The organism is Pseudomonas sp. P110(2024), from assembly GCF_057480795.1.
Genome location: NZ_JBLIYT010000007.1, coordinates 56,907 through 279,231, shown reverse-complemented (window position 1 = coordinate 279,231; position 222,325 = coordinate 56,907). Strand labels below are relative to the sequence as shown.

General features: G+C 64.8%; 206 protein-coding genes, 16 tRNA genes and 2 pseudogenes (1 of these 224 running past the window's edge). 170 read left to right on the top strand and 54 right to left on the bottom strand.

The window, feature by feature from the left end; translation table 11 throughout:
- Both AC25ND_RS13690 and AC25ND_RS13685 read right to left on the bottom strand, forming a co-directional pair.
- Nucleotides 1-1,073: the 5' end (the start) of a TonB-dependent siderophore receptor gene (locus AC25ND_RS13690; protein ID WP_186597660.1), read on the bottom strand. Its footprint begins 1,075 nt before the window's first position; 1,073 of the gene's 2,148 nt are visible here — the first part of the coding sequence; it begins with the start codon at nt 1,071-1,073; its stop codon lies beyond the left edge, outside the window.
- A gap of 261 nt (nt 1,074-1,334) precedes the next feature.
- Nucleotides 1,335-1,712, bottom strand: coding sequence for a hypothetical protein (locus AC25ND_RS13685; RefSeq protein WP_028691750.1), 378 nt, complete (start codon nt 1,710-1,712; stop codon nt 1,335-1,337).
- Between the two features lie 440 nt (nt 1,713-2,152).
- Between AC25ND_RS13685 and AC25ND_RS13680 the strand changes: the two genes are divergently transcribed.
- The 5 genes from AC25ND_RS13680 (at nt 2,153) to AC25ND_RS13660 (ending at nt 8,460) form a co-directional block, all read left to right on the top strand.
- Nucleotides 2,153-3,610, top strand: coding sequence for a serralysin family metalloprotease (locus tag AC25ND_RS13680; protein WP_028691749.1), 1,458 nt, complete (start codon nt 2,153-2,155; stop codon nt 3,608-3,610).
- 66 nt (nt 3,611-3,676) lie between these two features.
- Complete coding sequence (locus tag AC25ND_RS13675; RefSeq protein ID WP_232108913.1) at nt 3,677-4,042, top strand: AprI/Inh family metalloprotease inhibitor; 366 nt, start codon at nt 3,677-3,679, stop codon at nt 4,040-4,042.
- Nucleotides 4,043-4,086: 44 nt separating this feature from the next.
- The gene (locus AC25ND_RS13670; protein WP_062361602.1) at nt 4,087-5,808 is read left to right on the top strand and encodes a type I secretion system permease/ATPase; all 1,722 of its coding nucleotides are present in this window, start codon (nt 4,087-4,089) and stop codon (nt 5,806-5,808) included.
- The gene (locus AC25ND_RS13665) at nt 5,805-7,097 is read left to right on the top strand and encodes an HlyD family type I secretion periplasmic adaptor subunit (RefSeq protein ID WP_028691746.1); all 1,293 of its coding nucleotides are present in this window, start codon (nt 5,805-5,807) and stop codon (nt 7,095-7,097) included. Before AC25ND_RS13670 ends, AC25ND_RS13665 begins: the two co-directional genes overlap by 4 nt.
- A gap of 10 nt (nt 7,098-7,107) precedes the next feature.
- Nucleotides 7,108-8,460: a TolC family outer membrane protein gene (locus AC25ND_RS13660; RefSeq protein ID WP_028691745.1), complete on the top strand. Its 1,353-nt coding sequence runs from the start codon at nt 7,108-7,110 to the stop codon at nt 8,458-8,460.
- A gap of 97 nt (nt 8,461-8,557) precedes the next feature.
- On the opposite strand, the gene AC25ND_RS13655 is transcribed toward AC25ND_RS13660, so the two are convergent.
- Nucleotides 8,558-9,745, bottom strand: a complete 1,188-nt coding sequence (locus AC25ND_RS13655; protein WP_186597658.1) for an MFS transporter — start codon at nt 9,743-9,745, stop codon at nt 8,558-8,560.
- 108 nt (nt 9,746-9,853) lie between these two features.
- Here AC25ND_RS13655 and AC25ND_RS13650 point away from each other — a divergent pair, with 108 nt between their 5' ends.
- Complete coding sequence (locus AC25ND_RS13650) at nt 9,854-10,732, top strand: LysR family transcriptional regulator (RefSeq protein WP_186597656.1); 879 nt, start codon at nt 9,854-9,856, stop codon at nt 10,730-10,732.
- A gap of 74 nt (nt 10,733-10,806) precedes the next feature.
- Here the strand turns inward: AC25ND_RS13650 and AC25ND_RS13645 are convergent, their stop codons facing one another.
- Entirely contained in the window at nt 10,807-11,556 is a 750-nt protein-coding gene (locus AC25ND_RS13645; RefSeq protein ID WP_028691742.1) for a 3-oxoacyl-ACP reductase family protein, read from the bottom strand.
- A 116-nt stretch (nt 11,557-11,672) separates the two neighbouring features.
- Between AC25ND_RS13645 and AC25ND_RS13640 the strand changes: the two genes are divergently transcribed.
- Complete coding sequence (locus tag AC25ND_RS13640) at nt 11,673-12,614, top strand: LysR family transcriptional regulator (protein WP_062361610.1); 942 nt, start codon at nt 11,673-11,675, stop codon at nt 12,612-12,614.
- Between the two features lie 21 nt (nt 12,615-12,635).
- Here AC25ND_RS13640 and AC25ND_RS13635 read toward each other — a convergent pair whose 3' ends face one another.
- Complete coding sequence (locus tag AC25ND_RS13635) at nt 12,636-13,118, bottom strand: GreA/GreB family elongation factor (RefSeq protein WP_028691740.1); 483 nt, start codon at nt 13,116-13,118, stop codon at nt 12,636-12,638.
- A 2-nt stretch (nt 13,119-13,120) separates the two neighbouring features.
- Nucleotides 13,121-13,519: a hypothetical protein gene (locus tag AC25ND_RS13630; protein ID WP_028691739.1), complete on the bottom strand. Its 399-nt coding sequence runs from the start codon at nt 13,517-13,519 to the stop codon at nt 13,121-13,123.
- A gap of 135 nt (nt 13,520-13,654) precedes the next feature.
- On the opposite strand from AC25ND_RS13630, the gene earP reads away from it, so the two are divergent.
- On the top strand, nt 13,655-14,788 hold the full coding sequence (gene earP, locus AC25ND_RS13625; RefSeq protein WP_084941794.1) for an elongation factor P maturation arginine rhamnosyltransferase EarP: 1,134 nt from the start codon (nt 13,655-13,657) through the stop codon (nt 14,786-14,788).
- A 48-nt stretch (nt 14,789-14,836) separates the two neighbouring features.
- Nucleotides 14,837-15,406 carry an elongation factor P gene (gene efp, locus AC25ND_RS13620; RefSeq protein WP_062573262.1) on the top strand — a complete coding sequence of 190 codons (570 nt, stop codon included), beginning with the start codon at nt 14,837-14,839 and terminating at the stop codon, nt 15,404-15,406.
- A gap of 100 nt (nt 15,407-15,506) precedes the next feature.
- On the opposite strand, the gene AC25ND_RS13615 is transcribed toward efp, so the two are convergent.
- The 3 genes from AC25ND_RS13615 to AC25ND_RS13605 form a co-directional block, all read right to left on the bottom strand.
- Nucleotides 15,507-15,935, bottom strand: coding sequence for an organic hydroperoxide resistance protein (locus AC25ND_RS13615; RefSeq protein ID WP_486976389.1), 429 nt, complete (start codon nt 15,933-15,935; stop codon nt 15,507-15,509).
- A 130-nt stretch (nt 15,936-16,065) separates the two neighbouring features.
- The gene (locus AC25ND_RS13610) at nt 16,066-16,521 is read right to left on the bottom strand and encodes a MarR family winged helix-turn-helix transcriptional regulator (RefSeq protein ID WP_062361615.1); all 456 of its coding nucleotides are present in this window, start codon (nt 16,519-16,521) and stop codon (nt 16,066-16,068) included.
- 55 nt (nt 16,522-16,576) lie between these two features.
- Entirely contained in the window at nt 16,577-17,533 is a 957-nt protein-coding gene (locus AC25ND_RS13605) for a LysR family transcriptional regulator (protein ID WP_069017510.1), read from the bottom strand.
- A 117-nt stretch (nt 17,534-17,650) separates the two neighbouring features.
- On the opposite strand from AC25ND_RS13605, the gene AC25ND_RS13600 reads away from it, so the two are divergent.
- Nucleotides 17,651-18,400, top strand: a complete 750-nt coding sequence (locus tag AC25ND_RS13600; protein WP_186597654.1) for a sulfite exporter TauE/SafE family protein — start codon at nt 17,651-17,653, stop codon at nt 18,398-18,400.
- Between the two features lie 151 nt (nt 18,401-18,551).
- Here the strand turns inward: AC25ND_RS13600 and AC25ND_RS13595 are convergent, their stop codons facing one another.
- Nucleotides 18,552-19,403 (bottom strand): LysR substrate-binding domain-containing protein, encoded by an 852-nt coding sequence (locus AC25ND_RS13595; protein WP_069017542.1) that lies wholly within the window; start codon nt 19,401-19,403, stop codon nt 18,552-18,554.
- Nucleotides 19,404-19,499: 96 nt separating this feature from the next.
- Here AC25ND_RS13595 and AC25ND_RS13590 point away from each other — a divergent pair, with 96 nt between their 5' ends.
- Together AC25ND_RS13590 and AC25ND_RS13585 are read left to right on the top strand one after the other, a co-directional pair.
- Nucleotides 19,500-19,718 (top strand): DUF1127 domain-containing protein, encoded by a 219-nt coding sequence (locus AC25ND_RS13590; protein WP_062361634.1) that lies wholly within the window; start codon nt 19,500-19,502, stop codon nt 19,716-19,718.
- Nucleotides 19,719-19,794: 76 nt separating this feature from the next.
- Complete coding sequence (locus AC25ND_RS13585) at nt 19,795-21,015, top strand: winged helix-turn-helix domain-containing protein (protein WP_186597720.1); 1,221 nt, start codon at nt 19,795-19,797, stop codon at nt 21,013-21,015.
- Here the strand turns inward: AC25ND_RS13585 and AC25ND_RS13580 are convergent.
- A complete protein-coding gene (locus AC25ND_RS13580) occupies nt 20,996-22,342 on the bottom strand; it encodes a class II 3-deoxy-7-phosphoheptulonate synthase (RefSeq protein ID WP_062361639.1) in 1,347 nt (448 codons plus the stop codon). The genes AC25ND_RS13585 and AC25ND_RS13580 overlap by 20 nt on opposite strands.
- A gap of 116 nt (nt 22,343-22,458) precedes the next feature.
- Between AC25ND_RS13580 and AC25ND_RS13575 the strand changes: the two genes are divergently transcribed.
- On the top strand, nt 22,459-23,214 hold the full coding sequence (locus tag AC25ND_RS13575) for a spermidine synthase (RefSeq protein WP_182323005.1): 756 nt from the start codon (nt 22,459-22,461) through the stop codon (nt 23,212-23,214).
- Between the two features lie 319 nt (nt 23,215-23,533).
- Nucleotides 23,534-25,210, top strand: a complete 1,677-nt coding sequence (locus AC25ND_RS13570) for a DEAD/DEAH box helicase (RefSeq protein ID WP_028691727.1) — start codon at nt 23,534-23,536, stop codon at nt 25,208-25,210.
- A 110-nt stretch (nt 25,211-25,320) separates the two neighbouring features.
- On the opposite strand, the gene AC25ND_RS13565 is transcribed toward AC25ND_RS13570, so the two are convergent.
- Complete coding sequence (locus tag AC25ND_RS13565; RefSeq protein WP_236179189.1) at nt 25,321-26,073, bottom strand: DODA-type extradiol aromatic ring-opening family dioxygenase; 753 nt, start codon at nt 26,071-26,073, stop codon at nt 25,321-25,323.
- A gap of 101 nt (nt 26,074-26,174) precedes the next feature.
- Between AC25ND_RS13565 and AC25ND_RS13560 the strand changes: the two genes are divergently transcribed.
- Nucleotides 26,175-26,825: a thiopurine S-methyltransferase gene (locus AC25ND_RS13560; protein ID WP_182323007.1), complete on the top strand. Its 651-nt coding sequence runs from the start codon at nt 26,175-26,177 to the stop codon at nt 26,823-26,825.
- An 85-nt stretch (nt 26,826-26,910) separates the two neighbouring features.
- Here AC25ND_RS13560 and htpX read toward each other — a convergent pair whose 3' ends face one another.
- Both htpX and AC25ND_RS13550 read right to left on the bottom strand, forming a co-directional pair.
- Nucleotides 26,911-27,798 (bottom strand): protease HtpX, encoded by an 888-nt coding sequence (gene htpX, locus AC25ND_RS13555; RefSeq protein ID WP_028691724.1) that lies wholly within the window; start codon nt 27,796-27,798, stop codon nt 26,911-26,913.
- Nucleotides 27,799-28,017: 219 nt separating this feature from the next.
- Nucleotides 28,018-29,229, bottom strand: coding sequence for a pyridoxal phosphate-dependent aminotransferase (locus AC25ND_RS13550; protein WP_028691723.1), 1,212 nt, complete (start codon nt 29,227-29,229; stop codon nt 28,018-28,020).
- Nucleotides 29,230-29,396: 167 nt separating this feature from the next.
- Here AC25ND_RS13550 and msrB point away from each other — a divergent pair, with 167 nt between their 5' ends.
- Both msrB and AC25ND_RS13540 read left to right on the top strand, forming a co-directional pair.
- Nucleotides 29,397-29,792, top strand: a complete 396-nt coding sequence (gene msrB, locus AC25ND_RS13545) for a peptide-methionine (R)-S-oxide reductase MsrB (RefSeq protein WP_028691722.1) — start codon at nt 29,397-29,399, stop codon at nt 29,790-29,792.
- Nucleotides 29,793-29,804: 12 nt separating this feature from the next.
- Nucleotides 29,805-30,293: a glutathione peroxidase gene (locus AC25ND_RS13540; RefSeq protein WP_069017516.1), complete on the top strand. Its 489-nt coding sequence runs from the start codon at nt 29,805-29,807 to the stop codon at nt 30,291-30,293.
- Here the strand turns inward: AC25ND_RS13540 and AC25ND_RS13535 are convergent.
- Complete coding sequence (locus tag AC25ND_RS13535; protein WP_213884078.1) at nt 30,283-32,637, bottom strand: response regulator; 2,355 nt, start codon at nt 32,635-32,637, stop codon at nt 30,283-30,285. The two genes, AC25ND_RS13540 and AC25ND_RS13535, sit on opposite strands and share 11 nt — an antisense overlap.
- Before the next feature lie 103 nt (nt 32,638-32,740).
- Here AC25ND_RS13535 and AC25ND_RS13530 point away from each other — a divergent pair, with 103 nt between their 5' ends.
- Nucleotides 32,741-33,628 (top strand): ATP-binding protein, encoded by an 888-nt coding sequence (locus tag AC25ND_RS13530; protein ID WP_028691719.1) that lies wholly within the window; start codon nt 32,741-32,743, stop codon nt 33,626-33,628.
- Nucleotides 33,629-34,111 carry a GAF domain-containing protein gene (locus AC25ND_RS13525; RefSeq protein ID WP_288522183.1) on the top strand — a complete coding sequence of 161 codons (483 nt, stop codon included), beginning with the start codon at nt 33,629-33,631 and terminating at the stop codon, nt 34,109-34,111. It begins immediately after the preceding gene.
- 77 nt (nt 34,112-34,188) lie between these two features.
- Here AC25ND_RS13525 and AC25ND_RS13520 read toward each other — a convergent pair whose 3' ends face one another.
- Nucleotides 34,189-34,956, bottom strand: a complete 768-nt coding sequence (locus AC25ND_RS13520; RefSeq protein WP_028691717.1) for a hypothetical protein — start codon at nt 34,954-34,956, stop codon at nt 34,189-34,191.
- Between the two features lie 433 nt (nt 34,957-35,389).
- Between AC25ND_RS13520 and AC25ND_RS13515 the strand changes: the two genes are divergently transcribed.
- The 6 genes from AC25ND_RS13515 (at nt 35,390) to AC25ND_RS13490 (ending at nt 36,424) form a co-directional block, all read left to right on the top strand.
- A tRNA-Glu gene (locus AC25ND_RS13515) sits at nt 35,390-35,465 on the top strand.
- A gap of 4 nt (nt 35,466-35,469) precedes the next feature.
- Nucleotides 35,470-35,545: transfer RNA gene (locus AC25ND_RS13510), tRNA-Gly, on the top strand.
- A 92-nt stretch (nt 35,546-35,637) separates the two neighbouring features.
- A tRNA-Glu gene (locus tag AC25ND_RS13505) sits at nt 35,638-35,713 on the top strand.
- A gap of 5 nt (nt 35,714-35,718) precedes the next feature.
- A tRNA-Gly gene (locus tag AC25ND_RS13500) sits at nt 35,719-35,794 on the top strand.
- Nucleotides 35,795-35,874: 80 nt separating this feature from the next.
- A tRNA-Gly gene (locus AC25ND_RS13495) sits at nt 35,875-35,950 on the top strand.
- 249 nt (nt 35,951-36,199) lie between these two features.
- Nucleotides 36,200-36,424 (top strand): hypothetical protein, encoded by a 225-nt coding sequence (locus AC25ND_RS13490; protein WP_028690968.1) that lies wholly within the window; start codon nt 36,200-36,202, stop codon nt 36,422-36,424.
- A gap of 63 nt (nt 36,425-36,487) precedes the next feature.
- On the opposite strand, the gene AC25ND_RS13485 is transcribed toward AC25ND_RS13490, so the two are convergent.
- From AC25ND_RS13485 to AC25ND_RS13470, 4 genes are all read right to left on the bottom strand, one after another.
- Entirely contained in the window at nt 36,488-36,898 is a 411-nt protein-coding gene (locus AC25ND_RS13485; RefSeq protein ID WP_028690969.1) for a PA2817 family protein, read from the bottom strand.
- A 199-nt stretch (nt 36,899-37,097) separates the two neighbouring features.
- On the bottom strand, nt 37,098-39,545 hold the full coding sequence (locus AC25ND_RS13480; RefSeq protein WP_288522186.1) for an acyl-CoA dehydrogenase: 2,448 nt from the start codon (nt 39,543-39,545) through the stop codon (nt 37,098-37,100).
- A gap of 206 nt (nt 39,546-39,751) precedes the next feature.
- A complete protein-coding gene (locus AC25ND_RS13475; protein ID WP_028690971.1) occupies nt 39,752-39,991 on the bottom strand; it encodes a DUF3077 domain-containing protein in 240 nt (79 codons plus the stop codon).
- Complete coding sequence (locus AC25ND_RS13470) at nt 39,988-40,227, bottom strand: hypothetical protein (RefSeq protein ID WP_062361654.1); 240 nt, start codon at nt 40,225-40,227, stop codon at nt 39,988-39,990. Before AC25ND_RS13470 ends, AC25ND_RS13475 begins: the two co-directional genes overlap by 4 nt.
- 546 nt (nt 40,228-40,773) lie before the next feature.
- On the opposite strand from AC25ND_RS13470, the gene AC25ND_RS13465 reads away from it, so the two are divergent.
- From AC25ND_RS13465 to AC25ND_RS13455, 3 genes are all read left to right on the top strand, one after another.
- Nucleotides 40,774-41,397 (top strand): glutathione S-transferase, encoded by a 624-nt coding sequence (locus tag AC25ND_RS13465; RefSeq protein WP_069017520.1) that lies wholly within the window; start codon nt 40,774-40,776, stop codon nt 41,395-41,397.
- A 132-nt stretch (nt 41,398-41,529) separates the two neighbouring features.
- The gene (locus tag AC25ND_RS13460; RefSeq protein ID WP_028690973.1) at nt 41,530-42,462 is read left to right on the top strand and encodes an ABC transporter ATP-binding protein; all 933 of its coding nucleotides are present in this window, start codon (nt 41,530-41,532) and stop codon (nt 42,460-42,462) included.
- Nucleotides 42,459-43,238, top strand: coding sequence for an ABC transporter permease (locus tag AC25ND_RS13455; RefSeq protein WP_028690974.1), 780 nt, complete (start codon nt 42,459-42,461; stop codon nt 43,236-43,238). Before AC25ND_RS13460 ends, AC25ND_RS13455 begins: the two co-directional genes overlap by 4 nt.
- Here AC25ND_RS13455 and AC25ND_RS13450 read toward each other — a convergent pair.
- Nucleotides 43,122-43,763 (bottom strand): DUF2062 domain-containing protein, encoded by a 642-nt coding sequence (locus AC25ND_RS13450; protein WP_139121109.1) that lies wholly within the window; start codon nt 43,761-43,763, stop codon nt 43,122-43,124. The two genes, AC25ND_RS13455 and AC25ND_RS13450, sit on opposite strands and share 117 nt — an antisense overlap.
- 144 nt (nt 43,764-43,907) lie before the next feature.
- Between AC25ND_RS13450 and AC25ND_RS13445 the strand changes: the two genes are divergently transcribed.
- The 8 genes from AC25ND_RS13445 (at nt 43,908) to murB (ending at nt 50,813) form a co-directional block, all read left to right on the top strand.
- Entirely contained in the window at nt 43,908-46,121 is a 2,214-nt protein-coding gene (locus AC25ND_RS13445) for a DNA internalization-related competence protein ComEC/Rec2 (protein WP_288522191.1), read from the top strand.
- Between the two features lie 160 nt (nt 46,122-46,281).
- Nucleotides 46,282-46,917, top strand: coding sequence for a MotA/TolQ/ExbB proton channel family protein (locus tag AC25ND_RS13440; RefSeq protein ID WP_028690976.1), 636 nt, complete (start codon nt 46,282-46,284; stop codon nt 46,915-46,917).
- Nucleotides 46,914-47,348 (top strand): ExbD/TolR family protein, encoded by a 435-nt coding sequence (locus AC25ND_RS13435; protein ID WP_028690977.1) that lies wholly within the window; start codon nt 46,914-46,916, stop codon nt 47,346-47,348. Before AC25ND_RS13440 ends, AC25ND_RS13435 begins: the two co-directional genes overlap by 4 nt.
- Nucleotides 47,348-48,352, top strand: coding sequence for a tetraacyldisaccharide 4'-kinase (gene lpxK / locus AC25ND_RS13430; RefSeq protein ID WP_186597288.1), 1,005 nt, complete (start codon nt 47,348-47,350; stop codon nt 48,350-48,352). Before AC25ND_RS13435 ends, lpxK begins: the two co-directional genes overlap by 1 nt.
- A 34-nt stretch (nt 48,353-48,386) precedes the next feature.
- The gene (locus AC25ND_RS13425) at nt 48,387-48,572 is read left to right on the top strand and encodes a Trm112 family protein (protein WP_011532874.1); all 186 of its coding nucleotides are present in this window, start codon (nt 48,387-48,389) and stop codon (nt 48,570-48,572) included.
- Nucleotides 48,569-49,333 (top strand): 3-deoxy-manno-octulosonate cytidylyltransferase, encoded by a 765-nt coding sequence (gene kdsB / locus AC25ND_RS13420; protein WP_062573278.1) that lies wholly within the window; start codon nt 48,569-48,571, stop codon nt 49,331-49,333. Before AC25ND_RS13425 ends, kdsB begins: the two co-directional genes overlap by 4 nt.
- On the top strand, nt 49,333-49,797 hold the full coding sequence (locus AC25ND_RS13415) for a low molecular weight protein-tyrosine-phosphatase (protein WP_028690980.1): 465 nt from the start codon (nt 49,333-49,335) through the stop codon (nt 49,795-49,797). Before kdsB ends, AC25ND_RS13415 begins: the two co-directional genes overlap by 1 nt.
- Nucleotides 49,794-50,813 carry a UDP-N-acetylmuramate dehydrogenase gene (gene murB, locus AC25ND_RS13410; RefSeq protein ID WP_028690981.1) on the top strand — a complete coding sequence of 340 codons (1,020 nt, stop codon included), beginning with the start codon at nt 49,794-49,796 and terminating at the stop codon, nt 50,811-50,813. Before AC25ND_RS13415 ends, murB begins: the two co-directional genes overlap by 4 nt.
- Nucleotides 50,814-50,925: 112 nt before the next feature.
- Here murB and rne read toward each other — a convergent pair whose 3' ends face one another.
- Nucleotides 50,926-54,123 carry a ribonuclease E gene (gene rne / locus AC25ND_RS13405; RefSeq protein ID WP_486976388.1) on the bottom strand — a complete coding sequence of 1,066 codons (3,198 nt, stop codon included), beginning with the start codon at nt 54,121-54,123 and terminating at the stop codon, nt 50,926-50,928.
- 796 nt (nt 54,124-54,919) lie between these two features.
- On the opposite strand from rne, the gene rluC reads away from it, so the two are divergent.
- The 3 genes from rluC to AC25ND_RS13390 are packed head-to-tail and all read left to right on the top strand — an operon-like array spanning nt 54,920 to nt 57,546.
- Nucleotides 54,920-55,873: a 23S rRNA pseudouridine(955/2504/2580) synthase RluC gene (gene rluC, locus AC25ND_RS13400; protein WP_028690983.1), complete on the top strand. Its 954-nt coding sequence runs from the start codon at nt 54,920-54,922 to the stop codon at nt 55,871-55,873.
- 3 nt (nt 55,874-55,876) lie between these two features.
- A complete protein-coding gene (locus tag AC25ND_RS13395) occupies nt 55,877-56,557 on the top strand; it encodes an HAD family hydrolase (protein ID WP_062361669.1) in 681 nt (226 codons plus the stop codon).
- Between the two features lie 2 nt (nt 56,558-56,559).
- Entirely contained in the window at nt 56,560-57,546 is a 987-nt protein-coding gene (locus AC25ND_RS13390) for a S49 family peptidase (RefSeq protein ID WP_028690985.1), read from the top strand.
- A 93-nt stretch (nt 57,547-57,639) separates the two neighbouring features.
- On the opposite strand, the gene AC25ND_RS13385 is transcribed toward AC25ND_RS13390, so the two are convergent.
- The gene (locus AC25ND_RS13385; protein ID WP_028690986.1) at nt 57,640-58,218 is read right to left on the bottom strand and encodes a Maf family protein; all 579 of its coding nucleotides are present in this window, start codon (nt 58,216-58,218) and stop codon (nt 57,640-57,642) included.
- Nucleotides 58,219-58,314: 96 nt separating this feature from the next.
- Here AC25ND_RS13385 and AC25ND_RS13380 point away from each other — a divergent pair, with 96 nt between their 5' ends.
- The 12 genes from AC25ND_RS13380 (at nt 58,315) to AC25ND_RS13325 (ending at nt 68,162) form a co-directional block, all read left to right on the top strand.
- Nucleotides 58,315-58,842: a YceD family protein gene (locus AC25ND_RS13380; protein ID WP_023630499.1), complete on the top strand. Its 528-nt coding sequence runs from the start codon at nt 58,315-58,317 to the stop codon at nt 58,840-58,842.
- Nucleotides 58,843-58,855: 13 nt separating this feature from the next.
- Nucleotides 58,856-59,038, top strand: a complete 183-nt coding sequence (rpmF, locus tag AC25ND_RS13375) for a 50S ribosomal protein L32 (RefSeq protein WP_028690987.1) — start codon at nt 58,856-58,858, stop codon at nt 59,036-59,038.
- Between the two features lie 3 nt (nt 59,039-59,041).
- Nucleotides 59,042-60,052: a phosphate acyltransferase PlsX gene (plsX, locus tag AC25ND_RS13370; protein ID WP_081791573.1), complete on the top strand. Its 1,011-nt coding sequence runs from the start codon at nt 59,042-59,044 to the stop codon at nt 60,050-60,052.
- A gap of 148 nt (nt 60,053-60,200) precedes the next feature.
- Nucleotides 60,201-61,139, top strand: a complete 939-nt coding sequence (fabD, locus tag AC25ND_RS13365; protein WP_028690989.1) for an ACP S-malonyltransferase — start codon at nt 60,201-60,203, stop codon at nt 61,137-61,139.
- Between the two features lie 16 nt (nt 61,140-61,155).
- A complete protein-coding gene (gene fabG / locus AC25ND_RS13360; RefSeq protein ID WP_023630496.1) occupies nt 61,156-61,896 on the top strand; it encodes a 3-oxoacyl-ACP reductase FabG in 741 nt (246 codons plus the stop codon).
- A 204-nt stretch (nt 61,897-62,100) separates the two neighbouring features.
- The gene (gene acpP, locus AC25ND_RS13355; RefSeq protein ID WP_028690990.1) at nt 62,101-62,337 is read left to right on the top strand and encodes an acyl carrier protein; all 237 of its coding nucleotides are present in this window, start codon (nt 62,101-62,103) and stop codon (nt 62,335-62,337) included.
- A 162-nt stretch (nt 62,338-62,499) separates the two neighbouring features.
- Nucleotides 62,500-63,744, top strand: a complete 1,245-nt coding sequence (fabF, locus tag AC25ND_RS13350; protein WP_028690991.1) for a beta-ketoacyl-ACP synthase II — start codon at nt 62,500-62,502, stop codon at nt 63,742-63,744.
- Nucleotides 63,744-64,559 carry an aminodeoxychorismate lyase gene (gene pabC / locus AC25ND_RS13345; RefSeq protein ID WP_088852507.1) on the top strand — a complete coding sequence of 272 codons (816 nt, stop codon included), beginning with the start codon at nt 63,744-63,746 and terminating at the stop codon, nt 64,557-64,559. The genes fabF and pabC overlap by 1 nt, the downstream gene beginning before the upstream one ends.
- A gap of 3 nt (nt 64,560-64,562) precedes the next feature.
- Nucleotides 64,563-65,738, top strand: coding sequence for an endolytic transglycosylase MltG (gene mltG / locus AC25ND_RS13340; protein ID WP_028690993.1), 1,176 nt, complete (start codon nt 64,563-64,565; stop codon nt 65,736-65,738).
- Nucleotides 65,735-66,367 carry a dTMP kinase gene (gene tmk, locus AC25ND_RS13335; RefSeq protein ID WP_186597292.1) on the top strand — a complete coding sequence of 211 codons (633 nt, stop codon included), beginning with the start codon at nt 65,735-65,737 and terminating at the stop codon, nt 66,365-66,367. Before mltG ends, tmk begins: the two co-directional genes overlap by 4 nt.
- Nucleotides 66,360-67,346 carry a DNA polymerase III subunit delta' gene (locus AC25ND_RS13330; protein ID WP_062361681.1) on the top strand — a complete coding sequence of 329 codons (987 nt, stop codon included), beginning with the start codon at nt 66,360-66,362 and terminating at the stop codon, nt 67,344-67,346. Before tmk ends, AC25ND_RS13330 begins: the two co-directional genes overlap by 8 nt.
- Before the next feature lie 33 nt (nt 67,347-67,379).
- On the top strand, nt 67,380-68,162 hold the full coding sequence (locus AC25ND_RS13325; protein ID WP_186597294.1) for a TatD family hydrolase: 783 nt from the start codon (nt 67,380-67,382) through the stop codon (nt 68,160-68,162).
- Nucleotides 68,163-68,403: 241 nt separating this feature from the next.
- Here the strand turns inward: AC25ND_RS13325 and AC25ND_RS13320 are convergent, their stop codons facing one another.
- Nucleotides 68,404-69,537 carry an aminotransferase class V-fold PLP-dependent enzyme gene (locus AC25ND_RS13320; protein ID WP_069017527.1) on the bottom strand — a complete coding sequence of 378 codons (1,134 nt, stop codon included), beginning with the start codon at nt 69,535-69,537 and terminating at the stop codon, nt 68,404-68,406.
- A gap of 74 nt (nt 69,538-69,611) precedes the next feature.
- On the opposite strand from AC25ND_RS13320, the gene AC25ND_RS13315 reads away from it, so the two are divergent.
- From AC25ND_RS13315 to AC25ND_RS13230, 18 genes are all read left to right on the top strand, one after another.
- Entirely contained in the window at nt 69,612-70,247 is a 636-nt protein-coding gene (locus AC25ND_RS13315; protein WP_028690998.1) for a TetR/AcrR family transcriptional regulator, read from the top strand.
- 129 nt (nt 70,248-70,376) lie between these two features.
- Entirely contained in the window at nt 70,377-71,345 is a 969-nt protein-coding gene (locus AC25ND_RS13310; protein WP_028690999.1) for a GTP 3',8-cyclase MoaA, read from the top strand.
- A 66-nt stretch (nt 71,346-71,411) separates the two neighbouring features.
- Nucleotides 71,412-72,017 (top strand): DUF4823 domain-containing protein, encoded by a 606-nt coding sequence (locus tag AC25ND_RS13305; RefSeq protein ID WP_062361693.1) that lies wholly within the window; start codon nt 71,412-71,414, stop codon nt 72,015-72,017.
- An 11-nt stretch (nt 72,018-72,028) separates the two neighbouring features.
- Nucleotides 72,029-72,589, top strand: a complete 561-nt coding sequence (locus AC25ND_RS13300) for a DUF1285 domain-containing protein (RefSeq protein WP_062361696.1) — start codon at nt 72,029-72,031, stop codon at nt 72,587-72,589.
- A gap of 388 nt (nt 72,590-72,977) precedes the next feature.
- A complete protein-coding gene (flhA, locus tag AC25ND_RS13295; RefSeq protein WP_028691002.1) occupies nt 72,978-75,107 on the top strand; it encodes a flagellar biosynthesis protein FlhA in 2,130 nt (709 codons plus the stop codon).
- A gap of 11 nt (nt 75,108-75,118) precedes the next feature.
- A complete protein-coding gene (gene flhF / locus AC25ND_RS13290) occupies nt 75,119-76,432 on the top strand; it encodes a flagellar biosynthesis GTPase FlhF (RefSeq protein WP_028691003.1) in 1,314 nt (437 codons plus the stop codon).
- A 114-nt stretch (nt 76,433-76,546) separates the two neighbouring features.
- Entirely contained in the window at nt 76,547-77,380 is an 834-nt protein-coding gene (gene fleN, locus AC25ND_RS13285) for a flagellar synthesis regulator FleN (RefSeq protein ID WP_016393812.1), read from the top strand.
- Nucleotides 77,377-78,117 (top strand): RNA polymerase sigma factor FliA, encoded by a 741-nt coding sequence (fliA, locus tag AC25ND_RS13280; protein WP_028691004.1) that lies wholly within the window; start codon nt 77,377-77,379, stop codon nt 78,115-78,117. The genes fleN and fliA overlap by 4 nt, the downstream gene beginning before the upstream one ends.
- 103 nt (nt 78,118-78,220) lie before the next feature.
- Entirely contained in the window at nt 78,221-78,595 is a 375-nt protein-coding gene (locus AC25ND_RS13275; protein ID WP_172402424.1) for a chemotaxis response regulator CheY, read from the top strand.
- 19 nt (nt 78,596-78,614) lie between these two features.
- Nucleotides 78,615-79,403: a protein phosphatase CheZ gene (locus AC25ND_RS13270; RefSeq protein WP_028691006.1), complete on the top strand. Its 789-nt coding sequence runs from the start codon at nt 78,615-78,617 to the stop codon at nt 79,401-79,403.
- A gap of 12 nt (nt 79,404-79,415) precedes the next feature.
- Nucleotides 79,416-81,632 carry a chemotaxis protein CheA gene (locus tag AC25ND_RS13265; protein ID WP_486976387.1) on the top strand — a complete coding sequence of 739 codons (2,217 nt, stop codon included), beginning with the start codon at nt 79,416-79,418 and terminating at the stop codon, nt 81,630-81,632.
- A 45-nt stretch (nt 81,633-81,677) separates the two neighbouring features.
- Complete coding sequence (locus AC25ND_RS13260; protein WP_486976386.1) at nt 81,678-82,802, top strand: protein-glutamate methylesterase/protein-glutamine glutaminase; 1,125 nt, start codon at nt 81,678-81,680, stop codon at nt 82,800-82,802.
- Nucleotides 82,802-83,542, top strand: a complete 741-nt coding sequence (locus tag AC25ND_RS13255; RefSeq protein WP_028691009.1) for a flagellar motor protein — start codon at nt 82,802-82,804, stop codon at nt 83,540-83,542. Before AC25ND_RS13260 ends, AC25ND_RS13255 begins: the two co-directional genes overlap by 1 nt.
- 3 nt (nt 83,543-83,545) lie before the next feature.
- A complete protein-coding gene (motD, locus tag AC25ND_RS13250) occupies nt 83,546-84,403 on the top strand; it encodes a flagellar motor protein MotD (RefSeq protein ID WP_182323453.1) in 858 nt (285 codons plus the stop codon).
- A 78-nt stretch (nt 84,404-84,481) separates the two neighbouring features.
- Nucleotides 84,482-85,270 carry a ParA family protein gene (locus AC25ND_RS13245; RefSeq protein ID WP_028691011.1) on the top strand — a complete coding sequence of 263 codons (789 nt, stop codon included), beginning with the start codon at nt 84,482-84,484 and terminating at the stop codon, nt 85,268-85,270.
- Nucleotides 85,270-86,190 carry a CheW domain-containing protein gene (locus AC25ND_RS13240; RefSeq protein ID WP_062361704.1) on the top strand — a complete coding sequence of 307 codons (921 nt, stop codon included), beginning with the start codon at nt 85,270-85,272 and terminating at the stop codon, nt 86,188-86,190. The genes AC25ND_RS13245 and AC25ND_RS13240 overlap by 1 nt, the downstream gene beginning before the upstream one ends.
- Nucleotides 86,191-86,257: 67 nt before the next feature.
- Complete coding sequence (locus tag AC25ND_RS13235; protein ID WP_003254393.1) at nt 86,258-86,737, top strand: chemotaxis protein CheW; 480 nt, start codon at nt 86,258-86,260, stop codon at nt 86,735-86,737.
- A 1-nt stretch (nt 86,738) separates the two neighbouring features.
- Nucleotides 86,739-87,134: a DUF2802 domain-containing protein gene (locus AC25ND_RS13230; RefSeq protein ID WP_028691013.1), complete on the top strand. Its 396-nt coding sequence runs from the start codon at nt 86,739-86,741 to the stop codon at nt 87,132-87,134.
- A gap of 63 nt (nt 87,135-87,197) precedes the next feature.
- On the opposite strand, the gene AC25ND_RS13225 is transcribed toward AC25ND_RS13230, so the two are convergent.
- The 3 genes from AC25ND_RS13225 to fliK form a co-directional block, all read right to left on the bottom strand.
- Nucleotides 87,198-89,957: a dermonecrotic toxin domain-containing protein gene (locus tag AC25ND_RS13225; protein WP_280092761.1), complete on the bottom strand. Its 2,760-nt coding sequence runs from the start codon at nt 89,955-89,957 to the stop codon at nt 87,198-87,200.
- Between the two features lie 81 nt (nt 89,958-90,038).
- The gene (locus tag AC25ND_RS13220) at nt 90,039-90,374 is read right to left on the bottom strand and encodes an EscU/YscU/HrcU family type III secretion system export apparatus switch protein (protein ID WP_062361709.1); all 336 of its coding nucleotides are present in this window, start codon (nt 90,372-90,374) and stop codon (nt 90,039-90,041) included.
- Entirely contained in the window at nt 90,371-91,939 is a 1,569-nt protein-coding gene (gene fliK, locus AC25ND_RS13215) for a flagellar hook-length control protein FliK (RefSeq protein ID WP_486976385.1), read from the bottom strand. Before fliK ends, AC25ND_RS13220 begins: the two co-directional genes overlap by 4 nt.
- Nucleotides 91,940-92,108: 169 nt before the next feature.
- Between fliK and ccmA the strand changes: the two genes are divergently transcribed.
- The 13 genes from ccmA to AC25ND_RS13150 all read left to right on the top strand — a co-directional run bounded on the left by ccmA (nt 92,109) and on the right by AC25ND_RS13150 (nt 101,870).
- Nucleotides 92,109-92,741 carry a cytochrome c biogenesis heme-transporting ATPase CcmA gene (gene ccmA / locus AC25ND_RS13210; protein WP_028691017.1) on the top strand — a complete coding sequence of 211 codons (633 nt, stop codon included), beginning with the start codon at nt 92,109-92,111 and terminating at the stop codon, nt 92,739-92,741.
- Nucleotides 92,738-93,406: a heme exporter protein CcmB gene (gene ccmB, locus AC25ND_RS13205; protein WP_486976384.1), complete on the top strand. Its 669-nt coding sequence runs from the start codon at nt 92,738-92,740 to the stop codon at nt 93,404-93,406. The genes ccmA and ccmB overlap by 4 nt, the downstream gene beginning before the upstream one ends.
- Before the next feature lie 46 nt (nt 93,407-93,452).
- Complete coding sequence (locus AC25ND_RS13200; protein WP_062361715.1) at nt 93,453-94,220, top strand: heme ABC transporter permease; 768 nt, start codon at nt 93,453-93,455, stop codon at nt 94,218-94,220.
- Nucleotides 94,217-94,393, top strand: coding sequence for a heme exporter protein CcmD (gene ccmD, locus AC25ND_RS13195; protein WP_011534872.1), 177 nt, complete (start codon nt 94,217-94,219; stop codon nt 94,391-94,393). Before AC25ND_RS13200 ends, ccmD begins: the two co-directional genes overlap by 4 nt.
- Nucleotides 94,390-94,845, top strand: a complete 456-nt coding sequence (ccmE, locus tag AC25ND_RS13190; protein WP_028691020.1) for a cytochrome c maturation protein CcmE — start codon at nt 94,390-94,392, stop codon at nt 94,843-94,845. The genes ccmD and ccmE overlap by 4 nt, the downstream gene beginning before the upstream one ends.
- Before the next feature lie 11 nt (nt 94,846-94,856).
- Nucleotides 94,857-96,830, top strand: coding sequence for a heme lyase CcmF/NrfE family subunit (locus AC25ND_RS13185; RefSeq protein WP_486976391.1), 1,974 nt, complete (start codon nt 94,857-94,859; stop codon nt 96,828-96,830).
- Complete coding sequence (locus AC25ND_RS13180) at nt 96,827-97,363, top strand: DsbE family thiol:disulfide interchange protein (protein ID WP_028691022.1); 537 nt, start codon at nt 96,827-96,829, stop codon at nt 97,361-97,363. Before AC25ND_RS13185 ends, AC25ND_RS13180 begins: the two co-directional genes overlap by 4 nt.
- Nucleotides 97,360-97,836 (top strand): cytochrome c-type biogenesis protein, encoded by a 477-nt coding sequence (locus AC25ND_RS13175; RefSeq protein WP_028691023.1) that lies wholly within the window; start codon nt 97,360-97,362, stop codon nt 97,834-97,836. Before AC25ND_RS13180 ends, AC25ND_RS13175 begins: the two co-directional genes overlap by 4 nt.
- On the top strand, nt 97,829-99,016 hold the full coding sequence (gene ccmI, locus AC25ND_RS13170) for a c-type cytochrome biogenesis protein CcmI (protein ID WP_062361721.1): 1,188 nt from the start codon (nt 97,829-97,831) through the stop codon (nt 99,014-99,016). Before AC25ND_RS13175 ends, ccmI begins: the two co-directional genes overlap by 8 nt.
- Before the next feature lie 12 nt (nt 99,017-99,028).
- The gene (locus AC25ND_RS13165; protein ID WP_028691025.1) at nt 99,029-99,451 is read left to right on the top strand and encodes a hypothetical protein; all 423 of its coding nucleotides are present in this window, start codon (nt 99,029-99,031) and stop codon (nt 99,449-99,451) included.
- 68 nt (nt 99,452-99,519) lie between these two features.
- Nucleotides 99,520-100,458 (top strand): 2-hydroxyacid dehydrogenase, encoded by a 939-nt coding sequence (locus tag AC25ND_RS13160; RefSeq protein ID WP_062361724.1) that lies wholly within the window; start codon nt 99,520-99,522, stop codon nt 100,456-100,458.
- Between the two features lie 50 nt (nt 100,459-100,508).
- Nucleotides 100,509-101,297: a PhzF family phenazine biosynthesis protein gene (locus AC25ND_RS13155; protein ID WP_028691027.1), complete on the top strand. Its 789-nt coding sequence runs from the start codon at nt 100,509-100,511 to the stop codon at nt 101,295-101,297.
- Between the two features lie 156 nt (nt 101,298-101,453).
- The gene (locus tag AC25ND_RS13150) at nt 101,454-101,870 is read left to right on the top strand and encodes a cupin domain-containing protein (protein WP_028690418.1); all 417 of its coding nucleotides are present in this window, start codon (nt 101,454-101,456) and stop codon (nt 101,868-101,870) included.
- Nucleotides 101,871-101,924: 54 nt separating this feature from the next.
- Here the strand turns inward: AC25ND_RS13150 and AC25ND_RS13145 are convergent.
- A tRNA-Asn gene (locus tag AC25ND_RS13145) sits at nt 101,925-102,000 on the bottom strand.
- A gap of 62 nt (nt 102,001-102,062) precedes the next feature.
- The gene (locus tag AC25ND_RS13140; RefSeq protein ID WP_028690419.1) at nt 102,063-103,259 is read right to left on the bottom strand and encodes an amino acid aminotransferase; all 1,197 of its coding nucleotides are present in this window, start codon (nt 103,257-103,259) and stop codon (nt 102,063-102,065) included.
- A 289-nt stretch (nt 103,260-103,548) separates the two neighbouring features.
- Between AC25ND_RS13140 and uvrB the strand changes: the two genes are divergently transcribed.
- A complete protein-coding gene (gene uvrB / locus AC25ND_RS13135; RefSeq protein ID WP_028690420.1) occupies nt 103,549-105,564 on the top strand; it encodes an excinuclease ABC subunit UvrB in 2,016 nt (671 codons plus the stop codon).
- Nucleotides 105,565-105,683: 119 nt separating this feature from the next.
- Here the strand turns inward: uvrB and AC25ND_RS13130 are convergent, their stop codons facing one another.
- On the bottom strand, nt 105,684-107,234 hold the full coding sequence (locus AC25ND_RS13130) for an MDR family MFS transporter (RefSeq protein ID WP_486976383.1): 1,551 nt from the start codon (nt 107,232-107,234) through the stop codon (nt 105,684-105,686).
- Complete coding sequence (locus AC25ND_RS13125) at nt 107,224-108,273, bottom strand: HlyD family secretion protein (protein ID WP_028690422.1); 1,050 nt, start codon at nt 108,271-108,273, stop codon at nt 107,224-107,226. The genes AC25ND_RS13130 and AC25ND_RS13125 overlap by 11 nt, the downstream gene beginning before the upstream one ends.
- Before the next feature lie 142 nt (nt 108,274-108,415).
- Between AC25ND_RS13125 and gltX the strand changes: the two genes are divergently transcribed.
- From gltX to AC25ND_RS13065, 12 genes are all read left to right on the top strand, one after another.
- Nucleotides 108,416-109,897: a glutamate--tRNA ligase gene (gene gltX, locus AC25ND_RS13120; RefSeq protein WP_028690423.1), complete on the top strand. Its 1,482-nt coding sequence runs from the start codon at nt 108,416-108,418 to the stop codon at nt 109,895-109,897.
- Nucleotides 109,898-110,243: 346 nt separating this feature from the next.
- Nucleotides 110,244-110,319, top strand: a tRNA-Ala gene (locus AC25ND_RS13115).
- Nucleotides 110,320-110,391: 72 nt separating this feature from the next.
- A tRNA-Glu gene (locus tag AC25ND_RS13110) sits at nt 110,392-110,467 on the top strand.
- A gap of 52 nt (nt 110,468-110,519) precedes the next feature.
- Nucleotides 110,520-110,595 (top strand) — tRNA-Ala (locus AC25ND_RS13105).
- 42 nt (nt 110,596-110,637) lie between these two features.
- Nucleotides 110,638-110,713 (top strand) — tRNA-Glu (locus AC25ND_RS13100).
- 66 nt (nt 110,714-110,779) lie between these two features.
- Nucleotides 110,780-110,855, top strand: a tRNA-Ala gene (locus AC25ND_RS13095).
- Nucleotides 110,856-110,897: 42 nt separating this feature from the next.
- A tRNA-Glu gene (locus AC25ND_RS13090) sits at nt 110,898-110,973 on the top strand.
- 171 nt (nt 110,974-111,144) lie between these two features.
- Nucleotides 111,145-111,684: a TetR/AcrR family transcriptional regulator gene (locus tag AC25ND_RS13085; protein WP_028690424.1), complete on the top strand. Its 540-nt coding sequence runs from the start codon at nt 111,145-111,147 to the stop codon at nt 111,682-111,684.
- 24 nt (nt 111,685-111,708) lie between these two features.
- Complete coding sequence (locus tag AC25ND_RS13080) at nt 111,709-112,542, top strand: alpha/beta fold hydrolase (RefSeq protein ID WP_028690425.1); 834 nt, start codon at nt 111,709-111,711, stop codon at nt 112,540-112,542.
- 44 nt (nt 112,543-112,586) lie between these two features.
- Nucleotides 112,587-113,021 carry an acyl-CoA thioesterase gene (locus AC25ND_RS13075; RefSeq protein ID WP_028690426.1) on the top strand — a complete coding sequence of 145 codons (435 nt, stop codon included), beginning with the start codon at nt 112,587-112,589 and terminating at the stop codon, nt 113,019-113,021.
- 52 nt (nt 113,022-113,073) lie between these two features.
- Entirely contained in the window at nt 113,074-114,045 is a 972-nt protein-coding gene (locus AC25ND_RS13070) for a tRNA dihydrouridine synthase (RefSeq protein ID WP_028690427.1), read from the top strand.
- A gap of 167 nt (nt 114,046-114,212) precedes the next feature.
- Complete coding sequence (locus tag AC25ND_RS13065; RefSeq protein WP_028690428.1) at nt 114,213-114,656, top strand: Hsp20 family protein; 444 nt, start codon at nt 114,213-114,215, stop codon at nt 114,654-114,656.
- A gap of 177 nt (nt 114,657-114,833) precedes the next feature.
- Here AC25ND_RS13065 and AC25ND_RS13060 read toward each other — a convergent pair whose 3' ends face one another.
- Together AC25ND_RS13060 and AC25ND_RS13055 are read right to left on the bottom strand one after the other, a co-directional pair.
- Nucleotides 114,834-118,130 (bottom strand): PAS domain S-box protein, encoded by a 3,297-nt coding sequence (locus tag AC25ND_RS13060; RefSeq protein ID WP_028690429.1) that lies wholly within the window; start codon nt 118,128-118,130, stop codon nt 114,834-114,836.
- A 61-nt stretch (nt 118,131-118,191) separates the two neighbouring features.
- Nucleotides 118,192-119,070, bottom strand: coding sequence for a LysR family transcriptional regulator (locus AC25ND_RS13055; RefSeq protein WP_028690430.1), 879 nt, complete (start codon nt 119,068-119,070; stop codon nt 118,192-118,194).
- Between the two features lie 131 nt (nt 119,071-119,201).
- On the opposite strand from AC25ND_RS13055, the gene leuC reads away from it, so the two are divergent.
- The 20 genes from leuC (at nt 119,202) to AC25ND_RS12955 (ending at nt 139,314) form a co-directional block, all read left to right on the top strand.
- On the top strand, nt 119,202-120,635 hold the full coding sequence (gene leuC, locus AC25ND_RS13050) for a 3-isopropylmalate dehydratase large subunit (protein WP_028690431.1): 1,434 nt from the start codon (nt 119,202-119,204) through the stop codon (nt 120,633-120,635).
- Nucleotides 120,632-121,276: a 3-isopropylmalate dehydratase small subunit gene (leuD, locus tag AC25ND_RS13045; protein WP_028690432.1), complete on the top strand. Its 645-nt coding sequence runs from the start codon at nt 120,632-120,634 to the stop codon at nt 121,274-121,276. The genes leuC and leuD overlap by 4 nt, the downstream gene beginning before the upstream one ends.
- A 90-nt stretch (nt 121,277-121,366) precedes the next feature.
- Nucleotides 121,367-122,449 carry a 3-isopropylmalate dehydrogenase gene (gene leuB, locus AC25ND_RS13040; RefSeq protein ID WP_028690433.1) on the top strand — a complete coding sequence of 361 codons (1,083 nt, stop codon included), beginning with the start codon at nt 121,367-121,369 and terminating at the stop codon, nt 122,447-122,449.
- A 63-nt stretch (nt 122,450-122,512) separates the two neighbouring features.
- On the top strand, nt 122,513-123,625 hold the full coding sequence (gene asd / locus AC25ND_RS13035; RefSeq protein ID WP_028690434.1) for an aspartate-semialdehyde dehydrogenase: 1,113 nt from the start codon (nt 122,513-122,515) through the stop codon (nt 123,623-123,625).
- A 1,018-nt stretch (nt 123,626-124,643) separates the two neighbouring features.
- A complete protein-coding gene (locus AC25ND_RS13030) occupies nt 124,644-125,651 on the top strand; it encodes an aspartate-semialdehyde dehydrogenase (protein WP_325927598.1) in 1,008 nt (335 codons plus the stop codon).
- Between the two features lie 71 nt (nt 125,652-125,722).
- Nucleotides 125,723-128,365, top strand: a complete 2,643-nt coding sequence (locus AC25ND_RS13025; RefSeq protein WP_486976382.1) for a motility hub landmark protein FimV — start codon at nt 125,723-125,725, stop codon at nt 128,363-128,365.
- 135 nt (nt 128,366-128,500) lie between these two features.
- A complete protein-coding gene (truA, locus tag AC25ND_RS13020; RefSeq protein ID WP_028690437.1) occupies nt 128,501-129,355 on the top strand; it encodes a tRNA pseudouridine(38-40) synthase TruA in 855 nt (284 codons plus the stop codon).
- Nucleotides 129,356-129,414: 59 nt separating this feature from the next.
- Nucleotides 129,415-130,035 carry a phosphoribosylanthranilate isomerase gene (locus AC25ND_RS13015; protein WP_486976381.1) on the top strand — a complete coding sequence of 207 codons (621 nt, stop codon included), beginning with the start codon at nt 129,415-129,417 and terminating at the stop codon, nt 130,033-130,035.
- A gap of 207 nt (nt 130,036-130,242) precedes the next feature.
- Nucleotides 130,243-131,136: an acetyl-CoA carboxylase, carboxyltransferase subunit beta gene (gene accD / locus AC25ND_RS13010; protein WP_028690439.1), complete on the top strand. Its 894-nt coding sequence runs from the start codon at nt 130,243-130,245 to the stop codon at nt 131,134-131,136.
- Entirely contained in the window at nt 131,136-132,443 is a 1,308-nt protein-coding gene (gene folC / locus AC25ND_RS13005) for a bifunctional tetrahydrofolate synthase/dihydrofolate synthase (RefSeq protein ID WP_247284248.1), read from the top strand. Before accD ends, folC begins: the two co-directional genes overlap by 1 nt.
- A complete protein-coding gene (locus AC25ND_RS13000; protein ID WP_207852711.1) occupies nt 132,427-133,098 on the top strand; it encodes an SPOR domain-containing protein in 672 nt (223 codons plus the stop codon). The genes folC and AC25ND_RS13000 overlap by 17 nt, the downstream gene beginning before the upstream one ends.
- A 186-nt stretch (nt 133,099-133,284) precedes the next feature.
- Nucleotides 133,285-133,839, top strand: a complete 555-nt coding sequence (locus AC25ND_RS12995) for a CvpA family protein (RefSeq protein ID WP_028690442.1) — start codon at nt 133,285-133,287, stop codon at nt 133,837-133,839.
- A 42-nt stretch (nt 133,840-133,881) separates the two neighbouring features.
- Entirely contained in the window at nt 133,882-135,387 is a 1,506-nt protein-coding gene (gene purF / locus AC25ND_RS12990; RefSeq protein ID WP_028690443.1) for an amidophosphoribosyltransferase, read from the top strand.
- A gap of 15 nt (nt 135,388-135,402) precedes the next feature.
- The gene (locus tag AC25ND_RS12985; RefSeq protein ID WP_028690444.1) at nt 135,403-136,614 is read left to right on the top strand and encodes an O-succinylhomoserine sulfhydrylase; all 1,212 of its coding nucleotides are present in this window, start codon (nt 135,403-135,405) and stop codon (nt 136,612-136,614) included.
- Nucleotides 136,611-137,384, top strand: a complete 774-nt coding sequence (locus tag AC25ND_RS12980) for an SDR family oxidoreductase (RefSeq protein ID WP_062363728.1) — start codon at nt 136,611-136,613, stop codon at nt 137,382-137,384. The genes AC25ND_RS12985 and AC25ND_RS12980 overlap by 4 nt, the downstream gene beginning before the upstream one ends.
- Nucleotides 137,385-137,644: 260 nt before the next feature.
- Nucleotides 137,645-137,720 (top strand) — tRNA-Val (locus AC25ND_RS12975).
- Nucleotides 137,721-137,799: 79 nt separating this feature from the next.
- Nucleotides 137,800-137,876: transfer RNA gene (locus tag AC25ND_RS12970), tRNA-Asp, on the top strand.
- A gap of 83 nt (nt 137,877-137,959) precedes the next feature.
- Nucleotides 137,960-138,036, top strand: a tRNA-Asp gene (locus AC25ND_RS12965).
- A 141-nt stretch (nt 138,037-138,177) separates the two neighbouring features.
- Nucleotides 138,178-138,254 (top strand) — tRNA-Asp (locus AC25ND_RS12960).
- A 196-nt stretch (nt 138,255-138,450) separates the two neighbouring features.
- Nucleotides 138,451-139,314, top strand: a complete 864-nt coding sequence (locus tag AC25ND_RS12955) for a DUF2242 domain-containing protein (protein WP_236179928.1) — start codon at nt 138,451-138,453, stop codon at nt 139,312-139,314.
- A gap of 204 nt (nt 139,315-139,518) precedes the next feature.
- Here AC25ND_RS12955 and AC25ND_RS12950 read toward each other — a convergent pair whose 3' ends face one another.
- Nucleotides 139,519-140,559 carry an AraC family transcriptional regulator gene (locus tag AC25ND_RS12950; RefSeq protein WP_028690447.1) on the bottom strand — a complete coding sequence of 347 codons (1,041 nt, stop codon included), beginning with the start codon at nt 140,557-140,559 and terminating at the stop codon, nt 139,519-139,521.
- A 4-nt stretch (nt 140,560-140,563) separates the two neighbouring features.
- The gene (locus AC25ND_RS12945; RefSeq protein ID WP_028690448.1) at nt 140,564-141,682 is read right to left on the bottom strand and encodes a nitrilase-related carbon-nitrogen hydrolase; all 1,119 of its coding nucleotides are present in this window, start codon (nt 141,680-141,682) and stop codon (nt 140,564-140,566) included.
- A gap of 206 nt (nt 141,683-141,888) precedes the next feature.
- On the opposite strand from AC25ND_RS12945, the gene AC25ND_RS12940 reads away from it, so the two are divergent.
- The 5 genes from AC25ND_RS12940 (at nt 141,889) to AC25ND_RS12920 (ending at nt 147,261) form a co-directional block, all read left to right on the top strand.
- The gene (locus AC25ND_RS12940) at nt 141,889-143,925 is read left to right on the top strand and encodes an NADPH-dependent 2,4-dienoyl-CoA reductase (RefSeq protein ID WP_028690449.1); all 2,037 of its coding nucleotides are present in this window, start codon (nt 141,889-141,891) and stop codon (nt 143,923-143,925) included.
- Between the two features lie 365 nt (nt 143,926-144,290).
- On the top strand, nt 144,291-145,733 hold the full coding sequence (locus AC25ND_RS12935) for an aminotransferase-like domain-containing protein (RefSeq protein ID WP_028690450.1): 1,443 nt from the start codon (nt 144,291-144,293) through the stop codon (nt 145,731-145,733).
- A gap of 62 nt (nt 145,734-145,795) precedes the next feature.
- The gene (locus AC25ND_RS12930; RefSeq protein ID WP_069016222.1) at nt 145,796-146,260 is read left to right on the top strand and encodes a hypothetical protein; all 465 of its coding nucleotides are present in this window, start codon (nt 145,796-145,798) and stop codon (nt 146,258-146,260) included.
- A gap of 107 nt (nt 146,261-146,367) precedes the next feature.
- A complete protein-coding gene (locus AC25ND_RS12925) occupies nt 146,368-146,622 on the top strand; it encodes a YkgJ family cysteine cluster protein (protein WP_023628900.1) in 255 nt (84 codons plus the stop codon).
- Nucleotides 146,623-146,655: 33 nt separating this feature from the next.
- The gene (locus AC25ND_RS12920; RefSeq protein ID WP_486976380.1) at nt 146,656-147,261 is read left to right on the top strand and encodes an START domain-containing protein; all 606 of its coding nucleotides are present in this window, start codon (nt 146,656-146,658) and stop codon (nt 147,259-147,261) included.
- Nucleotides 147,262-147,344: 83 nt separating this feature from the next.
- On the opposite strand, the gene gltA is transcribed toward AC25ND_RS12920, so the two are convergent.
- A complete protein-coding gene (gene gltA / locus AC25ND_RS12915; RefSeq protein WP_028690453.1) occupies nt 147,345-148,634 on the bottom strand; it encodes a citrate synthase in 1,290 nt (429 codons plus the stop codon).
- A gap of 352 nt (nt 148,635-148,986) precedes the next feature.
- Between gltA and sdhC the strand changes: the two genes are divergently transcribed.
- The 11 genes from sdhC to AC25ND_RS12860 all read left to right on the top strand — a co-directional run bounded on the left by sdhC (nt 148,987) and on the right by AC25ND_RS12860 (nt 163,037).
- Nucleotides 148,987-149,373 carry a succinate dehydrogenase, cytochrome b556 subunit gene (gene sdhC / locus AC25ND_RS12910; protein ID WP_088852917.1) on the top strand — a complete coding sequence of 129 codons (387 nt, stop codon included), beginning with the start codon at nt 148,987-148,989 and terminating at the stop codon, nt 149,371-149,373.
- Nucleotides 149,367-149,735 carry a succinate dehydrogenase, hydrophobic membrane anchor protein gene (sdhD, locus tag AC25ND_RS12905; protein ID WP_028690455.1) on the top strand — a complete coding sequence of 123 codons (369 nt, stop codon included), beginning with the start codon at nt 149,367-149,369 and terminating at the stop codon, nt 149,733-149,735. The genes sdhC and sdhD overlap by 7 nt, the downstream gene beginning before the upstream one ends.
- Before the next feature lie 3 nt (nt 149,736-149,738).
- Nucleotides 149,739-151,511 carry a succinate dehydrogenase flavoprotein subunit gene (gene sdhA / locus AC25ND_RS12900; RefSeq protein WP_028690456.1) on the top strand — a complete coding sequence of 591 codons (1,773 nt, stop codon included), beginning with the start codon at nt 149,739-149,741 and terminating at the stop codon, nt 151,509-151,511.
- Nucleotides 151,512-151,522: 11 nt separating this feature from the next.
- Nucleotides 151,523-152,227 (top strand): succinate dehydrogenase iron-sulfur subunit, encoded by a 705-nt coding sequence (locus tag AC25ND_RS12895; RefSeq protein WP_028690457.1) that lies wholly within the window; start codon nt 151,523-151,525, stop codon nt 152,225-152,227.
- A 245-nt stretch (nt 152,228-152,472) separates the two neighbouring features.
- On the top strand, nt 152,473-155,304 hold the full coding sequence (locus AC25ND_RS12890) for a 2-oxoglutarate dehydrogenase E1 component (protein ID WP_028690458.1): 2,832 nt from the start codon (nt 152,473-152,475) through the stop codon (nt 155,302-155,304).
- Between the two features lie 42 nt (nt 155,305-155,346).
- Nucleotides 155,347-156,573 (top strand): 2-oxoglutarate dehydrogenase complex dihydrolipoyllysine-residue succinyltransferase, encoded by a 1,227-nt coding sequence (gene odhB / locus AC25ND_RS12885; protein ID WP_486976379.1) that lies wholly within the window; start codon nt 155,347-155,349, stop codon nt 156,571-156,573.
- 96 nt (nt 156,574-156,669) lie between these two features.
- Nucleotides 156,670-158,106 (top strand): dihydrolipoyl dehydrogenase, encoded by a 1,437-nt coding sequence (gene lpdA / locus AC25ND_RS12880; protein WP_028690460.1) that lies wholly within the window; start codon nt 156,670-156,672, stop codon nt 158,104-158,106.
- A 172-nt stretch (nt 158,107-158,278) separates the two neighbouring features.
- A complete protein-coding gene (gene sucC / locus AC25ND_RS12875; RefSeq protein WP_003254205.1) occupies nt 158,279-159,445 on the top strand; it encodes an ADP-forming succinate--CoA ligase subunit beta in 1,167 nt (388 codons plus the stop codon).
- Nucleotides 159,445-160,329 (top strand): succinate--CoA ligase subunit alpha, encoded by an 885-nt coding sequence (sucD, locus tag AC25ND_RS12870; RefSeq protein ID WP_004376004.1) that lies wholly within the window; start codon nt 159,445-159,447, stop codon nt 160,327-160,329. Before sucC ends, sucD begins: the two co-directional genes overlap by 1 nt.
- Nucleotides 160,330-160,781: 452 nt before the next feature.
- Entirely contained in the window at nt 160,782-162,095 is a 1,314-nt protein-coding gene (brnQ, locus tag AC25ND_RS12865) for a branched-chain amino acid transport system II carrier protein (protein ID WP_028690462.1), read from the top strand.
- A gap of 192 nt (nt 162,096-162,287) precedes the next feature.
- Nucleotides 162,288-163,037, top strand: coding sequence for a DUF599 domain-containing protein (locus AC25ND_RS12860; protein WP_028690463.1), 750 nt, complete (start codon nt 162,288-162,290; stop codon nt 163,035-163,037).
- 66 nt (nt 163,038-163,103) lie between these two features.
- Here the strand turns inward: AC25ND_RS12860 and AC25ND_RS12855 are convergent, their stop codons facing one another.
- Entirely contained in the window at nt 163,104-163,379 is a 276-nt protein-coding gene (locus AC25ND_RS12855) for a hypothetical protein (protein ID WP_028690464.1), read from the bottom strand.
- A 136-nt stretch (nt 163,380-163,515) separates the two neighbouring features.
- On the opposite strand from AC25ND_RS12855, the gene AC25ND_RS12850 reads away from it, so the two are divergent.
- The 4 genes from AC25ND_RS12850 (at nt 163,516) to AC25ND_RS12835 (ending at nt 167,283) form a co-directional block, all read left to right on the top strand.
- Entirely contained in the window at nt 163,516-163,992 is a 477-nt protein-coding gene (locus tag AC25ND_RS12850; RefSeq protein ID WP_088852916.1) for a PaaI family thioesterase, read from the top strand.
- On the top strand, nt 163,989-164,447 hold the full coding sequence (locus tag AC25ND_RS12845) for a PaaI family thioesterase (RefSeq protein ID WP_088852915.1): 459 nt from the start codon (nt 163,989-163,991) through the stop codon (nt 164,445-164,447). Before AC25ND_RS12850 ends, AC25ND_RS12845 begins: the two co-directional genes overlap by 4 nt.
- A gap of 93 nt (nt 164,448-164,540) precedes the next feature.
- Nucleotides 164,541-166,448: a molecular chaperone HtpG gene (gene htpG, locus AC25ND_RS12840; RefSeq protein WP_028690467.1), complete on the top strand. Its 1,908-nt coding sequence runs from the start codon at nt 164,541-164,543 to the stop codon at nt 166,446-166,448.
- A 109-nt stretch (nt 166,449-166,557) separates the two neighbouring features.
- Nucleotides 166,558-167,283, top strand: a complete 726-nt coding sequence (locus AC25ND_RS12835) for a dienelactone hydrolase family protein (protein WP_028690468.1) — start codon at nt 166,558-166,560, stop codon at nt 167,281-167,283.
- Nucleotides 167,284-167,312: 29 nt separating this feature from the next.
- On the opposite strand, the gene AC25ND_RS12830 is transcribed toward AC25ND_RS12835, so the two are convergent.
- Nucleotides 167,313-168,176, bottom strand: coding sequence for a pirin family protein (locus AC25ND_RS12830; protein ID WP_028690469.1), 864 nt, complete (start codon nt 168,174-168,176; stop codon nt 167,313-167,315).
- Nucleotides 168,177-168,286: 110 nt separating this feature from the next.
- Between AC25ND_RS12830 and AC25ND_RS12825 the strand changes: the two genes are divergently transcribed.
- The 3 genes and pseudogenes from AC25ND_RS12825 to AC25ND_RS12815 all read left to right on the top strand — a co-directional run bounded on the left by AC25ND_RS12825 (nt 168,287) and on the right by AC25ND_RS12815 (nt 171,034).
- Nucleotides 168,287-169,294 (top strand): amidohydrolase family protein, encoded by a 1,008-nt coding sequence (locus AC25ND_RS12825; protein WP_028690470.1) that lies wholly within the window; start codon nt 168,287-168,289, stop codon nt 169,292-169,294.
- Nucleotides 169,295-169,408: 114 nt separating this feature from the next.
- Nucleotides 169,409-170,179, top strand: a pseudogene (locus AC25ND_RS12820) (MCP four helix bundle domain-containing protein); the annotation flags it as partial.
- Nucleotides 170,171-171,034, top strand: coding sequence for a methyl-accepting chemotaxis protein (locus tag AC25ND_RS12815; RefSeq protein ID WP_404940847.1), 864 nt, complete (start codon nt 170,171-170,173; stop codon nt 171,032-171,034). The pseudogene AC25ND_RS12820 and the gene AC25ND_RS12815, both read left to right, overlap by 9 nt.
- A gap of 70 nt (nt 171,035-171,104) precedes the next feature.
- Here the strand turns inward: AC25ND_RS12815 and fabB are convergent, their stop codons facing one another.
- The 5 genes from fabB to AC25ND_RS12790 form a co-directional block, all read right to left on the bottom strand.
- Nucleotides 171,105-172,325: a beta-ketoacyl-ACP synthase I gene (gene fabB, locus AC25ND_RS12810; RefSeq protein WP_028690472.1), complete on the bottom strand. Its 1,221-nt coding sequence runs from the start codon at nt 172,323-172,325 to the stop codon at nt 171,105-171,107.
- A gap of 11 nt (nt 172,326-172,336) precedes the next feature.
- Nucleotides 172,337-172,852 (bottom strand): 3-hydroxyacyl-[acyl-carrier-protein] dehydratase FabA, encoded by a 516-nt coding sequence (fabA, locus tag AC25ND_RS12805; RefSeq protein WP_028690473.1) that lies wholly within the window; start codon nt 172,850-172,852, stop codon nt 172,337-172,339.
- Nucleotides 172,853-173,058: 206 nt separating this feature from the next.
- The gene (locus AC25ND_RS12800) at nt 173,059-174,984 is read right to left on the bottom strand and encodes a response regulator (RefSeq protein WP_247284254.1); all 1,926 of its coding nucleotides are present in this window, start codon (nt 174,982-174,984) and stop codon (nt 173,059-173,061) included.
- Complete coding sequence (locus AC25ND_RS12795) at nt 174,981-175,871, bottom strand: ABC transporter substrate-binding protein (protein WP_062363700.1); 891 nt, start codon at nt 175,869-175,871, stop codon at nt 174,981-174,983. Before AC25ND_RS12795 ends, AC25ND_RS12800 begins: the two co-directional genes overlap by 4 nt.
- The gene (locus AC25ND_RS12790) at nt 175,871-178,027 is read right to left on the bottom strand and encodes a TonB-dependent receptor plug domain-containing protein (RefSeq protein ID WP_486976378.1); all 2,157 of its coding nucleotides are present in this window, start codon (nt 178,025-178,027) and stop codon (nt 175,871-175,873) included. The genes AC25ND_RS12795 and AC25ND_RS12790 overlap by 1 nt, the downstream gene beginning before the upstream one ends.
- Nucleotides 178,028-178,212: 185 nt before the next feature.
- Here AC25ND_RS12790 and AC25ND_RS12785 point away from each other — a divergent pair, with 185 nt between their 5' ends.
- The 14 genes from AC25ND_RS12785 (at nt 178,213) to AC25ND_RS12720 (ending at nt 192,301) form a co-directional block, all read left to right on the top strand.
- Complete coding sequence (locus AC25ND_RS12785; RefSeq protein WP_028690477.1) at nt 178,213-179,238, top strand: NAD(P)H-dependent glycerol-3-phosphate dehydrogenase; 1,026 nt, start codon at nt 178,213-178,215, stop codon at nt 179,236-179,238.
- A 10-nt stretch (nt 179,239-179,248) separates the two neighbouring features.
- Nucleotides 179,249-179,587, top strand: coding sequence for a DUF4389 domain-containing protein (locus tag AC25ND_RS12780; RefSeq protein ID WP_486976377.1), 339 nt, complete (start codon nt 179,249-179,251; stop codon nt 179,585-179,587).
- The gene (gene sixA, locus AC25ND_RS12775; RefSeq protein ID WP_486976376.1) at nt 179,584-180,042 is read left to right on the top strand and encodes a phosphohistidine phosphatase SixA; all 459 of its coding nucleotides are present in this window, start codon (nt 179,584-179,586) and stop codon (nt 180,040-180,042) included. The genes AC25ND_RS12780 and sixA overlap by 4 nt, the downstream gene beginning before the upstream one ends.
- A 103-nt stretch (nt 180,043-180,145) precedes the next feature.
- A complete protein-coding gene (locus tag AC25ND_RS12770; protein ID WP_028690480.1) occupies nt 180,146-180,502 on the top strand; it encodes a hypothetical protein in 357 nt (118 codons plus the stop codon).
- A gap of 89 nt (nt 180,503-180,591) precedes the next feature.
- On the top strand, nt 180,592-181,380 hold the full coding sequence (locus AC25ND_RS12765; RefSeq protein WP_028690481.1) for an alpha/beta fold hydrolase: 789 nt from the start codon (nt 180,592-180,594) through the stop codon (nt 181,378-181,380).
- A complete protein-coding gene (locus AC25ND_RS12760) occupies nt 181,377-182,231 on the top strand; it encodes an alpha/beta hydrolase (protein WP_236248665.1) in 855 nt (284 codons plus the stop codon). Before AC25ND_RS12765 ends, AC25ND_RS12760 begins: the two co-directional genes overlap by 4 nt.
- A 102-nt stretch (nt 182,232-182,333) precedes the next feature.
- Nucleotides 182,334-183,128 carry a DUF4892 domain-containing protein gene (locus tag AC25ND_RS12755; RefSeq protein ID WP_182323491.1) on the top strand — a complete coding sequence of 265 codons (795 nt, stop codon included), beginning with the start codon at nt 182,334-182,336 and terminating at the stop codon, nt 183,126-183,128.
- A 12-nt stretch (nt 183,129-183,140) separates the two neighbouring features.
- Entirely contained in the window at nt 183,141-184,193 is a 1,053-nt protein-coding gene (locus tag AC25ND_RS12750; protein ID WP_028690484.1) for an AI-2E family transporter, read from the top strand.
- A gap of 176 nt (nt 184,194-184,369) precedes the next feature.
- Nucleotides 184,370-184,459, top strand: a complete 90-nt coding sequence (kdpF, locus tag AC25ND_RS12745) for a K(+)-transporting ATPase subunit F (RefSeq protein ID WP_011534724.1) — start codon at nt 184,370-184,372, stop codon at nt 184,457-184,459.
- A gap of 9 nt (nt 184,460-184,468) precedes the next feature.
- Entirely contained in the window at nt 184,469-186,163 is a 1,695-nt protein-coding gene (gene kdpA, locus AC25ND_RS12740; RefSeq protein WP_486976375.1) for a potassium-transporting ATPase subunit KdpA, read from the top strand.
- Between the two features lie 10 nt (nt 186,164-186,173).
- Complete coding sequence (gene kdpB / locus AC25ND_RS12735; protein ID WP_028690486.1) at nt 186,174-188,228, top strand: potassium-transporting ATPase subunit KdpB; 2,055 nt, start codon at nt 186,174-186,176, stop codon at nt 188,226-188,228.
- Nucleotides 188,229-188,240: 12 nt separating this feature from the next.
- A complete protein-coding gene (gene kdpC / locus AC25ND_RS12730) occupies nt 188,241-188,804 on the top strand; it encodes a potassium-transporting ATPase subunit KdpC (RefSeq protein ID WP_062573372.1) in 564 nt (187 codons plus the stop codon).
- A gap of 150 nt (nt 188,805-188,954) precedes the next feature.
- Nucleotides 188,955-191,609 (top strand): sensor histidine kinase, encoded by a 2,655-nt coding sequence (locus AC25ND_RS12725; RefSeq protein WP_069016227.1) that lies wholly within the window; start codon nt 188,955-188,957, stop codon nt 191,607-191,609.
- On the top strand, nt 191,606-192,301 hold the full coding sequence (locus AC25ND_RS12720) for a response regulator (protein WP_062363681.1): 696 nt from the start codon (nt 191,606-191,608) through the stop codon (nt 192,299-192,301). Before AC25ND_RS12725 ends, AC25ND_RS12720 begins: the two co-directional genes overlap by 4 nt.
- A gap of 9 nt (nt 192,302-192,310) precedes the next feature.
- Here the strand turns inward: AC25ND_RS12720 and lysA are convergent, their stop codons facing one another.
- Nucleotides 192,311-193,540 (bottom strand): diaminopimelate decarboxylase, encoded by a 1,230-nt coding sequence (lysA, locus tag AC25ND_RS12715; protein ID WP_486976374.1) that lies wholly within the window; start codon nt 193,538-193,540, stop codon nt 192,311-192,313.
- A 125-nt stretch (nt 193,541-193,665) separates the two neighbouring features.
- Here lysA and AC25ND_RS12710 point away from each other — a divergent pair, with 125 nt between their 5' ends.
- The gene (locus AC25ND_RS12710) at nt 193,666-194,580 is read left to right on the top strand and encodes a LysR family transcriptional regulator (RefSeq protein ID WP_062363675.1); all 915 of its coding nucleotides are present in this window, start codon (nt 193,666-193,668) and stop codon (nt 194,578-194,580) included.
- 79 nt (nt 194,581-194,659) lie between these two features.
- Nucleotides 194,660-194,998 (top strand): hypothetical protein, encoded by a 339-nt coding sequence (locus tag AC25ND_RS12705; RefSeq protein WP_062363673.1) that lies wholly within the window; start codon nt 194,660-194,662, stop codon nt 194,996-194,998.
- A 3-nt stretch (nt 194,999-195,001) separates the two neighbouring features.
- Here the strand turns inward: AC25ND_RS12705 and cynR are convergent, their stop codons facing one another.
- Nucleotides 195,002-195,892, bottom strand: coding sequence for a transcriptional regulator CynR (gene cynR / locus AC25ND_RS12700; protein ID WP_088851573.1), 891 nt, complete (start codon nt 195,890-195,892; stop codon nt 195,002-195,004).
- A 110-nt stretch (nt 195,893-196,002) separates the two neighbouring features.
- Here cynR and AC25ND_RS12695 point away from each other — a divergent pair.
- The 3 genes and pseudogenes from AC25ND_RS12695 (at nt 196,003) to AC25ND_RS12685 (ending at nt 198,469) form a co-directional block, all read left to right on the top strand.
- Nucleotides 196,003-196,661: pseudogene (locus tag AC25ND_RS12695) on the top strand (carbonic anhydrase).
- Between the two features lie 29 nt (nt 196,662-196,690).
- Nucleotides 196,691-197,161 carry a cyanase gene (gene cynS, locus AC25ND_RS12690; RefSeq protein ID WP_028690495.1) on the top strand — a complete coding sequence of 157 codons (471 nt, stop codon included), beginning with the start codon at nt 196,691-196,693 and terminating at the stop codon, nt 197,159-197,161.
- A gap of 84 nt (nt 197,162-197,245) precedes the next feature.
- A complete protein-coding gene (locus AC25ND_RS12685; RefSeq protein ID WP_186596584.1) occupies nt 197,246-198,469 on the top strand; it encodes an amidohydrolase family protein in 1,224 nt (407 codons plus the stop codon).
- Nucleotides 198,470-198,478: 9 nt separating this feature from the next.
- On the opposite strand, the gene AC25ND_RS12680 is transcribed toward AC25ND_RS12685, so the two are convergent.
- The 3 genes from AC25ND_RS12680 to AC25ND_RS12670 all read right to left on the bottom strand — a co-directional run bounded on the left by AC25ND_RS12680 (nt 198,479) and on the right by AC25ND_RS12670 (nt 202,030).
- Complete coding sequence (locus AC25ND_RS12680) at nt 198,479-199,732, bottom strand: arsenic transporter (protein ID WP_486976373.1); 1,254 nt, start codon at nt 199,730-199,732, stop codon at nt 198,479-198,481.
- Nucleotides 199,733-199,740: 8 nt separating this feature from the next.
- Nucleotides 199,741-200,994 (bottom strand): MFS transporter, encoded by a 1,254-nt coding sequence (locus AC25ND_RS12675; protein WP_028690498.1) that lies wholly within the window; start codon nt 200,992-200,994, stop codon nt 199,741-199,743.
- A 142-nt stretch (nt 200,995-201,136) separates the two neighbouring features.
- Entirely contained in the window at nt 201,137-202,030 is an 894-nt protein-coding gene (locus AC25ND_RS12670) for a LysR family transcriptional regulator (RefSeq protein ID WP_028690499.1), read from the bottom strand.
- Nucleotides 202,031-202,176: 146 nt separating this feature from the next.
- On the opposite strand from AC25ND_RS12670, the gene AC25ND_RS12665 reads away from it, so the two are divergent.
- From AC25ND_RS12665 to AC25ND_RS12645, 5 genes are all read left to right on the top strand, one after another.
- The gene (locus AC25ND_RS12665; RefSeq protein ID WP_028690500.1) at nt 202,177-203,256 is read left to right on the top strand and encodes a 4-oxalomesaconate tautomerase; all 1,080 of its coding nucleotides are present in this window, start codon (nt 202,177-202,179) and stop codon (nt 203,254-203,256) included.
- A gap of 76 nt (nt 203,257-203,332) precedes the next feature.
- The gene (gene dctA / locus AC25ND_RS12660) at nt 203,333-204,646 is read left to right on the top strand and encodes a C4-dicarboxylate transporter DctA (protein WP_088851577.1); all 1,314 of its coding nucleotides are present in this window, start codon (nt 203,333-203,335) and stop codon (nt 204,644-204,646) included.
- A gap of 124 nt (nt 204,647-204,770) precedes the next feature.
- Entirely contained in the window at nt 204,771-206,075 is a 1,305-nt protein-coding gene (locus AC25ND_RS12655) for a CitMHS family transporter (RefSeq protein WP_028690502.1), read from the top strand.
- Nucleotides 206,076-206,138: 63 nt separating this feature from the next.
- A complete protein-coding gene (locus tag AC25ND_RS12650) occupies nt 206,139-207,392 on the top strand; it encodes an OprD family porin (RefSeq protein WP_062363659.1) in 1,254 nt (417 codons plus the stop codon).
- 179 nt (nt 207,393-207,571) lie between these two features.
- Nucleotides 207,572-208,924 carry a spinster family MFS transporter gene (locus tag AC25ND_RS12645; protein WP_028690504.1) on the top strand — a complete coding sequence of 451 codons (1,353 nt, stop codon included), beginning with the start codon at nt 207,572-207,574 and terminating at the stop codon, nt 208,922-208,924.
- A gap of 45 nt (nt 208,925-208,969) precedes the next feature.
- On the opposite strand, the gene AC25ND_RS12640 is transcribed toward AC25ND_RS12645, so the two are convergent.
- Nucleotides 208,970-209,794 (bottom strand): helix-turn-helix domain-containing protein, encoded by an 825-nt coding sequence (locus AC25ND_RS12640; protein WP_259370197.1) that lies wholly within the window; start codon nt 209,792-209,794, stop codon nt 208,970-208,972.
- Nucleotides 209,795-209,906: 112 nt separating this feature from the next.
- Here AC25ND_RS12640 and AC25ND_RS12635 point away from each other — a divergent pair, with 112 nt between their 5' ends.
- Together AC25ND_RS12635 and AC25ND_RS12630 are read left to right on the top strand one after the other, a co-directional pair.
- Entirely contained in the window at nt 209,907-210,221 is a 315-nt protein-coding gene (locus tag AC25ND_RS12635) for a hypothetical protein (protein ID WP_028690506.1), read from the top strand.
- A complete protein-coding gene (locus tag AC25ND_RS12630) occupies nt 210,218-210,649 on the top strand; it encodes an MAPEG family protein (RefSeq protein ID WP_486976372.1) in 432 nt (143 codons plus the stop codon). Before AC25ND_RS12635 ends, AC25ND_RS12630 begins: the two co-directional genes overlap by 4 nt.
- Before the next feature lie 47 nt (nt 210,650-210,696).
- On the opposite strand, the gene AC25ND_RS12625 is transcribed toward AC25ND_RS12630, so the two are convergent.
- Entirely contained in the window at nt 210,697-211,488 is a 792-nt protein-coding gene (locus AC25ND_RS12625) for a helix-turn-helix transcriptional regulator (protein ID WP_069016236.1), read from the bottom strand.
- 138 nt (nt 211,489-211,626) lie between these two features.
- Between AC25ND_RS12625 and AC25ND_RS12620 the strand changes: the two genes are divergently transcribed.
- From AC25ND_RS12620 to AC25ND_RS12610, 3 genes are all read left to right on the top strand, one after another.
- The gene (locus AC25ND_RS12620) at nt 211,627-212,730 is read left to right on the top strand and encodes a polyamine ABC transporter substrate-binding protein (RefSeq protein WP_486976371.1); all 1,104 of its coding nucleotides are present in this window, start codon (nt 211,627-211,629) and stop codon (nt 212,728-212,730) included.
- A gap of 185 nt (nt 212,731-212,915) precedes the next feature.
- Nucleotides 212,916-213,788 carry a contractile injection system protein, VgrG/Pvc8 family gene (locus AC25ND_RS12615; protein ID WP_486976370.1) on the top strand — a complete coding sequence of 291 codons (873 nt, stop codon included), beginning with the start codon at nt 212,916-212,918 and terminating at the stop codon, nt 213,786-213,788.
- 117 nt (nt 213,789-213,905) lie between these two features.
- Complete coding sequence (locus AC25ND_RS12610; RefSeq protein ID WP_486976369.1) at nt 213,906-214,448, top strand: hypothetical protein; 543 nt, start codon at nt 213,906-213,908, stop codon at nt 214,446-214,448.
- Between the two features lie 13 nt (nt 214,449-214,461).
- Here the strand turns inward: AC25ND_RS12610 and AC25ND_RS12605 are convergent, their stop codons facing one another.
- From AC25ND_RS12605 to AC25ND_RS12595, 3 genes are all read right to left on the bottom strand, one after another.
- Nucleotides 214,462-214,848: a hypothetical protein gene (locus tag AC25ND_RS12605; protein ID WP_247284265.1), complete on the bottom strand. Its 387-nt coding sequence runs from the start codon at nt 214,846-214,848 to the stop codon at nt 214,462-214,464.
- Nucleotides 214,838-215,497: a hypothetical protein gene (locus AC25ND_RS12600; protein WP_207852839.1), complete on the bottom strand. Its 660-nt coding sequence runs from the start codon at nt 215,495-215,497 to the stop codon at nt 214,838-214,840. Before AC25ND_RS12600 ends, AC25ND_RS12605 begins: the two co-directional genes overlap by 11 nt.
- Nucleotides 215,498-215,621: 124 nt before the next feature.
- Entirely contained in the window at nt 215,622-216,437 is an 816-nt protein-coding gene (locus tag AC25ND_RS12595) for a carbon-nitrogen hydrolase family protein (protein WP_028690513.1), read from the bottom strand.
- A gap of 123 nt (nt 216,438-216,560) precedes the next feature.
- Between AC25ND_RS12595 and AC25ND_RS12590 the strand changes: the two genes are divergently transcribed.
- From AC25ND_RS12590 to AC25ND_RS12580, 3 genes are all read left to right on the top strand, one after another.
- Nucleotides 216,561-217,373, top strand: coding sequence for a LuxR C-terminal-related transcriptional regulator (locus AC25ND_RS12590; protein ID WP_062363637.1), 813 nt, complete (start codon nt 216,561-216,563; stop codon nt 217,371-217,373).
- Nucleotides 217,374-217,654: 281 nt separating this feature from the next.
- On the top strand, nt 217,655-218,971 hold the full coding sequence (locus AC25ND_RS12585; RefSeq protein WP_096048301.1) for an APC family permease: 1,317 nt from the start codon (nt 217,655-217,657) through the stop codon (nt 218,969-218,971).
- Nucleotides 218,972-219,053: 82 nt separating this feature from the next.
- A complete protein-coding gene (locus tag AC25ND_RS12580) occupies nt 219,054-220,217 on the top strand; it encodes an AAA family ATPase (protein WP_486976368.1) in 1,164 nt (387 codons plus the stop codon).
- A gap of 180 nt (nt 220,218-220,397) precedes the next feature.
- Here the strand turns inward: AC25ND_RS12580 and AC25ND_RS12575 are convergent, their stop codons facing one another.
- Nucleotides 220,398-221,744: a hypothetical protein gene (locus AC25ND_RS12575; RefSeq protein WP_213883895.1), complete on the bottom strand. Its 1,347-nt coding sequence runs from the start codon at nt 221,742-221,744 to the stop codon at nt 220,398-220,400.
- Between the last annotated feature and the right edge of the window lie 581 nt (nt 221,745-222,325).

Here is a 222,325-nt window from a genome sequence, read left to right as displayed (position 1 = left end):
GCTTGGGCCTCGTCGATGCGGCGGGTGTCGTCGGGGCTGCGGAAATCGTAGATGTCGTAGTTGCCCTCTGGGCTGAAATGCGAGGACCAGCCCCCGTCGCTGCCCCAGGCAAACGCACTGTAGTCGTCGATCACCACCTTGCTCCGCGAAGCGCTCAGGGTGCCGTTCCAGTTGTCGTTGAACTGGTACTTGAAGCGCCCGCCCAGGTTCAGCGAGTCGTTCTGCACCGGCTTGGCCCAGGACTGCCAGGCCAGGTGATCCTTGGGGTCGACGTTGTGGGGTAGCTGCTTGCCGCCGAGCAGTTGATAGCCCGGTACCGAATACTGCTCGCGGTGCTGGTACTCGGCGTCCAGTTCCAGCACGGCATTCGGGTTGATCTGCCAGTCGAGCGCCAGGGAGGCGAAATCCCGCTTGCCGTCGGCGTGGTCGACGTACGAGCGGATGTCCTCGTGGGCCAGGTTGACCCGCAGGCCGAACTGGCGCTCGGCGCCAAACCAGCCGCCTAGGTCGGTGGCCAGATAGCGTTCGCCCTGTTCATTGCTCGAGACTGTGACCGTGCGCACGTCCTCGGCCCGCTTGGTCACATAGTTGACCAGTCCGCCGGGCTCCGACACGCCGCTCTGCAACCCCGACAGCCCCTTGAGCAACTCCACCTGCTGCTTGTTTTCCAGTGCCACGTTCTGCTCGCCGGCGATCGTCTGGCCGTTGATCCGATAACTGCTGGCGGCGTTGAGCTCGAAGCCGCGCACGTTGAAGTTCTCGTAATAGCCGATGGGCGCGTAGCTTTCACCCACCGAGGCATCGCTTTGCAGCACCTCGCTCAGCTTGCGCACCTGGCGGTCGTCCAGCAGCTGGCGGCTGAATACGCTGACCGAGGCCGGGGTGTCGAGCAGCGGCGCGCTGTGCAGGCCGCCGACCTGGGCTTCGCGTGCCTGGTAGCTGGTGTCGTCCTGAACCTCAAAGATGTGCACCGGGGCGAGGGTCACGCTGTCCTCGGCCAGGCCCTGGCCACTGTGCAGGGCAAGGCCCAGGCCGAGCAGGCCAAGGGGCAGGCGGGGGCGAAGCGGGGTCATGCAAGGCTCCTTGAAAGAGGACGCGCCGTTATCGCTCGGCAGCTGTCGGGCAGGCAAAAGGGCGCCATGGTAGCAGGCTGCCGGGCAATCTTTCAGGGGCAGAGGATGGGGAGGCCGGAGGCGATTGCGATGCAGGCGCTATCGCGGATCGAGCCCGCTCCCACAGTCCCGCATCAGTCTTCGGGCATGCGCATCTGCTGTGGGGGCCGGCTTGCCGACGATGACGCCAGTACAGTCAATACGAGCTAAGTCGCTGTCGATTCAAGCCGCCGCCGGCCGCTGGTGCCGGCGCCAGCTGTCGTCGATCTTCGACCAGGTCTTGCCGTCGGTGATGGCCAGCAGCTTGCGGCCATCCTTGAAGGTGGCGAGGAAGGTGACTTCCTCCTCCTTGCCGCCCAGCAGCAGACCGGCCAGCAGGCCGACCGGGCCGGCCACCAGGGCGCCGGCCACGCCCCAGCCAAGGGCGCTACCGAGGCTACGGGTCGATTCGAGGTTGGCCAGCTTCAGATCCTCGATCCGCGCCAGCGAAATGCGCTCGCCGGGCGAGGGGCTGCGCGGGGTCTTGAGTGTGAGCGCTCCATTGCGATACTCGCCTTCACCTTGCAAGAAATCGCCGGATTGCACCGTGAGTCTTGTCATTGTGTCGTCCTGTCAGGAAGGGGTCGTTGACCAACGCCTACTGAGCGCTTGCCACGCCGGCAAGTCAACGAGCAGGCGACGGAGGGTCGTGTGGCGGGTTGTCGCGCAGTAAAGCGCATAGACGAGCGAGCGGCGGCGCTCAACAAGTGAAAGTCGCATTTTCGAAAGTAAACTTCGAACCGTTGTCTATAACTGCCATGGGTCATGACTGTAACTAATGCTTATCGCTGGCGCCGTTGATCCATCGCAGTTTGCGCAAATTAGTGCGGCACAGTTAATTTTCGAAAACGAAAAAATGGCGTCAAAAAACGCTGGACATTAAGTTTCAATGTGTGTCAGTTTTTTTGCGCCTCATAAAGGCGAGTGACAGGAAGTTCTCGCCCGGTGGGAGAACCCTGTCGGACATCAACTGCTTTTTTGTACACAAGGAAGTAATCTGCATGTCGAAAGTCAAAGAAAACGCCATTGTTTCCGCCGTTTCCGCACTGCAACCGAAGGGGCCAAGTTCGTCCTTCGGCCTGATCGACAGCTTTGCCCACCAGTACGACCGCGGCGGCGCGAACATCAATGGCAAGAAGTCCTTCACGGCCGACCAGGCCGCCGATCACATCCTGCGTGACGGCGCTGCCTGGAAAGACCTGAACAAGGACGGCACGATCAGCCTCACCTACACCTTCCTGACCAAGGCACCGTCGGACTTCTACAGCCGCGGACTGGGCTCCTTCAGCCAGTTCAGCGACCTGCAGAAGCAACAGGCCAAGCTGTCCATGCAGTCCTGGGCTGACGTGGCCAAGGTCACCTTCACCGAGGCGGCATCGGGCGGCGACGGTCACATGACCTTCGGCAACTTCAGCGCCAGCAACGGCGGCGCGGCATTCGCCTACCTGCCGTTCGACGGGCCTGGCTCGCACAAAGGGGAGTCCTGGTACCTGATCAACAGCGGCTACCAGGTCAACATCAACCCGGGTACCGGTAACTACGGTCGTCAGACCCTGACCCACGAGATCGGCCACGTACTGGGCCTGTCCCACCCCGGCGACTACAACGCCGGCGAGGGTAACCCGACCTACCGTGACGCCGACTATGCCCAGGATACCCGTGGCTACAGCGTCATGAGCTACTGGAGCGAGAGCAACAACGGGCAGAATTTCATCAAGGGCGGCGGTCAGTACTACGCCTCGGCCCCGTTGATGGACGACATCCTGGCGATCCAGAAGCTCTACGGCGCCAACTACGCCACCCGTGCCAGCGACACCACCTACGGCTTCAACTCCACCGCTGATCGCGACTTCTACTCGGCCACCTCGGCCTCGTCGAAGCTGGTGTTCTCGGTGTGGGACGGTGGCGGCAACGACACCTTCGACTTCTCCGGGTTCACCCAGAACCAGAAGATCAACCTCAACGAAGCATCGTTCTCCGACGTCGGCGGCATGGTCGGCAACGTCTCCATCGCCAAGGGCGTGACCATCGAAAACGCCATCGGCGGCTCGGGCAACGACCTGCTGATCGGCAACGCGCTGGCCAACGTGCTCAAGGGTGGTGCCGGCAACGACATCATCTACGGCGGCGGCGGTGCCGACCAGCTGTGGGGCGGCAGCGGCTCGGACACCTTCGTGTTCGCGGCCGTCAGCGACTCCACCAAGGCGGCGCCGGATCGCATCATGGACTTCACTTCGGGCGTGGACAAGATCGACCTGTCGGCCATCTCCGCGTTCGCCGTGAACAAGCTGCCGCTGCAGTTCGTCAACGCCTTTACCGGTCATGCCGGCGAGGCGCTGCTGACCTACGACCAGGCCACCAACCTGGGCAGCCTGGCCATCGACTTCACCGGAAACAGCTCGGCTGACTTCCTGGTGACCACCGTTGGCCAGGCCGCTGTCACCGACATCGTGGTCTGATGCAACAGGGGGTGGCGCCTGCGCGTCGCCCCTTTTTGCCGGTGAGGCGAACCAATGAAAGCAAACTTGAGAACGATCGCGCTGGCCGCGATCCCCATGGTGTCGATGACCGAGGTAGTCATGGCGAGCAGCCTGTTACTCCCCAACGCCGCGCAACTGGCCGGCCGTTGGCAGCTTTACCCCGAACAGCAGCAGGCCCAGGCTTGCGACCTGCGTCTTGGCGCCACGGAAGGCGAAATCGAAGGTGATCTGGAGTGTGCCAAGGGGCTGATAGGCCTGCGCCCCGGCAGTTGGCTGGTGACCCCCGACACCCTGGCCCTGGTGGGCGGTGACGGCAGCAGCGTGGTGCACTTCAGTCGCGAAGGCGCCCAGCGTTACGCCTGGACCACCCCGGACGGCAAGCAACTGGTGCTTGAGCGCCTCGACAAATAATCCCAGCCTGGAACTAAAAAGTTCCAGTTGAGCCAGGGCGAAACATGAAACTACCGAGCAAAAAGCCCGGGACGCCTTTGTGGGCGGCACTCGGCGAACATAAGTCGACCTTGATCAGCGTGGGCTGTTTCACGGCATTGATAAACTTGCTCATGCTGGTGCCGTCTATCTATATGCTTCAAGTGTACGACCGTGTACTGAGTTCGCAGAACACCACAACTTTGTGGGTGTTGACGCTGATGGTGGTCGGTTTCTTCGTTTATATAGGCGGGCTTGAAGCAATCCGCAGTTTCATTGTCATCCGCGTGGGCAACCAGTTGGAGAAAAGTTTCAACTTGAAGGTCTACCGCGCGGCCTTCGAGCGCAATTTGCGCCAGCGTGACGGCGCCGCCGGGCAGGCCCTGGGCGATCTGACCCAGCTGCGCCAGTTCATTACCGGCCCCGCGCTGTTCGCCTTCTTCGATGCGCCCTGGTTTCCCATCTACCTGGCAGTGATCTTCGCCTTCAACGTCTGGCTGGGGGTGATGGCCACGGTCGGCGCGCTGTTGCTGATCGCCCTGGCGATCCTCAACGAACGCCTCACCCACGCCACCCTGGCCGAGGCCAGTGGCTTCCAGCAGCAGTCGACGCAACTGGCCGGCAGCCAGCTGCAAAGCGCCGAGAGCATCCAGGCCATGGGCATGCTCGGCGCCTTGCGCCAGCGCTGGTACACCTTGCACGGGCGCTTCCTCGACCTGCAGAACAAGGCCAGCGACACCTCGGCGGTGATCACCGCCACCAGCAAGGGCCTGCGCCTGTGCCTGCAATCGCTGGTGCTGGGGCTGGGCGCACTGCTGGTGATCGAGGGGCAGATGACCCCGGGCATGATGATCGCCGGTTCCATCCTGATGGGCCGTGTGCTCGCCCCGATCGACCAGCTGATCGCGGTATGGAAGCAGTGGAGTGGCGCGCAGCTGGCCTACCAGCGCCTGGACGTCCTGCTGCGCGAGCACCCCGAGCCGCCGACGCCGATGCCGCTGCCGGTGCCCACCGGGCAACTGGCCGTGGAGCAGGTCAGCGCCGGCCCGCCTGGGCGCAACCTGGCCACCCTGCAGCAGGTGAACTTCGCCCTGGCGCCGGGTGAATTGCTCGGCGTGCTGGGCGCTTCGGGCTCGGGCAAGTCGACCCTGGCCAAGGTGCTGGTCGGTGTGTGGCCGACCATCAGCGGCCATGTGCGCCTCGACGGCGCCGAGCTCAGCCAGTGGGATCGTGATGCCTTGGGCCCGCATATCGGCTACCTGCCGCAGAACATCGAACTGTTGCGCGGCAGCATCGCCGAGAACATCGCCCGCTTCGGCGAGCTGGACGGCGTCAAGGTGGTCGAGGCGGCCCGCCTGGCGGGCGTACATGATCTGATCCTGCGCTTGCCCCAGGGCTACGACACACGCCTGGGCGAGGAGGGGGTCGACCTTTCCGGTGGTCAGAAGCAGCGTATCGCCCTGGCCCGCGCCCTGTACGGCGATGCTCGGTTGATCGTGCTCGATGAACCCAACTCCAACCTCGACAGCCACGGCGAGGCCGCGCTGGCCAGTGCCATTGTCCAGCTCAAGGCCCAGGGCCGCACCGTGGTGCTGGTGACCCACCGCAGCGCGGCGCTGGCACAAGCCGACAAGCTGCTGGTAATGAACGAAGGGCGCATGCAGGGCTTCGGCCCGGCCCGCGACATCCTCCATGCCATGGGCCAGGCCCCGGCGCAACGCCCGCTGCAAGCCGGAGGTGGCGCATGAGCCAGCACACCCGTGATGCACGTTTCCATGTTCGCCTGGGGTGGCTGCTGACCCTGGTCGGTTTCGGCGGTTTCATGGCCTGGGCCAGTCTCGCCCCGCTCGACCAGGGCGTGCCGGTGCAGGGCACCGTGGTGGTGTCGGGCAAGCGCAAGGCGGTGCAGTCGATGGCGGCCGGCGTGGTCAGCCGCATTCTGGTCAGCGAAGGCCAGCTGGTGCGCCAGGGCGAGCCGCTGTTCCGCCTCGACCGCACCCAGGTGCAAGCCGATGTCGATGCGCTGCAGGCCCAGTACCGCATGACCCGCGCCGCCCTGGCGCGCTGGCAGAGCGAGCGCGACAACCTGGGGCAGGTGCAGTTTCCCGCTGAGTTGCTGGAAGATTCCGATGCCCGCCTGGCGTTGATTGTCGAAGGCCAGCGCCAGCTGTTCGACAGCCGCCGCCAGGCCCAGGCCCGCGAGCAGGGCGCCTTGGCCGCCAGCATTGACGGCTCCCAGGCCCAGCTGACCGGCATGCGCCGCGCGCGCAGCGACCTGCAGGCACAGGCCGATTCGTTGCGCGAGCAGCTCGACAGCCTGCGCCCGTTGGCCGGCGACGGCTATATCCCGCGCAACCGTGTGCTCGAGTACCAGCGCCAGCTGTCGCAGGTGCAGCGCGACCTGGCGCAGAACGCCGGCGAGAGCGCGCGCCTGGAGCAGGTGATCGTCGAGGCCCGGCTCAATCTGCAGCAGCGCCGTGAGGAGTATCAGAAAGAAGTGCGCACCCAGCTTGCCGAAGCCCAGGTCAAGGCCGCGACCCTGGAGCAGCAGCTCAATTCCGCGCACTTCGAGTTGCAGCACAGTGAGATCCTGGCGCCGGCGGACGGCGTGGCGGTCAACCTCGGCGTGCATACCGAGGGCGCCGTGGTGCGGGCTGGCGACACCCTGCTGGAAATCGTGCCCCAGGGCACCGCGCTGGAAGTCGAAGGGCGCCTGCCGGTGAACCTGGTGGACAAGGTAGCGCCGCAGCTGCCGGTGGACATCCTGTTCACCGCGTTCAACCAGAACCGCACGCCACGGGTGACCGGGGAGGTGGCGCTGGTGTCGGCCGACCAGCTGATCGACGAGCGCAGCGGCCAGCCGTACTACGTGCTGCGCAGCACCGTCAGCGAAGAAGCGCTGGCGCGTCTGCAGGGACTGGCGATCCGCCCGGGCATGCCCGCCGAGCTGTTCGTGCGCACCGGCGAGCGCTCGCTGCTCAACTACCTGTTCAAACCCCTGCTCGACCGTGCAGGCACCGCCTTGACCGAACAATAAGGACCGCCCAGTGAAGAAGTTCCCACTGATCGGGCTGCTGCTGGCCTGTGTCTGGCTGCCGACCGCCGTCCAGGCGGCCATGGGGCCGTTCCAGGTGTACGAGCAGGCCCTGCGTCGCGACCCGACCTACCTCGCGGCGTTCAAGGCTCGCGAGGCCGGCCAGGAATACCGCGCCATCGGTCGCGCCGGCCTGCTGCCCAGCCTGTCGTACAGCTACAACAAGGGGCGCAACGACTCCGAGGTGCGTTATCTCGGCGATTCGCGTCGGCAGAAGGAGGACCGTACTTACAACAGCATGGGCTCGACCTTCATCCTTCAGCAGCCGCTGTTCGACTACGAAGCCTATTCGAGCTATCGCAAGGGCGTGGCCCAGGCGCTGTTCGCCGACGAAAGCTTCCGCGACCAGAGCCAGCAGTTGCTGGTGCGGGTGATGACCAGCTACACCCAGGCCCTGTTCGCCCAGGACCAGATCGCCATCAGCGTGGCCAGCAAGCAGGCCTACCGCCAGCAGTTCCAGCAGAACCAGCGCCTGTTCGACGCCGGCGAAGGCACCCGCACCGACATTCTCGAGGCCCAGGCCCGCTATGAGCTGGCCGATGCCGAGGAGATCAAGGCGCGCAACGAGCAGGATGCCGCGCTGCGCGAGCTGGGGGCGCTGATCGGCGAGCCGGCGGTGCGGGTAGAAGACCTGGCGCCGCTGCGCCTGGGCTTCGCCCTGCCGGTGGTCGATCCCAGCGGCTACGAGGCGTGGCAGGAGCGGGCCCTGGCCAACAACCCGCAACTGGCCTCGTCGCGCCAGGCGCTGGAAGTGGCGCGGTATGAGGTCGAGCGCAACCGTGCCGGGCACCTGCCCAAGGTGACTGCCTTCGCCACCTCGCGGCGCCAGGAGTCGGACAGCGGTAACACCTACAACCAGCGCTACGACACCAACACCGTGGGTATCGAAGTCAGCGTGCCGATCTTCGCCGGGGGCGGGGTGCTGGCCTCGACTCGCCAGGCCAGCCGGCATCTAGAGCAGGCCGAGTATGAGCTCGACGGCAACACCCGCAGCGCGTTGATCGAGCTGCGCAAGCAGTACAACGCCTGCGAGTCCGGCGCCAGCCGCCTGCGCGCCTACGAGCGGGCGCTGGTGGCGGCCGAGGCGCTGGTGGTGTCCACCCGCAAGAGCGTGCAGGGCGGCGAGCGGGTCAACCTGGATGTGCTCAACGCCGAGCAGCAGCTGGCCACTACCCGCCGCGACCTGGCCCAGGCGCGTTACGACTACCTGCTGGCGTGGATCAAGCTGCATTACCAGGCCGGGGTGCTGAGCGAGACGCAACTGGCGCGGGTGGATGAAGCGTTCATCGAGGGCAAGTCAGGCTGAGCCCAAGGCTCCAGGTCATGCACAAATCCCTGTGGGAGCGGCCTTGCCGAGGCGTCGGACCGGTCGGCAAGGCCGCTCCCACAGAGGGGCCGGGCATTCAGGCGGCCACGACCAGCTTCCCGCGCTTGCGCTCAGCCAACCCCCACACCACCAGCGCCAGCGCCCCGATCACCAGCCCGGCCACCACGATCCCATCCCACCCACGCACCTCGAACAGCTGCGTCCCCAGCAACGACCCCAGCGCCCCGCCTATGAAGTAGCAGGTGATGTACCCGGCATTGAGCCGTGTACGCGCCTCCGGCCGCAGCACGATCACCGCGTTCTGGTTGCTCACATGCACCAGCTGCACCGCCAGGTCGAGCAGCAGCACCCCCACCAGCAACGCCACCAGAGACTGCTGCGCGAAGCCCAGCGGCACCCACGACAGCAGCAGTGCTACCAGCCCCACGGTAGTGCCCAGCGGGCCCTTGCCGCGATCGGCCAGGCGCCCGGCCCAGTTGGCCGCCAGCGCGCCGATCGCGCCGGCCAGGCCGAACAGGCCGATCACCGCGTCGGAGTAGTGGTAGGGCGCATTGCTCAGCAGGAACGCCAGCGGCGTCCAGAACAGCGCGAACAGGCTGAAGGCCAGCAACCCCAGCAGCGAACGCAGGCGCAGCACCGGCTCCTCGACGAACAGACGGAACACCGAGCCGATCAGCGCCGGGTACTTGAGCCCCGCGTGGCTGTGGTGTCGCGGCAGGCTGCGGTACAGGGCGAGGGCGCTGATCGCCATCAGCACCGCCGCCAGCACGTAGATGCTGCGCCAGCCGCCCAGTTCGGCCATGAAGCCGGCGGCGGTGCGCGCCAGCAGGATGCCCAGCAACAGCCCGCTCATCAGCGTGCCCACGGCGCGCCCACGCTGCTCCGGGGCACTGAGGGCGGCGGCCATGGGCACCAGCACCTGGGCCACCACCGAGAACAGCCCGGTCAGCGCGGTGCCCAACAGCAGCCAAGGCAGGCTCGGCGCGCAGGCGCTGATCACCAGCCCGGCGGTAGCGACCAGCACCATGGTGACGATCAGCCGGCGCTGCTCGAACAGGTCGCCCAGCGGCGCCAGCAACAGCAGCCCGGCGCCGTAGCTGAGCTGGGCGGCGATGACGATGGTGCCGGCGCTGGCGGTGCTCAGGCCGAATTGTTGGGCGATGCTGTGCAGCAGCGGTTGGGCATAGTAGTTGCTGGCCACGGCCAGGCCGGTGGCGGTGGCCATCAGCAGGATCAGGGCGCGTCCAAGAGTCGGGGCGGTCATGGATAGTCTCGTTGCAGGCAAGGGTGTGTGGCGACAAGTATCAGGAAGTGTCTGGCATGACACCAATGTATAGTTTTCAACTTATCCATCTTGAAAGCAGATAGTTCGATGAACCTCAAGCAGCTCGAATACGCCCTGGCCGTGGCCGACACCGGCAGCTTCACCCGCGCCGCCGAGCGCTGCCACGTGGTGCAGTCGGCCCTCAGCCACCAGGTGGCGCGGTTGGAGGCACAACTGGGGGTGAGCCTGTTCGAGCGCAGTTCGCGGCGCGTGCGCCTGACCCCGGCCGGCGAGGCCTTCGTGCTCAGCGCCCGACCGGCGGTGGCGGCGGCGCGGCGGGTGGCCGAGGATGTGGCCGCCGCCTGCGGGCAGGTGCGTGGGCGTCTGTCGATCGGTGAGATCAGTTCGCTCACCGCGCTGGACCTGGTCGATCTGCTGGCGGTGTTCCATGAGCGTTATCCGGATGTAAACGTGCGCTGGTTGACCGCCAAGAGCGAGTTGCTGGTGGCGGATGTCTGCGAACGGCGCCTGGATGTGGGCTTCATCGGCCTGTGGCAGGGCGAAACGCTGCATGGCGTGCAGCATCGCCTGCTGGCGCGGGAGGAGCTGGTGGCGGTGTTGCCGCCCGGCCACCGGCTGGCGGGCAGGGCGCAGCTGGCCCTGGCCGATCTGGCCGATGAGGTGCTGGTGGACTTTCCCGAGGGTACCGGGGCGCGTCGGCAGACCGACGAGGCGTTCCAGGCGGCGGGGTTGCGGCATCGGGTGCAGTTCGAGATCGGCCATATTCGCCTGGTGGAAAAGTTCGTCCAGCGCGGGATGGCGCTGGGGTTGGTGCCCGAGCGTATCGCCCGGGGTTTTCAGGGCGTGGCCACGGTATCGCTGGTGGATGCGCCGGTGCGGCATCTTTATGCGGTCTGGTCGTCGAGCCCCACGCCTGCGGCGCGGGCTTTTCTCGATGTCATGGAGCAGAGCCTCCTCGCCATCTGATGTCTGATCGCTTCGACATTGGCGGTGCTTGCAACGCTGCTCCTTGCGCGATCTGGGTAACCAGGGATCGCGAATCAGGCCGCGAACCCTCCATCGGCCAGCAGGCTCGCCCCGGTGATATACCCTGCTTCAGGCCCCGCCAGGTAAGCCACGAAACTGGCGATCTCATCCGCCTGTCCGTAGCGCCCGATGGCCATCAACGGAATCAGGCTCTCGGCGAACTCGCCGCTGGCCGGGTTCATGTCGGTGTCCACCGGCCCCGGCTGCACATTGTTGACGGTGATCCCCTGCGGCCCCAGGTCCCGGGCCAGGCCCTTGGTCAGGCCGACCAGTGCTGACTTGCTCATGGCATAGGGGGCGCCGCCGGCGAACGGCATGCGCTCGGCGTTGGTGCTGCCGATGTTGATGATCCGCCCACCCTTGCCCATGTGTTTCACCGCCGCCTGGGTGGCCACGAACACGCTACGCACGTTGATTGCCAGCAGGCGGTCGAAGTCGGCCAGGTCGAACTCGGCCACCGGCGCCACCGCCAGGACGCCGGCATTGTTGACCAGGATATCGAGGCCGCCGAAGGCCTTGGCGGTGTCGGCGACGGCCTGTTGCACAGCCTGGATATCGGCGCTGTCGGCGCGCAGGGCCAGGGCCTGGCCGCCGGCGTTGTTGATTTCACCGGCCAGGGCCTCGGCGCTGGCGCTGGAACTGACATAGGTGAAGGCGACCTTGGCGCCGTCGCGGGCCAGGCGCCGGACAATGGCCGCGCCGATACCGCGTGAACCGCCCTGGACCAGGGCCACCTTGCCGGTGAGGGGAAGTGTTTGGGACATGCTGATCTCCTGCGGTGAAGCAAGGCCGGATGCCTTGGGATGGACGCAGTATCCGCGCTCGATTACCTGTTGATAAGATGGCAATCGAGTTACTTAGAATAAACCAGGAGTTGATAATGGCCGTGGTGGAATCGTTCAGTAGCCTGGAATGCTTTATTCGCAGCGCCGAAGTCGGCAGCTTTGCCGAGGCGGCCAGGCGCCTGTCGCTCACCCCGGCGGCGGTCGGCAAGAACGTCGCCCAGCTCGAGGCGCGGCTCGGCGTGCGCCTGTTCCTGCGCAGCACGCGCAAGCTGACCCTGACCGAGGCCGGGCAGCGCTTTCTGGCCGAGGTGAGCGAGAGTTTCCGCACCATCCAATATGCCGTGGCCAACCTCGCCAACTGCGAAGGGCATCCGTCGGGCGTGCTGCGCGTCAGCATGGGCACGGTATTCGGGCGCCTGTACGTGTTGCCGCTTTTAGGTGAGTTCCTCGCCCGTTTTCCGGCGGTGACCGCGGACTGGCACTTCGACAACCGCCAGGTCGACCTGATTGGCCAGGGCTTCGATGCCGCCATCGGTGGTGGCTTCGAACTGCCACCCGGGGTGGTGGCACGCAAGCTGACCCCGGCGCACCGGGTGCTGGTCGCTTCGCCGGGCTACCTGCAACAGCACGGACCACTGAGTCGCCCGGAGCAGTTGCAGGCGTGCGCCGGCATCCTTATCCGCTCGCCGCAGACCGGCCGGGTGCGCAGCTGGCCGCTGACCAGTCGCTGGCAGGAGCAACAGCCGCTGCAACTGCCCCAGCGCCTGACCATGAGCGATTCGGACGCCGCCTGCGCGGTGGCCGAGCAAGGCCTGGGCATCGCCCTGGTCAGCCTGCCGTTCGCCTTGCCCTACCTGACCGAAGGGCGCCTGAGCCGGGTATTGCCGGACTGGTACGTGGACGATGGACATATCAGCCTGTACTACGCCGAGCGCAAGCTGTTGCCGGGCAAGACCCGGGCCTTCATCGATTTCGTGGTGGAGCAGTTCGCCGAGCGGGGGCTGGCGGGGCGGTTCGATGCGCTGCGGGGTCATTGATGGCCCCGCGATCGCGCTGGCTCAGGTGATCTCGATGATGAACTGCACCTGCGCCACTGCGGACACCACCAGGCTCACTTCATCATCCACCCGCTTGCCGAGCAGTTGCTGCCCCAGTGGTGCGCGCGGCGTGATCACCGTTACCAGCCCATCCCCCTCGCCAATCTTCAGGCCGGCCCCTTCCGGCCCGAGGAACAGCCGGCGCCGCTGGCCCGCCTCGTCTTCCAGGGTCACCAGGCAACCGATCTGGATCCCCCGCGCCGGGTCGTAGTCGCGCAGCGCCAACTGCTGGTAGGTCAGCAACGCCTGGCGGATCTCGGCCGTGCGCCGCGCCTGCCCGGTGGCCAGGTACGACGCCTCAAGCCCCAGGGTGTCGTACTTGTTCTCGGCGATGTTCTCTTCGGCGGTGGCGGCCTCGTAGGCGGTCTGGGCGGCGCGACGCAGCACCTCCATGTCGTGCTCGAGGGTGGCGATGATGCGTTGCAGCAGGCTGGCCTTGTCCATGGTCAGTAGCAGAACTCCAGCACGTTGGCCTGGCTCTTGTCGGTCGGCGCTGTGCGGTTCTGCTGCAGCCAGAACTGGCACTTGGGGCTGTTGAGGTTGCGCGGGTTGCCTTGGGCAGCCTCGGCGGCCTGTTGCAGTTCCTGCTTGTGCAGGATCTCTTTGTAGTGCTCGAACATCTGCGCCTGGGCGTCGGCCGGTTGTGCTGGCGCGCTAGCAGGCGCAGGCTGGACCACGGCGGGGACGGCGGCCTCGACCAGCGGCTGCACCTGTGCCGGCCACAGGCGCAAGGCCAGCCACAGGCTCAGGGCGATGGCCACGGCGCCGAGCCACAGGCCCAGGGCGACGCACAGCACCAGTTGCACGGGGCTGAGGGTGATCTTCAATTCGCGGGGGCGGGGCATGGCGGCCTCCTGGCAGGCAGGTTAGTGGGGGCCATTCTCGCATGGCGCGACAGGTTTTTTCAGCGCCGCGCTTTTGCTGGCGGGCAAATATCCGCAAAATCCGCGGTCTTTTTTCGCAGGTAACGGAACGTGGCGATGAAAACCACCTGGGACATCTTCTGCACGGTCGTCGACAACTATGGCGACATTGGCGTCACCTGGCGCCTGGCGCGCCAGCTGGTGGCCGAGCACGACCTGGCGGTGCGCCTGTGGGTGGACGACCTGCAGGCTTTCGTGCGCCTGTGTCCCGAAGCCGATGGCGGCGCCGCGCAGCAATGGCAGCAGGGCGTGGAAGTGCGCCACTGGCCGGCGGACTGGCAGGCGCTGGCGCCCGCCGACGTGGTGATCGGCGCCTTCGGCTGCCGCCTGCCACCGGCCTATGTTGAGGCCCTGGCCACGCGCCAGCCGCGCGCGCTGTGGTTGAACCTCGAGTACCTCAGCGCCGAGGACTGGGTCGAAGGTTGCCATGGCCTGACCTCGCCCCAGGGCAATGGCCTGCGCACGGTGTTCTTCTTTCCAGGGTTCACCGAGGGCACCGGCGGGCTGCTGCGCGAAGGCCCGTTGCTGGCGCGGCGTGACGCGCTGCTGGGCGACTCGGCCACGCGCCAGGCTTTCCTCGCCGGGCTCGGCGTGCACGCGCAGCCCGGCACGCGGCTGATTTCACTGTTCGCCTATGAAAACGGCCAGTTGGGGAGTTGGCTCGATGCCATGGCCCAGGACGACGTGCCCAGCCATCTGCTGGTGCCCGAGGGGCGCATCCTGGCCGATCTGCGCGCCTGGCTGGGCGAACCCGGCTTCGGCGTAGGCGATGTCCGCCAGCAGGGCGCGTTGACGTTGCAGGTACTGCCGTTCGTCAGCCAGGACGACTACGATCGCCTGCTCTGGTGCTGCGATTTCAACGCCGTGCGCGGCGAGGACTCGTTCGTCCGTGCGCAGTGGGCGGGCAAGCCGCTGCTCTGGCACATCTACGTACAGGATGAGAACGCCCATTGGGAAAAACTCGAGGCGTTCCTGGCGCATTATCGCCAGGGCCTGTCGGAGGCGGCGGGCGACGTACTGGTGGAATTGTGGCGGGCCTGGAACATGGACCGCGACATGGGCGCGGCCTGGCGCGGGGTGCTGCGGCACTTGCCGGAGCTGCAACGGCATGCCGACCAATGGTGTGCGGTTCAGGCCGCTCGGCCGGACCTTGCCACGACGCTGGTACAGTTTTACCGAAATTCGCTATGATACGCGGCCTCGATTTTTATAAATCCATCCAGATTCGGATATTGCGTAATGAAAACTGGTAAAGAGCTGAAACCCGGTACCGTACTGCGGATCGACAACGACCCGTGGCTGGTCCAGAAAGCCGAGTTCACCAAGTCCGGTCGCAACAGCGCGATCATGAAGACCAAGCTGAAGAACCTGTTGACCGGCTACAAGACCGAAACCGTCTACTTCGCCGACGACAAACTGGACGACGTGATCCTCGACCGCAAGGAAGTGACCCTGTCCTTCATCAGTGGTGATGCGTACACCTTCATGGACACCACCGACTACACCATGTACGAACTGAACGCCGAGGACATCGACGCCGTTCTGCCGTACATCGAAGAAGGCATGCAGGACGTCTGCGCCCTGACCATGTACGAAGAGAAAGTGGTTTCGGTAGAACTGCCGACCACCATCAGCCGTCAGGTCGTCTACACCGAGAACGCTGCTCGCGGCGACACCTCGGGCAAGGTCATGAAGCCTGCCAAGCTGGCCAACGGTACCGAAGTACAAGTTGCCGACTTCATCGAAATCGACGAGATGATCGACATCGACACTCGCGATGGCTCCTTCAAGGGCCGTTCCAAGAAGTAATCCTTCTTGCGATGAGCACGAAAAACCCGGCCTCGGCCGGGTTTTTTTGTGCCTGTGGAACCGTGCCGCCTTCATCGCGGGGCAAGTCGCAGCGGCGTCCTCAGACAGTCACATGCAACCGCACATCCACATTGCCGCGGGTGGCGTTGGAGTAAGGGCAGACCTTGTGCGCCTTTTCCACCAGCCCTTCGGCGTCGGCCTGGGCCAGGCCCGGCAGGTTGATGTGCAGGTCGATGTCCAGGCCGAAACCGCCCGGGATCTGGCCGATGCCGACGTTGGCGGTGATCGACGCATCCGCAGGCAGGGCCTTTATCTCCTGGCCGGCGACGAACTTCAGCGCGCCAATGAAGCAGGCCGAGTAGCCGGCGGCGAACATCTGCTCGGGGTTGGTGCCGTCACCGCCTGCGCCACCCAGTTCCTTGGGGGTGCTCAGCTTGACTTCCAGCTTGCCGTCGCTGGAGCGGGATTTGCCATCACGACCACCGGTGGAGGTGGCTTCTGCGATGTACAGCGGAGTGACCTTTTGCATCTTGAGCCTCGCTTGAGTGCTGCGCGCCGTCGGCGCTGAGTGGGTATGAATTTAATTTAGCGCGCAATTATTTAGTGCGCAAGCTAAATAATCGACCATTCATCCGAACAGCCATCTCACAGCTTAGACGTCAGAGGTTTTCTTGCAGCTGCGCACGCAGGGCGACCAGGTCGGCCTGCAGCTTGCGTAGCTGCTCGGCGCTGTGGCCGCTGGCCTGCAGGATGCACTGCGGCACGCGCTGGGCCTCGGCCTGCAGGGCGCGGCCCTGGTCGGTCAGTTGCACCAGCACCACCCGTTCATCCTCACGGCTGCGGCTGCGCTTGAGCAGACCCTCGCTTTCCAGGCGCTTGAGCAGCGGTGTCAGCGAACCGGGGTCGGTGAGCAGGCGCTGGCTGATCTCGCCCACGGTCAGGCCGTCCTGTTCCCACAAGACCAGCATGGCCAGGTATTGCGGGTAGGTCAGGCCCAGTGCCTGCAGCAGGGGCTTGTAGACCTTGGTCATCAGCAACGAGGTCGAGTGCAGGGCGAAGCAGACCTGGTTGTCCAGCAGCAGCGCGTCGCAGGGGGCTTGGGTGTCGGCGTTCATGCAGGTCCTTGGAATCGGTAAGGGTTAAAATCTAGCACGCCAAAGCTTGGTGCGCTCATTGCCAGCGCAGCTCGCTTCTCAGCGCCAGGTCCCAGGGCGGCACCGGGCTGAAACGGCTCTTGAGGAATTCGAGCAGCAAGCGGCTGCGAGAGTTCGTTTCATGTTCCAGACGCAGGGCATAAATGCCGCTGGTCTCGGGCTCCGGCAGGCCGTTGTCGCAGAACAGCGGGAGCAGTTCGCCGCGCAGCAGGTAGTCGCTGATCAGCCAGGTGGGTAGGTGTGCGACGCCCAAGCCGGCCAGGGCGCCGAACAGCAGGGTCTCGGCGTTGTTGGCGGCCATGCGCATGCGCGCCGGGCGGTACAGGCGGGTCTGGCCGTCGACCGCGAAGCGCCAGGCGAACGGCGGAGCCAGTCCGTCCCAGTCGAGGCCGTCGTGCCCGGGTAGCTCGCTGGGGCAGGCCGGCACCCCGCGGCTGGCCAGGTACCCGGGGCTGGCACAGGCGATGCGCACCATGTAGGCCAAGGGCGTGGCCACCAGGCGGGTGTCGGCAAGGGGGCCGGCGCGCAGCACCAGGTCCACCTCGCCCAGGTGGCTGCCGTGCAGGTCGACGAAGCTGTCGATCAGGCGCAGCTGCACGTCGAGCCCGGGATAGGCCACCAGGAAGTCGGCGATGGCCGGGGCCAGGTGGCGACGGCCGAAGGCGGCTGGTGCGTCGATGCGGATCAAGCCTTCCGGGGCATTGCTCAATGAAACCGCCTCGGCGCGCGCCAGGCGCAGCTCCTCGATGATGCGCCGGGCCCGCTCGGCGAAGGCGTTGCCGGCCGGCGTCGGGCGCACGGCGTGGGTGCTGCGCGAGAACAGGCGGCTGCCAACCGCGCTTTCCAGGCTGTCGATGCGCCGCGCCACGGCGGAGGGCGTCAATGGGTGGCGCCGGGCGGCGGCGGAGAAACTGCCGGTTTCCAGCACGTCGAGGAACAGGCTGAGTTGTTCGGTGAGGATGTCGGGGCTCATGGCGGCTCGGTGCTTGTGCGAAATGCGCAAAGCCATTGTGCGCTGCTATGCGTTTCCCCGCCAGCCGTGACTGGCTAGCATGCCCTCATTCTCTGAAAGCAGGCGGATGAGGCGCTGATGATCGAGTGGGTGATGTATATCGTGCTGGGGGCCGCGCTCGGCACCTTGGGTGGGCTGTTCGGCATCGGCGGCGGGTTGATCGCCATTCCGGTGCTGGGCGTGCTGTTCGGCCTTGACCAGCAGTTGGCCCAGGGCACCGCCCTGGTGATGGTGGTGCCCAACGTGCTGCTGGCGCTGTGGCGCTACCACCAGCGCAACCGCATCGAGCTGCGCCATGCTGTGCCGTTGTCGCTGTGCAGCTTCGTGTTCGCCTGGCTGGGGTCGATCTGGGCGGTGGGCATCGATGCCCAGTCGATGCGCCTGTACTTCGTCGGTTTTCTGGTGGCGCTGGCGATCTGGAACGTGGCACGGATGTTCCTGCCGGTGCGACCGCCGAGCAACCAGCTGCGTTATCCGTGGCCCTGGCTGGGCGTGCTGGGCAGCTTCGCCGGGACCATGGGCGGGCTGTTCGGCGTGGGCGGGGCGGTGGTGGCCACGCCGATCCTGACCTCGGTGTTCGGCACTACCCAGGTGGTGGCCCAGGGGCTGTCGCTGGCATTGGCGGCGCCGAGCACCATGGTGACACTGTTGACCTACGGGGTGCACCAGAGTGTCGACTGGGGCATCGGCGTTCCGCTGGCCGTGGGTGGGTTGCTGAGCATCAGTTGGGGAGTGAAGCTGGCCCATGCGTTGCCGGAGAAGGTCTTGCGCACGCTTTTCTGCGGGTTTTTGGTGGTGTGTGCGGTGATGCTTGGGTTCGAGCTTTAGTATGTAGGGGCTTCTGCGCAGCCCTTTCCGACCGGTCCGACGCCTCGGCAAGGCCGCTCCCACAGAAGATCGCGTACCTCTGTGGGAGCGGCCTTGCCGAGGCGTCGGACCGGTCGGAAAGGGCCGCAAAGCGGCCCCCGGATCCCATCCTTCATTTGAACCCTTCGACGATGTACTCGGCCATGCAGTCGGTGATCGGCGAATGCTGCTGGTCGTTGCGCAGCAGCATCACATTGGCCATGTGCAACTGCGGCAGGCCGTCGTCCGCGCCGAGGATGCGCAGGTCGCCACCGATCAGGCTCTGCAGCTGCGCGGTCACCGCCAGCCCGGCATGCACGATGGCGAAGATCGCCGCCAGGCTCGGGCTGGTGTAGGCGATGCGGTACTCGATGCCCTCGCGCTCCAGGGCATTGCAGGTCCAGGCGCGGCAGAAGCAGTCGGTGTTGAACAGCGCCAGCGGCATCGGCCGCTGCTCGTGGGGGCAGAAGCCTTTGGCCGCGGCCCACACCAGGCGCTCCTGGCGCAGCAGCTGGCCAACTTCGTTGCCCGGCTCGCGGGTGACGATGGTCAGGTCCAGGTCCTGGCGCAGCATCAACTGCTTGGACGAATCGCAGTGCACCTCGACATGGATCAGCGGGTACGCCTGGGCGAAACGGGTGAGGATGCCCGGCAGGTAGCGCATGGCGTAGTCGTCCGGGGTGCCGATGCGCACCACGCCGACCATGTGCGGCATGCGCAGGGTGTTGAACACCTCGCCGTGCAGCTTGAGGATACGCCGGGCATAGCCCAGCAGGACCTGGCCCTCGGCGGTGAGGCGCACCTGGCGGCCGTCACGCTCGAACAGCTGGCGCTGCAGGATGTCCTCTTCCAGGCGCTTCATCTGCATGCTCACCGCCGACTGGGTGCGGTTGACCACCTCGCCGGCGCGGGTGAAGCCGCCTTGCTCGGCGATGGCGACGAAGGTGCGCAGCACGTCCGCGTCGAGACTCTGATACTGGGACATGGCATCAATCTCCGAGATGCATGGCATCAGAAACATTCGTTGGATTGATCTTAGGCCTGGGCAGAGACTGGAGCCATCCACACGGAGGGCGTCAAGATGAAAGGTCATTTCAACGTTGCTCACCAGCCTGGGTCTACCCTCGGCCACCTGTTGCACGATGTCGGCGGGCGGCTGCTGCGCTGGTACGAACTGCACCGCCAGCGCGATGAACTGGCGCGCCTGAGCGATGCCACGCTGCACGACCTGGGGTTGTCGCGGGCCGATATCCAGCAGGAGGCCGACCGGCATTTCTGGGAAGACCCGCTGCGTAAATGAAGAGGGCTACAATCGCCGGACAAACCTGTCCGGCGATTGCGTCTTTACTGTCTGAACATCAGACGGAGCCCACTGCATGTCCCTCAGCCTGTCCCTCGCCCAGGCCCGCCGCCTGGCCTTGTCTGCTCAGGGCTTCGGCAAGTCGCCCGGCGGCCCGCCGACCCTTGCCAGTCTCACACGGATGTTCCAGCGCCTGGGCGTGGTGCAGATCGACTCGGTCAATGCCCTGGTGCGCTCCCACTACCTGCCGCTGTTCTCGCGCCTGGGCGACTATTCGCGCGACCTGCTCGACCAGCTCGCCTGGGGCCAGCGCCGCCAGCGCCGGTTGTTTGAATACTGGGGCCATGAAGCATCGTTGCTGCCGCTGGCGTTGTACCCGCTGATGCGCTGGCGCATGGCCCATGCCGCCGACGGCAAGGGCATCTACCGGCAACTGGCCGCGTTCGGCCGCGAGCGGCGCGAGGTGATCGAGCGGGTACTGGCGGCGGTTCGCGACCAGGGCGCGCTGGGCGCGGGCAGCCTGTCCACCCGCGAGGAGCGCGCCGGCCCCTGGTGGGACTGGAGCGAAGAAAAGCATGCGCTGGAATGGCTGTTCGCCGCCGGCGAGGTCACCGTGGCCGGGCGTCGCGGGTTCGAGCGCCTGTACGACCTGCCCGAGCGGGTGCTGCCGGCGACCCTCCTAGAGCAGGCCCAACCCAACGAGGCCGAAGCGCACCAGGGCTTGCTGCTGCACGCCGCGGTTGCCCTGGGCGTGGCCACCGAACAGGACCTGCGTGATTACTTTCGCCTCTCGCCGCAGCAGAGCAAGGCCGCCCTGGCCGTATTGGTCGAGGACGGGCGCCTGCAGGCCTGCACGGTGCAGGGCTGGAAACAACCAGCCTATGTCGCGGGCGTGCCACGGGTTCCCCGGCGCATCGAAGCCAGCGCCTTGCTCTCGCCTTTTGATTCACTGGTCTGGGCGCGTGAGCGTACCGAGCGCCTGTTCGACTTCCGCTACCGCCTTGAGATCTACACCCCGGCGCACAAGCGGGTGTACGGCTACTACGTGCTGCCGTTTCTTTATCGGGAGCGCATTGCCGCGCGGGTGGATCTGCGCGCCGAGCGCGCCCACGGGCGGTTGGCGGTGCATGCAGTGCACGAGGAACCGGCAGGGCTGGACGGGGAAGGGTATCTGGCGCTGGCGGCCAACTTGCAGCGGCTAGCCGCCTGGCTGGGGCTGGAGAGGGTGCAGCTCAACTGCCCCCGCGCCGAGGGCAGCCGGCTGCGTCAGGCGTTGCTCAGCGGCGTACCTGCTTGAGGGTTTCGGCAATCAGGAACGCCAGCTCCAGCGATTGGTCGGCGTTCATCCGCGGGTCGCAGTGGGTGTGGTAGCGGTCGGACAGTGCATCTTCGGTGATCGGCCGGGCGCCGCCGATGCACTCGGTGACGTTCTGCCCGGTCATCTCGATGTGGATACCGCCGGCGTGGCTGCCCTCGGCCTGGTGCACCTGGAAGAACTGCTTGACCTCGTCGAGGATCTGCGCGAAATCGCGGGTCTTGTAGCCGCTGCTGGCCTTGATGGTGTTGCCGTGCATCGGATCGGAGCTCCACAGCACTTGGCGCCCCTCGCGCTGCACGGTGCGGATCAGCCCCGGCAGGTGGTCGCCGACCTTGCCGGCGCCCATGCGCACGATCAGGTTCAGGCGGCCCGGGTCGTTGTCCGGGTTGAGCACGTCGATCAGGCGGATCAGCTCCTCGGGGTTCATGCTCGGGCCGACCTTGACCCCGATCGGGTTGTGCACGCCGCGCAGGAACTCGACATGGGCGCCGTCGAGCTGGCGCGTGCGGTCGCCGATCCACAGCATGTGCGCCGAGCAGTCGTAGTAGTCGCCGGTCAGGCTGTCGCTGCGCACGAAGGCTTCCTCGTAGTTGAGCAGCAACGCTTCGTGGGCGGTGAAGAAGCTGGTTTCACGCAGTTGCGGCGCGGTGTCCAGGCCGCAGGCGCGCATGAAGGCCAGGGTCTCGTCGATGCGGTTGGCCAACTGGTGGTACTTGTCGGCCAGCGCCGAGTTGGCGATGAAGTCCAGGTTCCACTTGTGCACCTGGTGCAGGTCGGCAAAGCCGCCCTGGGCGAAGGCGCGCAGCAGGTTGAGGCTGGCGGTGGCCTGGTGGTAGGCCTGCAGCAGGCGGTCGGGGTCGGGGACGCGACTTTTTTCGTCGAAGCCGATGCCGTTGACGATGTCGCCGCGGTAGGCGGGCAGGGTGATGTCGCCGATGGTCTCGTCGTTGGCCGAGCGCGGCTTGGCGAACTGGCCGGCCATGCGCCCGACCTTGACCACCGGGCAGCCGGCGGCGAAGGTCATGACAATGGCCATCTGCAGCAGCACCTTGAAGGTGTCGCGGATCTTCGCCGCGGAGAACTCGGCGAAGCTCTCGGCGCAGTCGCCGCCCTGCAGCAGGAACGCCCGGCCCTGGGTCACCTCGGCGAACTGCCGGCGCAGCTCGCGGGCTTCGCCGGCGAACACCAGCGGCGGGTAGCTGGCCAAAGTCTGCTCCACCTTCAGCAGGTGTGCGGCGTCGGGGTAGATCGGTTGCTGCTGGATCGGCAGGGCGCGCCAGCTGTCAGGGGTCCATTGTCGGGTCATTGCAAGCTCTATCCATAAGTGTCGTTAAGGCCTGTCGGTCATGGTACGCCCGGGTGTGCTTGTTGCACCACCGGCATTGGCGGACAATGGGCCTTTTGCGCGGGCAGGTGGTAGGGATGGCGACGGAGCGGGAAGAGCGGCTGCTGGCACGGGTCGAGGACGCCTTTGGCGTCATCAGCGTCTACGAGGTGGATGACTATCGCTTCCTCGAGTTCGGCGACGCCATCGAGCAGAGCTGCACCTTCACCGCCGACCCCAGCTGGCTGGAGTACGACTACACCCGCGCCATGCTGGTCGGCGCGCTGTGCCACGGGCAGCCGGAGAGCGCGCTGTTCCTCGGCCTTGGCGCCGGCACCCTGACCCAGGCGTGCCTGAAGTTCCTGCCGCTGGAGGATGTCGAGGCCATCGAGCTGCGCCCTGATGTGCCGCGTCTGGCCATGGAGTACATGGGCCTGGACGACGACCCGAGGCTGTATGTGCGGGTGGGCGACGCCCTCGAACTGCTGCCCAGCGCGGAGAAGGCCGACCTGCTGTTTGTCGACCTGTATACCGACTATGGCCCCGGCGTCGGCCACCTGGCCTGGGGTTTCCTTGAGAACTGCCAGAAGCAGCTCAACCCCGATGGCTGGCTGGTGATCAACCAGTGGGCCGGGGACGACGGCAAGCCGTTGGGCGCGGCCTTGTTGCGTGGGTTGTATCACCGGCATTACTGGGAGCTGCCGGTGAAGGAGGGCAACGTGATCCTGCTGGTGCCGGCGGACCTTGAGCAGACGCTGGACATCGATGCCGTGCGGGCGCGGGCCGCCGCGCTGGCGCCACGTTTGGGCTATTCGCTGGAGTACCTGATCAAGGCCATCCGTCCGGCGACCTGATCCGGATGTACGCGTCTGCAGGGAAACGATTCAGCCTGGATCCAATGTGAGTCTGGATCTTCGAAATATTTCTCACAACTCACGGCTATTTCGGGTATAGTACGCGCCGGTCTTTTAGCGGACCTCAAAATCAGGTGGTGCAAATCCTCCGAATCCAGCTTCGGCTGCGCGTCCGCTAGGCGGACCTCCCCAAGACGTTCCTATTTCAATCGTTTTCGCAAATCCCCGCCGCCAAAGCTGCCTGGGTGACCGTTTGGTCTTTCAAGGCATGTGCAGCTTTGGAGCATGGGTCTTTGCGGATGCACCTAGAGGCAGACCCATGACCCAGGAAACCGGCGGATTCGCCGCTCTCGAACTCAATCCGAACATCGTTGCTGCCGTCCTGGCCACCGGCTATGAAGAGCCGTCGGCCATTCAGCAACAGTCGATCCCGATCATCCTCGCCGGTCACGACATGATCGGCCAGGCGCAGACTGGCACCGGCAAGACCGCTGCCTTCGCCCTGCCGATCCTCAACAAGATCGATGTGAGCAAGCGCGAACCGCAAGCCCTGATCCTGGCGCCAACCCGTGAGTTGGCGCTGCAAGTAGCCACCGCTTTCGAAACCTACGCCAAGCAGATGCCGGGCGTTAACGTGGTGGCCGTGTACGGTGGTGCCCCGATGGGCCCACAGCTGCGTGCCATTCGCAATGGCGCACAGATCGTCGTCGCCACCCCGGGCCGCCTGTGCGACCACCTGCGCCGCGACGAGAAAGTCCTGTCCACCGTCCAGTACCTGGTGCTCGACGAAGCCGACGAAATGCTCAAGCTGGGCTTCATGGATGACCTCGAAGTGATCTTCGATGCCATCCCTGCCACCCGCCAGACCGTGCTGTTCTCCGCCACCCTGCCGGCCTCGATCCGTGCCATCGCCGAGCGCCACCTGCGCGAGCCGAAGCACGTCAAGATCCAGAGCAAGACCCAGACCGTGACCGCGATCGAGCAGGCCCACCTGATGGTCCACGCCGACCAGAAGATCCCGGCCGTGCTGCGCCTGCTGGAAGTGGAAGAGTTCGACGCGCTGATCGCCTTCGTGCGCACCAAGCAGGCCACCCTGGACCTGGCCGCCGCCCTGGAAGCCAAAGGCTACAAGGCTGCCGCGCTGAACGGCGACATCGCCCAGAACCAGCGTGAGCGCGTGATCGACTCGCTCAAGGATGGCCGCCTGGACATCGTCGTCGCCACCGACGTCGCTGCCCGTGGCCTGGACGTACCGCGTATCACCCACGTGTTCAACGTCGACATGCCGTACGATCCGGAGTCCTACGTGCACCGTATCGGCCGTACCGGCCGTGCCGGTCGCGATGGCCGTGCGCTGCTGCTGGTCACCCCGCGTGAGCGTCGCATGCTGCAGGTGATCGAGCGTGTCACCGGCCAGAAAGTCGCCGAAGCCCGCCTGCCTAACCCGCAAGCCGTGCTGGATGCGCGCATCAAGAAGCTGACCAAGAGCCTGGCGCCGCTGGTGGCCGAGTCCGAAGCCAGCCACGGCGAACTGTTCGACCGCCTGACCGCCGACCTGGGCTGCACCCCGCGTGCCCTGGCCGCGGCGCTGCTGCGCAAGGCCACCAACGGCCAGGCGCTGGACCTGGCTTCGGTGGAGCGCGAGCAGCCGCTGGTGCCGACCTACACCCCGCGTGAGCGTGGTGAGCGCACCGAGCGCGGCGAGCGTCCGGACCGTGGTGACCGCGAGCGCCGCGCGCCGATGCCGCTGGCCGAAGGCCGCGTGCGTTGCCGTACCGCCTTGGGTGCCCGTGACGGCATCGCCGCCAAGAACCTGCTGGGCGCGATCCTCAACGAGGGTGGCCTGGCGCGTGACGCCATCGGTCGCATCCAGGTGCGTGACAGCTTCAGTCTGATCGAGCTGCCGGAAGACGGCCTCGAGCGCCTGCTGACCAAGCTCAAGGACACCCGCGTTGCCGGCAAGCAATTGAAGCTGCGTCGCTACCGCGAAGATTGATCTTGGCGCTGCAATAAAAAATCCCCGGCCTTCTGGCCGGGGATTTTTTTGCCTGGCGATCAGCTGACCCCGATCCCTGTAGGGGCAGCCTCGCGCCCCCCTGGCGCACATCAGTCGAACCGATAGATATCCATCCCCAGCGCCCCCAGCGTAAACCCCTGGTGCACGATGCCAAATCGCCCGCCAGCCCCCATGACAAAGAACAACGGCAAAAGGTGTTCATCACTGGGATGGTTGCGCACCGCAAACGGCGCCTGCCGCCGATAATCCACAAGCCCCGTCTCATCCCCGGCACTCAACCGATCCACCACCCAGTCACGAAACGCCAGCGCCCAGGGCTCGACCGCATCCGGCCCGGCGTGCCAGTCAAGCTCGCCCAGGTTATGGGTGATACTGCCCGAGCCGATCAGCAGGATGCCTTCCTCGCGCAGTGCCGACAGCGCCCGGCCAACCTTCAGTTGCAGATCGGGACCGGCCTGGCTGGGTAGCGACACCTGAACCACTGGAATATCCGCCTCGGGATACATCAGTGAAAGCGGCACCCAGGCACCATGGTCGAAGGGCCGCTGCTCATCCAGTCGGGCCCCCAGAAGTTCGGACAACCGCCTGGCCAGTGCCGGTTCGCCGGGTGCCGGGTACTGCACCGCATACAGCGCCGGCGGAAAACCATGGAAGTCATGCCAGGTCTGCGGCTGCGGGTTGCCCATCACCAGCAGTTCGCGGGTCTCCCAGTGCGCCGACACCACCACGATCGCTTTCGGGCGGGGCAAGGTGCGGGCCAGCGTGGCCAGGGCCGGGCCGCTGGCGCCGGGTTGCAGGGCGAGCATGGGCGATCCGTGGGAGATGAACAGGCTGGGCAGCATGGCGGGGTCCTGGCAGGTAAGATGCAGCCATCTTCGATCAGCCTTCGATCAAGATCCAATATAAGTTTTCACAGCCTTTTATCGAAAAACCGGGAGGGATCATGGAGCCAGCGTTCTGGCACAAGCGGTGGGCGGACAACCAGATTGGCTTTCACCAACCGCAGGTGAATCCATATCTGCAGGCGCACTGGCCGACCTTGGGGTTGGCCCCGGGGTCGCGGGTGCTGGTGCCGCTGTGCGGCAAGAGCCTGGACCTGCTCTGGCTGGCCGCCCAAGGTTATCGGGTGCTAGGGGTGGAGCTGTCGCGCAGGGCGGTGGCGGACTTCTTCACCGAGCATGGCTTGGTGGCGCAAATTTCCCGGCACGGTGCCTTCGAGGTGTGGCGCAGCGACGAGGTGGAGCTGTGGTGCGGGGATGTGTTCGCCCTGCGTGCCGAGGATCTGGCGGATTGCGCGGGGGTGTATGACCGGGCGGCGCTGATCGCCTTGCCGGTGGCGATGCGCGAGCGGTACATGGCGTTGCTGGGAGAGCGGTTGCCGGCGGCCTGTCGGGGGCTGCTGGTGACCCTGGAGTACGACCAGGCATTGATCGACGGACCGCCGTTCTCGGTGCCGGACGCCGAAGTGCGGGCAGGTTTTGTCGGGTGGCGGGTCGATGAGGTCGAGGCGCGGGAGATTCTCGACGAGAGTCCGAAGTTTTTGAAGGCCGGTGTGACGAGCCTGCTGGAGCGTGTTTATCGGCTAAGACGCTGAGCTGGCGCTCCCACAGGGGAGGGCGACATGGCAAATAGCAAATAGAAAGGGCGACCGAAGTCGCCCTTTCTTGTTGCTGCCTGGATCAACCGCGACGGCGCAGGGCGTCGATACGGTCTTCCAGCGGCGGGTGGCTCATCAGCAGGCCGGCCAGGCCATGCTTGAGGCCGCCATTGATGCCGAAGGCCTTCAGGGTGTCGGGCATGTGCACCGGCAGGCCCTGTTCCGAGCGCAGGCGCTGCAGCGCGCCGATCATTGCACCGGTGCCGGCCAGGTGGGCGCCGGCTTCGTCGGCGCGGAACTCGCGGCGACGCGAGTACCACATGACGATGATGCTGGCGAGGATGCCCAGTACCAGCTCGGCGACGATGGTCGCGATGAAGTAGGCGATGCCGTGGCCTTCTTCGTTCTTGAAGATCACCCGGTCGACGAAGTTGCCGATGATGCGGGCGAAGAACATCACGAAGGTGTTCACCACGCCCTGCACCAGCGCCATGGTGACCATGTCGCCGTTGGCCACGTGGCCGATCTCGTGGGCCAGCACCGCGCGCACCTCATCGGGCGAGAAGCGCTCCAGCAGGCCCTGGGAAACGGCGACCAGCGCGTCGTTGCGGTTCCAGCCGGTGGCGAAGGCGTTGGCCTCGTAGGCCGGGAAGATACCCACCTCGGGCATCTTGATGCCGGCCTCGCGGGACAGCTCCTCGACGGTCTGCAGCAGCCATTGTTCGTGGCGGGTGCGGGGCTGGGTGATGATCTGGGTGCCGGTGGTCATCTTTGCCATCCACTTGGAGATGAACAGCGAGACGAGCGAGCCAGCGAAACCGAACACGGCGCAGAAGACCAGCAGCTGGCCGAGGTTGAGGTCAACCCCGTTGGCCGCCATGAACCCGTTGAAGCCGAACAGGCTCAGGGTAATGCTTGCAACCAGCACCACCGCGAGGTTGGTGGCTACAAACAACAGAATGCGCATCATGGTTGTTACGTTCTCCTGACGGATAAGTTCGTTGCGTACTGCGGGGTATATAAGGGGGAGGGCGCGGCTATTCAACCGGGCGACTATTTCAAACTGTGTACGCGAGGAGTATGGCAGAGGATGCCGAGAGGGCTGTGGGATAGAGCGTTGCAGGATGTAAGGGGGTAGGAGCGGCCGGCCCGACGCCTCGGCAAGGCTCGCTCCTACCTCGGGGCCGTGTTACTGCGAATAGGTCCGCAGGAAGTTACCGATCCGGCCAATGGCCTGTTCCAGGTCATCCACCCGTGGCAGCGTCACCACGCGGAAGTGGTCCGGCCACGGCCAGTTGAACGCCGTGCCCTGGACGATCAGCAGCTTTTCCGACAGCAGCAGGTCAAGCACGAACTTCTCGTCGTTGAAGATCGGGCAGACCTTCGGGTCGATCTTCGGGAACGCGTACAGCGCGCCCATCGGCTTGACGCAGCTTACCCCGGGGATGGCATTGAGCAGCTCGTAGGTGCGGTTGCGCTGCTCGAGCAAGCGGCCCGGTGGCAGCACCAGGTCGTTGATGCTCTGGTAGCCGCCCAGGGCGGTCTGGATCGCGTGCTGGGCCGGCACGTTGGCGCACAGGCGCATGTTGGCCAGCATGTCGATGCCTTCGATGTAGCTCTGGGCGTGATGCTTGGGCCCGGAGATGATCAGCCAGCCGGAGCGGAAGCCCGCCACCCGGTACGACTTGGACAAGCCGTTGAAGGTCAGGCACAGCAGGTCCGGAGCCAGGGACGCTGTGCTGATGTGCACGGCCTCGTCATAGAGGATCTTGTCGTAGATCTCGTCGGAGAACACCACCAGGTTGTGCTGGCGCGCCAGCTCCAGCATGCCCAGCAGCAGCTCCCTGGAGTACACCGCGCCCGTCGGGTTGTTCGGATTGATGATCACCAGGGCCTTGGTGTTCGGGGTGATCTTGGCCTTGATGTCGTCCAGGTCCGGGAACCAGTCGGCCTGCTCGTCGCACAGGTAGTGCACCGGTTTGCCGCCGGCCAGGCTCACCGCGGCGGTCCACAGCGGGTAGTCAGGCGCCGGGATCAGCACCTCGTCGCCATTGTTGAGCAGCGCCTGCATCGACATCACGATCAGTTCGGACACACCGTTGCCCAGGTAGATGTCCTCGATGGTGACGCCTTCGATTTCCTTCTGCTGGCAATACTGCATCACCGCCTTGCGTGCGCTGAACAGGCCCTTGGAGTCGCTGTAGCCCTGGGCGGTGGGCAGGTTGCGGATGACGTCCTGGAGGATCTCGTCCGGCGCCTCGAAACCAAACGGCGCCGGGTTGCCGATGTTCAGCTTGAGGATGCGATGGCCTTCCTCTTCCAGGCGTTTGGCGTGCTTGAGCACTGGGCCGCGAATGTCGTAGCAGACATTGGCGAGCTTGTTCGATTTGCTGAACTGCATGATGAGATCCCGAGTGAGAATACGCGCCGCCCTTGCTCGAAAGGTTTGAAAGGGCGGGAAGCGGGTGCCAGACTGGCTGCCTTGCACACGAAGCCAACTAATATACGTGCCACCCGCGCCAGGGAAAAGCCGGTGCGAGGTGAAAATCAGCCTGCCGAGGTTCCATCATGCAAAAGATCGACAAAACCCTGGACGAATGGCGCGCCATGCTCGATCCGGCCCAGTACCAGGTGTGCCGGCTCAAGGGCACCGAGCGTCCGTTCAGCGGCAAGTACAACAGCGAGCGCGGCGACGGCATCTACCACTGCATCTGCTGTGACCTGCCGCTGTTCGACGCCAAGGCCAAGTTCGATTCCGGCTGCGGCTGGCCGAGCTTTTACGAGCCGATTCAGGAGGCCGCGATGATCGAGATCCGCGACACCTCCCACGGCATGATCCGCACCGAAGTCACCTGCGCCCGGTGCGACGCCCACCTGGGCCATGTATTTCCCGACGGCCCGCCGCCGACCGGGCTACGCTACTGCATCAACTCGGTGTGCCTGGACCTCAAGCCACGCGATTGACGGAGAGCGAACATGGCCGATGCGCTGCTGGACATCCCCTGCGTCACCCTCGGTGGCGAACAGAAAGTGCTGGGCGACTTCGCCGGCAAGGCGCTGCTGGTGGTCAACACCGCCAGCCAGTGCGGTTTCACCCCGCAGTACAAGGGCCTCGAACGCCTGTGGCAGGACTACCGCGACCAGGGCCTGGTGGTGCTGGGCTTTCCCTGCAACCAGTTCGGCAAGCAGGAACCGGGCGATGCCCGCGAGATCGCGCAGTTCTGCGAGCTCAACTTCGGCGTGAGTTTCCCGCTGTTTCGCAAGATCGAGGTCAACGGCCCCGGTGCCCACCCGCTGTTCGCCGAGCTCAAGCGCCGCGCGCCGGGCGTGCTGGGCACGCAGAAGATCAAGTGGAACTTCACCAAGTTCCTGGTCGATCCGCGCACCGGCAAGGTCAGCCGCTTTGCCCCGACCACCAAGCCCGAGGCGCTGAAGTCGGCGATCGAGCCGCTGCTCAACCGCTGATCGGCACCCAGTGCTCGATCAGCGCCAGCAGTTCCTCGCGGCGAAACGGCTTGGCCAGGTAGTCGTTCATGCCCGCGGCGCGGCAGCGCTCGCGCTCCTCGGGCATGGCGTTGGCGGTCAGCGCGACGATCGGCAGCTCTGGCCAGCGGCTGCTCTGGCGGATGCGCCGGCTGGCCTCGTAGCCATCCATCACCGGCATGTTGCAGTCCATCAGCACCAGGTCGAAGCTGCCTTGCTCCAGGCTGTCCAGGGCTTCCTGGCCGTGGGCGGCCACCTGCACCTGGCAGCCGAGCTTGCCCAGCATGCCCTTGGCCACCAGCTGGTTCACCGGGTTGTCCTCCACCAGCAGGATACGCGCCCTTAGCTCGCGCGAGGCCGGCACCTCGTGGGGCAGGGGCGCGTTGGGCTCGCCCTGCAAGGTGCGGCGCAGGGTCTGGTACAGAGCGTTGCGCGCCAGGGGGCGGGCCAGTTGTTGCAGGGGCGCCAGCTGCTCGGCCTGCTCGGCGGGCAGGAAATTGCCGTAGGCGGTCACCAGCAGGATTGGCGCCTCGATGGCCGGGCGCAGGTCGAGCACGTGGTCCAGATCGTCGGTGATCAGCAGGTCGACGGCCGTGCCTGTCAGTTCGCTGGCGTTCTCGTGGCGCGTGTATTCCAGCCCCCAGCGTGGCAGCAGCCCCTGCAGCAGCTCGGCCAGGCCGCTGCCGGGGTTGCCCAGGGCCACCACCCGCCCGCTCAGCGGCGCCGGCGGGATCGCCGCGGTGTGCGCCGGTAGCGGCAGGTCGGCGCTAAAGCGGCTGCCGAAGCCGGTCTCGGAATGGATATGCAGATGCCCCTGCATGGCCTGGCACAGGTTGCGGGTCAGGGCCAGGCCCAGGCCGGTGCCGCCATACTGGCGGGTGATGCCGGCGCCGGCCTGGGTGAACGGCTGGAAGATCCGCGCCTGGGCCTCCTCGGGGATGCCGATGCCGGTGTCGCTCACCTCCAGGCGGACGCCGCCGACGATGCTGCTCAGGCGCACGTCGACGCGGCCGAAACGGGTGAACTTGAGGGCGTTGGACAACAGGTTGCTGACGATCTGCCGCACCCGGGTCGGGTCACCCAGCACCGTGCTTGGGAAGTCCGGGGCGACCAGGCAGGTCAGTTCGACACTGGGCGCGGCATTTTGCGACAGCAGGTTGGCGGTGTCTTCGACCATCGCGCCGAGGTCGAACGGAATGCGCTCCAGTTCCAGCTGGCCGGCATCGAACTTGGACAGGTCGAGGATATCGTTGAGCAACTCCACCAGCACCTTGCCCGAGTCGTGGGCGATCGACAGCTGCTGGCGCTGCTCGGGCGCCAGGCCGCTGTCCAGGGCCAGGGCGATCATGCCCAGCATGCCGTTGAGCGGGGTGCGGATCTCGTGGCTCATGTTGGCCAGGAAGGCGGCGCGCGCCTGGGCCATGTCCAGGGCGCGCTGGCGCGCCTCGTCCAGCTCCTGGTTGGACAGGCTCAGGCGGCTGTTGCTGGCCTTGAGCTCGTTGGTGCGTGCCGAGACGATGTCTTCCAGCTCGTTGAGGTATTGGGTCAGGCGGTTCTCGGCGGTGCGCCGCTGCTGGATCTCGGTGGCCATGCTGACGAACTGCTGGTTGGCGACCCGCACCAGCACGCCGATCTCGTCGTTCTCGTGGCCCTTTGGGCAGTCCACCCGGTTCTGCCTGGGCGTGCGCGCATCGTTGCCGCTGAGCGCGCCGATCACCGTCACCAGTGGCTTGGTCAGCATCAGGTAGAACAGCCCCAGGAGGATGCCGGTAAGCACCAGGCTGCGGGCGAAACCGTTGACCAGGGTGACCCCGGCGCGGTCGAGGAAGCGTGCGCCGAAGGTGTAGGTGTCGACATCCAGGTAAAGGGTGCCCAGGTATTCATCGGGCATATGGGCGAGGAACAGCCGGTCCTGGAACTGGCGCTGCTCGCCGAACAGGAAGTCCGACAGCGCCCGGTAGCGGCTTTCCATGCTGGGGCGCTGCACATCGGCCAGCACCGTGTCGTTGTTGTCGATCAGCCGCGCGCGGATCAGCGCCGGCGATTTCAGCAGGCCGCCGGTCAGCTCCTGGGCCAGCTCCGTGTCGATGTTGTAGGCGATGCGCGAGGCCGTGTCGTGGCTGATCTTCAGCAGTGCCTGAATTTCACGGTTGATGGACGCGTCTTCGCTGGCATAATCGATGCCGATCTGGATGAGACTGAGCAATGTTCCCAGGATGAAGCCGACCAGGACTGTCAACCGGGCTTGCTTGTATGACAGGCGATTGGTGAACTTGATATCCATGGGTCCCAAGCCGGTTACTTGCTCCGTGCGCTGCGCAAGCATAGCCGATCAGCCCTGGCTGCTGGCGGGTCTGTCTGTTCATTTCAGTTGATCGTCGATTAAGGGCCGCTGCGGCCCCAAAAAACTGAAATCAATAGGAGTCGTCATGGACGCCCGTCTCAATGCTTTTCTCGACCGCGCAGAATCCGTCCTCGCCCGCCTCGAACCCCTGCTGCCGGCCCCACGCCCGGACATCGACTGGACCCGTACCCTGGCCGCCCGCTGGCAACGCGACGGCCGCAGCGGCTACCTGATGCCGCTGGAGGTCAGCCTCGACATCCGCCTGTCCGACCTGATCGGTGTCGACCAGCAGCGCGAACAGCTGGGCCGCAATACCCACCAGTTCATCAACGGCATGCCGGCCAACCACGCCCTGCTGTGGGGCTCGCGCGGCACCGGCAAGTCGTCGCTGGTGCGGGCGCTGTTGGCCGAGCATGCGGGCCAGGGCCTGCGCCTGATTGAAATCGAGCGCGACCACCTGGCCGACCTGCCACGGGTGGTCGAGCAACTGCAAAAACGTGAACAACGCTTCATCCTGTTCTGCGACGACCTGTCGTTCGAAGCCGGGGAGGGCGATTACCGGGTGCTCAAGAGCGTGCTCGACGGCTCGCTGGAACAGGCCCCGGACAACGTGCTGCTATACGCCACCTCCAACCGCCGCCACCTGGTGCCGGAGAAGCAGAGCGACAACGAGAACTGGAAGATGGTCGACGGCGAGCTGCACCCCAACGAAGCGGTGGAGGACAAGATCGCCCTGTCCGACCGCTTCGGCCTGTGGCTGTCGTTCTACCCGTTCAGCCAGGAGCACTTCCTCAACGTGGTCGAGCACTGGATCGGCCAGCTGGCGCGCCCGGCCGGGCTGCAGTGGCAGCGCAGCGAAGCGCTCGACATCCTCGCCGTGCGCTGGGCCACCGGCCGCGGTAACCGTAATGGCCGTTGTGCCTATCAGTTCGCCCGCTACTGGGTCGGGCTGCAATTGCTGGAGCAGAAATAAATGATCGACCTCAACGCCAGTGGCCAAGGCCTCGATGGCTACGACTTGCTGGCCGCGCAAGTGCAGGCGCTGTTCGCCAACGAGCGCGACTTCATCGCCAACGCCGCGCAGTTCTCGGCGTTTCTCTACAACCAGGTAGAGGACCTGAACTGGGCGGGCTTCTATATCAACCGCAACGAAGCGCTGGTGCTCGGCCCGTTCCAGGGTCAGGTGGCGTGCGTGCGCATCCCGTTCGGTCGGGGCGTATGCGGCGCCGCGGCGGCCACCCGCACGACCCAGCGGGTCGAGGACGTGCACGCGTTTCCCGGGCATATCGCCTGTGACAGCGCGTCCAACAGCGAACTGGTAATTCCGTTGGTCAAGGCCGGAAGGCTGATCGGCGTGCTCGACCTGGACAGCCCGAAGCTGGCGCGCTTCAGCGAGGCCGACCAGGCAGGGCTGGAGCGGTTGGTCGAGGTGTTCCTCGCGTTGACCGATTGCTGAAATGAAGAAGGGGCCTGCGAAGGCCCCTTTCTTTTGGGTCGTGGGAGCGGGCTTGCCCCGCGATAGAGCCAGCGCTGTCAGTCGTAGATGACCTTCTTCTTCCAGGTCTCATCCTCGTCGGTCTTGAGCCCTTGGGTCAGCGCGTTCTGTTCATTCTCCGCCGGTTCCATCTGGTCCAGCACCTGGGCATTGGCCCGGTTCAGCAGTTTCTCAAGGTAGGTCAACTGCTCTTCATACTGCTTGGGCTCAGGCTGCTTGCGCAGGTACTGCACGCCACGCTCGAAGGCCAGGCGCGCCTGCCCTGGCTGGTTCTGCTGCAGGGCCTGCTGGCCGAGGTTGTTGAAGAACTCGATATGCAGCAGCACGAGGATATGACGGATTTCCTTGACCCAATACTTGCCTTCGTTGGTCGCCAGGAAGCCTTCCTGGGTGGCACGCACGATCTGGTTGTGCAGCAGTTCCAGCAAAAAGCGCACGTCCTTGGCCTTTACCTCGGTCTGGATGGGCGAGGGTGGGTTACTGACCGGTATCCTCTCGCCTTGGGCGATCAGCCCTTCCAGCTCGGCGATGCGTGCCTTGAGGTCGCCACTGTGCTTGTCCAGGGCCAGCTGGCGTTGGTTGAGGTTCAGTTCGAGGCGGGTCAGCAGCAGTTTGAGCGCGGGCGTCATGAATTGCCCGGGGAAGGTCTCGGTGATTTCGCCGCAACGGCGCAGGCGGTCGGCCAGCTCGACCTTGAGCCGTGCGCGCTCGAGCTTGCCGTTCTCGACCACATTGTTGAGGTAGCCGATCACGATCAGCAGCGCGATACCCGCAACGATAAGCAGGGTGATCAGAAGTGGTGTCACCGTTAACGCCTCATGAAGAAGTTTTGCATCTATCGAGAGTGTAGTGAGTCCGCCCGAAAGCGAACAGTGCAGCCTGGCGGACAGTCCTGCTCGCCCTTGAATCCATGAAGCATTCGTGGGAGCGGGCTAGCCCTGCGATCAGGCCCTCAAGCCTTGCTTATATGTATCGGCCCATCATCCAAAACCTACAGGTACTGGCACATCGCTACGAGCTTGCCGAGCCAACGTCAGAAAAGCAACGCCAATCCCCGGACGCATCCTGCACCACCACCCATGACGACGGGAAGTCATTGATTTAAATAAATTTCTACAAAGGGGTTGACGACCTTCCAAGGCATCCATAGAATGCGCGCCACTTGCAGCGTAAAGCACACAGCGAAACGCGGCAGGGAGTGAAAGCAAGCAGTACTTTAATAGGTAATGCGAGCAGTGTGTCCCCTTCGTCTAGTGGCCTAGGACACCGCCCTTTCACGGCGGTAACAGGGGTTCGAGTCCCCTAGGGGACGCCATATTGCGGGAATAGCTCAGTTGGTAGAGCACGACCTTGCCAAGGTCGGGGTCGCGAGTTCGAGTCTCGTTTCCCGCTCCAGTTTATCCGGCACTGCTTCGGCAGGGCAGGAAAAGAAAATCCAGGCTGAATCGTGAGGTTCATGCTCTGGTGCGCTGAAAAGCGTCGGCTTAGTCCCCTTCGTCTAGTGGCCTAGGACACCGCCCTTTCACGGCGGTAACAGGGGTTCGAGTCCCCTAGGGGACGCCATATTTGCGGGAATAGCTCAGTTGGTAGAGCACGACCTTGCCAAGGTCGGGGTCGCGAGTTCGAGTCTCGTTTCCCGCTCCAGTTTTAACGCATCGTTCCGACGGTGCCGGTGCTGAAGGTCGTCAAGGCGCTTCAGGCCACATGCGGTAAAGCTTCACCCTGCGGGAATAGCTCAGTTGGTAGAGCACGACCTTGCCAAGGTCGGGGTCGCGAGTTCGAGTCTCGTTTCCCGCTCCACATTGAAAACGCCACTTCGTTTGAAGTGGCGTTTTTTTTTTGCTCGCGTGGTTGGTTTTTGGGGCGAGCTGGCTCAGCACACCTATCAATTTTGCTAGTTGGCGAATGTCGTCTGAGGGCGTACAACGGCATGGCGCTACTCGTTACGTGCCCGATGTTCGTACTCATACCATCAGTTATTACTCTGTCGGGGGAGAATGTTGGGCGCGCCTGATCTCACTCCATTCTGCCTTGAACAAGGAAGGAGCAATGACCGTGACGATCGAAAAGACGGATTTGGAAGTCCAGCTGGAGATATGTAAACGGGCGGTCGATGCGTGGAGGCGTTATGAAGAAAGTAAAGGGCAGCAGCCCCCTTCTCAGGTAGAACGACTTCGACTGGAAGCAGAGTTCTTATGTTCTTCGGCGCATCATTTTTTCGGGGGTAAGGCTAGGATTCCCCCTGATTTGCTAGATCGTGATTTGGCGGAGTGAATTCACTTGTCCCGCTCAGGTGATTGGGGTTCCCGGCCCAAATGGGGCCGGGATGCATCTACATCAGTGAATATCACCCTGAGCAGGCTTGGCTAGCAGTTGCTTTTCTTGGTGCCAATCAAACGCTTCGCCGTTCTGCTCTGCCTCGTAGCGTCGCTCTTCCAGTGTCTGGTAAAGCTCCAGCTCGTCATCCGGCATGAAATGCAAGCAATCCCCACCAAAGAACCACAGCAGATCACGCGGTACCAGATGGGCGATCTGGGGATAGCGCTGGATCACCTGGCAGATCAGGTCCTGGCCCAGGTACTGGCTTTGCAGCGGGTCCTGCGGCAGCAGGGTGAGCAGCTCGTCGAAGCGCTCGAGGAACAGGGCGTGGCTTTCCTCCGGGACCTGTTCGGCTTCACCCAGCGCGGCCAGGATGGTGCGCAGGTGGTGGAGCAGTTGCAGGTGGTATTCCAGGTGGGGGTTGGCCATGGCGGCGGTCCTCGGGGTGGTTGAAACGGGGGGCGGAGTATACGCCGGTTTTGCATAGGCTGGCAGCGTAGCTGCCTGTGCTGGCCTCATCGCGGGGCAAGTCGCATCGGCGCACCGCCGCTCCCACGCCAATCGCATATTTGGCGTGGGAGCGGCGGTGCGCCGATGCGACTTGCCCCGCGATGCGGTCGACCAATGCTCAGCGCACTTTGCCTGCCTCGGGCAGCAGCACGTCCTTGTCAAACGCATCCACATCGATCACCACCCGCCGCGCCTGCTCGGCCTGATGCAGGCGCTGGCCTTCCTCCGCCTGCAACACGCCCGCTTCGATGGCGGCGTCGATCACCGACTGCCCCGGTGCCGCCTGCACCTTGCCTTCCTTGACCGCTTGATGCAGGGCCTTGTGCAGTGGAGCGGCATCGTCCAGCAGGTCGCAGGCCGTCTGCAGCGCGGCCACTGGGTCGCCGTCGGCCTGAGGCCTGAAGCAGCCCGCCAGCAGCTCTTCCAGCGCCGGGTCGCCTTTGCGGCGGCCGATCAGCGCCGCTACCTCGGCATCCAGCTCATCGCTGGGCCCGGTGTGCCGGCGGCCGAACGGGAACACCAGCACCCGCAGGGCGCAGCCCAGGAAGCGGTTGGGGAAGTTGTCGAGCAGCGCGTCCAGCGCGTTCTCGGCCTGCCCCAGGCTTTCCTCCTGCGCCCAGCGCAGCAGCGGGCGCAGGTACTCGGGCGAGCCGAGGTCGTGGTAGCGCTTGAGCGCGGCGCTGGACAGGTACAGGTAGCTGAGCACATCGCCCAGCCGGGCGCTCAGGCGTTCGCGGCGCTTGAGCGCGCCGCCCAGCAGCATCATCGACAGGTCGGCCAGCAAGGCGAACGCCGCCGCCTGGCGGTTGAGGGCGCGGAAGTAGCCCTGGCTCAGGGCATCGCCCGGGACCTTCTCGAAATGCCCCAGGCCCAAACCCAGCACCAGGGTGCTGGCGGCGTTGCCGGCGGCGAACAGGATGTGCTGCAGCAACAGGTCGTCGAACTCGTTCAGCGCCTGGTCGTGGTCCTCGCGCCCGGCCAGGGCCATTTCCCTGAGCACGAACGGGTGGCAGCGGATCGCGCCCTGGCCGAAGATCATCAGGTTGCGCGACAGGATGTTGGCCCCCTCGACGGTGATGAAGATCGGCGCGCCTTGCCAGTTGCGGCCCAGGTAGTTGTTCGGGCCCATGATGATGCCCTTGCCGCCGTGCACGTCCATGGCGTGCTGGATGCATTCGCGGCCGCGCTCGGTGAGGTGGTACTTGAGGATCGCCGACAGCACCGAGGGCTTTTCGCCGAGGTCCACTGCCTTGGCGGTGAGCAGGCGGGCGCTGTCCATCAGCCAGGCGTTGCCGCCGATGCGCGCCAGGGATTCCTGGATGCCTTCGAAGGCGGCCAGCGGCACGTTGAACTGTTCGCGCACCCGGGCGTACTGGCCGGTGACGAGGCTTGTGTACTTGGCCGCGCCCGTGCCGACCGCCGGCAGGGAGATCGAGCGGCCCACCGACAGGCAGTTCATCAGCATCATCCAGCCCTTGCCGAGCATGGCCTGGCCGCCGATCAGGCAATCCAGCGGCACGAATACGTCCTTGCCGCTGTTGGGGCCGTTCATGAACGCGGCCCCCAGTGGCAGGTGGCGTCGGCCGATCTCCACGCCGGGGAGGTCGGTGGGGATCAGCGCCAGGCTGATGCCCAGCTCGGTCTGCTCGCCCAGCAGGTGGTCGGGGTCGTAGGCCTTGAAGGCCAGGCCCAGCAGGGTGGCTACCGGGCCGAGGGTGATGTAGCGCTTCTCCCAGTTCAGACGCAGGCCGATGACGTCTTCACCCTGCCACTGGCCTTTGCAGATGACGCCGGTGTCGGGCATGGCCCCGGCGTCGGAGCCAGCCAGGGGGCCGGTGAGGGCGAAGCAGGGGATGTCGTCGCCACGGGCCAGGCGCGGCAGGTAGTGGCTGCGTTGCTCGTCAGTGCCGTAGTGCAGCAGCAGTTCGGCCGGGCCCAGCGAGTTGGGCACCATCACCGTGGAGGCCAGATCGCCGCTGCGGGTGGCCAGTTTCATCGCCACCTGGGAGTGGGCGTAGGCCGAGAAGCCCTTGCCGCCGTACTCCTTGGGGATGATCAGGGCGAAGAAGCCGTGCTGCTTGATGAAGTCCCAGGCTTGCGGCGGCAGGTCGAGGTCCTGGCCGATCTGCCAGTCGCTGACCATGGCGCACAGCTGCTCGGTGGGGCCGTCGATGAAGGCCTGTTCCTCCTCGCTGAGCCTGGGTGCGTCGTAGTCGAGCAGGGTGTTCCAGTCGGGGCGGCCGCTGAACAGGTGGCCGTCCCACCACACGGTGCCGGCGTCGATGGCTTCGCGCTCGGTCTGCGACATTGGCGGCAGGGTACGCTGGAACCAGTTGAACATCGGCGCGGTGAATAGTTTACGGCGCAGCTCCGGCAGGGCGAAGAAGGCCGTCTTGGCGGCGATCACTACCCAGATCAGCGCCAGCAGCCAGCCTGGCGCGGTGCTGAAGATGCCCATCAGCAGGGTGTACGCGGCGATGGCCGCGAGGATTTGCAGGGGCGCCAGGCGCCGGTGCAGTAGATACGCGGCGCCAAGCACCAGGACCAGCAACCACAACAGCAGCATGATTCTTCCTCCTTGGAAGCGGGGGGCGGGGGCGATCCACAGAGCTTAGACGTGTTGGGGTGGATGGCCTGCCTAGGAGATGACAGGGTGGGGCGCTGGGAGTTCGGTAGGGAATGTCATGCAGTCATCGCGGGGCAAGCCCGCTCCCACGCCAGATATGCAATGTGGGCGTGGGAGTGGGCTTGCCCCGCGATGCGGTCATCAGATCATCTGGAGCGGTTCAACCCCACCTCCATATCATCGATCAGCGCCTTGGCCATGGCGCTGAGGATCCGCGCCGAGCTGCCGGCCAGCAGGTCGCCTTCCATCTCCGCCTCGCAGGTCAGGTGGCGGATGCAGCCGAGCAGCACCGACAACTCGCTGAAGGCATCCTCGAAGGTAACGCCCGGCTCGACCTTGAACAGGTCCAGGCAGGTGGTGCGGCCTGCGGTGTGGCCGCGGCTCATGGCTGCACCTGCGGCTTGTGCTCGAGCAGAGCGCAGGCCAGCTGGCCGAGGTAGTCGCTGGCGATGAACAGGCGGTCCTGGACTTCGCCGGGCTCGGTCTTGAAGTAGATGTCGAGGACGTCGGAGATGGCGGTGGCCACTTCGACGGCGGCGGCCATGGCGTCGTCGCGGGGGAGGGTGGGGCGGATGGTGAGGAAGTGGGAGAGACGGGGTGGGTCGGGGACGATTTTTTGCATGGTCGAGCTTCCTTGTGGTTACGAGTAACCACCACCCGCATCCTTTCTCACGAGATCAAGGTGGCAGCCATGTACGAGGTGAGAAATCCGGGCCACAAGGTAAACCCGGCCAGACCGAGGTCTGCCCGTACACGGCCACCATGACGGAGGCGCGTTACCGTTGTGGAAATCGGGTTTCTCACACCCGGTCACCCAATTGGGCGACCCGATGAAGTTATCCCCGGGGTATTTCCCCGACAACGCGGCGGCTTCCGGCAAGCGCGTAGGATAGTTCCCAAGCTTTGCTGGCTGAAGCATTTGGTTTCAGGTTCGGAAAGATCTGACAGTCTTTGAAATCGCCGGGGCTGCTGCGCAGCCCTTTCGCGACACAAGGCCGCTCCCACAGGGACCGCGCCATGGCAGAGCTGGCGTATACCCTGTGGGAGCGGCCTTGCCGAGGCGTCGGACCGGTCGGAAAGGGCCGCAAAGCGGCGCCCCGGTTTCACTGGCACCTCCCACCGCTTGGAGTAGACTGACCCCTCTCCCGCATTCATTAAGGACGTTGCCATGCTGAAGATCTGGGGCCGCAAGAATTCGAGCAATGTGCGCAAGGCGTTGTGGATCGCCCACGAGCTGGGCCTGGACTTCGAGTCCATCGATGCCGGCGGCGCCTTCGGCGTGGTCAACGAACCGCACTACCGGGCCCTGAACCCCAACGGCCTGGTGCCCATGCTCGAAGACGGCGACCTGGTGCTGTGGGAGTCCAACGCCATCGTGCGCTACCTATGCGCCGAGTACGGCGCCGAACAAGGCTGGTACCTCGACGACCCGCGCCAGCGCGCCCTGGCCGACAAGTGGATGGACTGGACCACCTCGTCCTTCGCCGGCCCCTTCCGCCCGCTGTTCTGGGGCCTGCTGCGCACCCCCGAGGACCAGCGCGACTGGGTGGCGATCAACGCCGCGCACAAGCAGTGCGCGCAACTGCTGGCCATCGCCGACGAGACCCTGGCCAAGCAGCCGTACCTCTCCGGCGAGCAGATCGGCATGGGCGACATTCCCCTGGGCAGCTTCATCTACGCCTGGTTCGAAATGCCGATTGAACGCCCGGCCATGCACCACCTCCAAGCCTGGTACGAGCGCCTCAAGCAACGCCCGGCCTACCAGGCGGCGGTGATGAGCGCCCTGACGTGACGCCACTTCGATAGTCACTATCGATACATGTGACTGTACTTGTGCGGCCAGCCCTTGCACCATGGCCGCACTCACTGCGCCAGTGACTTCACCTGGCGTGTCCCGCACCCTTTTCTCGGTACCCGACCCGCTATGAGTTCCGCCCTGTCCATCCGACAGCTGACCAAGACCTACGGCAACGGTTTCCAGGCCCTCAAGGGCATCGACCTGGACGTTTCCGAAGGCGACTTCTTCGCCTTGCTCGGCCCCAACGGCGCCGGCAAGTCCACCACCATCGGCATTCTCTCGACCCTGGTGAACAAGACCAGCGGCACGGTCAACGTGTTCGGCCACGACCTGGACCGCGAGCCTGCGGCGCTCAAGCGCTGCCTGGGCGTGGTGCCCCAGGAGTTCAACTTCAACCAGTTCGAGAAGACCTTCGACATCGTCGTCACCCAGGCCGGCTACTACGGCATCCCGCCCAAGGTGGCCAAGGAGCGCGCCGAGCAGTACCTGACGCAGCTCGGGCTGTGGGACAAGCGCGACGTGCCGTCGCGTTCGCTGTCCGGCGGCATGAAGCGCCGGCTGATGATCGCCCGGGCGCTGATCCACGAGCCGCGCCTGTTGATCCTCGACGAGCCGACCGCCGGGGTGGACATCGAGCTGCGCCGTTCGATGTGGAGCTTCCTCACCGAGCTCAACCAGAAGGGCATCACCATCATCCTCACCACCCACTACCTCGAAGAGGCCGAGCAGCTGTGCCGCAACATCGGCATCATCGACCACGGCACCATCGTCGAGAACACCAGCATGCGCCAGTTGCTGGGCAAGCTGCACGTCGAGACCTTCGTCCTCGACCTCAAGCACGACCTGCCCGCCGCGCCTGAGCTGCAGGGTTACCCGTGCCGGCTGATCACCCCGCACACCCTGGAGGTGCAGGTGGACAAGGACATCGGCATCACCGCGCTGTTCGGCCAGCTGGCGCTGAAGAACATCGAGGTACAAAGCCTGCGCAACAAGACCAACCGACTCGAGGAGCTGTTCGTGTCCCTGGTGGAAAAGAACCTGTCGAAGGTGGCCGTATGAGTGTGGAACTGCGCACCAACTGGGTCGCCCTGAACACCATCGTCTACCGCGAAGTGCGGCGCTTCTTGCGCATCTGGCCGCAGACCCTGCTGCCACCGGCCATCACGATGGTGTTGTACTTCGTGATCTTCGGCAACCTGATCGGCCGGCAGATCGGCGACATGGGCGGCTTCACCTACATGGAGTACATCGTGCCGGGGCTGATCATGATGTCGGTGATCACCAACTCCTACGGCAACGTGGTGTCGAGCTTCTTCGGCAGCAAGTTCCAGCGCTCCATCGAGGAGCTGATGGTGTCGCCGGTGTCGCCGCACACCATCCTCGTCGGCTATGTGCTGGGCGGTGTGCTGCGCGGGCTGGCGGTGGGGGTGATCGTGACCATCCTGTCGCTGTTCTTCACCCACCTGCAGGTGCATCACCTGGGTGTGACCATCGTCGTGGTGCTGCTGACCGCGACCATCTTCTCGCTGCTGGGCTTCGTCAACGCGGTGTTCGCGCGCAACTTCGACGACATCTCGATCATCCCGACCTTCGTGCTGACGCCGCTGACCTACCTGGGCGGGGTGTTCTACTCGATCAACCTGCTGCCGCCGTTCTGGCAGACCGTGTCGCTGGCCAACCCCGTGCTGCACATGGTCAACTCGTTCCGCTACGGCATCCTAGGGGTGTCGGACATCAGCATCGGCACGGCGATCAGCTTCATGCTGGTGGCCACCGCGCTGCTCTACCTGCTGTGCGTGCGCCTGCTGGTCAGCGGCCGCGGCATGCGTGCCTGAGCTGCGGGTGAGGGCACAACGGCACTGGCGCCGGCGCCACTGCCGGCCCACCCACCAGCGCCAGTAGCCCATGGTGGTGAAGTAGGCGAGCACGCCGAGCACCACCCCGCACACCACCGAGCCCAGCAGGAACGGTTGCCAGATCGTCGCCAGCTGGTCGGTGACCCAGTCGACGGTGATTTCCTCGGGCAGCGTGCGCGGCGGCACCTGCATCAGCCAGGCGCCGGTCATGTAGGTGACGAAGAACACCGGCGGCATGGTCAGCGGGTTGGTCAGCCACACCAGGCTCACCGCGATTGGCAGGTTGCCGCGCACCGGGATCGCCAGCGCGGCGGCCAGCAGCATCTGCATGGGGATCGGGATCAGCGCCGCGAACAGGCCGACGCCCATGGCCCGCGCCACCGAATGGCGATTCAGGTGCCACAGGTTGGGGTCGTGCAGCAGCTTGCCGAAAAAGCGTAAGGACTTGTGTTCGCGGATGCTGGTCGGGTCCGGCATGTAGCGTTTGAACAGACGGCGCGGCATGTGGGCTCCCGGCGGGGTTGAAGGGCGTCAGTATGCCTTGATTGAAGCGCAGCCTCGTTCAGAGTTTGTGACAATTGTTTAGCAGGTTTTTTCCGCCGATCAGCTAAGCCTCAGGGGCCGTTTTCGCTTCTGGAGCTCTATCTCATGCGCACAGGGATGCTGGCGCTGGTCCTCGGGCTGTTGAGCCTGCGCTTTTTACCTGCCCTGCCACCGGTCGGATGGCTGATTCCATTGCTGTTGCTGGCCCTGGCCTGCCTGCGCACCCGGGCCAGGCCGCTGGGCTGGTTCGTGCTGGGTGGCTGCTGGGCCTGCTGGTCGGCGCAGCAGGCCCTGGACGACCGCCTGCCGGCCGCGCTGGATGGCCGCACGCTGTGGCTGGAGGGGCGGGTGGTCGGCCTGCCGACCCGTACCGAGCGCGGCGTGCGTTTCGAGCTGGAGCAGCCGCAGTCACGTCGGGCCCGGTTGCCGCAGCGGGTGCAATTGAGCTGGTTCGAGGGGCCGCCGCTGCGAGCGGGGGAGCACTGGCGGCTGGCGGTCAACCTGCGTCGGCCGAAGGGCCTGCTCAACCCCCATGGCCCGGATCAGGAGGCCACGCTGTTGGCGCGGCGGGTCGGTGCCACCGGCACGGTCAAGGCCGGCATGCGCCAGGGCGAGGAGGCCAGCAGTTGGCGCGACGGCCTGCGCCAGCGCCTGCTGGCCACCGATGCCCATGGCCGTGAGGCGGCGTTGGCCGCCCTGGTGCTCGGGGATGGCGCAGGCCTGGCGCGGGAGGACTGGCAGGTGCTGCAGGCCACCGGCACGGTACACCTGCTGGTGATTTCCGGGCAGCACATCGGCTTGCTGGCCGGATTGGTCTACGGGCTGGTGGCGGGGCTGGCGCGCCTGGGGGGGTGGCCAGGGCGCCTGCCGTGGCTGCCCTGGGCCTGTGGCCTGGCGATGGCGGCGGCATTGGGCTACGGCTGGCTGGCGGGGTTCGGCGTGCCGGTGCAGCGGGCGTGCCTGATGCTGGCGGTGGTGCTGCTCTGGCGCTTGCGCTTTCGCCATCTGGGCGCCTGGGTGCCGTTGCTGATGGCGCTGTCGGGCGTGCTGCTGGTCGAGCCGCTGGCCAGCCTGTTGCCGGGTTTCTGGCTGTCGTTCGCTGCCGTGGCGGTGCTGGTGCTGTGTTTTGCCGCCCGGCTGGGTGCCTGGCGGCCCTGGCAGGCCTGGACCCGCGCCCAGTGGGTGATCGCCGTGGGGTTGCTGCCGGTGCTGCTGGCCTTGGGGCTGCCCGTCAGTCTCAGCGCGCCGCTGGCCAATCTGCTGTCGGTGCCGTGGCTCAGCTGGGGCGTGCTGCCGTTGGCGTTGCTGGGTACGGCCCTGCTGCCGGTGCCTGGGCTGGGGGAGGGGATGCTGTGGCTGCCGGGCCTGTCGTTGGATGGGTTGTTTGCCGTGCTGACGCGATTGGCAGGGCTGCGGCCGGCCTGGATTCCCGAGCCACTGCCGTTGTGGGCCTGGCTGCTGGTGTGCCTGGGCGCCGTGCTGGTGTTGCTGCCCCGGGGCGTGCCGTTGCGGGCGCCGGGCGTGGTCCTGCTGTTGGCGCTGTGGGCGCCACGCGAACAGGTGCCGCCGGGGCAGGTGGAGGTCTGGCAGCTGGATGTGGGGCAGGGCCTGGCGGTGCTGCTGCGCACCCGCAATCACGCGCTGCTGTATGACGCAGGCCCGGCCCAGGGTGGCAGTGACCTGGGCGAGACGGTGGTGCTGCCGACCTTGCGCAAGCTTGGGGTGAAGGCGCTGGATGTGATGCTGATCAGCCATGGCCATGCCGACCATGCCGGTGGGGCGGCGGCCGTGCGGCGTGGGGTTTCGGTGGCGCGAGTGCTGGCCGGCGAGGTTGCCGGGCTGGAAGCGGCCTCGCTGTGCCGCAGTGGCGAGCGCTGGCAGTGGGATGGCGTCGATTTCGAGCTCTGGCACTGGCCGCAGGGGGCTTCCAGCAACGAACGCTCCTGTGTGTTGCGCGTGCAGGCCAAGGGCGAACGCCTGCTGCTGGCCGGGGACATGGAGGCCGGTGCGGAGCGGGCCTGGCTGGCCGCGACCGACGATCCTCGGGTGGACTGGTTGCAGGCGCCGCACCATGGCAGCCGCACGTCGTCCAGCGAGCCGTTCGTCCAGGCCACGGCGCCGCGCGGGGTGTTGGTTTCCCGGGGGCGGCACAATGGTTTCGGGCATCCCCATGGGCAGGTGATCGAGCGCTATCGCCGGCACGGGGTGGTGGTGCATGACACGGCGTTGGAGGGGGCGTTGCGGTTGGTGCTGGGGAGTCGGGGTGGGGTGGAAGGTGTGCGGCGGGAACGTCGGTTCTGGCGCGCCATCGAGGATTGAACCGGGGGGCGCTTTGCGCCCCCTTCCGACCAGGCCTTGCGTCACGAAAGGGCTGCAAAGCAGCCCCCTGGGGCAACACAGGAATTCCCTGACCTCCGGCAGATGAGCCCCAGGCGGTCCTATGGTAGAGTGGCGGCCTTTTTCCGAGGGGATGCTAACTGTGTGGGAATTGGTCAAGTCCGGTGGCTGGATGATGCTGCCGATCATCCTGAGCTCGATCGCCGCCATGGCGATCGTCGTCGAGCGCCTGTGGACCCTGCGCGCCAGCCGTGTCACCCCGCCGCACCTGCTGGGCCAGGTGTGGATGTGGATCAAGGACAAGCAACTCACCAGTGACAAGCTCAAGGCCCTGCGCGCCGACTCGCCGCTGGGCGAGATCCTCGCCGCGGGCCTGGCCAACTCGCGCCACGGCCGCGAGATCATGAAAGAGTGCATCGAGGAGGCCGCCTCGCGGGTCATCCACGAGCTGGAACGCTACATCAGCACCCTCGGCACCATCGCCGCCATGGCCCCGCTGCTGGGCCTGCTGGGCACCGTGCTGGGCATGATCGACATCTTCAGCGCCTTCATGGGCTCGCAGATGACCGCCAACGCCGCCGTCCTGGCCGGGGGGATCTCCAAGGCCCTGGTCACCACCGCGGCCGGCCTGATGGTCGGTATCCCGGCGGTGTTCTTCCACCGCTTCCTGCTGCGCCGCATCGATGAGCTGGTGGTGGGCATGGAGCAGGAGGCGATCAAGCTGGTGGAAGTGCTGCAGGGCGACCGCGAAGTGGAAGTGGCCGGAGGCAAGGCGTGAAGTTCCGGCGCAATCGCCAGCGCGAGAACGTCGACATCAACCTGGCGTCGTTGATCGACGTGGTGTTCGTGCTGCTGCTGTTCTTCGTGGTCACCACCACCTTCACCCGCGAGACCCAGCTGCGTGTCGAGTTGCCGGAGGCCAGCAGCGCCGAGCAGCCGCCGGCCGACCAGGGCAAGCTGGTGGAGATCACCATCAGCGCCGACGGCGTGTACTCGGTGAACAACCACCTGCTGCCCAAGAGCGACCTGGACACCCTGACCGAGGCGATCGAGAAGGAATCCGGCGGTGACATCACCCTGCCGCTGGCCATCAGCGCCGACGGCAAGACCCCGCACCAGGCTGTGATCACCGCAATGGACGCGGCCGGCAAGCTCGGCTTCAGCAAGTTGCGCATGACCACCGTCGAGGCCGCGCAGGGCAAGCCCTGATGGCCTTCGCCGACCGTCTGCTCGCCGCCTGGTACGCCGGGCACCCGGCGCTGGCCCTGCTGCGGCCGCTGGAGGCCCTGTACCGTCGCGTGGTGACGCGCAAGCGCGCGCGCTTCCTCAGCGGCGAAAGCCCGAGCTACCGTGCCCCGGTACCGGTGATCGTGGTGGGCAATATCACCGTCGGCGGTACCGGCAAGACGCCGATGATCCTCTGGCTGATCGAGCATTGCCGCCGGCAGGGGCTCAAGGTCGGCGTGGTCAGCCGTGGCTATGGCGCCAAACCACCGCACTATCCCTGGCGCGTCCAGGCTGACCAGCCTGCGGACCAGGCCGGCGACGAGCCCTTGCTGATCGTCCAGCGCACCGGCGTGCCGCTGGTGATCGACCCCGACCGTTCCCGTGCCGTGCAGGCCTTGCTGGCCAGTGATGCGCCGGACCTGATCCTGTGCGACGACGGCATGCAGCATTACCGCCTGGCTCGCGACCTGGAGCTGGTGTTGATCGACGCCGCCCGGGGCCTGGGCAATCACCGCTGCCTGCCGGCCGGCCCGTTGCGCGAGCCGGTCGAGCGCTTGGGCGAGGCCGACGCGGTGCTGTTCAACGGCGCCGAGACCGACCGCGCCGACGGCTTCGCCTTCCGCCTGCAACCCTCGGCGCTGATCAACCTGCGCAGCGGCGAGCGCCGCGAGCTCGACCTGTTCCCGCCTGGCCAGGCGCTGCACGCCGTGGCCGGCATCGGCAATCCGCAACGTTTCTTCAACACCCTGCTGGGGCTACACTGGCAGCCGGTGCCGCACCCTTTCGCCGACCATGCGCCCTACAGCCGTGAAGTGCTGTCGTTCAGCCCGCCGCTGCCGCTGGTGATGACCGAGAAGGATGCGGTGAAATGCCGGCCCTTCGCCGCCGACGACTGGTGGTACCTGGCGGTCGACGCCGTGCCGACGCCCGCCTTCAGCGCCTGGTTCGACGCCCAGCTCGACCGCCTGCTGCCCGGCCGCCCCTGAGCCTTTTTTCATTTTCCGTCGCAAGGACACCTCCATGGACACCAAACTGCTCGATATCCTGGCCTGCCCGATCACCAAGGGCCCGCTCAAGCTTAGCGCCGACAAGACCGAGCTGATCAGCAAGGGCGCCGGCCTGGCCTATCCGATCCGCGATGGCATCCCGGTGATGCTGGAAAGCGAGGCGCGCACCCTGACCGACGAAGAGCGCCTGGACAAATGAGCCTGGACTTCACCGTGGTGATTCCCGCCCGGCTGCGCTCCACGCGCCTGCCGGGCAAGCCATTGCTGCCGATCGCCGGCAAGCCGATGGTCCAGCATGTGTGGGAGCAGGCGCGCAAGAGCGGCGCCAGCCGCGTGGTCATCGCCACCGACGATGCCAGCATCGTCGAGGCCTGCCAGGCGTTTGGCGCCGAGGTGCTGCTGACCCGTGCCGACCATGAGTCGGGCACCGATCGCCTGGCCGAGGTCGCCGCCCAGCTGGGCCTGGCCGCCGATGCCATCGTGGTCAACGTGCAGGGCGACGAGCCCCTGATACCGCCGGTGATCATCGACCAGGTGGCGGCCAACCTCGCCGCGCACCCGGAGGCTGGCATCGCCACCCTGGCCGAGCCGATCCACGCCCCGGAAACCATCTTCAACCCCAATGCGGTCAAAGTGGTCAGCGACAAGCACGGCCTGGCCCTGACCTTTAGCCGCGCGCCGCTGCCCTGGGCCCGCGACGCCTTCGCCCACAACCGCGACCAGCTGCCGGAAGGCGTGCCTTATCGCCGTCATATCGGCATGTACGCCTACCGGGTGGGCTTCCTCCAGGACTTCGTCGCCTGGGGCCCATGCTGGCTGGAGCAGACCGAATCGCTGGAGCAGCTGCGTGCCCTGTGGCACGGCGTGCGCATCCATGTCGCCGACGCCATCGAGGCGCCGGCCGTGGGCGTGGACACCCCTGAAGACCTGGAGCGCGTTCGGCGCTTGCTGGAGGCCTGATGCGCGTTTTGTTCGTCTGCCTCGGCAACATCTGCCGCTCGCCGACCGCCGAAGGCGTGCTGCGCCATCAGCTCGAGGCCGCAGGCCTGGGTGATGTGGTGCAGGTGGCCTCCGCCGGCACCGGCGACTGGCATGTCGGCAAGGCGCCCGACAGTCGCACCTGCAAGGCCGCCCTGGCCCGTGGCTACGACCTGTCGCGCCAGCGTGCCCAGCAGATCAAGGCGGCGCATTTTGCCGAGTACGACCTGGTCCTGGCCATGGACAAGAGCAACCTGGGTAACCTGCAGGCCCTGCGTCCGCACAACGCCAAGGGCGAGCTCGACCTGTTCCTGCGCCGCTATGGCGCGGCCCTGGACGAAGTGCCGGACCCTTACTACGGCGGTGCCGAAGGCTTCGAGCAGGTCCTGGACCTGATCGAGGCGGCCTGCCGCGAGCTGGTCGTGGAAATCAAGGGGCGGTTATGACGGCGCACTGGCAGGAGCGCGTGTCGCTCAAGCCCTATAACACCTTCGGCATCGATGTCAGTGCCCGCTACTTCACCCAGGCCCATGACGACGACGAAGCCCGCCAGGCCCTGGCCCAGGCCGCCGAGCGGCAGGTGCCGGTGCTGGTGATTGGCGGCGGCAGCAACCTGCTGTTGTCCCGCGATGTCGAGGCCCTGGTGCTGCACATGGCCAGCCGTGGCCGACGCCTGCTCAGCGATGATGGTGAGCGGGTGGTGGTGGAGGCCGAGGCCGGCGAGCCCTGGCACCCGTTCGTGCAGTGGAGCCTTGGGCAGGGCTTGTGCGGGCTGGAAAACCTCAGCTTGATCCCCGGCACCGTGGGCGCCGCGCCGATGCAGAACGTCGGTGCCTATGGCGTGGAGATCAAGGATGTGTTCGCCGGCTTGACCGCGCTGGACCGCGAGACCGGCGAGCTGCGGGATTTCTCGTTGGAAGAGTGCGCGTTCGGTTATCGCGACAGCGTGTTCAAACGCAACCCCGGGCGCTGGCTGATTGTACGCGTGCGCTTTGCCTTGAATCGTACCTTGCAGGCACACCTGGACTACGGCCCGGTGCGTCAGCGCCTGGCGGAGCAGGGCGTCGAGCAGCCGACCGCGCAGGCGATCAGCGACGCGATCTGCAGTATCCGTCGGGAGAAACTGCCGGATCCGGCTGAGTTGGGCAATGCAGGGAGCTTCTTCAAGAACCCGGTGGTGTCCGCTGAGTTGGCCGAGCGTATTCGTGCCGGGCATCCTGGCGTGGTGGCCTATCCCCAGGCCGATGGCCAAGTGAAGCTGGCGGCCGGCTGGTTGATCGAGCAGGCGGGGTGGAAAGGCTATCGCGATGGCGATGCGGGGGTGCACCGCTTGCAGTCGTTGGTGCTGGTCAACTACGGCCAGGCGAGCGGGGCGCAGTTGCATGCGCTGGCGCGGCGGATCCAGGCGGATATCCTCGAGCGCTTCGGGGTTGAGCTGGAGATGGAGCCGAACCTGTACTGATGGGGTGGCCTGGGCTTGCCCCGCGATCACCGGCAGAGCCGGTGCCATCCACCGGCAAAGAAAAAGCCCCGCCAGTTCGCACTGGCGGGGCTTTTTCATTCAGCCGAGGCTATCAACCGTGATGAGGCTTGTGCTCGTCAGCGGTTTCCAGGGCTTCGGCCGGGGTAGCCTGGGCGGCGGCCAGAGCAGCGGCGGCGGCTTCGGCTTCACGCTTGCGGCGACGCACTTCACGCGGGTCGTTCGGCGCACGGCCGTTCGGCAGCATGATGGTGGACGGCTCGACCGGTGCTTGCTCGGCAACCACGGCTGGCGCAGGCTCGGCCACCGGGGCTTCGACCGCTTCAGGCTGGGCTTCGACGGCTTCAGCTACCGGGGCAGGCTGTTCGGCGACTGGCGCCTTGGCTTCAACCGCTTCGGCAACCGGTGCCTTCTCGATCTCGCCCGCTTCCACTACTGGGGCTTGCACGACCGCGGCCGGCTCGACTGCTGCCTCGACAACGGCGGTGGCCGGCTGCTCGGCGGCGGCTTCTTCGACCACAGGCTGTGGCGCCACTTCGACGACAGGCTCGATGCTCGGCTCGGCAGCGACCACTGGCTCGCTGACAGGCTGCTCGACCACCGGGGCGATGGCGACCTGCTCGGCCACGACTTCGGTGATTTGCACCTGGGTCTCGGCGACAGCGGCGCTGGCGCGTTCGGCCTGCTGGTTGGCTTGGGCCTCGGCGTCGGCGCTGATGTTGCTGGTGGCAACGGCAGCGATCACGGCTGTACCGGCGGCCAATTCAGCACCCAGCTCGGTGGCCTGGTGCTGTTGTGGCTGCTCTTCGCCGGCGTCTTCGTCGCCGCCGTCGATCAGCTCGCCATTGGCGTTGCGCTGGCGCTCACGACGGTTGCTGCGACGACGCTGGCCACGGGAACGGCGGCGTGGACGCTCGCCATCGGCGCCTTCCTGCTCGTCCTGCAGCAGCTCTTCGTTCGGCAGTTGCTCCTCGGCGAGCTCCACGGCCTGTTCGGCGGCCTGCACCTCAGGGCGCAGCTGGCGCTCTTCGCGTGGGGCACGTTCTTCACGCGGTGCACGCTCTTCGCGGGGGGCGCGTTCTTCACGCGGAGCGCGCTCTTCACGCGGAGCGCGCTCTTCGCGTGGAGCACGTTCTTCACGCGGTGCACGCTCTTCACGCGGTGCACGCTCTTCGCGTGGCGCGCGCTCTTCACGGGCTACGCGTTCTTCGCGTGGCGCACGCTCTTCACGCGGTGCGCGTTCTTCGCGGGCAGTCGGTGCGGCGTCCAGTGGCTCGCGCAGTTCGCGCACGCGCTCTTCGCGGTTGCCGCGGCGGTCTTCACGCGGCTGGCGCGGTTGACGCTCTTCGCGTGGCGCACGTTCTTCACGCGGGGCACGCTCTTCGCGAGGCTGACGCTCTTCACGCGGGGCGCGCTCGCCGCGCTCTTCGCGTGGCTTGCGGTCTTCTTCGCGACGGCCGTTGCGGTTGCGGCTCTGCTGGCGACCGTTACGGCGCTCTTCGTTACGTGGCGAGCGTTCGGTGGCTGGCTTCTCGGTGGTGGCGACCGGTGCGGCGGCAGGCTCTTCCTTGCCGGCGAACAGGCTGACCAGCGACTTGACCAGGCCTTTGAACAGGCTCGGCTCGGCGGCGACAGGGGCGGCGACCGGCGCGGCAGGGGCCGGCTGCTCTTCAGCGGTTGTCGGCACCGGGGCGTTGGCGCGGGCCGGCGCGGTCTTGACCGCGGCTTCCTGGCGCACCAGGGTGCGGGTGGCGGTCGGCTGCGGCGCTTCTTCGGTCTCGGCGGAGGCGATCTCGTAGCTGGACTGGTTGTTCAGCACGTCGGGGTTGTCGTCGCGCAGGCGCTGGACTTCGAAGTGCGGGGTTTCCAGGTGATCGTTCGGCAGGATGATGATGCGTGCGCGCGTGCGCAGTTCGATCTTGGTGATCGAGTTGCGTTTCTCGTTGAGCAGGAAGGCGGCCACCGGGATCGGTACCTGGGCGCGCACTTCGGCGGTGCGGTCCTTCAGTGCTTCTTCCTCGATCAGGCGCAGGATCGCCAGCGACAGCGACTCGACGTCACGGATGATGCCGGTGCCGGAGCAGCGTGGGCAGACGATGCCGCTGCTTTCGCCCAGCGATGGACGCAGGCGCTGACGGGACATTTCCAGCAGGCCGAAGCGCGAGATGCGGCCAACCTGAACGCGAGCGCGGTCGGCCTCGAGGCACTCACGCACGCGCTCTTCGACAGCGCGCTGGTTCTTGGCCGGGGTCATGTCGATGAAATCGATGACGATCAGGCCGCCGATGTCGCGCAGGCGCAGCTGGCGAGCGATCTCTTCGGCCGCTTCCAGGTTGGTCTGCAGGGCGGTTTCTTCGATGTCGCTGCCTTTGGTGGCGCGCGCCGAGTTGATGTCGATGGACACCAGGGCTTCGGTCGGGTCGATGACGATCGAGCCGCCGGACGGCAGGTCAACCACGCGCTGGAAGGCGGTTTCGATCTGGCTTTCGATCTGGAAGCGGTTGAACAGCGGCACGCTGTCTTCGTACAGCTTGACCTTGCTGGCGTACTGCGGCATCACCTGGCGAATGAAGGTCAGGGCTTCTTCCTGGGCGTCGATGCTGTCGATCAGCACTTCGCCGATGTCCTGGCGCAGGTAGTCGCGGATGGCGCGGATGATGACGTTGCTTTCCTGGTAGATCAGGAACGGCGCGGCGCGGTCTTGCGAGGCTTCCTTGATGGCGGTCCACAGCTGCAGCAGGTAGTCGAGGTCCCACTGCATTTCTTCGCTGCTGCGGCCCAGGCCCGCGGTGCGCACGATCAGGCCCATGTCGCCCGGAACGGTCAGGCCGTTCAGCGCTTCGCGCAGTTCGTTGCGCTCTTCGCCTTCGATGCGGCGGGAGATGCCACCGGCGCGCGGGTTGTTGGGCATCAGTACCAGGTAGCGGCCGGCCAGGCTGATGAAGGTGGTCAGGGCGGCGCCTTTGTTGCCGCGCTCTTCCTTCTCGACCTGGACGATGACTTCCTGGCCTTCGCTCAGGACTTCCTTGATGTTGACCCGGCCTTCAGGGGCTTTCTTGAAGTATTCGCGGGAGATTTCCTTCAGCGGCAAGAAGCCGTGTCGTTCGGAGCCGAAGTCGACGAAGGCCGCTTCGAGGCTGGGCTCGATCCGGGTGATCTTGCCTTTGTAGATGTTGGCCTTTTTCTGCTCGCGGGCGCCGGACTCGATGTCCAGGTCGTAGAGACGTTGGCCGTCCACCAGGGCTACACGCAACTCTTCGGGCTGAGTTGCGTTAATCAGCATTCTTTTCATGTTGTACCGTCGGTTTCCGGGCTGCCGGAAACGGCGTGCGGCACACACGACTTGTCAGGGTCGGTGCCAAGGTGCGCAAAGGGTGGCGGGCCACCCCCGTGTCTGGCGACGTTCGGCACCAGCCGGTTGCCCAGCCTGCCGTTGTCGCGACGACGCGTCCTGTTTTGCGGTGCCAAAAGACCTGTCGAGCTTTTCGAAGGTTATCCGAATCAATCGAGCGGGCCTGGTGCACTCAGTCAGGAGGAGGAATCAACCGGTCGTCCGTGGACGCCACCAGGGCGTCTGTTCAGGACCTTGTCCGCTCATTGCCCGTTGAATGGGGCGCTGGGGCGGGTTCGGTGCCACACGGTCCGAGGGCTGTACATCTCCACCCTGCACGTATCCCTGAAAATTCGGTGCTGCCGCGCGCTGAATCCGCAACGGGTTGCATTTTTCGCCAGCCCGGTTCCGGGCTGGCGCCATAACATATCCAAGGCAGGTATTTCCGAAGCATTCGCCCGAATGCGCGGAAACGACGGTGGCGGGCAGAGGTACGGCGAAAAGAATCGGGATAAGCAGGTGAAACACCGCACTTGTCGTTTTTTTTCGGTCTTCTCTACACAGCGCTGGTGGCGATTCCAGGCATTTAGTTAAACTGGCGAACGCTCCGTAGGACGGCCTCGCGTCCTCGGGAATTGCGATGGTCAGGGCCGGCGTAGAGCCTGGTGCCGCTGGCCTGCCGCTTTTGGCGGCGTTCGCGACTATAGCAGCAATGATTAAGTGCTTCAATTCCATAAAAAATTGTTATGATCCCGCCATGACGACCAATACCCCCCCGACTTCCGGCGTTCAGCTGATCGAAGTCCCGCCGGAGCTTGCCGGCCAGCGCATCGACAATTTCCTCATCACGGCCCTCAAGGGCGTGCCCAAGACCTTGGTCTACCGCATCCTGCGCAAGGGTGAGGTGCGGGTCAACAAGGGCCGGATCAAGCCCGAGTACAAGCTGCAGGCCGGCGATGTGGTGCGCGTGCCGCCGGTGCGCCTGCCCGAGCGCGACGAGCCGGCGCCGGTGGCCCAGGGGCTGCTGCAGCGCCTCGAGGCGGCCATTGTCTATGAGGACAAGGCGCTGATCGTGATGAACAAGCCGGCCGGCATCGCCGTGCACGGCGGCAGCGGCCTGAGCTTTGGCGTGATCGAGGCGCTGCGCCAACTGCGCCCGGACGCCAAGGAGCTGGAGCTGGTGCATCGCCTGGACCGCGACACCTCGGGCCTGCTGATGATCGCCAAGAAGCGCAGCATGCTGCGCCACCTGCATGCCGCCCTGCGCGGCGATGGCGTCGACAAACGCTACATGGCGCTGGTGCGCGGCCATTGGCCGACCTCGAAGAAGCAGGTCAATGCGCCGCTGCAGAAGAGCAACCTGCGTTCCGGCGAGCGCATGGTCGAGGTCAACGACGAGGGCAAGGACGCGCTGACGATGTTCCGCGTGCTGCGCCGCTTCGGCGAGTTCGCCACCATTGTCGAGGCGCGGCCGATCACCGGGCGTACCCACCAGATCCGCGTGCATACCCTGCATGCCGGGCACATGATCGCCGGCGACAGCAAGTACGGCGATGAAGACTTCACTCGCGAGATCCGCGAGCTGGGCGGCAAGCGTCTGTTCCTGCATGCCTACCAGCTGACCGTGCCGCTGCCCGATGGTGGTGAGCTCAAGCTCGAGGCGCCGGTGGATGAGATGTGGGCCAAGACCATCGAGCGACTGGCGTCCTGAGCCATGAATAAAAGTTATGACCTGCTGATCTTCGACTGGGACGGCACCCTGGCCGACTCCATCGGGCGCATCGTCGAGGCCATGAACGTGGCCGCCGGGCGTGCCGGCGAGGCCCCCAGCAGCGACGAGGCGGTCAAGGGCATCATCGGCCTGGCGCTGGGGGAGGCGATCGCCACCCTGTACCCGCACCTCGATGCGCCGCAGGTCGAGGCGTTCCGCCGGCACTACGCCGACGTGTACATGGCGCTGGACCAGCAGCCGTCGCCGTTGTTCGACGGCGTGGTCGAGTCGCTGGAGGCGTTCCGTGCCGAGGGGTATCGTCTGGCAGTGGCCACCGGCAAGGCGCGGCGCGGCCTGGACCGGGTGCTCAAGGCCAATGGCTGGGAAGGCTATTTCGACATCACCCGGGCTGCCGACGAAACCCGTGGCAAGCCGCATCCGCTGATGCTCGAAGAGATTCTCGCCCATTGCCGGGTCGAACCCGGGCGGGCGCTGATGGTCGGAGATTCGGCGTTCGACCTGCAGATGGCCAGCAACGCCGGCATGCATTCGGTAGCGGTGGGCTACGGCGCCATGTCGCTGCAGGCCTTGGCCGAATTCGGCCCGCAAGTGTGCATCGAGCATTTTTCCCAGTTGCGCGAATGGCTGGCCGAGCCTGCGCAGATCAATTTCCAAGGTAGGTGAGCATGACTGACGAATGGAAGGCGCCCGAGCCGGACGAAGCCGGTGAGGAGCGCAAGAGCTGGAAGCTGCTGGAGAAGACCTTGCTGGCAGGCGTCCAGGAGCAGCGCCGGGCGCGGCGCTGGGGGATCTTCTTCAAGCTGCTGACCTTTGTGTACCTGTTTGGCATCCTGTTCCTGTTCACGCCGTTGATGGATGTGGACAAGGCGGCCTCGCGCAGCGGCAACCACACCGCGCTGGTCGAGGTGCGCGGCGTGATTGCCGACCAGGAGCCGGCCAGCGCCGACAATATCGTCAAGAGCCTGCGCGAGGCGTTCAAGGATCCGAAGACCAAGGCTGTGGTCATGCGTATCAACAGCCCGGGCGGCAGTCCGGTGCAGTCGGGCTATGTGTACGACGAGATCCGTCGCCTGCGCGCCGAGTACCCTGCCATCAAGCTGTATGCGGTGATCGCCGACCTCGGTGCGTCCGGGGCCTACTACATCGCCAGCGCCGCCGACGAGATCTATGCCGACAAGGCCAGTCTGGTCGGTTCCATTGGTGTCACCGCGGCCGGCTACGGCTTCGTCGGGGCCATGGACAAGCTGGGGGTGGAGCGTCGTACCTATACGGCTGGCGAGCACAAGGCGTTCCTTGATCCGTTCTCGCCACAGAAACCCGAAGAAACCGCGTTCTGGCAGGGTGTGCTGGACACCACGCACCGCCAGTTCATCGCCATGGTCAAGCAGGGGCGTGGCGAGCGCCTAAAAGACAAGGATCACCCTGAGCTGTTCAGTGGGCTGATCTGGTCGGGCGAGCAGGCCAAGGAGCTGGGTCTGGTGGACGGGCTGGGCAGTGCCAGCTATGTCGCCCGCGACATCGTGGGTGAGAAGGAGTTGGTGGACTTCACTGTGCAGGAGTCGCCGTTTGATCGTTTCTCCAAGCGTATCGGTGCCAGCGTGGCGGAGCGCCTGGCGCTGTATATGGGCTTCCAGGGGCCTTCGCTGCGTTGAGCTGAATCGGCGTGGCATTCATCGCGGGGCAAGCCCGCTCCCACTGGTCGCTCATTGGCCTCGTGGGGGCGGGCTTGCCCCGCGATTGCATGTTCAAGGCACCTGCACGCCTTCCTTGTGCAGCATGTCCACCAGTCGAATCAGTGGCAGCCCGATCAGGCTCGTGGCATCGCAGCCGTGGGTGCTCTGGAACAGGCTGACCCCCAGTCCCTCGGCCTTGAAGCTGCCGGCGCAATCCAGCGGCTGCTCGGCCGTCACGTAGCGCTCCACGCGCTCTCGATCCAGCTCGCGCATCGTCACGGTAAACGGCACGCAATCAACCTGGCAGTGGCCGGTGGCGCTGTTCAGCAGCGCCAGCCCGGTGAGGAAAGTGACCTGCTGCCCGCTGCTCTCCAGCAATTGCTCGCAGGCGCGTTCAAAGGTGTGGGGTTTACCGAGGATTTGCTCGCCCAGCACCGCCACCTGGTCGGAGCCGATGATCAGGTGGTCGGGGTGGCTGGCGGCCAGGGCTTCGGCCTTCTGTCGAGCCAGGCGGCGGACCAGCTCGACGGCGGGTTCGTCATCGAGGCGCCGTTCGTCAAGGTCGGGGCTTGCCCAGGTGAAGGGCAGGCGCAGGCGGGTGAGCAGTTCACGGCGGTACGCAGAGCTGGAAGCCAGTAACAAGGGAAGCATGGTAGACTCCTGGGCAATTACCCCGAATTCTAACATGCGAGATGACACCTAATTTCCTTTGACAGGGAGGGGGTGCATCCCTAGAATGCTGCGCCTATGTTGAATGACCCGATTCCACCTCACGTTGACCCGCGCAAATTGGCTGATCGTGGCGTAACCCTCGAAGGTTCGCTGCAACTCGCTGATTTGGAAAGACTCTGCGACCCGCTTTCCGACAATGTCGGTACGGTGCAGGCGAAGTTCGATTTTGAACGAGATGAACAGCACGTGGTGGTTATCCACAGCGCGCTGGATGTCGAAGTCAAGATGGTTTGCCAGCGTTGTCTTGAGCTGGTCACCCTGCCGATCCACAGCGAATGCACATACGCCGTGGTGAAGGAGGGTGCGAACACCCAGTCGTTGCCGAAAGGCTATGACGTGCTGGAACTGGGCGAAGATCCTTTGGATCTGCAGGCGTTGGTCGAGGAAGAGCTGTTGCTCGCCCTGCCGATCGTGCCTGCTCATCATCCGGAAGAATGCCAGCAGCCGGCGGGACTCGATGAGCCCGAGCCGAGCAAGGACGAGGTATCGCGGTCCAACCCGTTCAGTGTATTGGCGCAGTTAAAGCGTGACCCAAACGTTTAGGAGTTAATCAATTATGGCTGTTCAGCAGAACAAAAAATCCCGCTCTGCCCGTGACATGCGCCGTTCGCACGACGCCCTGTCGGCAGAAGCTCTGTCGGTAGAGAAGAGCACCGGTGAAGTACACCTGCGTCACCACGTATCGCCAGAAGGCGTATACCGTGGTCGCAAAGTGATCGACAAGGGCGCCGACGAGTAATCCTTGTCCGCTCAGATCATCGCGATCGACGCAATGGGCGGGGACTTCGGTCCCCGCAACATTGTCCAGGCTAGCATTGCCTGCCTTTCGGCTACCCCCTCGCTGCACCTGACCCTTGTCGGTCAACCCTCCCTCCTTGAAGATCTCCTCAGCGGCCTTGCGGCTGCGGATCGCGCGCGCCTGCAGATTGTCGCGGCCAGCGAAGTGATCGGCATGGACGAGCGGCCATCGCAGGCGTTGCGTGGCAAGCCGGACTCGTCGATGCGCGTCGCCCTCGAACTGGTGCGTGATGGCAAGGCCCAGGCCTGCGTGAGTGCCGGCAATACCGGCGCGCTCATGGCCCTGTCGCGCCTGGTGCTCAAGACCCTGCCTGGTATCGATCGCCCGGCGATGGTGGCGGCGATTCCGACCCAGGCGGGCTATTGCCAGTTGCTCGACCTCGGCGCCAATGTCGATTGCAGCGCGGAAAACCTCTACCAGTTCGCCGTGATGGGCGCGGTGGCCGCCCAGGCCCTGGGCGTGCACCGGCCGCGGGTGGCGCTGCTCAATATCGGTACCGAGGACATCAAGGGCAACCAGCAGGTCAAGCTGGCCGCCAGTCTGCTGCAGAACGCCCGGGGCCTGAACTACATCGGCTTCGTCGAAGGCGACGGGCTGTACCGCGGCGAGGCGGACGTGGTGGTGTGCGATGGATTCGTCGGCAATATCCTGCTCAAGTCCAGCGAAGGCCTGGCGACCATGATCGGCGCGCGCATCGAGGCGTTGTTCCGTGGCGGGCTGCTGGCGCGGGCGGCCGGGGCCATGGCCATGCCGTTGCTCAAGCGCCTGCAGGCCGACCTGGCGCCGGCGCGACACAATGGCGCAAGCTTCCTGGGCTTGCAGGGCATCGTCATCAAGAGCCATGGTTCTGCCGGCGTGCAGGGCTTGCAGAGTGCGATCCAGCGGGCGTTGATCGAGATCCAGGAAAACCTGCCGCAGCGTCTGCACGGACGCCTCGAAGACCTGTTGCCGTGATAAGGCTAAAACAGGTCTTAGGCATATCCGCAATGAAGTGCTTAAATGTGACCGCTTGGTCTGCCGCTCCATCCAAGCTTTCAGATTGCGCGCCCGGCCCAAGGCCCGGCGCACCCCATCCGACGACAAGATCATAAGGGCTTGTTCAATGTCTGCATCCCTCGCATTCGTCTTTCCTGGTCAAGGTTCCCAGTCGCTGGGCATGCTCAAGGAGCTGGGCGCCGAAAAACCGGTAATCGTCGAGACCTTCAAGGAAGCGTCCGAGGCCCTGGGCTACGACCTGTGGAAACTGGTCCAGGAAGGCCCGGAAGAACAACTCAACCAGACCGACAAGACCCAGCCGGCCATCCTGACCGCCTCGATTGCCCTGTGGCGCCTGTGGCTGGAAGAGGGTGGCGCGCAGCCTGCGTACGTCTCCGGTCATAGCCTGGGTGAATACAGCGCCCTGGTCGCCGCTGGCAGCCTGTCGCTGAAGGACGCGGTGCGCCTGGTCGAGCGCCGCGGTCAGCTGATGCAGGAAGCCGTGCCGGCCGGTCATGGCGCGATGGCCGCGATCCTTGGCCTGGACGACGCGGTCGTGGTCGAGATCTGCGCCAAGGCTGCCGAAGACGAAGTGGTCAGCGCGGTAAACTTCAACTCCCCTGGCCAGGTGGTCATCGCCGGCAACAAGGCAGCGGTGGATCGCGCCATGGAGCTGTGCAAAGAGGCCGGTGCCAAGCGCGCCCTGCCGCTGGCGGTCAGCGTGCCGTCGCACTGCGCGCTGATGAAGCCGGCCGCCGAGCGTTTCGCCGAGTCGGTCAACGCCATCGAATGGAAGGCCCCGCAGATCCCGGTGGTGCAGAACGTCACTGCCGCCATCGCCGCCGACCTCGATGCCCTCAAGCAGGACCTGCTGGCGCAGCTGTATCAGCCGGTACGCTGGGTCGAGTGCGTGCAGGCCCTGGCCGAGCGCGGCGCGGTGAACCTGGTCGAATGCGGTCCGGGCAAGGTCCTGGCCGGCCTGAACAAGCGTTGCGCCGACGGCGTGACCACCTACAACCTCAACACCCCAGACGCTGTCGCCGCCACCCGTGCGGCGCTGGCCTGAATTCGGAGAAGCTTGCATGAGCCTGCAAGGTAAAGTTGCACTGGTCACCGGCGCCAGCCGTGGTATCGGCCAGGCCATCGCCCTCGAGCTGGGCCGCCAGGGCGCGACCGTGATCGGTACCGCCACCACCGCCTCTGGCGCCGAGCGCATTGCCGCCACCCTGAAAGAACACGGCATCAACGGTACCGGTCTTGAGCTGAACGTCACCAGCGCCGAGTCCGTGGACGCGGTGTTGGGCGCCATCGGCGAGCAGTTCGGCGCGCCGGCCATCTTGGTCAACAACGCCGGCATCACCCGCGACAACTTGATGCTGCGGATGAAGGACGACGAGTGGTTCGACGTGATCGACACCAACCTCAACAGCCTCTACCGTCTGTCCAAGGGCGTGCTGCGCGGCATGACCAAGGCCCGCTGGGGTCGTATCATCAGCATCGGTTCGGTGGTGGGTGCCATGGGCAACGCCGGCCAGGCCAACTACGCCGCCGCCAAGGCCGGCCTGGAAGGTTTCAGCCGTGCCCTGGCCCGTGAAGTGGGCTCGCGTGGCATCACCGTCAACTCGGTGACCCCGGGCTTCATCGACACCGACATGACCCGCGAGCTGCCAGAAGCGCAGCGCGAGGCCCTGCAAAAAGAGATTCCGCTGGGCCGCCTGGGTCAGGCCGAGGAGATCGCGAAAGTGGTTTCCTTCCTGGCTTCCGACGGCGCAGCCTATGTCACCGGCGCCACCGTGCCGGTGAACGGCGGGATGTACATGTAAAAACCGCAACTCAATGTGACGGATTGCTTCAAAAAAGAGTCATACTGCGAGCCTAAAATCCGTTATAAAGCTGCAACCAGATTCCGGGCAGAGGGCCCGGTGGCCTGGTGGAAGGCGCGTTACGCTTGAAAAGCAGGCGTCTTCCTATAAACTTGGTCACCGGCCAGCTGCCTGACATATGTCCATTAGGAGTGAAAACTAGGTATGAGCACCATCGAAGAACGCGTCAAGAAAATCGTCGCCGAGCAACTGGGCGTCAAGGAAGATGAAGTGAAGAACACCTCTTCCTTCGTTGAGGACCTGGGTGCCGATTCGCTTGACACCGTTGAGCTGGTGATGGCTCTGGAAGAGGAATTCGAGACCGAAATCCCTGACGAAGAAGCCGAGAAGATCACTACCGTTCAAGCTGCCATCGACTACGTCAACGCCCACCAGGCCTAAGACGTTTCAGTCGACGCTACTTGTCGGGAAAAACCGCACTGCCGTCGCCGGCGTGCGGTTTTTTCTTTGCAAGCCCTGCAATCAGCGGAGTCTGTTGCCAGGCCATTGGCCGCGCCAGTGCACTGGCAAGAGACTCTGTAATTTGGAAATGAGGAGAGTACTGTGTCGCGTAGACGCGTCGTGGTCACTGGTATGGGTATGCTGTCGCCACTGGGTACCGATGTACCGAGCACCTGGCAGGGCATTCTGGCTGGCCGCAGTGGCATCGGTCCGATCGAGCATACGGATCTGTCTGCCTACTCCACCCGTTTTGGCGGCTCGGTAAAGGGCTTCGAAGTCGAGCAGTACCTGTCGGCCAAGGAGGCCCGCAAGCTCGACCTGTTCATCCAGTACGGCCTGGCGGCCGGCTTCCAGGCGGTGCGCAACGCCGGCCTGGAAATCACCGACGCCAACCGCGAGCGCATCGGCGTGGCCATGGGCTCGGGCATCGGCGGCCTGACCAACATCGAAGAGACCAGCAAGACCCTGCACGAGCAGGGGCCGCGCCGGATCTCGCCGTTCTTCGTGCCGGGCTCGATCATCAACATGATCTCCGGCTTCCTGTCGATCCACCTGGGTCTGCAAGGGCCGAACTACGCGATCGCCACCGCCTGCACCACCGGCACCCACTGCATCGGCATGGCCGCGCGCAACATCGCCTACGGCGAAGCCGACGTGATGATCGCCGGTGGCGCCGAAATGGCCGCCTGCGGGCTGGGTATGGGCGGCTTCGGCGCGTCCCGCGCGCTGTCGACCCGCAACGACGAGCCGGCCCGTGCCAGCCGTCCGTGGGACAAGGGCCGTGACGGCTTCGTGCTGTCCGACGGTGCTGGCGCCCTGGTGCTCGAAGAACTGGAGCACGCCAAGGCCCGTGGCGCCACCATCTACGCCGAGCTGGTCGGCTTCGGCATGAGCGGCGACGCCTATCACATGACCTCGCCGCCCGACTCCGGCGAAGGTGCTGCCCGCTGCATGGCCAATGCCCTGCGTGATGCCGGCATCCAGCCTGAGGACGTCAGCTACATCAACGCCCACGGCACCTCGACGCCGGCCGGCGACGTGGCCGAAGTGGCCGCGATCAAGCGCGTGTTCGGTGAGCATGCCTACAAGCTGGCGGTCAGCTCGACCAAGTCGATGACCGGCCACCTGCTCGGCGCCGCCGGCGCGGTGGAGGCGATCTTCAGCGTCCTGGCGATCAACAGCCAGATGGCGCCGCCGACCATCAACCTGGACGAGCCCGATGAAGGCTGCGACCTGGACTTCGTGCCTCACCAGGCGCGCAGCATGCCGATCGACGTGGTGCTGTCCAACTCGTTCGGCTTCGGTGGCACCAACGGTTCGCTGGTATTCCGTCGGTTCGCCGACTGATGCACAGCTGGATCGATGGCCAGGACGCGGCTGCGGTCAATCTGCAGAACCGCGGCCTGGCCTACGGCGATGGCCTGTTCGAGACCATTGCCGTGCGCGGCGGCAGGCCCAGCCTGCTGGCGCTGCACCTCGACCGCCTGGCGCTGGGTTGCCAGCGGCTGGCGATCGAGGCCGACCTGGCGCTGGTTCGCAATGAACTGTTGCAATTCGCCCAGCTGCTGGGCGAGGGCGTCGCCAAGCTGATCCTGACCCGCGGCGACAGTCAGCGTGGCTATGCCCCGGTGGCTGGCGCCCAGGCGCGGCGCATCCTTCAGGGCAGCCCCTTGCCGGCCTATCCTGGCGAACATGCCGAACAGGGTGTGCGCCTGTACGCCTGTCAGACGCGGTTGGCGGAACAACCGCTGCTGGCCGGGCTCAAACACCTCAACCGCCTCGAGCAGGTGCTGGCCCGCGCCGAATGGCAGGATCCGGCGTTTGCCGAAGGCTTGATGCGTGACGCCCAAGGGCGGGTGATCGAAGGGGTGTACAGCAACCTGTTCCTGGTGCGTGACGGCGTGCTGCTGACTGCCGAACTGAGCCGTTGTGGCGTGGCCGGGGTGATGCGCGCGGCATTGCTGGAGCAGGCGCGGTTGCTGGGTATTCCCACCCAGGTACGGGACTTGCCGCTGGAGGCGTTGGAGCAGGCCGACGAAGTGTTCGTCTGCAACAGTGTCTACGGCATCTGGCCCGTGCGTGAATTCGCCGCGCTGAACTGGCCGGCCGGGCCGCTCACCCGTAAACTGCAGGCCGTTGCCCGTACGTTACTGGATACCTGATTCGTGAGACGCAAATTCCTGCTGCTGCTGGAAATGAGCTTGATCCTCGCCGGCCTGGCACTGGGCTGGGCCGCCTGGAAGGTCAACTCGGTCCTGGAGCAGCCCCTGCAAGTGGCGCAGGAGCGCCTGCTCGACGTGCCCGGCGGCACGACGCCCAACCGTATGTTCTATCGCATGCAAAGCGAAGGCCTGCTCGACGATCCGCTATGGCTGCGCCTTTACTGGCGCTTCAACATGGCGGGCACGCCGCTGCATACCGGCGAATACCGGGTGACCCCGGGCATGACCGTGGGGCAGTTGTTCGACGCTTGGAAGCGCGGTGACGTGGTGCAGTACAACCTCACCCTGGTCGAGGGCTGGACCTTCCGCCAGGTGCGTGCCGCGGTGGCCAAGCATGAAAAGCTCAAGCACACCCTCGAAGGCTTGTCCGATTCCGAAGTGATGGACAAGCTCGGCCACACCGGTGTGTTCCCTGAGGGTCGCTTCTTCCCCGACACCTATCGCTTCGTGCGCGGCATGAGCGACGTCGAGCTGCTGCAGCAGGCCTACATGCGCCTGGACGAAGTGCTGGCCAAGGAGTGGGCCGAACGCAGCGCCGACCTGCCGTATCGCGATCCGTACCAGGCGCTGATCATGGCCTCGCTGGTGGAAAAGGAAACAGGCATTCCCCAGGAGCGTGGGCAGATCGCCGGCGTGTTCGTGCGGCGCATGCGCTTGGGCATGATGCTGCAGACCGACCCTACCGTGATCTACGGCATGGGCGAGCGCTACAACGGCAAGATTACCCGCGCCGACCTGCGCGAGCCGACCCCTTACAACACCTACACCATGACCGGCTTGCCGCCGACGCCGATCGCCATGGTCGGACGCGAGGCGATTCACGCCGCGCTAAACCCCAGCGACGGTTCGAGCCTGTACTTCGTTGCCCGGGGTGATGGCAGCCATGTGTTCTCCGACGACCTGGATGATCACAACAGCGCGGTGCGCGAGTTCCAGCTCAAGCGTCGGGCAGACTATCGTTCCAGCCCTGCGCCGCAGGCCGAGCCGGCGACGTCAGCGCCGCAGGCGACCCCGGACGCGGCGCCTGCTCCCGCGCCGCAAAGCGATGCGCCGGCCCCCACCGATGAATCCGCGCCGGCCGACACGTCGGTGCCAGCAGACACTAAGGAACACTCGTGAGCGGTTTGTTTATCACCCTGGAAGGCCCTGAAGGCGCCGGCAAGAGCACCAACCGCGATTACCTGGCGGCACGTTTGCGCGAGCAGGGCGTCGATGTGGTCATGACCCGCGAGCCTGGTGGCACGCCGTTGGCCGAGCGCATCCGCGAACTGCTGCTGGCGCCGAGCGAGGAGCGCATGGCGGTCGACACCGAGCTGCTGCTGATGTTCGCCGCCCGTGCCCAGCACCTGGCCGAAGTCATCCGCCCGGCGCTGGCCCGTGGCGCCGTGGTGCTGTGCGATCGCTTTACCGACGCCACCTACGCCTACCAAGGCGGCGGCCGCGGCCTGCCGGTGGAGCGCATCGCCATCCTCGAGGCCTTCGTCCAGGGCGAGCTGCGTCCTGACCTGACCTTGGTCTTCGATCTGCCCGTGGAGGTCGGCCTGTCCCGTGCCGCGGCCCGTGGCCGGCTGGACCGCTTCGAGCAGGAAGGCCAGGCCTTCTTCGATGCGGTGCGCCAGGCCTACCTGCAGCGTGCCGGCCAGCAGCCGCAGCGCTACCGGCTGCTGGACGCCGCCCAGCCGCTGAGCGCGGTGCAGCAGGCCATCGACGCCCTGGTGCCGGGTATCCTGGAGCGTTGCCGTGGCTGATGCCTACCCCTGGCAGCAGGCGCTCTGGCAACAACTGGCCGGGCGTGCCCAGCATGCCCATGCCTACCTGCTGCACGGCCCCCAGGGCATCGGCAAGCGCGCCCTGGCCGAGCGCCTGATGGCACGGCTGCTGTGCCAGCAGCCGCAGGGGTTGGATGCCTGCGGCCAGTGCAAGTCGTGCCTGTTGCTCAAGGCAGGCAGCCACCCGGACAACTTCGTGCTGGAGCCGGAGGAGGCCGACAAGCCGATCAAGATCGACCAAGTGCGTGATCTGGTGTCGTTCGTGGTGCAAACCGCCCAGCAGGGCGGGCGCAAGGTGGTGCTGATCGAGCCGGTGGAGGCGATGAACATCAATGCCTCCAACGCCCTGCTCAAGAGCCTGGAAGAGCCCTCCGGCGATACCGTGCTGCTGCTGGTCAGCCACCAGCCCAGCCGTCTGCTGCCAACCATCAAGAGCCGCTGCCAGCAGGTCGCCTGCCCGCAGCCGAGCCAGGAGCAGAGCCGCGCCTGGCTGGCCGCCGCCCTTGCCGGCAGCGCCGAGGAAGAGCGCGAGGAGCTGCTGACCCTGGCCGCCGGTTCGCCGCTGATGGCCGTGAGCCTGCAGGCCCAGGGCGTGCGCGAGCAGCGTGCGTTGGTGACCGAGGGGGTGAAGAAGTTGCTCAAGCAGCAGCAGTCGCCCAGTCAGCTGGCCGAGGCCTGGAGCAACGTGCCGTTGCTGCTGCTGTTCGACTGGTTTTGCGACTGGTCGCACCTGATCCTGCGCTACCAGTTGACCCAGGATGAGGAAGGACTAGGCTTGGCCGACATGCGCAAGGTGCTGCAGTACCTGGCGCAGAAGAGCCGCCAGGGCAAGGTGCTGGAGGTCCAGGCGTGGATCCTCGAACAGCGCCAGAAGGTGCTGGGCAAGGCCAACCTCAACCGTGTACTGCTGCTCGAAGCCTTGCTCGCCCACTGGGTGCAGCTGCCGGGCATGCGCTGATTTCCACCGTTCATTCATGTGTGTCGTGTTCCCATGCTCGTAGATTCCCATTGCCACCTCGACCGTCTCGACCTGAGCGCCCACCAGGGCTCTCTCGACGCCGCCCTGCAGGCGGCCCGTGAGCGCGGGGTAGGGCACTTCCTGTGCATCGGCGTGAGCGCCGAGAATGCCGGCGCGGTCAAGGCGCTGAGCGAGCGCTATGCCGACGTGGACTGCTCGGTGGGCGTGCACCCGCTCGACCTGGCGCCCGGCGAGACGCCGGCCCTGGAGTGGCTGCTGCGCGAACTGGCCCACCCGCATGTGGTGGCCATTGGCGAGACCGGGCTGGACTACCACTACGAGCCGGAGGCCGCCGAGTTGCAGCAGGCCTCGTTCCGCCTGCATCTGGAGGCTTCGCGGCAGACCGGCAAGCCGGTCATCGTGCATACCCGGGCGGCCCGCGAGGACACCCTGGCGCTGCTGCGCGAGGCCAGCCTGCCCCAGGCCGGGGTGCTGCACTGCTTCACCGAGGACTGGCCGATGGCCAGGGCCGCGCTGGACCTGGGCTACTACATCTCGCTGTCCGGCATCGTCACCTTCCGCAATGCCGACGCCCTGCGCGAGGTGGCCCGGCAGGTGCCGGTGGATCGCCTGCTGGTGGAGACCGATTCGCCGTACCTGGCGCCGATCCCGCATCGCGGCAAGCCGAACCTGCCGCAGTATGTGCGAGAAGTGGCCGAGTATGTGGCGTCGCTGCGCGGGGTGAGCTACGAGCAGTTGGCTGGGCAGACGACCAGCAACTTCAAGCGACTGTTCCCGCTGGCAAGAGTGGCCTGAAGTCGCTGCGCCGAACCTTCCGAGCCGGGCAAAAAAAACCCGGGTTCTGGGGGGGGAATCCGGGTTAAGACCATTAGGAGTAAAACAAAGGCACACGGTCCCTGGGCACCTTTATCGACGCGCCACTTGGGGGGGATGCGCCGCGCCAACACTTCAAGTATTGGTCAGGATTGGCGCCTCGCCAGCGGCGATTGATCGTTTTTTAAACAGATTTGGAATACGATCGCAGCCCCTTGCGCGTTCAGTGCATGGCAATCTGTCCTACCTGCCGCAGTACTTCGTCGATCAGGCGGTGGTCGGTATAGAAATGTGGGGAAAACCGTACCCCAGGGCCGCGTACTGCGCAAATTACTCCGTTATTGCTCAGGGCCCGATAAATGTCGGCGTTGGCATGGCCGTCCAGGCTGAAACTGACGATGCCGGCCCGCCGTGAAGGATCGCCCGGGCTGTGCAACTGCGCACCAGGGATGGCCGTGAGCCCTCGATACAGCTGCTCGATCCGCTGCGCCAACTGTTCGGCGACCACCGTCATGCCGACATCCTCCAGCAGCGACAGGCTGGCCTCCAGCGCGCAGGCGCCGAGCATGTTCGGGCTGCCGCACTCGAAGCGCCGCGCACTGCGCGCCGGTTGCCACTGGCGGCGTTCGAAGTCGCCAAGGTGTTCGAGCATGTGCCAACCATAGGCATGCAGCGTCAACTGCCGACGCAGCTCGCTACGGCAATAGAACACCCCCAGCCCCTCGGGGCCGAGCATCCACTTGTGGCCGTCGGCCATGGCGAAGTCGCATTGGTAGTGCTGCACATCGAAGGGCAGGGCGCCGACCTGCTGGATCGCATCGACGCAGAACAGCACGCCGCGCTGGCGGCAGGCGGCGCCCAGGCGTGCCAGGTCCAGGCGCAGGCCGCTGGCGAACTGCACGGCGCTGACCGACAGCAAGCGCGTTCGCGGGCCGCAGGCGGCGATCAGCGCCGCTTCCGGATCGGCGACGGCCAGGCTTGCCTCGACCACTTCGACCCCGCGATCAGCCAGGGCCTGCCAGACCACGCGGTTGGAGGGGAATTCCTCGTCGCTGATGACGACCTGGTCGCCGGGCCGCCAGTCCAGGCCAAAGGCCACCAGCGACAGCGCCTGGGAGGTGTTGCCCACCAGGGCGATGTCGCCGATGGTGGGCGCATTCAGCAGGCGTGCCAGGCGTTCGCGCAGGCGGCGCTCGGTGGCCAGCCAGGCGGGATATTCGTGGGCGCCCAGGCGGACGTTATCCTGGGCGAAGCGCGCCACGGCCTCGGCGGTCCGACGCGGCCAGGGGGCGATCGCCGCGTGATTCAGGTAGCACAGGCCCGGCGCCTGCTCGAACTCATCAAGAAACACAGACATGGTTGGAAGATCCGTGCAATTTGCCGCCAGTTAGGCATAATAATCCGCTTCGATTGTCATCCCAGTCCTTCTTTATGCAGAAAGAACCTCGCAAGGTCCGTGAGTTTCGCCGTCGCGAACAAGAGATCCTCGACACGGCGCTCAAGCTGTTTCTCGAACAGGGTGAAGACAGCGTCACCGTCGAGATGATCGCCGACGCCGTCGGTATCGGCAAAGGCACGATCTACAAGCACTTCAAGTCCAAGGCGGAAATCTACCTGCGCCTGATGCTCGACTACGAGCGCGACCTGAATGAGCTGTTGCATTCGGCTGACGTCGACCGCGACAAGGAAGCCCTGTCGCGTGCCTACTTCGAGTTCCGCATGCGCGACCCGCAGCGCTACCGGTTGTTCGACCGCCTGGAAGAGAAGGTGGTCAAGGGCAATCAGGTGCCGGAAATGGTCGAGCAGCTACACAGCATCCGCGCCTCCAACTTCGATCGCCTCACCCAGCTGATCAAGGGGCGCATCAGCGAGGGCAAGCTCGAGGACGTGCCGCCGTACTTCCACTACTGCGCGGCCTGGGCGCTGGTCCATGGCGCGGTGGCGCTCTACCACTCGCCGTTCTGGAGCAATGTGCTCGAAGATCAGGAAGGTTTCTTCCAGTTCCTCATGGACATCGGCGTGCGCATGGGCAACAAGCGCAAGCGCGACCCGGAAGCCTCGAACTAAAGCCGTCCAAGGCGCGCCCGTCGAGTCTTCGGCGGGCGCGTTGCATCCAGGCTTCGACGGGAAGGCTTGCAAAAACCTGATTTTTGAGTCAGGTTTTGCCCGCCAGAATCTTCCACGCCGGAGTCATCCATGATCGTCGATCGTCAAGGCAGGCGCTTTCGCAACCTGCGCGTCAGCCTGACTGCTGCCTGCAACTATGCCTGCACCTACTGCGTGCCCGATGGCAAGCGCCTGGTGGCGGCGCAGGACGAGCTCACGGCGGATGCCCTGGCCCGGGGCGTGGCCTACCTGGTGGAGGCGGCCGGGGTCGAACGGCTGCGCATCACTGGCGGCGAGCCGCTGGTCAGCCCGCGACTGGAAGCCTTTCTCGGCGCGGTGGCGGGCCTGGGGCTGGACGACATCAGCCTGACCACTAACGGTCAGTTACTCGCCCGCAAGCTGCCGCTGCTGCGTGATGCCGGTATCCGCCGGCTCAATGTTTCCCTCGATACCCTCGACGCCAGTGCCTTTCGCCGGATCGCCCGGGGCGGCGACCTGGCCAGCGTCCTGGCGGGCATGGCGCAGGCCAGTGCTGCGGGCATGGCGATCAAGGTCAACATGGTGCCCATGCGCGGACAGAACCTCGATCAGGTGCTGCCACTGCTCGACTACTGCCTCGAACGGGGCTACGAGCTGCGCTTCATCGAGCTGATGCGCATGGGCCACCTGGCGCGCGACGCAAATGCCTTCCTGCAGCAGTTCGTTGGCCTGGAGCAACTGCTGGCGCTGATCGGCGAGTCGTACAGCTATGAGCAGGCGCCGCGCCCGCTGGATGCCACGGCCCTGCGCTACCGCATTCCCGGCAGGGGGCATTTCGGCGTGATCGCCAACGAGAGCGTGCCGTTCTGCCGCAGCTGTTCGCGCCTGCGCTTGTCGTCCACCGGCTGGCTGCATGGCTGCCTGTCGTCGAGCAATCGTCACTTTGTCGGCGACCTGCTGGACAAGCCCCGACATCAGGCGCTCCCGGCATTGCAGAGGCTGCTGGTGAGGGCCCTGGCGGACAAGCAGGACGTGGCGTTCTCTGGCGATGTGATGGTGATGAAGGTAATCGGCGGCTGACTCTGGCGCAAAAGCTGCATCCTGCGGCTATTCGCCGGTTTTTCGTCACCGGTTTCTGGAGGAAAGATGCGTAGCCTGGTCTTGCTGCTGGCGCTGATGGCGTTGGGCGGCTGCATGAATGTCAGCGATATGGGGGAGGGCGTCCGTTACCACATGAGTGATGCGGGCTTGCTGGACCATAGCGACACCACCCGTACCCTGTCGATCCGCCTGCAGCCGGACTCGTTCATCTTCATCGGCCAGGGCGCATTCGTGCCGCCGGGCAAGGGGCCGCTGCCACGGCAGAACGCAGTCGCCGAGGAGGCCTTCAAAAGCTTCGTCGAGTACTTCCCGCTGGTGCGTCGCGCCCAGGGGCCGCTGGGTCTGGAAGACGCGATCGCCGAGGCCCGCGCGGTGGGTGCCGACTATGTGCTCTACACCCGTTTCGCCCGCACCGACGATCGCATCGGCAACGGTGACGAGTGGTATGACGAGCAGGCTGTCGATCGCCTGGGTTGGGACCGTGGCGTGGTGCAGATGATGCTGATCGAGACCAGCACGCGCTACCTGATCGACACCGCGCGTATCAAGAGTCGCGGCGGTTTGTTGACGTTCCACGACAACACGCCACAGGATTTGCTTGCCGCGCCGATGCGCGAGTACGCTCGTAGCCTTCTGGGCATGAGCAACTGAGCGAGCGTGTCATGAGCGATTCCGGCAAGGCCAACGATCTGCTGGCGCAGATCCCCGCGCACAAGGGGCTGCCCCCGGTACACCTGTGGAACCCGGACTTCTGCGGTGACATCGACATGCGGATCGCCCGGGACGGGACCTGGTACTACCTGGGGACGCCGATCGGTCGCAAGCCGATGGTGCGGTTGTTCTCTACCATCATTCGGCGTGAGGGGGACGACTACTTCCTGGTTACGCCGGTGGAGAAGGTCGGGATCCGGGTCGATGACGCACCATTTGTCGCCGTGCTACTGGATGTCGAGGGCAGCGGGGAGCAGCAGGTGCTGCGGTTTACCAGCAATGTCGACGATCAGGTCGAGGCTGGGCCGGGCCATCCGCTGCGGGTGGAGCTCGATCCGGTTACCGATGAACCCTCTCCTTACCTGTTGATGCGTGGAAACCTTGAAGCGCTGGTGCATCGCAATGTGTTCTATCAGTTGGTGGAACTGGCGGTTTCCCGGGAGATCGACGGGGAGGAGTGGCTTGGGGTTTGGAGTCGGGGTGAGTTTTATCTTATTGGGCGCAATGGGTAGTGGTTTTTCTGGGCTTCCATAGCCCCTTTCAAAGGCAGCTTTAATGGGTTGGCCGATTACCGATTGTGCGGTGGTTTTGTAAGTTGTATGCGCATTCATTGGCAATGTCGACGCTTGTTCGCCCGTACTGAAAGGTGAGTGAGCGGCGACAGCGCCAAAGAGTGCGCATGCGGAAATCAAAGCCCACACTCTTTGCCCGAACCCGAACCCGAACCCGAACCCGAACCCGAACCCGAACCCGAACCCGAACCCGAACCCGAACCCGAACCCGAACCCGAACCCGAACCCGAACCCCCGAAAAGCCCCCCCAGAAAAGTTGGAAAGCTTCTTGCAAAGGCAGCGCCAGTCGCCACGCAGGCGTCAAAGTTTTGCTTGAAGAGGAATCGCGGTGGATCGCACTCAGTTAATCAGCAGCGCCCGTAACAACCTGGCCGGTCTCGGTCGGGGCAACCTCGGCGTGCCGCTGCTCCTGCTGGTGATGCTGGCAATGATGATGTTGCCGATCCCGCCGTTCCTGCTCGACGTGTTCTTCACCTTCAACATCGCCCTGTCGATCGTGGTCTTGCTGGTCTGCGTCTACGCCCTGCGTCCTCTGGATTTCGCCGCGTTCCCTACCATCCTGCTGGTGGCCACGCTGCTGCGCCTGGCGCTGAACGTTGCTTCCACCCGAGTGGTCATGCTCCACGGCCAGGAAGGTCACGGCGCCGCGGGCAAGGTGATCCAGGCCTTCGGTGAAGTGGTGATCGGCGGCAATTACGTCGTCGGTGCGGTGGTGTTCGCCATCCTCATGATCATCAACTTCGTCGTGGTGACCAAGGGCGCCGGGCGCATCTCCGAGGTGAGCGCGCGCTTCACCCTCGACGCCATGCCGGGCAAGCAGATGGCCATCGACGCCGACCTCAACGCTGGCCTGATCGACCAGGCCCAGGCCAAGTCCCGTCGCGCCGAGGTCGCCCAGGAGGCCGAGTTCTACGGCTCCATGGACGGTGCCAGCAAGTTCGTCCGCGGTGACGCCATCGCCGGCCTGCTGATCCTCTTCATCAACCTCATCGGCGGCATGCTCATCGGTATGCTGCAGCACAACATGACCTTTGCCGATGCCGGCAAGGTCTATGCCCTGCTGACCATCGGTGACGGTTTGGTGGCGCAATTGCCATCGCTGCTGCTGTCCACCGCGGCCGCGATCATGGTCACCCGTGCCTCGGGCTCCGAGGACATGGGCAAGCTGATCAACCGGCAAATGTTCGACTCGCCGAAGGCCTTGGGTGTGTCGGCCGCGCTGATGATCATCATGGGCCTGGTCCCAGGCATGCCGCATGTCGCCTTCCTCAGCCTCGGCGCACTGGCCGGTGGCGGCGCTTACCTGGTATGGAAGAAACAACAGAAGGCCAAAGCCGTCGCCCAACAGGAGGCCCAGCGCCAGCAGGACCTGCTGCCATCGCCGCAGCGCGCCATGGAAACCAAGGAGCTGGGCTGGGACGACGTCACCCCCATCGACATGATCGGCCTGGAGGTCGGCTATCGCTTGATCCCGCTGGTGGACCGCAACCAGGGCGGCCAACTGCTGGCGCGGATCAAGGGCGTGCGCAAGAAACTGTCCCAGGACCTGGGTTTCCTCATGCCCACCGTGCACATTCGCGACAACCTTGACCTGCAACCCAGCGCCTATCGTCTGACCCTGATGGGCGTGATCCTGGCCGAAGCCGAGATCTACCCGGACCGGGAGCTGGCAATCAACCCCGGCCAAGTATTCGGTACCCTCAACGGCATCGCCTCGCGCGATCCGGCGTTCGGCCTGGAGGCGGTGTGGATCGATGTCGGCCAGCGCGCCCAGGCGCAGTCGCTGGGCTATACCGTGGTCGACGCCAGCACCGTGGTCGCCACCCACCTCAACCAGATCCTGCAGAAGCACTGCCACGAGCTGATCGGGCACGAGGAGGTGGTGCAGCTGCTGCAGGTGCTGGCCAAGGTCTCGCCGAAACTGGCCGAGGAGGTGGTGCCGGGTGTCATTTCCTTGTCGGGCCTGCTCAAGGTCTTGCAGGCGTTGCTCGCCGAACAGGTGCCGGTGCGTGACATCCGCAGCATTGCCGAAGCCATCGCCAACAATCCGACAAAGAGTCAAGATACCGCCGCGCTGGTGGCGTTGGTGCGGGTCGGATTGTCCCGCGCCATCGTGCAAAGCATTGTTGGCGTTGAGTCCGAGCTGCCTGTGATCACTTTGGAGCCAAGGTTGGAACAGATCTTGCTCAATAGTCTGCAAAGGGCCGGGCAGGGTCAGGAAGATGGTGTTCTTCTTGAGCCGAGCATGGCCGAAAAGCTTCAGCGCTCGTTGATCGAGGCGGCCCAGCGTCAGGAAATGCAGGGTCAGCCGGCTATCCTCCTGGTTGCCGGCCCGATCCGCGCCATGCTGTCGCGCTTCGGTCGCCTGGCAGTACCGAATTTGCATGTTTTGGCGTATCAGGAAATACCTGACAACAAGCAAGTCACCATCGTTGCCACCGTGGGCCCGAACGGCTGAGGTAGTGGGTTATGCAAGTTAAGCGTTTTTTCGCCGCCGATATGCGTCAGGCCATGAAGCTGGTCCGGGATGAGCTCGGCTCCGACGCCGCCATCATCGGCAACCGGCGCATCGCTGGCGGTGTCGAACTGACGGCTGCGCTGGACTACAAACTGTCCGCCCTGGCCCCACGCGTGCCCAATGCGGAGCTCGAGGACGAGCTACGCAAGACCCAGTCGCGCATCGTCACCGCCCAGGCCGAACTGACCGGGCGCGGCGATGCCGTCGAGGGCGGCAACCGTCAGCTGTTCGCCGGCCAGTCGCTGACCGCGTCCGAGCCGTTGATCGAAGCGCATGTGGATGAGCCTGCACCGATCGCCGCCGCAGCGCCGGCCCCGGTTGATCCGCGCCTGTTCGACGCCATGCGCTTCGAACTGACCGGTCTGCGCGAGCTGCTGGAAGTCCAGCTCGGTTCGCTCGCCTGGAGTCAGTTGCAGGGCAGCAAGCCACAGCAGGCCAACCTCTGGCGCCGCCTGCAGCGCCTGGGTCTGTCAGGCGGCTTGGCGCGCGAGCTGCTCGACCTCACTGCCGAGATCGAAGAGCCGCGTCATGCCTGGCGCATGGTCCTGGCGCACCTGGCGCGGATGATCGACATACCTGAGATCGAACCGATCGAGGAGGGCGGTGTCATCGCCATGGTCGGCCCGGCCGGCATGGGCAAGACCACCACCCTGGCCAAGCTGGCCGCGCGCTATGTACTCAAGTACGGCGCGAACAACCTGGCGCTGGTGAGCATGGACAGCTTCCGCATCGGTGCCCAGGAGCAGCTCAAGACCCTCGGGCGTATCCTCAATGTGCCGGTCACTTATGTCGATCCGGGCGAGTCGCTGGCCCAGGCGCTGGAGCCGCTGCTGCGCAAGCGCGTGGTGCTGATCGACACCGCCGGCCTGCAGGCCAGCGACCCGGCGCTGCGCATGCAGCTCGAGACCCTGGCCGGGCGCGGTATCGCCGCCAAGAATTACCTGGTGCTGGCGACCACCAGCCAGAAGCAGGTGCTCACCGCCGCCTACCACAGCTACAAACGCTGCGGCCTGGCCGGTTGCATCCTGACCAAACTCGATGAAACGGCATGCCTCGGCGAAGTGCTGAGCCTAGCCATCAGTCATGAACTACCGGTGGCCTATCTGACCGATGGGCCGCGCATTCCTGACGACCTGCAACTGCCGCGCAAGCACCAGCTGGTGAGTCGCGCGGTCAGTGTGCAGTTGCAGGACGAGCCCAGCGACGAGGCCATGGCCGACATGTTCGCTGATCTCTACCACAACCCTGGCAAGCGTGCGGGTTGAGGGTGAATACTGTGCAAAGTACCTACATCATGGGGTTGCCCGGCCGTACCGTGGCCTTGAACGTTCAGCCCCTCATGTGGCCTGGGTCCAAGCGAGACAAGGTAAAGAACAGACATGGGTAGCATGCATCCCGTACAGGTGATCGCCGTGACCGGTGGCAAAGGTGGCGTCGGCAAGACTAACGTTTCAGTGAACCTGTCTCTGGCGTTAGCCGAGCTCGGCCGCCGGGTCATGTTGCTGGACGCCGACCTGGGCCTGGCCAATGTCGACGTTCTGCTGGGGCTCACGCCCAAGCGTACCCTGGCCGATGTCATCGAGGGTCGCTGCGAGCTGCGCGATGTGCTGCTGCAGGGGCCTGGCGGTGTGCGCATCGTCCCGGCGGCTTCCGGCACCCAGAGCATGGTGCACCTGGCGCCAGCCCAACATGCCGGCCTGATCCAGGCCTTCAGCGAGATCGGCGACAACCTCGACGTGCTGGTGATCGACACCGCTGCGGGTATTGGTGACTCGGTAGTCAGCTTCGTCCGCGCCGCCCAGGAGGTGCTGCTGGTGGTGTGCGACGAGCCTACCTCGATCACCGACGCCTACGCCCTGATCAAGCTGCTCAACCGCGACTACGGGATGAATCGCTTCCGCGTGCTGGCCAACATGGCCCAGAGCCCGCAGGAAGGGCGCAACCTGTTCGCCAAGTTGACCAAGGTCACGGATCGTTTCCTTGACGTCGCCCTACAATACGTCGGTGCCGTGCCGTACGACGAATGTGTGCGCAAGGCCGTGCAGAAGCAGCGGGCTGTATACGAGGCCTTCCCGCGGTCCAAGTGCGCGCTGGCTTTCAAGGCCATTGCGCAGAAGGTCGACAGCTGGCCGCTGCCTGCCAACCCGCGCGGACACCTGGAATTCTTCGTCGAGCGCCTGGTGCAGCCCACCAGTGCAGGGCCGGTGCTATGAACGCGAGCGGTTTCAAGATGTACAGCAAGGCCGCCAAGGACGCTCAGTACGAGCTGATCGAGCGCTACGCGCCGCTGGTCAAGCGCATCGCCTACCACCTGCTGGCGCGTTTGCCGGCCAACGTCCAGGTCGAGGACCTGATCCAGGCTGGGATGATCGGCCTGCTGGAAGTGGCCAACAAGTATGACGCCAGCAAGGGCGCCAGCTTCGAAACCTACGCCGGCATCCGCATCCGCGGCGCCATGCTCGACGAAGTGCGCAAGGGCGACTGGGCACCGCGCTCGGTGCACCGCAACACGCGTATGGTCAGCGACGCGATTCGCTGTGTTGAAGCAAAGACAGGGCGCGACGCTAAAGATCACGAGGTTGCTGCCGAACTCCAATTGAGTCTCGATGATTACTACGGGATTCTGAACGACACCTTGGGCAGTCGCCTGTTCAGTTTCGACGACCTGCTGCAGGACGGCGAACACGAGGGGCTGCACGAGGACGGAGCCAGCGGCCAGCTGGAGCCATCGCGGGACCTGGAGGACGAGCGCTTCCAGGCCGCCCTGGCCGATGCGATTGCCAACCTGCCGGAGCGCGAGCGCCTGGTCCTGGCGCTGTACTACGACGAAGAGCTGAACCTCAAGGAAATCGGTGAGGTCCTGGGGGTCAGCGAATCGCGTGTCAGCCAGTTGCACAGCCAGTGCGCGGCGCGTCTGCGCAGCCGCCTGGGGGAATGGCGGGCGCGTTGAACCAGGTTTGATGCAGTCGTTTTTTTGTGGTGCCGAATTGATTGAGTGCGCGCTCGGCGCCGAGCGCGTTTAAGACTGCTTGGAGGTCTAATTGAACAAAGACATGAAAATCCTCATCGTTGACGACTTTTCGACGATGCGGCGGATCATCAAGAACCTGTTGCGTGACCTGGGTTTCACCAACGTCAAGGAGGCTGATGACGGCAACACGGCACTGCCGATGCTCACCAGCGAACACTTCGACTTCCTGGTAACCGACTGGAACATGCCGGGCATGACCGGTATCGACCTGCTGCGTGCTGTTCGCGCGGACGAGCGCCTCAAGCACCTGCCGGTACTGATGGTCACCGCAGAAGCCAAGCGCGAGCAGATCATCGAAGCTGCCCAGGCCGGCGTCAACGGCTACGTGGTCAAGCCTTTCACCGCCGTGGCGCTGAAAGAAAAGATCGAAAAGATCTTCGAACGCGTCAACGGCTGAGTCACGTCTGGGGGGCGCAATGGAGTCAACCAACAACTCTTTGGGTGAGTTCGAATCAACCCTTAAGAAGCATGCCCAGGAACTGGTCGAGAGCCTCGAGCGCGGCCGGTTCGGTGATGCGGTACAGCTGATCCACCAACTGAACCAGACCCGCGATCGCGGGCTGTATCAGGAAGTCGGCAAGCTTACTCGCGAACTGCACAGTGCAATCGTCAACTTCCAGATCGACCCGTCCATGCCGCAGGCCGAGGAAGTGTCGCAGATTACCGACGCCACTGAACGCCTCTCCTACGTGGTTCGCCTCACCGAAGGTGCGGCCAACCGCACCATGGACCTGGCAGAGGCCTGCACCCCGGTGCTCAACGACCTCGCCGCCGAGGCCCAGAGCCTGTCCGCCGATTGGCAGCGGTTCATGCGCCGTGAGGTGGCAGCGCCGGAATTCCGTGAGTTGGTCAAGCGTGTGGACAGTTTTCTGACGCACAGCGCCGAAGGTAATCAGAAGGTCGCCGGCCATCTCAACGATATCGTCCTGGCCCAGGATTATCAGGATCTCACCGGCCAGGTGATCAAACGGGTGACCGCGCTGGTCACCGAAGTCGAAAGCAATCTGCTCAAGCTCGTGCTGATGGCAAGCCAGGTCGACCGCTTTGCCGGGATCGAACATGACCACCAGCAGCTGCGCGCTGAAAAAGATCAAGAAAAACATCCGACTCGGGGTGAAGGTCCGCAGATTCATGCCGATAAGCGTGAAGACGTCGTGTCCAGCCAGGACGATGTCGACGATCTGTTGTCCAGCCTGGGTTTTTAAGGAGCACGTTTAATGAGCTTCGGCGCCGATGAAGAAATCCTCCAGGATTTCCTGGTAGAAGCCGGCGAAATCCTCGAGCAACTGTCCGAGCAATTGGTCGAGCTGGAAAGCCGGCCCGATGACGCGGACCTGCTCAATGCGATTTTCCGCGGTTTCCACACTGTAAAAGGGGGCGCCGGCTTCCTTCAGCTCAATGAGTTGGTGGAGTGCTGCCACATTGCCGAGAACGTGTTCGACATCCTGCGCAAAGGTGAGCGCCGGGTTGACGCGGAACTGATGGACGTGGTGCTCGAGGCCCTCGACACGGTCAACAGCATGTTCGGCCAGGTGCGCGAACGTACCGATGTCACGCCGGCCACGCCGGAGCTGCTGGCGGCGCTGTCGCGCTTGGCCGAGCCCGGTGGCGCCGAAGCCCCGACCCCGGTGGTCGAGGCGGCGCCCGTGGTCGAAGCCCCGGCTGCCGAGCCCGACATCACCGATACCGAGTTCGAGCAACTGCTCGACTCGCTCGATGCGGTCAAGGCTGAAGCTCAGGTTCATGAGCAACTGCAGGGTGAAGAAATCAGCGGCGGCGGTGACGAGATCACCGATGCCGAGTTCGAGTCGCTGCTCGACCAGCTGCACGGCAAGGGCCAGTTCTCGGCCGATGCCGCCGTCAGCGCGCCTGCGCCAGCCACTCCGGCCAGCGACGAGATCACCGACGATGAGTTCGAGTCGCTGCTCGACCAGTTGCACGGCAAAGGTACTTTTGCCGTCGACGCACTGCCAGGCGCCGCCGCGCCAGTGGCCAGCGCGGCACCCGCCGCGGGCGACGAGAGCATCAGCGAACACGAATTCGAGGCCCTGCTCGACCAGTTGCACGGCAAGGGCAAGTTCTCCAGTGACGCGGTCACCGCCGAGGCGCCTGCCGCCGTCGCCGCGCCTGTCGCGGCCAAGGCCGAGGTCAAGCCCGTTGCCAAGCCGGCTCCTGCGCCCGCCGCGGCACCGGCTGCGGCCGCCAAGCCTGCCGCCCCGGCTCGCGCTCCTGCGCCGGCCGCCGAGAAGCATGGCGCCAGCGAAGCGGAAACCACCGTGCGGGTCGATACCGCGCGTCTGGACGAGATCATGAACATGGTCGGCGAACTGGTGCTGGTGCGTAACCGCCTGGTGCGCCTGGGGCTCAACAGCGGCGACGAGGCCATGTCCAAGGCCGTGTCCAATCTCGACGTGGTCACCGCCGACCTGCAGACCGCGGTCATGAAGACCCGCATGCAGCCGATCAAGAAAGTCTTCGGCCGCTTCCCGCGCCTGGTTCGCGACCTGGCCCGCCAGCTCAAGAAAGAGATCAACCTGGAGCTGGTCGGTGAAGAGACCGACCTCGACAAGAACCTGGTGGAAGCCCTGGCCGACCCGTTGGTGCATTTGGTGCGCAACGCCGTTGACCACGGCGTCGAGATGCCTGACGAGCGCGAGGCCTCCGGCAAGTCGCGCATGGGCCGGGTGGTGCTGTCCGCCGAGCAGGAGGGTGACCACATCCTGCTGTCGATCTCCGACGACGGCAAGGGCATGGACCCGAGCATCCTGCGCGCCAAGGCCGTGGAAAAGGGCCTGATGGACAAGGACGCGGCCGATCGCCTGAGCGAGTCGGACTGCTACAACCTGATCTTCGCCCCGGGCTTCTCGACCAAGACCGAGATCTCCGACGTGTCCGGCCGCGGCGTCGGCATGGACGTGGTGAAGACCAAGATTTCCCAGCTCAACGGCTCGATCAACATCTTCTCGGCCAAAGGCCAGGGCTCGAAGATCGTCATCAAGGTGCCGCTGACCCTGGCGATCATGCCGACCCTGATGGTAATGCTCGGCAACCAGGCGTTCGCCTTCCCGCTGGTCAACGTCAACGAGATCTTCCACCTCGACCTGTCGCGCACCAACGTGGTCGACGGCCAGGAAGTGGTGATCGTGCGCGACAAGGCGCTGCCGCTGTTCTACCTCAAGCGCTGGCTGGTCCAGGACCACGAGCATGAGGAGCAGCACGAAGGTCATGTGGTGATCCTGTCGGTCGGTACCCAGCGCATCGGCTTCGTGGTCGACCAGTTGGTTGGCCAGGAAGAGGTGGTGATCAAGCCGCTGGGCAAGATGCTGCAGGGCACCCCGGGCATGTCCGGCGCGACCATCACCGGTGACGGCCGGATCGCGCTGATCCTCGACGTTCCGAGCATGCTCAAGCGTTACGCCGCCCGGCGTATTTGATTTCGGTGGCGCGCCCTGGCGGGTGCGCCGCCTAATGGAGTGTTTATGGCAGTCAAGGTCCTGGTGGTGGATGATTCCGGTTTCTTCCGCCGCCGTGTCTCGGAAATTCTCTCGGCGGACCCGACGATCCAGGTCGTGGGCACCGCGACCAACGGCAAGGAAGCGATCGACCAGGCGCTGGCGCTCAAGCCCGATGTCATCACCATGGACTATGAAATGCCCATGATGGACGGTATCACTGCGGTGCGGCACATCATGCAGCGCTGCCCGACGCCGGTGTTGATGTTCTCCTCGCTGACCCATGAAGGCGCCCGCGTCACCCTCGACGCCCTGGACGCCGGTGCGGTCGACTACCTGCCGAAGAACTTCGAGGACATCTCGCGCAACCCGGAAAAGGTCAAGCAGCTGCTGTGCGAGAAGGTCCATACCATCTCGCGCAGCAACCGCCGTTTCAGCGCCTATTCCAGCCCGGCGCCCGCCGCCGCGCCGGCTCCGGCCAATAGTCATGCGCCGGCCAGCAGCTTCGCCAGTACCACGCCCGTGCGCACGGCGGCTCCGGCCCGCGCCGCGGCACCGGCCGCCGCGCATTCGCCGGCGCCCAAGCGCAAGCCCTACAAGCTGGTCGCCATCGGCACCTCCACCGGTGGCCCGGTGGCGCTGCAGCGGGTATTGACCCAACTGCCCGCCGGATTCCCGGCGCCGATCGTTCTGATCCAGCACATGCCGGCGGCCTTCACCAAGGCCTTCGCCGAGCGCCTGGACAAGCTGTGCAAGATCAGCGTCAAGGAAGCCGAGGACGGTGACGTGTTACGTCCGGGCTTGGCGTTGCTGGCCCCGGGTGGCAAGCAGATGATGGTCGACGGCCGTGGCACGGTGAAGATCCTGCCGGGCGACGAGCGCCTGAACTACAAGCCTTGTGTCGACATCACCTTCGGCTCCGCCGCCAAGTCCTATGGCGACAAGGTGCTCTCGGTGGTGCTCACCGGCATGGGCGCCGACGGTCGCGAGGGCGCACGCCTGCTCAAGCAGGGTGGCAGCACCGTGTGGGCGCAGGATGAGGCCAGTTGCGTGATCTACGGCATGCCCATGGCCATCGTCAAGGCCAACCTGGCCGATGCCGTGTACAGCCTGGACGAGATCGGCAAGCACCTGGTCGAGGCGTGCATCTGATGGATGTGTTGAGCCTAATCGGCCTGATCCTCGCTTTTGTCGCCATCGTTGGCGGCAATTTCCTCGAGGGCGGCCACGTCGGTGCGCTGATCAACGGCCCGGCGGCATTGATCGTGCTGGGCGGTACCCTGGCGGCGGCGTTGTTGCAGTCGCCGCTGTCGGCGTTCAAGCGCGCTCTGCAGATCGTGGGCTGGATCTTCTTCCCGCCGCGGGTGGACCTGCCCGGTGGCATTGACCGGGTGGTGAACTGGAGTCTGACGGCACGCAAGGAGGGCCTGCTGGGCCTGGAGGGCGTGGCCGACGCCGAGCCCGATCCCTATGCGCGCAAAGGCCTGCAGCTGCTGGTCGACGGCGCCGAGCCCGAGGCCATCCGCAGCATACTTGAAGTCGATTTCCTGACTCAGGAAGCCCGCGACATCCAGGCCGCCAAGGTGTTCGAGAGCATGGGCGGCTATGCGCCGACCATCGGCATCATCGGTGCGGTGATGGGTCTGATCCACGTGATGGGTAATCTGGCCGACCCGTCGCAGCTGGGTAACGGCATTGCCGTGGCCTTCGTCGCCACCATCTACGGCGTGGCCAGCGCCAACCTGATCCTGCTGCCGATCGCCAACAAGCTCAAGGCCATCACCCTGCGTCAGTCTCGCTATCGCGAGATGCTGCTCGAGGGCTTGTTGTCGATCGCCGAAGGCGAGAACCCGCGCTCGATCGAGCTGAAGCTGCAAGGCTTCATGGAGTAAGCCATGGCCCGTCGTCGCAAGATCGAAGAGCACGAGAACCACGAGCGCTGGCTGGTCTCGTACGCCGACTTCATCACCCTGCTGTTCGCCTTCTTCGTGGTCATGTATTCGATCTCGTCGATCAACGAGGGCAAGTACAAGCAGATTTCCCAGGCGCTGATCGGGGTCTTCAATGACCCCGAGCGCAGCATGAAGCCGATCCCTATCGGTGACGAGCGGCCGCTGAGCGTCAAGCCCGCCGAGCCGCTGATCAAGGACAGCGAGCAGACCGACGCGGGCCTGGCGCAGACCAGCGCCGACCCGCTCAAGACCATCACCGACGATGTCCGCGACGCCTTCGGCGACCTGATCAAGTCCAACCAGATGACCGTGCGCGGCAACGAACTGTGGGTGGAGATCGAGCTCAACTCCTCGCTGCTGTTCGCCAGTGCCGACGCCATGCCCAGCGATGTCGCCTTCGAGATCATCGAGAAGGTGGCGAAGATTCTCAGGCCGTTCGCCAACCCGGTGCACGTCGAAGGCTTCACTGACAACCTGCCGATTCGCACCGCTCAGTACCCGACCAACTGGGAGCTGTCGTCGGCGCGGGCGGCGAGCATCGTCCGGTTGCTGGCGATGGAAGGGGTCAACCCGGCGCGCATGGCCTCGGTGGGTTACGGGGAGTACCAGCCGGTGGCCAGCAACGACACTGCCGACGGGCGTGCGCGCAACCGCCGGGTGGTGTTGGTGATCTCGCGTAACCTGGAGGTACGCCGCAGCCTGACCGGCAGTGGCAGTGCCAATGCCACCCCGGATGCTGCGATGCGCCGGGCTGGCACACAAAGTGCACCAGCCTCGCCAGCACCGTCGACCGGGGGCTGATTTCGTCAAATCCCCGTCACTGAATTTCACACCGTTCCCGGCAGGGCAGGCGGCCATACCGGGAGGAAGCAACGCACGATGAGAGTCTGGGCAGTAGCCAATCAAAAAGGTGGCGTCGGCAAGACCACCACCACCATCGCCCTGGCCGGCTTGCTGGCCGAGGCGGGCAAGCGCGTGGTCGTGGTCGACCTCGACCCGCACGGCTCGATGACCAGCTACTTCGGGCACAACCCCGATGCGCTCGAGCACAGCTGCTACGACCTGTTCCTGCACAAGGGCACGGTACCCGAAGGTTTGCCGGGCCAACTGCTGCTGCCGACCAGCGACGAGCGCATCTCGCTGCTGCCGTCGAGCACCGCGCTGGCGGTGCTCGAGCGCCAGTCGCCGGGGCAGAGTGGCCTGGGCCTGGTGATCGCCAAGAGTCTGGCGCAACTGTGGCAGGATTTCGACTTTGCCCTGATCGACAGCCCGCCCTTGCTAGGCGTGCTAATGGTCAACGCCCTGGCCGCCAGCCAGCAGCTGGTGATCCCGGTGCAGACCGAGTTCCTCGCGGTCAAGGGCCTGGAGCGCATGGTCAGCACCCTGGGCATGATCAATCGCTCGCGCAAGCAGGCATTGCCCTACCAGATCGTGCCGACCCTGTTCGACCGCCGAACCCAGGCATCGCTGGGCACCTTGAAGGTGCTGCGTGACACCTATGGCGACCAGGTCTGGCAGGGCTACATTCCGGTGGACACGCGTCTGCGAGACGCCAGCCGCAACGGCGTCACGCCTTCGCAGTTCGACGGCAAGAGCCGTGGCGTGGTCGCCTACCGGGCGCTGCTCAAGCATCTGCTCACCTACCGTTCCGCATTGCAGGTGGCGTGATGAACCAGGCTCGGCAGATCACCACCAAGCCACAGATGGCCTTGCAGTCCTACCTCGACGGGCTGCTGCAGGAGGCCACCGAGTCGTTCGAGCTGCCGGCGGAGTTGGAGACGCCTGTCGTGGAGCCTGTCGAGCAGGCCCCCGGCGATGACTTCGAAGCAGCGGTTCGCGAGGAACAGGCCCGAGACGCCCAGCGCCAGATAATTCCGACCCCACCTGCTGCGCGGCCCTTTGCCGAGCCGCAGGCCAAGGTCCTGCCGACCGTGCTGCCGCCTGCCGCGCCGGTGGTGGAGCCGGTGGTCGCCATGGTCGAGACCGAGGTGGTGGCCGATGCCAGCATCCCGGTCCTGAGCCAGACCCAGGCCATCGAACCCGTGGCGCCGTTGGTGGAGCTGAATGTGACGGCGGCACCCGCCGCGCCAACACCGCCGGCCAGCGTCGATGGCCGTCCGGACTGGGCCGCCGAACCGTTCGAATGCCTGCTGTTCGATGTTGCCGGGCTGACCCTGGCGGTACCGCTGGTGTGTCTGGGCTCGATCTACACCCTGGCCGGCCAGGAGCTGACGCCACTGTTCGGCCAGCCGGACTGGTTCCTCGGCATCCTCACCTGCCAGGCGGGCAACCTCAAGGTGCTCGACACGGCGCGCTGGGTGATGCCGGACCGCTACCGCGACGATTTCCGCCAGGGCCTGCAGTATGTGATTTCAGTCCAGGGCTACGAATGGGGATTGGCCGTGCACCAGGTCAGCCGTTCGTTGCGCCTGGACCCGAACGAGATCAAGTGGCGCAGCCAGCGTGGCCAACGGCCATGGCTGGCCGGCACGGTGATCGAACACATGTGCGCGCTGCTCGATGTCGCCGAACTGGCCGAGCTGATCGCCAGTGGCGCGGTCAAGCAGATGAACACCAAACACAACTGAATCAACGCCGCTACTGCCGCGGCAATACAGAGCACACCGCCAATGGCGGATTTTGAGGGCTAGGGGAATGAAAAAGTCGTCTGCACAAGGTTCCGAAGATCCGATCCTGCAGTGGGTAACCTTCCGTCTGGACAACGAGTCCTACGGCATCAATGTCATGCAGGTGCAGGAAGTCCTGCGCTACACCGAGATCGCCCCGGTTCCGGGCGCTCCCAGCTACGTGCTGGGCATCATCAACCTGCGCGGCAACGTGGTGACGGTCATCGACACCCGCCAGCGCTTTGGCCTGATGCCGACTGAAGTCACCGACAACACCCGCATCGTCATCATCGAGGCGGACAAGCAAGTGGTCGGTATCCTGGTCGACAGCGTCGCCGAAGTGGTCTACCTGCGTCAGTCGGAGATCGAGACCGCGCCGAACGTCGGCAACGAAGAGTCGGCCAAGTTCATCCAGGGTGTCTGCAACAAGAACGGCGAGCTGCTGATTCTGGTCGAGCTGGACAAGATGATGACCGAGGAAGAGTGGTCCGAGTTGGAGAACATCTGAGTTGATCTTCGAGGTTGCTGTCATCTTCCTGGCGCTGCTCTGGGCACTGAGCCTGTGGTTCTTCCTCAACTACAGCAAGCGCCAGCGCGAGCTGGCCGCCCAGCAAGCCCAGGGCGATGCGCTGCGTGACCAGCGCATCAAGGACCTGGCCAAGCGCCTGGACGATTACCAGAATGGCACCGTGCGCATGGGCGAGGCGATCCATGAGCTGCGCGCGGTGGTGGCGCCGTTGCCCGAGAAGCTGCAGCAACTCGAGCAACGCGACCCCAACAGCGTCACCTTTGCCCAGGCCGCCAAACTGGTGGGGATGGGGGCTAGCGTCGAGGAGTTGACCCAGACCTGCGGGTTGACCCAGGCCGAGGCGCAGCTGATGAGCAAGTTGCATCGCGTCGAATGAGCGTGCACAAGGCGACCTTCGGGTCGCCTTGTCGTTTCAGGGGTGACTATCAACGTCAGACCTTCAAGGCTTGGCCCAGGCATGGTTGTTGCCGATCCTGGCGACGCCATTGAGCGGCAGGTAGCGGTCTAGCGCGGTCTTGTAGGCGAGGCGGTCGACGAACGTGAAGGAATTGACGGTGGACAGCGAGTCGAGGTTGGTGATTTGCCTGAGCTGTTTCAGGTCGGGCAGCAAGCGGTCGGTCACGTCGGTCAGCAGGGTGGGCCCGGTCAGCCGGCTCAGGGTATTGGCGTAGTGGGCGAAACCCTCCGGGTCGCGCGCGGCGTCCGGTTTGCTGTCGTAGAACCTCGGTTCGGCCTGAAAGCGAGCGTGCATTTCTTCGCTGATGGCCCTCAGGGTCGGGTTGTTGGCATGACTGCCGATCAGGCTGGTGTTGTAGATGCAGTGGATGTTCATCTTTTCGTTGGCGATCGGCGGGTAGAGCAGCACGCCATCAGGGGTGGTCTGCAAGAAGGTATCGTCGATCGGTTTGGCCCGCGGGCCGTAGCCGCGTCCGTTGATCGTCACCGGGTACTCGCCCTCGGCCAGTAGCCTGTCGTCGATGTCCATGTACAAGCCCCCCTCGTGGTCCAACAGTGGGAAACGCAAGACATCCGCCGCCGACGAGAAATGGCGTGCGATGCCGCCATTGCCGTCGATCGCGGCGCGGTATTGCGGGTAGTTGGCGCTGTCCTTGAACGAGGAATAGAAGGGTTGCTCCTCCAGGGGCAGCACGATGACGTCGGGGGCGTATTCGGCCAGGCGCTCGAGGTTTCGCACATAGGCCTGGGGCGACTCGTTGGACAGGTACAGGCGCAGGCTGAAGCGTGAGGGCTTTAGCGTTCTGCTGTTCTTGGCGAGGTTGGCCAGCAGGTTGTCGGGTATCGTTCGGTCGCCGACCCAGATGCTGAGGATCTGCTCGGGGATTCTTCGGCTCGCCTCCAAGGGGAATTCCGGCACCTTCACCGGGAGTGGCAGGTCGATGCCCATGGCCCGCAGGCTCGCGGTGCGCATTTCATCGGTGACCAGCCTGCCTTGCGGCGCACGGACCAGGTTCCTGCTGGCCACGCGAGGGATGTAGCGTTTCGGTTCCACCGCATTGAGGTCGTCGCGCTGGACGAAGGCGTTGGCCTCCAGGTCGTAGACAACATCGGCGCTGTAGCCACCGATGGTTGCGCGCAGGGTATCGGGCTCGCCGTTGAACTGGGTCAGGCGGATGACGGCGCCACGGGTTGCCTCGTCACCACCCTCGAGCGGCGCGACGGGGTCTGGGAGGTGGAAATACTCGAGCGCTTCTTCGGCGGGCAGCAGAGGCGGGTCCATCGGGCTCAAGGGGTAGCCCAGCTTGCCGTTCACCTCGCTGGGCAAGACGAAACCGTCGTACTTGAAGCGGAACAGCGCGGGCGCCTTGGTCACCTCGGCATGCAGCAGCGGCAAGGCGTTGAACAGGCCGAACGTGGCATCACTTACGCCCGAGGCTTGCTGATCCACGCCATGGCCGTTGATCGCCGCGTCCAGCCCCAAGCCGAACTGGGCGATGCCGCCCAGGGCGAACAGGGGCGCCAGCTCCGGCAGCACGAAAGCCAGGGGGCCGAGCAGGTTGATCGCCGAGCTCAGGTAGCCGCGCCAGCGGGCTTTGGTGATCTCGCTGTCACTGGTGATCGCCGCGTCGGCATCCTGGTAGCTGCGTGCGCGTTGGCGCTCGGCGAGCGCCTGGAACAGGTCCCCGGTTATGGCGGGGTTGTACGTGTCGGGTCGATAGTTGACATAGGTGCGGGGCGGCCAGGCGCCATCGGTGGTGAAGCCTGAGCGGTTGGGTGACAGGCGGTACACCGCTGGGTAGACGGCGAGGCCTTCCAGGGCGGTGCGCAGGCCGCTGAAATCCAGGCCGTCTGGCAGATCGGCCTGGCCGAAATGCCCGGCCAGGGCTTCGCGTTTGACGGGGTCCTTGCACTGTTGGGCTACCCAGTCCTTCAGGGCATTGGGGCCGGCGAAGGTATGCAGTGCCGAGGCGTTGCCGGGTACGTACAGCAGTGCGGTGTGCGCGTTCTTGTCGTACAGGTAGATCAGGTCGGTGGCGCTGTAGCCATAGATGTTCAGCGCGCGCATGCGAAAGGTGGCGGTGCGCGGCATGAGTTCGGCGGCTTGCCAGGCCAGCTGGCGACCGGCCTCGTCCAGGCTGCCTTCGGCCACCTGTTTGTTGCAGGTGGCGATGAAGGCCATCTTGGCCAGGATGCGGTGGCTGTTCCCGGCGTTGGCCCAGTAGCGATCAAGCATGCCTTTGTAGGTGGCGTGGAAATCCATTTTCCAGATGAACTGTTGCAGGTCTTCTGCTGGCAGCCCAAGCAGTGTCTCGGGGCCGTATACCTGCGGCGTGGTGCGCCGGAAAACGCCGTTGAACACTTGGTAGTTGACGCCGGAGGGTGCGTTCCAGGCCTTGGGGCGCAAAGTCTCGACCAGGCTGATGCGCCCGGGTAGGTGCCCGGCCCAAGGTTCGCCGAACAGTCCGCCGATGAGGTTGTTGTCCGATTCACCTTGCCAGTTGGACAGCATGGCTTGGGTCAGCGTGCTCTTCGCCACGAGCACGCCATCCCAATTCGCCAGGTCGCCATGGGGTTGGTAGTGAAGCGTGACCACATCGGTTTGATCGGGGTCGAGCGTCACGCCGCGGGCGCTTGCCCATTGCTTGATGGCGTCGCCGGCGGCACGGTCCGGGCGGGGAAAATGGCTCAGGTGCTGGCGGGCGAACTGGGTGCCAGCGTCGTTGACATAAGCGGTGGTCATGGCAGGGGCCTTTGCGTGAGTGAGTAACGGCAAAGGTCGCCCCCCTGTGCGGCCACCGGGGACTACATATGTACCGCTGCGTCAGCCCGGATGCGGCAAGCGCGGCAGCACAGGAGTGATTTCGCGCTCGCTGGGCGTGGCGTCGAAGAAGTCCTCCGGCACCTTGCCCCGCAGTTGCCAGGCGAAGGCGATGATCTCGGCGATGGTCAGGTACAGCGCTTCGGGAATCTGTTCACCCAGCTCCAGGCGCGCCAGCAGGCGCACCAGCTCGGGATTCTCGTAGATGGGCACCTCATGCTCGCGAGCGATGGCGAGAATGGCCTCGGCCAGCTCATCGTCGCCCTTGGCGCTCAGGGTCGGGGCCTGCTGGCCGTCGTAGCTCAGGGCGATCGCCTGGCGGGGTGGCTTGTGTTTCATGCGGTCTCGTCTACCCAGCGTTGTTCCAGGCGCGTGCGTGGCCCCTGCGGGGGGAGGCCGGGGTGGCATTCCAGGTCCCCGACGTCCAGGCCTCGGGCCAGCAGGCGATCGCGCAGTGTGCCCAGCTGGCTGTCGATCAGGCGCGCGGTGGCTTCCTGCTGCGCCCAGAGCTGGCCGAAAAGCTTGCCTTGCAGCAACTGCGCCTGTACCTGCAGAGGGCCAAGTGGTGAGAGATCGAAGGCCAGTTCGATGCGCCACAGCGCTTCCAGTGGATCGTGCTGCTCGCGCTCGCGGTCGGCCTGCTGCTTCGGTGTTTCCTCGCGCTGCAACTTGACCTGCAGCGGCACGAACTCCTGACCATGGCGCACAGGAATCTCTGTCTGCCAGGTGGTCTGCTGGTTGCCGTTCTCCAAGGTGCCGCTCTGTTGCAGGCTGGACAGCGAGTGGCTCTGCAGACGGGAGATGGCGGCGGCGGCCAGGCGTAGCAATTGCTGGAGGTCGCCTTCACTTTCCAGCTTCTGCAGAAGACGCGAGGGCAGGGGGAAGACGCTGGGCAGTGGCCGTGGGCTGACTTGGCCGAGCATCCCTAGTGCGCTGCGGGCCAGGCCAGGCAAGGCCTGGGCTAGGGTGCTGGTGGCCAGCGCGCTGGTCAGTGGCGGATGGCCCGGCACGCTGGGCAGGGCCTGGGCCACCAGCCTGACAAGCTGTGCCTTCAGGTCGGGGGCGATGCCGCCGGCCAACCCGCCTAGCAGCTTGGCTTCGAAGAAGGTGCCGCTGTTGTTCAGGGCCTGGGCCAGGCCCTTCGCATCCCCCAGTTGCCGCGCGTCCGGCAGGCTGGCGAGCAGGCGCTCGGCGCTGGTGCGCAGTTCGGGGTCTGCATCGGGGCTGCTGGCGATCCGTTGCAGGCTGTCGAGCACACCCGGCAGCGAGGCCTGGAGGTTCTGCTGGGTCGACAGGTGCTGAGTGACCGCCAGCTGGTCCTGGCGGCCGCTCAGGGGCACGAAGCGTAGCCCCTGTTCACTCTGCACCAGCGCGCTGAGCAGGCTGCCCACGGGGAGCCGGCGCGGGCTGTCGATGACCAGCGTGGCACCGGCCTGGCTGCCGCTGAGCAGGCTCACCAGCGAGCGGAAGGTGGTGGGCGCGCCGGAGCTCTGCGGCAGGGCCTGGCTGGTCAGGACCTTGGCCTGCAGCAGGGTGCCGACCGGCATTTCCCGGGTGTCCAGCCGGGTCAGAGTGGCGATGTTGCGGGCAGTGGCCTGTTGCACCATCACCGCCAAACGGCTGCTATCCGTCTGGCTGACCAGGACCTGGCTGCCGGGTGGCAGGGGTTGACTGGCGGTGGTCAGCACTTGTGTCTGGTTGCCATTGGCCTGGGTCAGCCGAAGCAGCATCTGGAACTCCTGGCCGATCTGGCGCAGGGTCACAACCTCGGCTTCGGCGGTTTCTCCAGGCGGCAGCAGGCCAGGCTGGGCCTGCAGCAGGCGCAACAGCTCGCCGGTCATGGCGGCCCGGGTCGCCTGGGGGCTTACCGCAGTTTGTGTGCTGAGACTATTGATTTCAGTCATGATTGTATACAACCTGTCGAACCCGCCCTCTTGGCAGCGCGCTGGCGCGTGCAATAATGCTGCTCGCTCGCCATTGCCAGTATAACGGCAGGGGTTGGAGCGACTTGAGACGCAGGCTGCAATCGGTGTCGGTACCGGTGACAGACCTCATACTGTATAAGGCGATACCGTGATCCTTCACCTTCAAGCCGCGGGCCTGGCCTGCGAGCGCGACTGGCGGCTGCTGTTCGAGCACCTGCACTTCGAGCTGCACCCTGGCGACATGCTGCAGATCGCCGGCCCCAATGGCAGCGGCAAGACCAGCCTGCTGCGCCTGCTGGCCGGGCTCATGCAACCCACCGCCGGGCAGATCCTGCTTGGCGGCCAGCCATTGGCCGAACAGCGTCATGCCCTGGCCAGCATCCTGTTGTGGATTGGCCACGCCGCCGGGATCAAGGATTTGCTCACCGCTGAAGAGAATCTCGCCTGGCTCTGCGCCCTGCATCGGCCGGCCGGTCGCGAGGCAATCTGGCAGGCGCTGGAGGCTGTCGGCCTGCGCGGGTTCGAGGACGTGCCCTGTCACACCCTGTCAGCCGGCCAGCAGCGTCGGGTCGCCCTGGCTCGGCTGTACCTGGACAGCCCGCCGCTGTGGATCCTCGACGAGCCGTTCACCGCCCTGGACAAGCAGGGCGTGGCACAGCTGGAAGCCCACCTTGCGGCCCACTGTGAGCAGGGCGGCACCGTGGTGCTGACCACCCACCACACGCTCGAACGCAAGCCATCGGGCTACCGCGAGCTGAACCTGGGGCAATGGGCGGCATGAGCGTATTTCTTCTGCTGTTGCGCCGCGAGGCTCGCCTGTTGTTCCGACGTCCGGCGGAGCTGGCCAATCCGCTGGTGTTCTTCGCCATCGTCGTCGCTTTGTTCCCGCTGGCGGTCGGTCCGGAGACGCAATTGTTGCAAACCTTGTCGCCTGGACTGGTCTGGGTAGCGGCCCTGCTGGCGGTGCTGCTGTCGCTGGACGGGTTGTTCCGCAGCGATTTCGAGGACGGTTCGCTCGAGCAGTGGGTGCTTTCGCCGCATCCGCTGGCCCTGCTGGTGCTGGCCAAGGTGCTGGCGCACTGGATCTTTTCCGGGCTGGCGCTGGTATTGTTGGCGCCACTGCTGGCACTGATGCTGGGCCTGCCGAGCGCCTGCCTGCCGGTGCTGCTCGCCTCCCTGTTGTTGGGCACGCCGGTGTTGAGCCTGCTGGGCGCGGTGGGCGCGGCGCTGACGGTCGGTCTCAAACGCGGTGGGCTGCTGCTGGCGTTGCTGATTCTGCCGTTGTATATCCCTGTGTTGATCCTGGGCAGTGGTGCGTTGCAGGCGGCGTTGCAGAATATGCCTGCCAACGGTCACCTGCTCTGGCTCGCCAGCCTGACGGCCCTGGCGGTGACACTGGCACCCTTTGCGATCGCGGCCGGCCTGAAGATCAGCGTCGGCGAATAACGAGTCCCGGGCACCGCAGCCCGGCCAATACCCTGGATGTACCCTGATGAAAATGAGTTGGACGTGGTTCCACAAGTTGGGCTCCCCCAAATGGTTCTATGCCATCAGCGGCCGCATGCTGCCGTGGCTGAGCGTTTGCGCTGTCGTGCTGCTGCTGGTCGGCATCACCTGGGGCTTGGCCTTCGCCCCCCAGGACTACCAGCAGGGCAACAGTTTCCGCATCATCTATATCCATGTGCCGACGGCCATGCTGGCGCAGTCGTGCTACGTCATGCTTGCGGTGGCGGGCGTGGTGGGGCTGGTGTGGAAGATGAAACTGGCCGATGTCGCGCTGCAGTGCGCGGCGCCCATCGGCGCCTGGATGACCGCGGTAGCTTTGGTTACCGGGGCGATCTGGGGCAAGCCCACCTGGGGCAGTTGGTGGGTCTGGGACGCGCGCCTGACCTCCATGCTCATCCTGCTGTTCCTGTACTTCGGCATCATCGCCCTGGGCCAGGCCATCAGCAATCGCGACAGCGCGGCCAAGGCCTGCGCGGTGCTGGCCATCGTCGGCGTGGTCAACATCCCGATCATCAAGTACTCGGTGGAGTGGTGGAACACCCTGCACCAGGGCGCTACCTTCACCCTCACCGAAAAGCCGGCCATGCCGGTGGAGATGTGGCTGCCGCTGCTGCTCACCGCACTGGGCTTCTACTGCTTCTTCGGCGCCGTGCTGCTGCTGCGCATGCGCCTGGAAGTGCTCAAGCGCGAGGCCCGCGCCAGTTGGGTCAAGGATGAGGTGCTGGGTCAGCTCGGACGGGAGGCGGCACGATGAGCTTCGCGTCCTTCAGTGATTTTCTCGCCATGGGCCACCATGGTCTGTACGTCTGGTCGGCCTACGGCATCTGCCTGGCGGTGCTGGCGCTGAATGTCGCCGCGCCCCTGCTGGCCCGTCGCCGCTACCTGCAAGAAGAGGCGCGTCGTCTGCGCCGGGAGAGCAAACCGTGAATCCGCAGCGCAAGAAACGCCTGTTCATCATCCTCGGCCTGCTGGCCGGTGTCGGCGTCGCCGTGGGCTTCGCCCTGAGCGCGCTGCAGCAGAACATCAACCTGTTCTACACCCCGACGCAGATCGCCAACGGCGAGGCACCGCTGGACACCCGCATCCGCGCCGGCGGCATGGTCGAGAAAGGCTCGGTGCAGCGCTCGGCCGATTCGCTCGATGTGCGCTTCGTGGTCACCGACTACACCAAGTCGGTGCCGATCACCTACCGCGGCATCCTCCCTGACCTGTTCCGCGAAGGGCAGGGCATCGTCGCCCTTGGCAAGCTCAACGCCGATGGCGTGGTGGTGGCCGACGAGGTGCTGGCCAAGCACGATGAGAAGTACATGCCGCCGGAGGTCACCAAGGCCCTGAAGGAAAGCGGCCAGGCCGCCAGCGACGCGGGGGCCAAGCCATGAATGCGGCCCTGGTGATCCCCGAACTCGGCCAGCTGGCGATGATCCTGGCGATCTGCTTTGCCGCCGTGCAGGCCACTGTGCCGCTGTTCGGCGCCTGGCGCGGCGACAGCCTGTGGATGGGCCTGGCGCGGCCGGCGGCCTGGGGGCAGTTCGCCTTCCTGGCGTTTGCCTTCGCCTGCCTCACCCACGCCTTCATGACCGACAACTTCTCGGTCGCCTACGTCGCCAGCAACTCCAACAGCGCCTTGCCCTGGTACTACAAGTTCAGCGCCGTGTGGGGCGCCCATGAAGGCTCGCTGCTGCTGTGGGCACTGATCCTTGGCGGCTGGACCTTCGCCGTGTCGATCTTCTCGCGCCAGTTGCCGCAGGTGATGCTGGCGCGGGTGCTGGCGGTGATGGGCATGATCAGCGTGGGTTTCCTGAGCTTCCTGATCATCACCTCCAACCCGTTCTCGCGCCTGCTGCCGCAGGTGCCGGGCGACGGCCGCGACCTGAACCCGCTGTTGCAGGACTTCGGCCTGATTGTCCACCCGCCGATGCTGTACATGGGCTATGTGGGCTTCTCGGTGGCCTTCGCCTTCGCCATCGCCGCTTTGTTGGGCGGTCGTCTCGATGCCGCCTGGGCGCGCTGGTCGCGGCCCTGGACCATCGTCGCCTGGGCCTTCCTCGGCGTGGGCATCACCCTCGGCTCGTGGTGGGCCTACTACGAGCTGGGCTGGGGGGGCTGGTGGTTCTGGGATCCGGTCGAGAACGCCTCGTTCATGCCTTGGCTGGTGGGCACGGCGCTGATCCACTCGTTGGCGGTCACCGAAAAACGCGGGGTGTTCAAGAGCTGGACCGTGTTGCTGGCCATTGCCGCATTCTCCCTGAGCCTGCTGGGGACCTTCCTGGTGCGTTCCGGCGTGCTGACATCGGTGCATGCGTTCGCCGCCGACCCGTCCCGTGGCGTCTTCATCCTGATCTTCCTGCTGTTCGTGGTTGGTGGCTCGTTGACCCTGTTCGCCCTGCGCGCGCCGGTGGTCAAGAGCCAGGTGGGCTTTGCCCTGTGGTCCCGTGAAACCTTGCTGCTGGCCAACAACCTGGTGCTGGTGGTGGCAGCCTCGATGATCCTGCTGGGCACCCTGTACCCGCTGGTGCTCGACGCCCTGACCGGGGCCAAGCTGTCGGTCGGCCCGCCTTACTTCGACGCCCTGTTCCTGCCGCTGATGGCGCTGCTGATGGTGGTGCTCGGCGTGGGCGTGGTGGTGCGCTGGAAGGACACCCCGGGCAAATGGCTGGCCGGCATGCTGACCCCGGTGCTGGTCGGTAGCGCGATCCTGGCGCCGGTCGCCGGGCTGATCGTCGATGACTTCGACTGGCCGGCCCTGAGCGTGTTCGCCCTGGCCGCCTGGGTGGTCCTGAGCGGCGTGCGCGACATCCTCGACAAGACCCGTCACAAGGGTTTGGCCAAGGGGTTGGCGGGCCTGAGTCGCAGCTACTGGGGCATGCACCTGGCGCATCTGGGCCTGGTGGTGTGCGCGCTAGGCGTGGTGCTGTCGAGCAACAACAGCGCAGAACGCGACCTGCGCATGGCGCCGGGCGAGACCGTCGAGCTGGGTGGCTATCTCTTCCTGTTCGAGGGCGCCAAGCACTTCGAAGGCCCGAACTTCATTTCCGACAAGGGCACCGTGCGCGTCTCGCGCGATGGCCGCGAAGTGTCCGTGCTGCACCCTGAAAAACGCCTGTACACCGTGCAGCAGTCGATGATGACCGAGGCTGGCATCGACGCCGGCTTCACTCGCGATCTGTATGTCGCCCTGGGCGAGCCGCTGGAAAACGGCGCGTGGGCGGTGCGGGTGCATATCAAACCCTATGTCCGCTGGATCTGGCTGGGCGGTCTGCTGACCGGCCTGGGCGGCTTGCTGGCGGCCCTCGACCGACGCTACCGCGTCAAGGTCAAGACCCGGGTGCGTGAGGCCCTGGGCGTGTCTGGAGCGACTGCATGAAGCGTTGGATCATGGTGGTGCCGCTGGCGGTGTTCCTGCTGGTGGCGGTCTTTCTCTACAAGGGGTTGTTCCTCAAGCCCGACGAACTGCCTTCGGCGATGATCGGCAAGCCGTTCCCGGCGTTCTCGCTGGCGAGCGTGCAGGGCGATCGTAGCCTCACCCAAGACGACCTGATTGGTCGCCCGGCGTTGGTCAACGTGTGGGGTACCTGGTGCCCGTCGTGCAAGGTCGAGCACCCGTACCTGAACCAGTTGGCCGAGCAGGGCGTGGTAATCCACGGCGTCAACTATAAGGACGACAACGTCGCCGCGCTGAAATGGCTGGCCGAGTTCCACAACCCGTACCAGCTGAACATCGCCGACCAGCAAGGCTCGCTGGGCCTGGACCTGGGCGTGTACGGCGCGCCGGAAACCTTCCTGATCGACGCCAAGGGCATCATCCGCTACAAGCACGTGGGCGTGGTCGATGCCACGGTGTGGCGCGAGCAGCTGGCGCCGCTGTACCAGGGGCTGGTCGATGAGGCCCGGCCATGAGGCGCTGGCTGGCGGCCGCCGTGCTCGGCCTGAGCCTGGTCGGGGTGGCCAAGGCGGCCATCGACACCTACCAGTTCCGCGATGACGCCGAGCGCGAGCGCTATCAGCAACTGACCAAGGAACTGCGCTGCCCCAAGTGCCAGAACCAGGACATCGCCGACTCCAACGCGCCCATCGCCGCCGACCTGCGCCGCGAGATCTTCCGCATGCTGGGCGAGGGTAAGGACAACCAGCAGATCGTCGATTTCATGGTCGATCGCTATGGCGACTTCGTGCGTTACAAACCGGCGCTCAGCGGGCGCACCTGGCTGCTCTGGTTCGGCCCGGGGATCCTCCTGGTTGGAGGCTTCGTGGTGTTGGCGCTGATCGTGCGCCGTCGCCGTGGCCAGGCCGTGGCCGGCAACACCGAACTGTCCGCCGACGAACGCGAGCGTCTGGCCAAACTGCTGGATAAAGAACGTACCCATGACTGAATTCTGGCTTAGCGCGGGCCTGCTGCTGCTCGCCGCCCTGGCTTTCCTGCTGCTGCCGATCCTGCGCGGTCGCCGCCGTCAGCAGGCCGAGCAGGACCGTACCGCCCTCAACGTGGCGCTCTATGAGGAGCGCGTCGCCGAACTGGCTGCCCAACAGGCGGCCGGCGTTCTTGACGAACAACAACTGGCCAATGGCCGTGACGAGGCCGCCCGTGAGCTGCTGGCCGATACCGAGCGTGGCGACGTGATCCGCCAGGGCCACCTGGGCAAGGCCGTGCCGTTGCTGGCGGCGGTGCTGGTGCCGGCCATGGCCCTGGGGCTGTACCTGCACTTCGGCGCCGCGGACAAGGTCGCACTGACCCAGGAGTTCGCCCGCGCGCCGCAGTCGATGGCGGAAATGACCACGCGCCTGGAGCGTGCGGTACAGGCCCAGCCCGACTCGGCCGAAGGTCTGTACTTCCTTGGTCGTGCCTATATGGCCGAGCAGCGGCCAGCCGACGCGGCCAAGGCCTTCGAGCGCGCCGTGGCCCTGGCCGGGCGTCAGCCCGAGTTGCTCGGACAATGGGCGCAGTCGCTGTACTTCGCCGCCGATAAACAGTGGTCGGCGCAACTGCAGACGCTCACCGATGAAGCGCTGAAGGCTGACCCGCAGGAGGTCACCAGCCTAGGCCTGCGTGGTATCGCCGCCTTCGAGGGCGAGCGCTACCAGGAGGCCATCGACTTCTGGCAACGCCTACTGGCGCAGTTGCCGCAGGGCGACGCGTCCCGTGACGCGCTGCAGGGCGGCATTGACCGCGCCGCCGACAAGCTCAAGGCCGGGGGCGGCAAGGTGGCCGAGACGGCGCGCCTGAAGGTACGGGTGGAGCTGGCAGCGGCGCTCAAGGACAAGGTGCGCCCCGACGACACCGTGTTCATCTTCGCCCGCGCCAGCAATGGCCCGCCCATGCCGCTGGCGGCCAAGCGGGTGACCGTGGCGCAGCTGCCGATCGAGGTGGAACTGTCCGATGCCGACGCGATGATGCCGCAGATGAAACTGTCGGACTTCGCCGAAGTCCAACTGGTTGCCCGCGTCTCGCGCGCCGGGCAGCCCACCCACGGTGAATGGAAGGGCCAGAGCGCCCCGCTGGCCGCCGGCACCCAGGGCACCCAGCATGTGACCATCGACAGTCCCGACTCATAAGAGAGCAGCCCCATGAACAGCACCGTCCGCCTGACCCTGATTTCCCTGGCCCTGGGTCTTTCCGCGTGTACGGTGCATCAGCCCGGGGAGCGTGAACCGCTGCCGCCGATCGAGACCACGCCGCCGCACAAGGGGCCGGTGGTCAAGCCCTTGCCGGGTGGCCAGCCCGGGACGCAACCGAGCAAGCCGGCGGCGATACCCAAGCCGATGCCACGCACTTCCGCCAGCTTCGCGCCGCCGCCGGGGGGCGCCAGCCACTGGGACCCGAAGCTGGGGGTCTATGTGCTGGAGAAGCAGCCCAACACCTTCTACCGCCAGCGCACCTATTACCGCTGGAACAATGGCTGGAGCTGGTCGCTGAGTCCCAACGGACCGTGGCAGGACACTGACAGCAGTGGTGTGCCGGGCGGGTTGGGCAGGGCGTTCGGGCAGTAATCAACGTTGACCTGATCGCAGGGCAAGCAACTGGCATAATCCCCCTTCGCATTCAACCGGAGGGTGGCATGAGCAAGACAGTCCTGGTGCTGGTGGAAACCGTCGATGACTACCTGCCGCTATTGGAACGGGCCGGCTACCGCCTGATCCGCGCACCCTCGCCGCAAATGCGCACCGACGCCATCGCCCGCCATGCCGGCGAGATTGATGCCGTGCTCACGCGTGGCCCGCTGGGCCTCACGGCTGACGAAATTGCCACGCTGACCCAACTTCAAATCATCTGTGTGATCGGTGCCGGCTATGAGCAGGTCGATCTCGAGGCCGCTGCGGCCCGCGGTATAACCGTCACCAATGGTGCGGGCGCCAACGCCGGGCCCGTCGCCGACCATGCCATGGCGCTGCTGCTGGCGCTGTTGCGCGATATTCCCCGTGCCGATGCCAGTACCCGCCGTGGCGAATGGAACCGGGTGATCAGCCCCTCGGTCAGCGGCAAGCGGCTGGGCATCATCGGCCTGGGCGCGGTTGGCCAGGCCATCGCCCGCCGTGCGAGCCACGGCTTTGACATGCACGTCAGCTACCATAGCCGCACGCCTCGTCGGGGCCAGCCCTACACCTGGTACGACAGCCCGTTGCACCTGGCCGAAGCCGTGGACATCCTGGTGGTCGCGACGCCCGGTGGCAGTGGCACCCGGCATCTGGTCGATGGCTCGGTACTGGAGGCCTTGGGCGCCGAGGGGTACCTGGTCAACATTGCCCGGGCCAGCGTGGTGGATACCACGGCGTTGGTCACTGCGCTGGAGCGGGGCGTGATCGCGGGGGCCGCGCTGGATGTGTTCGATGACGAGCCTGCGGTGCCCGATGCGCTCAAGGCGCTGGGCAACACGGTGCTGACCCCGCATGTGGCGGGGCAGTCGCCGGAAGCGGCGCGCGATACCGTGGCCCTGGTACTGCGTAACCTGCAGGCATTCTTTGCCGGCGAGCCGGTGTTGACGCCGGTTCGCGGTTGAATCCTTTCTGAAGTCCGCCCGGCGCGGTGCCGGGCCTGAGGAGTTTGTACATGCAACTTGAGATTTTCCAGGTCGACGCGTTTTCATCCGAGCCGTTCGGCGGCAATCCCGCAGCGGTGATTCCATTGCAGCAGTGGCTGCCCGACGAGGTGCTGCAACGCATTGCTGAAGAGAACAATCTGTCCGAGACGGCGTTCTTCGTGCGTAACGGTGAAACGTTCGACCTGCGCTGGTTCACGCCGGCGGTGGAGGTTGACCTGTGTGGGCATGCGACGTTGGCGGCGGCATGGGTGTTGTTCGAGCAGTTGGGCGAGCAGGCCGAGGTGTTGCGGTTCAATACCCGTAGCGGGGAGTTGCGGGTTCGGCGTGATGCCGATGGCCTGCTGGCGATGGATTTCCCGGCCAAGCAGCCGGAGGCCGTGGAAATTCCGGCGGGATTGTTGGAGGCGCTTGGGTTAAGTGAGGCTCGGGCGTTGTACCGGACCGACGATTATGTACTGGTGATTGACGATGTCTCGCTGATCGAGGGGCTCAAGCCGGATTTCGTGGCGTTGTCGGCGTTTGATGTACGGGGGATTGCGGTGACGGCGGCGGGGCGGGGGTTTGATTTCGTCACGCGGTGGTTTGGGCCTCGGGTGGGAGTCAATGAAGATCCGGTGACCGGGTCGGCGCATACGTCCTTGGCGCCCTACTGGGCGCAGCGGTTGGGCAAGAGCAGCTTGCGCTGTGAGCAGGGTGGGGGGCGCAAGGGGCAGTTGCAGTGTGATTTGCCGGGGAATGGGCGGGTGATTATCAGTGGGCGGGGGGCGCTTTATTTGCGGGGGGTGGTTTTTGTTTGAGTTGCTGGAATGATTGTGGTTTCAAGCGTTGTGCGCGCATTCATTTACGGAGGGTGTGATTCGCCAATCGGCCTCCCGTTTTTCCCGCGAATTGGCCATTTGCCGCTCACAAACCTGGGCTTAACCTGCAGGTAGATATCCCTCAGGAGAAGCCCCATGCGATTCATCCATCTAGCCGTTGTGCTGTTGACGTCAAGCCTGCTCGCACTACTGTCACCTGCCTGGGCCCACGGCGAGAAACCCGATCAGGTCAGGATTCTGCAGGAGCAGCTCCCGACCAATGCCCCAGGCAAGAGAGCTGTAATGCTCATGGTCAGCTATGGCCCCGGCCAGGCGTCGCCCGCCCACCAGCATCCGGGAGCGGTCATGGCCTATGTATTGGAAGGAGCGGTGACCTCCAAACTCAACGACGAGCCGGAGAAAACCTACCAGGCCGGCGAGTTCTGGTACGAGGCGCCGGGCACCGTGCACAGCGTGTCGCGCAATGCCAGCAAGCGCGCGCCGGCCAAGCTGCTGGTCTGGAGCCTGGTGGAGGAGGGCAAGCCGGTGACCGAGCCCTTGCCCAAGCCCTGAATCGCAGGCAATAAAAAACCTCCAGTGCTTGCGCATCTGGAGGTTTTCAGTATTTGGCTCCGCGACCTGGACTCGAACCAGGGACCCAATGATTAACAGTCATTTGCTCTACCGACTGAGCTATCGCGGAATCTGCGCGTATCTTACCGATTGCCCGGGGGAAGTCAAGCTTCCCCCAAGACAATCAAGCAGTTACAGCACTTCGACGATGGCCTTGGTGACCACGTGAATGTTGCTCTGGTTCAGGGCGGCGACCGCGATGCGGCCGGTGTCCAGGGCGTAGATGCCGAACTCGTTCTTCAGGCGCGCCACTTGCTCCACGGTCAGGCCCGAGTAGGAGAACATGCCGCACTGGCGACCGACAAAGCTGAAGTCGCGCTTGGCGCCGTATTCGGCCAGCAGCTCGACCATCTGCTTGCGCATGCCGTGGATGCGCTCGCGCATCTCGGCCAGCTCGGTTTCCCACATCTGGCGCAGCTCGGGGCTGTTGAGCACGGCGGCGACGATGCTGGCGCCGTGGGTCGGCGGGTTGGAGTAGGTGGTGCGGATCACGCGCTTGACCTGCGACAGCACGCGGGTGCTTTCGTCTTTCGAGGCGGTGACGATCGACAGCGCGCCGACGCGCTCGCCATACAGCGAGAACGACTTGGAGAACGAGCTGGATACGAAGAACTCCAGGCCCGATTCGGCGAAAAGGCGCACGGCGAAGGCGTCTTCGTCGATGCCGGCACCGAAGCCCTGGTAGGCCATGTCCAGGAACGGGATGTGGCCCTTGGCCTTGACCACTTCCAGGACATTCTTCCAGTCGTCCAGCGACAGGTCGACACCGGTTGGATTGTGGCAGCAGGCGTGCAGGACGATGACCGAGCCGGCTGGCAGTTTGTTCAGGTCCTCGAGCATGCCGGCGCGGTTGACGTCGTGGCTGGCGGCATCGTAGTAACGGTAGGTCTGTACCGGGAAGCCGGCGCTCTCGAACAGGGCACGGTGGTTTTCCCAGCTCGGATCGCTGATGGCCACAACGGCGCCCGGCTGCAGACGCTTGAGGAAGTCGGCGCCGATCTTCAGCGCGCCGGTGCCGCCCACGGCCTGCACGGTGACCACGCGGCCGGCGGCCAGCAGCGGCGACTCGGCGCCGAAGATCAGCTTCTGCACGGCCTGGTCGTACTGGGCGATGCCGTCGATCGGCAGGTAGCCGCGGGAGGCGTGCTGGGCGGCACGGGCGGTCTCGGCCTCGATCACCGCGCGCAGCAGCGGGATGCGGCCTTCCTCATTGCAGTAGACGCCCACGCCCAGGTTCACCTTGTCGGTGCGTGGGTCGGCGTTGAATGCTTCGTTGAGGCCCAGGATAGGGTCGCGGGGTGCCAGCTCGACAGCGGAAAACAGGCTCATTGTTACCTTGGCTCTGATAGGAGAGTGATAGGGGTCGCCACGCTCCAGCCGAAGGCACTGAAGCGGTGCGCAAACGGGGAGTCAGTATAGTGATACCGACCGGTCACTGCGACAGTCTGGCGCAGCTTTTCCGGCTGTTTGCGCAAATATTTTTCGACCATTGGTCGAATTGCCCGGTCCATTGACATGAACGTTCACAGGTCGGGCTTGAATGCCGCGCCCAGGGCGCGCATTTGGGTATAGACTACTGGCTAAATTTACAGTTGCCGCGACATCCACGAGGTCCGTCATGTCCGAGTTCCAGCTCGTCACCCGATTCCAGCCGGCCGGCGACCAGCCTGAGGCCATTCGCCAGATGGTCGAGGGCATCGACGCGGGCCTGTCGCACCAGACCCTGCTCGGGGTCACCGGCTCGGGCAAGACCTTCAGCATCGCCAACGTCATCCAGCAGGTGCAGCGCCCGACCATGGTGCTGGCGCCGAACAAGACCCTGGCTGCGCAGTTGTACGGCGAGTTCAAGGCGTTCTTCCCGAACAACGCGGTGGAGTACTTCGTCTCCTACTACGACTACTACCAGCCCGAAGCCTATGTGCCGTCGTCGGACACCTTCATCGAGAAGGACGCGTCGATCAACGATCACATCGAGCAGATGCGCCTGTCGGCGACCAAGGCGCTGCTGGAGCGGCGCGACGCGATTATCGTCACCACCGTCTCGTGCATCTACGGCCTGGGCAGTCCTGAGACCTACCTGAAAATGGTCCTGCACGTCGACCGCGGCGACAAACTCGATCAGCGCGCCCTGCTGCGGCGCCTGGCCGACCTGCAGTACACCCGCAACGAGATGGACTTCGCCCGTGCCACCTTCCGCGTGCGTGGCGACGTGATCGACATCTTCCCGGCCGAATCGGACCTGGAGGCGATCCGCATCGAGCTGTTCGACGACGAGGTGGAGAATATCGCCGCCTTCGACCCGCTGACCGGCGAGGTGATTCGCAAGCTGCCGCGGTTCACCTTCTACCCCAAGAGCCACTACGTGACCCCGCGGGAAACCCTGGTCGAGGCCGTGGACGGGATCAAGGAGGAGCTCAAGGAGCGCCTGGAGTACCTGAATTCGCACAACAAGCTGGTGGAGGCCCAGCGCCTGGAGCAGCGCACCCGCTTCGACCTGGAGATGATCCTCGAGCTGGGCTACTGCAACGGCATCGAGAACTACTCGCGCTACCTCTCCGGACGCCCGGCCGGCGCGCCGCCGCCAACGCTCTACGACTACCTGCCCGATGACGCGCTGCTGGTGATCGACGAATCCCACGTCAGCGTTCCCCAGGTCGGCGCCATGTACAAGGGCGATCGCTCGCGCAAGGAAACCCTGGTGGAGTATGGCTTCCGCCTGCCGTCGGCACTGGACAACCGGCCGATGCGCTTCGACGAATGGGAGGCGGTCAGCCCGCAGACCATCTTCGTCTCCGCCACGCCCGGCCCCTACGAGGCCGAGCACGCCGGGCGGGTGGTGGAGCAGGTGGTGCGGCCGACCGGCCTGGTCGATCCGCAGGTCGAGGTGCGCCCGGCGTTGACCCAGGTGGACGACCTGTTGTCGGAGATCGGCAAGCGCGTGGCCGTGGGCGAGCGGGTGCTGGCCACCACGCTGACCAAGCGCATGGCCGAGGACCTCACCGATTACCTGGCCGACCACGATGTGCGGGTGCGCTACCTGCACTCGGATATCGACACCGTCGAGCGGGTCGAGATCATCCGCGACCTGCGCCTGGGCACCTTCGACGTGCTGGTGGGGATCAACCTGCTGCGCGAGGGCCTGGACATGCCCGAGGTGTCGCTGGTGGCGATCCTCGATGCCGACAAGGAGGGCTTCCTGCGTTCCGAGCGCTCGCTGATCCAGACCATCGGTCGTGCCGCGCGCAACCTCAACGGCAAGGCGATCCTCTACGCCGACAACATCACCGGCTCCATGCAGCGGGCCATCGACGAGACCGAGCGGCGTCGGGCCAAGCAGGTGGCGTTCAACGAAGCCAATGGCATCGTGCCCAAGGGCGTGGTCAAGGACATCACCGACATCATGGAAGGCGCCACGGTGCCGGGAGCGCGGAGCAAGAAGCGCAAGGGCATGGCCAAGGCGGCGGAGGAGGCCGAGCGCTACGAGGCCGAGCTGCAGACCCCGGCGCAGATCACCAAGCGCATCAAGCAGCTGGAAGAAAAGATGTTCCAGTTCGCCCGCGATCTGGAGTTCGAGGCCGCCGCGCAGTTGCGCGACGAAATCGGCAAGCTGCGCGAGCGCCTGTTGGCCAGCTAAAGCCCTACGCAATCACTGTAGGAGATTGCCCAGCCCTTCGGGCTACGCTCCCACAGGGATCGCGCTAGCTTTAGCAGTTGAGCAAGACAGTTGCTCCTACAGGTCAAGGCGTGACTCGATCAATGCGCCTCACCCGCCTTCAACCCCTGCGGCAATGTGCGCGTCAGCAGCACCGCCAACATGCTCACCGCCAGCCCGATCCCGACAAAATGAAAGGCATCGTTGTAGGCCATGATCAAGGCCTGCTGGTGGGTAATCTCCGACAGCTTGCCCAGCGCCGCGTTTTCGCTGCCCAGCCGCTCCGCCAACTGCGCCAGACGCTCCGCCACCTGCGGATTGTTCGGCACCACCGCCTCGCGCAGGTAGTCGAAGTATTCCTTGGTCCGCGCATCCAGCAGCGTCGCCAGCAAGGCGATGCCGATGGCGCCGCCCAGGTTGCGCAGGATGTTGAACAGGCTCGACGCCGAGCCCGCGTCCTGGGGCTGGATATAGGCCGTGGCAATCAGTGAGATGGTCACCATGATCATCGGTTGGCCAAGGGCGCGAATCACCTGGATCTGGTTGAACTGCGGCCCGGCGAAGTCCGGGTTGAGCACCCCGGAGCCAAAACTGGCCGCGCCGAACAGGCAAAAACCCAGGGCGCACAGCACCTTGGGCGGGATCACCTTCATCAGCTGCGGCACCAGCGGGATCAGGAACAGCTGTGGCACGCCCATCCACATGATCACCTCGCCGATCTGCAGGGCGTTGTAGCCCTGGATCTGCGTCAGGTACAGCGGCAGCAAGTAGATCGACCCGTACAGGCCGACGCCCATGCCCAGGCTGGCGATGCTTGACAGGCCGAAGTTGCGGTTGCCGAGGATTCGCAGGTTGATCAGCGGGTGCGGGCGGGAGAACTGCAGGATCACGAACAGGATCAGGCTGAGCAGGGCGACGCTGCCCAGGCTGACAATCAGGTTCGACTCCAGCCAGTCCTTGCGATGCCCCTCCTCGAGAAACACCTGCAGGCAGCCCAGGCCCAGGCCAAGAGTGACGATGCCGGCGTAGTCGGTGCTCTTGAGCAGTTCCCAGTGCGCTTCCTTCTTCTCCAGCCCGTAGAGCAGGCCGGCGATCATCACCAGCCCCGGCGGGATGTTGATGTAGAAGATGTACTCCCAGCCCCAGTTCTCGGTCAGCCAGCCGCCCAGGGTCGGGCCGATGGAGGGGGCGAAGGTGGCGGTCATGGCGAACATGGCCATGCCCTTGGCGCGGTGGTGTTCGGGCAGCTTGATCAGGGTCAGGGTGAACGCCAGCGGGATCAGCGCGCCACCGGTGAAACCCTGCAGGGCGCGGAACACGATCATGCTCTCGAGGTTCCAGGCCATCGAGCACAGCAGCGACGACACCAAAAAGCCCAGCGACACCCACACCGCCAGGCGCCGGGCCGAAAGCAGCTGCACCAGCCAGGCGGTCAGCGGGATCATGATGATCTCGGCCACCAGGTAGGAGGTGGAGATCCACGAGCCTTCTTCCAGGGTCGCCGACAGCGCGCCCTGGATGTCCTTGAGCGAAGAGTTGGTGATCTGGATGTCCAGCACCGCCATGAAGGCGCCGAGCATCACGCTCATCACCGCGATCCAGTCGCGCCGGGTCGGCTCCGCGGTGGGGCGCAGCGGCGCGTCACCGGCCATCGGTATCCCCATCGCGCAGGTCGACCGTGGCGGTGACCGACATGCCCGGGCGGATGCGCCCATGCAGCGGGTTGTCGGCGGCGAAGGTCAGCTTGACCGGAATGCGCTGCACCACCTTGGTGAAGTTGCCGGTGGCGTTGTCTGGCGGCAACAGGCTGAACTGCGCGCCGGAAGCGGCAAACAGGCTGTTCACGCGGCCTTCGATCGGGGTATCGGGGTAGCTGTCGAACCGCAGTTCGGCGTGCTGCCCGGGGTGCATCCTTCCGATCTGGGTTTCCTTGAAATTGGCCTGGACCCAGATGTCCTCGTCGGGGACGATCGACAACAGGTAGGCGCCGGCCTGCACCACCTGGCCGTTGCGGGCGTTGCGCTGGCCGATGGTGCCGCTGATCGGCGCGTGAATCGCGCAGCGGGTCAGGTTCAGCTCGGCCTGGGCCAGGTCGGCGCGGGCATTGGCGATTTGCGCATCGAGGCGTTTGAGTTCGGCGTTCAGGGCATCGACCTGCTGGCGCTGGCCCTTGAGGTCAGCCTGGGCCTTGTCTACCTGCGAGCGGGCGACATGGCTTTCCGCCGACAAAGTGGTGACCCGCTCTTCGGAGACGAAGCCGGGCTTGCGCAGGGCCTGGGCACGGTTGAGGTCCAACTGCGAGCGGTCGAGGGTGGCCTGGCTGGCGGCCACCTGGGCCTGACCGGCCGCGATCAGGCTGCCTTGCTGGGTCAGGCGGCTACGCGCCTGGGCCAGTTCCGCCTCGCGGGTGGCCAGGGCCGCGCGGGCGCGCTCGACGGCCAGTTCGAAGTCGGCGGCTTCCAGGCGCACCAAAAGGTCGCCCTTGCGCACGTGCTGGTTGTCCTCGACCCGCACCTCTTCGATGCGCGCGCCCAGCTGGCTGGAGATGCGGGTGATCTCGCCTTGGACATAGGCGTTGTCGGTGCTCTCAAAGAAGCGCCCCTTGAAGTACCAGTGGGCCAGGAAGGCGAGGCCGACCAGCAGCACCAGGGAGATGAAGACCAGCAGGCGGCGTTTGAGTGGAGTGGGCATGGGAGGCTGTCGTTGCGAGAATGTAAGCAAATTTAACAGCGCTCGGCAGTCCCCTCACAAGTGACGATCGCGCCATTGCTGGAGCCCGGTACCTGCTCCCTGCTAACATCCCGCCTTTGTTTCTCTTTGTTCGAGACTCTCCATGACCACCGTTCGCACGCGTATCGCGCCATCGCCCACCGGCGACCCCCATGTCGGCACCGCCTACATCGCCCTGTTCAACTACTGCTTCGCCAAGCAGCACGGCGGTGAGTTCATCCTGCGGATCGAAGACACCGACCAGTTGCGCTCCACCCGCGAGTCCGAGCAGCAGATCTTCGACGCCCTGCGCTGGCTCGGCATTGAGTGGAACGAAGGCCCGGACGTGGGCGGCCCGCACGGTCCATACCGGCAGAGCGAGCGTGGCGAGATCTATGCCAAGTACGCCAAGCAACTGGTCGACGCCGGCCACGCCTTCTACTGCTTCTGCACCGCCGAAGAGCTGGAGCAGATGCGTGCCGAGCAGATGGCCCGCGGCGAAACCCCGCGCTACGATGGCCGTGCCCTGCTGCTGAGCGACGAGGAAGTGCAGCGCCGCCTGGCCGCTGGCGAGCCGCATGTGATCCGCATGAAGGTGCCGAGCGAAGGCGTCTGCGTCGTGCCGGACATGCTCCGTGGCGATGTCGAGATTCCGTGGGACCGCATGGACATGCAGGTGCTGATGAAGAACGACGGCCTGCCGACCTACTTCCTGGCCAACGTGGTCGACGACCACCTGATGGGCATCACCCACGTGCTGCGCGGCGAAGAGTGGCTGCCGTCGGCGCCCAAGCTGATCAAGCTGTACGAGTACTTCGGCTGGGAACAGCCCAAGCTGTGCTACATGCCGCTTTTGCGCAACCCCGACAAGAGCAAGCTGTCCAAGCGCAAGAACCCGACCTCGGTGACCTTCTACGAGCGCATGGGCTTCATGCCTGAAGCCATGCTCAACTACCTGGGCCGCATGGGCTGGTCGATGCCGGACGAGCGCGAGAAGTTCTCGCTGGCCGAGATGGTCGAGCACTTCGACCTGTCGCGGATCTCCCTGGGCGGTCCGATCTTCGACATCGAGAAGCTGTCGTGGCTGAACGGCCAGTGGCTGCGTGAGCTGCCGGTGGAAGAGTTCGCCGCGCGCGTGCAGAAGTGGGCGTTCAACAGCGACTACATGATGAAGATCGCCCCGCACGTGCAAGGCCGGGTCGAGACCTTCAGCCAGGTTGCCCCGTTGGGAGGCTTTTTCTTCGAAGGCGCGCTCAAGCTCGACGCCAAGCTGTTCGAGAGCAAGAAGCTGTCGGCCGACCAGGTACGCCAGGTGATGCAGCTGATCCTGTGGAAGCTGGAAAGCCTGCGCCAGTGGGAAAAGGACCGCATCACCGGCTGTATCCAGGCCGTGGTCGAGTCGCTGGAGTTCAAGTTGCGCGATGCCATGCCGCTGATGTTCGCCGCCATCACCGGCCAGGCCAGCTCGGTGTCGGTGCTCGACGCCATGGAAATCCTCGGTCCCGACCTGACCCGCTACCGCCTGCGCCAGGCCATCGACCTGCTCGGTGGCGTGTCGAAGAAGGAAAACAAGGAGTGGGAGAAGCTGCTGGCGAATATCGCCTGATGGCGTACTGAAGGCGGTCGCTGAACCTTGTGGGAGCGGCCTTGCGTCGCGAAAGGACCGCAACGCGGTCCCGCGAATTTAGCTTCCACGCAATAATCGCCGGGGCCGCTGTGCGGCCCTTTCGCGACGCAAGGCCGCTCCCACAGGCATTTCCCTCGCGGCCAAGTAATCGGTAGCAGCAGGGCAGGGCGGTAAGTGATTGTTATCTGTGAAAAAAATTTTGAATATTTTCAAAAATTCGTTTGACAGCCCTGCAATCCGATCTTAATATGCGCCCCGTCCACAGCGATGAACGAAAACGAAACGCCAGGCACCCAGCCAGCGCTTCGGTTCAAAGCGACATTGTGGGGCTATAGCTCAGCTGGGAGAGCGCCTGCATGGCATGCAGGAGGTCAGCGGTTCGATCCCGCTTAGCTCCACCAAATTCCGACTGATGGCCAAGGCCGTCAGGCAAGACCGGTTCCAGCAAACGGGTCTTGAAGGTAAGAAGGTTCGTCCCCTTCGTCTAGTGGCCTAGGACACCGCCCTTTCACGGCGGTAACAGGGGTTCGAGTCCCCTAGGGGACGCCAGTTTCACACAAGCGATGTTTAAAATGTCGCTGGGCCGCGAGGCTAGAAATCCGGGGCTATAGCTCAGCTGGGAGAGCGCCTGCATGGCATGCAGGAGGTCAGCGGTTCGATCCCGCTTAGCTCCACCAATTTTGCCGCGATTCGCGAAAGCGGGTCGGCACGAAGGTTACGTCCCCTTCGTCTAGTGGCCTAGGACACCGCCCTTTCACGGCGGTAACAGGGGTTCGAGTCCCCTAGGGGACGCCACTTTTACCCGCGTTTGCGGGCGTTGAATAGCTCATCATCCAGATCGGTGAGTTATTTGTTTTACTCGGGGCTATAGCTCAGCTGGGAGAGCGCCTGCATGGCATGCAGGAGGTCAGCGGTTCGATCCCGCTTAGCTCCACCAATTTGCCACGATTCGCAGCAGCGAGTCGGCACGAAGGTTAAAGTCCCCTTCGTCTAGTGGCCTAGGACACCGCCCTTTCACGGCGGTAACAGGGGTTCGAGTCCCCTAGGGGACGCCAATTTTTTACCTGCGTTTTGCAGGACTTATAAGGCTCATTCGATTATTGAATGGGCCTTTTGTTTTTTCTGCCTCCCGAAAAATGTCGCTGCGCCGATCAATGGCCGTAGATTCCGCTTGCCAGAAAATATTATGAATATAATATTATGACCATAATGTTTTGAGGTGAGCCATGAGCGACAAGAAGAGCAAGACCCGCGAACGCATCCTCGATGCCGCCCGCAGCGCGTTGGTGCAACAGGGGCCGGCCGAGCCGAGCGTCAGCCAGGTCATGGGCGCCGCGGGGCTGACGGTCGGCGGCTTCTATGCCCACTTCGACAGCAAGGACGAGCTCATGCTCGAGGCGTTCAGCCAGTTGCTCGGCGAGCGCCGCGCCTTGCTCGCCCAGCTCGATCCCGCCCTTGACGGCGCCGAGCGCCGGGCCCTTGTGGCGGCTTTCTACCTGTCGCGCAAGCACCGTGATTCCGAGGTGCAGGCGTGCCCGATTCCCAATGCACTGAGCGAGATGCAACGCCTGCCGGAGGCGTTTCGCAACGTGTTGGCCGAACACATCGAGTTGATGACCGCACAGATGGTCGATCGACCCGAAGACATCGACAAGGCGCTCGCCGATTTCGCCCTGATGGTGGGTGGCCTGGCCGTGGCCCGTGCCCTGGGCGATGGCGAACTGTCCGACCGTATCCTGCGCGCCGCCAAGTCGGCGGTGATCTGAGCAACCTGACCCTGGAGCAAGGCGATGACTACCCTGAGCTGGATTCGTGGCGTCAATGGCACTCTCGGCCACCTGGTCCCCGAGCATGTCGCCGGCAAGATGCGCCGTGCCTTCATGACGCCGCGCGCCTTGCCGCCCAAACCCTGGGAGCTGCCGCTGCTGGCCCGCGCCGAGCGCATCACCCTGCGTTTCGGGCTGTCGGCGCTGCGCTGGGGGCAGGGGCCGACGGTGTTGCTGATGCATGGCTGGGAAGGGCGCCCGACCCAGTTCGCGGCGTTGATCGAGCGGCTGGTCGACAGCGGCCACACCGTGGTGTCGCTGGAAGGGCCGGCCCATGGGCGCTCGCCCGGCGAGCAGGCGCATGTGGTGGCGTTCGCTCGCGCTTTGCTGGAGGCCGCCGCCGAGCTGCCGCCGTTGCGGGCGGTGATTGGCCACTCCATGGGCGGCGCCAGCCTGTTGCTGGCCCTGCAATGGGGGCTGCGCACCGATGCGGCAGTCAGCATCGCCGCGCCGGCACGCCTGCTTGGCGTGCTGCGTGGCTTCGCCCGGCGTCTTGGCCTGCCGGCCCGGGCCAGGGCCGCATTCATCCGTCAGGTGGAGCGGGATGTCGGCGTGCAGGTGGCGCGCCTGGATGTCAGTGGCTATCAGCTGGATGTGCCGGGCCTGGTGGTGCATGCCGAGGACGATCCGGTGGTGCCGGCCGGCGAGGCGCCGGTAATTCACCAAGCCTGGTTCGACAGCCGCTTGCTGCTGCTGGAAGAGGGCGGCCATCAGCGGGTGTTGGCCGACCCGCGCCTGGGCGAGGCGGTGATGGAGCTGCTGGCGCGCTCCAGCCAACGCGCGCGGCAAAGCGCCTGAGCATCCGTTACACTCTGCCCGGTCACTGAACACCGGGAGCGGGCATGAGCTGGGATCTGGCAGCACCATTCATCATCGACCTACGCGTCGGCAGCGAGGACATCGACGGCCTCGGTCACGCCAACAACGCCGTCTATGTCACCTGGCTTGAGCGCTGTGCCTGGCGCCATTCCCAGCGCCTGGGGCTGGACCTGGCCGAGTATCGCCGGCTGGACCGGGCGATGGCGGTGGTCCGCCATGAAATCGACTACCTCGCCGCCGCCTATGAGGACGACGAGCTGCAGCTGGCCACCTGGATCGTCGACTGGGACCAGCGCCTGCGCATGACCCGGCGCTTCCAGCTCAAGCGCCCGAGTGACGGCGTCACCTTGCTGCGGGCGCAGACCACCTTCGCCTGCATCGAGCTGTCCAGCGGCAAGCCCAAGCGCATGCCGGCGCAATTCCTCGATGGTTACGGTCCGGCGCTGACCGGCCGCTGAAGCGCGGCGTTTTTTTGCTAGACTGCCGCCTTTTGCGTGGCGAGACCCTGAAATGCAAATTGCCCTGGCCCCGATGGAGGGGCTGGTCGACAACATCCTGCGCGACGTCCTGACCCGGGTGGGCGGCATCGATTGGTGCGTCACCGAGTTCATCCGCGTCTGCGACCGCCTGCTGCCGGCGTCGTCGTTCGACAAGCTGGCGCCGGAGCTGCGCCAGGGCGCGCGCACCGCCGCCGGCGTGCCGATGCGCGTGCAATTGCTCGGCTCGGATCCGGTGTGCCTGGCTGAAAATGCGGCCCTGGCCTGCGAGCTGGGCGCGCCGGTCATCGACCTGAACTTCGGCTGCCCGGCCAAGACCGTCAACAAGTCTCGGGGCGGGGCGGTGCTGCTCAAGGAGCCCGAGCTGCTGCATGCCATTGTCCGCGAGGTGCGGCGCGCGGTGCCGGCGCATATCCCGGTGACCTCGAAGATGCGCCTGGGCTACGACAGCCCCGACGGCGCGCTGGACTGCGCCAGGGCGCTGGCCGAAGGCGGCTCGGCGCACCTGGTGGTGCATGCGCGGACCAAGGTCGAGGGCTACAAGCCGCCGGCCCATTGGGAGTGGGTGGCGCGGGTGCAGGATGTGGTCGCGGTGCCGGTGTTCGCCAATGGCGAGATCTGGACGGTCGACGACTGGCGGCGCTGCCGCGAAGTCAGCGGTGCCAAGGACATCATGCTGGGGCGCGGGCTGGTGTCGCGCCCGGACCTGGCGCTGCAGATCGCCGCGGCCCGCGATGGCGTCGAGTACCAGCCGATGAGCTGGGATGAGTTGCTGCCACTGCTGCGCGAGTTCTGGCGCCAGGCCCAGGACAAGCTGTCGCCGCGCTACGCGCCGGGGCGAATGAAGCAGTGGCTGGCGATGTTGACCCGAGGCTATCCCGAGGCGGTGGCGCTGTTCGCTGAGTTGCGTCGAGAGGATGACTGCCAGCGGATCAGTGAGTTGCTGGGCGTGAAGATGCGCGCCGTTGAGGCTTGTGTCGCCTGAGTCGGCGCTTTCGCGGGGCAAGCCCGCTCCCACGAAACCATACCCAGTCGAAAATTTTTTCATGCCAGCCCTTGAAAGCCTTTTGCCAGGACCTATCTCTTGAGTACGCGATGCCGAAGTCGGGTCGCGTAGTGACTTTACTTGCTGAATCTCAGGAGTTAATGACCATGACTACCGCTTTCTCTCTTGCACCGCTTTTCCGCAACTCCGTCGGTTTCGACCGTTTCAACGACCTGTTCGAAGCCGCCGCCCGTAACGAGGCCGGTAGCAGCTACCCGCCCTACAACGTGGAAAAGCATGGCGATGACCACTATCGCATCGTGGTCGCCGCGGCCGGCTTCCAGGAACAGGACCTCGACCTGCAAGTCGAAAAAGGCGTCCTGACCGTGACCGGCGGCAAGCGCGACAACGCCAGCGAAGGCGTCACCTTCCTGCACCAGGGCATTGCCCAGCGCGCCTTCAAGCTGTCGTTCCGCCTGGCCGACCATATCGAGGTCAAGGGCGCGGGCCTGGCCAACGGCCTGCTCAGCATCGAACTGCTGCGCATTGTGCCGGAAGAAGCCAAGGCCAAGCGCATCCCGATCAACGGCGAAAAGCCGGCGCTGAACTGAGTTCGGCGGGATGAAAGAAAGGGCACCTTCGGGTGCCCTTTCTGCTTTGTGCCGGGGATGAATGCCCTTTGACTGGCGTGGGAGCGGGCTTGTCCCGCGATTGCAATGCTGGGTCTCATACCGCAATCGCGGGGCAAGCCCGCTCCCACGCCATGCGTGAACTGTTACCAGGCCAGTTCAGTAATCCGCCGGCGCCTCCAGCAGCATCTGACGGAACTCCGGCAACGGCAGCGGTCTGCTGTGCAGATAGCCCTGGTAAAGGTGGCAACCCAGCCGCTCAAGGAACTCCAGCTGCTCGGTCAGCTCCACGCCTTCGGCAATCACCGCCAGTTCCAGGCTGCGTGCCATGGCGACGATGGCGCGGACGATCTCGGCGTCGTTGGGGTCGACCGGCGCGTCGCGCACGAAGGTCTGGTCGATCTTCAGCGCGTCCACCGGCAGGCGCTTGAGGTAGGTGAGCGAGGAATACCCCGTGCCGAAGTCGTCCATGGCGAAGCTCACGCCGTAGCCCTTGAGTTCGCGCATCTTGCTGATGGTGTCCTCCAGGTTCTGGATGACGATGCCTTCGGTGATCTCCAGCGTCAGCATGCGCCGCGGCAGGCGGTAGTCGTCGAGGCTGCGCAGGACCCGCTCGACGAAGTCGTTCTGGCGGAACTGCCGCGGGCTGATGTTGACACACAGGCTGAAGTCGTCGGCGTCGATCAGGCCGTCCGCGAGCATGTGCGAGCAGGCATCGCAAGCCTCGTCGAGGATCCAGCTGCCGACTTCGAGGATCAGGCCGCTTTCCTCCAGCACCTGGATGAACTGCGCCGGCGGTTGCTGGCCCAACTGCGGATGGTGCCAGCGCAGCAGCACCTCGGCGCCGACGATGCGGTTGTCGCGGGCATCGACCTGGGGCTGGAAGTGCAGGGCCAGTTCACCCCGGGCCAGCGCCAGGCGTAGGTCGCTTTCCATGCGCAGGCGCTCGCTGGCGGCCTTCTGCATGGTGGTGTGGAACAGCTGGGTGGCGTTGCGTCCTGAGTCCTTGGCCCGATACAGGGCAATGTCGGCGCGTTTGAGCAGATCGGCGGGGGTGGTGCCATGGTCGGGGATCAGGGCCACGCCGATGCTCGGTGTCACCTGCAGGCGCTGCCCGTCCAGCGACATTGGCTCGGCCAGCAGCTCACGCAAGGTGTCGGCCAGTTCGCGAACCCGGCTTTCCACCACCTCGCGGCTGCCCTCCAGGCCGCTGAGCAGTACCACGAACTCGTCGCCGCCCAGGCGCGCCACGGTGTCCTCCAGGCGCACGCTGGCCTCGAGGCGGGCGGTGATGATCTTCAGCACCGTGTCGCCTACCGGATGGCCGAGGGAGTCGTTGATGTGCTTGAAGTGATCGAGGTCGAGGAACAGCAGCGCGCCGCGCAGGTTGTGGCGCTTGAGCAGCGCGATCTGCTGGCTCAGGCGGTCCATCAGCAGGGCGCGGTTGGGCAGGTTGGTCAGCGGGTCGTGGTAGGCCAGGTGGCGGATTTGCGCCTGGGCATTCTTCAGCAGGCTGACATCGCGGGCGGTGAGCAGCAGGCAGTCGGTTTCGTTGAGGCTGATCGGCTCCACCGAGACCTCCACCGTGAGGATGTCGCCACGTTTGTTGCGCCCGAGCATCTCGCGGTGATGCACCCGGCCGCGCTCGCGCAGCTCGTTGAGCAGGGCGGCACGCTGTTTTTCATCGGCCCAGATGCCGATTTCGTAGACCGTGCGACCCACCACTTCCTCGGGGCTGTAGCCGGTCAGCCGGCTGAAGCCGTCGTTGACCTCCACGTAGCGCCCACTCTGGCGTTCGGTGATGGTGATGGCGTCGGGGCTGGAGTGGAATGCCTTGGCGAATTTTTCTTCGCTGGACTTGAGCGCCGCCTCGGCGCGTTGCTGCTGGGTGATGTCGCGCAGGGTGGTGACGCTGCAAGGCTGGCTGTCGACACTGATCAGGCGGCTCGAGATCACGCAGGTCAGCGGCGTGCCGTTGCGGTGGTTGACCACCACCGCCACATTGCTCAGGGCCTGGTCGCGGATCACCCGCTCGATGCGCTGGGCGCGTTCGGCCGATTCGGCCCACAGGCCGATCTCCTCGGCGGTCTGGCCGAGGATCTGCTCCGGGTTCCAGCCGAAGGTCTGGCTGAAGGCCGGGTTGATCTCGATGAACTGGCCGGTGTCCTGGCGGGTCACGCAGATCGGGTCGGGGCTGACCTGGAACAGGCTGGCGAATTTTTCTTCCGAGGCGCTCAGGCGCTGTTCGCGTTCGACCTGGTCGGTGATGTCGAGCAGGGTACCGGCCATGCGCAGGGGATTGCCGTGGTCGTCGCGGTACAGTCGGGCGCGGCTTTCGATATAGCGCGAGGCGCCGTTGTCCAGCTGCACGCGGTAGGTGATCTGGTAGTTGCCTGCCGGCCCCTCACGCAGGCTGCGATAGGCCTGGCGCATGGCGCTGCGCTCGTGCTCGGGCACGCCTTCGAAGAAGGCCTCGAACGATTCGTGGAAAGGTACCGGGTCCAGCCCGTGCAGCTGGGCGGCGCGGGCCGAACCATAGAGCATGCCGCTGGGGATGTGCCAATCCCAGGTGCCGAGCTGGGCCGAGTCCAGGGCCAGGTCGAGGCGCTCCTGGCTGTCCTTGAGCGCCTGCTCGGCGCGTTTGCGCTCGGTGGTATCGACGAAGGTGCTGATCAGGTAGGTGACGCCTTCGAGTTCGATGCCCTGGGTGCAGAGGATGCCGTCGTGGATCTTGCCGCTGGTGGCGCGGAACTGCACCTCCAAGGTCAATGGGCCGCTGCCGGCGCGGGTGGCGTCCATCACCAGGTGGCGCTGCTCGGGATTGACCCACAAACCCAGCTCCAGGCTGGTCTTGCCGACCACCTGGGCGCCCGGCCAGCCGAACATGTGCTCGAAATGCTGGTTGACCTCGATGATCATGCCGTCGTGGCGGCGGGTCAGGAGGATGGCGTTGGGGCTGAGGTGGAACAGGGTGGCGAAGCGCTTTTCCGAGTTGATCAGCGCGGATTCCCGCTCGCGCTGGCGGGTGATCTCGCGAATGACCCCGATCATCTGTGGCCGGCCGTGGGGATCGTGGGTCAGGCTGCCGTTGATCTCCAGCCAGTGCACGCTGCCATCGGGCCAGCGGATACGGTGGCGCATGGCCTGTTCCACTGGCTCGCCGTTGACCACGGCCTGGAATGCCTGGCGGGTGCGGGCGCGGTCTTCCTCGGGAAGCAAGTCCAGGTAGTCGACGTCGTTGGGTAGCGGGCGCTGCGGATCGAAGCCGAACAGTGCCTGGGTGCCCCGTGACCAGCTCACCCGGCCACTTTCGATGTCCCACAGCCAGGCGCCCAGGCGCGCGCCGTTGAGCGCGGCCAGCAGCTGGGGAGCGTTCTGCCAGGCCAGCTCCGATTCCTGGGGATCGGCCGCAGGGATGCGTGGCAGGCGCGGAAAGCGGTTTGCTGATTTGGGCATCGGTACCAGACCTTTGGCGGAAAACGCGTCCTTGTGGATGTCATGCCGTACTGACGAGCGGTCAGGCGGACCCTGCATGGCTGTCGAGCAGGGCCATGAAAGCCCTGGCCGCGTTCGACAGCGTGCGTTCGGTATGCAGTATGTAGCCTAGCTGGCGTGACAGCTGTATGCCGGGCAGGGCGATGGGCGCCACCTGTTCATCGAGCATAGTACGTGGCAGCACGCTCCACGCCAGGCCGATCGACACCATCATCTTGATGGTTTCCAGGTAGTTGGTACTCATGGCGATGTTCGGGACCAGGCCCTGGCTTTCGAACAGGCGCTGGACGATATGGTGGGTGAAGGTGTTGCCGCCGGGGAACACCGCCGGGTGGCGTGCCACGTCGGCCAGGCTGACCGCGCCGTTGCTGGCCAGTGGGTGCTCGGGCGAGGCGACGAAGTCCAGGGCGTCGTCCCACACCGGCACAGCCCGCACTAAATGGTGTGGCTCGGGCGCCAGGGTGATCACCGCAATCTCGGCGCGACCGTGCAGCACCTCGTCGTAGGCCGCCTCCGAGTCGAGGAACTGGATATCCAGGGCCACCGCCGGGTACTGGCGGGTAAAGGCGCGCAGCAGTGGCGGCAGGCGGTGCAGGCCGATGTGATGGCTGGTGGCCAGCGTCAGGCGACCGCTCACCGCCCCAGTGAGGTTGGTCAGGGCGCGGCGGGTATCATCGAGTACGTTGAGGATCTGGTAGGCGCGGGGCAGCAGGGCGCGACCGGCCTCGGTGAGGGTGACCTCGCGGCCCAGGCGGTCGAACAGGCGCACGTCCAGTTGCTGCTCGAGGCCGGCTATGCGCTTGCTGATGGCCGGCTGGGTCAGGTGCAGGCGTTCGCCCGCCCCGGAAAAACTACCGGTTTCGGCGATGGCGATGAAAGCGCTGAGGTTGGCCAGGTCCATCTATTTGAATTCCCAATAGTTATGCAAAGTATAAAAATTATGAATTTGAGTTATTCAATCTATCGCCATAGCATCGTCCGTACAAGCCAAGGGGTCTTTGGCATAGAAAGACGCTGATGAGGAACAGTCTGATGGCTGGCAAAACGCTCTACGACAAACTCTGGGAAGCTCATGAGGTCAAGCGCCGCGATGACGGCTCCTCCTTGATCTACATCGACCGCCACATCATCCATGAAGTGACTTCGCCCCAGGCTTTCGAAGGCCTGCGCCTGGCCAGCCGCAAACCCTGGCGCATCGACGCCAATATCGCCACACCCGACCACAACGTGCCGACCACGCCGGAGCGCAAGGGCGGTATCGAGGCCATCGTCGACCAGGTGTCGCGCCTTCAGGTGCAGACCCTCGATGAGAACTGTGACGAATATGGCATCGTCGAATTCAAGATGAATGACGAGCGTCAGGGTATCGTCCATGTCATCAGCCCGGAGCAGGGCGCGACCTTGCCGGGCATGACCGTGGTCTGCGGCGACTCGCACACCTCCACCCACGGCGCGTTCGGCGCCCTGGCCCATGGCATCGGCACCTCCGAGGTCGAGCACGTGCTCGCCACCCAGTGCCTGGTGGCCAAGAAAATGAAGAACATGCTGGTGCGCGTCGAGGGTGAATTGCCCGCCGGCGTCACCGCCAAGGACATCGTCCTCGCCGTGATCGGCAAGATCGGCACCGCCGGCGGCAACGGCCACGCCATGGAGTTCGCCGGCAGCGCCATCCGCGAGCTGTCGATGGAAGGCCGCATGACCATCTGCAACATGTCCATCGAAGCCGGTGCCCGGGTAGGCCTGGTGGCTGTCGACGGCACCACGATCGCCTATGTCGAAGGCCGTCCGTACGCGCCGAAGGGCGAGCAGTGGACGCAGGCCGTCGAGGCCTGGAAAGGCCTGGTGTCCGACGCCGACGCCGTGTTCGACACGGTGGTCGAGCTCGACGCCGCGCAGATCAAGCCGCAGGTCAGCTGGGGTACATCGCCGGAGATGGTTCTGGCCGTCGACCAGCGCGTGCCGGACCCGGCCGCCGAGCCCGACCTGATCAAGCGCGGCTCGATCGAGCGCGCCCTCAAGTACATGGGCCTGGCCGCCAATCAGGCGATCACCGAGATCAAGCTCGACCGCGTGTTCATCGGCTCGTGCACCAACTCGCGCATCGAAGACCTGCGCGCCGCCGCCGAGATCGCCAAGGGCCGCAAGGTTGCCGCCAACGTCAAGCAGGCACTGGTAGTGCCGGGCTCGGGCCTGGTCAAGGCCCAGGCCGAGCGCGAAGGGCTGGACAAGATCTTCCTCGAGGCCGGTTTCGAGTGGCGTGAACCGGGCTGCTCGATGTGCCTGGCGATGAACCCGGACCGCCTGGAGAGCGGCGAGCACTGCGCGTCCACCTCCAACCGCAACTTCGAAGGCCGCCAGGGCGCCGGTGGCCGTACCCACCTGGTCAGCCCGGCCATGGCCGCCGCCGCCGCGGTGACCGGCCACTTCATCGATGTCCGCGAGTTGATCCAAGGGAGCGCAGCATGAAAGCCTTTACCCAGCACACCGGTCTTGTCGCGCCATTGGATCGTGCCAACGTCGACACCGACCAGATCATTCCCAAGCAGTTCCTCAAGTCGATCAAGCGCACCGGCTTCGGCCCCAACTTGTTCGACGAGTGGCGCTACCTGGATGTCGGCCAGCCTTACCAGGACAACAGCAAGCGGCCGTTGAACCAGGATTTCGTGCTCAACCATGCGCGTTACCAGGGTGCCAGCGTGTTGCTGGCGCGGGAGAACTTCGGCTGCGGCTCGAGCCGTGAGCACGCCCCGTGGGCGCTCGACGAGTACGGTTTTCGCAGTGTGATCGCGCCGAGCTTCGCCGACATCTTCTTCAACAACAGCTTCAAGAACGGCCTGTTGCCGATCATTCTCGACGCTGCCGAGGTCGACGAGCTGTTCCAGCAGGTCGAGGCCAACCCGGGTTACCAGCTGACCATCGACCTCGAGGCCCAGGCCGTGACCCGCCCGGACGGCAAGGTACTGAAGTTCGAGATCGACGCGTTCCGCAAGCACTGCCTGCTCAACGGCCTGGACGATATCGGCCTGACCCTGCAGGACAGCGACGCGATCAAGGCGTTCGAGGGCAAGCACCGCGCCAGCCAGCCGTGGTTGTTCCGCGACGCGTGATTGACTGCTTGCCCCGCGAAAAGGGGCATTGGACACTGAAGTACTTCGGCGCGCCTGCGAGGCGCGCCGCTTGATTGGATAGAGGAACGCATGAGCAAGCAGATTCTGATTCTCCCAGGTGATGGCATCGGCCCGGAAATCATGGCCGAGGCGGTCAAGGTGCTGGAACTGGCCAACGACAAGTTCCAGCTCGGCTTGAGCCTCACCCACGACGTGATCGGTGGCGCGGCCATCGACAAGCACGGCGTGCCGCTGGCCGACGAGACCCTGGCGCGCGCGCGCCAGGCCGACGCCGTGCTGCTGGGCGCCGTGGGCGGTCCGAAGTGGGACAAGATCGAGCGTGACATCCGTCCGGAGCGCGGCCTGCTGAAGATCCGTTCGCAACTGGGCCTGTTCGCCAACCTGCGCCCGGCCATCCTCTATCCGCAGTTGGCCGATGCCTCGTCGCTCAAGCCCGAGATCGTTTCCGGGCTGGACATCCTCATCGTCCGCGAGCTGACCGGCGGCATCTATTTTGGCGCGCCACGTGGCCAGCGCGAGCTGGAAGGCGGCGAGCGCCAGGCCTACGACACCCTGCCCTACAGCGAGAGCGAAGTGCGCCGTATTGCCCGTGTCGGCTTCGACATGGCCCGCGTGCGCGGCAAGAAGCTGTGCTCGGTGGACAAGGCCAACGTCCTGGCGTCCAGCCAGTTGTGGCGCGAAGTGGTCGAAGAGGTGGCCAAGGACTACCCGGACGTCGAGTTGAGCCACATGTACGTGGACAACGCCGCCATGCAACTGGTGCGCGCGCCCAAGCAGTTCGACGTGGTGGTGACCGACAACATGTTCGGCGACATCCTTTCGGATGAGGCTTCCATGCTCACCGGCTCCATCGGCATGCTGCCGTCGGCGTCGCTGGATGCCGACAACAAGGGCATGTACGAGCCGTGCCACGGTTCGGCGCCGGACATCGCCGGGCAGGGCATCGCCAACCCGTTGGCGACCATTCTCTCGGTGTCGATGATGCTGCGCTACAGCTTCAACCAGACGGCCGCCGCCGAGGCGATCGAGCAGGCGGTGAGCCGGGTGCTGGACCAGGGCCTGCGCACCGGCGACATCTTCTCCGAGGGCTGCCGCAAGGTGGGTACGCAGGAAATGGGCGACGCAGTAGTCGCAGCGCTGCGGAATCTGTAATCTCTCTGGCCCGCCACCAAAAACTCCCGGTGGCGGCCCACTTTTAGCAAAGGTGTAGTTGCGATGAAACGTGTAGGTCTGATCGGTTGGCGTGGAATGGTCGGTTCCGTGCTCATGCAGCGGATGCTCGAAGAGCAGGACTTCGACCTGATCGAGCCTGTGTTCTTCACCACCTCCAACGTCGGTGGCCAGGGCCCGAACGTGGGCAAGGACACTGGCCCGCTCAAGGACGCCTACAGCATCGACGAGCTCAAGACCCTCGACGTGATCCTGACCTGCCAGGGCGGCGACTACACCAACGAAGTCTTCCCCAAGCTGCGCGAAGCCGGCTGGCAGGGCTACTGGATTGACGCGGCCTCGTCCCTGCGCATGCAGGACGACGCGGTGATCATCCTCGACCCGGTCAACCGCAAGGTCATCGACCAGCAGTTGGACGCGGGCACCAAGAACTACATCGGCGGCAACTGCACCGTCAGCCTGATGCTGATGGGCCTGGGCGGCCTGTTCGAGGCTGGCCTGGTCGAGTGGATGAGCGCCATGACCTACCAGGCGGCCTCGGGCGCCGGCGCGCAGAATATGCGTGAGCTGATCAAGCAGATGGGCGGTATCCATGCGGCGGTCGCCGACGACTTGGCCAACCCGGCCAGCGCGATCCTTGACATCGATCGCAAGGTGGCCGAAGCCATGCGTGGCGAGGGCTTCCCGACCGACAACTTCGGCGTGCCGCTGGCTGGCAGCCTGATCCCCTGGATCGACAAGGAGCTGCCGAACGGGCAGAGCCGTGAAGAGTGGAAGGCCCAGGCCGAGACCAACAAGATCCTGGGGCGCTTCAAGAGCCCAATTCCGGTCGACGGTATCTGCGTGCGGATCGGCGCGATGCGTTGCCACAGCCAGGCGCTGACCATCAAGCTGAACAAGGATGTGCCTCTGGCGGACATCGAAGGCATGATCAGCCAGCACAATCCCTGGGTGAAATTGGTGCCTAACCAGCGGGAGATCAGCATGCAGGAGCTGAGTCCTACCCAGGTGACCGGGACCCTGAACGTGCCGGTCGGGCGTTTGCGCAAGCTGAACATGGGGTCGCAGTACCTTGGGGCCTTCACTGTTGGCGACCAGCTGCTGTGGGGGGCTGCGGAGCCGCTGCGGCGGATGTTGCGGATTCTGCTGGAGCGGTGATCTGGGTGGTTTGAGTTTGGTTTTTGAAGAGCCCGTGTTGCGTGAGTGATGCGGGTTTTTTTATTGGTGTTAGATTGGTTGTTGGTTGTTGGTTGTTGGTTGTTGGTTATTGGTTGTTGGTTGTTGGTTGTTTTGAGGGGTTTGTTCGGATTCTTTTTCAGCGGCGACGCTGATATCGCTGTTTCGCCTTGCGGCGACTTACTTTTGTCTTGGCAAAAGTAAGCAAAACCGCGCGCTCGTTCATCCGGCCCCTGCGCTTCGCTCCGGGGTTCCCTCGCTCCGGCCTTGCTCCCGGGAGGACCGCACTGACGGGCCATCCATGGCCCGCAGTGCTCGACGGCCATCCATGGCCGTCGCCTCCCTCCGCAAGGCCTGCGCTCGGCCTCCTGAAGTCGCGCAAGATACGGGCGGCGCCTGGGCTGGCGCAGCTGTCGCTAGTTGAAATTTTAATTAATCTCTCGATCATATCGCGGGGTGGTCAATACATATCTAAAAGTCAAACAACTAACTTCGAACTTCTCGCTCTCGCTCTCGCTCTCGCTCTCGCTCTTGCTTCTAAGCGCGCGATAGTCCAGGCGCCGCCAATTGCGACTTCAGGAGGCCGAGCGGAGTTCTTGCGTAGGGAGGTGACGGCCATGGATGGCCGTCAAGCGCTGCGCCCCAGGATGGGGCGTTCAGCGCGGTCCTCCCGGGAGCAAGAACGGAGCGAGGGAACCCCGGAGCGAAGCGCAGGGGCCGTATGAACGGAGCGGGACGGTTTTGCCTACTTTTCCCACGAGAAAAGTAGGCCGCCGTAAGGGCGGAAGGGTGATAATGCGTCGACATCGCCAATGAATGCGCATAAATAAATCAAAACCCACACTCTTGAACCCGAACCCGAACCCGAACCCGAACCCGAACCCGAACCCGAACCCGAACCCGAACCCGAACCCGAACCCGAACCCGAACCTACCTCCCACCCCACAATCCAAGTAAAGTGCCGCTCCCCCGCCGTACCCCGCAGAAAGGAACCGATCCCATGACCACCCCCGCCCTAGACATCGCCGTAGTCGGCGCCACCGGCACCGTCGGTGAATCCCTCGTCCAGATCCTCGAGGAAGTGGCCTTCCCGGTCTCCACCCTGCACCTGCTGGCCAGCATGGAATCCGCCGGCAGCAGCGTCATGTTCGCCGGCAAGAAGCTGAAAGTCCGCGAAGTGGACAGCTTCGACTTCACCCAGGCGCAACTGGTGTTCTTCGCCGCCAGCCCCGCCGTGAGCCGCAGCTTCGCGCCCAAGGCCATCGCCGCCGGTTGCGCGGTGATCGACCTGTCCGGCGCCCTGGACGGCGCCACCGTGCTGGTTCCGGAAGCCAATGGCGAGCGCATCGCCGAACTCGCTCGGCCCGCACTGATCACCAGCCCGAGCGCCGGCGCGGTGGCCCTGGCCGTGGCGCTGGCGCCGCTCAAGGGGCTGCTCGATATCGAGCGCGTGCAGGTCAATGCCTGCCTCGCGGTTTCGGAGCAGGGCAGGGAGGCCGTCAGCGAGCTCGCCCGGCAGACCGCCGAGTTGCTCAACGCACGCCCGCTGGAGCCGCGCTTCTTCGACCGCCAGGTCGCCTTCAACCTGCTGCCCCAGGTCGGCACCCCCGATGAACAGGGCCACACGGCCGTGGAGCGCCGCCTGGTCGGCGAGCTGCGCCAGGTGCTCGACCTGCCACAGCTGAAGATTTCCGTGACCTGCATTCAAGTCCCGGTGTTTTTCGGCGATAGCTTCAGTGTCGCCGTGCAAAGCCGTAATCCGGTCGATCTGGCGGCCGTCAACGCCGCGCTGGAAGCCGCCGACGGCATCGAGTTGGTCGAAGCGGGCGATTATCCGACACCAGTGGGGGACGCAGTGGGCCAGGACGTGGTCTATGTTGGTCGTGTACGCCATGGTGTCGATGAAGACCAGCAGCTGAATCTGTGGCTGACCACCGACAATGTGCGCAAGGGCGCGGCGCTGAATGCCGTGCAGGCGGCACAATTGTTGATAAAACACATGGCGTAAAAGATACTGCGAGCAATTTTGTCCTGAACCGCGCAAAGGTTTTCGGGACGCTTCATACAAGGGAAGAGTTCATGCTTCGAATTCGCAAACTGGTTCTGGCCATCGCTGCAGCCTCGGCGCTGTCGTCCGGCGTGGCGAACGCTCTGGGGTTGGGCGAGCTGACCCTCAAGTCGGCGCAGAACCAGCCGCTGGATGCCGAGATCGAACTGCTCGATGTGCGTGACCTCACCGCGGCGCAGATGGCGCCCAGCCTGGCGTCGCCGGAAGAGTTCGCCAAGGCAGGGGTGGCCTTCCCACCGTACCTCGAAGACCTCACGTTCACGCCGGTGATCAACCCCAACGGCAAGAGCGTGCTGCGGGTCACCTCCAGCAAGGCGTTGCCGGAGCCGGTGGTCAAGTTCCTGGTCCAGGTCATGTGGCCCCAGGGCCGTCTGCTGCGCGACTACAGCGTGCTGCTCGACCAGGCCCAGGCCCAGGGTAGCCAGCCGACCCAGGCCAATATCAACCCGGCGGTCAGCGCGGGCAGCTACACCACCAAGCGCCGCGACACCCTCTGGCAGATCGCCGCGCGCAACAGCAACGGCGGCTCGATCCAGCAGACCATGCTGGCGATCCAGGCGCTGAATCCGGATGCCTTCATCGGCAACAACATCAACCAGCTCAAGATCGGCCAGGTCCTGCGCCTGCCCGATCAGCAGCAGGTGCAGAGCATTCCCCAGGCCCAGGCCAACCGTGAAGTGGCCGAGCAGTACGCCGCCTGGCGCGAAGGCCGTCGCCTTGGCCCGCGTGCACGGCAACTGGACGCCACCCGCCGTGGCGAGGCCGGCGCCGCGCCGGCACGCATCGCCCAGGGCGACAACCTGCGCCTGGTGGCACCAGGCGGCAAGGGCGCAGCCGGTGAGGCCAAGGCGCTCGGCGACAAGCTGGCCGTGGCCCAGGAAAGCCTCGACACCAGCCGTCGCGACAACGAAGAACTCAAGAGCCGCATGGTCGACTTGCAGAGCCAGCTGGACAAGCTGCAGCGTCTGATCGAGCTGAAGAACGACCAACTGGCGCGCCTGGAGGCCCAGGGCGCCGCGGCACCGCAGCCGCCGGCCGGCGCGCTGCCGGGCGAGCCGGCGCCGGCGCAACCGGCGGTGAACGCCCAGCTGACCCCGGCCGAGCCGGTGGTCGCTCCGGCGCCCGCCGCCGCCGACACCGCGCCGCAGGATGTGGCCGCCGAAGCACCGGCCAGCGAAGAGCTCGGCATGCTCGACCAGTTGTTGGGCAATCCGCTGCTGCTGGGCCTGATCGCCGGTTCCGCGTTCCTGGTCCTGCTGTTGTTGCTGCTGCTCCTGGCGCGCAAGCGCAAGGCCCAGCAGGAAGCCGAAAAGCACCTGCGCATGGCGCGTGCCCTGGCCGAGGACAGCGAGCGTGGCCCTGACCTGGAGCTGCCGCCCAGCAGCTTCGAAGGTCTCGACGTGTCGGCGCCGACCGTGACCCTGTCGCCAGCGGTGGTGGCGGCCTCGGCTGCTGCGGCCGTGGCTGCGGAAAAACCTGCGGCCTCCGTCGAAGCCGCCGCGCCAGCGGTCGATCCGCGCGCCGCGCTGCTGGCCGAAGTGGACGACAGCCTGGCCCGTGGCCGGCTCAACCATGCCGCCGACCTGCTGGAAGCGGCGGTGGCCTCCGAACCGCAGCGCAGCGACCTGCGCCTGAAGTTGATGGAAGTCTATGCCCGCCAGGGCGACCAGGATGCTTTCGCCGGTCAGGAACGCAAGTTGGCGGTCAATGATGCGAACCAGGCCGAGGTCGCCGCGCTCAAAGAGCGCTTCCCAGCCATGCTGGGTGTCGCGGCGGTGGCGGCAGGCGCTGCCGGTGCAGCCGCCCTGGCCGCCGAGCTGGACGAGCAGTATGTCCAGGACCTGCTGCAGGACAAGGCGCTGGAGCTGGGCGAAAGCGCGCCGGAACTCGTCGTGGAGCCGGTCGTGGCGGCCCAGCCTGAGCCTGTGGTCGACGAGACCGACCTGGACAGTGCCTTCGACCTGAGCCTGGGTGATGACCTGCCGGTAGATGATCACCTGGACCTGGCCGGTCTCGAGGACCTGGCTGTCGAGGCGCCTGAGGTTCAGGCCGAGGCCGAGCCTGTGCCTGCCATCGCCGAAACCGATGCCGACGACGACTTCGAGGCCTTGCTCGCTCAGGCCCAGGCGACGCCGCAGAATGTCGACGACCTGGCCGAGTTCGACCTGGATGTCGCCGAAGAACCGGTGGCCCCGGCCAGCAGCGAGGAAGCCCCCGTGGACGTGGCGGCCGAACTGGCGGCCTTCGAGGCCATTCCGGAGTTCGACCCGATCTCCGAGCTGGAACTGCCCGAGGACTTCGACCTGTCGCTGTCGCTGGACGATGACTCGCCGGCGGCCAAGAACTTCGCCTCGGAACTGGACGACGTCAACGCCGAGCTCGACAAGCTGTCGCAGAACCTCGATGTCCCGGCAGCGGCGCCAGAGCCGCGGTTCACCGCCGAGGACGCGGCGCTGGAGCCCGAGCCGCTGGACGACCTGGACTTCGATTTCTTCTCCGGCGCGGACGAAGTGGCCACCAAGCTCGACCTGGCTCGCGCCTACATCGACATGGGTGACCATCAGGGCGCCCGTGACATCCTCGACGAAGTGGTCAAGGACGGCGACGACAGTCAGCGCCAGGAAGCCAACGAGATGCTCTCGCGCCTGGTCTGAGGCGACGTAGCACAGCGCGGGGCAAGCCCACTCCCACAGCACACGTGGGAGCGGGCTTGCCCCGCGATCATTTCGGCCCCCGCGCGGTTTGCCGGTATACTCCCGTCTTTCGTTTCAGCATCAGGTTTGCCGCTCTTGGACATCATCGACACCGCCGCCGCCGAGTCGGCCGCCGAAGGCTACACCCGCATCGCCCTGGGCGTGGAATACAAAGGCTCGCGCTACCGCGGCTGGCAACGCCAGGCCAGTGGCGTGCCCAGTGTCCAGCAGGCCCTGGAGCAGGCGCTGTCGACGGTGGCCAACGAGCCGATCTCGGTGATCTGCGCCGGGCGTACCGATGCCGGCGTCCATGGCTGCGGGCAGATCGTGCATTTCGACACCCGCGCCGTGCGCGACGAGCGTGCCTGGACCCTGGGCACCAACTTCAACCTGCCCCACGACATCAGCGTGGTCTGGTCGGCGCCCATGCCGGCGCACTTCCATGCCCGCTTCAAGGCCACCGCGCGGCGCTATCGCTACGTCATCTACAACGATCCGATCCGCCCGGCGCACCTGGCCGAGGAAGTGACCTGGAATCACCGCCCGCTGGACGTCGAGCGCATGGCCGAGGCCGCGCGGTATCTGCTGGGGACCCATGATTTCAGCGCCTTCCGCGCCAGCCAGTGCCAGGCCAAGTCGCCGATCAAGCACATCCACCACCTGCGCGTGACCCGCCACGGGCGGATGATCGTGCTGGACGTGCGCGCCACCGCGTTCCTGCACCACATGGTGCGCAACATCGCCGGCGTGCTGATGACCATCGGCGCCGGCGAGCGTCCGGTGGCGTGGGCCCGCGAGGTGCTGGAAGGGCGCAACCGCCGTGACGGTGGGGTGACCGCGCACCCTTACGGCCTCTACCTGGTGCAGGTGGAGTATCCGGAAGAATACGCGCTGCCGCAGCGTTACATCGGCCCACACTTTCTTACCGGCTACGAGGCGCTGGCGGACTGACGGGGCACGGGTCATTTGCTACCATCGACGCTTTCCCGATCACCCAAGGTTCGCCGTCCATGAGCAACGTTCGCAGCAAGATCTGCGGGATTACCCGTATCGAGGACGCCCTGGCCGCGGTCGAGGCCGGCGCCGACGCCCTCGGTTTCGTCTTCTATGCGAAAAGCCCGCGGGCGGTGGACGTGCGCCAGGCGCGGGCGATCATCGACGCGCTACCGCCGTTCGTGACCACCGTGGGGTTGTTCGTCAATGCCTCGCGCTGCGAGCTCAACGAGATCCTCGAAGTGGTTTCCCTGGACCTGCTACAGTTCCACGGCGATGAAGCCCCGGCCGATTGCGAGGGCTACCACCGCCCCTGGATCAAGGCCCTGCGGGTGCGCCCCGGGGATGACCTGGAGGCCGCCTGCCAGCACTACGCCGGCGCCCGCGGCATCCTGCTGGATGCCTATGTGCCGGGCGTGCCGGGAGGAACCGGTGAGGCCTTCGACTGGTCACTGATTCCGCAGCGCCTGAGCAAGCCGATCATCCTTGCTGGTGGCCTGTCGGCCGACAATGTCGCCGAGGCCATTCGCCAGGTGCGCCCGTACGCGGTGGATGTCAGTGGCGGCGTGGAGCAGGCCAAGGGCATAAAGGATGCGGCAAAGATCGACGCCTTCATGCAGGCGGTGAAGCAGGCGTGAACGCGGATGTGACGGCTGGCCGCGCGCCATCGTCCATAGCTTTCGCAGCCCGGTGCTGCCAGGCCGCGCCAGAGCGCGGGGCATGCCGGGGAAGAATTGGAGGTGGGGCGGTTGTAGCCGGTCCATCGTCGCTTTACAGAAGAATTTGAGCTCAAGGGCAGGGCGGGGCCGCGCAGGTCTCCCCGGCCAATACTGGAGAAAGCAAGCATGAGCAACTGGTTGGTAGACAAACTGATCCCATCGATCATGCGTTCCGAGGTGAAGAAGAGCTCGGTGCCGGAAGGGCTGTGGCACAAGTGCCCGTCCTGCGAAGCCGTGCTGTATCGCCCGGAGCTGGAAAAGACCCTCGACGTCTGCCCTAAGTGCAACCACCACATGCGTATCGGCGCCCGCGCGCGCATCGATATCTTCCTCGATCCAGAAGGCCGTGCCGAGCTGGGCGCCGATCTGGAGCCGGTCGACCGTCTGAAGTTCCGTGATGGCAAGAAGTACAAGGACCGTCTGACCGCCGCGCAGAAGCAGACCGGCGAGAAGGACGCGCTGATCTCCATGAGCGGCACCCTGATGGGCATGCCGATCGTGGTCAGTGCCTTCGAGTTCTCCTTCATGGGCGGCTCCATGGGTGCCATCGTCGGTGAGCGTTTCGTGCGCGCCGCCAACTACGCCTTGGAAAACCGCTGCCCGATGGTCTGCTTCTCCGCTTCCGGCGGCGCGCGCATGCAGGAAGCGCTGATTTCGCTGATGCAGATGGCCAAGACCTCCGCCGTGCTGGCGCGCCTGCGCGAAGAAGGCATTCCGTTCATCTCGGTACTGACCGACCCGGTCTACGGCGGCGTTTCGGCCAGCCTGGCGATGCTCGGCGACGTGATCGTCGGCGAACCGAAGGCGCTGATCGGCTTCGCCGGCCCGCGCGTGATCGAGCAGACCGTGCGCGAGAAACTGCCCGAAGGCTTCCAGCGCAGCGAGTTCCTGCTGGAGCACGGCGCCATCGACCTGATCATCTCCCGTGACGAGCTGCGTCCGCGCCTGGCTCGCCTGCTGGCGCAGATGACCGGCCAGCCGACTCCGGAAGCGGCCAAAGAGGTCGCCGCGGTCGCGTGATGAACCAGCGCAGCCTGGGCGACTGGCTCGCCTACCTCGAACAGTTGCACCCCTCGGCCATCGACATGGGCCTGGAGCGCTCGCAACAGGTGCTGGCGCGCCTGGGGCTGGGCAAGCTGGCGCCGCGGGTGGTGACGGTGACCGGCACCAATGGCAAGGGCTCGACCTGCGCCTTCGTGGCCGCGTTGCTGCGCGCCCAGGGGCTCAAGGTCGGGGTGTACAGTTCGCCGCACCTGCTGCGTTACAACGAACGGGTGCTGATCGAAGGCCGCGAGTCCAGCGATGAGCGCCTGTGTGAGGCGTTCGCCGCGGTGGAAGCGGCACGCGGCGAAATCTCGCTGACCTATTTCGAAATGGGCACCTTGGCAGCGTTCTGGTTGTTCAAGCAGTCCGCGCTGGACGCGGTGGTGCTCGAGGTCGGCCTGGGTGGCCGGTTGGACGCGGTCAACCTGATGGATGCGGACGTGTCGCTGGTCACCAGTATCGGCGTCGACCACATCGACTACCTGGGTGACAGCCGCGAGTCGGTAGCCTACGAAAAGGCGGGGATCTTCCGCCAGGGCAAGCCTGCGCTGTGCGGTGACCTGGATCCGCCGCAGCCTTTGCTGGACAAGGTGCGTGAGCTGGATTGCCCGTTCTTCCTGCGCGGGCGTGATTTTGACCTGGATAGCAGTGCCGAACACTGGCATTGGCGTGGTCGCCAGCTCGATGGTTCGCCTGTGGAGTTGCGCGACCTGCCGTTGCTCGACCTGCCCATGGAGAATGCCGCCCTGGCCTTGCAGGCTTTCCTGCTGATGGGCCTGCCGTGGGATGCCGGCACGGTTCGCCAGGCCTTGCTGGATACGCGTCTCACCGGTCGTCTCGACCGGCGCGAGCTGCTGCTGCGTGGCAAGCGCGTGGAGCTGCTGCTGGATGTCGGTCACAACCCGCACGCTGCCGAGTACCTGGCCCGCCGCCTGGCGGCGCGCCCGGTGAAGGGGCGGCGCCTGGCGGTGTTCGGCCTGTTGGCCGACAAGGACCTGGCCGGTGTGCTCGCGCCGCTGCGCGACCAGGTCGCCGATTGGGCGGTGGCGCCGCTGGACACGCCGCGCAGCCGCCCTGCCGCGGAGCTGGCGGATGCCTTGACGAACCTCGGTGCGACGGTGAAGTCTTACGCCAGTGTCGCGGCTGCCCTCGAAGGGCAGTGCGCCCAGGCGACGGCGGATGACCAGATCCTGCTGTTCGGTTCGTTTTTCTGCGTCGGCGAGGCCCTGGCCTGGCTCGAGCGGCAGGTCCCCGAGGATGGAGTAGATGGCAGTGCTGGATAAAGGGATGAAGCAGCGCATGGTCGGTGCGCTGGTGCTGGTGGCGCTGGCGGTGATCTTCCTGCCGATGTTGTTCACTCGCGAGGACGAGCTGCGCCAGGTGCGTGTCGAGGCGCCGGAGGCGCCGGCCATGCCCAGCCTGCCCCAGGTTCAGGTGGAGCCTGTCCAGGTGCCAGAACCTCAGGCGTTGCCGGAGCAGAACGAGCAGCCGCCGGTGGTGGTCGACGAGTCCACGGCGCCGGTGACGGCGCCGAGCCAGCCCATCGCGCCGGTAGTGACCGTGGCGCCGCCCGCGCAGCCCAAGCCACAGACGCCAGTGCCGACGCCGCCGGTGGCCAAGGTGGAGGCGCGTCCTGTGCCTGCGCCCGCCGCTCCTGCCGCCAAACCAGCCGCGCCGTCGAAGATCGACGCCAACGGCCTGCCGGTGAGCTGGTCGATCCAACTGGCCAGCCTGTCCAATCGGGCTGGTGCCGAGAACCTGCAGAAGACCCTGCGCAGCCAGGGCTACAACGCCTATATCCGTTCGGCGGACGGCATGAACCGGGTATTCGTCGGGCCGCTGATCGAGCGTGCCGAGGCCGAGCGCCTGCGTGATGTGATCAATCGCCAGCAGAACCTCAAAGGCATCGTGGTGCGCTTCCAGCCGGAGCGTGGCTGAGTTCATCTCTGGACATGCACGTCCCCCTGTAGGAGCGGCCTTGTGTCGCGAAAGGGTGCTCCTACAGCAGTCCGCAAAGCTGTCCCCAGAGTCAGTCCGCAGCCCTTCAAACACCTGACATTCCGCTTACCCCAAGCCCCCTTGCTCTGGTAAAATGCGCCGCCTCAAACGTCGGCAGGCAACACCGTGGCATTTACCTGGGTTGATTGGGCGATCATCGCGATCGTCGCCATTTCATCACTGATCAGTCTCAAGCGCGGCTTCGTCAAGGAAGCCTTGTCCCTGCTCATCTGGATTGTCGCCGGTGCGGTAGCCTGGATGTTCGGCGGGTCGCTTTCGCAGTACCTTGAAAGCTATATCCAGACGCCGTCCGCGCGAGTCATCGCCGGCTGCGCGATTCTTTTCGTCGCCACGCTACTGGTCGGGGCGATGCTCAATTTCCTCATCGGCGAGCTGATCCGCGTGACCGGGCTGTCCGGTACCGATCGCTTCCTCGGCATGGCCTTCGGCGCCGCGCGCGGGGGCTTGCTGGTGGTGGTGGCGGTCGGGCTGTTGAGCCTGGGGCCGGTGCAACAGGATCCGTGGTGGCAGGAATCGCGCCTGATACCACAATTTCTATTGGTAGCCGACTGGTCGAAGAACCTCATACTCGGGTTCACCGGCCAGTGGATGTCCAGTGGGGTCAGCGCACCCGTTGACCTTCCGTTCAAGGAGCAGCTGCTCGGGCCGACCAAGCCGTGAGCGCTCTTCACTCAAGTTTCATCAAAGTAGGGGTTGCGTCGCATGTGTGGCATCGTCGGTATCGTCGGTAAGTCGAACGTCAATCAGGCGCTGTATGACGCGCTAACCGTGCTCCAGCACCGCGGCCAGGACGCTGCCGGTATCGTGACCAGCCACGATGGCCGGTTGTTCCTGCGCAAGGATAACGGCCTGGTGCGCGACGTTTTCCAGCAGCGCCACATGCAGCGTCTGGTCGGCAGCATCGGCATCGGTCACGTGCGTTACCCGACCGCCGGCAGCTCCACCTCGGCCGAGGCGCAGCCGTTCTACGTCAACTCGCCGTACGGCATCACCCTGGCGCACAACGGCAACCTGACCAACGTCGAGCAGTTGGCCAAGGAGATCTACGAGTCCGACCTGCGTCACGTCAACACCAACTCCGACTCCGAAGTGCTGCTGAACGTGTTCGCCCATGAACTGGCCGTGCGCGGCAAGCTGCAACCGACCGAGGAAGACGTGTTCGCCGCGGTTTCCCACGTGCACAGCCGCTGCGTCGGCGGCTACGCGGTGGTGGCGATGATCACCGGCTACGGCATCGTCGGCTTCCGCGACCCCAACGGCATCCGTCCGGTGGTGTTCGGCCAGCGTCACACCGACGAAGGCGTCGAGTACATGATCGCTTCGGAAAGCGTGGCCTTGGACGTGCTCGGCTTCACCCTGATCCGCGACCTGGCGCCGGGCGAGGCGGTGTACATCACCGAAGGTGGCCAGCTGTTCACCAAGCAGTGCGCCGAGAGCCCGAAACTGCAGCCGTGCATCTTCGAGCACGTCTACCTGGCCCGCCCTGATTCGATCATGGACGGCGTCTCGGTGTACAAGGCGCGCCTGCGCATGGGCGAGAAGCTGGCCGAGAAGATCCAGCGCGAGCGCCCGGACCACGACATCGACGTGGTCATCCCGATCCCCGACACCAGCCGCACCGCGGCGCTGGAACTGGCCAACCATCTGGGCGTCAAGTTCCGCGAAGGCTTCGTCAAGAACCGCTACATTGGGCGGACCTTCATCATGCCCGGCCAGGCCGCGCGCAAGAAATCGGTACGCCAGAAGCTCAACGCCATCGAGCTGGAGTTCCGCGGCAAGAACGTGATGCTGGTGGACGACTCGATCGTGCGCGGCACCACCTGCAAGCAGATCATCCAGATGGCCCGCGAGGCCGGCGCCAAGAACGTCTACTTCTGCTCCGCGGCCCCCGCGGTGCGCTACCCCAACGTCTACGGCATCGACATGCCGAGCGCTCATGAGCTGATCGCCCACAACCGTACCACCGAGCAGGTGGCCGAGTTGATCGGCGCCGACTGGCTGATCTACCAGGACCTCCCGGACCTGATCGAATCGGTTGGTGGCGGCAAGATCAAGATCGAGCATTTCGATTGCGCGGTGTTCAACGGTGAGTATGTCACCGGCGATATCGACGAAGCCTACCTCGATCGCATCGAGCAGGCCCGTAACGACCTGGCCAAGGTGAAGAACCAGGCGGTCAGCGCGATCATCGACCTGTACAACAACTGATTTGGGAGCGACGGCATGACCGATCAATGGGATGCCGGTCGACTGGACAGTGACCTCGAGGGTGTCGGTTTCGACACCCTGGCGGTGCGCGCCGGTCAGAACCGTACACCGGAGGCCGAGCACAGCGAAGCGCTGTTCCTGACCTCCAGCTATGTCTTCCGCACGGCCGCCGATGCCGCCGCGCGCTTTGCCGGCGAAACGCCGGGCAACGTCTATTCGCGCTACACCAACCCGACCGTGCGTGCCTTCGAGGAGCGTCTGGCGGCCATGGAAGGCGCCGAGCAGGCCGTGGCCACCTCCACCGGCATGGCGGCGATCCTCGCCGTGGTCATGTCGCTGTGCAGCGCTGGCGACCATGTGCTGGTGTCGCAGAGCGTGTTCGGCTCGACCATCAGCCTGTTCGAGAAGTACTTCAAGCGTTTCGGCGTGCAGGTGGACTACGTGCCGCTGGTCGACCTGAACGGCTGGGAAAAGGCCATCAAGGCCAACACCAAGCTGCTGGTCGTCGAGTCGCCGTCCAACCCGTTGGCCGAACTGGTGGACATCACCGCACTGGCCGAGATCGCCCATGCCCGTGGCGCCATGCTGGTGGTGGACAACTGCTTCAGCACTCCGGCCTTGCAGCAACCGCTCAAGCTCGGCGCCGACATCGTGTTCCACTCGGCGACCAAGTTCATCGACGGCCAGGGCCGTTGCATGGGCGGCGTGGTGGCCGGACGCAGCGAGCAGATGAAGGAAGTGGTGGGCTTTCTGCGCACCGCCGGCCCGACCCTCAGCCCGTTCAACGCCTGGGTCTTCACCAAGGGCCTGGAGACCCTCAAGCTGCGCATGCGCGCCCACTGCGAGAGCGCCCAGGCGCTGGCCGAGTGGCTCGAGCAGCAGGACGGCATCGAGAAGGTCCATTATGCCGGCCTGCCGAGCCATCCGCAGCATGAACTGGCCAAGCGCCAGATGAGCGGCTTCGGCGCGGTGGTCAGCTTCGAGGTCAAGGGTGGCAAGGAAGGCGCCTGGCGTTTCATCGACGCCACCCGGGTGATCTCCATCACCACCAACCTCGGCGACAGCAAGACCACCATCGCCCACCCGGCCACCACCTCCCACGGACGTCTGACGCCACAGGAGCGCGAGGCGGCGGGTATCCGTGACAGCCTGGTGCGCGTGGCGGTTGGCCTGGAAGACGTGGCCGACCTGCAAGCCGATCTGGCCCGCGGCCTGGCGGCGCTGTGATCGACTGGAAGAGTGGCGAACCCGGCCATAACGGCCGGGTAGCCCTGGTAACCGGTGCCGCCCGCGGCATCGGCCTGGGCATCGCCGCCTGGTTGATCTGCGAGGGGTGGCAGGTGGTGCTCAGCGATCTGGATCGCCCGCGCGGCACCAAGGTCGCCAAGGCCCTGGGCGATAACGCCTGGTTCATCACCATGGACGTGGCCGACGAGGCCCAGGTCAGTGCCGGGGTGTCCGAGGTGCTCGGGCAGTTCGGCCGGCTGGATGCGCTGGTGTGCAACGCGGCGATCGCCAATCCGCACAACCAGACCCTGGAAAGCCTGTCCCTGGCTCAATGGAACCGGGTACTGGCAGTCAACCTCAATGGCCCGATGCTGCTGGCCAAGCATTGCGCACCTTACCTGCGCGCCCATGGCGGCGCGATCGTCAACCTGACCTCCACCCGCGCCCGGCAGTCCGAGCCGGACACCGAGGCCTATGCCGCCAGCAAGGGTGGCCTGGTCGCCTTGACCCACGCCCTGGCCATGAGCCTGGGGCCGGAGATCCGCGTCAATGCGGTGAGCCCGGGCTGGATCGATGCCCGTGACCCTTCGCAGCGACGCGCCGAGCCTTTGACCGAGGCCGACCATGCCCAGCATCCGACGGGCAGGGTAGGGACGGTCGAGGATGTGGCTGCGCTGGTGGCGTGGTTGCTGTCGCGTCAGGCGGGGTTTGTCACTGGCCAGGAGTTCGTGGTCGATGGTGGGATGACCCGCAAGATGATCTACAACTGAGCTGTAACCTGTTGAGATGTAAGAGAAAGGGGCGATAGCCCCTTTTTTGTCGGTTGTGCCGGCCTTGTGGCGGCGCAAGCCCGCTCTCACGCTGTGAGCATCTGGTTGCAGGAGCGGGCCTGCCCCGCGATGAGGTCGGCAAGAGCAACCGGCTTTTTTGCCCTTTTTGAAAAAAACTTCAATGGGGGTATTGACTTAGCATCGGTACCTGCGTAAATTTCGCGGCCTCAGCGAAGCAAACGCAACAAGCAACATCGCGGGGGTGATTAGCTCAGCCGGGAGAGCATCTGCCTTACAAGCAGAGGGTCGGCGGTTCGATCCCGTCATCACCCACCACTTCCTGAGACGTTCCTAGTCCAGTGGTTTCGAAAGAAACACGTTGGCAGAGAGGAACAGGACGCAAGTCCAGCTATGCGCGGCGGTAGTTCAGTCGGTTAGAATACCGGCCTGTCACGCCGGGGGTCGCGGGTTCGAGTCCCGTCCGCCGCGCCATTTTTCTCCAGATGGGTGCTTGCACCGGTCTGAGGCCACAAGGCCAGATCCCAGTTTCAATCAGGCGCAAGCCTGAACGATACGCAGCGGTAGTTCAGTCGGTTAGAATACCGGCCTGTCACGCCGGGGGTCGCGGGTTCGAGTCCCGTCCGCTGCGCCATCTTCTGCCAAGAGCCCCATGAACGCTCAAGGCAAAACAGAAAAGGCGATATCAAAGTCGCTTTTTTTGTGCCTGGCTTTCGCGCAATAGCGCTTGAAAGCTCAGATCCCAGTTTCAATCGGGTGCAAGCCCGAACGATACGCAGCGGTAGTTCAGTCGGTTAGAATACCGGCCTGTCACGCCGGGGGTCGCGGGTTCGAGTCCCGTCCGCTGCGCCATCTTTGCCTCAAGGCCCTTTGAACACCTTGAAGCTACGAAAAAGCGACCTTAGGGTCGCTTTTTTCATTTCAGCGCCTTGCACGGTCACGGGCAAGGATTTACACCAAGCTGACAGAGTCTTCACCGATCAATGGTTTCAGCCACTGATCGATGTGTTGCACAATACGCCCCATTCGTTTCTTCCCGGAATTGGCAATGTCTAGATCAACCGTCTATGGCGCGCTCGGGCTGGCCCTCGTGCTGGCGGGTGTGTCCGGCTGTTCCTCGAAAAAGGCCGCCGTCTACGAGCACGAGAACTTCGATGACTCGGGCACCTTCTCCCGCAGTTTCGCCACCAGCGAGGCGGGCTCCTGCGAGGCGGCGCGGCGCGCGCTGCTCAGTCAGGGCTACATCATCACCAGCAGCGACGCCAACCAGGTCGCCGGCAACAAGAGCTTCCAGCAAAACGCCGAGAACCACTTGCAGATCAGCTTCAACATCACCTGCGTGCCGGACATGAGCGACAAACAGCGCTCGACCATGTTCGCCAACGCCCTGCAGGACCGCTACACCCTGAAGAAATCCAACACCTCCGCCAGTCTTGGCGTCGGTGTGCTGGGTTCGGTGTCGATGCCGATCGGCTCCACCGACGACTCCATGGTCAAGGTCGCCAGCGAAACGGTCACCGCCGCACAGTTCTACGACCGATACTTCGCCCTGGTGGAAAGCTACCTGCCGAAGCCGAAGAAGCCAGAGAAGACCGAACCTGCCGCCGAGCCAAAGGTGGAAAAACCGGCCGCCGACCTGGGCTTGCCGGAGCCTGCGCCCGCTGCCCTGGCGCCCGCGCCGCAGCCTGCCGCGTCGGTCGCCGAGAGCGTGGAAGAGGCTCCGGCCCCGACTCCGGTTGCCGCCGCGCCTGTCGCGGCTCCAGCGGCTCCCGTACCGGCCAGCGAAGCCCCGGCGGCCCCGATTGTGGACGATAGCAAGGGCTCGCAGCCCATCGCGCCGCCCGTCGAGCCAACTCCGATCCAGGTACAGCAGGACGCGCCGGCCGCAGAGCAGGCGCCGGCGCCACTCTGACGTGTCGATAACTTCCCGGGCGCCTGCTACGTTTATCGTTCATAGGGTTGTAATCATTCTGTCATTTCGCTGGCTTAGGTTGGCGCAATGACTGAAGAACGATGAATGAAGGGGCGTAAAGATGGACGATTATCAGGAAGAACTGCTCGAATTCCAGGCCTATGAACTGGACCTGCCAGAACCGGCCGACGACGCCACCGAGCTTTAACCCACCTGCCGCTGATGGCGGCGAAATTCCCCCGGTGTCAGCCCCGTCCAGCGCTTGAATGCGCGCTGGAAGGCCTCGGCCGAGGCGAACCCCAACAGATAGGCGATCTCGCCGAAGGCCAGCTCCGTGTCGCGGATATAGGTCTCGGCCAGATCGCGACGTGTGTCGTTGAGCAGGTTGCGAAAGCGCGTGCCTTCCTCGGCCAGTTTGCGGCGCAAGGTCCAGGTCGGCAGTTGCAGGTGTCGCGCCACTTCTTCCAGATCCGGCTCGCGCCCACCGTTCAGCAGTGGCCCCAGCAGGTGAGTGATGCGTTCGCCCAGGCTGCGCACGCGGGTGCGCTGGGCCAGTTCCGCCTCGCACAACTGCAGCAGGTGTTGCCAGGTGCTGGGGCAGTGCTGCGGGTTGGGCAGGGCCAGGGTGGCCTGGCTTAGGCGCAACTGGTTGGCCGTGGCGCCGAAATGCACCGGGCCTGCGCACAGGCTTTGGTACTGCGCGACGTAGGCAGGGGCGTCGAACTCGATTTCCAGGCGCTCGGCCTGCACCGGCCTGGCCGCCAGGGCGCCGAGCTGGGCCAGCCAGCCAGCGAGCAGGGAGTCGACCACGAAGCGGTTGTAGTCGTTGTAGGGGCTGATGGAGTAGAACCGCAGCCAGGCGCCCTGGGCGTCTTCGTGAAAGCTCGACTGGCCCCGGTAGTTGGCGGCATACAGTGGCTCAAAGCGCAGCAGGGTGCGGGCGGCGTCGCCGAGGGTCGGGGCCTGGGCGGCGGCGACGCCGGCGAGCCCGGCCTGGGCCAGGCGGCTCAGGCGGCCCATGTGCAGGCCTAGCGCTGGCTCGGCAGAAAGGGCAATCGCCGCGTGCCCCAGGTGCATGTAGCGCGGGATCGACAACCGCGCACCCGGCTCGGCCAGGCGCCTGGCGTCGAGGCCATAGCGCAGCAGCAGGGGGTGTGGATCGTGACCGAGTGCCGTCAGCGCCTCGGCCAGGGGCTGGACGAAACCTACCGACAGTTCACCCAGGCGTACGCGGGGGCGGGGCATGTCGTCACAGCCACAGGTTGAGCAGGCGCGCGCCGTGGCTGTCGTTGCCGACCCACAACATGCCGCCCTGGCTGGCGAAACCCTGCCCATCGCTGCCCAGCTCCCAGAACTGGCCGCGCATGAACACGCTCATGCTCGGGGTGCTGGCGTTGGCGGCCAGGGGCAGTTGCTGCCAGGCGCGCTGTTCGCTGACGGCTCCGCGCTGCAGGGGCAAATCGGCGGCCTGGGCCTGATGGCGGTTGCCACGCCAGGGCGCCTGCCAGCTCTGCTTGCCGCTGAGGAACACCGGATTGGCGACCAGCTGCACCGATTGCGCGGTCAGTTGCCGGTAGTTGGCGGGGTACCAGCTGTCGCTGCCGATCAGCACGCCCAAGCGTCCTGCGGGAGTCTGCAGTACCTGCAGCGGATGCTGCTGGCCGTCGTGGATGTAGCGCCGGCTTTCGCTGTCGGGGTACTGCTGGTGCTGGGGCTGCCCGAGCACCGAACCGTCGCTGGCGAATACCAGACTGCTGTTGTACAGCGGACCGTTGCCGATGCGCAGTACGCCGTTCTCCACATAGGGCGCGGGCAGGACGATGGAGCCGGCGACCAGGGTGATGCCAAACTCCCGGGCCAGGCTGCCGAACACCTGCTGGTAGTCGGCGGCCATCTGCGCGGCCTTCATGCGCAGGTGCGCGTCCGAGCGGCGATCGTCGCCGCTGGCGGCGAGCATCGCCAGGCCATAGCTCAGCGGGTTGCTCAGTTCCAGCCATTGCCAGGCCTCGTTGCGTCGGGTGACCTGGTACAGTTCGCGCTTCTCGCCCCGGGCCCACAACCATGTGCCAATGTGCTCCGGCAACACCACCACGGTGCGCGGATTGACCAGGCCTTGGGCGCGGGCTTGTTCCAGGTAGGCTGAGAGCTTGCGGTGCAGGCGTGTGAGGTTCTGGTAGTCCCCCGGATACAGCAGCGGCTCGACACCCAGCAAGTTGCCGTGCTCGCCCGGCACGCCCTGGTTGAGGGCCAGCTCGATGCGCAGATCGGACAGGTAGTGACCTTCTGGACGCTGCAGGGTCCAGAAGCCGTAGCCGCAGAGGGCGGCAAGGATGACCAGCGCCAGGGCGCCGGCTAGCAGTTTTCGCATGGAGCGGTCCAGCACTGGGCAGTAGGAGTGCCCTAGGGTAGTCCTGCTGTACAGCAGGATCAATAAGTTGTCAGTTTCGATCATTGAGCGTGTTCAAACGCCTGTTTAATGTCGACCCCAGACAAACGACGGGCCCCGCCACGCTGTTGTAGAAACCTGGTAGAGGCGCCCGCATTCCGTGATCACGCCACCTGTGGAGTCCATCCATGGCTACCGACCGTTACCCGCACCTGCTGGCCCCTCTCGACCTGGGCTTCACCACTCTGCGCAACCGCACCCTGATGGGCTCGATGCACACCGGCCTGGAGGAACGCCCGGGCGGCTTCGAACGCATGGCCGCGTATTTCGCCGAACGCGCCCGTGGTGGCGTCGGGCTCATGGTCACCGGCGGCATCGCGCCCAACGATGAAGGCGGCGTGTACTCTGGTGCGGCCAAGCTCAGCACCGAGGAAGAGGCCGACAAGCATCGGATCGTCACCGAGGCGGTGCATGCCGCCGGTGGCAAGATCTGTCTGCAGATCCTCCACGCCGGGCGCTATGCCTACAGCCCGAAACAGGTGGCGCCCAGCGCCATCCAGGCGCCGATCAACCCGTTCAAGCCCAAGGAGCTGGACGAGGAGGGCATCGAGAAGCAGATCCGCGATTTCGTCACCTGCGCAAGCCTGGCCCTGCGCGCCGGCTATGATGGCGTCGAGATCATGGGGTCAGAAGGCTACTTCATCAACCAGTTCCTCGCCGCCCACACCAACCACCGCACCGACCGTTGGGGGGGCAGCTACGAGAACCGCATGCGACTGGCGGTTGAGATCGTGAGCCGGGTACGCGAAGCGGTGGGGCCGAACTTCATCATCATCTTCCGCCTGTCGATGCTCGACCTGGTCGAGGGCGGCAGCACGTGGGACGAGATCGAGCTGCTGGCCAAGGCCATCGAGCAGGCCGGCGCCACGTTGATCAACACGGGTATCGGCTGGCATGAGGCGCGCATCCCGACCATCGCCACCAAGGTGCCGCGCGCGGCGTTCAGCAAGGTCACCGCCAAGCTGCGCGGCGCGGTGAAAATCCCGCTGATCACCACCAACCGCATCAATACCCCGGAGGTGGCCGAGGCGGTGCTGGCGGAGGGCGATGCCGACATGGTCTCCATGGCCCGACCGTTCCTGGCCGATCCTGACTTCGTCAACAAGGCCGCTGCTGGCCGTGGCGACGAGATCAACACTTGCATCGGCTGCAACCAGGCCTGCCTGGACCACACCTTCGGCGGCAAGCTGACCAGCTGCCTGGTCAACCCGCGGGCTTGCCATGAGACCGAGCTCAACTACCTGCCGGTACGGGCAGTCAAGCGTATCGCGGTGGTCGGCGCTGGTCCTGCGGGCCTGGCAGCCGCCACCGTGGCCGCCGAGCGCGGTCATGAAGTGACGTTGTTCGATGCTGCCGCTGAGATCGGTGGGCAGTTCAACGTGGCCAAGCGCGTGCCGGGCAAGGAGGAGTTCTACGAGACCCTGCGTTACTTCCGCAACAAGGTGAAGTCCACGGGTGTCGACCTGCGCCTGAATACCCGTGTCGATGTGGCTGCGCTGGTGTCCGGCGAGTTCGACGAGATTATCCTGGCCACGGGCATCGCTCCGCGCACGCCGGCCATTCCCGGTATCGACAACGCCAAGGTGCTGAGCTACCTGGATGTGCTGCTGGAGCGCAAGCCGGTGGGCGAGCGGGTGGCGGTGATCGGTGCCGGTGGCATTGGTTTCGATGTGTCCGAGTACTTGGTGCACAAGGGCGTGGCCACCAGCCAGGACCGCGAGGCGTTCTGGAAGGAGTGGGGCATCGATACGCGTTTGGAGGCTCGTGGTGGTGTGGCCGGGATCAAGGCCGAGCCTCATGCGCCGGCGCGCCAGGTGTACCTGCTGCAGCGCAAGAAGACCAAGGTTGGCGACGGCCTGGGCAAGACCACCGGCTGGATTCATCGCACGGGGCTGAAGAACAAGCAGGTGCAGATGCTCAACAGCGTCGAGTACCTGAGCGTGGACGATGCTGGCCTGCATGTGCGGGTTGGCGAGGGCGAGCCGCAGTTGCTGGCGGTGGACAACATCGTCATCTGCGCTGGCCAGGATCCGCTGCGCGAGTTGCATGATGGCCTAGTTGCGGCCGGGCAGTCGGTGCACCTGATCGGTGGCGCTGACGTGGCGGCGGAGCTTGATGCCAAGCGGGCGATTAATCAAGGGTCGAGGTTGGCGGCGGAACTGTGATTGCTTGAATTGGTGATTAGCCAACTTTCACAGTTGAGGTGGTGATATACCTTTCCTGTGGAGGTTGGCTTGTCAGTGAGTGACTGTAACTGAAGAAGCATTGCCAGTAGTCTCCACTTACTCCATGTATCCGGCAACGGCAACGGCAACGGCAACGGCAACGGCAACAGGCGACTAAGAACGACATCGCCATTCTGTGCGTTCGTCGGCGCGCCGACTCAAACATCGAGCGTTTCTCTGTCACGCAACTGTATTGTTGACTATTCTGCGATCTGTCCCAGTACACTTCGTAACTGTTACGGTATTCTGCCTCGGCAGTGAGTCGCACAAGAACAACGATCCCGTCCGCGCTTCGAGAACACGCCATGACCAACCTGCTGCTGTACCAGCGTATTGCCCAGCAACTGGCCGATGATATCCGTCGGGGTGTCTACCAGCCGGGTGAGCGGGTGCCGTCGGTACGCAAGATGAGCGCCCAGCTCAATGTCAGCCACGCCACCGTGCTGCAGGCCTATGCCAATCTCGAGGACCAGGGGCTGATCCGCGCCCGGCCGCAGTCGGGCTACTATGTTCACCAGACACCGGCGCTGACGGCGCAGACCCCGGATATTGCCCGGGTCGAACGCCCCGGCCTGGTCACCCGGGCCAGCATCATCCAGCAGGTGCTGGTCGAGGCGCGGCGCGATGGCGTCTTCCCCTTCGGCGCGGCGGTACCCCATGTCGACTATCTGCCCGTACGCGCCCTGCACCAGCAGCTGGCCAAGGTGACGCGCTTCCATAGCCCGCGTGCCTTCAGCTACATGTTCAGCCCCGGCTTCGAGCCGTTGCGTCGGCAGATCGCCATCCGCATGCGCGATGCCGGTGTGCTGGTCGATCCCCGTGAAGTGGTGGTGACCCATGGTTGTGTCGATGCCCTGCAGATGGCGCTGCGGGTCCTGACCCGGCCGGGCGACCTGATCGCGGCCGAGTCGCCCACTTACTATGGGCTGTTGCAGTTGGCCGACCTGCTCGGGCTCAAGGTCATCGAGATCCCCAGCGATCCGTCTACCGGCATTAGCCTGGAGGCGTTGCAGTTGGCCGCCAATCAGTGGTCGATCAAGGCCCTGGTGCTGACGGCGCGGCTGAGCAATCCGCTGGGTGGCACCATTCCCGAAGAGCGGCAGAAGCAATTGCTGCGCCTGGCCTCGGATTTCGACATCCAGATCGTGGAGGACGATATCTACGGCGAGCTGATGTTCGAGCAGGGGCGCACCAAGGCGCTCAAGGCGTTCGATCGGTTGGATCGGGTGATCTACTGCTCGAGCTTCTCCAAGACCCTGTCGCCGGGGGTAAGGGTCGGCTGGATGATCGCTGGGCGCTATCAGGACGAGATCCAGCGCCTGCAGACCTTCACCACCCACTCGGCATGCAGCGTCACGCAGATGGCGGTGGCGGCCTACCTGGAGAATGGTGGCTACGATCGGCATTTGCGCTTCATCCGACAGGAGTACCGCAAGAACCTCAGCGCTTACCAGCTGGCGGTGCAGCAGCACTTCCCGGAAGGCACGCAGATGACCCGGCCCACCGGTGGCTTCATTCTCTGGGTTAGTCTGCCGGGGCGGGTCAATACCCAGGAATTGCATGTGCGGGCGCTGGAGCAAGGCATTAGCATCGCCCCCGGGCTGATCTTCAGCAATACGGAGCAGTTCAACCACTGTATCCGCCTCAATTGCGGCATTCCCTGGAATCGCGAGGCAGAGCGCGCAGTGATGACGCTGGGCCTGCTGGCCCAGCAATTGTGCCGAGATCCGAACGGCGTGCTGTTGTAGGCTTGTCAGACGTGTCGGGAACAGGGAGCATACGCGTTTTACAGCTTGCGCTCCTGATGCCCATGAACCTGCTTCGCCCTCTCGTCATCGCCCTGTGTTTCGCCTTGCCCTGGCTGTCGGCCGGTGCGGTGCAGGCTGTCGAACCAGCAGCCAGGGCGCAGGGTGTGCACAAGCCGGCGAACAAAGCGTCCACCAAGGTCCCCGCCAAGCCGGTAGCCAAGGTCAAGCCCAAACCCAAACCGAAGGCCAGGCCTGTCAGCAAGGCTGTCGCCAAGCCGCTGCCTCAGCCGAAGGTCGACCTGAGCCTGCCAAAGGACATGGTCAAGCATCTCGAGCCGGATCTCGGTGGCGGGCCGGTGGTGCGCAAGCCGCTGCTGCCCTCGATGTTCCCCACCAAGCCCGAATCCGACAGCAGTCCGTTCCAGCTCAACGGCCGGCTGATCAGCAACGAAATGCAGTTGCAGCTGCGCAACGACAGTCGGCGGGATGTGGAAGGCGCGGCCATCGAATTCGAATTCCGCAACTGACTGCCGGGTCACGGGTGATTTCATCCGCCCGGCAATTTCAAACATATGTTTGAGCGGTTAGTATCCAGGGACGTTCGTCCCGTTTTGCTCCTGGGAGTCCTGTTGTCATGAAATGCCGCGAGGGTTGTGGTGCCTGCTGCATCGCCCCGTCCATCAGTTCGCCGATCCCTGGCATGCCGCAGGGCAAGCCGGCCGGAGAACGCTGCCTGCATCTGAATGTCGAAAACCTCTGTGCGCTGTTCGGCAAGCCCGAACGGCCGCAGGTGTGTGGCGGCTTCAAGGCGGAAGCGGACATCTGTGGCAACGACCGTGACGAAGCCATTCGCATCATTGGGTGGCTGGAGCAGATGACGGCGGCGTGACAGGTTGGATCCTCGACAACAAGGAACAAGATGATGAGATCGATCAAAGGTATTGCACTGCTGTGTGGCATGGGCGTCTTGCTGGTACCGACGGCCTGGGCTGAGAACTGGCAGGTGGCCAAGGACGAGGAGGGGATCAAGGTGTCCCTCAGCGAGGTGGCCGGCTCGAAATACAAGGCCTATCGCGGCGTGACCGTGATCAAGGCGCCGCTGGCCAAGGTCAAGGCGCTGCAGGAGGATGTGGTGGGGGCCTGCGCCTGGATTCACGAGTGCAAGTCGCAAAAGCTGCTCAAGAGCGAGGGTGACCAGAGCTGGACCTACACCCAGTTCAACACGCCCTGGCCGGTGACGCCACGGGATTCGATCCTGCATGTGACCACGGTCCAGGACGCCGATGGCAGTCTGACCCGCAAGCTCCAGGAGGAACCGAAGTATCTGCCGGAGGAAAAGGGCTTCGTGCGTGTCGCCCAGGTGGAAGGCTTCTGGAAGCTGGTGCCCAAGGGTGACAGCACCGAGGTGACCTACCAGGTGCACACCGAGCCGGGCGGCAGCGTGCCGTCGTGGCTGGCCAACAAGTTCGTGGTCGATGCGCCGTTCAATACCCTCAAGGGGTTGAAGGAGCGCGCCGAGAAGAACTAAAGGCCGCTCCCGCCGTGAGGAAAATCGCGTAAGCAACAAAAAAGGCTGCCCGAGGGCAGCCTTTTTGCGTTCAGCCGACAGGCTTACTTGCGGTCCTTCAGCTCAACGATGTCACGCTGCTCGTAGCCGGTGTACAGCTGGCGCGGGCGGCCAATCTTGTACGGGCCGGAGAGCATTTCCTTCCAGTGCGAGATCCAGCCCACGGTACGTGCCAGGGCGAAGATCACGGTGAACATGCTGGTTGGGATGCCGATGGCCTTGAGGATGATGCCCGAGTAGAAGTCGACGTTCGGGTACAGCGAGCGCTCGATGAAGTAAGGATCGGTGAGGGCGATCTCTTCCAGGCGCATGGCCAGTTCAAGCTGCGGGTCGTTCTTGATGCCCAGCTCGCCCAGGACTTCGTCGCAGGTCTTCTTCATCACGGTGGCGCGCGGGTCGCGGTTCTTGTACACGCGGTGACCGAAGCCCATGAGCTTGAACGGATCGTTCTTGTCCTTGGCCTTGGCGATGAATTTGTCGATGTTCGAAACATCGCCGATTTCATCGAGCATGGTCAGTACGGCTTCGTTCGCGCCACCGTGGGCCGGGCCCCACAGCGCGGCAATGCCGGCGGCGATACAGGCGAACGGGTTGGCGCCCGAGGAGCCCGCCAGGCGCACGGTGGAGGTGGAGGCGTTCTGCTCGTGGTCGGCGTGGAGGATGAAGATCCGGTCCATCGCCTTGGCCAGCACCGGGCTGATCGGTTTGATCTCGCACGGGGTGTTGAACATCATGTGCAGGAAGTTCTCCGCGTACGACAAGTCGTTGCGCGGGTACATCATGGGCTGGCCCATGGAGTACTTGTAGACCATCGCGGCCAGGGTCGGCATCTTGGCGACCAGGCGAACCGCGGAGATTTCGCGGTGCTGCGGGTTATTGATGTCCAGCGAGTCGTGATAGAACGCCGACAGGGCACCGACCACGCCGCACATCACCGCCATCGGGTGGGCATCGCGACGGAAGCCGTTGAAGAACGACTTCAGTTGCTCGTGAACCATGGTGTGGTTCTTCACGGTGCTGACGAACTGGGCCTTCTGCTCGGCATTCGGCAGTTCGCCGTTGAGCAGCAGGTAGCAGGTCTCGAGGTAGTCCGATTGTTCGGCGAGCTGTTCGATCGGGTAGCCGCGGTGCAGCAGGACACCCTTGTCGCCGTCGATATAGGTGATCTTCGACTCGCACGAGGCGGTCGCCATGAAGCCGGGGTCGAAGGTGAAGTGGCCGGATGCCCCCAACCCGCGGACGTCGATAACATCGGGACCAACGGTGCCGGTTAAAATGGGCAGCTCGACGGGGGCAGCGCCCTCGATGATCAACTGCGCTTTTTTGTCAGCCATGTGGCCTCCTATTAATGCTTGAAATCATCAGACAGACCCCCCACGCAGGGCCCGCACCACTATAGAGGGATAAATTCGAATGTCAATTTGCCTAAAGGCTGGTTGAAACGCCCTCTGAGGCCTGGTTTTTCACGAAATTCTCGCCCGTTTACGCCTTTTGTTCACTAAAGGCAATGCGCTATTTGGGCGAGCCCCTCACGTTGTCATAAGCAGCCTAACTGTCTATACTCGGCAGCCGACTCCCAGGGGCTTTCAAGCCCGCCCTGCTGGGTGTCGTCGCTCTCCTGGGTGGTGGGTACCTGACCAGTACACTTACCAACAACTTTGCCCTGTTAGCTAGGGGCTCTTCAGTGTGAAAAAAGCCGTGAAAAGCCAACGACCTGTAAACCTAGACCTAAGGACCATCAAACTCCCGATCACCGCGTACACGTCCATTCTTCACCGTATCTCCGGCGTCATCCTGTTCCTCGGCCTTGCCATCATGCTGTACGCATTGAGCAAGTCGCTGGGTGGCGAGGAAGGCTTTGCCGAGGTGAAGGCGTGTCTGACCAGTCCGCTGGCCAAACTGGTGACCTGGGGCCTGCTGTCCGGCCTGCTGTATCACCTCGTGGCAGGTGTGCGCCACCTGATCATGGACATGGGCATCGGCGAGACGCTGGAAGGCGGCAAGCTGGGCTCGAAAATCGTGATCGTCATCTCCGTGGTGCTGATCGTTCTGGCAGGAGTTTGGGTATGGTAACTAACGTCACGAACCTGTCGCGTTCGGGCCTCTACGACTGGATGGCGCAGCGCGTCTCGGCGGTCGTTCTCGCGGCTTACTTCATCTTCCTGATCGGCTACCTCGCTGCCCACCCGGGCATCGACTACGCCCAGTGGCACGCTCTGTTCTCCAACAACGCGATGCGCATCTTCAGTCTGCTGGCCCTCGTTGCCCTGGGCGCTCACGCCTGGGTCGGCATGTGGACCATTGCCACCGACTACCTGACGCCGATGTCCTTCGGCAAGTCGGCGACTGCGATTCGTTTCCTGTTCCAGGCGGTATGCGGCGTAGCGATGTTCGCTTACTTCGTCTGGGGTGTGCAGATTCTCTGGGGTATCTGATTCATGGCTAACATTCCTACGATTTCCTTCGACGCCATCATCATTGGTGGCGGCGGCGCTGGCATGCGCGCAGCGCTGCAGCTGGCTCAAGGCGGCCACAAGACTGCCGTAGTCACCAAGGTGTTCCCGACCCGTTCGCACACCGTTTCCGCCCAGGGCGGCATCACCTGCGCCATCGCTTCGGCCGATCCGAACGACGACTGGCGCTGGCACATGTACGACACCGTCAAGGGCTCCGACTACATCGGTGACCAGGACGCGATCGAGTACATGTGTCAGGAAGGCCCGGCCGCGGTCTTCGAGCTGGACCACATGGGCCTGCCGTTCTCGCGTACCGAGACCGGCCGCATCTACCAGCGTCCGTTCGGTGGCCAGTCCAAGGACTTCGGTAAAGGTGGCCAGGCCGCCCGTACCTGCGCCGCTTCCGACCGTACCGGTCACGCGCTGCTGCACACCCTGTACCAGGGCAACCTGAAAGCAGGCACCACCTTCCTCAACGAGTACTACGCCGTCGACCTGGTGAAGAACCAGGACGGCGCTTTCGTCGGTGTGATCGCGATCTGCATCGAAACCGGCGAAACCATGTACATCAAGTCCAAGGCCACCGTATTGGCCACTGGCGGTGCAGGTCGTATCTACGCCTCCACCACCAACGCCCTGATCAACACCGGTGACGGTGTCGGCATGGCCCTGCGTGCCGGCGTGCCGGTGCAGGACATCGAGATGTGGCAGTTCCACCCGACCGGCATCGCCGGCGCCGGTGTACTGGTCACTGAAGGTTGCCGCGGTGAGGGTGGCTACCTGATCAACGCCCACGGCGAGCGCTTCATGGAGCGTTACGCGCCGAACGCGAAGGACCTGGCTGGCCGCGACGTGGTCGCCCGTTCCATGGTCAAAGAGATCATCGCCGGCAACGGCGTGGGCCCGAACAAGGACCACGTACTGCTGAAGCTGGACCACCTGGGCGAGGAAGTGCTGCACAGCCGCCTGCCAGGCATCTGCGAACTGTCCAAGACCTTCGCCCACGTCGACCCGGTGGTCGCGCCGGTGCCGGTCATCCCGACCTGCCACTACATGATGGGCGGCGTTGCCACCAACATTCATGGCCAGGCCATCACCATGGACGCCGAAGGCAACGACCACATCATTCCGGGCCTGTTCGCCGTAGGTGAAGTGGCGTGCGTATCGGTCCACGGCGCCAACCGCCTGGGCGGCAACTCGCTGCTCGACCTGGTGGTCTTCGGTCGCGCCGCCGGCCTGCACCTGGAAAAGGCGCTCAGCGACGGCGTCGAGTACCGCGATGCCAGCGACACCGACATCGACGTTGCCCTGAACCGCCTGAGCAAGCTCAACGAGCGCACCACCGGCGAAGACGTCGCCAGCCTCAAACGTGAACTGCAAAGCTGCATGCAGAACTACTTCGGTGTGTTCCGTACCGGCGAGTACATGCAGAAGGGTATCGAGCAGCTGGCTGGCCTGCGTGACCGCATCGCCAACGTCAAGATCAACGACAAGTCCCAGGCCTTCAACACCGCGCGTATCGAAGCGCTGGAGCTGCAGAACCTGCTGGAAGTCGCCGAAGCGACCGCCATTGCCGCTGAAGCCCGTAAAGAGTCCCGCGGCGCGCACGCCCGTGAAGACTTCGAAGACCGTGACGACGAGAACTGGCTGTGCCACACCCTGTACTACCCGGGTGAGAAGCGCGTCGCCAAGCGTGGCGTCAACTTTGCGCCGAAGACAGTTCCTGCCTTCGAACCGAAAGTCCGGACTTACTAAGGGTGGCCGCTATGTTGCAAGTCGAAGTTTATCGTTACAACCCGGACACCGATTCGGCGCCGAAGATGCAGACCTTCCAGGTCGACACCGGTGGCAAGGATCTGATGGTCCTGGACGTGCTGGCGCTGATCAAGGAGCAGGACGAGGGCTTCTCGTACCGTCGCTCCTGCCGTGAAGGCGTGTGCGGTTCCGACGGCATGAACATCAACGGCAAGAACGGCCTGGCGTGCATCACGCCGCTGTCTGCTGTCGTTAAAGGTAACAAGTTGGTCCTGCGTCCGCTGCCAGGCCTGCCGGTTATCCGTGACCTGGTCGTCGATATGAGCATCTTCTACAAGCAGTACGAGAAGGTGAAGCCGTTCCTGCAGAACGACACCCCGGCCCCGGCCATCGAGCGCCTGCAGTCGCCGGAAGATCGCGACAAGCTGGACGGTCTGTACGAGTGCATCCTGTGCGCCTGCTGCTCGACTTCCTGCCCGTCGTTCTGGTGGAACCCGGACAAGTTCCTGGGCCCCGCCGCACTGCTGCAGGCCTACCGTTTCCTGGCCGACAGCCGCGACACCAAGACTCAGGAACGCCTGGCGTCCCTGGATGACCCGTTCAGCGTGTTCCGCTGCCGCGGGATCATGAACTGCGTGAACGTTTGCCCGAAAGGTCTGAACCCGACCAAGGCAATTGGTCACGTACGTAACATGCTGCTGCAAAGCGGTACCTGATTCAAAGCGTTGTACCTGCAGTAAGCCGAGGTGCGGGTGGTGAGCCCGCACCGAGGTAAAACCCGAGCAAGGGCCCACAAAGCCCGCGCTCATTACCTATGAAGATATGAGACCAGCAGGGGCTTCCGGGCTGGTACCCGGAAAATCAGCAGGATCCAGGTGGCGTGGTTCAGTCGCTGTGTTCGGACTTTTCCAGGTTTGCTGTGGCTCTCGCCGATCAGTCCCCTAACCGAGGGTGACCAAGCATGCAAGAAAGCGTGATGCAGCGCATGTGGGATAGCGCCCACCTTTCAGGTGGTAACGCTGCATATGTGGAAGAGCTTTATGAGCTCTACCTGCACGACCCTAACGCTGTGCCAGAAGAGTGGCGCACTTACTTCCAGAAGTTGCCCGCCGACGGCAGCACCGCTACCGATGTATCGCACTCGACGATCCGCGACCATTTCGTACTGCTGGCAAAGAACCAGCGCCGCGCCCAACCGGTATCCGCCGGGAGCGTGAGCAGTGAACACGAGAAGAAGCAGGTTGAAGTGCTGCGACTGATCCAGGCCTATCGTATGCGCGGCCATCAGGCTGCCAAGCTCGACCCGTTGGGGTTGTGGCAGCGTCCTGCGCCCGTAGACCTGTCGATCAATCACTACGGCTTGACCAATGCCGATCTTGATACGACCTTCCGTGCCGGCGACCTGTTCATCGGCAAAGAGGAAGCGAGCCTACGCGAAATTTTCGAAGCGCTGCAGAAGACATATTGTCGCACCATTGGCGCCGAGTTCACCCACATCGTCGATTCCGAGCAGCGCAGCTGGTTCCAGCAGCGCCTGGAAAGCGTGCGTGGCCGTCCGGAATTCTCCGCCGACGTGCAGGCTCACCTGCTCGAGCGCGTCACGGCCGGTGAGGGCCTGGAGAAGTACCTGGGCACCAAGTACCCGGGCACCAAGCGCTTCGGCCTCGAAGGTGGCGAAAGCCTGATTCCGATGCTGGACGAAATGATCCAGCGCTCCGGTTCCTACGGCACCAAGGAAGTCGTGATCGGCATGGCCCACCGTGGCCGTCTGAACGTGCTCGTCAACACCTTCGGCAAGAACCCGCGCGAGCTGTTCGACGAGTTCGAAGGCAAGAAGATGAACGAGCTGGGCTCCGGTGACGTGAAGTATCACCAGGGCTTCTCCTCCAACGTGATGACCCCCGGTGGCGAAGTCCACCTGGCCATGGCGTTCAACCCCTCCCACCTGGAAATCGTCTCGCCAGTGGTGGAAGGTTCGGTTCGCGCCCGCCAGGATCGCCGCAACGACACCGTTGGCGACAAGGTTCTGCCGATCTCCATCCACGGTGACGCAGCGTTCGCCGGCCAGGGTGTGGTCATGGAAACCTTCCAGATGTCGCAGACCCGCGGTTTCAAGACCGGCGGCACCGTGCACATCGTGATCAACAACCAGGTCGGTTTCACCATCAGCAACCCGCTGGACGCGCGCTCCACCGAGTACGCCACCGACGTTGCCAAGATGATCCAGGCGCCGATCCTGCACGTGAACGGCGACGATCCGGAAGCGGTGATGTTCGTCACCCAGCTGGCCATCGACTACCGCATGCAGTTCAAGCGTGACGTGGTCATCGACCTGGTCTGCTACCGTCGTCGCGGCCACAACGAGGCCGACGAGCCGAACGGCACCCAGCCTTTGATGTACCAGCAGATCAGCAAACAGCGCACCACCCGTGAGCTGTACGCCGAGCAACTGATCAGCGCCGGTCGCATCGATGCCGAACGCGCCCAGGCCAAGATCGACGAGTACCGCAACGCCCTGGACAACGGCCTGCACGTGGTCAAGAGCCTGGTCAAGGAGCCGAACCGCGAGCTGTTCGTCGACTGGCGTCCGTACCTGGGTCATGCCTGGACCGCGCGTCACGACACCCGCTTCGACCTCAAGACCCTGCAGGAGCTGTCGGCCAAGCTGCTCGAGCTGCCTGAAGGTTTCGTCGTTCAGCGCCAGGTCGCGAAGATCTACGAAGATCGCCAGAAGATGCAGGCCGGTGGCTTGCCGATCAACTGGGGTTATGCAGAGACCATGGCCTACGCCACCCTGCAGTTCGAAGGTCACCCGATCCGCATGACCGGCCAGGACATCGGCCGTGGCACCTTCTCGCACCGTCACGCGGTGCTGCACAACCAGAAGGACGCCAGCACCTACGTGCCGCTGAAGAACCTGTTCCCGGGCCAGCCGCGCTTCGAGCTGTACGACTCCTTCCTCTCGGAAGAAGCCGTGCTGGCCTTCGAATACGGCTACTCGACCACCACGCCGAACGCGCTGGTGATCTGGGAAGCCCAGTTCGGCGACTTCGCCAACGGTGCGCAAGTTGTGATCGACCAGTTCATCACCAGCGGCGAGCACAAGTGGGGCCGCCTGTGCGGTCTGACCATGCTGCTGCCGCACGGCTATGAAGGCCAGGGTCCGGAGCACTCCTCCGCGCGTCTGGAGCGTTACCTGCAGCTGTGCGCAGAGCACAACATCCAGGTCTGCGTACCGACCACCCCGGCACAGATCTACCACCTGCTGCGTCGCCAGGTCATCCGTCCGCTGCGCAAGCCGCTGATCGTGCTGACGCCCAAGTCGCTGCTGCGCCACAAGCTGGCCATCTCGACCCTGGAAGACCTGGCCGATGGCTCGTTCCAGACCGTGATCCCGGAAATCGACACCCTGGATCCTGCCAAGGTCGAGCGCCTGGTCCTGTGCGGTGGCAAGGTCTACTACGACCTGCTGGAAAAACGCCGTGCCGAAGGCCGCGAAGATATTGCCATCGTGCGTATCGAGCAGCTGTATCCGTTCCCTGAGGACGACCTGGTCGAAATTCTCGCGCCTTACACCAACCTCAAGCACGCAGTGTGGTGTCAGGAAGAGCCGATGAACCAGGGCGCCTGGTACAGCAGCCAGCACCACATGCGCCGTATCCTGGGCCGCCACAACAAGGCGCTGGTCCTGGAATACGCCGGTCGCGACGCTTCCGCCGCGCCAGCCTGTGGTTACGCATCGAAGCACGCCGAACAGCAGGAAAAACTGCTGCAAGACGCCTTCACTGTCTAACGCCTTCGCGCACCTGAAACCGAATTTAAGGAAACACAGATAATGGCTATCGAGATCAAAGCCCCAACCTTCCCGGAATCGGTTGCCGATGGCACCGTTGCCACCTGGCACAAGCAGCCGGGCGACGCCGTCAAGCGTGACGAGCTGATCGTCGACATCGAGACCGACAAGGTCGTCCTGGAAGTCCTGGCCACCGCCGACGGCGTGCTGGGCGCCATCGTCAAGGGCGAGGGCGACACCGTCCTGTCCGACGAAGTGCTGGGCTCGATCGTTGAAGGTGGCGCTGGCGCCGCTGCTCCGGCCGCTGCTGCTGCGCCTGCCGCCGCACCGGCCGCCGCTGCCGCCGACGCTGGCGAAGACGACCCGGTCGCCGCGCCAGCCGCGCGCAAGCTGGCTGAAGAGAACGGCATCGACCTGGCTACCGTTGCCGGCACCGGCAAGGGCGGTCGCATCACCAAGGAAGACGTCGTCGCCGCCGTCGCCAACAAGAAGTCGGCCCCTGCCGCCGCACCGGCTGTCAAGCCGGCCGCTGCTGCCGCTGCCCCGGTCGTCGTCGCCGCTGGCGACCGCACCGAGAAGCGTGTGCCGATGACCCGTCTGCGCGCCAAGATCGCCGAGCGTCTGGTCGAAGCCCAGTCGAGCATGGCCATGCTGACCACCTTCAACGAAGTCGACATGACCGAAGTCATGGCCCTGCGTTCGAAGTACAAGGACCTGTTCGAGAAGACCCACAACGGCGTGCGCCTGGGCTTCATGTCGTTCTTCGTCAAGGCCGCCACCGAGGCGCTGAAGCGCTTCCCGGCAGTCAACGCCTCGATCGACGGCAACGACATCGTCTACCACGGTTATGCCGACGTCGGCGTCGCTGTTTCCAGCGACCGTGGCCTGGTGGTACCGGTACTGCGCAACGCCGAATCGATGAGCCTGGCTGAAATCGAGAACGGCATCGCCACCTTCGGCAAGAAAGCCCGTGACGGCAAACTGTCGATCGAAGAGATGACCGGCGGTACCTTCACCATCACCAACGGTGGTACCTTCGGCTCGATGATGTCGACCCCGATCGTCAACCCGCCGCAGGCCGCGATCCTGGGCATGCACAACATCATCCAGCGCCCGATGGCCATCAACGGCCAGGTGGTGATCCGCCCGATGATGTACCTGGCGCTGTCCTACGACCACCGCCTGATCGACGGCAAGGAAGCGGTAACCTTCCTGGTGACCATCAAGAACCTGCTGGAAGATCCGTCTCGCCTGCTGCTGGACATCTAATCGCGCAGCTGCAAGCCGCAAGCCGCAAGCTTCAAGTCGAAGCGCGCGGGTCTTGCAGCTTGCAGCTTGCCGCTTGAAGCTAAAAAGGAATCTTTTATGACCCAGAAATTCGACGTAGTGGTGATTGGTGCAGGTCCTGGCGGCTATGTTGCCGCCATCAAGGCTGCCCAACTCGGTCTGAAGACTGCCTGTATCGAGAAATACACCGACGCCGAGGGCAAGCTGGCCCTGGGCGGCACCTGCCTGAACGTGGGTTGCATTCCGTCCAAGGCGCTGCTGGACAGCTCCTGGAAGTACAAGGAAGCCAAAGAGAGCTTCAACGTGCACGGTATCTCCACTGGCGAAGTGAAGATGGACGTTGCCGCGATGGTTGGCCGCAAGGCCGGCATCGTCAAGAACCTGACCGGTGGCGTCGCCACCCTGTTCAAGGCCAATGGCGTCACTTCGATCCAGGGCCACGGCAAGCTGCTGGCCGGCAAGAAAGTCGAAGTCACCAAGGCTGACGGCACCACCGAAGTCATCGAGGCCGAGAACGTGATCCTGGCCTCCGGTTCGCGTCCGATCGACATTCCGCCGGCTCCGGTCGACCAGAACGTCATCGTCGATTCCACCGGCGCCCTGGAATTCCAGAGCGTACCGAAGCGCCTGGGCGTCATCGGTGCCGGCGTGATCGGTCTGGAGCTGGGCTCGGTATGGGCTCGCCTGGGTGCCGAAGTCACCGTCCTGGAAGCCCTGGACACCTTCCTGATGGCTGCCGACACCGCCGTGTCGAAAGAAGCCCAGAAGACCCTGACCAAGCAAGGCCTGGACATCAAGCTGGGCGCTCGCGTCACCGGCTCGAAAGTCAACGGCAACGAAGTCGAAGTCACCTACACCAACGCCGAAGGCGAGCAGAAGATCACCTTCGACAAGCTGATCGTCGCAGTCGGCCGTCGTCCGGTGACCACCGACCTGCTGGCCGCCGACAGCGGCGTGACCATCGACGAGCGTGGCTACATCTTCGTCGACGATCACTGCGCCACCAGCGTTCCGGGCGTCTACGCCATCGGTGACGTGGTACGCGGCATGATGCTGGCGCACAAGGCCTCGGAAGAGGGCATCATGGTCGTTGAGCGCATCAAGGGCCACAAGGCCCAGATGAACTACGACCTGATCCCGTCGGTCATCTACACCCACCCGGAAATCGCGTGGGTCGGCAAGACCGAACAGGCGTTGAAAGCCGAAGGCGTTGAGGTTAACGTGGGCACCTTCCCGTTCGCGGCCAGCGGCCGTGCGATGGCGGCCAACGACACCGGTGGTTTCGTCAAGGTCATCGCCGATGCCAAGACCGACCGCGTACTGGGCGTTCACGTGATCGGCCCTTCGGCTGCCGAGCTGGTTCAGCAAGGCGCGATCGCAATGGAATTCGGCACCAGTGCCGAGGACCTGGGCATGATGGTCTTCAGCCATCCGACCCTGTCCGAAGCGTTGCATGAAGCAGCGCTGGCGGTGAATGGCGGTGCCATTCACGTCGCCAACCGTAAGAAGCGTTAATTATAAGAAACCACGGCGGGCTGCCCGTCGTGGGTCTTGCGTGCAAGACTCACCGCGGAACGTCCGCCGGACCGGATCACACGGGAAAACCCGGGGTCAACGGTCACAGGTGGTGCGGCGCCATTAATGGCGCAGCGCCGAAGCGCAGTACCTAACGAAGACGGTAAAAAGCATGAATCTTCACGAGTATCAGGGTAAGCAGCTGTTCGCTGAGTACGGCCTGCCAGTTTCCAAGGGTTTCGCTGTCGATACCCCTGAGCAAGCTGCAGAAGCCTGCGACAAGATCGGCGGGAACGAGTGGGTCGTCAAAGCCCAGGTCCACGCCGGTGGTCGCGGCAAGGCGGGCGGCGTCAAGCTGGTTCGCAGCAAGGAAGACGCCAAGGCCTTCGCTGCTCAGTGGCTGGGCAAGAACCTGGTCACCTACCAGACCGACGCCAACGGTCAGCCAGTTTCCAAGATCCTGGTCGAATCCTGCACTGACATCGCCAAAGAGCTGTACCTGGGCGCTGTAGTCGATCGTTCGAGCCGTCGCATCGTGTTCATGGCCTCCACCGAAGGTGGCGTGGACATCGAGAAAGTCGCTCACGAGACTCCTGAGAAGATCCTCAAGGCCACCATCGATCCGCTGGTCGGCGCTCAGCCGTTCCAGGGTCGTGAACTGGCGTTCCAGCTGGGTCTGGAAGGCAAGCAAGTCCAACAGTTCGCCAAGATCTTCGTAGGCCTGGCCAAGCTGTTCAAGGATCACGATCTGGCCCTGCTGGAAGTGAACCCGCTGGTGATCAAGGCCGACGGCGACCTGCACTGCCTCGATGCCAAGATCAACATCGACGCCAACGCCATGTACCGTCAGCCGAAGCTGAAGACCTTCCACGACCCGTCGCAGGACGACGCCCGTGAAGCCCACGCCGCCAAGTTCGAACTGAACTACGTTGCCCTCGAAGGCAACATCGGCTGCATGGTCAACGGTGCCGGCCTGGCCATGGGTACCATGGACATCGTCAACCTGCACGGTGGCAAGCCAGCCAACTTCCTCGACGTGGGCGGCGGCGCTACCAAGGAGCGCGTTACCGAAGCGTTCAAGATCATTCTGTCCGACAGCAATGTCGCGGCCGTTCTGGTCAACATCTTCGGCGGCATCGTTCGCTGCGACATGATTGCCGAAGGCATCATCGGCGCTGTGAAAGAAGTCGGCGTCAAGGTTCCGGTTGTCGTTCGCCTCGAAGGCAACAACGCCGAACTGGGCGCTAAAGTACTGGCAGAAAGCGGTTTGAACATCATTGCGGCAACCAGCCTGACCGACGCTGCTCAACAAGTTGTCAAAGCTGCGGAGGGCAAGTAATGAGCGTCCTGATCAATAAAGACACCAAAGTCATCTGCCAGGGCTTCACCGGCTCGCAGGGTACTTTCCACTCCGAACAAGCCATCGCCTACGGCACCAAGATGGTCGGCGGCGTCACTCCGGGCAAGGGTGGCACCACCCACCTGGGCCTGCCGGTGTTCAACACCGTGAAAGAAGCCGTGGAAGCCACCGGCGCTGACGCGTCGGTCATCTACGTACCGGCTCCTTTCTGCAAGGACTCGATCCTGGAAGCCGCCTTCGGTGGCATCAAGCTGATCGTCTGCATCACCGAGGGTATTCCTACCCTCGACATGCTGGACGCCAAGGTCAAGTGCGACGAGCTGGGCGTGACCCTGATCGGCCCTAACTGCCCAGGTGTCATCACCCCGGGCGAGTGCAAGATCGGCATCATGCCAGGCCACATCCACTTGCCAGGCAAGGTCGGTATCGTTTCGCGTTCCGGTACCCTGACCTACGAAGCTGTGAAGCAGACCACCGACGCCGGCTTCGGCCAGTCGACCTGCGTCGGCATCGGCGGTGACCCGATCCCGGGCTCCAACTTCATCGACATCCTGAAGCTGTTCCAGGAAGACCCGAAGACCGAAGCGATCGTCATGATCGGTGAGATCGGCGGTTCCGCTGAAGAAGAAGCCGCGGCCTACATCAAGGCCAACGTGACCAAGCCTGTTGTCTCTTACATCGCCGGTGTTACCGCACCTGCGGGCAAGCGCATGGGCCACGCTGGCGCCATCATCTCCGGTGGCAAGGGCACTGCGGACGAGAAGTTCGCCGCCCTGCAGGACGCCGGTGTGAAAACCGTGCGTTCCCTGGCTGACATCGGCAAGGCCCTGGCCGAGCTGACTGGCTGGGAAGTCAAGAAGTAAGTAACACGCAGTACCCCCCACGCGCACAAAGGCCACCTTCGGGTGGCCTTTGTCGTTTTTATTCGAGTCATCCGCGATCGCGTTTTTGTGGGAGCGGCCTTGCCGAGGCGTCGGACCGGTCGGCAAGGCCGCTCCCGCACGTGCTCAGTAAAGGCTAGGAAAACTCGATCACCTCAATCAGGATTTTCAACCAGACATCCACTCAAATCCGCAATAAATTGTCGCCGAACACGTTCAACCAGACGACAAACACATACGCACATCGGACAAGCAGCACTGTGCCAGTGCGTTTGTCAGGCAAAACAGGTAGGCTACGCGTTCACTCTGTGCCCGTACCCCAAAAGGGAACGACACGCTAAACGGGTCTGGCTCACCAAGCCGGGCAGCATTTCCCTTCATCCTGTGGGAAATCCCCTCCGACTCCCGATTTCAGCAGTGTGGTATTTCCTTAAATGAAAGTGTTAAAAGGCCAGGATATCCTGGCGCTTGGCTTTATGACGTTCGCGCTGTTCGTCGGCGCCGGCAACATCATCTTCCCGCCCATCGTCGGCCTGCAGTCCGGTCCGAACGTGTGGATGGCCGCACTCGGCTTCCTGGTCACCGCCGTGGGCCTACCGGTCATCACCGTGGTCGCGCTGGCCAAGGTCGGTGGCGGCATGGATGCCCTGAGCAGCCCGATCGGCAAGTTCTTCGGCGGCCTGCTGGCGGCCGTGTGCTACCTCTCGGTCGGTCCGCTGTTCGCCACCCCGCGTACCGCGACCGTGTCGTTCGAAGTGGGCGTTGCGCCGTTGACCGGCGAGAGCCCGACGGCGCTGCTTATCTACAGCATCGTGTACTTCGCCGTGGTACTGGCCGTGTCCATGTATCCGGGCAAGCTGCTCGACACCGTGGGCCGTTTCCTCGCGCCATTGAAGATCATCGCCCTGGCAGTGCTGGGCATCGCGGCCTTCGCCCTGCCGGCTGGCACCATTGGCGAGGCCCAGCCTGCCTATGCCGCCGCCGCGTTCTCCAAAGGGTTCTCCGATGGCTACCTGACCATGGACACCCTGGGCGCCCTGGTTTTCGGTATCGTCATCGTCAACGCCATCCGCTCGCGTGGCGTCGAGTCGCCGAAGCTGATCACCCGTTATGCCATCATCGCCGGCCTGATTGCCGGTGTCGGCCTGGTGCTGGTGTACGTCAGCCTGTTCCGCCTTGGCGCGGGCAGCCATGACATCGCCGCCGACGCCACCAACGGCGCGATGGTCCTGCATGCCTACGTGCAGCACACCTTTGGTTCGTTGGGCAGCGGCTTCCTCGCCGTGTTGATCGCACTGGCCTGTCTGGTGACCGCCGTTGGCCTGACCTGCGCCTGCGCCGAGTACTTCAGCCAGATCCTGCCGCTGTCGTACCGTGCCCTTGTGGTAATCCTGGCCGGCTTCTCGCTGCTGATCTCCAACCTGGGTCTGACCAAGCTGATCATGTTCTCGATTCCCGTGCTGACGGCGATCTACCCGCCGTGCATCGTGGTCGTGGGCCTGAGCTTTGTGAAAGACCTGTGGAATTCGCCGACCCGTATCCTGGCCCCGGTCATGCTGGTGTCGCTGGTGTTCGGCGTTGTCGACGCGATCAAGGGCAGCAGCTTTGCCCACGTACTGCCTGACGCCCTGGCTCACCTGCCGTTCAGCAACGAAGGCATGGCCTGGCTGGTGCCTTCGGTGGTCACTCTGGCCGCCGCCGTGGTCTGCGATCGCATGCTGGGCAAGCCGCGCGAGGCGCTGGCCTGATGGATTGAAACCTCAAGGGCAGGGCGCTGGCCACAAGCTGAAGGGCGCTTGCCGATGGTGGATATCGAAACCCCGCTGCCGAAAGGCGCGGGGTTTTTTGTCGGCTGTACCGACGCTATCGTGGCGAGGGCGTGTCTTTTGCCGAATCCGGGCGTCGAAAACCGGTCTGTTTCTCTTTGACGGGACTGCTGCATGAGCTTCATCCAAAACAACCTGGGCAACCTCCTTGCCGCCTGCTGGTTCGCCATCTGCTGGGGCGGCTACACCCGCTACGCCATCTGGAAAGGCCGCGACACGGCGTGCCTGGCCAGCGTGCTGCACCTGTACCGCGAAGACTGGATGCGCCGCATGCTGCTGCGCGACAACCGAATCGCCGATGCCAGCGTGATCGGCAACCTGGAGCGCAACGCGTCGTTCTTCGCCTCCAGTACCTTGATCATCCTCGCCGGTATCCTCACCGTGCTCGGAGCGTCGGATCGCGCGCTGTCGCTGCTGGCCGACCTGCCATTGGTGCAGCAGGCCTCGCAAGGGATGTCGGAAATCAAGTTGCTGTGCCTGGCGATGGTGTTCGTCTACGCCTTCTTCACCTTCAGCTGGTGCATGCGCCAATACAACTTCGCCGCTGTGTTGGTGGGTTCGGCGCCGATGATCGGCGAGCGCCTGGTCAACGAACTCGAGCGCAAGGCCTTCGCCTCTCGAGCCGCACGCGTACTGTCGTTGGCCGCCAACCAGTTCAACCTGGGATTGCGTTCGTACTACTTCGGCATGGCCATGCTGAGTTGGTTCATCAGCCCTTGGTTGTTCATGGTCATGAGTGTCGGCGTTGTATTCATCCTGTATCGCCGCGAGTTCCATTCCCACGTACTGGAAGTGATGGTGTTCACACCGACGGAAAGTGTGTCGGTAGAGCCGGGCAAGGACGCTTCCGGTATTGCTGGCTGAAACCTTTTAGCGTAAGCGGTAGATACAAAAAAACCCGACATTGTCGGGTTTTTTTGTATGGCGCGATTACTGCTTGGCAGGCTCGGCAGGCGCAGTGGTCGGCGCTGGGGTGGAGGGCGCGGCCTCCTCGGCGGCCTTCTGCTGCGCTTCGGCCTGATCTTTGGCGGCTTCGGCGTTTTCCTTGGCGGCTTCGTTCATCTTATCCTGAGCTTCGCCCATCTTTTCCTGGGCTTGCTCGGCGTGTTGCTGTGCGTCCTGGGCTTTGTCTTCGCTCGCTTTATCGCAAGCAGCCAGGCCCATGGCAGCGGCCAGCATCAGAGCAAAAGCAAAAGGTTTACGCATGGGGTGTTTCTCCTGGGTGGAATAACTTTACGTGTACCTTCGAGTTCATCGTCTGCGAAGAAGTTCCACAAAGGTTACAGATATATAACTGCCCGACCTATATGGACTTTTTATCTATTTTATGAAGCGAGGGACAATGAACGAGATGCCATTGATGGCGATGGCCGAGCGTTTTCTCTCGGCGTTGAAACATTGCCAGGTATTGCAGATGCGCGTGCACCACGCCGACGCCGACGGCATGACGCTGGTGCTGCCCTGGTCACCGGCCATTGTCGGCAACCCGCAGAACGGCGCGGTGCACGGCGGGGTGCTGACCACGCTGATGGACACCACCTGCGGCATGGCCACGCTCTGCGCGTTGCCGCGTTTCGAGGTGTGCCCGACCCTGGACCTGCGCATCGACTACATGCACCCGGCCGAGGCCGGCAAGGACATCTTCGGCCATGCCCAGTGCTACCGGGTGACCCGCGATGTCATTTTCACCCGCGGCACTGCCTACCAGGACGACCCCGCGCAGCCGATCTGCCAGGTGGTCGGCACCTTCATGCGCCTGGGGCAGGACGTCAAGGGCGGCATTCGCTTCGGCAACAGCCTCAAGGAGGGCCGCGCGTGATCCCCGCCGATATCCGTCAACAGTTGAACCGGGCCCATGCTCGCGGCGATTACCAGCCATTGCTGGCATTGATCCCGTATGCCGGGTTGATCGGCATCGAATGCGAGCGCCACGGCGACGACCTGCTGTTCCGCCTGCCGGCCAATCCTGACAACATCGGCAACCCGTTGTTACCGGCGATCCATGGTGGCGTGATTGCCGGCTTCATGGAGCTGTCCGCGGCACTCTACCTGTTGATCTACAGTGAGAGCGCGAGCATCCCGAAGATCATCGATTTCTCCATCGATTACCTGCGCGCCGGGCATTTTCGCGACACCTACGCCCAGTGCCAGCTATGGCGCCAGGGGCGGCGGGTGACCAACGTCGCCATCACCGCCTGGCAGGGCGATCGCGACACGCCGATCGCCACGGCGCGCGCGCATTTCAAGATCGAACCGGAAAAGCCCTTGAAATAGTCAGGGGTGCCCCCATCTGCTGGACATCCGCCATCAAAAGCAGGCCCGACGGCCGCCAGGCGTCAACAACCAACAGATTGGAGTTTGAAGACCATGAGTGTGGAGACTCAAAAAGAAACCCTGGGCTTCCAGACCGAGGTAAAGCAGCTGCTGCACCTCATGATCCATTCCCTGTATTCGAACAAGGAGATCTTCCTGCGCGAGCTGATCTCCAACGCTTCCGACGCCGCCGACAAGCTGCGTTTCGAGGCCCTGGCCAAGCCTGAGCTGCTCGAAGGCGACGCCGAGCTGAAAATCCGCCTGAGCTTCGACAAAGACGCCAATACCGTGACCCTCGAGGACAACGGCATCGGCATGAGCCGCGAAGACGTCATCGCCCACCTGGGCACCATCGCCAAGTCCGGCACCGCCGACTTCATGAAGAACCTCACCGGTGACCAGAAGAAGGACTCGCACCTGATCGGTCAGTTCGGCGTGGGCTTCTATTCCGCGTTCATCGTCGCCGACAAGGTCGACGTGTTCAGCCGTCGCGCCGGTCTGCCGGCCGCCGAAGGCGTGCACTGGTCGTCCAGGGGCGAGGGGGAGTTCGAGGTCGCCACCGTCGACAAGCCGCAGCGCGGCACCCGTATCGTCCTGCACCTGAAGAAGGGCGAGGACGAGTTCGCCGATGGCTGGCGCTTGCGCAACATCGTCAAGAAGTACTCCGATCACATCGCCCTGCCGATCGAGCTGCCGAAAGAGCAACCAGCGGCTGCCGAAGGCGAAGAGCAGCCGGCCCAGGAGTGGGAAACCGTCAACCGCGCCAGCGCCCTGTGGACCCGTTCGCGCACCGAGGTCAAGGATGAGGAGTACCAGGAGTTCTACAAGCACATCGGCCATGACTTCGAGAACCCGCTGGCCTGGAGCCACAACAAGGTCGAAGGCAAGCTCGAGTACAACTCGCTGCTGTACGTGCCGGCCCGCGCACCGTTCGACCTGTACCAGCGCGAAGCGCCACGCGGTCTGAAGCTGTACGTGCAGCGCGTGTTCATCATGGACCAGGCCGAGTCGTTCCTGCCGCTGTACCTGCGCTTCATCAAGGGTGTGGTCGACTCCAACGACCTGTCGCTGAACGTTTCCCGCGAGATCCTGCAGAAGGATCCGATCATCGATTCGATGAAGACCGCGCTGACCAAGCGCGTGCTGGACATGCTGGAGAAGCTGGCGAAGAACGAGCCCGAGCAGTACAAAGGCTTCTGGAAGAACTTCGGCCAGGTGCTGAAGGAAGGCCCGGCCGAGGACTTCGCCAACAAGGAGAAGATCGCAGGCCTGCTGCGCTTCGCCTCCACCCACGACGACAGCGGCGAGCAGAGCGTTGCCCTGGCCGACTACCTGGCCCGCGCCAAGGAAGGCCAGGACAAGATCTACTTCCTGACCGGCGAATCCTACGCCCAGGTCAAGAACAGCCCGCACCTGGAGGTCTTCCGCAAGAAAGGCATCGAAGTGCTGCTGCTGACCGACCGCATCGACGAGTGGCTGATGAGCTACCTCAGCGAGTTCGATGGCAAGGCCTTCGTCGACGTCGCCCGTGGCGACCTGGACCTGGGCAAGCTGGATTCCGAAGAGGACAAGAAGGCCCAGGAAGAAGTCGCCAAGGACAAAGAAGGCCTGGTCGAGCGCCTCAAGGGCGCGCTGGGTGACAGCGTGGCCGAAGTGCGTGTCTCGCACCGCCTGACCGATTCGCCGGCGATCCTGGCCATCGGTGAGCAGGACCTGGGCCTGCAAATGCGCCAGATCCTCGAAGCCAGCGGGCAGAAGGTGCCCGAGTCCAAGCCGATCTTCGAGTTCAACCCGACCCACCCGCTGATCGAGAAGCTCGATGGCGAGCAGAGCGAAGACCGCTTTGCCGAGCTTTCGCACATCCTGTTCGACCAGGCGGCCCTGGCGGCCGGCGACAGCCTGAAGGACCCGGCGGCCTATGTGCGTCGCCTCAACAAGCTGCTGGTCGAGCTGTCCGCTTGATCTGACGCAGACAAAGCCCGCTTCGGCGGGCTTTTTCTTTCTGGTGAGAATGGGGGGCGCTGGGAATGCATCTATCATGTGCTGACCCGTGAAGCCCAAGGAGAGCTGAATGAGCAAGGTCATCGTCGAATCGCTGGTCTATCACCTGTCAGGCAAAGCCTACGAAAGCCGCCTGGTCTACACCCAGGGCGCGCTGCCCCAGCCGGGCCTGGTGATGGCGCCGAACTGGATGGGTATCGGCGAGGGCGCCGAACGTATCGCCAAGGAAGTGGCCGAGCAAGGCTATGTGGTGTTGATCGCCGACCTGTATGGCCAGTCGGTGCGCCCGTCCAATGCCGATGAGGCGGGCGCGGCGATGATGCCGCTGAAAAATGATCGCGCCGAGCTGCGCAAGCGTATGCAGGAGGCGCTGGCGCAGCTGCTGGGGCAGTCGAGGGCCTTGTTGGAGCCTGGCAAGGTGGCCACCTTCGGCTTCTGCTTCGGTGGCTGCTGCGCGTTGGAACTGGCCCGCTCCGGCGCCGACCTGAAGGCCGCCGTTTCCTTCCATGGCACCCTGGACACGCCAAGCCCCGAGGATGCCAAGCGCATCAAGGGTTCGGTGCTGGTGCTGCATGGCGCTTCCGATCCGCTGGTGCCCAAGGAACAGCTACCGGCTTTCGAGGCCGAGATGAACGCGGCCAAGGTCGACTGGCAATTGCTCAGCTATGGCGGCGCGGTGCATTCGTTCACCGATCCGAACGCCAATGTGCCGGGCAAGATGCAGTATGACCGGCGTACGTCGGAGCGCGCGTTCCGCTCGATGCATAACTTGCTCAAGGAAGTGTTCGCAGGCTGAACGCTCAGGGGCCGCAAAGCGGCCCCGGTTTAGCGCGGTAGTTCGATCCGCCCGCTTTCCCCCGGCACCACTGGCCAATCCCCAGCCGCCCAGCGCGCCCGCGCTGACTCGATCAAGGCCGGATCACTGGCCACGAAATTCCAGTTCATCCGCCGCGGACCATCCAGCGGCGCGCCGCCTATCAGCACCAGCTGGCACTCCTCCTCGGCATACAAGCTCACCGCTTCGCCCTCAGGCAGCACGACCAGGCTGCATGGCTCGACGTCCTCGCCATCCAGCAGCAACTCACCTTCGAGCAGATACAGCGCGCGCTGTGCGTGTTCCGTCGGCACGATCAGGGTGGTGGCCGGCTGCATGCGCACATGGGCATAAAGTGTCGGGGAGAGCACTGGCACGGGGGACTCCAGGCAGAAACCCTTGCCCGCAATCATGCGGATCTGCACGCCCAGGCTGTCGCTGAGCGGCAGGCTGGCCGCCGGGTGATGGCTGTAGCTTGCCGGCCCTTGTTCGGCGCTTTGCGGGGAAGCCAGCCATACCTGCAGCCCATGCAGGCGCGAGCCTTTGCGAAATGCTTCTGCCGGCGTTCGCTCGACGTGCGCCACGCCGGCGCCGGCGGTCATCCAACTGACATCGCCCGGCTGTACGCGCTGGTCCGAGCCCAGACTGTCCTTGTGCTGGATTTCACCCTCGAACAGGTAGGTGAGGGTGGACAGGCCGATATGCGGATGCTGGCGAATGTCCATGCCATGGCCTGGCGCGTAGTCGGTTTCCAGCATATGGTCGAAGAACACGAAGGGGCCGACGCTGCGGCACTGCGCCGATGGCAGCGGGCGCAGGATCGGCTGGCCCTCGACCGATTCGGCACGTGGGCGGATGACCAGGGGACTGCTCATGGCGACACTCCTTGAGGGATGCCTGCAAGCATAGCGTTTCGCCGTCCGTGGCTGAACCGTCGCGGGCGCTGCCCGGTCTACTCTGGCGGGGATGGCAAAAGGAGGCTCCAATGATCGCCCGCACACTGGCTTGCCTGCTGTTGAGCGCAGGCCTGTTCGATTCCGCGCAGGCCCGCGACTACCGCTACAGCGACGCGCACTTGCACTACGTGGACTTTTTCCAGGAAACCGAGGGCATGCCGGCGTTGCTCAAGGCCATGGACGCGGCCGGTGTGGAGCAGTCGATGATCTCCGGCATTGCGGTGGCGAAGAAATGGCACGAGGACGAGCCCAAGCGCCCGCGTTATTACGCCGGGGATGACGCAGACGCCTACTGGTACAGCGCCACCGACCTGTATGTCGCCGCCGCGTTGCAGAAGCTGCCAGCGCAGCAACGCCGTCGCTTTCACCCGTTTCTCACCGGCTTCAATCCGGTGGACAAGAACGCCGTCAATCATATCGAGCGCATGCTCGACCTCTATCCGGGGTTGTGGCAGGGCATTGGCGAAGTGTTCACCCGCCACGACGACCTCACCGCCCTGACCAGCGGCGACACGCCGCGGGCCAACAACGAAGCCATGACCCGCATCTATCACCTGGCTGCCGAGCGCGACCTGCCGGTGCTACTGCATTCGAACATCACCTCCAAGCGCGAGCGCAACCCGCTTTACCTGGCCGAGATCGAAGAACCACTGCGCAACCATCCGCATACTCGCTTCATCTGGGCCCACGCCGGCAGCAGTCTGGAGATCCATCGACATCAGGAACAGATGGATTTTCTCCTGCCGGTGCTGACGCGGCTGTTGGAGGACTACCCGAACCTGTATGTCGACCTGTCCTGGAGCGTGCTCAAGCCCTACCTGCTTGATCCGCAGGGTGTGCCGCGCCAGGACTGGGTGGCGCTGGTCGAACGCTTCCCTCAGCGTTTCGTGCTCGGCTCCGACCTGGTGGGGCAGTTCGACAGCCTGGGTGAACAGATGCACGGTTTCGACCCCTTCCTTGATGCCTTGCCGGCAGCGGTTGCGGAGCAGGTGAGTCGGACGAATTTTGTCAATCTGCTGCCAAAAGCAGCGAAGTAGCGCGTTATAGCAGTGGATAGCTTTTTGATATCGCGTTTTCGTCTTACGCAATTTCCAGGCGGCCCGATACCTTCATTAAGCGACGGAACAACGCTTTTGGGAGGGATCCTGGAAATGAGCCTGAGACGCTTGAATATCGCCCCGCGCGCGGGCCTGGGCTTCGGCATCATGGCGCTGCTGGTGGTGGCGCTGGGCGGCTTCGCGCTGCAGCAGATGACCAGCATGCGCCAGCAGTCCGAGCAGGTCGACAACAATTGGCTGCCGAGCGTGATCTCGGTGGGCAGCATGACCCAGGACATGCTGCGCATCCGCGCCTTGACCCTGCGCCTGCTGGTCAACACCGACCCGGCCGCCCAGCAGCAGAACCGTGCCCGCATCGAAGAAATCAAGGGCGGCCTGAGCAAGGCTCAGAACCATTACGATGGGTTGATCGTGCTGCCAGAGGAGCGGACCTTGTTCGACCGCTACCAGGTCCTGGAGCGCCAGTACATGACCTTGCAGGGGCAGGTGGTGCAGTTGGCCACCGATGGGCATGTTCAGGATGCAGCGGTGCTGGTCAACGGCGAGATGAACCAGCTGGCCGACCAGATGACCGCCACGCTCAACGAGCTTATCGAGCTGAACAACCACCAGGCCAACTCCGCCACAGACCTGGCCGAGGCCGTGTACAACGGCGCCAAGGTCTGGGTCGGCGTGCTGCTTGTGATCGCCCTGAGCCTCACCGTGGTGCTCGCCCTGGCCCTGACCCGCAGCATCGTGCGACCGCTCGGGCAGTCGCTGAAGGTGGCCGAGACGGTCGCCACGGGCGACCTCACGCCGCAGATCACCGTGCAGGGCGACGATGAGCCGGCGCGCCTGCTGGCGGCGCTCAAGAGCATGCAGCAGAGCCTGCGCGAGACCATCGGGCGGATTTCCGATTCAGCCAGCCAGCTGGCCTCGGCGTCCGAAGAGCTGAGCGCGGTCACCGAAGACGCCACCCGCGGCCTGCAGCAGCAGAGCATGGAGATCGAGCAGGCCGCGACCGCGGTGAACCAGATGACGGCGGCGGTGGAGGAGGTGGCGAGCAATGCGGTGGCCACCTCGGAGGCTTCCCGCGAGTCCGACCAGATCGCCCGCCGTGGGCGCGAGCAGGTGCAGGCCACGGTCACTGCCATCGAGGCGCTCGCCAATGGCGTGGCGGGCAACGCCGAAGAGGTGGGGCAACTGGCCCAGCAGGTGCACGACATCAGCAAGGTGCTGGATGTGATCGGCTCGATCGCCGAGCAGACCAACCTGCTGGCGCTAAACGCTGCTATCGAGGCGGCGCGGGCCGGCGAGGCCGGGCGTGGGTTCGCCGTGGTCGCTGACGAGGTGCGGGCGCTGGCCCACCGCACGCAGACCTCGACCCAGGAGATCGAGCAGATGATCGTGGCTATTCGCAGCGGCGCCGAGCGGGCCGTGCAGGGCATGCAGCACAGCGACGCCCAGGCCCGTTCGACCTTGGACGGCGCCCATGCCGCCGGCCAGGCGCTGGAAGCGATCGCAGCGGCCATCGGCCAGATCAATGAGCGCAACCTGGTGATCGCCAGTGCCTCGGAGCAGCAGGCCCAGGTGGCGCGGGAGGTGGACCGCAACCTGACCACCATTCGCGACCTGGCGCACCAGTCCTCGGCCGGGGCCGAAGAAACGTCCGCCGCGAGCCAGGCGCTGTCGCGGCTGGCGGTGGACCTGAACACCCTGGTACAGCGGTTTTCGGTATAAGGGCCATCGCGGGGCACAAAAAAAACGCCCGGACTTTGGTCCGGGCGTTCTCGTTCAGCGGATCAGCCGATCACTTGCCAGTCCAGCGCTTGAGCACCAGGGTGGCGTTGGTGCCGCCGAAGCCGAAGCTGTTGCTCATGACCGTGTCGATCTTGGCGTTCTCTTCGGTCTTGCGCAGCACCGGCAGGTCGGCGACTTCCGGGTCCAGCTCGTCGATGTTGGCGGAGCCGGCGATGAAGTTGTTCTCCATCATCAGCAGGCAGTAGATCGCCTCGTGCACGCCCGCGGCGCCCAGCGAGTGGCCCGACAGGCTCTTGGTCGAGCTGATCTTCGGTGCCTTGTCGCCGAACACTTCACGCACGCCCTTCATCTCGGCGACGTCGCCGACCGGGGTGGAGGTGCCGTGGGTGTTCAGGTAGTCGATCGGGGTGTCGACGGTGGACAACGCCTGCTGCATGCAGCGGATCGCGCCTTCGCCGCTCGGGGCGACCATGTCGTAGCCGTCTGAAGTCGCGCCGTAGCCGACGATCTCGGCATAGATCTTGGCGCCACGGGCCAGGGCATGTTCCAGTTCCTCGACCACCACCATGCCACCGCCGCCGGCGATGACGAAGCCGTCACGGTCGGCGTCGTAGGCGCGCGAGGCCAGTTCCGGGGTTTCGTTGCGCTTGGTCGACAGGGCGCCCATGGCGTCGAACAGGAACGACTGGCTCCAGTGCTCTTCTTCACCGCCACCGGCGAAGACGATGTCCTGCTTGCCCCACTGGATCTGCTCCAGGGCGGTGCCGATGCAGTGTGCGGAAGTGGCGCAGGCCGACGAGATCGAGTAGTTGATGCCCTTGATCTTGAACGGGGTGGCCAGGCACGCCGACACGGTGCTGCCCATGGTGCGGGTGACACGGTAGGGGCCGACGCGCTTGACGCCTTTTTCGCGCAGGGTGTCCAGGGCTTCCATCTGGTTCAGGGTGGAAGCACCGCCGGAGCCGGCAACCAGGCCGGTGCGCGGGTTGGAAACCTGCTCTTCGGTCAGGCCGGCGTCCTTGATCGCGTCCTGCATGGCGAGGTACGCATAGGCGGCGGCGTGGCCGACGAAGCGATAGACCTTGCGGTCGATCAGCTCTTCGAGGTTGAGGTCGATGGAACCGGAAACCTGGCTACGCAGCCCCATTTCCTTGTATTCCGGGTTGTAACGGATACCCGGACGGCTGTTGCGCAGGTTTTCGGTGACGGTAGCTTTGTCATTGCCCAGGCACGATACGATGCCCAGACCAGTGATCACGACGCGGCGCATGCGAATAACCCTTAGAAATTGTCAGTGGAGGTGAACACGCCGACCCGCAGGCCTTCGGCGGTGTAGATCTCGCGACCGTCGACGCTGACCGAGCCATCGGCGATGGCCATGTTCAGCTTGCCCTTCAGGACGCGCTTGATATGAATGTTGTAGGTGACTTTCTTGGCTTCCGGCAGGACCTGGCCAAAGAACTTCACTTCGCCCGAACCCAGGGCGCGGCCACGGCCCGGCAGGCCCTGCCAGCCGAGGAAGAAGCCGACCAGCTGCCACATGGCGTCCAGGCCCAGGCAGCCCGGCATCACCGGATCGCCTTCGAAGTGGCAGGCGAAGAACCACAGGTCCGGATTGATATCCAGCTCGGCGACCAATTCACCTTTGCCGAACTTGCCGCCTTCCTCGCTGATATGGGTGATGCGATCGACCATCAGCATGTTCGGGGCGGGCAGTTGCGCATTACCGGGGCCGAACAGCTCACCGCGACTGCAGCGCAGCAGGTCTTCCCGAGTAAAGGCGTGTTGTTTGGTCATGCGAGCTCCTCAATAACCCCCTGCGGCAGGGGATGAATCTTCCCGGCCGGCCCGAAGCGCTTGGCATTCGAGGCGGCAGCCTACAGGTAGACTATTGCGTTGTGGTGAAAGTCACAGCGCACCTGGCAAAAGAAGTACAGGTGTGCACTGAAATGTTATTTTCCGGCCCTGCGGCGGTCCTGTCCAGTCCTTAAGACTGCCGCACTTTAGCATTTATCGCCAGTCGCGGCTGTCCGACCCGGCAACCAGCGTTGCAGGATGCGTTGCAGATCGGTGCGTTTGAACGGCTTGCTCAGGTAATCGTTCATTCCGGCGGCCAGGCAGCGTTCGCGGTCGCCCTGCAACGCGCTGGCGGTCAGGGCGATGATCGGCAGGCCCGCGCTGCCCGGCAGCTGGCGGATGCGCCGGGTGGCCTCGTAGCCGTCGACATGCGGCAGGCGGCAATCCATCAGCACGGCGGCAAAGCGTTGCTGGCCGACCAGGTCGACGGCCTGGGCGCCGTCCATCGCCAGGCTCACCTCGAAACCGAGGCTGCGCAGCATCGCTTCGATGACGCTCTGGTTGACCGGGTTGTCCTCCACCAGCAGCACTCGCCCGCCGCCTTTGCCTGTCGCGCTGTCCTGGGGCGCAACGGGCAGGGTGGCGGGGGTGCTGGCCAGGGCCAGTGGCATTTCCAGGGTGAAGGTCGAGCCCAGCCCCTCGCGGCTCTCGCCGCGCAGCTGGCCGCCCATGCGCTCGGCCAGGGTGCGGGCGATCGATAGGCCCAGCCCGGTGCCGCCATAGCGCCGGGAGATGGTGTTGTCGGCTTGCTGGAAGGCCACGAACATCATCTCCAGGCGGTTGCTGTCGATACCGATGCCGGTGTCGCGCACGGTGCAGGTCAGCCAGATCAACTGGCGATCGAGCACCTGCCAGCGGGCCTCGATGGCCACCTCGCCGCGCTCGGTGAACTTCAGTGCGTTGCCCACCAGGTTCAGCAGGATCTGGCGAATGCGCGTCGGATCGCCCACCACCTGCAGCGAGTTCATGCCCGGCGGCAGTTGCAGGCGCAGGTCCAGGTTGCGCTGCTGGGCGCTGTGCTGGAACGACTGCACGCTGCTGGTGATCAGCTCGCCGAGGTTGAAGTCGATATGTTCCAGCTCCAGGGTGGTGCGCTCGATCCGCGAGAAGTCGAGGATATCGTTGATCACCTTGAGCAGGTGGCCGGTGGATTCGCTGGCCACGGCGGTGTAGTCGGCCTGTTCGCCGGTCAGCTCGGTCGTCTCGAGCAACTGCAGCATGCCCAGCACGCCGTTCATGGGGGTGCGCAACTCGTGGCTCATCATCGCCAGGAAGTCCGACTTGGCGCGGTTGGCCTGCTCGGCTTCTTCGCGGGCCTGGATCAGCTGGCCCATGGCCTGTTGCTGTTCGTGGGCGGCCTGGTCAAGGGCGCTGGCCAGATTGTTGATGTGCCGGGCCAGGTGGCCCAGCTCACTGTCGTCGACCACCGGCAAAGGCGCGTTGAAGTCGCCTTGCTGGATCGCCCGGACCGCGTGGCCCATGTCGCTGATCGGCTTGGACAGGCTGGTGGCCAGGCGCCGCGCCAGCAGGAAGGTGAACAGCAGGGCAAACAGGGCGAGGATCGCAGCCTTGATCACGATCTCCTGCTGGCGCTGGCTGAAGGCGTCGTCGGACATGCCGACGATCACCCGGCCGAGATAGTCGTCGCCGATGTTCGGCGCTGGCGCCTTGCCCTGCAGGAAGTCATTGTCCAGGCGGATCTGCTGCAGGCGGATCGGCGCCTGGAACACCTCGACACGCTGGGCGCGGCTTTGGCTTTCGTTGGGTTGCTCGACGTACACCAGGATATGGTTGCGGCTGTCCTGCACCTCGAGGAAACGCACGTGGGGAATACTCAGGGTGGCGCGCATCAGGCTCTCGAGGACTTCGTTGTTGCCCGAGATCACCCCGTACTCCGAGGCCGGCGCCAACTGGTTGGCGATCAGTTGCCCGGTGTGGTTGAGTTCCTGGCGCAGGTCCTGGATCCGCACGAAGGTGAAGAAGCTGATCAGCAGCAGGGTCAGCAACAGGGCGGGGCCCAGGCTGATGATCTGGGTACGGGTATGGATGTCCCAGCTCAGGCGCTTGCTCATGGGGTGGGGGCTCCTTCGGCGAGGGCCAGGGCGGCGGCGACCGGGTCTATCGCTTCCAGGCCAAGGGCGCGAGCCACCTGCTGGTTGCCGCTGACACCGAAGTGCGCGGGGTAGAGGCTGCGCGGCCAGCGACCTGGAGGCAGGTCGAGCAGTTGCCCGAGCACCGCCAGCCAGTCGTCCTGGTCGCTGTAGGTGCTGGCCAGGGCGCCGGCACGGACGAAGCCGACGTTCGGCCCAATCAGCGCCATCTGTCGGCCATAGCTGCTGAGCAGCACGTTCTTGGCCGACTTGGAGTTGTACAGGTCGGGATCGTCCAGGCCGAGCAGCACGTCGCTGTTGCCCAGCAGGGCCTGCAGGGGACGGCTGTCGCGCAGGTCGGGCCAGTCCTGGGCGACGATTTCCAGGCCCAATGAACTGGCGGCCTGGCGCAGCTCGTCGAGCAAGAAACGGCTGTGTTCGCCGTACAGCACGCCGATGCGCCGTGCCTGCGGCAACAGGTATCGGGTCAGGCGCAGTTGCCGGGCCATGGGCGGGTCGCTCCAGAGCAGGGTCAGGTAGGCGGGGCGCGAGGCGCCCAGGCGCTGCTCGGCCTGGACCCGACTGACCCGAAGCGCCAGCGCTGCCGGTCCTGCGGCCTCGCCCAGGCGCCATTCAAGGGCTGGGGTGTCGAGCAGGATCAGCCGGGTGTCTGCCTTGAGCTTGCCCGGGCTCGGCAGTTGCTCGACAGTCTGGAACCGTACCTGGTCGTTGGGGCGACGTTTTTCCAGGGCGGTGACGAAGCTGCGAATGCCGGGCTGGTCCTCGGCGCCCACCAGCAGGATTTCGCTGGCGGACAGCGATCCCAGGGGCCATAGGCACAGCAGCAACAGGCGCAGCAGACGGACCATCAGAATTCCAGCTCCGCGCTGACGCTCAGGCGGTGGCGGCTGTCGTAGCGGTTCTGCTCCAGGGTGACCGGTTCGTCGTCCAGGCGCTGCTGCCACAGCGCGGCCAGCTCCAGGTTGCTGCCGTGCACCTTGAAACGCTTGGCCAGGCGCAGGTCGACCCGTTCGTAACGGTAACCATTGAGGGCGTCGTCACCGTAGTAGAAAAGGGCGCTGGACCAGCCTTCGCCCCAGTCGCGCAGCCAGCCGGCCGAACCGCTGTTGCGTGCGCTCAGGCGCCGGTCGTTGGGGTTGCTGGCCCAGGCGTCGACGTAGGCGTAGGTCAGGCGCAGGCGATCGCGCTGGGTGGCGCGCCAGTCGAACTGCGCCTCGCTGCCGCTGAAGCGCGCCTTGTTGGCGTTGCTGGCGATGTACTGGTTGTTCCTCAACGGCTCACTGATCATCCCGGTGATCTCGTCATAGAACAGTTTCACGTCCATGCTCAGGTCGATGTCGGTGAAATAGCCGTTGTAGCCGAGTTCACGCGAGCGCATGCGTTCCTGGTCGAGGTTGCCCGGGCCGCGGGTCTTGACGAAATATTCGCCGTTATGCAGGCCATACAGGTTGGGCGACAGGTTCTTGACCGTGTAGCTCCAGTTGACGTTGTTCTCGAACATGTCCGGCGAGCGGATCGCCTCGGAATACACGGCGCGCAGGCCGTGGCGCGGGGTGATCAGGTAGTTCACCGCCACCCGTGGGGTGAGCGAGTTGCCGGACAGTTGCGAGTGCTCGTGCATCGCCCCGCCCTGGACGATCCAGTGTTCGTCGATGCGCCATTCGAGCTGGCCGAACAGGCGCCAGGTCTGGTCATCGATGCTGCCGTTGAAGTAGGTCTGCGAGTCGGCCTTGTCGTAGCGGTAGTTCATGCCGGTGACCAGGCGCAGGCTGTCGGCCAGGCTCAGGGTGTCCTGGATTTCCAGGTCGTAGCGGGTCTCGCGGGTGCTCTGGTCGACGTCGCCGCAGATCGTTTCCATGCCGTTGTGGGGTTGTCCCACATTGGTCCATTGCTTGCTGATTTCATTGATCAGTGCCTGCTCCAGTGGATTGTTGCTGAGGTGTTGGCCACTGGCATTACGGGCGACTTTCTCGGCGAGGTTCGGATTCAATTGCCACAGTCGTGTGAGTTCCGGGCTGAACGCCAGAGCCGCATCACAGGCACGCCATACCTGCTGGCGGTCGAAGTGCTGGGCCGAGCCCTGCACATACAGGCTGTGTTCGGGGTTCAGGTCGATGTTCCAGCGCACCGAACCTGCGTAGTCCTTGGCGTTGACATCGGCATTGTCGCCGGCCCGGTAGTTGCCGAACACCGGCTGGTAGGTATAGGGCCGCTGGTTGCTGCCCTCCTTGGCCGCCAGTTGCCATTCCAGGGTCTGGTTCGGCGCCAGGGTGTGGCTGGCGTTGAGGTTGACGCGGTTGAGCCGGCGGCTGTCGCGGTAGTCGCGGCCGAACTGGTCGTGGTCGAAGCCATCGTCCTGCTGGCCGGAGAGCGACAGGCGCAGGTCGCCGCTGTCCCAGCCAAAGCCCTGGCTCGCGTAGTAATCGTTGATGCCATCCTGGCCGCGGCTCAGCTTGACCCGGGTGCCATGGCTGTCGGCCGGGTTGCGGGTGAGGATGTTGACCACCGCCATCAGCGCGTTGGCACCGTAGCTGACGGTGTTGGGACCGCGGAACACCTCGATGCGCTCGATATCCTCGATCGCCACCGGGATATCGCTCCAGTCCACCGTGGCCAGGCCCGCGCGGTATACCGAGCGGCCATCGATCAGCACCTGCATGCGCCGGGCATCGCTGACATTGCTGCCATGGTAGTTCACCGTCGACTGATTGCCAGCGCCGTACCCGATCATCATCCCCGGCACCAGGCGCAGCAATTCGGGAATATCGCGGGCGCCGCTGGCGCGGATCAGCTCGCTGTCCAGCACGGTCATGCTGCCAGGCACCGCCGCCGGGGATTGTTTCAGGCGCGTGGCGGTCAGAACCTGCGGCAGGTCCTGGTTGTCGATGAACAGGTCGTCGGCCAGGGCCGGCCCGCCCAGCAGGGCGGTCAGCAACAGCAGGCGAGGATACGGGGGCGTGCCAGGGAACACGAAACGGCCTTGTTTCAGAAATGAATCAGGCATGTTAACCGACCCTACGGCTTTTGCCAGTGATCGGCGGATGGCCTATTGCCGCATCGCCCCCCTGAACTTTCTCTATTGTGTTCGGGTGCGTGGGCTGGCCCCACGATGCATACGCACTGGTTCTGTCGCATCGGCACCGTATAATGCCCGGGTCGCCACTTACTTTATTGGTTAACGGATTGGATATGACTGAACAGCAACCTGTTGCGGTTCTTGGAGGCGGCAGCTTCGGCACCGCCGTGGCGAATCTCCTGGCCGAGAATGGCCATCCGGTGCGGCAGTGGATGCGCGACCCGGCGCAGGCCGAGGCGATGCGCGTCGATCGCGAGAACCCGCGCTACCTCAAGGGCATCCGCCTGCATGACGGCGTCGAGCCGGTCAACGACCTGCTTGCCACCTTGCAGGGCAGCGCGTTGATCTTCGTCGCCTTGCCGTCGAGTGCCTTGCGCAGCGTGCTTGCTCCCCACGCCGAGCTGCTGCGTGGCAAGGGGCTGGTCAGCCTGACCAAGGGCATCGAGGCGCACACCTTCAAGCTGATGAGCCAGATCCTCGAAGAGATCGCCCCCCAGGCGCGCATCGGCGTGCTGTCGGGCCCCAACCTGGCCCGCGAGATCGCCGAGCATGCGCTGACCGCCACCGTGGTCGCCAGCGAGGACGAGGCGTTGTGCCAGCAGGTACAGGCCGTGCTGCATGGCCGTACCTTCCGCGTCTACGCCAGTGCCGACCGCTTCGGCGTCGAACTGGGCGGCGCGCTGAAGAACGTCTACGCCATCATTGCCGGCATGGCCGTGGCTTTGGGGATGGGCGAGAACACCAAGAGCATGCTGATCACCCGCGCCCTGGCCGAGATGACCCGCTTCGCCGTGAGCCAGGGCGCCAATCCCATGACCTTCCTGGGGTTGGCTGGGGTCGGCGACCTGATCGTCACCTGCTCGTCGCCCAAGAGCCGCAACTACCAGGTCGGCCATGCCCTTGGCCAGGGCCTGAGCCTGGAACAGGCGGTCAGCCGTCTGGGCGAGGTGGCCGAGGGCGTCAACACGCTCAAGGTGCTCAAGGCCAAATCCCAGGAAGTGGGTGTGTACATGCCGCTGGTGGCGGGCCTGCACGCGATCCTGTTCGAAGGGCGCACGCTCAACCAGGTGATCGAGCACCTGATGCGCGCTGAGCCCAAGACCGATGTCGATTTCATTTCCACCAGCGGTTTCAATTGAGGGAGCGACCATGAACGATACCCCCGAGCGCGAGTCGATCATCCTGCGAGTGCTGTGGATGCTGGTATTCCTGGTGGCCTGGCAACTGGCCGAGCTGCTGCTCGGCGGCCTTGTGCTGGTGCAACTGATCTACCGGCTGGTCTATGGCGCGCCCAGCGCCAGCCTGATGAACTTCGGCGACAGTCTCAGCCAGTACCTGGCGCAGATCGGCCGCTTCGGCACCTTCCACTGCGACCAGAAGCCCTGGCCGTTCGCCGACTGGCCGACGCCGCGTGCGCCGGAGGGCGAGGCGCCGCACGCCGTCGCACCGGCAGCGCACCCAGTGCGTGACGAGGAGCCCAAGCTGTGAAGCTCTGGGTGCTGCGCCACGGCGAGGCGGAACCCCGGGCCAACAGCGACGCCGAGCGACGCCTGACCGCCCACGGTCGCGAGCAGGTGCTGCGCAGTGCCGCGCACCTGCTCGGCCAGCCGCTGCAGGCGATCATCGCCAGCCCCTACGTACGCGCCCAGCAGACCGCCGCCCTGGTGCACGGCGCGCTGGGCTTTGCCGAGCCGGTACGCACGGTGCCCTGGCTGACGCCGGACAGCGACGTGCAGCAGGTGATCGGCGAAGTCGAGCGCCTGGGGCTCGAGCATGTGCTGCTGGTCAGCCACCAGCCGCTGGTGGGCAGCCTGGTTGGTCTGCTCGAGCATGGCCATGGCCAGCAACCGGCGCCGTTGAGCACCGCGAGCCTGGCCGAACTGCAAGGGGACTGGCCATTGGCGGGGCTGATGACCCTGCGTGGCCTGCGTCATTCCGGCTGAGCCCTGGCAACTGGCATTTCTGTCAGTTGCCGGCCTGTCGTCTGGTCAAGTAGCGTGGCGCCGTGGCTGAGTCATGCAGCCGCGCAGGCACAGGGAGAGGCAAATGAGCCGTTATCGACTGGAGCTGGTGCGCTCCGTGAACCCGCAATCGCTGCTCGACAAGCTCAGTGATGCGCGTGCCCTGGACTTTGCGGAATACCGCCTGTTGCAGGACTGCGCCGACGCCAAGCTCGACGAGCTGATGCGCCGCTTCGAAGGCCAGTACGAACTCGAGCAGTTGCGCCAGGCCAGCATTCGCATGGCCCATTTGCTGCAGACCAGTTGCCTGGCCCTGCGCCGGTTGGCCGACAATGAAGCGGACCGCAGCCTGGCCCGCGAAGCGCTGGATTGGCAATTGGGCTACATGCGCGCCTGCCTGCACCGTTCGCTGGCCAGTCTCGAGCGCAGCCGAATGACCTGATCGCCACCGGCGATGACCTTTCCGAACGTTGCCGGCAGGGATCGGCTTACCGACAATGGGCCATCCATCCCCGTGCAGAGCAGGCGGCCATGTCGCAGCAGATCTTCTTCGCCCACGCCAACGGCTTTCCCTCGGCCACCTACGGCAAGCTGTTCGCCGCCCTGAGGCCGGACTACGAGGTATGTCACCTGGCGCAGCATGCCCACGACCCGCGCTTTCCGGTCAACGACAACTGGCAGAACCTGGTGGACGAATTGCTGCATCACCTCGAGCAGCAGAACGCGCCGGTCTGGGGTGTCGGCCATTCGCTGGGCGGCGTGCTGCACCTGCATGCGGCGTTGCGCCGACCGGAGTTCTACCGCGGGGTGGTGATGCTCGACTCGCCGGTGTTGACCCGCGCGGACGAGTGGCTGATCCAGGCCGCCAAGCGCCTGGGCTTCATCGACCGCATCACCCCGGCCGGGCGCACCCTGGGCCGGCGCGAGGCATTTCCCGATCGCGACAGCGCCCGTACCTATTTTGCCGGCAAGTCCCTGTTCCGCCACTTCGATCCGGACTGCCTTGAAGCCTACCTGGAGCATGGCCTGGAGCAGGGCGAGGAAGGCCTGCGCCTGCGCTTCGACCCGGCCACGGAGATCGGCATCTACCGCAGCATTCCCCATGTCAGTCCGGCCCGGCCACGCCAGTTGCAGGTGCCGTTGGCGATGGTGCGCGGCGCCCAGAGCCGGGTGATCCGCAAGCACCATGCCCTGGCCGTGCGCGCCATGGCCAAGGGCGAGTACCACAGCTTGCCCGGTGGGCACATGTTCCCCCTGGAACGGCCCACCGACACCGCCGGCCTGATCAAGGGCCTGTTCGACCGCTGGAGCCAGGCATGAGCGCCCAGGTCGAGGAGATCCGCCTGACGCTTGGCCATATCGAGCTGGCCGCGCACCTGTTTGGCCCGGCCGACGGCCTGCCGGTGATCGCCCTGCATGGCTGGCTGGACAACGCCAACAGCTTCGCCCGCCTGGCGCCGCACCTGAAGGGGCTGCGCATCGTCGCCCTGGACCTGGCCGGACATGGCTACTCCGGGCATCGTCCGGTCGGCGCTGGTTATGCGCTGGCCGACTACGCTCATGACGTGCTGCGGGTTGCCGAGCAGCTGGGCTGGGCGCGCTTCGGCCTGCTCGGCCATTCGCTGGGGGCGATCATCTCGGTGCAACTGGCCGGGGCCTTGCCCGAGCGGGTCAGCCACCTGGCGCTGATCGACGGGGTGATTCCGCCGACGCTCAGCGAACAGGACGCCGCCGAGCGCTTGGGGCTGGCGTTGCAGGCGCAACTGCGCCTGGAAGGCAAGCGCAAGTCGGTGTACGCGACCCTGGAGGAGGGCGTCGAGGCGCGCATGAAAGGCATGGTCGCGGTCAGCCGTGAAGCCGCCGAACTGCTGGCCCAGCGTGGGCTGATGCCGGTGCCCGGCGGCTACAGCTGGCGCAGCGACAGCCGCCTGACCTTGCCCTCGCCAACCCGCCTGAACCAGGACCAGGCCATGGCCTTCGTCAAACGCATCGCCTGCCCGGCCTGCCTGGTGGTGGCCGCCGACGGCATGCTGGCGCGCCACACGCAGCTGCTGGAGCAGCTACCCTTCGAGCAGGTGACCCTGCCGGGCGGCCACCACCTGCACCTGAACGACGCCGAGGGCGCGGCCCTTGTCGCAGACTGTTTCAATCGCTTTTTTGGCATTCCTTGACTTGCACCGGACAACTGTCGAGGCTTGGCGGGTTGAAAGGGAGACAACCATGTACATGCCAGACATCCACGCGCCTTGCCCCGCCACCTGCGAGGGTGGTCGATGAGCGCACCTGTTTTCGTTCGCGGCGCCATCGCCGCCTGCCTCGCCATCGCCAGCCCCTTATTGTGGGCCGGCAGCCTACCGGTCCCGCCTGACGCCAAGGTGGTCGACCAGCGCCCGGCGGTGGAACAGGAGCGGGTCTACCCCCTGGGGCCGCTGCGCAAGATCAGCGGTCGCCTGCGGGTCGACGACAAGGTCGAGAGCCGTGGCCAGGTCAGTTCCGTGACCTACGAATTGCCGGTCGAGCGCAGCGCCCGCGAAGCCTTCACCAGCGCCCGCGAGGCCCTGCAGCAGGAGGGCGGCTATCCGTTGTTCTGGTGCCAGGGCCGCGATTGCGGCGAGGCCAGCCTGTGGGCCAACGACGTGTTCGCCAATGCCCGGCTCAATGGCGGTGACGAGCAGCAGGCGTTCATCCTGCTGCGCCGTTCCGCCGAGGAAGCCGACACCCTGGTGGCGCTGTACAGCGTGACCCGCGGCAACCGCCGTGCCTATCTGCATGTCGAGGAGTTCGTCTCTGGCAGCCCGCTGGGCGAGCTGTTGCCTACCGCCGCCACGGTGCTGCGCGAACTGCGCGATACCGGCAAGCTCGACTACCCTGATCTGGCCGAGCCCCAGACTACCTGGGCAACGCTGTTGGCCCGCAGCCTGAACCTCGACAGCACCCTGCGCGCCAGCCTCAGCGGCAAGGGCGCCGAGGCCTGGCGCGAGCAACTGGTCAAGGCCGGCGTGCGCAGCGCCCGGCTGGAGGTCGGCGACGCCCCGACCGAAGGCCTGCACCTGGAACTGATCCGTTGAGTGAGCGCCACCATGGCCAACAATGACCGCCTGTTGATCCAGATCCTGCTGCTGACCCTGCTGGGTGCCGCGCTGTGGGTGATGGCACCGTTCATCTCGGCGCTGCTGTGGGGCGCCATCCTGGCCTTTGCCAGCTGGCCGCTGATGCGCCTGCTGACTCGCGTGCTCGGCGGGCGCGAAACCCTCGCCGCGAGCCTGCTGACCACGGTCTGGATCCTGCTGGTGGCGCTGCCGCTGGTATGGCTGGGTTTCAACCTGGCCGACCATGTACGCGATGCCACCGCGTTCATTCGCGACGTGCAGGTCGATGGCCTGCCGGACGCGCCCGCCTGGGTGGCGGGCATTCCGTTCGTGGGCGAACGCCTGGTGAGCTGGTGGGAGTCGTTCGACCAGCAGGGCGCGGCCTTGCTGGCCTCGGCCAAGCCGTATCTGGGCCAGGTCGGCAACTGGTTGCTGGCGCGCAGCGCGCAGATCGGCGGCGGGGTGCTGGAGCTGACCCTGAGCTTGGTGTTCGTGTTCTTCTTCTACCGCGACGGGCCGCGCCTGGCGGCCTTCGTCCACCGCCTGCTGCAACGGCTGGTGGGTGATCGCGCCGAGTACTACGTCGACCTGGTGGCCGGCACCGTGCAGCGGGTGGTCAATGGCGTGATCGGTACCGCCGCGGCCCAGGCCCTGCTGGCGCTGATCGGCTTCCTGATCGCCGGTGTGCCGGGGGCGATCGTGCTTGGCCTGGTGACCTTCATGCTCAGCCTGATCCCCATGGGCCCGCCGCTGGCCTGGATCCCCGCCACTGCTTGGCTGGTGTCCAAAGGCGACTATGGCATGGCGGTGTTCCTCGGCATCTGGGGCACCTTCGTCATCAGTGGCGTGGACAACGTGCTCAAACCGTACCTGATCAGCCGGGGCGGCAACCTGCCGCTGGTGATCGTGCTGCTGGGGGTGTTCGGTGGCCTGATCGCGTTCGGCTTCATCGGCCTGTTCATCGGGCCGACCCTGCTGGCGGTGGGGTACAGCCTGCTGCTGGACTGGAGCCGCAATTCCGCGCAGCACACGCCGCAACGTTGATCTTTCGGGCCTCTTCGCGGGTAGAGCCGCGAAGAGGCCCGTGCAGCGATCCGGTGGACCTGATCTTTACGCTTTCTTTATGCCCTGACCCCACCCCCGATCTCGCCCCTTTACGCCCCTCCCTCGGACAATTTCCCCAAAGCGGCCTTCACGCCGCAACCAGGGGAGATTCACTCATGTACATGCTTGACGGACTGTCACTGCTTCTGGCGGTGGCGTTGGCGGTTTACCTGCTGGTGGCGCTGCTGCGCGCCGACCGCGGCTAAGGGGCGACCATGCACAGTTACGATTACCTGCTGCTGCTGGCGTTCTTCGCCATCGTGCTGCTGCCGGCGCCCTGGCTCGGGCGTTTCTACTACAAGGTGATGGAAGGCCAGCGCACCTGGCTGTCGCCGCTCCTCGGTCCAGTGGAGCGGGGCTGCTACAGCGTGGCCGGCGTGCGTGCAGACCAGGAGCAGAGCTGGAAGCAGTACACCCTGGCCCTGCTGGCCTTCAACCTGGTCGGTTTCTTGATGGTGTTCGGCGTCCTGCAACTGCAGGGCAGCCTGCCGCTCAACCCGCAGCACCTGCCGGGCCAGGAATGGTCGCTGGCGTTCAACACCGCGGTCAGCTTCATGACCAACACCAACTGGCAGGCCTACAGCGGTGAAGCCTCGGTCAGCTACCTGAGCCAGATGATCGGCCTGACCGTGCAGAACTTCGTCAGCGCCGCCACCGGCCTTGCCGTGCTGGTCGCCTTGTGCAGGGGTATCGCCCGGCGCTCGGCCAGCACCCTGGGCAACTTCTGGGTCGACCTGACCCGCGCCACCCTCTACGGCCTGCTGCCGCTGTGCCTGGTGCTGGCGCTGCTGCTGGTCTGGCAGGGCGTGCCGCAGACCTTTGCCGACTACGTCCACGCCGTGACCCTGCAAGGCACCGACCAGACCATCCCGCTGGGCCCGGCCGCCAGCCAGATCGCCATCAAGCAACTGGGCACCAACGGCGGCGGCTTCTTCGGCGTCAACTCGGCGCACCCGTTCGAGAACCCCACGGCCTGGAGCAACCTGTTCGAGGTGGCTTCGATCATCCTGATCCCGGTGGCCCTGGTGTTCACCTTCGGCCATTACGTCAAGGACCTGCGCCAGAGCCGCGCGATCATCGCCTGCATGCTGGCGCTGTTCCTGATCGGCGGCAGCACCGCGCTGTGGTCGGAGCATCAGCCCAACCCGGCCCTGGAAAGCGCCCAGGTTCAGCAGAGCGCGCCACTGGAAGGCAAGGAGAGCCGCTTCGGTACCACCGGTTCCGTGCTGTGGACGGTGACCACCACCTCCGCCTCCAACGGCTCGGTCAACGCCATGCACGACAGCCTCAACCCGATTACCGGCATGGTGGCGATGGTCAACATGATGCTTGGCGAAGTGATCTTCGGCGGCGTCGGCGCCGGCCTCTACGGCATGCTGCTGTTCGTGTTGATCGCGGTGTTCCTGGCCGGCCTGATGATCGGCCGCACCCCGGAGTACCTGGGCAAGAAGCTGCAGGCCCGTGAAGTGCAACTGCTGGTGGCGAGCCTGCTGGTGATGCCGGTGGGCGTGCTGATCCTCGGTGCCATTGCCGCCAGCCTGCCCGGGCCGGCCGGCGCGGTGACCAACCCCGGCGCCCACGGTTTCAGCCAGCTGTTGTACGCCTACACCTCCGGCGCTGCCAACAACGGTTCGGCCTTCGCCGGTTTCGGCGCCAACACGGTGTACCACAACGTGATGATCGGCTTGGCCATGCTGATCGGTCGCTTCGGCTACATCCTGCCGGTGTTGGCCCTGGCCGGCGGCCTGGCGGCGAAGAAGAGCGCGCCGCAAGGCCTCAACAGCTTCCCCACCCACGGCCCGCTGTTCACCACGCTGCTGCTGGTGACCATCCTTTTGGTCGGCGGCCTGACCTTCCTGCCGGCCCTGGCCCTGGGGCCGATTGCCGAACACCTGAGCCTGGGTTTCTGAGGAATACACAATGAACATGCCCATTCCCGAAGTGAAGGCGCATCAAGGCGCCAAGGACCAGACCCGCTTCAGCGCGTTGTGGCGCCCGGCCCTGGTCCAGGCTTTCGTCAAGCTTGATCCGCGCCAGCTCAAGCGCGCCCCGGTGATGCTGGTGGTGGCCCTCACCGCCGTGCTCACCACCGTGTTGTGCTTGGTGCCCGGCAGCGGCGTGAGCACCGGCGTGGCGGTGCAGATCGCCGTCTGGCTGTGGTTCACCGTGCTGTTCGCCAACTTTGCCGAAGCCCTCGCCGAAGGCCGTGGCAAGGCCCGCGCCGACAGCCTCAAGGCCGGCAGCCAGGGCCTGACCGCCAAGCGCCGCAAGAGCGACGGCAGTTTCGAGAGTGTCGCCGCCACCCAGCTTCGCAAGGACGATGTGGTGCGCGTCGTGGCCGGCGAGATGATCCCCGGCGACGGCGAGGTGCTCGAAGGCATCGCCGCGGTCAACGAGTCGGCGATCACTGGCGAGTCCGCCCCGGTGATCCGCGAGTCCGGCGGCGACCGCTCGGCGGTCACCGGCAACACCCGCCTGGTCTCCGACTGGCTGCTGATCCGCATCACCAGCAACCCGGGTGAGTCGACCCTGGACCGTATGATCGCCCTGGTCGAAGGCGCGAAACGCCAGAAAACCCCCAACGAGATCGCCCTGGACATCTTGCTGATCGGCCTGACCCTGATCTTCCTGATCGTGGTGGTTACCTTGCAGCCGTTCGCCCGTTTCGCCGGCGGCGAGCTGCCGCTGATCTTCCTCGCCGCGCTGCTGGTGACCTTGATCCCCACCACCATCGGCGGCCTGCTGTCGGCCATCGGCATCGCCGGCATGGACCGCCTGGTGCGCCTGAACGTGATCGCCCGCTCCGGTCGGGCGGTGGAGGCAGCTGGCGACGTGCACACCTTGATGCTCGACAAGACTGGCACCATCACCTTCGGCAACCGTCGTTGCAGCGCGCTGCACGCCGCCTCCGGGGTGACCGCCAAGGAGCTGGGGGAGGGCGCCTTGCTCGCCTCGCTGGCCGACGACACGGCCGAAGGCAAGTCGATCGTCGAGTACCTGCGTCAACTGCACGATTTCGACGAGCCCTCGAGCACGCAATATGAAGCCATCGCTTTCAGCGCCGAGACCCGGCTGTCGGGCATCGATTTCCAGCAGCGCCGCTACCGCAAGGGCGCCGTCGACGCGGTGCTGGCCTTCTGTGGTCTGCAACGCCTGGAGCTGCCCGCCGCCCTGGCCCGTGAAGTGGAGCGCATCGCCCAGAGCGGCGGCACGCCGCTGCTGGTGTGTGTCGACACGCACCTGCTCGGCGTGATCCACCTCAAGGACGTGGTCAAGCCCGGCATCCGCGAGCGCTTCGCCGAACTGCGCAAGCTCGGCATCCGCACCGTGATGGTCACCGGCGATAACCCGCTGACCGCCGCCGCCATCGCCGCCGAGGCCGGGGTGGACGACGTGCTCGCCGAAGCTACCCCCGAGAAGAAGCTGGCGCGCATCCGCCAGGAGCAGAACGACGGACGCCTGGTGGCCATGTGCGGCGACGGCGCCAACGACGCCCCGGCCCTGGCCCAGGCCGACGTGGGCATGGCCATGAACGACGGCACCCAGGCTGCCCGCGAGGCGGCCAACATGGTCGACCTGGACAGCGACCCGACCAAGCTGCTGGACGTGGTGCAGGTGGGCAAGGAACTGCTGGTCACCCGTGGCGCGCTGACCACCTTCTCCATCGCCAACGATGTGGCCAAGTACTTCGCCATCCTGCCGGCGCTGTTCGCCGCCATCTACCCGCAGCTGGGCGTGCTCAACCTGATGCACCTGGCCAGCCCGCAGAGCGCGATCCTCTCGGCCATCGTGTTCAACGCGCTGATCATCATCGTGCTGATCCCCCTGGCGCTGCGCGGGGTGCGGGTGCAGGCCGCCAGCGCCGCCCACCTGCTGCGGCGCAACCTGCTGATCTACGGCGTGGGCGGCATCATCGTGCCGTTCGCCGGGATCAAGCTGATCGACATGCTGCTCACTGCACTGCACTTGGTTTGAGGAGAGACTGACATGACCGCCTATGTACGCCCGGCCCTGAGCCTGATCCTGCTGATGACCGTGGTCACCGGCGCGCTGTATCCCCTGGCGGTGACCGGCATCGCCCAGGTCGCCTTCCCTGACCAGGCCAATGGCAGCCTGGTGCGCGATGATCGGGGCGAGGTGCGCGGTTCGGCGTTGATCGCCCAGGAATTCAAGGGTGACGCCTGGTTCCAGTCGCGGCCTTCGGCGGGGGCCTATGCCACCGTGGCCAGCGGCGCCAGCAACCTGGCGCCGAGCAACCCGGCGCTGGCCGAGCGCGTGAAAACTGATGCCGCCGCGCAGTACCAGGTGCAACAGGGGCCGGTGCCGCAGGCGCTGCTGACCACCTCGGGCAGCGGGCTGGACCCGCACCTGCCGCCCGAGGCGATCGCCTACCAGCTGCCGCGTGTGGCGGCGGCGCGACAGGTGCCGGTTGAGCGCTTGCAAGCGCTGGTGAATGAGGCCACCCTGCGACCACTGGTCGGGCCACCTGTTGTCAATGTGCTGGCGCTGAACCAGGCGCTTGAGCGCCTGGCGCCTGTGGCCGTGCACTGACCCTTGTAGGAGCGGCCTTGTGTCGCGAAAGGGCTGCGCAGCGGCCCCCAGGGTTCAAGTGTTTATACAAAGATCGCCGGGGCCGCTTTGCGGCCCTTTCGCGACACAAGGCCGCTCCCACAGTGACCGTGAACAAGCAAAGGATAAAACATGAGTGACTCCGCCCGCGCCGACGCGCTGTTGGCGGGCCTGCCCCGGGAAGGCCGGGGCAGGCTCAAGGTATTTCTCGGCGCCGCGCCCGGGGTCGGCAAGACCTTTTCCATGCTGCAGGCCGCCCACGCCCAGCAACGCCAGGGCGTGCGCGTGGTGGCCGGGGTGGTCGAGACCCACGGCCGCGCCGAGACCGAGGCCCTGCTCGGGGGCCTGACCCAGCAACCGCTGCTGCGCAGCGAGTACCGTGGCGTGATGCTCGAGGAAATGGACCTCGACGGCCTGCTCAAGGCCGCGCCCCCCTTGGTGCTGGTCGACGAACTGGCCCACACCAACGCCCCCGGCAGCCGCCACGCCAAGCGCTGGCAGGACGTGCAGGAACTGCTCGCCGCCGGCATCGACGTGTACACCACGGTCAACGTCCAGCACCTGGAAAGCCTCAACGACAAGGTCCGCGACATCACCGGCGTGCAGGTGCGCGAGACCCTGCCCGACTGGGTGCTGCAGGAGGCCTTCGAACTGGTGTTGATCGACTTGCCGCCGCGCGAGCTGCTCGAGCGTCTGCGCGAGGGCAAGGTCTACGTCCCCGAGCAGGCGCGGGCAGCCATCGAGGCCTATTTCTCCCAGACCAACCTCACCGCCCTGCGCGAGCTGGCCATGCAGACCGCCGCCGCCCAGGTCGATGCGGACCTGGCCAGCGGCTACCGCCAGCGTGGCCAGGAAGCACCGGCCCTGCGCGGTCGCCTGCTGGTGGGCATTGACGGCGACGACCAGGCCGAGCGCCTGGTGCGTCATGCCTGTCGCGTGGCCCAGCGTCGCCATCTGCCGTGGAGCGTGGTCCATGTCGACAATGGCCGACTGCGTGACGAGACGGCCCGCCATCGCTTGCAGGCCGCCCAGCAACTGGCCGAGCGCCTGGGCGGTGAAGTGGTGCTGCTGCGGGCCGGCGAGGTGGCCCGCACGCTGATCCAGCACGCCGACGAGCGCCGCGCCAGCCTGGTGCTGGTGGGCCAGTCCCGCGATCTGCTGCGTCGGCGCTTCTTCGGCGCCGGTGTCGCCGCGCGCCTGTTGCGCGAGAGCCACGGCCTGGAGATCAACGTGCTCGACCGCGACACCCAGCCGCAACCGGCGCGTGCGGCGGTCAAACGCGTGTGGGTATGGCGCCACTACCTGCTGGCGCTGTTCGCCACGATGCTGGCCACCGGCCTGGCCTGGGCCGTGTCGAGCCTGCTGGCGCTGCCCAATATCTCCCTGGTGTTCCTCGCCGCCGTGCTGTTGGTGGCGGTGCGCAGCAGCCTGGGTCCGGCGTTGGCCTGCGCGGCGTTGTCGTTCCTGACCTACGACTTCCTGTTCATCCCGCCGAACTTCTCCTTCGCCATCCAGCGTGAGGAGGACGTGCTGACCCTGGTGTTCTTCCTGCTGATGGCCGCGCTCACCGGCAACCTGGCCGCTCGCCAGCGTCGCCAACTGCAGGCCTTGCGCGAGACCCAGGCGCAGACCAACCAGTTGCTCGACCTGTCGCGCCGCCTGACCGTGGCCACCGACCGCCAGGCCGTGTTCAGCGCCGCCGGCCAGCATATGGATGGCTGGCAGGACGTGCAGGTGTGCCTGCTTGAACGCAGCGCCGATGGCTTGTTGCAGGTCGCCAGTGGCGGCAACCATGCCTTCACCGACAACGAACGCGCCGCCGCCGAGTGGGCCTGGCAGCATGGCCAGGCTGCAGGCTTTGGCAGCGACACCTTGCCTCACGGGCGTTGGTGGTGGTGGCCGTTGGCCGTGGAAGAGCAACCCTTGGCGCTGCTCGGCATTCGCCCCCGCGATGGCGAGCCGCTGAGCGCCCAGCGCCGCCGCCTGCTGAAGGCCCTGGCGCAACCCCTGGCCCAGGCCCTGGCCCGCGCACGCCTTGGCGAGCAACTGGAAGCCGCGCGCCTGCACGGTGAAACCGAGCAACTGCGCAGTGCCTTGCTCGCCTCGGTCTCCCACGACCTGCGTACCCCGCTGACGTCCATGCGCGGCAGTATCGACAGCCTGCTGGCCCTGGGCGACGCGATTCCCCCGGATGACCGCCGCGAACTGCTCGAAGGCACCCGCAACGAAGCCGAGCGCCTGGACCGCTACATCCAGAACCTGCTGGACATGACCCGCCTGGGCCACGGTACCCTCAAGCTGGCCCGCGACTGGGTGGCTCCGGCCGACATCGTCGGCAGTGCCCTCAATCGCCTGCGCGTGGTGCTGGCGCCCTTGCGCGTGCACACCGAAGTGCCGCCCGAGCTGCCGCTGTTGTTCGTGCATGCGGCGCTGATCGAGCAGGCGCTGATCAACGTGCTGGAGAACGCCGCCCGTTTTTCCCCGCCGCAGGGCCGCCTGGCGCTGCAGGTTTCGGTGCGTGACGAGCAGCTGTGCTTCGCGGTGGCCGACGAAGGTCCCGGCATCCCCCAGGACGAGCGTGAAAAGATCTTCGACATGTTCTACACCGCCGCCCGTGGCGACCGCGGCGGGCAGGGCACCGGCCTGGGCCTGGCGATCTGCCAGGGCATGATCGGCGCCCATGGTGGCCGCATCCTGGTCGATGATGGCATCGATGGCCACGGCACCTGCATCACTCTATGCTTGCCGCTGCCGACCCAACCCGATACTGAAAGTGAAGCCCCATGAGCCAAGCCGCCACCCTGCTGGTCATCGACGACGAGCCACAGATCCGCAAGTTCCTGCGCATCAGCCTGGCGTCCCAGGGCTACAAGGTGCTCGAAGCCGCCACCGGCGGCGAGGGCCTGGCCCAGGCCGCGCTGAACAAGCCCGACCTGGTGGTGCTCGACCTGGGCCTGCCGGACATGGACGGCCAGCAGGTGCTGCGCGAGCTGCGCGAGTGGAGCGCGGTACCGGTGATGGTGCTGTCGGTGCGCGCCAGCGAGGTGCAGAAGGTCGATGCGCTGGATGGCGGGGCCAACGACTACGTGACCAAACCGTTCGGCATCCAGGAGTTCCTCGCCCGGGTGCGGGCACTGCTGCGCCAGGCGCCGCAGGTAGGCAACGGGCCGTCGGCGGCGAGCTTCGGGGCGCTGGTGGTGGACTTCGCCTTTCGCAAGGTGACCCTGGACGGTGTCGAGGTGGCGTTGACGCGCAAGGAGTACGCGTTGTTGGCGCAGTTGGCCGGGCACCCGGGACGGGTGATCACCCAGCAGCAGTTGTTGAAAGACATCTGGGGGCCGACCCATGTGGACGATACCCACTACCTGCGCATCGTGGTAGGGCACCTGCGGCAGAAACTGGGGGATGACCCCACGGCGCCGCGGTTCATCGTCACCGAGGCGGGGGTGGGGTATCGGTTGGTCACGCCGGCCCAGTAGGGGCGGGCTTTATATACCCAGCTCCAGTGCCAGAAGCTCCTGCACGGTCTGGCGCCGGCGGATCATGCGCAAGTTGCCCTGGTCGATCAGAAATTCAGGCAGCAGGGGGCGACTGTTGTAGTTCGACGACATCGAAGCCCCGTAAGCCCCGGCATCGTGGATCACCAGCAGGTCACCCACTTTGGCCTGGGGCAGTTGCTGTGGCGTCAGTTCCTCATCGTTCTGGGTGAATACATCCCCCGACTCGCACAGCGGCCCGGCCACCACGGTCGGTTGCAGCGGACGGCTCACCGGTCGGCCCACCGCATCGAACAGGCTCATGCGGTGGTAGGCGCCGTACATCGCCGGGCGCATCAGGTCGTTGAAACCGGCATCGACCAGGATGTAGTGCCGGTCACCCATCTGCTTGACGGCGCGTACCTCGGCCACCAGGCAACCCGACTCCGCCACCAGGAAGCGGCCCGGTTCGATCTCCATGCGCACGGGGTGGCCGAGCATGGTTTCGATCTCCGCCCGCGCCACCGCCCAGGTCCGGGCGTAGCGCTGCAGGTCCACCGGTTGGTCGTCGGTGCGGTACGGCGTGGACAACCCGCCGCCGATGGAGAAGGCCTCGATGTCCATGCCCAGCTTGTCGACCAGCCCGACCATGGCACCGGCTACCTGTTCCAGGTGTTCGTAGTCCACCCCCGAGCCGATGTGCATGTGCACGCCCACCAGGTGCAATCCGTACTGTTTCACGCAGGCCAGCGCCTCGGGCAACTGCTCGTGCCAGATGCCGTGCTTGCTGTTCTCGCCGCCGGTGTTGGTCTTGCGGCTGTGGCCGTGGCCGAACCCCGGGTTGATGCGCAGCCATACCCGGTGCCCGGCGGCGTGCTCGCCCAGCTGGCGGAGCATGTCGATGGAACCGGCGTTCACCTCGATCTTTGTCTCGACCACTCGAGCCAGGGTGGGCTGGTCGAGCACGTCGCAGGTCAGCACCACGCCGGCCGGCTCGCCGTCCACTGTCGCCCCGGCCGCGAACGCCCGCTCCATTTCGCCCAGCGACACGGCATCGAGCACCAGGCCACGTTCGCGCATCAGGCGCAGGACGTGCAGGTTGGGGTTGGCCTTCTGCGCGAAGCGGACCGTGTCGAAGTGCTGCTGCAACTGATCGATGCGCTGGTGGATGGTCTGGGCGTCGTAGGCCCACAGTGGGGAGCCGTGCTGGCGGACGGCCTGGGCCAGGAGGGTGGTGGTCATGGGGTGTTCCTTGTAATGGATGCACCGATCTTGAATCAGTTGATTGATCCAGAAAAATAGCTATTTATGCTGGCTCGATTCATATTTGATATGTATGCGTCAATCTCACGGGTCTTGGCATCACCATGAAACTCACCATCCGCCACATCGAAGTGTTCCGCGCCATCATGGCCGCCGGCAGCGTCACCGGCGCCGCCCGCCTGCTGTTCACCTCGCAACCCACTGTCAGCCGTGAGCTGGCGCGCATGGAGCAGGTCACCGGTTTGAACCTGTTCGAGCGCGAAGGCGGGCGCCTGACGCCCACGGCCCAGGCCTTGCTACTGATCGAGGAGGTCGAGCGCGCCTTCGTCGGCCTGGAGCGCATCGACCGCTTCGCCCAGGCCATCCGCAACTTCGAGCAGGGCCGGCTGGCCATCACCTGCCTGCCACTGTTCTCGCAGACTCTGCTGCCCAAGGCCTGCAAGGCGTTCCACCAGCAACACCCGGGGGTCAGCGTGAGCATTACCGCGCAGGAGTCGCCGTTGCTGGAAGAATCATTGGTCGCCCAACAGCACGACCTCGGCTTGACCGAAACCGCGCAGGTGCCCAGGGGCGCGGTCGGGGAACTGCTATTCAGCGCCGACATGGTCTGCGTGTTGCCCGAGCATCATCCGTTGCTCGCCAAGCCAGTGCTTGAGTTGCACGACTTCCATGAGGTCGACTTCATCAACCTGGCCAGCCTGGACAGCTATCGGCAACAGCTGGACCGCCACTTCCGCGAGGCTGGAGTAAACAGGCGTACGGTGATCGAAACCACCAGCGCCGCCTCGGTATGCGCCATGGTCCGGCAAGGGCTGGGCGTGGCGATCATCAACCCGCTGAGCGGGTTGGAGGCAGGGCAGGGTGGGCTGCCCATGCGCCGTTTGAGTCTCTCGGTACCGTATCAGGTAATGCTGATCCGACCAGAGCTGCGCCCGGCGTCTGCTGTGCTGGAGCCGTTCTGCCAGGCGCTTCGGCTGCAGGCCGGGGAGATGGAGCGGGCATTGGCAAAGGGCGCTTGAGCACGCCGTGTCACCTGTTGGAACGATTCGGAACGTGGCGCAGTCAACCCTTTCGACAGTGTTCAAACGAGGACTCGCCATGAGTACCCTGACAATCGAAGGCTGGTGCAAAAGTGACGGCGACCGCCGATCTTCCCCGGTGGGTGATATCCACTTCGACATCCAGGGCCCGACCCACACGGCGCTGGAGCAGGCCGAGGAACGTCTACAACAGAGCCACGAGCCCGAAGCGATGGTTGATGTCGACATGGACACGTTGAACCTGGTCTTGCCCGAAGGCTACGGTCCGCTGGCCGACTGCCGCCTGCGCGTCTACCTGAGCAACGACGAACGTGGCCAGTTTCACTTGGTCGGGCATCGGGCCAGCGATGGCAGCCTGATCTACACCAACGCGGTGCTGATTGCGCAATTGAGCTGAGCCTCAGCCGTGCTCCAGTTGCGCGGCCACCTCCTTGGCCAGCGCCAGGAAGGCCCGCGCCGCCGCCGTCTGGTAGACACCCCTGCGCTGCATGAGCACGGCCGTGCGTTGCAGGCGCAAGGGGTCCAGGGCGATGGCGGCCAGGTCGTCATGCGCCAGGACGATGTTGGCCGGGAGCAGTGTCGACAGCGTTGTCCTGCGCACCACTTCGATGACCGCGCCGATGGCGTTGGCCTCCATCATTACCTGCGGGCGGATACCGTGCTGCCTGCAGTAGCGCTCGATCTGCTCACGGGTGGCAAATTCGGCGCTGAGCAGGATCATCGATTCATCATTCAGCGCCTGTGGCCCGATGGCACTTGCCTGGGCCAACGGGTGTTGGCTGCCGACCACCAGCGCCAGGGTCTCGACCAGTAAGGGGTAGGTGTCGATGTCCTGGGCATGGCGTTCATCGAAGGCGATACCGACATCCAGTTCGTCCAACTGCAGCATCTGCTCCATACGCTCCTGGGCGATTTCGCTCAGGTTCAGGGTGATGTTGGGGTACCGGCCATGAAAGGCCTCGACCAGGGGGCCGACCAGGTAGCTGGTAAAGGTGGGTGTCACCGCCACCCGCAATGAGCCTCGGCTGAGGTCGCCCACGTCATGGATCGCGCGCCTGGCCTCCTGCAGTTCCTGCGACGCCCGTTTCGCATAGCGCAGATAGACCTCGCCGGCATCGGTCAGCCGCGTGGTGCGCCCCGAGCGATCGAACAACTGCGCGCCCAGGCTTTCCTCCAGTTGCCTGACCTGCTGCGAAAGCGCGGGCTGGGAGACGTGCAGGGCTGCCGCCGCCCGAGTGAAACTGTGGTGTTGCGCGACCGCGAGGAAGTACTGGATATGCCGGGCGAGCATGCTTCTCTCCATAAGATAATCTGATGCCGTTCATCATAAATGAGACTTTTACCTTATGTAACGCACCGCCTAACCTTTGCCGCACACACCGCGACACTGAGGCATCAGCCATGCAAGACATCATCGACGGCTTCCTGAAGTTCCAGCGCGACGCTTCCCCGAGCGGGTCAAGCTGTTCAAGGACCTGGCCACCCAACAAAGCCCTCGGGCGCTGTTCATCTCCTGTTCCGACAGCCGCCTGGTGCCCGAACTGGTCACCCAGCGTGAACCCGGCGACCTGTTCGTCATCCGCAACGCCGGCAATATCGTGCCGTCCTACGGCCCTGAACCCGGTGGGGTGTCGGCCTCGGTCGAGTATGCCGTCGCCGCCCTGCAAGTGGCCGACATCGTCATCTGCGGCCACTCCGACTGCGGCGCCATGACCGCCATCGCCACCTGCAAGTGCCTGGACCATATGCCCGCCGTGGCCGGCTGGCTGCGCTACGCCGACTCGGCCCGGGTGGTGAATGAAGCCCGCCAGCATCAAAACCCCCACGCCAAGGTCGAGGCCATGGTGCGCGAGAACGTGATCGCCCAGCTGGCCAACATCCAGACCCACCCCTCGGTGCGCCTGGCCCTGGAAGAGGGCCGCGTGGCCCTGCACGGCTGGATCTACGACATCGAGAGCGGTCGCATCGACGCCTTCGACGGACGCACCGGCCAGTTCGTATCCCTGGCGGACAACCCAGCAGTCCGCGCTGTTTCCCACGCCTCCCGGCACGTTGCCTGAACCCGATTTTCAACCCAAGGAGACACCTCATGATCCAGTCGCAAATCAGCCAAAACGCCCGCCTTGCCCTGAGCGAAGCCATCCTCCTGGCCAAGGCCCGCAAGGACCTGTCGTTCGCCCAGATCACCGACGGCACCGGCCTGTCCGAAGCCTTCGTCACCGCCGCGCTGCTGGGCCAGCACCCGCTGCCGGCCAGCGCCGCCCAGGTGGTGGGCGACAAGCTGGGCCTGGACGCCGATGGCATCGCCCTGCTGCAGACCGTGCCACTGCGCGGCAGCATCCCCGGCGGCGTGCCGACCGACCCGACCATCTACCGCTTCTACGAGATGCTGCAGGTGTACGGCACCACCCTAAAGGCACTGGTCCACGAGAAGTTCGGCGACGGCATCATCAGCGCCATCAACTTCAAGCTGGACGTGAAGAAGGTCGACGATCCGGAAGGAGGTTCGCGCGCCGTGATCACCCTGGATGGCAAGTACCTGCCGACCAAGCCGTTCTGATTCGCGCTTAGGCAATGGCTCGGGCGCCGCACGACGCCCGGGCCTTTTCTACGCGCGCCAATGATCCCCTACAGGAGCGACGGCATGGACCTGATCTTCAGAAATGTCCGCATCGATGATGCAAAACCCTTGATGGATGTGGCCGTGCGCAACGGCAAGATCACTGAAATCGCCCCTACGATCACCGCAACGGCAACCCAGGAAATCCAAGGCAACGGCAATGTCCTGATCCCGGGCTTCGTCGAAGGTCACCTGCACCTGGAAAAAGCCAACGTCATGCAGCGCAAGGCCAACCGCTCCGGCACCTTGACGGAAGCGATCGCCGTCACCGCCGAGCTCAAGCCCACGCTCACCCGCGAAGACATCCGCGAGCGCTCGACCCAGGTGTTGCGCGCGCTGGTGCAGGCCGGCACCACCCATGTCCGTGCCCACGCCGAGTTCGACCCCGCCCAGGGTTTCACCGGCCTTGAAGTGGTGCTGGAACTACGGGAAACATTCCGCGATGTCATCGATATCCAGGTGGTCGCCTTTCCCCAGGAAGGCATCCTCAAGTTGCCCGGCATGAAAGCGATGATGGTCGAGGCCATGGAGAGGGGCGCCGATGTGGTCGGCGGCATTCCCTACAACGACGCCTCGCCCCTGGAGCACATCGATTTCGTCTTCGACCTGGCCCAGCGCTATGGCAAGGACATCGACCTGCACCAGGACTTCGCCGACGACGCCGAGCACATGACCATCGAATACGTGGCCCGCCGGACCCTCGCGGCAGGCTACCAAGGGCGCGTCAGCGTCGGCCACCTGACCAGCCTGGCGGCCGTCGAACCAGCGCGCCAGTCGCGTATCATCGCGCTGCTGCGTGAAGCCGACATCAGCGTGATGTGCCTGCCCGCCACCGACCTGCACCTGGGCGCCCGTGGCGACAGCCACAATGTGCGGCGCACCCTGACCCCGGTGCGGGCGTTGCGCGATGGCGGAGTGAACGTGTGCCTGGCCACCAACAACATCCGCAATGCCTTCACTCCCTACGGCACCGGCGACCTGCTGCATATCGCGCAGCTGGCCATCCCCGCCTGTCACCTGGGCGGGGCGGACGACCAGGCCACGGTGCTGCCGATGCTCACCAGCAACCCGGCCAAGGCCCTGGGGTTGCAGAGCCATGGCTTGGCGGTGGGCAACGACGCGGACCTGGTGCTGATGGACACCCACCGTATCAGCGACGTGATCCTCGACATGCCCGCGCGGCTGATGGTGCTCAAGCGCGGCAGGGTGGTGGCGACAGCGGAGCAGCGGCGCTCGGTGGTGTTCTGAAGGCCGGGCTCATACGGCCAGCAGCAACAGTGCCGCCAGCAGTGCCGGGGGCATTACCAGCACGCCCAGACGCAAGAAACTCAATGCGCCGACATGCTCGCCCTCGCGGCGGATCGCCATCAGCCACAGCAGCGTGGCCAGGGAGCCGGTGATCGACAGGTTCGGTCCCAGGTCGACGCCGATAAGCAAGGCGGCGGTGGTCTGCCGGGGCAGTTCGACGAGGTGGCCGATGGAACCGGCGATCAGGCCGGTGGGCAGATTGTTCATCAGGTTGCTGGCCACGGCCGCAGTCACCCCCGCCGTCCAGCTTGCCGTGCCTGCCGACTGTTGCGCCAGGGCGGCCAACGATTGGGCAAGACGGTCGATCACGCCGGTGTGGGCCACGGCTTCCACCAGCACGAACAGTCCTGCGACCAAGGGCAGGACCCCCCAGGCCACGTGGCGCAGCAACGGCGCCGGGTTGCGCCGCTGACGCAGGTGGATCAACCCGGTGGTGGCCATGCCTGCGCAAAATGTCGGCAGCCCTAGCGGCATGTCCAGTGCCGATACCGTCAACAGCAGGGTGCCGGTGAACATCAGGCCCAGCGCGCAAAGCCGCGCGCCGGCCGACAAGGGGCGCATCTCGATGGCCACGGCCAGCGGCTGACGGATGCGCTTGCGCTGGGTCAGGCGCAGCACCAGGTAGGTCATGGCGATGGCGCCCAGCGAGGGCAGGGTGAACTGGCGCAGCCATTCCAGCAGCGGCGGCATCTGGCTGCCGAAGACTACCAGGTTGGCCGGGTTGGAGATGGGCAGCACGAAGCTGGCGGCATTGGCGATGAAGGCGCAGATGAACAGGTAGGGCAGCGGCTCGGCCTTGGCCGCCTTGCACGCCGCATACACGGCCGGCGTCAACACCACAGCGGTGGCGTCATTGGACAGGAACACGGTGACCAGTGTACCGACCAGGAATACCAGGTCGAACAGGCGTTGGCCCGAGCCCCTGGCATGCTGCACCGCGTACCTGGCCAGCCAGTCGAACAAGCCTTCCTGGCGAGCCAGCTCGGCCAGCACCATCATGCCGGTCAGGAACAGGTAGACATCGCCTCCTTCGGCGATTGCCGCCAAGGCCAGGCGCCATGGGATCAGGCCGCAGGCCGTCAGCCCTAAGGCGGCGCCCATCGCCCAGACATATTCGGGCACGCGTCCCGGCCGAAGGATGACCAGGGCGGTGGCCGCGGCCGCAACCGACCAGATGATCAGGGATGACTCAGCGACAGGCATGCGAGGACTCAGTTTCCGGAAGGGGAGTGAAGGGGAGGGGCTTGCTCGGCGTTGGCATCGCTGGCCGGTCGGCGGGTCTCCGGCATCGCCAGCCAAAGCAGAAGCAACGCTGCAGTCGCGATGCCCGCCAATGTCAGGAATGCCGCGTCGTAGCCTGCGGACTGTACCACCAGCCCCGCGACACCGGGACTTAGCGCCGCGCCCAGGCCGAAGGCCGTGGACAATGCGCCAAGGCTGACATTGAAGCGCCCGCTGCCTTGGGTGAGGTCCTTGACCACTACCGGGAACAATGCGCCGAACAGTCCGGCGCCTATGCCATCGAGCAATTGCACGGCCACCAGCCAGAACGGATCGTCCGACATCACGTACAGCACGCCACGCAGCGGCAGGATCAGAAAGCCGGCGAGCAACAGCGGCTTGCGTCCCCAGCGGTCGGCCCTGGCGCCGGCCAGCAGCGCCATGGGCACCATCACCAGCTGCGCCGCGACGATGCACGCCGAGGTCAGCGGCGTGGCCAACTGCAGGTTGGCCTGAGCCAGTTTCTGGCCCACCAGCGGAAGCATTGCCGCGTTGGCCAGATGGAACAACGCGCAGCACACGGCGAACAGCAGCAAGGGGCGATTGTGCAACAGTACGGCAAGGCCGGCGGGGTGGGCGTGCTGGCCCGGCGGCCGCGGGTCAAGGCCGCGCGCGAGGTCATGGTCGATGGCTGTCGCCGGCACTCGGCTGATGGCGATCAGGCTGGCCACAGTCATCGCCGCCATCAGGTAGAACACCGCCACCGGTCCGAACAGGTAGGCCAGCCCGCCGGCGAGCACCGCCGAGCAGGCATTGCCGGCATGGTTGAAGGTTTCGTTGCGGCCCATGCGCCGGGTGAATGCCCGCGGCCCGGTCAGGCCCAGTGAAATGGCAGCGATGGCCGGCGCGAACACGGAACCGGCGAGCGCGCTGATGGCTTGGGTCAACGTCACCAGCGCGACGCTGGTGACCCAGGGCAGCACCAGGCAACTGCCGGTCACCAGCAGCGCGGCGATGGCCATCACGGCGCGCTTGGCCGTGGTCCTGTCGATCAGCGCGCCAGCTGGCGTCTGGGTCAGCAATGCCGTGACGCTGGCCAAGGTCATGACCAGGCCGATACTGCCGGGCTCCCAATGGTGCACCGCCAGCAGGTAGATCGCCAGGTAGGGCCCAAGCCCATCACGGACATCGGCCAGGAAGAAATTCAACCCATCGAGCGAACGTTCATGAGCAGGCGAGGCCAAGGAATACTCCGCAGGGACAAGTGAACAGAGCGCCCTGGATTTCAAAGGCGGTCAATAGCCGCATACGTTAGCACTCCGCGGCGCAGGTGCTGATGAACTTTGCGCGGATCCGGCATGCCATCGGCCCTGGGGGCGCCAGGGCTCAGCGATTGGGCCATTGCTGCAACAGGATCGATACGAACTTTTCGGCCGCCGGCGACAGCGACGCACCGCGACGAAACACCAAGCCCAGCGTGCGGCTGACCTGCGGCTCGCCCAGCGGCACGCTGACCAACGTCGGATGGTCGGCGCTGGGCATGGCCAGGCTAGGCATGGCCGAGACCCCCAGCCCGGCCTCGACCATGCCCAGCGAGGTCGACAGGTGCTGGACCTCGTAGAACCATTGAGGACGAAGGTTCAGACCGGCCAGCGCATGATCGAGCAACATGCGGTTGCCGCTCAGGCGACCGACTCCGATCAAGCGGTAGTCGGCCAGTTCGGCCCAGGTCACCGACTCGCGCTTGGCCAACGGGTGGTCCCGGCGGCAAGCGAGCACAAAATGCTCCTGTACCAGCGAGACGAACTCGATGTCCGGATGCTGGCCACTCATCATGTTGATGCCAAAATCGGCCTCTGCGCGCAGTACGGCTTCCAGCCCATCGTTGGCACTGAGGTCCAGCAGGCGGATGCGGATCTTCGGGTACTGCGCGTTGTAGTCGCGGATCACCGAGGGCAGAAAGTAGAACGCTGCCGTGGGAATGCAAGCGAGGGTGACCTGCCCCGTCTGGCGCTCGGCCAGTTCACGGATGCTCAGGATCGAATCCTCGAAATCATCCAGCAGGCGCCTGGCCTTGGGCAGGAAATCCCGACCCACGCTCGTCAGGCTGACCCGGCGCGTAGTGCGTTCGAGTAACGAAGTACCGAGCCCTTCCTCGAGCTTCTTGATTCGTCGGCTCAGGGCGGGTTGGGACAAGTGCAGCGCTTCTGCAGCTTCGTGAAAGCTGCCAAGTTCGGCGATTTTCACGAAAGATCTTATATCTTGCAGTTCATATTCCATCAGGCATCGCTCAGTGGGCCGTTCGATTATTGATGCTTTTATCGCAATAATGACTACGATATTTGCATTGGATTGATTTATCCATCCCTGTCACTCTTTTGCTCACAACATCAATGATGTCCATTGATCAACAAGAGTGCGAAATCATGCAACGAATTCCTTGCGTACTCATGCGCGGCGGTACCTCCAAAGGGCCGTTCTTCCACGCCTGGGACCTGCCTGCAAACGTGGTCGAGCGCGACGAGTTGCTGATCAACCTGATGGGCTCCGGACACGAGCTGGAAATCGACGGCATCGGTGGCGGCAGCCCGCAGACCAGCAAAGTGGCGATCATCAGCCCGTCGTTGCACGCCGATGCCGATGTCGACTACCTGTTCGTCCAGGTGATGGTCGCCCAGCGGCGCGTCGACACCGCGCCCAACTGCGGCAACATGCTGTGCGCCGTGGGGCCGTTCGCCATCGAGCAAGGGCTGGTCAAGGCCAACGACGGCAAGACCCTGGTACGCATCCGCAACCTCAATACCGGAACCTTCGTCGATTCACTGGTGCAAACGCCTGGCGGCATCGTGCGCTACGAAGGGCGCACGGCGATCGACGGCGTCCCTGGCACGGCGGCCCCGGTGCACCTGACGTTCCTCGATGCAGTGGGCAGCAAGACCGGCAAGCTGTTCCCTACGGGCAAACCTCAGGATGTGATCGACGGCGTGCCGGTCACCTGCATCGACATGGCGATGCCCATGATGATCGTCGACGCCCGGCAACTGGGCGTGACCGGCTCGGAAACCCCGGCCGAGCTGGATGCCGACAATGCCTTGCTGCAGCGCCTGGAAGCCTTGCGCCTGAAGGCTGGCAAGGCCATGGGCCTGGGTGATGTCAGCGGCATGGTGATCCCCAAGCCGGTGCTGGTCGCGCCACCTCGGCATGACGGTACGGTGCAGGTGCGCTATTTCATGCCGCACAATTGCCACCGGGCCCTGGCGATCACCGGCGCCGTCGGATTGGCCACGGCTTGCGTCAGCGCCGGTACGGTGGTCGGCGACCTGCTCGGCGAGGGGGCACAACACTTGGAGCAGGTGCGCATCGAACATCCCAGTGGTGGCATCGACGTGGCGCTGTCGCGTAGCGGCGTCGATGGCAAGACCCTGCAGGCATCGGTGGTGCGTACCGCCCGTCGGCTCTTCTCAGGGTTCGTTTATGCCCCGTCCTCGCGCAGGCTGGCGGGATAGACCCAGGCCGCCGCCACCATCAGCGCGGCTTCAGCAACAAGCGCATCCGCACAATTTCAACAATGGGTGATGCCTCATGAAACTTGCCAGATCCCTGTATTTCCAGATCCTCTGCGCCGTCCTGCTGGGCGTGGTGGTCGGCCACTTCTGGGCGCAACAGGCCGTTGCCCTCAAACCTCTGGGCGACGCCTTCATCAAGTTGATCAAGATGATGATCGCGCCAGTGGTGTTCTGCACCATCGTCACCGGCATTGCCGGCATGACCGACAAGCGCTCCCTGGGGCGCCTGATGAGCAAGACCTTGCTGTTGTTCCTGCTGCTGACCGTTATCAGCCTGGTGATCGGCCTGGCGGCGGTGTACCTGTTCCGGCCCGGCGCCGGCATGAACATCGATCCTGCCACCCTGAGTACAGAAGGCCTGGGCCAGTACGCCGCCTCGGCGGCGAAACTGGGCGTGGTCGACTTCTTCATGCACATCATTCCGGAGACATTCGTCGGTGCCTTCAACAAGGGTGAGGTGCTGCCGGTGCTGTTCATCGCCGTACTCAGCGGCTTCGCCCTGTCGTCCATGGGCGAGAAGGGCCGGCCCGTCCTTGCGGTGCTGGAGTCGGTCTCGATCATGGTGTTCCGCATCTTCGGTTACCTGATGCGTTTCGCCCCGGTCGGTGCGTTCGGTGCGCTGGCCTTCACCGTCGGGCAATACGGCGTTACCTCCCTCGGCGCCCTGGCCAAGCTGGTGGGCACGCTGTACATCGCTTGCGCCTTCTTCGTCCTGGTTGTGCTGGGCGGCATCTGTCGCGCCCATGGCTTCAGCCTGTGGAAGCTGCTGCGCTATTTCCGCGAAGAATTTCTGGTGGTGCTGGGTACCTCGTCCACCGAGCCGGTGCTGCCGCGCATGCTCGAAAAGCTCGAGCGGCTCGGTTGTCGCAAAGGCGTGGTAGGGCTGGTGCTGCCAACCGGGTATTCCTTCAACCTCGATGGCACCGCCATCTACCTGTCGCTGGCGGCCGTGTTCATCGCGCAGGCCTGCAACATCGACCTGACCCTCGGGCAGACGGTGACCATGCTGGCAATCATGCTGCTGTCGTCCAAGGGGGCCGCCGGCGTGACCGGCAGCGGCTTCGTGGCGTTGGCCTCGACCCTCACGGTCATCCACGACATACCGCTGGCCGGGCTTGCCTTGTTGATCGGTATCGATCGCTTCATGTCCGAGGCGCGGGCCCTGACCAGCCTGGCCAGCAACGCCGTGGCCACCGTGGTCATCTCGCTGTCGGAGCATGCCTGCGATCGCGAAACCTTGCTGCGCCGCCTCGACGGCGCGCCATCGGCGGCCGACGAAGCCGTCGACGCTCACCCCGAGTGGTCCGCGCAGCCTCCCCGGCACGGCTGACCAACCAGTTATCGCTCCCATGTTGCAGTAGACTTCCCCCCAGCATCCCTGCGATGCCGGGTGGGGCAGGGGGCCGCCTGCGCGTCGGGCGGCCAAACACAGAATAAAAACAAGAGAAAAAACCATGCTCGCACTCCTGGGCCTGATCATGGTGGTGACGTTCACCTACCTGATCATGAGCAAACGCCTGTCGCCGATCGTCGCGCTCACAGTGGTACCCATCGTTTTCGCCGTGATCGGCGGTTTCGCTCCCGAGCTCGGCAAGATGATGCTCGATGGCCTGAAGATGGTGGCACCCTCGGCGGCGTTGCTGCTGTTCGCCATCCTGTTCTTCGGCCTGATGATCGATGCCGGCCTGTTCGATCCTTTGATCCGCAAGATTCTCAAGCGGGTGAACGGCGATCCGATCAAGATCGCCATAGGCACCGCGCTGCTGTCGTTGCTGGTTGCCCTCGACGGCGACGGCACCACCACCTACATGATCACCTGCGCGGCGATGCTGCCGCTGTATAAACGCATCGGCATGAACCCGATGATTTTGGCCACGGTGTCGATGCTATCGCTGAGCATCATGAGCGGCATGAGCCCCTGGGGCGGGCCTGCCACCCGCGCGATCGCCGCCCTTGGCCTGGATGCGACCGAATACTTCATCCCGATGCTGCCCACCGTGATCGGCGGCGCGGTCTGGGTGGTGTTCACCGCCTATCTGTTGGGGCGCGCCGAGCGTCGGCGCATCGGCAATGTCACCCTGGCGTCAGGGGGCGGCAATTGCTACATCAAGGAGATCCTCGGCGACAACCCACACAAGCGTCCGCGCCTGGCCTATGTGAACCTGATGCTGGTGATCGCCGTGATGACCGCGCTGGTGATGGGCGTGATGCATTCCGCGCTGCTGTTCATGATCGGTTTCGTCGCCGCGTTGATGATCAACTATCCGCAACTGGAACTGCAGAAGGAGCGCATTCTCGCCCATTCGGGCAATGCCATGACCGTCGTGCTGCTGGTGTTCGCCGCCGGCATATTCGCCGGCATCTTCTCCGGCACCAAAATGGTCGACGCCCTCGCCCAGACCTTGGTGGACTGGATCCCCGACGCCTGGAGCCACTGGTTCCCGCTGGTGGTGGCGCTGACCAGCATGCCGCTGACCTTCGTACTGTCCAATGACGCCTACTACTTCGGGGTGGTGCCGATCCTGGCCAACGCGGCCGCGGCCTATGGCATCGACCCGGTGGAAATCGCCCGCGCCTCGGTACTGGGGCAGCCGGTGCACCTGATGAGCCCGTTGGTAGCCTCGACCCTGTTGCTGGTGGGGATGGTCGACCGCGATATCGGCGACTTCCAGAAAGCCACCGTCAAGTGGGCGGTGCTTACCTCGCTGGTGATCACCGCGCTGGCGCTGCTCACAGGTGCCTTGTCCTTCTTCGTGTGAATCACCGGGCGCCACGCGGCGCCCACCCACCGCTCATCCAAGAACAACAACAGAGTACCGATCATGTTCCGAAGTGTTTTCCGTGGGGCCACCTGTGGCCTGCTCTGCGGCTGGTTGCCCGTTGCCGGCGCTGGCGGATTCGTCGACGACGGCAAGCTCAAGCTGCAGCTGCGCAACGTCTATTTCAACGAGAACTTCCGTGACGAGCAGGGCCTGTCCCCACGCGCGGCGGCCTCCGCCAAGCATGAGCGGACCGAGTGGGCGCAGGGCTTTTTGCTCGACTACCAGTCCGGGTTCACCCAAGGCACCTTGGGCGTTGGGCTCGATGCCCTGGCCCTGGTGGGCGTGCGGTTGGACTCCGGACGCGGGCGCAGCGGCAGCGGCCTGCTGCCGGTGCACGACGACGGTCGGGCCGCGGACGAATTCAGCAGCGCCGGCCTGACCGCCAAGGCGCGCCTGGGCCAGACCGTGATCAAGCACGGCACCTTGCTGCCCAAGACCCCGGTGCTGGTCTACAACGACGCGCGGTTGTTGCCGCAGACTTACCAGGGCACGCAGCTGACCAGCACCGACATCGATGGGTTGAGCCTCACCGCCGGTCACCTGGACAAGTTCAAGTTGCGCGACTCCTCGGACAGCACCGGCTTGTACCTGGATGGCTACAGCGGCAACGCGTCCGGTGATTTCTCCTACGTCGGTGCCGATTATGCGGTGGGCAAGCCGCTGCGCCTGAGCTACTTCCACGCCCGGCTCGACGGCTTCTATCGCCAGGACTTCGCCGGCCTGGTGCATGACCTGCCGCTGGCCGGCGGGGTGCTGACCACCGACCTGCGCTACTTCAGGAGCCGCGACAGCGGTGCCGCCCATGGCGGCGCCATCGACAACGACCTGTACAGCGGGCAACTGGCGTATGCGCATTCCGGGCATACGGTCGGTGCCGGCTACCAGGTGCTTGATGGCGAGGCGGGGCTGCCCTATATCAGCGGCGCAACGGTGTATTCATTCAGCAACGTCGGTATCGGCAAGTTCATCGAGGAGCAGGAAAAAACCTGGATGGCCAGCTATGCCTACAACTTCGCCGCCGCAGGGGTGCCCGGGCTGACCTTCATGACGCGCTACCTCAGCGGCGACAACGGTCGCGCCGGGGAAGCGGGTATCAAGGAATGGGAGCGTGACGCCGAGCTGGCCTACGTGGTCCAGGGTGGCCCGCTCAAAGGCCTGGGGGTGAGGTTGCGCAACTATGTCTATCGTTCCGACTTCGCCCGCGGTCGCGACAGCAACCGTGTGTACCTGACCTACGACATCGCGCTTTGGTGAGTGTCCATCCTGGGTGGACGGTGCGCGTCCAGGCGGTGGTTGTGGGCATTGATGGCGGGCTTGCCGAGGTCCATCGGCTGCTATCAACGCGATCAATGTTGGCAGACGATGGCCTGATGTCCCTCTAGATTGCAAAGGCGTGCTGGAAGCCCCGAACAACAATAACGAGGGACTCGACTATGCCCACCGCCACCCAAGCCTCCAACGCCTGGCGCATCCTGTTCCTGCTGTTCCTGGCCAACCTGTTCAACTTCTTCGACCGCACCATCCCCGCCATCGTCATCGAGCCGATCCGTCTGGAGTGGCACCTGAGCGACTTCCAGATCGGCATCATCGGCACCGCCTTCACCCTGGTCTACGCCATCGCCGGCCTGCCGCTGGCGCGTATCGCCGACACCGGCTCGCGCAGCCGGCTGATGGGCTGGGGCCTGCTGGTCTGGAGCGGGCTGACGGCGGTCAACGGCATGGTCGGCAGTTTCTGGAGTTTTTTGCTGGTACGCATGGGCGTGGGCATCGGCGAGGCCAGCTACGCGCCGGCCGCCAACTCGCTGATCGGCGACCTGTTCCCGGCCGGACGGCGGGCGCGGGCGATGGGCATCTTCATGCTTGGCCTGCCGCTGGGCCTGCTGCTGGCATTCTTCACCATCGGTGCGATGGTCCAGGCCTTCGACAGCTGGCGCGCGCCGTTCTTCATCGCCGCCGTGCCTGGCGTGCTGCTGGCGCTGTTCATCTTCATGATCCGCGAGCCCGCGCGCGGCGCGGCGGAGACGGTGGCCACCGCCCAGGCCCCGCTGGACCGCCCCCTGCGCCGGGTGTTGAGCGTGCCCACCTTCGCCTGGCTGGTGCTGGCGGGGCTGACCTTCAACTTCGCCTCGTATGCCTGCAACTCGTTCATGGTGCCGATGCTGCAGCGCTACTTCGCGTTGCCGCTGCACGACGCTGCGGTGGCCACCGGGATGATCGTCGGCCTGAGCGGCCTGGTGGGCCTGACCCTTGGCGGCTGGATGGCCGACAAGGTGCACCAGCGCTTCGCCAACGGCCGTCTGGTGTTCGCCGCGTTGAGCATGCTGGTGGCGACCTTGTGTACCGCCTGGGCTCTACATGCCGGGCGCATCGAACTGGGGGTGTTCGTGGCGGTGTTCGGGGTCGGCTGGCTGTTCTCCTACAACTTCTACACCTGCGTGTACACCGCCATCCAGGACGTGGTGCAACCGCGCCTGCGGGCCACGGCCATGGCGCTGTTCTTCGCTGGGCTGTACCTGCTGGGTGGCGGCCTGGGGCCGGTGGTGGTCGGTGGACTGTCGGATCATTTTGCCGTGTCGGCCATGGCGGCGGCGGGCGAGGTGGCGATGAGCGAAGCGTTCAAGGCCCAGGGGCTGCATGACGCGATGTACCTGATCCCCGTGGCCCTGTTGCTGACCATGGTGTTCCTGCTGGCGGCCTCGCGGTGTTTCAGCCGGGATGCGCAGCGGATGCGCGAGGGCATGGTGCTGGATGGCGCAGCGGTGGCGGGGCAGGCGGCACAGGCCTGAATCCCAGTAGTTTGGTCAGATGTTGCGGCCTGATCATCATTGGTTTCATTGTTGCTGCTGCCGAGCCAGCCATTGATCAAAGGCCGCCGTCATTGTTCGCCACGTGGTGCCGTCGGCCGGTACCAGGTGTTCGATGCGCAGCGATGCCACCGTGATGTCCTGCGGCATGCCGAAGGTGGTGAAGGTGGACAGGAACCTAAGTTCGCCCTCGGCAGCACGCACCCGGGTCAGCACCAGCGGTGACGGCGGCGTGTCCGGCGCCAGTGCGGGTGGCACGGGCAAGCTTTGCAGCCGCCGAGCCAATTCTGGATTGCCCACCGCCTCCCTGGCCGCCCGCTGCCAGGCGATCGCCCGTATCTCATCGGCATTGACCAGATGATCACCCAGTCCGCCCGGGCGCAGCAGTGTGTCCAGCAGGTTCAGGCCCGAGGTGCTGCTCGTCGGTACGCCAACCATGGTGAACAACAGCCCGGCACTGGCATTGGCCGCCGTGATGTCCCAGTTGCTGGCGATGACGATGGCCGGTGCGGGGTTGTTGGCCTGCAGGATGTGCTCCACTGCGTCATGCACCATCTTCATGGCTGGGGCGTCCGGTGCCGAGGCCGTATAGCGTGGTGCGTAACCTGCCGCGAGGAACACCTCGTTGCGGTGTTCGAGCGGCACTTCCAGCGCGCTGAGCAGGGCATGCAGGGTGCTCGGGCTGGCCTTGGCGCGGCCGGTTTCGACGCAGCTCAGGTGGCGTTGCGACAGGCCGGCCACCAGCGCCAAGTCGAGCTGGCTGAGCCCGGCCTGGCGGCGTAGGCGGCGCAGGTGCTCTCCGGCATCGGTGATGGCAGGTGTGTGCATCGGGTGAAAGGGAGAAAGGCTCATGCGTCGACTCTGGCTGTCCTTGGCTGAAGCCTCCATGACCTGTGAGGTCATTGAGGCGGGGACGACTCTATCACTACCGTGACGGCAACATCGCCTCTGAAGGAATCGACGAATGAACGCACGATGGATCGCGCTGCCAGTGTTGTTGCTGTTCACCCTGTACACCGGTTGGACGTTGATGAGTGCCGAGCAATCACTTCTTGCCTTTGGCCTCGATCTGCTGTCCCGACCCGATACGGCCCAGGTCGTTATCGACCTGTATGTGATGGCCGGTCTGGGCTGTATCTGGATGGCAAACGACCAGCGCCAGCGGGGCGGGTCGTTGCTTGGTGTCTTGCCCTATCTGGTGCTGACGGCGCTGTTTGTCTCCCTGGGGCCGCTGCTGTACATCGTGGTCAAGGGCTTGGCGCAGAGGCCAGGGGCATGAGCGGCGCCCTGGCGGTCTACGCCTGCTGCGTAGTGGTGCTGTTCTTCAAGATGCTGGCGATTTCCTGCTACCAAGGTTACTTCCGCCTGCGCTTCCTGGCCTTCACCAACAGCGAGGATGCGGCGGTGTTCAAGCGTTCGGCTTGCCCTGCGGAACTGCCGCAGGTCACGCGGGCCATGCAGGCCTGGCGCAACGATCTGGAGAACATCCCGATGTTCCTCGCGCTGGGCGGCCTGGCGGTCGTACTGGAGGCGCCGGTTGCCATGACGGCTTGGCTGAGCGGGGTATTCACCGTGGCCAGGGTGTCGCATACGGTGACTTACCTGGCGGGTATCCAGCCGTGGCGGACGGTGAGTTATGGCGTGGGGGTAATCTGTTTGATCGGGTTGGCGACCTTGGTCATCGAGGCGCTGGCATCGACGCCTTGAAGGTCTGCCAGGCGTGCAGCAGCCGGCGGCAGGCAAGATGCCTGAATTCAACTGGTACAGAAAGCATCCGACTTCGGCACAAAGAAGCGAGCAAACAATTCCGATTGAGACTTGATGTTCAACTTGGCGTAAATGTTCCGGCGGTGCACTTTCACCGTTTCCGCCGAGAGTGAAAGCTTTCCGGCAATCTCTTTGTTGGAGAAACCGCTCAGCAGCAGTCTCAGTACATCGCTTTCACGGGTGGTGATCTGCGCGCCCAGCTGGGTCAGTGTTTCCTGCCAGGGCGGTACCTCGGCAAGGTCCTTCTCGACATCCACCTCGAAGGCCATGCGCTGGTGCATCAAGGCCGTCACCCAGGGCTTGATGAGGTCGAGGATGGTGATCTGCTCCTGGCTGAAGCGCGCCTTGCTGCCAATGGAGATGCATAGCGTGCGGTCAGCGTCGAGCTGAACGTTGTACTGCGCCTCATCGGCCGAGATGTAGTGCGCGAAGTACTGGTGGTAGTACTCGGTTTCGAGAAAGTACTCCGGCGCGATATCCAGCAGGTGGAAGAACCCGCTCTGCGGGTTTTCCCGGTTGGCGATGTAGAACGGGTCCAGCAGGTAGAGCCCCTTCACATAGCGATGGATGAACGCGTTGACTTCTTCGGCATCCGCCACCTCGGGCAGGCTCACCACTTCCACTTGCTGGCTGGCGAAGATCAATACCACCCAGTTGTCGATCTGCACGTACTCGTTCAATACCCGAACCAGCGAACTCCAGAACGCCGGACGGTCCAGCTGCATGATCAGCTTGCCGATCGATCGGTGCCAGGCCAGGCTTTGCAGGTCGAACGGCATTATCTACCCCTTTTGGGTTAGGAACTCGCAGGTCAGAGGTAAGTATTCCGAGGTATTTACTATCCGGTCCTGCCCGGTATAGTCGCTCACTGGGCCTAGGATGGCCGTGAAGATACATCGATTCGATAAGGATGTTGCATGAGAAGGTCACGTTTGCGAACCCTTTTTTCGGCCTCGCTGCTCTGCGCAGGGATCAGCACCTCGGTGCTGGCCGCCGAGCCCGGGATGCACCTGTACAACTGGTTCGGGCTGCTCGCGCCGGAGACGCCCAAGGCGTTCGAGCAGGAAACCGGCACCCGCGTTCACATGGACGCGTTCGACAGCGCCGACATCATGCAGAGCAAGGTCATGGCCGGGCGCACCGGGTATGACGTGGTGGTGGCCACTTCCAACGTACTGCCCAGCCTGATCGCGGCGGGCGTGCTCCAGCCGCTGGACCGCGCGCAACTGGGCAACCTGTCGCACATCGACCCCGATATCCTCGCCCAGTTGTCGGTCAACGACCCCGGCAACCGCTACGCGGTGCCTTACCTGTGGGGCACCACCGGCATCGGCTACGACGTCGACAAGGTCAAGGCCGCGTTGGGCGACCAGGCGCCGGTGGACAGCTGGGACCTGATCTTCAAGGAAGAGAACATCAGCAAGCTCAAATCCTGTGGCGTGGCGATGCTCGACTCGCCCAGCGAGATCATCTCGATTGCCCTGAACTACCTGGGCCTGCCCAGCAACAGCAGCAATCCTGCGGATTACCAGAAGGCGCAAGACCTGCTGATGAAGATCCGCCCCTACGTGCTGTATTTCGACTCGTCGCGCATCGACACCGACATGGCCGACGGCAATATCTGCGCGGTGGTCGGCTGGGCCAACGGCGCCCTGGCCGCCCAGGCCCTCAACGAGAAGAACAACACCGGGCGCAGGATCAACTACAGCCTGCCGCGCGAAGGCGCGCTGGTGTGGTCGGAAAACCTGGTGCTGCTCAAGGATGCGCCCCATCCCAAGGCAGGCATGGCGTTCATCAACTACATGATGCGCCCGGAAGTGATCGCCAAGACCTCGAACCACACCCTGTACCCCAACGCCAACAAGGACGCCACCCAGTTCGTCGAGCAGGCGCTGCGGGACAACCCGTGGATCTACCCCGACAAGAAGACGATTGCCACGTTGATCCCGCTCGAGCCGCTGCCGTTGAAACTGGAGCGGATCCGCACGCGGGTCTGGACCAAGGTGAAGAGTGGCGTCTGACTTGAGTTGACGTGTCGGCCGCTGCCCGGTGCAAGGGAGTACCGGACAGCGCGTTGACCAAGGTTGCCTGCGGCCTATTGCTTCAAGCACCAGCGAACACCATCGTCTCGCGGTATCCGGCTGCCCAGCCGAGGCGGGCGGGTCTTGCGTACCTGATTTCATCTTGAGCCGGAGGAGAACAGCGGATGTTCAGCCCAGCCCAGAAGACACACTTGAACTTGACGATCGAAGGCGTGGAGCACGATTTCCAGGTGCTCGGCTACACCGGGGAAGCGGTGGCCAACAGGCCTTTCTTTTTCAACGTGGAACTGGCCAGCGAATGGCCCGACCTGGACCTTGAACGCTTCCTCGACCTCGAGGCGTTCTTCAGCTTCGACATGAACGGCAATGGCATCCATGGGCGGATCTACCACATCGCGCCGATGAGGCAGGCCCCGTGTTCGGCGCGTTACAGCTTGACCCTGGTGCCGCACTTGTCCTACCTGCGTCACCGCATCAACCAGCGGATCTTTCAACAGTTCTCGGTGCCCAGGATCGTTGCCCTGATCCTGGAAGAGCATGGGATCGTGGGCGACGCTTACCGCTTCGAGCTGAGTGCGAGCTACCCCGAGCGCGACTACTGCACCCAGTATGGCGAAACGGACCTGCACTTCGTCCAGCGCTTGTGTGAAGAGGAGGGCATCCGTTTTCACTTCCAGCACAGTGCCCAGGGCCACGTGCTGGTGTTTGCCGATGGCCAGGCGGTGCTGCCGTGGGGCGTGCTGTATCGTCCGCCCCTGGTTCATGCCAAACCACGGGTGGCGGGGAACCAGACCGCCGTGGTCATTGCCGTGGAGGATGACGAGAGCCCGTGTGATCAGAGGCTTGCCCGGATTCAGGTGAAGTTTCCCTGGGATCCTGAGGACAGGTTCGACGACAAGAGCTGTTGTTGGCTGTCGGTGGCGTCCGATTGGCCTTGCGCGGTCACGCCTCCGCGAACGGGGATGGAGGTAATGGTCTCGTTTCTCGGAAACGATCCTGATCAGCCACGGGTCAGTGGGTGCCTGTGTTGCCGATAGCTCATTTCGACCACGGCAGCTTTATTCGAAATTATTCCAGGCCGATAATTATTGGCATTCAATAATTGCGAATAAACCCATGGCTGACGATTCCCTGCCCCCCGGTGGGACACACCGATGAACATCGACTCTCGATATGGCGTGATTACCGTCGTTGACGAGCCGACCTACACGTTCGACTCCACAGACAATATCCGGTGTTATGCGCGGGAAATCATCCTGGGCGACGATGGCGTGTCATCGGTTCATGGCGTAATGCTGGACGACTTCGGCCTGCTGGTGGTCGGTGCCGGCGGAGGCGGGACAGGAGTACATGCACAGTCGGCGCTGGTGATCGACGACAAGCTGCTATTGGCCGTGGGCAACCAGGTTGCCTGCGTGTCGCTGACCGCTCCCCATGACCTGCTTTGGTCGCGCAAGGTGGATCTGGCGACGTGTTTCGGTCTCTATTGGGCTGCGCGGCAGCGTGCACTGATTTCGCACGGCGAGCTGGAAATCACAGGTTTGTCCCTTGAGGGCGACGTCATCTGGAAGGCCATGGGCGCCGACATCTTCACCGGACGCTTTCAGCTGGCGCCTGACCATGTGGAAGTCGTGGATTTCTACGACACCGTCTACCGTTTTGATGTGGTGACGGGGGAGGCATTGAAAGGCAGTTGATGCATGGGGCCGGTTAAATGTCGCGATGCAATCCTTCTGCGTCCTGCCAGTACAGGGTTCGCTCGAATTGAAAGCTGATCACGAAGCGTGAGCCTGTCCGCGCAATGGCATTGGCAATCTTGTCCAGATCCGCCATGGGTGAATGTTCCTGCGGCCCAGGCCCTTTGATCCTGATGCTGGCGCGCGTGGCGACACTGAAGTCGAGCTGTTTGGTGTCCTCTGCATAGAGGGTGTGGTCGGTGATGACGAGGTCGGCGGTCAGCGTCAGCCATGACGCGAAGTAGGCTTCCAGGCTGTCGCTTGTACGCGTGACTTCAATCGCGCCAGCTGCTTGCAGGGCGTTTGCCAGTGCTGCTGCGTCAAGCGATGCGTCAGCTTCCAGGAACAGATCAAGGCTCAATGACGTTACCCTCGGTCGACGCTTCGACGCGCTGGGCGACCCAGCATTCTTCCCCCAGGTGCAGAAAGGCTCCACCCAGCCGCCATAGCTCGAAGTAGGCGGTAAAGTCGATGTCCAGTGCAATGAGCGGGGCGGCGATGTACCAAGCCAGCCCATAGTCCGCCGCGATGCCGTACCAGGCCTCGAACAATGCGTAGTCGGCGGCGGTATGGCAGTCGGCGGCTTCGCGAACCGCATCCCCTAATGCTTCGTTGGCCCAGGTGCCCGGTATATCGAAGTTGTCGATAGCCTTGAGGTCGGCCATGGGCTTGCAGATCACCCGCGCATTGCGGGTCAGGGTCATCAACTCTGAATCGCCCGTCCGCTCGAAAAAGTCGGCCTGCACATCCAACCATCGCCGGGTAGCGGCTGCCAGTTGTTCTGGCGTGCCTCGTTGCGTGGGGAGCAGGTACAGGTAGGGAAGCGTGCCGGCAGCCAGCACTTCCAACGTGCGCCTGGCCAGTTCGGGGGCGTGCTTGAAGCCTTCGAGGATGGTGGCCACCTCGTGGGGCTGGCCATGCTCCTTGAACAGCGCGATGAACTGGGATTTATCGATATCGCTGTGGCCTTCGACCAAGGCGCGCCAATCATCCAGCAGGGAGGTGTCCATTCGGCTTCCTTGGTTATGGGCGCGGGCATTGTGCATCGCGCTTCGGTTGTTGCGCCAGGGAACGAGCGCCGGGTTCGGGCCTCGTTGAATGGACCACTCCTGTCGGTTACGGGAGTGTCCTCCTTTAATCGATAACCAGCTCCCATACGCCACTGGCATGCTCGATCCGCTCACCCGGCAACCGGATGCGTTGGTTGGCGCTGTAGTCATGGAAGGCGCGGGCCTTGCCGATCAGCGACAGGTCCAGGGTCACGCTATGCCGCGACTCGCCACGCCCGGCCTCGAACAGCGTGTGGCCATACGGGTCCACCGCCAGGCTCGCCCCCACGAACACGCAGCCATCCGGCCCTTCGCCCACGCGGTTGGCAACCACGGCGAACACCTGGTTCTCCATCGCCCGGGCCATCACCGACACCCGGTGCACGTGATCCTCCGGTTCGGCCAGGCCATCGGTGATCAGCATCAACTGCGCGCCCAGGGCCTTCAGTGCCCGCGCTGTCTCGGGGAATTCGCTGTCGTAGCAGATCAACAGGCCCAGGCGCACGCCGCGCCATTCGACGGTGGCGAAGCGGTCGCCCGGCACGACGATGCCGTGCTCCGGCAACCACAGGTGGGTCTTGCGGTAGGTGAGCAGGATGCCTTCGGGGGCGATGAACAGGGTGGTGTTGTAGAAGGTGCCGCCGTCGTTCTCGTACAGCCCCAGCACCACCGCGACATTGTGCTGGCGCGCCGCCGCGACCACTGCCTGCACGGCATCGCCGTCGATGGCTTCGGACAGCATGCCGACGTCATCTGCTGTGAGAAAACCGGTCAGGTGCGACTCGGGGAACAGCAGGATATCGGTGTCCGGCGCGCACTGGGCCAGGGCCTCGAGGATACCGCGCAGGTTGTGGGCGGTGTCGCCGTCGCGGGTTGTCGTCTGTACCACTTCGATCTTCATGGGCAATCCGTCTCGCTGGGCCCGACCCTTCCGCGGGCGAGTGACATTTGCGAAGGGTGGTGCAAGTATGAAAACAATCACTGGCAAAACAATCACTTCGACGGGTTAACCCGGGGGTAGGGCATGAGCTTGAGCCTGCAGGATCTTTCGTGGCACCAGGGTGTTGGCCAATGCATCGAGCACCTCGACCGCCCGAGCTTCTGGCGCACACTGGCCACGCTGCTCGGCGACTTCGTCGAGGTGGACACCTGGGTGGCGCTGCTGTTCAGCCACGACAAACCGCTGATCTTCGACCAGAGCCCTTACGAGCGCGAGGGCATCGACCCGCTGGTGAGCGAGTACGCCAACGGCCTGTACCTGCTCGACCCGTTCTACATCAGCAGCCGCGAGCGGCCGCTGACCGGCCTGGTGCGCCTGGCCGACGTGGCCCCGGAGCAGTTCCAGCAGACCGACTACTACCGCCTGTACTTCACCCACAACGTGGTCGCCGACGAGGTGCAGTTCAACCTGGCCCTGGGCGATGGGCGCACGCTGTGCCTGTCGCTGGGCGGGCGCTCACGTTTCGACGCCCAGGCCATCGCCCAGCTGGAGCTGGTGCGCCCCTGGCTGATCGGCCTGCTGCGCCAGCGGCTGCACTTCGAGCAACTGCCCGAGCGCGCACCGGCCAAGCCCGCGCTGGGCCTGGCCCAGGGGCGCGACGAGGCACGCCGGCAGCTGGAGTCGGTGCTCACGGCGCGGGAGCTGGACGTGGTGCGGCTGATCCTGTCGGGGCATTCGAACAAGGAGACGGCCATCAAGCTCAAACTGTCGGCCGAGACGGTGAAGGTCCATCGCCGCAACGTGTACCGCAAGCTGGACGTGAACTCCCAGAGCGAGCTGTTCTCGCTGCTGTTTTTGGCAGGCGAAGACCTCGCCAGCCTGCAACCGGCGCCGTGATTCCCCTGCGCCATTACCCCCGGGTTAATCATTCGACGTTATAGGAATCCGCACCGGGATCCGCATACTGGCCCTGCACCTTGTAGGCGCGGGCTTGCCCCGCGATCACCGGCAAAGCCGGTGCCATCCCCCGAGTAACTTGCTGTGCACGCCGTCCCTGCGCCCCCATGCAGCCAGACCGGCTGGGCAATTCCCTAGAACAATCACAAGAGGATGACCCATGGCTCATTTCGCTCACGGCCCGGCCCGTGGCATCGCCCCTGCGCGCCAGGAGGCCACCCATGCCTGACGCCACCCCCGCAAAACTCTCCCTGACTTCCCTGACCGTCTTCGGCCTGGCCTACATGTGCCCGAGCCTGGCCATGGTGATCTTCGGCGTGATCTCCGAGCGCAGCGACGGCATCGCCCCCAGCGCCTTCCTGCTGGCCACCGGCGCCATGCTGCTGTCGGCCCTGAGCTACGCCAAGCTGTCTCGCCTGTTCCCGGTGTCCGGCTCGGCCTACTACTATGCCAAACGCCTGCTGGGCCCTGGCTGCGGCTTCGTGGTCGGCTGGGCGGTGCTGCTGGCCTACCTGTTCATGCCCATGGTCGCCTGGCTGCTGCAGTCGGTGTTCCTCAACGCCCAGTTCCCGCAGGTGCCCACCTGGGGCTGGCTGCTGATCAACATCGGCCTGACCACGGCGGTGACCGTCAGCGGCATGACCCTGACCGACCGCCTGAACAAAGTGCTCACGGTCCTGAGCGTGGCCCTGGTGCTGCTGTTCATTGGCTACTGCCTGCGCTATGTGGCCGGCCAGCCCCAGGTCGGCTTCACCCTCCCCGTATGGAACGAGCACAGCACCTTGACCGGCCTCACCGCCGCCGCCGCCATCGCCGCCTATTCGTTCCTCGGGTTCGACGCCGTGACCACCCTGGCCGAAGAGGCCGAGCAGCCCAAGCGCGACATCCCCCGGGCGGTGCTGCTGGTGATCAGCGTGGGCGGGCTGCTGTTCACGGCGGTGGCCTACCTGATGCAACTGAGCCATCCCGGCGGCCAGTTCGCCGACCCAGAGACTGCGACCTATGCGCTGTCGATCGAGGTGGGTGGGCAGTTCTTCGCCGACTTCGTCAACCTTGGCGGCATCGTCGCCGGCTTCGCTTCGTGCCTGGCGGTGCAGGTCAGCGCCAGCCGCCTGCTGTACTTCATGGGCCGCGAAGGCGTGCTGCCGCCGCGCTATTTCGCCAAGCTGCAGGGCAGGGCGCGCACGCCGGTGTTCAACCTGCTGCTGATTGCCGGGCTGGGGTTGATCGGGATCGGCGCGGATGTGAGCTCGGCCGCTTCGCTGATCAACTTCGGCGCGTTCCTGGCGTTTGCGGCGGTGAATGTCTGCGTGATTGCGTACTACCTGCGTGAGCGGCGCAAGCAGCGGTTGAGTGGAGTGGGGTTCGTGGTGTTTCCGCTGCTGGCGATTGGGGTGAACCTGTATCTGCTGTCGCTGTTGAGCACGGTGGTGATACTGGCCGGGGTGGCTTGGCTGGTGTGTGGCGGGTTGTACCTGATGTGGCTGACGGCGGGGTTCAGCAAGCCCACGCCGGGGCTGATGGAGGTTGAGTCTTGAGGTGATGCGCTAGCCACTGCGGCTTTACACGGAATTATTCCAGGCCAATAATTATTGGTAGATCATAATTCGGGATAAACCCATGGCTGACATTTTCCTGCGCCCGGAACTGGCGGCCGACATGGCCAGGCAACTGCTCAAGCCCTCGGCACTGGACATCGGCCTGCGCTCCGGGTTGTTCCTGTCCGGCCTGCGCCGGACGGGCAAGACAACCTTTCTCAAGAACGATCTGATCCCGGCCCTGGAGGCACAGGGCGCACTGGTGATCTACGTCGACCTGTGGAGCGACACCCAGACAAGCCCGGTGAAACTGGTGCTGGCTGCCGTGCGCCAAGCCCTGCTCGAACTGCAGACACCGACCTCGTCGTTCATGCAGCGTCTCAAGCGCGTGCGTGGCGCCGAGGTGGAGGTGGCCGGTTTCAAGTTCGGCTTCAACCTCGATACCCTGGGTGAAGCAGGCGGCGTGACACTTGCCGAAGCGCTGACCGAAGCGGTGGACCAGGCCAAGGCGACTGTCGTGCTGATCGTCGACGAAGTGCAGCATGCCATCACCACAGAAGACGGGCAGCAGATGATGCTGGCCCTGAAGGCCGCGCGTGACGCCATCAACCCAAGGCCCGCGACGCCTGGGCATTTCCTGTTCATCGGCACCGGCTCGCACCGGGCCATGGTCAACGAGCTGACCGCCCGGCGTAACCAGGCGTTTGTCGGCGCCACCAACGTGGCCTATCCGGTGCTTGACGAGGGCTATGTCGCGTTCTGGCTCCAGCGGCTCGCCGCAGATGGCCTCGATAACCTGCCTTCGCTGGAAGTGGCGACCGAGGCGTTCAAGACACTGGGCAGCCGGCCTGAAGAGTTCATCCGTGCCCTGCGTCAGTTGATTCACTCGCCCAGCCTCGGTTCCGGGGCGAATGTAGTGCTGCCGGTGATCGCGGCCACGCTACGCTCGGCGGCGGCCGACCTGGAACTGATGAAGGTCGAGGAACTGGGCGTGCTGGCACAGGCCATTTTCGCCCGGATCGCCTCCGTGGATGGCGAGACGCGGGGCGTGTTTTCCAGCGAGGCGGCGGGCGAGTATTCGACGTTCGTGGGGCGTGAAGTGCGGGTGGAGGAGATCCAGCCGGTGGCCAATGAGTTGCTGGCAGCGAACCTGATCATTCGCCGGGGGCATGGCCTGTATGGCGTGACCGATCCGTTCGTGCAGGAGATCTGGCGGGAGCGCCAGGCGATGCTGGGCAAGCGCTGAGTCGGCCGCGGTCAATGGCTATATGATTTGGAAGTCATACTACAAGTGCCTTCCACGCGCTGGACAAGTCGCATTGCGGATGCGCGATACATCGTTGTCTCATCGCATGGCAAAACTGCGCAGCGCGCCAGTCGGTCGAGCGCCCTCCGCGCTCGCCGATGGCACGCTGGCCGCGGGATGTCAGGCCGCTACTTTCTCCCGCACGATGACCATCGAGTTGTAGATGTAGCCCTTGTCCTTGGTCTCATGGTCGTATTGCTGGCCGCTGGTAATGTCGTATGTCACGATGATTTCGTATTGGTCGGAACTGGCGCTGGCCTGGCCAGTGGTGTTGAGCCCTTCATTGGCATCGTAGTAATCGACGATATTGTCCTGTTTCTGGGCGGTGGCATTGAGCGAGTTGGTGCCGGTGTAGGGAATGTCGAACATGCAGGCGAAGTCGGCGACCGCGGCCTTGCTATCGGGCTCGCGCAGTGACAGGTTCATCGCCAGGCCGATACCGGACACATAGGTCTTGCTCTCGGACTTGATGGGAGAGGCGTTGTACCATTTACCGAAAGGCCCACGGTTGTCGTAGCCTTTGATGACAATCTCATTTGGGGTGTCGGTATCGCCGTGCCCCATATGCGGGGCGGACACTACCAGGTCCTTGCTCGTCAGGTTGTAGATCGTCAGGTTGTGCCGGGTGTTGTGCAGGACCAGGGACAGGATCACCGTTGTGGCAATGATGAGTACCGCGCCCCATATTCCCGCAACGACAGCCCCTTCCTCCAGCGGTGCAAACGCACTGCGCCAGCCACGGGCAAGGCCCTGGACACAGCGCCCCATCAAACCATTGAACTGGCCGTTGAAGATGCCCGAGAAAAATACCCTGAGGAAGCGCGAGGCGGCTTGAAGCGTTCCCCGGAGCACGGCTTTGAACAGGCCCCAGGTTTTCGAGACCGCGTCTTTCAAGATTGCTCTGAGGCCGCGCCCGCCCGCGTAGCTCAGCAGTTCCTTCAAGGCACTGGTGACAATGATCGAGCTGCCAAGGGTAATCGTGAAGTTGACCACGGTCCGGGTGACGCCACCGAAGCCGAAATTGAAGGGGATGTGTGAGTCGACGAAGTAACGCTTGCCATCAATCTCGATGGACATCTCATCGGTCACGATCTTGTACTTCTTTTCCCGCAATGCGACTTCAGCGGCAGTGGCTTCGACCAGTTGCACAGAATCCAGCAAGCTGTTCTGCGAGATGTGTACATGGTGCTGCTCGCCGTCGATGGTTTGCATGCCGACCAGCCAGACATCGCCGTCGTCTTGTGGCACTTGCTGGAACTTGTCGATGTCCATGTCGGAAAAACGCTGCATGAACACCGCTTCGCGAGCTTGCTGGCGCGCAATTGCAGCCGTTGCCTGCCCACCCAACGGGCCTTTGCCGAACAGCGGATGGAGGCTTTGTTCGGTGAAGGTGCTGTTGACCTCATTGATGCTCACGCTTTTTGCGGGGTCGAACTCCAGGTTTTCGGTCGAGAACAAGCTGGTCATGCTGAACTCCATATTCGGCAAATGACGCATTGGGGAAGCCCGACGTGGTGCCGGGCCCGGGATAAAGCCACGAGCGCGCTATGCCATTCCCAGCGGAGGGAAACGCTGGAGCATGCGGCGATATCAATTTGGCATCATCCAGGCAGGGTGTGCAAGGGGCCTGAGCGAGGAGGCAGCATGCCATGCGACTATCCGTTGCGATGCAATCCTTCGGCATCCTGGCAACAGCGTGTTCGTTCGATATCGAGAGCTCAAAGCAGGGAGCTTTCCATACGACCTCCTGGTTCACAGGGGCATCATGCTGCGGGTGTCGTGCCAGGGTCGCAGCGACTATTGGCGAGTTGGATGCGCGCAGCGCCGCGATCACGATCCGGCTGATGGCTTCTACGTCTTCGCGCTGAGCGCGGCGGACATGACATTCCATGGACGTCCCCCGAATTGATGGCTCTACCACATAACCCTTGTGGGAGCGGCCTTGTGTCGCGAAAGGGCCGCAAAGCGGCCCCCGGTTTCTGATGTGTTGCGAAGATTGCCGGGGCTGCTACGCAGCCCTTTCGCGACATAAGGCCGCTCCCACAGGG

Excerpts from the sequence above, each read along its gene's own strand:
- AC25ND_RS13685 (WP_028691750.1), bottom strand. The coding sequence starts at position 1,712 with ATGACAAGACTCACGGTGCAATCCGGCGATTTCTTGCAAGGTGAAGGC.
- AC25ND_RS13680 (WP_028691749.1), top strand. The coding sequence starts at position 2,153 with ATGTCGAAAGTCAAAGAAAACGCCATTGTTTCCGCCGTTTCCGCACTG.
- AC25ND_RS13670 (WP_062361602.1), top strand. The coding sequence starts at position 4,087 with ATGAAACTACCGAGCAAAAAGCCCGGGACGCCTTTGTGGGCGGCACTC.
- AC25ND_RS13665 (WP_028691746.1), top strand. The coding sequence starts at position 5,805 with ATGAGCCAGCACACCCGTGATGCACGTTTCCATGTTCGCCTGGGGTGG.
- AC25ND_RS13655 (WP_186597658.1), bottom strand. The coding sequence starts at position 9,745 with ATGACCGCCCCGACTCTTGGACGCGCCCTGATCCTGCTGATGGCCACC.
- AC25ND_RS13650 (WP_186597656.1), top strand. The coding sequence starts at position 9,854 with ATGAACCTCAAGCAGCTCGAATACGCCCTGGCCGTGGCCGACACCGGC.
- AC25ND_RS13645 (WP_028691742.1), bottom strand. The coding sequence starts at position 11,556 with ATGTCCCAAACACTTCCCCTCACCGGCAAGGTGGCCCTGGTCCAGGGC.
- AC25ND_RS13640 (WP_062361610.1), top strand. The coding sequence starts at position 11,673 with ATGGCCGTGGTGGAATCGTTCAGTAGCCTGGAATGCTTTATTCGCAGC.
- AC25ND_RS13635 (WP_028691740.1), bottom strand. The coding sequence starts at position 13,118 with ATGGACAAGGCCAGCCTGCTGCAACGCATCATCGCCACCCTCGAGCAC.
- AC25ND_RS13630 (WP_028691739.1), bottom strand. The coding sequence starts at position 13,519 with ATGCCCCGCCCCCGCGAATTGAAGATCACCCTCAGCCCCGTGCAACTG.
- earP (WP_084941794.1), top strand. The coding sequence starts at position 13,655 with ATGAAAACCACCTGGGACATCTTCTGCACGGTCGTCGACAACTATGGC.
- efp (WP_062573262.1), top strand. The coding sequence starts at position 14,837 with ATGAAAACTGGTAAAGAGCTGAAACCCGGTACCGTACTGCGGATCGAC.
- AC25ND_RS13615 (WP_486976389.1), bottom strand. The coding sequence starts at position 15,935 with ATGCAAAAGGTCACTCCGCTGTACATCGCAGAAGCCACCTCCACCGGT.
- AC25ND_RS13610 (WP_062361615.1), bottom strand. The coding sequence starts at position 16,521 with ATGAACGCCGACACCCAAGCCCCCTGCGACGCGCTGCTGCTGGACAAC.
- AC25ND_RS13605 (WP_069017510.1), bottom strand. The coding sequence starts at position 17,533 with ATGAGCCCCGACATCCTCACCGAACAACTCAGCCTGTTCCTCGACGTG.
- AC25ND_RS13600 (WP_186597654.1), top strand. The coding sequence starts at position 17,651 with ATGATCGAGTGGGTGATGTATATCGTGCTGGGGGCCGCGCTCGGCACC.
- AC25ND_RS13595 (WP_069017542.1), bottom strand. The coding sequence starts at position 19,403 with ATGTCCCAGTATCAGAGTCTCGACGCGGACGTGCTGCGCACCTTCGTC.
- AC25ND_RS13590 (WP_062361634.1), top strand. The coding sequence starts at position 19,500 with ATGAAAGGTCATTTCAACGTTGCTCACCAGCCTGGGTCTACCCTCGGC.
- AC25ND_RS13585 (WP_186597720.1), top strand. The coding sequence starts at position 19,795 with ATGTCCCTCAGCCTGTCCCTCGCCCAGGCCCGCCGCCTGGCCTTGTCT.
- AC25ND_RS13580 (WP_062361639.1), bottom strand. The coding sequence starts at position 22,342 with ATGACCCGACAATGGACCCCTGACAGCTGGCGCGCCCTGCCGATCCAG.
- AC25ND_RS13575 (WP_182323005.1), top strand. The coding sequence starts at position 22,459 with ATGGCGACGGAGCGGGAAGAGCGGCTGCTGGCACGGGTCGAGGACGCC.
- AC25ND_RS13570 (WP_028691727.1), top strand. The coding sequence starts at position 23,534 with ATGACCCAGGAAACCGGCGGATTCGCCGCTCTCGAACTCAATCCGAAC.
- AC25ND_RS13565 (WP_236179189.1), bottom strand. The coding sequence starts at position 26,073 with ATGCTGCCCAGCCTGTTCATCTCCCACGGATCGCCCATGCTCGCCCTG.
- AC25ND_RS13560 (WP_182323007.1), top strand. The coding sequence starts at position 26,175 with ATGGAGCCAGCGTTCTGGCACAAGCGGTGGGCGGACAACCAGATTGGC.
- htpX (WP_028691724.1), bottom strand. The coding sequence starts at position 27,798 with ATGATGCGCATTCTGTTGTTTGTAGCCACCAACCTCGCGGTGGTGCTG.
- AC25ND_RS13550 (WP_028691723.1), bottom strand. The coding sequence starts at position 29,229 with ATGCAGTTCAGCAAATCGAACAAGCTCGCCAATGTCTGCTACGACATT.
- msrB (WP_028691722.1), top strand. The coding sequence starts at position 29,397 with ATGCAAAAGATCGACAAAACCCTGGACGAATGGCGCGCCATGCTCGAT.
- AC25ND_RS13540 (WP_069017516.1), top strand. The coding sequence starts at position 29,805 with ATGGCCGATGCGCTGCTGGACATCCCCTGCGTCACCCTCGGTGGCGAA.
- AC25ND_RS13535 (WP_213884078.1), bottom strand. The coding sequence starts at position 32,637 with ATGCTTGCGCAGCGCACGGAGCAAGTAACCGGCTTGGGACCCATGGAT.
- AC25ND_RS13530 (WP_028691719.1), top strand. The coding sequence starts at position 32,741 with ATGGACGCCCGTCTCAATGCTTTTCTCGACCGCGCAGAATCCGTCCTC.
- AC25ND_RS13525 (WP_288522183.1), top strand. The coding sequence starts at position 33,629 with ATGATCGACCTCAACGCCAGTGGCCAAGGCCTCGATGGCTACGACTTG.
- AC25ND_RS13490 (WP_028690968.1), top strand. The coding sequence starts at position 36,200 with ATGACCGTGACGATCGAAAAGACGGATTTGGAAGTCCAGCTGGAGATA.
- AC25ND_RS13485 (WP_028690969.1), bottom strand. The coding sequence starts at position 36,898 with ATGGCCAACCCCCACCTGGAATACCACCTGCAACTGCTCCACCACCTG.
- AC25ND_RS13480 (WP_288522186.1), bottom strand. The coding sequence starts at position 39,545 with ATGCTGCTGTTGTGGTTGCTGGTCCTGGTGCTTGGCGCCGCGTATCTA.
- AC25ND_RS13475 (WP_028690971.1), bottom strand. The coding sequence starts at position 39,991 with ATGAGCCGCGGCCACACCGCAGGCCGCACCACCTGCCTGGACCTGTTC.
- AC25ND_RS13470 (WP_062361654.1), bottom strand. The coding sequence starts at position 40,227 with ATGCAAAAAATCGTCCCCGACCCACCCCGTCTCTCCCACTTCCTCACC.
- AC25ND_RS13465 (WP_069017520.1), top strand. The coding sequence starts at position 40,774 with ATGCTGAAGATCTGGGGCCGCAAGAATTCGAGCAATGTGCGCAAGGCG.
- AC25ND_RS13460 (WP_028690973.1), top strand. The coding sequence starts at position 41,530 with ATGAGTTCCGCCCTGTCCATCCGACAGCTGACCAAGACCTACGGCAAC.
- AC25ND_RS13455 (WP_028690974.1), top strand. The coding sequence starts at position 42,459 with ATGAGTGTGGAACTGCGCACCAACTGGGTCGCCCTGAACACCATCGTC.
- AC25ND_RS13450 (WP_139121109.1), bottom strand. The coding sequence starts at position 43,763 with ATGCCGCGCCGTCTGTTCAAACGCTACATGCCGGACCCGACCAGCATC.
- AC25ND_RS13445 (WP_288522191.1), top strand. The coding sequence starts at position 43,908 with ATGCGCACAGGGATGCTGGCGCTGGTCCTCGGGCTGTTGAGCCTGCGC.
- lpxK (WP_186597288.1), top strand. The coding sequence starts at position 47,348 with ATGGCCTTCGCCGACCGTCTGCTCGCCGCCTGGTACGCCGGGCACCCG.
- AC25ND_RS13425 (WP_011532874.1), top strand. The coding sequence starts at position 48,387 with ATGGACACCAAACTGCTCGATATCCTGGCCTGCCCGATCACCAAGGGC.
- kdsB (WP_062573278.1), top strand. The coding sequence starts at position 48,569 with ATGAGCCTGGACTTCACCGTGGTGATTCCCGCCCGGCTGCGCTCCACG.
- AC25ND_RS13415 (WP_028690980.1), top strand. The coding sequence starts at position 49,333 with ATGCGCGTTTTGTTCGTCTGCCTCGGCAACATCTGCCGCTCGCCGACC.
- murB (WP_028690981.1), top strand. The coding sequence starts at position 49,794 with ATGACGGCGCACTGGCAGGAGCGCGTGTCGCTCAAGCCCTATAACACC.
- rne (WP_486976388.1), bottom strand. The coding sequence starts at position 54,123 with ATGAAAAGAATGCTGATTAACGCAACTCAGCCCGAAGAGTTGCGTGTA.
- rluC (WP_028690983.1), top strand. The coding sequence starts at position 54,920 with ATGACGACCAATACCCCCCCGACTTCCGGCGTTCAGCTGATCGAAGTC.
- AC25ND_RS13395 (WP_062361669.1), top strand. The coding sequence starts at position 55,877 with ATGAATAAAAGTTATGACCTGCTGATCTTCGACTGGGACGGCACCCTG.
- AC25ND_RS13390 (WP_028690985.1), top strand. The coding sequence starts at position 56,560 with ATGACTGACGAATGGAAGGCGCCCGAGCCGGACGAAGCCGGTGAGGAG.
- AC25ND_RS13385 (WP_028690986.1), bottom strand. The coding sequence starts at position 58,218 with ATGCTTCCCTTGTTACTGGCTTCCAGCTCTGCGTACCGCCGTGAACTG.
- AC25ND_RS13380 (WP_023630499.1), top strand. The coding sequence starts at position 58,315 with ATGTTGAATGACCCGATTCCACCTCACGTTGACCCGCGCAAATTGGCT.
- rpmF (WP_028690987.1), top strand. The coding sequence starts at position 58,856 with ATGGCTGTTCAGCAGAACAAAAAATCCCGCTCTGCCCGTGACATGCGC.
- fabD (WP_028690989.1), top strand. The coding sequence starts at position 60,201 with ATGTCTGCATCCCTCGCATTCGTCTTTCCTGGTCAAGGTTCCCAGTCG.
- fabG (WP_023630496.1), top strand. The coding sequence starts at position 61,156 with ATGAGCCTGCAAGGTAAAGTTGCACTGGTCACCGGCGCCAGCCGTGGT.
- acpP (WP_028690990.1), top strand. The coding sequence starts at position 62,101 with ATGAGCACCATCGAAGAACGCGTCAAGAAAATCGTCGCCGAGCAACTG.
- pabC (WP_088852507.1), top strand. The coding sequence starts at position 63,744 with ATGCACAGCTGGATCGATGGCCAGGACGCGGCTGCGGTCAATCTGCAG.
- AC25ND_RS13325 (WP_186597294.1), top strand. The coding sequence starts at position 67,380 with ATGCTCGTAGATTCCCATTGCCACCTCGACCGTCTCGACCTGAGCGCC.
- AC25ND_RS13320 (WP_069017527.1), bottom strand. The coding sequence starts at position 69,537 with ATGTCTGTGTTTCTTGATGAGTTCGAGCAGGCGCCGGGCCTGTGCTAC.
- AC25ND_RS13315 (WP_028690998.1), top strand. The coding sequence starts at position 69,612 with ATGCAGAAAGAACCTCGCAAGGTCCGTGAGTTTCGCCGTCGCGAACAA.
- AC25ND_RS13310 (WP_028690999.1), top strand. The coding sequence starts at position 70,377 with ATGATCGTCGATCGTCAAGGCAGGCGCTTTCGCAACCTGCGCGTCAGC.
- AC25ND_RS13305 (WP_062361693.1), top strand. The coding sequence starts at position 71,412 with ATGCGTAGCCTGGTCTTGCTGCTGGCGCTGATGGCGTTGGGCGGCTGC.
- AC25ND_RS13300 (WP_062361696.1), top strand. The coding sequence starts at position 72,029 with ATGAGCGATTCCGGCAAGGCCAACGATCTGCTGGCGCAGATCCCCGCG.
- flhF (WP_028691003.1), top strand. The coding sequence starts at position 75,119 with ATGCAAGTTAAGCGTTTTTTCGCCGCCGATATGCGTCAGGCCATGAAG.
- fleN (WP_016393812.1), top strand. The coding sequence starts at position 76,547 with ATGGGTAGCATGCATCCCGTACAGGTGATCGCCGTGACCGGTGGCAAA.
- fliA (WP_028691004.1), top strand. The coding sequence starts at position 77,377 with ATGAACGCGAGCGGTTTCAAGATGTACAGCAAGGCCGCCAAGGACGCT.
- AC25ND_RS13275 (WP_172402424.1), top strand. The coding sequence starts at position 78,221 with ATGAAAATCCTCATCGTTGACGACTTTTCGACGATGCGGCGGATCATC.
- AC25ND_RS13270 (WP_028691006.1), top strand. The coding sequence starts at position 78,615 with ATGGAGTCAACCAACAACTCTTTGGGTGAGTTCGAATCAACCCTTAAG.
- AC25ND_RS13265 (WP_486976387.1), top strand. The coding sequence starts at position 79,416 with ATGAGCTTCGGCGCCGATGAAGAAATCCTCCAGGATTTCCTGGTAGAA.
- AC25ND_RS13260 (WP_486976386.1), top strand. The coding sequence starts at position 81,678 with ATGGCAGTCAAGGTCCTGGTGGTGGATGATTCCGGTTTCTTCCGCCGC.
- AC25ND_RS13255 (WP_028691009.1), top strand. The coding sequence starts at position 82,802 with ATGGATGTGTTGAGCCTAATCGGCCTGATCCTCGCTTTTGTCGCCATC.
- motD (WP_182323453.1), top strand. The coding sequence starts at position 83,546 with ATGGCCCGTCGTCGCAAGATCGAAGAGCACGAGAACCACGAGCGCTGG.
- AC25ND_RS13245 (WP_028691011.1), top strand. The coding sequence starts at position 84,482 with ATGAGAGTCTGGGCAGTAGCCAATCAAAAAGGTGGCGTCGGCAAGACC.
- AC25ND_RS13240 (WP_062361704.1), top strand. The coding sequence starts at position 85,270 with ATGAACCAGGCTCGGCAGATCACCACCAAGCCACAGATGGCCTTGCAG.
- AC25ND_RS13235 (WP_003254393.1), top strand. The coding sequence starts at position 86,258 with ATGAAAAAGTCGTCTGCACAAGGTTCCGAAGATCCGATCCTGCAGTGG.
- AC25ND_RS13225 (WP_280092761.1), bottom strand. The coding sequence starts at position 89,957 with ATGACCACCGCTTATGTCAACGACGCTGGCACCCAGTTCGCCCGCCAG.
- AC25ND_RS13220 (WP_062361709.1), bottom strand. The coding sequence starts at position 90,374 with ATGAAACACAAGCCACCCCGCCAGGCGATCGCCCTGAGCTACGACGGC.
- fliK (WP_486976385.1), bottom strand. The coding sequence starts at position 91,939 with ATGACTGAAATCAATAGTCTCAGCACACAAACTGCGGTAAGCCCCCAG.
- ccmB (WP_486976384.1), top strand. The coding sequence starts at position 92,738 with ATGAGCGTATTTCTTCTGCTGTTGCGCCGCGAGGCTCGCCTGTTGTTC.
- AC25ND_RS13200 (WP_062361715.1), top strand. The coding sequence starts at position 93,453 with ATGAAAATGAGTTGGACGTGGTTCCACAAGTTGGGCTCCCCCAAATGG.
- ccmD (WP_011534872.1), top strand. The coding sequence starts at position 94,217 with ATGAGCTTCGCGTCCTTCAGTGATTTTCTCGCCATGGGCCACCATGGT.
- AC25ND_RS13180 (WP_028691022.1), top strand. The coding sequence starts at position 96,827 with ATGAAGCGTTGGATCATGGTGGTGCCGCTGGCGGTGTTCCTGCTGGTG.
- AC25ND_RS13175 (WP_028691023.1), top strand. The coding sequence starts at position 97,360 with ATGAGGCGCTGGCTGGCGGCCGCCGTGCTCGGCCTGAGCCTGGTCGGG.
- ccmI (WP_062361721.1), top strand. The coding sequence starts at position 97,829 with ATGACTGAATTCTGGCTTAGCGCGGGCCTGCTGCTGCTCGCCGCCCTG.
- AC25ND_RS13165 (WP_028691025.1), top strand. The coding sequence starts at position 99,029 with ATGAACAGCACCGTCCGCCTGACCCTGATTTCCCTGGCCCTGGGTCTT.
- AC25ND_RS13160 (WP_062361724.1), top strand. The coding sequence starts at position 99,520 with ATGAGCAAGACAGTCCTGGTGCTGGTGGAAACCGTCGATGACTACCTG.
- AC25ND_RS13155 (WP_028691027.1), top strand. The coding sequence starts at position 100,509 with ATGCAACTTGAGATTTTCCAGGTCGACGCGTTTTCATCCGAGCCGTTC.
- AC25ND_RS13150 (WP_028690418.1), top strand. The coding sequence starts at position 101,454 with ATGCGATTCATCCATCTAGCCGTTGTGCTGTTGACGTCAAGCCTGCTC.
- AC25ND_RS13140 (WP_028690419.1), bottom strand. The coding sequence starts at position 103,259 with ATGAGCCTGTTTTCCGCTGTCGAGCTGGCACCCCGCGACCCTATCCTG.
- uvrB (WP_028690420.1), top strand. The coding sequence starts at position 103,549 with ATGTCCGAGTTCCAGCTCGTCACCCGATTCCAGCCGGCCGGCGACCAG.
- AC25ND_RS13130 (WP_486976383.1), bottom strand. The coding sequence starts at position 107,234 with ATGGCCGGTGACGCGCCGCTGCGCCCCACCGCGGAGCCGACCCGGCGC.
- AC25ND_RS13125 (WP_028690422.1), bottom strand. The coding sequence starts at position 108,273 with ATGCCCACTCCACTCAAACGCCGCCTGCTGGTCTTCATCTCCCTGGTG.
- gltX (WP_028690423.1), top strand. The coding sequence starts at position 108,416 with ATGACCACCGTTCGCACGCGTATCGCGCCATCGCCCACCGGCGACCCC.
- AC25ND_RS13085 (WP_028690424.1), top strand. The coding sequence starts at position 111,145 with ATGAGCGACAAGAAGAGCAAGACCCGCGAACGCATCCTCGATGCCGCC.
- AC25ND_RS13080 (WP_028690425.1), top strand. The coding sequence starts at position 111,709 with ATGACTACCCTGAGCTGGATTCGTGGCGTCAATGGCACTCTCGGCCAC.
- AC25ND_RS13075 (WP_028690426.1), top strand. The coding sequence starts at position 112,587 with ATGAGCTGGGATCTGGCAGCACCATTCATCATCGACCTACGCGTCGGC.
- AC25ND_RS13070 (WP_028690427.1), top strand. The coding sequence starts at position 113,074 with ATGCAAATTGCCCTGGCCCCGATGGAGGGGCTGGTCGACAACATCCTG.
- AC25ND_RS13065 (WP_028690428.1), top strand. The coding sequence starts at position 114,213 with ATGACTACCGCTTTCTCTCTTGCACCGCTTTTCCGCAACTCCGTCGGT.
- AC25ND_RS13060 (WP_028690429.1), bottom strand. The coding sequence starts at position 118,130 with ATGCCCAAATCAGCAAACCGCTTTCCGCGCCTGCCACGCATCCCTGCG.
- AC25ND_RS13055 (WP_028690430.1), bottom strand. The coding sequence starts at position 119,070 with ATGGACCTGGCCAACCTCAGCGCTTTCATCGCCATCGCCGAAACCGGT.
- leuC (WP_028690431.1), top strand. The coding sequence starts at position 119,202 with ATGGCTGGCAAAACGCTCTACGACAAACTCTGGGAAGCTCATGAGGTC.
- leuD (WP_028690432.1), top strand. The coding sequence starts at position 120,632 with ATGAAAGCCTTTACCCAGCACACCGGTCTTGTCGCGCCATTGGATCGT.
- leuB (WP_028690433.1), top strand. The coding sequence starts at position 121,367 with ATGAGCAAGCAGATTCTGATTCTCCCAGGTGATGGCATCGGCCCGGAA.
- asd (WP_028690434.1), top strand. The coding sequence starts at position 122,513 with ATGAAACGTGTAGGTCTGATCGGTTGGCGTGGAATGGTCGGTTCCGTG.
- AC25ND_RS13030 (WP_325927598.1), top strand. The coding sequence starts at position 124,644 with ATGACCACCCCCGCCCTAGACATCGCCGTAGTCGGCGCCACCGGCACC.
- AC25ND_RS13025 (WP_486976382.1), top strand. The coding sequence starts at position 125,723 with ATGCTTCGAATTCGCAAACTGGTTCTGGCCATCGCTGCAGCCTCGGCG.
- AC25ND_RS13015 (WP_486976381.1), top strand. The coding sequence starts at position 129,415 with ATGAGCAACGTTCGCAGCAAGATCTGCGGGATTACCCGTATCGAGGAC.
- accD (WP_028690439.1), top strand. The coding sequence starts at position 130,243 with ATGAGCAACTGGTTGGTAGACAAACTGATCCCATCGATCATGCGTTCC.
- folC (WP_247284248.1), top strand. The coding sequence starts at position 131,136 with ATGAACCAGCGCAGCCTGGGCGACTGGCTCGCCTACCTCGAACAGTTG.
- AC25ND_RS13000 (WP_207852711.1), top strand. The coding sequence starts at position 132,427 with ATGGCAGTGCTGGATAAAGGGATGAAGCAGCGCATGGTCGGTGCGCTG.
- purF (WP_028690443.1), top strand. The coding sequence starts at position 133,882 with ATGTGTGGCATCGTCGGTATCGTCGGTAAGTCGAACGTCAATCAGGCG.
- AC25ND_RS12985 (WP_028690444.1), top strand. The coding sequence starts at position 135,403 with ATGACCGATCAATGGGATGCCGGTCGACTGGACAGTGACCTCGAGGGT.
- AC25ND_RS12955 (WP_236179928.1), top strand. The coding sequence starts at position 138,451 with ATGTCTAGATCAACCGTCTATGGCGCGCTCGGGCTGGCCCTCGTGCTG.
- AC25ND_RS12950 (WP_028690447.1), bottom strand. The coding sequence starts at position 140,559 with ATGCCCCGCCCCCGCGTACGCCTGGGTGAACTGTCGGTAGGTTTCGTC.
- AC25ND_RS12945 (WP_028690448.1), bottom strand. The coding sequence starts at position 141,682 with ATGCGAAAACTGCTAGCCGGCGCCCTGGCGCTGGTCATCCTTGCCGCC.
- AC25ND_RS12940 (WP_028690449.1), top strand. The coding sequence starts at position 141,889 with ATGGCTACCGACCGTTACCCGCACCTGCTGGCCCCTCTCGACCTGGGC.
- AC25ND_RS12935 (WP_028690450.1), top strand. The coding sequence starts at position 144,291 with ATGACCAACCTGCTGCTGTACCAGCGTATTGCCCAGCAACTGGCCGAT.
- AC25ND_RS12930 (WP_069016222.1), top strand. The coding sequence starts at position 145,796 with ATGAACCTGCTTCGCCCTCTCGTCATCGCCCTGTGTTTCGCCTTGCCC.
- AC25ND_RS12925 (WP_023628900.1), top strand. The coding sequence starts at position 146,368 with ATGAAATGCCGCGAGGGTTGTGGTGCCTGCTGCATCGCCCCGTCCATC.
- AC25ND_RS12920 (WP_486976380.1), top strand. The coding sequence starts at position 146,656 with ATGAGATCGATCAAAGGTATTGCACTGCTGTGTGGCATGGGCGTCTTG.
- gltA (WP_028690453.1), bottom strand. The coding sequence starts at position 148,634 with ATGGCTGACAAAAAAGCGCAGTTGATCATCGAGGGCGCTGCCCCCGTC.
- sdhD (WP_028690455.1), top strand. The coding sequence starts at position 149,367 with ATGGTAACTAACGTCACGAACCTGTCGCGTTCGGGCCTCTACGACTGG.
- sdhA (WP_028690456.1), top strand. The coding sequence starts at position 149,739 with ATGGCTAACATTCCTACGATTTCCTTCGACGCCATCATCATTGGTGGC.
- AC25ND_RS12895 (WP_028690457.1), top strand. The coding sequence starts at position 151,523 with ATGTTGCAAGTCGAAGTTTATCGTTACAACCCGGACACCGATTCGGCG.
- AC25ND_RS12890 (WP_028690458.1), top strand. The coding sequence starts at position 152,473 with ATGCAAGAAAGCGTGATGCAGCGCATGTGGGATAGCGCCCACCTTTCA.
- odhB (WP_486976379.1), top strand. The coding sequence starts at position 155,347 with ATGGCTATCGAGATCAAAGCCCCAACCTTCCCGGAATCGGTTGCCGAT.
- lpdA (WP_028690460.1), top strand. The coding sequence starts at position 156,670 with ATGACCCAGAAATTCGACGTAGTGGTGATTGGTGCAGGTCCTGGCGGC.
- sucC (WP_003254205.1), top strand. The coding sequence starts at position 158,279 with ATGAATCTTCACGAGTATCAGGGTAAGCAGCTGTTCGCTGAGTACGGC.
- sucD (WP_004376004.1), top strand. The coding sequence starts at position 159,445 with ATGAGCGTCCTGATCAATAAAGACACCAAAGTCATCTGCCAGGGCTTC.
- brnQ (WP_028690462.1), top strand. The coding sequence starts at position 160,782 with ATGAAAGTGTTAAAAGGCCAGGATATCCTGGCGCTTGGCTTTATGACG.
- AC25ND_RS12860 (WP_028690463.1), top strand. The coding sequence starts at position 162,288 with ATGAGCTTCATCCAAAACAACCTGGGCAACCTCCTTGCCGCCTGCTGG.
- AC25ND_RS12855 (WP_028690464.1), bottom strand. The coding sequence starts at position 163,379 with ATGCGTAAACCTTTTGCTTTTGCTCTGATGCTGGCCGCTGCCATGGGC.
- AC25ND_RS12850 (WP_088852916.1), top strand. The coding sequence starts at position 163,516 with ATGAACGAGATGCCATTGATGGCGATGGCCGAGCGTTTTCTCTCGGCG.
- htpG (WP_028690467.1), top strand. The coding sequence starts at position 164,541 with ATGAGTGTGGAGACTCAAAAAGAAACCCTGGGCTTCCAGACCGAGGTA.
- AC25ND_RS12835 (WP_028690468.1), top strand. The coding sequence starts at position 166,558 with ATGAGCAAGGTCATCGTCGAATCGCTGGTCTATCACCTGTCAGGCAAA.
- AC25ND_RS12830 (WP_028690469.1), bottom strand. The coding sequence starts at position 168,176 with ATGAGCAGTCCCCTGGTCATCCGCCCACGTGCCGAATCGGTCGAGGGC.
- AC25ND_RS12825 (WP_028690470.1), top strand. The coding sequence starts at position 168,287 with ATGATCGCCCGCACACTGGCTTGCCTGCTGTTGAGCGCAGGCCTGTTC.
- AC25ND_RS12815 (WP_404940847.1), top strand. The coding sequence starts at position 170,171 with ATGCAGCAGAGCCTGCGCGAGACCATCGGGCGGATTTCCGATTCAGCC.
- fabB (WP_028690472.1), bottom strand. The coding sequence starts at position 172,325 with ATGCGCCGCGTCGTGATCACTGGTCTGGGCATCGTATCGTGCCTGGGC.
- fabA (WP_028690473.1), bottom strand. The coding sequence starts at position 172,852 with ATGACCAAACAACACGCCTTTACTCGGGAAGACCTGCTGCGCTGCAGT.
- AC25ND_RS12800 (WP_247284254.1), bottom strand. The coding sequence starts at position 174,984 with ATGAGCAAGCGCCTGAGCTGGGACATCCATACCCGTACCCAGATCATC.
- AC25ND_RS12795 (WP_062363700.1), bottom strand. The coding sequence starts at position 175,871 with ATGGTCCGTCTGCTGCGCCTGTTGCTGCTGTGCCTATGGCCCCTGGGA.
- AC25ND_RS12790 (WP_486976378.1), bottom strand. The coding sequence starts at position 178,027 with ATGCCTGATTCATTTCTGAAACAAGGCCGTTTCGTGTTCCCTGGCACG.
- AC25ND_RS12785 (WP_028690477.1), top strand. The coding sequence starts at position 178,213 with ATGACTGAACAGCAACCTGTTGCGGTTCTTGGAGGCGGCAGCTTCGGC.
- AC25ND_RS12780 (WP_486976377.1), top strand. The coding sequence starts at position 179,249 with ATGAACGATACCCCCGAGCGCGAGTCGATCATCCTGCGAGTGCTGTGG.
- AC25ND_RS12770 (WP_028690480.1), top strand. The coding sequence starts at position 180,146 with ATGAGCCGTTATCGACTGGAGCTGGTGCGCTCCGTGAACCCGCAATCG.
- AC25ND_RS12765 (WP_028690481.1), top strand. The coding sequence starts at position 180,592 with ATGTCGCAGCAGATCTTCTTCGCCCACGCCAACGGCTTTCCCTCGGCC.
- AC25ND_RS12760 (WP_236248665.1), top strand. The coding sequence starts at position 181,377 with ATGAGCGCCCAGGTCGAGGAGATCCGCCTGACGCTTGGCCATATCGAG.
- AC25ND_RS12755 (WP_182323491.1), top strand. The coding sequence starts at position 182,334 with ATGAGCGCACCTGTTTTCGTTCGCGGCGCCATCGCCGCCTGCCTCGCC.
- AC25ND_RS12750 (WP_028690484.1), top strand. The coding sequence starts at position 183,141 with ATGGCCAACAATGACCGCCTGTTGATCCAGATCCTGCTGCTGACCCTG.
- kdpF (WP_011534724.1), top strand. The coding sequence starts at position 184,370 with ATGTACATGCTTGACGGACTGTCACTGCTTCTGGCGGTGGCGTTGGCG.
- kdpA (WP_486976375.1), top strand. The coding sequence starts at position 184,469 with ATGCACAGTTACGATTACCTGCTGCTGCTGGCGTTCTTCGCCATCGTG.
- kdpB (WP_028690486.1), top strand. The coding sequence starts at position 186,174 with ATGAACATGCCCATTCCCGAAGTGAAGGCGCATCAAGGCGCCAAGGAC.
- kdpC (WP_062573372.1), top strand. The coding sequence starts at position 188,241 with ATGACCGCCTATGTACGCCCGGCCCTGAGCCTGATCCTGCTGATGACC.
- AC25ND_RS12725 (WP_069016227.1), top strand. The coding sequence starts at position 188,955 with ATGAGTGACTCCGCCCGCGCCGACGCGCTGTTGGCGGGCCTGCCCCGG.
- AC25ND_RS12720 (WP_062363681.1), top strand. The coding sequence starts at position 191,606 with ATGAGCCAAGCCGCCACCCTGCTGGTCATCGACGACGAGCCACAGATC.
- lysA (WP_486976374.1), bottom strand. The coding sequence starts at position 193,540 with ATGACCACCACCCTCCTGGCCCAGGCCGTCCGCCAGCACGGCTCCCCA.
- AC25ND_RS12710 (WP_062363675.1), top strand. The coding sequence starts at position 193,666 with ATGAAACTCACCATCCGCCACATCGAAGTGTTCCGCGCCATCATGGCC.
- AC25ND_RS12705 (WP_062363673.1), top strand. The coding sequence starts at position 194,660 with ATGAGTACCCTGACAATCGAAGGCTGGTGCAAAAGTGACGGCGACCGC.
- cynR (WP_088851573.1), bottom strand. The coding sequence starts at position 195,892 with ATGCTCGCCCGGCATATCCAGTACTTCCTCGCGGTCGCGCAACACCAC.
- cynS (WP_028690495.1), top strand. The coding sequence starts at position 196,691 with ATGATCCAGTCGCAAATCAGCCAAAACGCCCGCCTTGCCCTGAGCGAA.
- AC25ND_RS12685 (WP_186596584.1), top strand. The coding sequence starts at position 197,246 with ATGGACCTGATCTTCAGAAATGTCCGCATCGATGATGCAAAACCCTTG.
- AC25ND_RS12680 (WP_486976373.1), bottom strand. The coding sequence starts at position 199,732 with ATGCCTGTCGCTGAGTCATCCCTGATCATCTGGTCGGTTGCGGCCGCG.
- AC25ND_RS12670 (WP_028690499.1), bottom strand. The coding sequence starts at position 202,030 with ATGGAATATGAACTGCAAGATATAAGATCTTTCGTGAAAATCGCCGAA.
- AC25ND_RS12665 (WP_028690500.1), top strand. The coding sequence starts at position 202,177 with ATGCAACGAATTCCTTGCGTACTCATGCGCGGCGGTACCTCCAAAGGG.
- dctA (WP_088851577.1), top strand. The coding sequence starts at position 203,333 with ATGAAACTTGCCAGATCCCTGTATTTCCAGATCCTCTGCGCCGTCCTG.
- AC25ND_RS12655 (WP_028690502.1), top strand. The coding sequence starts at position 204,771 with ATGCTCGCACTCCTGGGCCTGATCATGGTGGTGACGTTCACCTACCTG.
- AC25ND_RS12650 (WP_062363659.1), top strand. The coding sequence starts at position 206,139 with ATGTTCCGAAGTGTTTTCCGTGGGGCCACCTGTGGCCTGCTCTGCGGC.
- AC25ND_RS12645 (WP_028690504.1), top strand. The coding sequence starts at position 207,572 with ATGCCCACCGCCACCCAAGCCTCCAACGCCTGGCGCATCCTGTTCCTG.
- AC25ND_RS12640 (WP_259370197.1), bottom strand. The coding sequence starts at position 209,794 with ATGAGCCTTTCTCCCTTTCACCCGATGCACACACCTGCCATCACCGAT.
- AC25ND_RS12635 (WP_028690506.1), top strand. The coding sequence starts at position 209,907 with ATGAACGCACGATGGATCGCGCTGCCAGTGTTGTTGCTGTTCACCCTG.
- AC25ND_RS12630 (WP_486976372.1), top strand. The coding sequence starts at position 210,218 with ATGAGCGGCGCCCTGGCGGTCTACGCCTGCTGCGTAGTGGTGCTGTTC.
- AC25ND_RS12625 (WP_069016236.1), bottom strand. The coding sequence starts at position 211,488 with ATGCCGTTCGACCTGCAAAGCCTGGCCTGGCACCGATCGATCGGCAAG.
- AC25ND_RS12620 (WP_486976371.1), top strand. The coding sequence starts at position 211,627 with ATGAGAAGGTCACGTTTGCGAACCCTTTTTTCGGCCTCGCTGCTCTGC.
- AC25ND_RS12615 (WP_486976370.1), top strand. The coding sequence starts at position 212,916 with ATGTTCAGCCCAGCCCAGAAGACACACTTGAACTTGACGATCGAAGGC.
- AC25ND_RS12610 (WP_486976369.1), top strand. The coding sequence starts at position 213,906 with ATGAACATCGACTCTCGATATGGCGTGATTACCGTCGTTGACGAGCCG.
- AC25ND_RS12600 (WP_207852839.1), bottom strand. The coding sequence starts at position 215,497 with ATGGACACCTCCCTGCTGGATGATTGGCGCGCCTTGGTCGAAGGCCAC.
- AC25ND_RS12595 (WP_028690513.1), bottom strand. The coding sequence starts at position 216,437 with ATGAAGATCGAAGTGGTACAGACGACAACCCGCGACGGCGACACCGCC.
- AC25ND_RS12590 (WP_062363637.1), top strand. The coding sequence starts at position 216,561 with ATGAGCTTGAGCCTGCAGGATCTTTCGTGGCACCAGGGTGTTGGCCAA.
- AC25ND_RS12585 (WP_096048301.1), top strand. The coding sequence starts at position 217,655 with ATGCCTGACGCCACCCCCGCAAAACTCTCCCTGACTTCCCTGACCGTC.
- AC25ND_RS12580 (WP_486976368.1), top strand. The coding sequence starts at position 219,054 with ATGGCTGACATTTTCCTGCGCCCGGAACTGGCGGCCGACATGGCCAGG.
- AC25ND_RS12575 (WP_213883895.1), bottom strand. The coding sequence starts at position 221,744 with ATGACCAGCTTGTTCTCGACCGAAAACCTGGAGTTCGACCCCGCAAAA.